Source organism: Algoriphagus antarcticus, assembly GCF_002150685.1.
Classification (GTDB): domain Bacteria; phylum Bacteroidota; class Bacteroidia; order Cytophagales; family Cyclobacteriaceae; genus Algoriphagus; species Algoriphagus antarcticus.
This window is the reverse complement of sequence record NZ_MSSW01000001.1, coordinates 1-230,686: the sequence shown is the minus strand read 5'-3', so window position 1 is coordinate 230,686 and position 230,686 is coordinate 1. Positions and strand designations below refer to the sequence as shown.

192 protein-coding genes, 2 tRNA genes and 4 pseudogenes (1 of these 198 cut by a window edge) are annotated in these 230,686 nt (G+C 40.5%); 95 read left to right on the top strand and 103 right to left on the bottom strand.

Annotated elements, in window-relative coordinates; all coding sequences use genetic code 11:
* The 4 genes from BVH04_RS00965 to pdhA form a co-directional block, all read right to left on the bottom strand.
* On the bottom strand, positions 1-1,009 hold the 5' portion of the coding sequence (locus tag BVH04_RS00965) for an aspartate kinase (RefSeq protein ID WP_086539462.1). 311 nt of this gene lie to the left of the window's left edge; the window shows 1,009 of its 1,320 coding nt (coding positions 1-1,009); the start codon lies at positions 1,007-1,009; its stop codon lies off the left edge, out of view.
* A 35-nt stretch (positions 1,010-1,044) separates the two neighbouring features.
* The gene (gene ribH, locus BVH04_RS00960; RefSeq protein ID WP_086539461.1) at positions 1,045-1,521 is read right to left on the bottom strand and encodes a 6,7-dimethyl-8-ribityllumazine synthase; all 477 of its coding nucleotides are present in this window, start codon (positions 1,519-1,521) and stop codon (positions 1,045-1,047) included.
* Between the two features lie 84 nt (positions 1,522-1,605).
* Positions 1,606-2,319 (bottom strand): tetratricopeptide repeat protein, encoded by a 714-nt coding sequence (locus BVH04_RS00955; RefSeq protein ID WP_086539460.1) that lies wholly within the window; start codon positions 2,317-2,319, stop codon positions 1,606-1,608.
* A gap of 114 nt (positions 2,320-2,433) precedes the next feature.
* On the bottom strand, positions 2,434-3,453 hold the full coding sequence (pdhA, locus tag BVH04_RS00950) for a pyruvate dehydrogenase (acetyl-transferring) E1 component subunit alpha (RefSeq protein ID WP_086539459.1): 1,020 nt from the start codon (positions 3,451-3,453) through the stop codon (positions 2,434-2,436).
* A 92-nt stretch (positions 3,454-3,545) separates the two neighbouring features.
* Here pdhA and recF point away from each other — a divergent pair, with 92 nt between their 5' ends.
* The 4 genes from recF to BVH04_RS00930 all read left to right on the top strand — a co-directional run bounded on the left by recF (position 3,546) and on the right by BVH04_RS00930 (position 6,626).
* Positions 3,546-4,658 carry a DNA replication/repair protein RecF gene (gene recF / locus BVH04_RS00945; RefSeq protein ID WP_086539458.1) on the top strand — a complete coding sequence of 371 codons (1,113 nt, stop codon included), beginning with the start codon at positions 3,546-3,548 and terminating at the stop codon, positions 4,656-4,658.
* Between the two features lie 148 nt (positions 4,659-4,806).
* Positions 4,807-5,034: a hypothetical protein gene (locus BVH04_RS00940; protein WP_086539457.1), complete on the top strand. Its 228-nt coding sequence runs from the start codon at positions 4,807-4,809 to the stop codon at positions 5,032-5,034.
* A 109-nt stretch (positions 5,035-5,143) separates the two neighbouring features.
* Positions 5,144-6,301: a DUF4221 family protein gene (locus BVH04_RS00935; RefSeq protein ID WP_169714332.1), complete on the top strand. Its 1,158-nt coding sequence runs from the start codon at positions 5,144-5,146 to the stop codon at positions 6,299-6,301.
* Positions 6,258-6,626, top strand: a complete 369-nt coding sequence (locus BVH04_RS00930; RefSeq protein WP_140160496.1) for a hypothetical protein — start codon at positions 6,258-6,260, stop codon at positions 6,624-6,626. Before BVH04_RS00935 ends, BVH04_RS00930 begins: the two co-directional genes overlap by 44 nt.
* Positions 6,627-6,739: 113 nt before the next feature.
* Here BVH04_RS00930 and BVH04_RS00925 read toward each other — a convergent pair whose 3' ends face one another.
* From BVH04_RS00925 to BVH04_RS00915, 3 genes are all read right to left on the bottom strand, one after another.
* On the bottom strand, positions 6,740-7,099 hold the full coding sequence (locus BVH04_RS00925; RefSeq protein ID WP_086539454.1) for a helix-turn-helix domain-containing protein: 360 nt from the start codon (positions 7,097-7,099) through the stop codon (positions 6,740-6,742).
* Positions 7,077-7,394: a type II toxin-antitoxin system HigB family toxin gene (locus BVH04_RS00920; protein WP_086539453.1), complete on the bottom strand. Its 318-nt coding sequence runs from the start codon at positions 7,392-7,394 to the stop codon at positions 7,077-7,079. The genes BVH04_RS00925 and BVH04_RS00920 overlap by 23 nt, the downstream gene beginning before the upstream one ends.
* Positions 7,395-7,515: 121 nt before the next feature.
* Positions 7,516-8,421 (bottom strand): nucleotidyltransferase family protein, encoded by a 906-nt coding sequence (locus BVH04_RS00915; protein WP_086539452.1) that lies wholly within the window; start codon positions 8,419-8,421, stop codon positions 7,516-7,518.
* Positions 8,422-8,700: 279 nt separating this feature from the next.
* On the opposite strand from BVH04_RS00915, the gene BVH04_RS00910 reads away from it, so the two are divergent.
* The 5 genes from BVH04_RS00910 (at position 8,701) to BVH04_RS00885 (ending at position 14,547) form a co-directional block, all read left to right on the top strand.
* Entirely contained in the window at positions 8,701-9,039 is a 339-nt protein-coding gene (locus BVH04_RS00910; protein WP_086539507.1) for a P-II family nitrogen regulator, read from the top strand.
* 35 nt (positions 9,040-9,074) lie between these two features.
* Positions 9,075-10,304 carry an ammonium transporter gene (locus BVH04_RS00905; protein ID WP_086539451.1) on the top strand — a complete coding sequence of 410 codons (1,230 nt, stop codon included), beginning with the start codon at positions 9,075-9,077 and terminating at the stop codon, positions 10,302-10,304.
* A gap of 372 nt (positions 10,305-10,676) precedes the next feature.
* Positions 10,677-12,125: a BatD family protein gene (locus BVH04_RS00895; protein ID WP_086539449.1), complete on the top strand. Its 1,449-nt coding sequence runs from the start codon at positions 10,677-10,679 to the stop codon at positions 12,123-12,125.
* On the top strand, positions 12,125-13,210 hold the full coding sequence (aroC, locus tag BVH04_RS00890; protein ID WP_086539448.1) for a chorismate synthase: 1,086 nt from the start codon (positions 12,125-12,127) through the stop codon (positions 13,208-13,210). The genes BVH04_RS00895 and aroC overlap by 1 nt, the downstream gene beginning before the upstream one ends.
* An 11-nt stretch (positions 13,211-13,221) precedes the next feature.
* Positions 13,222-14,547: a dicarboxylate/amino acid:cation symporter gene (locus BVH04_RS00885; RefSeq protein WP_086539447.1), complete on the top strand. Its 1,326-nt coding sequence runs from the start codon at positions 13,222-13,224 to the stop codon at positions 14,545-14,547.
* A gap of 483 nt (positions 14,548-15,030) precedes the next feature.
* On the opposite strand, the gene fumC is transcribed toward BVH04_RS00885, so the two are convergent.
* From fumC to mazG, 4 genes are all read right to left on the bottom strand, one after another.
* Entirely contained in the window at positions 15,031-16,431 is a 1,401-nt protein-coding gene (fumC, locus tag BVH04_RS00875) for a class II fumarate hydratase (RefSeq protein ID WP_086539445.1), read from the bottom strand.
* A gap of 74 nt (positions 16,432-16,505) precedes the next feature.
* Entirely contained in the window at positions 16,506-16,982 is a 477-nt protein-coding gene (locus BVH04_RS00870) for a hypothetical protein (protein WP_086539444.1), read from the bottom strand.
* Between the two features lie 15 nt (positions 16,983-16,997).
* Entirely contained in the window at positions 16,998-17,378 is a 381-nt protein-coding gene (locus tag BVH04_RS00865) for a RidA family protein (RefSeq protein ID WP_086539443.1), read from the bottom strand.
* A 135-nt stretch (positions 17,379-17,513) separates the two neighbouring features.
* Positions 17,514-18,314, bottom strand: a complete 801-nt coding sequence (mazG, locus tag BVH04_RS00860; RefSeq protein WP_086539442.1) for a nucleoside triphosphate pyrophosphohydrolase — start codon at positions 18,312-18,314, stop codon at positions 17,514-17,516.
* Positions 18,315-18,386: 72 nt separating this feature from the next.
* Here mazG and BVH04_RS00855 point away from each other — a divergent pair, with 72 nt between their 5' ends.
* From BVH04_RS00855 to BVH04_RS00840, 4 genes are all read left to right on the top strand, one after another.
* Complete coding sequence (locus BVH04_RS00855; protein ID WP_086539441.1) at positions 18,387-18,617, top strand: hypothetical protein; 231 nt, start codon at positions 18,387-18,389, stop codon at positions 18,615-18,617.
* A 58-nt stretch (positions 18,618-18,675) separates the two neighbouring features.
* Positions 18,676-20,070: a phosphoglucosamine mutase gene (gene glmM, locus BVH04_RS00850; RefSeq protein WP_086539440.1), complete on the top strand. Its 1,395-nt coding sequence runs from the start codon at positions 18,676-18,678 to the stop codon at positions 20,068-20,070.
* A gap of 40 nt (positions 20,071-20,110) precedes the next feature.
* Positions 20,111-21,256 (top strand): cysteine desulfurase family protein, encoded by a 1,146-nt coding sequence (locus BVH04_RS00845; RefSeq protein ID WP_086539439.1) that lies wholly within the window; start codon positions 20,111-20,113, stop codon positions 21,254-21,256.
* An 87-nt stretch (positions 21,257-21,343) separates the two neighbouring features.
* On the top strand, positions 21,344-21,523 hold the full coding sequence (locus BVH04_RS00840; protein ID WP_086539438.1) for a hypothetical protein: 180 nt from the start codon (positions 21,344-21,346) through the stop codon (positions 21,521-21,523).
* Positions 21,524-21,701: 178 nt separating this feature from the next.
* Here the strand turns inward: BVH04_RS00840 and BVH04_RS00835 are convergent, their stop codons facing one another.
* The 3 genes from BVH04_RS00835 to BVH04_RS00830 form a co-directional block, all read right to left on the bottom strand.
* Entirely contained in the window at positions 21,702-22,919 is a 1,218-nt protein-coding gene (locus BVH04_RS00835) for a 6-bladed beta-propeller (RefSeq protein ID WP_086539437.1), read from the bottom strand.
* A gap of 10 nt (positions 22,920-22,929) precedes the next feature.
* A complete protein-coding gene (locus BVH04_RS24995; protein WP_140160495.1) occupies positions 22,930-23,139 on the bottom strand; it encodes a hypothetical protein in 210 nt (69 codons plus the stop codon).
* Between the two features lie 140 nt (positions 23,140-23,279).
* Complete coding sequence (locus BVH04_RS00830) at positions 23,280-24,026, bottom strand: hypothetical protein (RefSeq protein ID WP_086539506.1); 747 nt, start codon at positions 24,024-24,026, stop codon at positions 23,280-23,282.
* 398 nt (positions 24,027-24,424) lie between these two features.
* On the opposite strand from BVH04_RS00830, the gene BVH04_RS00825 reads away from it, so the two are divergent.
* Positions 24,425-26,542, top strand: coding sequence for an outer membrane protein assembly factor BamB family protein (locus BVH04_RS00825; protein WP_086539436.1), 2,118 nt, complete (start codon positions 24,425-24,427; stop codon positions 26,540-26,542).
* 9 nt (positions 26,543-26,551) lie between these two features.
* On the opposite strand, the gene BVH04_RS00820 is transcribed toward BVH04_RS00825, so the two are convergent.
* From BVH04_RS00820 to BVH04_RS00775, 10 genes are all read right to left on the bottom strand, one after another.
* A complete protein-coding gene (locus tag BVH04_RS00820) occupies positions 26,552-26,962 on the bottom strand; it encodes a DoxX family protein (protein WP_086539435.1) in 411 nt (136 codons plus the stop codon).
* A 152-nt stretch (positions 26,963-27,114) separates the two neighbouring features.
* On the bottom strand, positions 27,115-27,834 hold the full coding sequence (locus BVH04_RS00815) for a sugar transferase (protein WP_086539434.1): 720 nt from the start codon (positions 27,832-27,834) through the stop codon (positions 27,115-27,117).
* Positions 27,835-28,001: 167 nt separating this feature from the next.
* Positions 28,002-28,919, bottom strand: a complete 918-nt coding sequence (locus BVH04_RS00810) for a glycosyltransferase family 2 protein (RefSeq protein ID WP_086539433.1) — start codon at positions 28,917-28,919, stop codon at positions 28,002-28,004.
* A 3-nt stretch (positions 28,920-28,922) separates the two neighbouring features.
* Positions 28,923-30,629: a right-handed parallel beta-helix repeat-containing protein gene (locus BVH04_RS00805; RefSeq protein WP_086539432.1), complete on the bottom strand. Its 1,707-nt coding sequence runs from the start codon at positions 30,627-30,629 to the stop codon at positions 28,923-28,925.
* A 7-nt stretch (positions 30,630-30,636) separates the two neighbouring features.
* Complete coding sequence (locus BVH04_RS00800; RefSeq protein ID WP_086539431.1) at positions 30,637-31,629, bottom strand: glycosyltransferase family 4 protein; 993 nt, start codon at positions 31,627-31,629, stop codon at positions 30,637-30,639.
* Positions 31,626-32,843 (bottom strand): O-antigen ligase family protein, encoded by a 1,218-nt coding sequence (locus BVH04_RS00795; protein WP_086539430.1) that lies wholly within the window; start codon positions 32,841-32,843, stop codon positions 31,626-31,628. The genes BVH04_RS00800 and BVH04_RS00795 overlap by 4 nt, the downstream gene beginning before the upstream one ends.
* Positions 32,840-34,051, bottom strand: coding sequence for a glycosyltransferase family 4 protein (locus tag BVH04_RS00790; RefSeq protein ID WP_086539429.1), 1,212 nt, complete (start codon positions 34,049-34,051; stop codon positions 32,840-32,842). The genes BVH04_RS00795 and BVH04_RS00790 overlap by 4 nt, the downstream gene beginning before the upstream one ends.
* Before the next feature lie 29 nt (positions 34,052-34,080).
* Positions 34,081-35,151, bottom strand: a complete 1,071-nt coding sequence (locus BVH04_RS00785) for a glycosyltransferase family 4 protein (protein WP_086539428.1) — start codon at positions 35,149-35,151, stop codon at positions 34,081-34,083.
* Between the two features lie 5 nt (positions 35,152-35,156).
* Complete coding sequence (locus BVH04_RS00780; protein ID WP_086539427.1) at positions 35,157-36,101, bottom strand: glycosyltransferase family 2 protein; 945 nt, start codon at positions 36,099-36,101, stop codon at positions 35,157-35,159.
* Positions 36,088-37,635, bottom strand: a complete 1,548-nt coding sequence (locus BVH04_RS00775) for a lipopolysaccharide biosynthesis protein (protein WP_086539426.1) — start codon at positions 37,633-37,635, stop codon at positions 36,088-36,090. The genes BVH04_RS00780 and BVH04_RS00775 overlap by 14 nt, the downstream gene beginning before the upstream one ends.
* A gap of 239 nt (positions 37,636-37,874) precedes the next feature.
* Here BVH04_RS00775 and BVH04_RS00770 point away from each other — a divergent pair, with 239 nt between their 5' ends.
* From BVH04_RS00770 to argJ, 6 genes are all read left to right on the top strand, one after another.
* A complete protein-coding gene (locus BVH04_RS00770) occupies positions 37,875-39,068 on the top strand; it encodes a polysaccharide pyruvyl transferase family protein (RefSeq protein WP_086539425.1) in 1,194 nt (397 codons plus the stop codon).
* A 151-nt stretch (positions 39,069-39,219) separates the two neighbouring features.
* Entirely contained in the window at positions 39,220-40,365 is a 1,146-nt protein-coding gene (locus tag BVH04_RS00765; RefSeq protein WP_086539424.1) for an ATP-binding protein, read from the top strand.
* 274 nt (positions 40,366-40,639) lie between these two features.
* Entirely contained in the window at positions 40,640-41,452 is an 813-nt protein-coding gene (gene argB / locus BVH04_RS00760; RefSeq protein ID WP_086539423.1) for an acetylglutamate kinase, read from the top strand.
* A 5-nt stretch (positions 41,453-41,457) separates the two neighbouring features.
* The gene (locus BVH04_RS00755) at positions 41,458-42,651 is read left to right on the top strand and encodes an aspartate aminotransferase family protein (protein ID WP_086539422.1); all 1,194 of its coding nucleotides are present in this window, start codon (positions 41,458-41,460) and stop codon (positions 42,649-42,651) included.
* A 1-nt stretch (position 42,652) separates the two neighbouring features.
* Positions 42,653-43,696, top strand: coding sequence for an N-acetyl-gamma-glutamyl-phosphate reductase (gene argC, locus BVH04_RS00750; protein ID WP_086539421.1), 1,044 nt, complete (start codon positions 42,653-42,655; stop codon positions 43,694-43,696).
* 11 nt (positions 43,697-43,707) lie between these two features.
* Positions 43,708-44,919 (top strand): bifunctional glutamate N-acetyltransferase/amino-acid acetyltransferase ArgJ, encoded by a 1,212-nt coding sequence (gene argJ / locus BVH04_RS00745; protein ID WP_086539420.1) that lies wholly within the window; start codon positions 43,708-43,710, stop codon positions 44,917-44,919.
* Positions 44,920-45,092: 173 nt separating this feature from the next.
* On the opposite strand, the gene BVH04_RS00740 is transcribed toward argJ, so the two are convergent.
* The 6 genes from BVH04_RS00740 to BVH04_RS00715 all read right to left on the bottom strand — a co-directional run bounded on the left by BVH04_RS00740 (position 45,093) and on the right by BVH04_RS00715 (position 51,767).
* Positions 45,093-45,701: a Uma2 family endonuclease gene (locus BVH04_RS00740; protein ID WP_086539419.1), complete on the bottom strand. Its 609-nt coding sequence runs from the start codon at positions 45,699-45,701 to the stop codon at positions 45,093-45,095.
* 300 nt (positions 45,702-46,001) lie between these two features.
* A complete protein-coding gene (locus tag BVH04_RS00735) occupies positions 46,002-46,610 on the bottom strand; it encodes a Uma2 family endonuclease (protein ID WP_086539418.1) in 609 nt (202 codons plus the stop codon).
* 186 nt (positions 46,611-46,796) lie between these two features.
* Positions 46,797-48,044: an NAD(P)/FAD-dependent oxidoreductase gene (locus tag BVH04_RS00730; protein ID WP_086539417.1), complete on the bottom strand. Its 1,248-nt coding sequence runs from the start codon at positions 48,042-48,044 to the stop codon at positions 46,797-46,799.
* 88 nt (positions 48,045-48,132) lie between these two features.
* The gene (locus tag BVH04_RS00725) at positions 48,133-49,137 is read right to left on the bottom strand and encodes a 4-hydroxyproline epimerase (protein ID WP_086539416.1); all 1,005 of its coding nucleotides are present in this window, start codon (positions 49,135-49,137) and stop codon (positions 48,133-48,135) included.
* A gap of 161 nt (positions 49,138-49,298) precedes the next feature.
* Positions 49,299-50,753 carry an aldehyde dehydrogenase (NADP(+)) gene (locus BVH04_RS00720; protein WP_086539415.1) on the bottom strand — a complete coding sequence of 485 codons (1,455 nt, stop codon included), beginning with the start codon at positions 50,751-50,753 and terminating at the stop codon, positions 49,299-49,301.
* Between the two features lie 123 nt (positions 50,754-50,876).
* A complete protein-coding gene (locus BVH04_RS00715; RefSeq protein WP_086539414.1) occupies positions 50,877-51,767 on the bottom strand; it encodes a dihydrodipicolinate synthase family protein in 891 nt (296 codons plus the stop codon).
* A gap of 131 nt (positions 51,768-51,898) precedes the next feature.
* Between BVH04_RS00715 and BVH04_RS00710 the strand changes: the two genes are divergently transcribed.
* The 3 genes from BVH04_RS00710 (at position 51,899) to BVH04_RS24990 (ending at position 53,724) form a co-directional block, all read left to right on the top strand.
* Positions 51,899-52,765, top strand: a complete 867-nt coding sequence (locus tag BVH04_RS00710) for an AraC family transcriptional regulator (protein ID WP_086539413.1) — start codon at positions 51,899-51,901, stop codon at positions 52,763-52,765.
* A 202-nt stretch (positions 52,766-52,967) separates the two neighbouring features.
* Positions 52,968-53,501 (top strand): hypothetical protein, encoded by a 534-nt coding sequence (locus tag BVH04_RS00705; protein WP_086539412.1) that lies wholly within the window; start codon positions 52,968-52,970, stop codon positions 53,499-53,501.
* Between the two features lie 13 nt (positions 53,502-53,514).
* The gene (locus BVH04_RS24990; RefSeq protein ID WP_140160494.1) at positions 53,515-53,724 is read left to right on the top strand and encodes a hypothetical protein; all 210 of its coding nucleotides are present in this window, start codon (positions 53,515-53,517) and stop codon (positions 53,722-53,724) included.
* A gap of 292 nt (positions 53,725-54,016) precedes the next feature.
* On the opposite strand, the gene BVH04_RS00700 is transcribed toward BVH04_RS24990, so the two are convergent.
* The 4 genes from BVH04_RS00700 to BVH04_RS00685 form a co-directional block, all read right to left on the bottom strand.
* A complete protein-coding gene (locus BVH04_RS00700; protein ID WP_086539411.1) occupies positions 54,017-54,346 on the bottom strand; it encodes a nucleotidyl transferase AbiEii/AbiGii toxin family protein in 330 nt (109 codons plus the stop codon).
* An 8-nt stretch (positions 54,347-54,354) separates the two neighbouring features.
* Positions 54,355-54,621, bottom strand: a complete 267-nt coding sequence (locus tag BVH04_RS00695; protein ID WP_394335221.1) for a DUF6922 domain-containing protein — start codon at positions 54,619-54,621, stop codon at positions 54,355-54,357.
* 94 nt (positions 54,622-54,715) lie between these two features.
* Complete coding sequence (locus BVH04_RS00690) at positions 54,716-58,360, bottom strand: ABC transporter permease/M1 family aminopeptidase (RefSeq protein WP_086539409.1); 3,645 nt, start codon at positions 58,358-58,360, stop codon at positions 54,716-54,718.
* A 10-nt stretch (positions 58,361-58,370) separates the two neighbouring features.
* Positions 58,371-59,258 (bottom strand): ABC transporter ATP-binding protein, encoded by an 888-nt coding sequence (locus BVH04_RS00685; RefSeq protein WP_086539408.1) that lies wholly within the window; start codon positions 59,256-59,258, stop codon positions 58,371-58,373.
* Positions 59,259-59,575: 317 nt separating this feature from the next.
* On the opposite strand from BVH04_RS00685, the gene BVH04_RS00680 reads away from it, so the two are divergent.
* The 3 genes and pseudogenes from BVH04_RS00680 to BVH04_RS26530 form a co-directional block, all read left to right on the top strand.
* The gene (locus BVH04_RS00680) at positions 59,576-61,258 is read left to right on the top strand and encodes a DUF885 family protein (protein ID WP_086539407.1); all 1,683 of its coding nucleotides are present in this window, start codon (positions 59,576-59,578) and stop codon (positions 61,256-61,258) included.
* A 62-nt stretch (positions 61,259-61,320) separates the two neighbouring features.
* Positions 61,321-61,494 carry a hypothetical protein gene (locus tag BVH04_RS25335; protein ID WP_169714331.1) on the top strand — a complete coding sequence of 58 codons (174 nt, stop codon included), beginning with the start codon at positions 61,321-61,323 and terminating at the stop codon, positions 61,492-61,494.
* Between the two features lie 50 nt (positions 61,495-61,544).
* A pseudogene (locus BVH04_RS26530) lies at positions 61,545-61,706 on the top strand (type II toxin-antitoxin system RelE/ParE family toxin); the annotation flags it as partial.
* 125 nt (positions 61,707-61,831) lie between these two features.
* Here the strand turns inward: BVH04_RS26530 and BVH04_RS00670 are convergent.
* The 6 genes from BVH04_RS00670 to gltX all read right to left on the bottom strand — a co-directional run bounded on the left by BVH04_RS00670 (position 61,832) and on the right by gltX (position 66,162).
* The gene (locus BVH04_RS00670) at positions 61,832-62,572 is read right to left on the bottom strand and encodes a Spy/CpxP family protein refolding chaperone (RefSeq protein WP_086539406.1); all 741 of its coding nucleotides are present in this window, start codon (positions 62,570-62,572) and stop codon (positions 61,832-61,834) included.
* Between the two features lie 11 nt (positions 62,573-62,583).
* The gene (locus BVH04_RS00665) at positions 62,584-62,895 is read right to left on the bottom strand and encodes a hypothetical protein (RefSeq protein ID WP_086539405.1); all 312 of its coding nucleotides are present in this window, start codon (positions 62,893-62,895) and stop codon (positions 62,584-62,586) included.
* Entirely contained in the window at positions 62,885-63,379 is a 495-nt protein-coding gene (locus BVH04_RS00660) for an RNA polymerase sigma factor (RefSeq protein ID WP_086539404.1), read from the bottom strand. Before BVH04_RS00660 ends, BVH04_RS00665 begins: the two co-directional genes overlap by 11 nt.
* A gap of 95 nt (positions 63,380-63,474) precedes the next feature.
* On the bottom strand, positions 63,475-64,149 hold the full coding sequence (locus BVH04_RS00655) for an outer membrane beta-barrel protein (RefSeq protein WP_086539403.1): 675 nt from the start codon (positions 64,147-64,149) through the stop codon (positions 63,475-63,477).
* Positions 64,150-64,407: 258 nt separating this feature from the next.
* Positions 64,408-64,611: a hypothetical protein gene (locus BVH04_RS00650; RefSeq protein ID WP_086539504.1), complete on the bottom strand. Its 204-nt coding sequence runs from the start codon at positions 64,609-64,611 to the stop codon at positions 64,408-64,410.
* A gap of 12 nt (positions 64,612-64,623) precedes the next feature.
* A complete protein-coding gene (gene gltX, locus BVH04_RS00645) occupies positions 64,624-66,162 on the bottom strand; it encodes a glutamate--tRNA ligase (RefSeq protein ID WP_086539402.1) in 1,539 nt (512 codons plus the stop codon).
* A gap of 395 nt (positions 66,163-66,557) precedes the next feature.
* Here gltX and mfd point away from each other — a divergent pair, with 395 nt between their 5' ends.
* From mfd to BVH04_RS00630, 3 genes are all read left to right on the top strand, one after another.
* Complete coding sequence (gene mfd, locus BVH04_RS00640; RefSeq protein WP_086539401.1) at positions 66,558-69,911, top strand: transcription-repair coupling factor; 3,354 nt, start codon at positions 66,558-66,560, stop codon at positions 69,909-69,911.
* A 177-nt stretch (positions 69,912-70,088) separates the two neighbouring features.
* Positions 70,089-71,315 carry a gliding motility lipoprotein GldJ gene (gldJ, locus tag BVH04_RS00635; protein WP_086539400.1) on the top strand — a complete coding sequence of 409 codons (1,227 nt, stop codon included), beginning with the start codon at positions 70,089-70,091 and terminating at the stop codon, positions 71,313-71,315.
* Positions 71,316-71,535: 220 nt separating this feature from the next.
* Positions 71,536-71,979 (top strand): DoxX family protein, encoded by a 444-nt coding sequence (locus BVH04_RS00630; RefSeq protein WP_086539399.1) that lies wholly within the window; start codon positions 71,536-71,538, stop codon positions 71,977-71,979.
* A 218-nt stretch (positions 71,980-72,197) separates the two neighbouring features.
* On the opposite strand, the gene BVH04_RS00625 is transcribed toward BVH04_RS00630, so the two are convergent.
* Entirely contained in the window at positions 72,198-72,800 is a 603-nt protein-coding gene (locus BVH04_RS00625) for a DUF1684 domain-containing protein (RefSeq protein ID WP_086539398.1), read from the bottom strand.
* Between the two features lie 204 nt (positions 72,801-73,004).
* Here BVH04_RS00625 and BVH04_RS00620 point away from each other — a divergent pair, with 204 nt between their 5' ends.
* On the top strand, positions 73,005-73,994 hold the full coding sequence (locus BVH04_RS00620) for an N-acetylmuramoyl-L-alanine amidase (protein WP_086539397.1): 990 nt from the start codon (positions 73,005-73,007) through the stop codon (positions 73,992-73,994).
* Positions 73,995-74,206: 212 nt separating this feature from the next.
* Positions 74,207-74,773: pseudogene (locus BVH04_RS00615) on the top strand (type 1 glutamine amidotransferase domain-containing protein).
* 35 nt (positions 74,774-74,808) lie between these two features.
* Here the strand turns inward: BVH04_RS00615 and BVH04_RS00610 are convergent.
* Together BVH04_RS00610 and BVH04_RS00605 are read right to left on the bottom strand one after the other, a co-directional pair.
* Positions 74,809-76,002: an ATP-binding protein gene (locus BVH04_RS00610; protein ID WP_086539396.1), complete on the bottom strand. Its 1,194-nt coding sequence runs from the start codon at positions 76,000-76,002 to the stop codon at positions 74,809-74,811.
* 85 nt (positions 76,003-76,087) lie between these two features.
* On the bottom strand, positions 76,088-76,870 hold the full coding sequence (locus BVH04_RS00605) for an undecaprenyl-diphosphate phosphatase (protein ID WP_086539395.1): 783 nt from the start codon (positions 76,868-76,870) through the stop codon (positions 76,088-76,090).
* A gap of 177 nt (positions 76,871-77,047) precedes the next feature.
* Here BVH04_RS00605 and BVH04_RS00600 point away from each other — a divergent pair, with 177 nt between their 5' ends.
* Positions 77,048-78,925, top strand: coding sequence for a DUF4139 domain-containing protein (locus tag BVH04_RS00600; RefSeq protein WP_086539394.1), 1,878 nt, complete (start codon positions 77,048-77,050; stop codon positions 78,923-78,925).
* A gap of 85 nt (positions 78,926-79,010) precedes the next feature.
* Here the strand turns inward: BVH04_RS00600 and BVH04_RS00595 are convergent, their stop codons facing one another.
* The 4 genes from BVH04_RS00595 to BVH04_RS00580 all read right to left on the bottom strand — a co-directional run bounded on the left by BVH04_RS00595 (position 79,011) and on the right by BVH04_RS00580 (position 86,672).
* A complete protein-coding gene (locus BVH04_RS00595; RefSeq protein WP_086539393.1) occupies positions 79,011-80,234 on the bottom strand; it encodes an alkaline phosphatase family protein in 1,224 nt (407 codons plus the stop codon).
* Between the two features lie 90 nt (positions 80,235-80,324).
* A complete protein-coding gene (locus BVH04_RS00590) occupies positions 80,325-82,115 on the bottom strand; it encodes a RagB/SusD family nutrient uptake outer membrane protein (protein ID WP_086539503.1) in 1,791 nt (596 codons plus the stop codon).
* Positions 82,116-82,134: 19 nt separating this feature from the next.
* Entirely contained in the window at positions 82,135-85,368 is a 3,234-nt protein-coding gene (locus BVH04_RS00585) for a SusC/RagA family TonB-linked outer membrane protein (RefSeq protein ID WP_086539392.1), read from the bottom strand.
* A gap of 407 nt (positions 85,369-85,775) precedes the next feature.
* The gene (locus BVH04_RS00580) at positions 85,776-86,672 is read right to left on the bottom strand and encodes a metallophosphoesterase family protein (protein ID WP_086539502.1); all 897 of its coding nucleotides are present in this window, start codon (positions 86,670-86,672) and stop codon (positions 85,776-85,778) included.
* Positions 86,673-86,893: 221 nt separating this feature from the next.
* On the opposite strand from BVH04_RS00580, the gene BVH04_RS00575 reads away from it, so the two are divergent.
* Entirely contained in the window at positions 86,894-87,496 is a 603-nt protein-coding gene (locus BVH04_RS00575) for a TetR family transcriptional regulator (RefSeq protein ID WP_086539391.1), read from the top strand.
* Here the strand turns inward: BVH04_RS00575 and BVH04_RS00570 are convergent.
* The 4 genes from BVH04_RS00570 to BVH04_RS00555 form a co-directional block, all read right to left on the bottom strand.
* Positions 87,457-87,708, bottom strand: coding sequence for a CBU_0592 family membrane protein (locus BVH04_RS00570; RefSeq protein ID WP_086539390.1), 252 nt, complete (start codon positions 87,706-87,708; stop codon positions 87,457-87,459). The genes BVH04_RS00575 and BVH04_RS00570 overlap by 40 nt on opposite strands.
* A 257-nt stretch (positions 87,709-87,965) precedes the next feature.
* Complete coding sequence (locus BVH04_RS00565; RefSeq protein ID WP_086539389.1) at positions 87,966-88,526, bottom strand: hypothetical protein; 561 nt, start codon at positions 88,524-88,526, stop codon at positions 87,966-87,968.
* 47 nt (positions 88,527-88,573) lie between these two features.
* Entirely contained in the window at positions 88,574-88,861 is a 288-nt protein-coding gene (locus BVH04_RS00560; RefSeq protein WP_205635770.1) for a winged helix-turn-helix domain-containing protein, read from the bottom strand.
* A complete protein-coding gene (locus BVH04_RS00555) occupies positions 88,848-89,423 on the bottom strand; it encodes a hypothetical protein (RefSeq protein ID WP_086539387.1) in 576 nt (191 codons plus the stop codon). The genes BVH04_RS00560 and BVH04_RS00555 overlap by 14 nt, the downstream gene beginning before the upstream one ends.
* A 200-nt stretch (positions 89,424-89,623) precedes the next feature.
* Between BVH04_RS00555 and BVH04_RS00550 the strand changes: the two genes are divergently transcribed.
* The 4 genes from BVH04_RS00550 to BVH04_RS00535 all read left to right on the top strand — a co-directional run bounded on the left by BVH04_RS00550 (position 89,624) and on the right by BVH04_RS00535 (position 91,786).
* Positions 89,624-90,076, top strand: coding sequence for a DUF1569 domain-containing protein (locus BVH04_RS00550; protein ID WP_086539501.1), 453 nt, complete (start codon positions 89,624-89,626; stop codon positions 90,074-90,076).
* On the top strand, positions 90,073-90,441 hold the full coding sequence (locus BVH04_RS00545; protein ID WP_086539386.1) for a VOC family protein: 369 nt from the start codon (positions 90,073-90,075) through the stop codon (positions 90,439-90,441). The genes BVH04_RS00550 and BVH04_RS00545 overlap by 4 nt, the downstream gene beginning before the upstream one ends.
* A 109-nt stretch (positions 90,442-90,550) precedes the next feature.
* Positions 90,551-91,159 (top strand): energy transducer TonB, encoded by a 609-nt coding sequence (locus tag BVH04_RS00540; RefSeq protein ID WP_086539385.1) that lies wholly within the window; start codon positions 90,551-90,553, stop codon positions 91,157-91,159.
* A gap of 162 nt (positions 91,160-91,321) precedes the next feature.
* Entirely contained in the window at positions 91,322-91,786 is a 465-nt protein-coding gene (locus BVH04_RS00535; protein WP_086539384.1) for a copper resistance protein NlpE, read from the top strand.
* 2 nt (positions 91,787-91,788) lie between these two features.
* On the opposite strand, the gene BVH04_RS00530 is transcribed toward BVH04_RS00535, so the two are convergent.
* The gene (locus BVH04_RS00530; RefSeq protein WP_086539383.1) at positions 91,789-92,721 is read right to left on the bottom strand and encodes a hydrogen peroxide-inducible genes activator; all 933 of its coding nucleotides are present in this window, start codon (positions 92,719-92,721) and stop codon (positions 91,789-91,791) included.
* A gap of 177 nt (positions 92,722-92,898) precedes the next feature.
* On the opposite strand from BVH04_RS00530, the gene BVH04_RS00525 reads away from it, so the two are divergent.
* The 4 genes from BVH04_RS00525 to BVH04_RS00510 all read left to right on the top strand — a co-directional run bounded on the left by BVH04_RS00525 (position 92,899) and on the right by BVH04_RS00510 (position 96,372).
* Positions 92,899-94,203, top strand: a complete 1,305-nt coding sequence (locus BVH04_RS00525) for a Gfo/Idh/MocA family protein (RefSeq protein ID WP_086539382.1) — start codon at positions 92,899-92,901, stop codon at positions 94,201-94,203.
* A 33-nt stretch (positions 94,204-94,236) separates the two neighbouring features.
* Entirely contained in the window at positions 94,237-95,454 is a 1,218-nt protein-coding gene (locus BVH04_RS00520) for a redoxin domain-containing protein (RefSeq protein ID WP_086539381.1), read from the top strand.
* 62 nt (positions 95,455-95,516) lie between these two features.
* The gene (locus tag BVH04_RS26525; RefSeq protein ID WP_086539380.1) at positions 95,517-95,738 is read left to right on the top strand and encodes a MarR family transcriptional regulator; all 222 of its coding nucleotides are present in this window, start codon (positions 95,517-95,519) and stop codon (positions 95,736-95,738) included.
* Between the two features lie 211 nt (positions 95,739-95,949).
* The gene (locus BVH04_RS00510) at positions 95,950-96,372 is read left to right on the top strand and encodes an organic hydroperoxide resistance protein (RefSeq protein ID WP_086539379.1); all 423 of its coding nucleotides are present in this window, start codon (positions 95,950-95,952) and stop codon (positions 96,370-96,372) included.
* Between the two features lie 50 nt (positions 96,373-96,422).
* Here the strand turns inward: BVH04_RS00510 and BVH04_RS00505 are convergent, their stop codons facing one another.
* Positions 96,423-97,061: an energy transducer TonB gene (locus BVH04_RS00505; protein ID WP_086539378.1), complete on the bottom strand. Its 639-nt coding sequence runs from the start codon at positions 97,059-97,061 to the stop codon at positions 96,423-96,425.
* A 645-nt stretch (positions 97,062-97,706) separates the two neighbouring features.
* Between BVH04_RS00505 and BVH04_RS00500 the strand changes: the two genes are divergently transcribed.
* Together BVH04_RS00500 and BVH04_RS00495 are read left to right on the top strand one after the other, a co-directional pair.
* On the top strand, positions 97,707-99,095 hold the full coding sequence (locus BVH04_RS00500; protein WP_086539377.1) for a dipeptidase: 1,389 nt from the start codon (positions 97,707-97,709) through the stop codon (positions 99,093-99,095).
* Positions 99,096-99,287: 192 nt separating this feature from the next.
* The gene (locus BVH04_RS00495) at positions 99,288-101,426 is read left to right on the top strand and encodes a protein-disulfide reductase DsbD family protein (protein WP_086539500.1); all 2,139 of its coding nucleotides are present in this window, start codon (positions 99,288-99,290) and stop codon (positions 101,424-101,426) included.
* Positions 101,427-101,452: 26 nt separating this feature from the next.
* Here the strand turns inward: BVH04_RS00495 and BVH04_RS00490 are convergent, their stop codons facing one another.
* From BVH04_RS00490 to BVH04_RS00430, 13 genes and pseudogenes are all read right to left on the bottom strand, one after another.
* The gene (locus BVH04_RS00490) at positions 101,453-101,758 is read right to left on the bottom strand and encodes a helix-turn-helix domain-containing protein (RefSeq protein WP_086539376.1); all 306 of its coding nucleotides are present in this window, start codon (positions 101,756-101,758) and stop codon (positions 101,453-101,455) included.
* Positions 101,739-102,088, bottom strand: a pseudogene (locus tag BVH04_RS00485) (type II toxin-antitoxin system RelE/ParE family toxin). Before BVH04_RS00485 ends, BVH04_RS00490 begins: the two are co-directional and overlap by 20 nt.
* Before the next feature lie 351 nt (positions 102,089-102,439).
* A complete protein-coding gene (locus tag BVH04_RS00480; RefSeq protein WP_086539375.1) occupies positions 102,440-103,018 on the bottom strand; it encodes a hypothetical protein in 579 nt (192 codons plus the stop codon).
* A 311-nt stretch (positions 103,019-103,329) separates the two neighbouring features.
* The gene (locus tag BVH04_RS00475) at positions 103,330-104,607 is read right to left on the bottom strand and encodes an alginate export family protein (RefSeq protein WP_086539374.1); all 1,278 of its coding nucleotides are present in this window, start codon (positions 104,605-104,607) and stop codon (positions 103,330-103,332) included.
* A gap of 110 nt (positions 104,608-104,717) precedes the next feature.
* On the bottom strand, positions 104,718-106,157 hold the full coding sequence (locus BVH04_RS00470; protein WP_086539373.1) for a rubredoxin: 1,440 nt from the start codon (positions 106,155-106,157) through the stop codon (positions 104,718-104,720).
* Between the two features lie 215 nt (positions 106,158-106,372).
* Positions 106,373-109,894, bottom strand: coding sequence for a molybdopterin-dependent oxidoreductase (locus BVH04_RS00465; RefSeq protein ID WP_086539499.1), 3,522 nt, complete (start codon positions 109,892-109,894; stop codon positions 106,373-106,375).
* A gap of 411 nt (positions 109,895-110,305) precedes the next feature.
* Positions 110,306-111,730, bottom strand: coding sequence for an MFS transporter (locus BVH04_RS00460; protein WP_086539372.1), 1,425 nt, complete (start codon positions 111,728-111,730; stop codon positions 110,306-110,308).
* 145 nt (positions 111,731-111,875) lie between these two features.
* Complete coding sequence (locus BVH04_RS00455) at positions 111,876-112,538, bottom strand: response regulator (RefSeq protein WP_086539371.1); 663 nt, start codon at positions 112,536-112,538, stop codon at positions 111,876-111,878.
* Between the two features lie 58 nt (positions 112,539-112,596).
* Positions 112,597-114,408: a sensor histidine kinase gene (locus BVH04_RS00450; RefSeq protein ID WP_086539370.1), complete on the bottom strand. Its 1,812-nt coding sequence runs from the start codon at positions 114,406-114,408 to the stop codon at positions 112,597-112,599.
* A 4-nt stretch (positions 114,409-114,412) separates the two neighbouring features.
* The gene (locus BVH04_RS00445; RefSeq protein ID WP_086539369.1) at positions 114,413-114,991 is read right to left on the bottom strand and encodes a DUF4202 domain-containing protein; all 579 of its coding nucleotides are present in this window, start codon (positions 114,989-114,991) and stop codon (positions 114,413-114,415) included.
* A 13-nt stretch (positions 114,992-115,004) separates the two neighbouring features.
* Positions 115,005-115,382, bottom strand: a complete 378-nt coding sequence (gene nirD, locus BVH04_RS00440) for a nitrite reductase small subunit NirD (RefSeq protein WP_086539368.1) — start codon at positions 115,380-115,382, stop codon at positions 115,005-115,007.
* A gap of 18 nt (positions 115,383-115,400) precedes the next feature.
* The gene (nirB, locus tag BVH04_RS00435) at positions 115,401-117,911 is read right to left on the bottom strand and encodes a nitrite reductase large subunit NirB (RefSeq protein ID WP_086539367.1); all 2,511 of its coding nucleotides are present in this window, start codon (positions 117,909-117,911) and stop codon (positions 115,401-115,403) included.
* Positions 117,912-118,480: 569 nt separating this feature from the next.
* Positions 118,481-118,903 (bottom strand): nucleoside-diphosphate kinase, encoded by a 423-nt coding sequence (locus tag BVH04_RS00430; protein ID WP_086539366.1) that lies wholly within the window; start codon positions 118,901-118,903, stop codon positions 118,481-118,483.
* Positions 118,904-119,087: 184 nt separating this feature from the next.
* Between BVH04_RS00430 and BVH04_RS00425 the strand changes: the two genes are divergently transcribed.
* The 4 genes from BVH04_RS00425 (at position 119,088) to BVH04_RS00410 (ending at position 122,351) form a co-directional block, all read left to right on the top strand.
* Positions 119,088-120,122 (top strand): DHH family phosphoesterase, encoded by a 1,035-nt coding sequence (locus BVH04_RS00425; RefSeq protein WP_086539498.1) that lies wholly within the window; start codon positions 119,088-119,090, stop codon positions 120,120-120,122.
* A 138-nt stretch (positions 120,123-120,260) separates the two neighbouring features.
* A complete protein-coding gene (locus BVH04_RS00420) occupies positions 120,261-121,184 on the top strand; it encodes an FKBP-type peptidyl-prolyl cis-trans isomerase (protein ID WP_086539365.1) in 924 nt (307 codons plus the stop codon).
* A gap of 47 nt (positions 121,185-121,231) precedes the next feature.
* A complete protein-coding gene (locus tag BVH04_RS00415; RefSeq protein ID WP_086539364.1) occupies positions 121,232-121,792 on the top strand; it encodes an FKBP-type peptidyl-prolyl cis-trans isomerase in 561 nt (186 codons plus the stop codon).
* Between the two features lies 1 nt (position 121,793).
* Positions 121,794-122,351, top strand: a complete 558-nt coding sequence (locus BVH04_RS00410) for an FKBP-type peptidyl-prolyl cis-trans isomerase (RefSeq protein ID WP_086539363.1) — start codon at positions 121,794-121,796, stop codon at positions 122,349-122,351.
* Between the two features lie 244 nt (positions 122,352-122,595).
* Here BVH04_RS00410 and BVH04_RS00405 read toward each other — a convergent pair whose 3' ends face one another.
* The 5 genes and pseudogenes from BVH04_RS00405 to BVH04_RS00385 all read right to left on the bottom strand — a co-directional run.
* Positions 122,596-122,898, bottom strand: a complete 303-nt coding sequence (locus tag BVH04_RS00405) for a hypothetical protein (RefSeq protein ID WP_086539362.1) — start codon at positions 122,896-122,898, stop codon at positions 122,596-122,598.
* Between the two features lie 165 nt (positions 122,899-123,063).
* Entirely contained in the window at positions 123,064-123,429 is a 366-nt protein-coding gene (gene rplS / locus BVH04_RS00400; RefSeq protein ID WP_086539361.1) for a 50S ribosomal protein L19, read from the bottom strand.
* Between the two features lie 50 nt (positions 123,430-123,479).
* On the bottom strand, positions 123,480-124,196 hold the full coding sequence (gene trmD / locus BVH04_RS00395) for a tRNA (guanosine(37)-N1)-methyltransferase TrmD (RefSeq protein ID WP_086539360.1): 717 nt from the start codon (positions 124,194-124,196) through the stop codon (positions 123,480-123,482).
* Positions 124,197-124,199: 3 nt separating this feature from the next.
* A complete protein-coding gene (gene rimM, locus BVH04_RS00390) occupies positions 124,200-124,730 on the bottom strand; it encodes a ribosome maturation factor RimM (RefSeq protein WP_086539359.1) in 531 nt (176 codons plus the stop codon).
* A gap of 272 nt (positions 124,731-125,002) precedes the next feature.
* Positions 125,003-125,599 (bottom strand): annotated as a pseudogene (locus BVH04_RS00385) (30S ribosomal protein S16); the annotation flags it as partial.
* Between the two features lie 328 nt (positions 125,600-125,927).
* Between BVH04_RS00385 and BVH04_RS00380 the strand changes: the two are divergent.
* Both BVH04_RS00380 and BVH04_RS00375 read left to right on the top strand, forming a co-directional pair.
* A tRNA-Arg gene (locus BVH04_RS00380) sits at positions 125,928-125,999 on the top strand.
* Positions 126,000-126,138: 139 nt separating this feature from the next.
* A complete protein-coding gene (locus tag BVH04_RS00375; RefSeq protein WP_086539357.1) occupies positions 126,139-127,167 on the top strand; it encodes a LacI family DNA-binding transcriptional regulator in 1,029 nt (342 codons plus the stop codon).
* A gap of 7 nt (positions 127,168-127,174) precedes the next feature.
* Here BVH04_RS00375 and BVH04_RS00370 read toward each other — a convergent pair whose 3' ends face one another.
* From BVH04_RS00370 to BVH04_RS00360, 3 genes are all read right to left on the bottom strand, one after another.
* Entirely contained in the window at positions 127,175-129,118 is a 1,944-nt protein-coding gene (locus tag BVH04_RS00370; protein ID WP_086539356.1) for an amylosucrase, read from the bottom strand.
* Between the two features lie 56 nt (positions 129,119-129,174).
* The gene (locus BVH04_RS00365) at positions 129,175-130,656 is read right to left on the bottom strand and encodes an MFS transporter (protein ID WP_086539355.1); all 1,482 of its coding nucleotides are present in this window, start codon (positions 130,654-130,656) and stop codon (positions 129,175-129,177) included.
* 328 nt (positions 130,657-130,984) lie between these two features.
* Entirely contained in the window at positions 130,985-132,166 is a 1,182-nt protein-coding gene (locus BVH04_RS00360) for a sialidase family protein (RefSeq protein ID WP_086539354.1), read from the bottom strand.
* Positions 132,167-132,544: 378 nt separating this feature from the next.
* Here BVH04_RS00360 and BVH04_RS25955 point away from each other — a divergent pair, with 378 nt between their 5' ends.
* Positions 132,545-132,931, top strand: a complete 387-nt coding sequence (locus BVH04_RS25955) for a Fic/DOC family N-terminal domain-containing protein (RefSeq protein ID WP_240510783.1) — start codon at positions 132,545-132,547, stop codon at positions 132,929-132,931.
* Positions 132,932-132,943: 12 nt separating this feature from the next.
* Positions 132,944-133,669, top strand: a complete 726-nt coding sequence (locus BVH04_RS25950) for a Fic family protein (protein ID WP_317045473.1) — start codon at positions 132,944-132,946, stop codon at positions 133,667-133,669.
* Positions 133,670-133,696: 27 nt separating this feature from the next.
* Here BVH04_RS25950 and BVH04_RS00350 read toward each other — a convergent pair whose 3' ends face one another.
* The 10 genes from BVH04_RS00350 to BVH04_RS00305 form a co-directional block, all read right to left on the bottom strand.
* Entirely contained in the window at positions 133,697-134,575 is an 879-nt protein-coding gene (locus BVH04_RS00350; protein ID WP_086539353.1) for an SMP-30/gluconolactonase/LRE family protein, read from the bottom strand.
* Between the two features lie 112 nt (positions 134,576-134,687).
* Positions 134,688-135,572 (bottom strand): sugar phosphate isomerase/epimerase family protein, encoded by an 885-nt coding sequence (locus tag BVH04_RS00345; protein WP_086539352.1) that lies wholly within the window; start codon positions 135,570-135,572, stop codon positions 134,688-134,690.
* Between the two features lie 163 nt (positions 135,573-135,735).
* Positions 135,736-136,533 carry an SDR family NAD(P)-dependent oxidoreductase gene (locus BVH04_RS00340; RefSeq protein ID WP_086539351.1) on the bottom strand — a complete coding sequence of 266 codons (798 nt, stop codon included), beginning with the start codon at positions 136,531-136,533 and terminating at the stop codon, positions 135,736-135,738.
* Between the two features lies 1 nt (position 136,534).
* Positions 136,535-137,572 carry a zinc-binding dehydrogenase gene (locus tag BVH04_RS00335; RefSeq protein ID WP_086539350.1) on the bottom strand — a complete coding sequence of 346 codons (1,038 nt, stop codon included), beginning with the start codon at positions 137,570-137,572 and terminating at the stop codon, positions 136,535-136,537.
* 12 nt (positions 137,573-137,584) lie between these two features.
* On the bottom strand, positions 137,585-138,283 hold the full coding sequence (locus BVH04_RS00330; RefSeq protein WP_086539349.1) for an orotidine 5'-phosphate decarboxylase / HUMPS family protein: 699 nt from the start codon (positions 138,281-138,283) through the stop codon (positions 137,585-137,587).
* A gap of 588 nt (positions 138,284-138,871) precedes the next feature.
* Entirely contained in the window at positions 138,872-139,942 is a 1,071-nt protein-coding gene (locus tag BVH04_RS00325; protein WP_086539348.1) for a dipeptidase, read from the bottom strand.
* A 4-nt stretch (positions 139,943-139,946) separates the two neighbouring features.
* A complete protein-coding gene (locus BVH04_RS00320) occupies positions 139,947-140,657 on the bottom strand; it encodes an SAM-dependent methyltransferase (RefSeq protein ID WP_086539347.1) in 711 nt (236 codons plus the stop codon).
* A 105-nt stretch (positions 140,658-140,762) separates the two neighbouring features.
* Positions 140,763-141,914 carry a lycopene cyclase family protein gene (locus tag BVH04_RS00315; protein ID WP_086539346.1) on the bottom strand — a complete coding sequence of 384 codons (1,152 nt, stop codon included), beginning with the start codon at positions 141,912-141,914 and terminating at the stop codon, positions 140,763-140,765.
* A 36-nt stretch (positions 141,915-141,950) separates the two neighbouring features.
* Positions 141,951-142,709 (bottom strand): alpha/beta fold hydrolase, encoded by a 759-nt coding sequence (locus tag BVH04_RS00310; RefSeq protein ID WP_086539345.1) that lies wholly within the window; start codon positions 142,707-142,709, stop codon positions 141,951-141,953.
* Between the two features lie 98 nt (positions 142,710-142,807).
* Positions 142,808-143,524, bottom strand: a complete 717-nt coding sequence (locus BVH04_RS00305; RefSeq protein WP_086539344.1) for a pyridoxine 5'-phosphate synthase — start codon at positions 143,522-143,524, stop codon at positions 142,808-142,810.
* Between the two features lie 61 nt (positions 143,525-143,585).
* Here BVH04_RS00305 and BVH04_RS00300 point away from each other — a divergent pair, with 61 nt between their 5' ends.
* From BVH04_RS00300 to BVH04_RS26520, 9 genes are all read left to right on the top strand, one after another.
* Positions 143,586-144,038: a GatB/YqeY domain-containing protein gene (locus tag BVH04_RS00300; RefSeq protein ID WP_086539343.1), complete on the top strand. Its 453-nt coding sequence runs from the start codon at positions 143,586-143,588 to the stop codon at positions 144,036-144,038.
* Position 144,039: 1 nt separating this feature from the next.
* Positions 144,040-144,585, top strand: coding sequence for a CvpA family protein (locus BVH04_RS00295; protein ID WP_086539342.1), 546 nt, complete (start codon positions 144,040-144,042; stop codon positions 144,583-144,585).
* On the top strand, positions 144,569-145,156 hold the full coding sequence (locus BVH04_RS00290) for an anthranilate synthase component II (protein WP_086539341.1): 588 nt from the start codon (positions 144,569-144,571) through the stop codon (positions 145,154-145,156). Before BVH04_RS00295 ends, BVH04_RS00290 begins: the two co-directional genes overlap by 17 nt.
* A gap of 182 nt (positions 145,157-145,338) precedes the next feature.
* Complete coding sequence (locus BVH04_RS00285; RefSeq protein WP_086539340.1) at positions 145,339-146,073, top strand: RluA family pseudouridine synthase; 735 nt, start codon at positions 145,339-145,341, stop codon at positions 146,071-146,073.
* Positions 146,074-146,422: 349 nt separating this feature from the next.
* Complete coding sequence (locus tag BVH04_RS00280; RefSeq protein WP_086539339.1) at positions 146,423-146,920, top strand: phosphoglycerate mutase family protein; 498 nt, start codon at positions 146,423-146,425, stop codon at positions 146,918-146,920.
* A gap of 85 nt (positions 146,921-147,005) precedes the next feature.
* Positions 147,006-148,580, top strand: coding sequence for a glycerol-3-phosphate dehydrogenase/oxidase (locus tag BVH04_RS00275; RefSeq protein WP_086539338.1), 1,575 nt, complete (start codon positions 147,006-147,008; stop codon positions 148,578-148,580).
* Entirely contained in the window at positions 148,577-150,079 is a 1,503-nt protein-coding gene (gene glpK / locus BVH04_RS00270) for a glycerol kinase GlpK (protein ID WP_086539337.1), read from the top strand. The genes BVH04_RS00275 and glpK overlap by 4 nt, the downstream gene beginning before the upstream one ends.
* Positions 150,076-150,810, top strand: a complete 735-nt coding sequence (locus tag BVH04_RS00265; RefSeq protein WP_086539336.1) for an MIP/aquaporin family protein — start codon at positions 150,076-150,078, stop codon at positions 150,808-150,810. The genes glpK and BVH04_RS00265 overlap by 4 nt, the downstream gene beginning before the upstream one ends.
* A 318-nt stretch (positions 150,811-151,128) precedes the next feature.
* Positions 151,129-151,440, top strand: coding sequence for a type II toxin-antitoxin system RelE/ParE family toxin (locus tag BVH04_RS26520; protein ID WP_116116423.1), 312 nt, complete (start codon positions 151,129-151,131; stop codon positions 151,438-151,440).
* 132 nt (positions 151,441-151,572) lie between these two features.
* Here the strand turns inward: BVH04_RS26520 and BVH04_RS00255 are convergent, their stop codons facing one another.
* The gene (locus tag BVH04_RS00255) at positions 151,573-152,715 is read right to left on the bottom strand and encodes an acyl-CoA dehydrogenase family protein (protein ID WP_086539497.1); all 1,143 of its coding nucleotides are present in this window, start codon (positions 152,713-152,715) and stop codon (positions 151,573-151,575) included.
* A gap of 353 nt (positions 152,716-153,068) precedes the next feature.
* Between BVH04_RS00255 and BVH04_RS25330 the strand changes: the two genes are divergently transcribed.
* A complete protein-coding gene (locus BVH04_RS25330; protein WP_169714330.1) occupies positions 153,069-153,233 on the top strand; it encodes a hypothetical protein in 165 nt (54 codons plus the stop codon).
* A gap of 3 nt (positions 153,234-153,236) precedes the next feature.
* On the opposite strand, the gene BVH04_RS00250 is transcribed toward BVH04_RS25330, so the two are convergent.
* Entirely contained in the window at positions 153,237-154,055 is an 819-nt protein-coding gene (locus tag BVH04_RS00250; RefSeq protein ID WP_086539334.1) for an inositol oxygenase family protein, read from the bottom strand.
* Positions 154,056-154,059: 4 nt separating this feature from the next.
* Positions 154,060-155,664 carry a solute:sodium symporter family transporter gene (locus BVH04_RS00245; protein ID WP_086539333.1) on the bottom strand — a complete coding sequence of 535 codons (1,605 nt, stop codon included), beginning with the start codon at positions 155,662-155,664 and terminating at the stop codon, positions 154,060-154,062.
* A 192-nt stretch (positions 155,665-155,856) separates the two neighbouring features.
* On the opposite strand from BVH04_RS00245, the gene BVH04_RS00240 reads away from it, so the two are divergent.
* Together BVH04_RS00240 and BVH04_RS00235 are read left to right on the top strand one after the other, a co-directional pair.
* Positions 155,857-157,257, top strand: coding sequence for an alpha/beta hydrolase family protein (locus tag BVH04_RS00240; protein ID WP_086539332.1), 1,401 nt, complete (start codon positions 155,857-155,859; stop codon positions 157,255-157,257).
* A gap of 199 nt (positions 157,258-157,456) precedes the next feature.
* The gene (locus BVH04_RS00235) at positions 157,457-159,571 is read left to right on the top strand and encodes an ATP-binding protein (RefSeq protein ID WP_086539331.1); all 2,115 of its coding nucleotides are present in this window, start codon (positions 157,457-157,459) and stop codon (positions 159,569-159,571) included.
* Here the strand turns inward: BVH04_RS00235 and BVH04_RS00230 are convergent.
* A complete protein-coding gene (locus BVH04_RS00230; RefSeq protein WP_086539330.1) occupies positions 159,564-162,521 on the bottom strand; it encodes a DNA polymerase III subunit alpha in 2,958 nt (985 codons plus the stop codon). The two genes, BVH04_RS00235 and BVH04_RS00230, sit on opposite strands and share 8 nt — an antisense overlap.
* Position 162,522: 1 nt before the next feature.
* On the bottom strand, positions 162,523-163,671 hold the full coding sequence (dinB, locus tag BVH04_RS00225; protein WP_086539329.1) for a DNA polymerase IV: 1,149 nt from the start codon (positions 163,669-163,671) through the stop codon (positions 162,523-162,525).
* A 69-nt stretch (positions 163,672-163,740) separates the two neighbouring features.
* Between dinB and BVH04_RS00220 the strand changes: the two genes are divergently transcribed.
* A complete protein-coding gene (locus BVH04_RS00220) occupies positions 163,741-164,550 on the top strand; it encodes an XRE family transcriptional regulator (RefSeq protein WP_086539328.1) in 810 nt (269 codons plus the stop codon).
* Positions 164,551-164,963: 413 nt separating this feature from the next.
* Here the strand turns inward: BVH04_RS00220 and BVH04_RS00215 are convergent, their stop codons facing one another.
* From BVH04_RS00215 to BVH04_RS24985, 3 genes are all read right to left on the bottom strand, one after another.
* A complete protein-coding gene (locus BVH04_RS00215; protein ID WP_086539327.1) occupies positions 164,964-165,833 on the bottom strand; it encodes a CPBP family intramembrane glutamic endopeptidase in 870 nt (289 codons plus the stop codon).
* A 12-nt stretch (positions 165,834-165,845) separates the two neighbouring features.
* Entirely contained in the window at positions 165,846-166,508 is a 663-nt protein-coding gene (locus tag BVH04_RS00210; RefSeq protein WP_086539326.1) for a hypothetical protein, read from the bottom strand.
* 429 nt (positions 166,509-166,937) lie between these two features.
* Positions 166,938-167,189, bottom strand: a complete 252-nt coding sequence (locus BVH04_RS24985; RefSeq protein WP_140160493.1) for a hypothetical protein — start codon at positions 167,187-167,189, stop codon at positions 166,938-166,940.
* Positions 167,190-167,763: 574 nt separating this feature from the next.
* Here BVH04_RS24985 and BVH04_RS00205 point away from each other — a divergent pair.
* The 3 genes from BVH04_RS00205 to BVH04_RS00195 all read left to right on the top strand — a co-directional run bounded on the left by BVH04_RS00205 (position 167,764) and on the right by BVH04_RS00195 (position 170,315).
* Positions 167,764-168,930, top strand: coding sequence for a CynX/NimT family MFS transporter (locus BVH04_RS00205; RefSeq protein WP_086539325.1), 1,167 nt, complete (start codon positions 167,764-167,766; stop codon positions 168,928-168,930).
* 69 nt (positions 168,931-168,999) lie between these two features.
* Positions 169,000-169,602, top strand: coding sequence for a DUF2179 domain-containing protein (locus BVH04_RS00200; RefSeq protein WP_086539324.1), 603 nt, complete (start codon positions 169,000-169,002; stop codon positions 169,600-169,602).
* Positions 169,602-170,315: a tRNA1(Val) (adenine(37)-N6)-methyltransferase gene (locus tag BVH04_RS00195; protein ID WP_086539323.1), complete on the top strand. Its 714-nt coding sequence runs from the start codon at positions 169,602-169,604 to the stop codon at positions 170,313-170,315. Before BVH04_RS00200 ends, BVH04_RS00195 begins: the two co-directional genes overlap by 1 nt.
* Positions 170,316-170,466: 151 nt before the next feature.
* Here BVH04_RS00195 and BVH04_RS00190 read toward each other — a convergent pair whose 3' ends face one another.
* A complete protein-coding gene (locus tag BVH04_RS00190) occupies positions 170,467-171,798 on the bottom strand; it encodes a saccharopine dehydrogenase family protein (RefSeq protein ID WP_086539322.1) in 1,332 nt (443 codons plus the stop codon).
* Between the two features lie 120 nt (positions 171,799-171,918).
* Between BVH04_RS00190 and BVH04_RS00185 the strand changes: the two genes are divergently transcribed.
* From BVH04_RS00185 to BVH04_RS00170, 4 genes are all read left to right on the top strand, one after another.
* Entirely contained in the window at positions 171,919-172,401 is a 483-nt protein-coding gene (locus tag BVH04_RS00185) for a cytidine deaminase (protein ID WP_086539321.1), read from the top strand.
* Between the two features lie 4 nt (positions 172,402-172,405).
* The gene (locus BVH04_RS00180; protein WP_086539320.1) at positions 172,406-173,053 is read left to right on the top strand and encodes an alpha/beta hydrolase; all 648 of its coding nucleotides are present in this window, start codon (positions 172,406-172,408) and stop codon (positions 173,051-173,053) included.
* 95 nt (positions 173,054-173,148) lie between these two features.
* Positions 173,149-173,586, top strand: a complete 438-nt coding sequence (locus tag BVH04_RS00175) for a UPF0158 family protein (protein WP_086539319.1) — start codon at positions 173,149-173,151, stop codon at positions 173,584-173,586.
* A gap of 308 nt (positions 173,587-173,894) precedes the next feature.
* Entirely contained in the window at positions 173,895-174,401 is a 507-nt protein-coding gene (locus BVH04_RS00170; RefSeq protein WP_086539318.1) for a GNAT family N-acetyltransferase, read from the top strand.
* Positions 174,402-174,459: 58 nt separating this feature from the next.
* Here BVH04_RS00170 and eda read toward each other — a convergent pair whose 3' ends face one another.
* Together eda and BVH04_RS00160 are read right to left on the bottom strand one after the other, a co-directional pair.
* The gene (eda, locus tag BVH04_RS00165) at positions 174,460-175,119 is read right to left on the bottom strand and encodes a bifunctional 4-hydroxy-2-oxoglutarate aldolase/2-dehydro-3-deoxy-phosphogluconate aldolase (RefSeq protein WP_086539317.1); all 660 of its coding nucleotides are present in this window, start codon (positions 175,117-175,119) and stop codon (positions 174,460-174,462) included.
* Between the two features lie 99 nt (positions 175,120-175,218).
* Positions 175,219-176,214, bottom strand: coding sequence for a sugar kinase (locus tag BVH04_RS00160; protein ID WP_086539316.1), 996 nt, complete (start codon positions 176,212-176,214; stop codon positions 175,219-175,221).
* 283 nt (positions 176,215-176,497) lie between these two features.
* On the opposite strand from BVH04_RS00160, the gene carB reads away from it, so the two are divergent.
* Together carB and BVH04_RS00150 are read left to right on the top strand one after the other, a co-directional pair.
* Positions 176,498-179,317 carry a carbamoyl-phosphate synthase large subunit gene (carB, locus tag BVH04_RS00155; RefSeq protein ID WP_086539315.1) on the top strand — a complete coding sequence of 940 codons (2,820 nt, stop codon included), beginning with the start codon at positions 176,498-176,500 and terminating at the stop codon, positions 179,315-179,317.
* A 25-nt stretch (positions 179,318-179,342) separates the two neighbouring features.
* Complete coding sequence (locus BVH04_RS00150) at positions 179,343-179,600, top strand: DUF4834 domain-containing protein (protein ID WP_086539314.1); 258 nt, start codon at positions 179,343-179,345, stop codon at positions 179,598-179,600.
* 193 nt (positions 179,601-179,793) lie between these two features.
* Here the strand turns inward: BVH04_RS00150 and BVH04_RS00145 are convergent, their stop codons facing one another.
* Positions 179,794-180,984 (bottom strand): class I SAM-dependent methyltransferase, encoded by a 1,191-nt coding sequence (locus BVH04_RS00145; RefSeq protein ID WP_086539313.1) that lies wholly within the window; start codon positions 180,982-180,984, stop codon positions 179,794-179,796.
* On the bottom strand, positions 180,984-181,973 hold the full coding sequence (locus BVH04_RS00140) for an aspartate-semialdehyde dehydrogenase (RefSeq protein WP_086539312.1): 990 nt from the start codon (positions 181,971-181,973) through the stop codon (positions 180,984-180,986). Before BVH04_RS00140 ends, BVH04_RS00145 begins: the two co-directional genes overlap by 1 nt.
* Before the next feature lie 369 nt (positions 181,974-182,342).
* Here BVH04_RS00140 and BVH04_RS00135 point away from each other — a divergent pair, with 369 nt between their 5' ends.
* The 4 genes from BVH04_RS00135 (at position 182,343) to scpB (ending at position 186,561) form a co-directional block, all read left to right on the top strand.
* Positions 182,343-184,856: a lamin tail domain-containing protein gene (locus BVH04_RS00135; RefSeq protein ID WP_169714329.1), complete on the top strand. Its 2,514-nt coding sequence runs from the start codon at positions 182,343-182,345 to the stop codon at positions 184,854-184,856.
* A 69-nt stretch (positions 184,857-184,925) separates the two neighbouring features.
* Positions 184,926-185,096, top strand: a complete 171-nt coding sequence (locus BVH04_RS25325; RefSeq protein WP_169714328.1) for a hypothetical protein — start codon at positions 184,926-184,928, stop codon at positions 185,094-185,096.
* Between the two features lie 517 nt (positions 185,097-185,613).
* Entirely contained in the window at positions 185,614-185,997 is a 384-nt protein-coding gene (locus BVH04_RS00130; RefSeq protein ID WP_086539310.1) for a TraR/DksA family transcriptional regulator, read from the top strand.
* 3 nt (positions 185,998-186,000) lie between these two features.
* Positions 186,001-186,561: an SMC-Scp complex subunit ScpB gene (scpB, locus tag BVH04_RS00125; protein ID WP_086539309.1), complete on the top strand. Its 561-nt coding sequence runs from the start codon at positions 186,001-186,003 to the stop codon at positions 186,559-186,561.
* On the opposite strand, the gene BVH04_RS00120 is transcribed toward scpB, so the two are convergent.
* From BVH04_RS00120 to era, 4 genes are all read right to left on the bottom strand, one after another.
* The gene (locus BVH04_RS00120; protein ID WP_086539308.1) at positions 186,562-187,185 is read right to left on the bottom strand and encodes a SprT-like domain-containing protein; all 624 of its coding nucleotides are present in this window, start codon (positions 187,183-187,185) and stop codon (positions 186,562-186,564) included.
* Positions 187,186-187,249: 64 nt separating this feature from the next.
* Positions 187,250-187,447: a hypothetical protein gene (locus BVH04_RS00115; protein ID WP_086539307.1), complete on the bottom strand. Its 198-nt coding sequence runs from the start codon at positions 187,445-187,447 to the stop codon at positions 187,250-187,252.
* Between the two features lie 76 nt (positions 187,448-187,523).
* Complete coding sequence (der, locus tag BVH04_RS00110) at positions 187,524-188,837, bottom strand: ribosome biogenesis GTPase Der (protein ID WP_086539306.1); 1,314 nt, start codon at positions 188,835-188,837, stop codon at positions 187,524-187,526.
* A gap of 2 nt (positions 188,838-188,839) precedes the next feature.
* Complete coding sequence (gene era, locus BVH04_RS00105) at positions 188,840-189,733, bottom strand: GTPase Era (protein WP_086539305.1); 894 nt, start codon at positions 189,731-189,733, stop codon at positions 188,840-188,842.
* Positions 189,734-190,120: 387 nt separating this feature from the next.
* Here era and BVH04_RS00100 point away from each other — a divergent pair.
* The 3 genes from BVH04_RS00100 (at position 190,121) to BVH04_RS00090 (ending at position 191,900) form a co-directional block, all read left to right on the top strand.
* Positions 190,121-190,193, top strand: a tRNA-Met gene (locus BVH04_RS00100).
* Positions 190,194-190,344: 151 nt separating this feature from the next.
* Entirely contained in the window at positions 190,345-191,529 is a 1,185-nt protein-coding gene (locus BVH04_RS00095; RefSeq protein ID WP_086539304.1) for a site-specific integrase, read from the top strand.
* Between the two features lie 113 nt (positions 191,530-191,642).
* Positions 191,643-191,900, top strand: a complete 258-nt coding sequence (locus tag BVH04_RS00090; protein ID WP_086539303.1) for a hypothetical protein — start codon at positions 191,643-191,645, stop codon at positions 191,898-191,900.
* A gap of 59 nt (positions 191,901-191,959) precedes the next feature.
* Here BVH04_RS00090 and BVH04_RS00085 read toward each other — a convergent pair whose 3' ends face one another.
* Positions 191,960-194,401, bottom strand: a complete 2,442-nt coding sequence (locus tag BVH04_RS00085; protein ID WP_086539302.1) for a hypothetical protein — start codon at positions 194,399-194,401, stop codon at positions 191,960-191,962.
* Positions 194,402-195,039: 638 nt separating this feature from the next.
* Between BVH04_RS00085 and istA the strand changes: the two genes are divergently transcribed.
* Positions 195,040-195,882, top strand: a complete 843-nt coding sequence (gene istA / locus BVH04_RS00080; protein WP_169714327.1) for an IS21 family transposase — start codon at positions 195,040-195,042, stop codon at positions 195,880-195,882.
* A gap of 278 nt (positions 195,883-196,160) precedes the next feature.
* On the opposite strand, the gene BVH04_RS00075 is transcribed toward istA, so the two are convergent.
* Positions 196,161-196,745 (bottom strand): hypothetical protein, encoded by a 585-nt coding sequence (locus tag BVH04_RS00075; RefSeq protein ID WP_086539300.1) that lies wholly within the window; start codon positions 196,743-196,745, stop codon positions 196,161-196,163.
* 1,662 nt (positions 196,746-198,407) lie between these two features.
* On the opposite strand from BVH04_RS00075, the gene BVH04_RS00070 reads away from it, so the two are divergent.
* From BVH04_RS00070 to BVH04_RS00005, 14 genes are all read left to right on the top strand, one after another.
* On the top strand, positions 198,408-198,929 hold the full coding sequence (locus BVH04_RS00070) for a helix-turn-helix domain-containing protein (protein ID WP_086539299.1): 522 nt from the start codon (positions 198,408-198,410) through the stop codon (positions 198,927-198,929).
* 188 nt (positions 198,930-199,117) lie between these two features.
* The gene (locus BVH04_RS00065) at positions 199,118-199,651 is read left to right on the top strand and encodes a hypothetical protein (protein ID WP_116116429.1); all 534 of its coding nucleotides are present in this window, start codon (positions 199,118-199,120) and stop codon (positions 199,649-199,651) included.
* 135 nt (positions 199,652-199,786) lie between these two features.
* Positions 199,787-205,021 (top strand): DEAD/DEAH box helicase, encoded by a 5,235-nt coding sequence (locus BVH04_RS00060; RefSeq protein ID WP_086539297.1) that lies wholly within the window; start codon positions 199,787-199,789, stop codon positions 205,019-205,021.
* On the top strand, positions 205,018-207,846 hold the full coding sequence (locus tag BVH04_RS00055; protein WP_086539296.1) for a helicase-related protein: 2,829 nt from the start codon (positions 205,018-205,020) through the stop codon (positions 207,844-207,846). The genes BVH04_RS00060 and BVH04_RS00055 overlap by 4 nt, the downstream gene beginning before the upstream one ends.
* A gap of 1 nt (position 207,847) precedes the next feature.
* Positions 207,848-209,380 (top strand): RNA-binding domain-containing protein, encoded by a 1,533-nt coding sequence (locus tag BVH04_RS00050; protein ID WP_169714326.1) that lies wholly within the window; start codon positions 207,848-207,850, stop codon positions 209,378-209,380.
* Positions 209,381-209,519: 139 nt separating this feature from the next.
* Positions 209,520-210,434 (top strand): bacteriophage abortive infection AbiH family protein, encoded by a 915-nt coding sequence (locus tag BVH04_RS00045; protein WP_086539294.1) that lies wholly within the window; start codon positions 209,520-209,522, stop codon positions 210,432-210,434.
* Between the two features lie 41 nt (positions 210,435-210,475).
* Positions 210,476-214,654 (top strand): Eco57I restriction-modification methylase domain-containing protein, encoded by a 4,179-nt coding sequence (locus tag BVH04_RS00040; RefSeq protein ID WP_086539293.1) that lies wholly within the window; start codon positions 210,476-210,478, stop codon positions 214,652-214,654.
* Positions 214,655-214,687: 33 nt separating this feature from the next.
* Positions 214,688-215,956, top strand: a complete 1,269-nt coding sequence (locus BVH04_RS00035) for a hypothetical protein (RefSeq protein WP_086539292.1) — start codon at positions 214,688-214,690, stop codon at positions 215,954-215,956.
* A gap of 149 nt (positions 215,957-216,105) precedes the next feature.
* Complete coding sequence (locus BVH04_RS00030) at positions 216,106-216,531, top strand: RusA family crossover junction endodeoxyribonuclease (RefSeq protein ID WP_205635768.1); 426 nt, start codon at positions 216,106-216,108, stop codon at positions 216,529-216,531.
* Entirely contained in the window at positions 216,528-217,163 is a 636-nt protein-coding gene (locus BVH04_RS00025) for a hypothetical protein (protein ID WP_086539290.1), read from the top strand. The genes BVH04_RS00030 and BVH04_RS00025 overlap by 4 nt, the downstream gene beginning before the upstream one ends.
* A 187-nt stretch (positions 217,164-217,350) precedes the next feature.
* The gene (locus BVH04_RS00020) at positions 217,351-218,868 is read left to right on the top strand and encodes a hypothetical protein (RefSeq protein ID WP_140160491.1); all 1,518 of its coding nucleotides are present in this window, start codon (positions 217,351-217,353) and stop codon (positions 218,866-218,868) included.
* Positions 218,869-218,870: 2 nt separating this feature from the next.
* Positions 218,871-220,805, top strand: a complete 1,935-nt coding sequence (locus BVH04_RS00015; RefSeq protein WP_140160490.1) for an AAA family ATPase — start codon at positions 218,871-218,873, stop codon at positions 220,803-220,805.
* 71 nt (positions 220,806-220,876) lie between these two features.
* A complete protein-coding gene (locus BVH04_RS00010) occupies positions 220,877-222,139 on the top strand; it encodes a 5-methylcytosine restriction system specificity protein McrC (protein ID WP_169714325.1) in 1,263 nt (420 codons plus the stop codon).
* Positions 222,140-222,208: 69 nt separating this feature from the next.
* A complete protein-coding gene (locus tag BVH04_RS00005; protein WP_086539287.1) occupies positions 222,209-230,350 on the top strand; it encodes a UvrD-helicase domain-containing protein in 8,142 nt (2,713 codons plus the stop codon).
* The last annotated feature ends 336 nt before the right edge of the window (positions 230,351-230,686 follow it).

Here is a 230,686-nt window from a genome sequence, read left to right as displayed (position 1 = left end):
CAATAGGAGTTTTATATTTCTCGAAGATCTCAAACACTTTTCTCAAGAATCCATAAGCCAACAGCATGCGGCTGGATTTGATTTTGATAGCAGTGATTCCGTCTTTTGCAGCAATCGCTTTTACGCCAACAGTGGCGACATCAGCCTTGATCAAAGTCCCCTGCGCCTCTGGCTTCATGGTGTTGAGTAGCTTCACAGGTACATTGAATTGCTGAGCTGGCCATATGGATGCTGGGTGAAGAATCTTAGCTCCGAAATAAGCAAGCTCGGCAGCTTCGTCAAATGACATTTCGGCGATTGGACGGGTTTTGTCTACGATTCTAGGATCATTATTGTGCATCCCGTCGATATCAGTCCAAATCTCGCAGGAAGTAGCTTGGATAGCAGCCGCTACTAACGAGGCAGTATAATCACTTCCGCCACGCTTCAAATTGTCAACTTCATTCAGGTGGTTTTTGCAAATAAATCCCTGAGTGATGAAAATACTGTCGTCGGGATGCTGAGCAAGAATTGCCTTCAATCTGTCTGATATTTTCTGCAATTCAGGTTCCGCATTTTCATCAATACTCATGAAATCAAACGCTGATAAAAATACTGCGGGAATCTCAAGTTCTTCCAAAAGCGTATGAAATAGCTTGGTAGATAGCAATTCTCCTTGTGCTAAAATGTCACGATTGATAGCTTCGTTGAAGGATATTTTCAACAGAATATTCAAAAACTCAAAATGCTCCTTTATGATTTCCTGTGCTTTTTCTTTAGCTACATCAGACTTCAGTAGCTGAGGGTAAAATTGGTTATAATGTGCATGAAGCTCATCTATCCTTGATTTTGCAAGGAATTTATCTGCAGCTGCTAAAGCCTCACCGATGCTAACCAAGGAGTTGGTAGTTCCAGAAAGGGCAGAAAGGACTACAATTTTTGATTCATCACCACGGGTGATCAAGTCTTTTACCTGGTGCATGCGTTCTGGACGGCCCACAGAAGTGCCTCCAAATTTCATGATTTTCATAGGAGATGTACTTAAAAGGTTAATAGGTTTTTGTCTTAGAATCCAAGCATTTTCACAGCCGTGATAGCTGCTTCGTCGCCTTTGTTGCCATGCTTTCCACCAGCGCGATCCATGGCTTGTTGCTGAGTATTGGGAGTCAATACTCCAAAAATCACTGGTTTATTATATTTCAATCCCACATTGGTAATGCCATGAGCAACGGCATCACAGATGAAATCAAAATGCTTGGTCTCACCTTGGATCACGCAGCCCAGGCAGATCACCGCATCGATACTTTCTTCCTGGGCTAGCCATTGTGCCGCAAGTGTGAGTTCAAATGAGCCTGGAACATTCTTTCGAATGATATTTTCTTTTTTTGCTCCATTTTCTAAAAGTGTCTGGTAAGCACCAGAATAGAGTGCTTCGGTCACATCTTCATTCCATTCGGAGACGATAATGCCAAAAGTTTTATTGCTGATATCCTGGACGTTTTTGGAGGAATGTGCGCTAAGGCTTTTTAATGACGTTGCCATTGATAGGTTCTTTTTAAAGTATTTTAAACAAAAAAAGAGTAAGACCACAGGGCCTTACTCTTCTAGTATGCTATTGAAAAAGCATTACTTAGAGGCAAGACCTTCTAAGCGAGCTTTGTGTTTTCGCGCAGCAGCAAATTCGAATGACTCGAAATATTTGTCTTCGATCTCTCCATACGCAGCGATTGCTTCAGTGTTCTTACCTGCAGCTTCGTATGCAATAGCAAGTTTGGTCAAATACTTAGGAGTGAAAAACTTGTTTTCATCGTATTCAGCAGCTTTTTTATAGCTAGAGATAGCTTCTTCAGTATTTCCAAGCTCCATATTAGCATCACCTATTAGAGAATAAGCTTTTGCTTGTACCAAGAAATCATCAGCTGAGAATTGCTCTAATTCTGAAATTGCCTCTTCGTATTTTCTCTCAGAAAGATAGATAGAGCCTACGTAGAAATGTGCAAGATTTGCAGCATCTGTTCTTGGATACTCTTCCAAGATGCTGAGGAGTCCAGCGTTAATGCCGTCACCATTCAACGCTAGTTGTACGCTATCTTGCTCGTAGAAATACACTGCCTGGAACATTTCCTTCTGTGCTTTCTCATTTTGGTTTTGGGTGTTGATTTGGAAAAACAAGATTCCTCCGATCAAAACCACTGCTGCGATTAATACCCCAGCTAGTACCTTACTATTCTGCTTTAAAAAAGCCTCACCTCTACCAAGTCGTGTTGCTATCTCGGAAGGATCTTCCAAAATATCATTGTGATGATCAGGGTGTACTCTTTTAGTTTGTTTCGTTGCCATGCTACTCAATTTTCAGCCGCAAATATACGGTTTTTATACTTTCTACAAAGCCCAATAAAAAAGCCATGAAAGCTTTCTGTATTCATGGCTTTTGAGGCGTTATGTTTTTTTGATTTATTCCATTACAAATGGATAGTCTTCTTGGATGTAAACATCCTTGAAAGCATCCTGCCCTTCTGGCCAAGGAGATTCTTCAGCGAATTTCACTGCGTCTGTTACCTTTTGCTTTACGTCTTTGATGATTTCCTCGATCTCCTCTTCGCTTAGAATATTATTTTCCTTGATGGTAGCTAGTACCTGCTCCATTGGATCACGCTGCTTGTATTCCTCTACCTCTTCTTTGGTTCTGTATTTCTGAGGATCGGACATGGAGTGTCCTTTGTATCGGTAGGTTCTCATTTCGAGCAAAGTTGGGCCATCGCCTTTTCTTGCTCTTTCTGCTGCCTCTGCTACTGCTTCGTGTACAGCTTCTACATTCATTCCGTCCACAGCAAATGATGGCATGTCATAAGATTCGCCCAATGTAGAAAGATCTTCCACATTAGATGATCTCTTCACTGCCGTGCCCATGGCGTAGCCGTTATTCTCGATCACGAAAATCACCGGAGTTTTATAAAGCATTGCCAAGTTTAGCGCTTCGTGAAAAGCCCCCTGACGTACAGCGCCATCACCCATGTAGCAAATTGCCAGGTTTTTGGTGCCTTTATATTTTTCCGCGAAACCCATTCCAAGTCCCATAGGAATCTGTGCTCCTACGATTCCATGACCTCCCATGAAGTTTTTCTCCTTATCGAAAATGTGCATAGAACCACCTTTTCCTTTAGTAGTTCCCGTTGCTTTACCGAAAAGCTCAGCCATGATCGCTCCTGGATCAGTGCCCAACCCAAGTGGGTGAGCATGACAGCGGTAAGCCGTAATCCACTTGTCATCTTTGGTCAAAGCTGAAATAGCTCCAGAAGCACAAGCTTCCTGACCAATGTATAAATGACAAAATCCTCTGATTTTTTGCTGGCCATAAAGTTGCCCCGCTTTCTCCTCAAACCTCCTCATTAAGAGCATGCTCTCGTACCAAAAGGTGTAAGTTTCCTTTGAATATTTTACTTTAGACTTAGTTGCTGCAGTTTTCTTTGCCATATCGTAATGATGAAAATATGCTAATTTTAGATTTCAAATATAATCATCCCGCCCTAAATAACAGGCTACCGGCGAAATAATTACCCAATCTCATGCACTTGAAGTCTCTCGAACTCTTACAATTCAAAAATCATGAGAAGACCCGACTCCAATTTTCCATTGAGATCAATTGCTTCGTGGGACTGAATGGGAGTGGAAAAACCAATGTGTTGGATGGTATTCATTATTTGTCTTTGACCAAAAGCGCCGTGCAGTCTAGCGACACTCTGAACGTGCAACACGAGAAAGATTTTTTCGCAATAAAAGGGCAATTTGAACTGGCAGAGGCGAAACAGTTAGAAGTCAGATGCACAGTTGAGCTGGGGAAAAAGAAGCAGATTTACCAAAATGGGAAAGCATTAGCCAAAACCTCCGAGCATGTTGGGCTTATTCCGTTAGTCTTAATTGCTCCAGATGATACAGAACTGATCAAAGGGGGAAGTGACGGACGCAGGAAGTTTTTTGATGGTCTGATTTCTCAGCTTGATCATGCTTACCTTGATCAATTGATTCGGTACCATCATTTTTTGAAGCAACGGAATGCTTTGCTGAAGAAGTTTGCAGAGACCGGTAGGCGTGATCTGACACTCTTGGATAAGTACGATTTAGAATTGATTCAATTGAGTGTCGTGCTTGCAGGTAGGCGAAATGAGCTTTTGGCAGAAATGGCTCCATTATTACAAAGTCACTATTCGGAGATTTCCCAAGGGCAAGAACTAGTCAGTGTGATTTACGAAACGGAAGCTTTACGTGAAGACTTTGGAGCTTATTTTAAAAGCCTTCGGAAAAAAGATCTGATTACCAAAAACAGTAATGCCGGAATTCACAAAGACGATTTCAGTTTTATGATAGGTGAGCATCCGATACGGAAAATTGGTAGTCAGGGTCAGCAGAAGTCTTATATCATAGCCCTTAAACTTGCTCAGTTTCAGATTTTCGAGAAAGAAAAAGGAGAAAAACCAATTCTGTTGTTGGATGATATATTCGATAAGCTGGATGATTTGCGGATTGCCCAACTGATAAAACTGATCTCTCAGCATACGTTTGGTCAGATCTTTCTGACGGATGCCAGGCCTGAAAGATCGAAGAAGATACTTTCAGAATTGAATGCGGATGTGGTTTTCTTTTCGATGGAGAATGGTGGCGTCGAAATAATAGAAAGGTAGAGCTCGTAAGTGATACTTTGATATAGATGGATTAATAATAGATTAAAAGAAAAAATATTATTTTCAAGTTTTTTAAGCGTTTGTTTTTTTATTAATATATATATATATACATATATTGGAATATTAATAATATATAAAACACTTATATATGAAAAGGAAATTAATTCTTGGGATCGTTGCTTTTGCAATAGGCTTTTTAAGCCTTGTCCCGTTTGTAAGTCAGGCTAGAACTGAAGAAACACCTAAGTGCACAGTTTGTGCAATAAGCTTAAATGATGCTGCAATGCATATAGATGAAGGTGGATGCTATTGTGTTGGATTTGGAAATCAGTGTAGATTTGAAGCAGATGATTGTCCTCCAATCGATCCCACCTAACATTTAGTGTAGATCAAGTAAATTGGGCTGTTCAATCAATTTGACCAGCCTAATTTTAAATTAAGTGATGATAAATAGTTTTAGATCTTCAATTTTCTTTGGAATATATATGTATAACTATTCGAAATTCTTTATAATTATTTCTCTAATTTTTGGTTGCTCAAATAAGAAGGATGAAAGCATATTTGCTGCGATACCAGTAACTTCGATTGAATTCCCCTTAGATAATGAAACTGCAAATTTCGGAGGAAATAGAGTCCAATTAGCCAATTTAAATTCAAAAGATATTTTGTTATTATCAAATCCGATTTTTAATAGAATATATCAATACGATTATAATAACCAAGAACTTATTGGATCTACTGATTATCCTGTAGAGGGCCCAAAAGGAGTAGGGAACGTTTCTAATTTTTATTTTCACAATCGAGATACCATTTTAATATCAGGAAAAAATGTAAACTGGTTTTTTATAACTGACCTGGGAAACTCTTATATGGAAAGGTTTAATTTTGATTTTTCAAGGGAAGACAGAGGTAAAGTGCCTGTTGCCACCGAGCAATCAGGGATTATTTTTCATGATCAATCAGTTTTTTTAACCAACCCCATAGCGTACGTACCTGGTATGTATGCAGCGCCAGAGGAGTATAAGAAAATAGAAAATTCGAATTTCGCAGTTGAGTATAACATCTATTCTCCTGCTTTTGTAAGCAATGATTTACTTTTCCCAATAGAATACACAAAATCGGTATATTCTGATTATTTCAACTTTATGAGCCAAGAGAAAGTGGGTGATAATATAATATATTCATTTGGTCTTTCAGATTCAATTATAGTATTCAACACTAAAGATCAAGAAATTATAAAACATATAGCTTCCTCTTACTTAGCTGATGATTTGCCGAAAGTGTCTCTTGCCAATAGTGTAGAAGAAATTGGCCCGGAGCATGAACAATACCGATTAACTACCTTCTTGAATTCTATGAATTATGGTAAAATATTTTACGATTCATACAAAGAGCTATACTATAGAGTGGTAGAAAAACCCAAACCAGAAATCGTTGTAGATGTCCCTCAGCGAACCAAGCCATTTGGAATAATAGTATTGAATAAAAACTTTGAAAAAATTATGGAAGTTGATTTTGAGTATGGGAAGTACGTACTATCAAACATGTTTGTAAGTTCTAAGGGGTTGAATGTTTTAAATTATGAAAAAATACTAACTGATGAATCGCATATTGTATTTGATGTTTTTGATTTTAGTAAATAGTAGTTGTTCTAATGAATGCGAAGAAATTGAAGATCATGAAGGATTTATTCTTATTTATGATGAGTTAAGTTGTCATAGTTGTTTGTCTAATGCGAAGTTTTTTACTGACAGCTTAGTAAATGAGGCAAGTCAGAAATATATCATTTATCTTATAAATCCAATTTCAAAAAAGAAGATTGAACTGGAGTTTAGAGAATTTAGTCCGATTCAAATAATTGAAGATAGTGAGCAACCTTTGAAATGTTTGGATGAATTCCCTAGAGTTTCGCTAGTAGTTAAGAATGGTTCAGAATTCAACTTAATCAAAGACTTTACCTCTAATTGAGCCATAAAAAAAGGAGACGAAGCCCCTTTCTTTATTTCCATAGATCAGCTTGATGATCTCCAGTATCATGCAATTTTTGAGTGTATCAATCACCACTTGATAAGCAATACTCTTCAATACTCCTGAATCAAAACAGAAGCCGGGATTTTTAATTTCTCGTTTAATTTTCTGATCATGGAAAGACTCAATTTTCTTTTCCCAGATAAAATCTCTGATTTTCTAGATCTAGCCCCTAGGATTTTAGTAAGTTCTGACTCAGAAATCCCCGATTGTTCCAAGCGAAATTTGATAGCCTCTATTGGGTGTGGTTTTGGAATAGAAAAATTTTCATTTTCATATTCTTTGATCAATAAAGAAAGCACCTCCAATTCATCGGAAGCCTCTGATCCAAGCTCCAACTCTTGTTGTATCAAGTCGTACGCACGATCAAGCGCCATTTCGTATGCTTCGTTAGTTTTTATTGGTTTTAACATAGCTGATTATTTTAGCATCGATTTTATCGTATTCCTTATGTGTTCCAAACCACACGATAAAGACGATTTTTAGCCGGTATTCAATGTCAACGATTAATCGAAAACTATTACCGTGAATATTGAAGATCACTCGTTTATTTGAGAATATAGAAACATTTCTGAATTGAGATTTCAGGATATTTGGACTCTGCCAATCTGCTGAACTCACTTCTTCATACCATGAAAGCAAGGACTGTCTAGCTTTTGGGTACGATTCGCTCCAGTTTTTAAGCGTTTTCACAGCAATGACTCTCATAACACCAAAGATAGAATAATGGTTACCAAATTGGTATCATGTGTACTAAATTTTTTTATAGTCTAAAAAAAAGCCCTTATAAATACCAAGACATAAAAAAAGGAGCCGAAGCTCCTTTATCTTATTTCCATAGATCTGCTGGATATTCTCCAGCCTCATGCAGTTTTTTCAGTGAAGTTATCACCACGGGTTTGTCCTCGGTGTAGGTGACACCAAACCAAACTTTTCCACCTTCCAAGATATCAAATGCCGCTTCATTGGCTTGAATAAGATTATTAGCGACAGTTGGGATGAAGAATTCAGACTTAAGATTGTCGAGGTTTGCCGGAAGAAAAGTATTCCACATTTTCTCTATATCAGCAAATACATCCGGATGAAAGCCCCAGAAGTTCATGCTTACTGGTGTGTTTTCTGCTATTTCCAAAACTTCACCTTCGGCTTTACTTAGGATTTTCCCATCCTCACGGGCGATAGAAGTTCTTTCAATCATTCCGATCAGATGACCCTTTTCATTGGTTTCGCATACGCCGCGGCTTACGGTGCCATTTTCAGAAAGTACATTCTTGATCGCATAGCCTACCATCGCATGAAGGTCAGGCTTCACCTCAGTAGTTAGAAATTTTCCGATCGCATCAAATGCTTCTTTTCCATAGAAATCATCTGCATTGATCACTGCGAAGGGCTCTTTGATCACATCCTTTGCACAAAGCACAGCATGTGCAGTACCGAATGGCTTCTTTCGATCTGCCTGCTTCAATTCTGCAGGCACAAAGCTGTCCAGCGATTGGATAACAAAATCAACTTCGATTTTGCCTTCAAATTTTGGGAGGAAGATTTCTTTGGCTAAGTCGAGAATTTCTTCCCGCACGATAAAAACGACTTTGCCAAATCCAGCCCTGATGGCATCAAAAATAGAGTATTCAAGAATGGTCTCCCCGTTTGGGCCAAATCCATCGATTTGCTTATTGCCGCCATATCGGCTTCCCATTCCTGCTGCAAGTATAAGTAAGGTTGGTTTCTGGTTCATATATAGGTTCTTAAAACGTTGGCAAAATTAAGTTTTTATGTCAAGGAGGCAAGAGATTCTCCTTGATTTATAAAATGTGATTGGGTTTTAAATAAGTCATAATTTGAGTTTTAGTAGAAAGTTTTTATCCCACTAGGGTACTTTCTAAACCTACTATTCATTTTTAGGCAATAAAATGTGAGTATGTACGGTAAAAAATTATCCTCAATATGAATTTAATTTAATTTTCTGTTTAGTTTTATGCCATTATCTCAAAAAACCATTAGACCCATTGAAAAAATGAAAAAAATTGAAGCGATTATTAGGACTTCCCGCTTTGACCAGATCCACAGCTGTGTGGCAGGGCTTGGAGTGAAATTCCTCACTTTTTATGAAGTAAAGGGAATGGGCCTGGAGCATGCCAGGCTTGAAATGTACCGTGGTGTGCCCTATGAGCCTGCATACATTCCTAGAACTAAGATTGAAATAATTACAGTCGAAGAATTAGTTGAGCCAGTGATCAACTGCATTCTGGCCGAAGGGAAAACAGGTCAGGTTGGTGACGGAAAAATCTTCGTTTACGACGTGCTGGACGCTTATCGCATTAGAAACAGCGATAAAGGAGAGCAAGCACTTTAATCTTATTCATTTACTCACCGAACCTATTTTATCAAATGCAAGACTTATTTACTGTCAATAATTTATGGATGATGATCGCCACTACCATGGTCTTCATCATGCACCTGGGCTTTGCCAGCTTGGAAGCTGGGCTTACACGCTCCAAAAACACTATTAATATCTTGTTTAAAAACACGATTATCCCTGCAATTGGCCTTTTGACTTATGCCTTTGTTGGATTCAATTTAATGTACCCTGGAGCAGAATATGCAGGTTCATTCTTTGGATTCGCAGGGTTTGGACTTACACTCCCGGAAGGTTGGGATACAAGTAATTACAATGCAGGTTATACCTACTTTACAGATTTTATATTTCAGGCAATGTTTGCGGCTACAGCAGCGACTATTGTGTCCGGAGCCGTGGCTGAGCGAGTGAAGCTCGGGCCGTTTATCTTTTTCTCGTTTCTATATGTTGGTATTTGTTACCCTATTGTAGGAATGTGGAAATGGGGTGGTGGATTCCTAAACACACTGGAAACGCCATTTTATGACTTCGCAGGATCTACTATTGTTCACTCTGTAGGTGGATGGGGGGCTTTGATAGGTGCTGCACTTTTAGGGCCTAGAATCGGAAAATATACGTCGAGAGGAATGACTGCGATTCCGGGGCATAGTATTCCGTTAGCTACTCTTGGGGTCTTCTTATTGTGGTTTGGATGGTTTGGATTCAACGGTGGATCAGTACTGAGTGCCGATCCGGGATTGGTCTCCAAAGTTTTTGTGACTACTTCGATGGCTGCCGCTGCTGGTGCTTTCGGAGCATTGATTGTTTCCTATTTGATGTTTAAAACATACGATATTACCATGGTATTGAACGGAATTCTGGCTGGCCTAGTAGGAATCACTGCTGGAGCTGATCAGATGGGAGTTAATTCTTCGATCATCATTGGTTTGATAGGTGGTGGCTTGATCGTATTTGCAGTCGTTTTCTTCGATAAAATCAAAGTGGATGATCCAGTAGGGGCGATTTCAGTTCACCTTGTTGGTGGTATTTGGGGTACTTTGGCGGTTGGCATCTTCGGTGATTTGGCTGGTGTAAGCCAGTTGGTCTCTCAGCTGATTGGGATTGCTTCAGTTGGAGCATTTTGCGTTGTTTTTGCCGGAGTGATATTCTTTGTCATGAAAAAGACTGTCGGAATCCGAGTAGATGAAGCAGAAGAAACGGAAGGTTTAGATATCAATGAGCATAGTATGCGTGCCTATCCTGATTTTGCGACAAAAGATTAATTATAGGTAAACAGCTACCATGAATTAAAAAAGCCCCGTTCCAATTTTGGTCGGGGCTTTTGTTTTAAAATGCTTGTGCTGGCTCGAAATATCTATTGAGAATGACCTTGTGAATTTTACCAAACATCAGGTAACACCAGTCTTTGAATTCCTGAATTTCTGTGGGTGAAATTAGCCTTAGTCCTTTTCTCAGCTCACGTTCAAACAAATAATTTGAAAAGCTGACCTTTTGTAAGATAGTCTTCACATATTCTATCATAGTCTAAAGAGTTTAGGGTTTTAACTGATTTTAAGTTTTAATACGGAGGCATTTCTCTATATGTTGCGTTATTTTAGAAATCAAAGAGTAGAAAATTCCCTATTTTCGCAACCATGATTAAAACGCTTGCCCGATTCATTTTCGTATGTGGCCTCTTCCTATTTTCAGGATTGGCCATAGCTCAGGATGTTCAAATTGAGCTTGGTCCTGCTGAGATCGGTTTGAATGAAACTTTCACCATTAAGGTAACGCTCAGCAACGAAAAAATCAAATCCTATGATCAATTTCCAGAGATCCCAAGTTTTCAGAAACAAGGAATCTCTCAATCGTCCTCGATGAATCTTATCAATGGTCAGATGAGCAGTTCCAATAGCATCATACAATATTATAAGCCGAGCAGAAAAGGAGAGTTTACTTTGCCATCTTTTGAGCTTACGATTAACGGACAAGCCTATTCTTCGAGCGGAAAAAAGATCACTGTGGGAGACGCGGCTAGTACCACTAGTGGAAGTGGTTCAGCTTCTGATCCTTTTGCAGATTTCTTTGGGCGATCAGCTGTGGAAGATCCAGAATATGTAGAGATGGAAGATGATGCTTTTTTCTCCGTATCTGTGGATAAAGAAGAGATTTATCAGGGTGAAGGATTCAATTTGAGTTTGGCTTTTTACATGTCTGAATCGAATCAGGCTCCCTTTAATTTTCATGAGCCAGGCAGGCAGTTAGATGATATTTTGAAGAAAATAAAGCCTACAAATGCATGGGAAGAAAACTTCAACATTAGCAATATTGATCCCGAGCAAGTTACCATTAATGGCAAAAGATGGACAAAATTCAAGGTGTATGAGGCTACATTTTTCCCTTTTTCCGAAGGTGAAATAGTCATCCCAAGAATCCCGTGGGAGATGATCAAATATAAAATTGCCAAAAACCCAACGTTCTTTGGAGCTAATAGACAGGAGGATTTCAAGACCTTTTATTCCAATCCAAAAACGATAAAGGTCAAGCCGCTTCCTCCACATCCTTTGAAAAATGAGGTGAGTGTGGGGCAGTTTCAGATTAGAGAAAACATCACAACTATTGAAGTAGAAACAGGTCAGGGTTTTGACTACAACTTCGGCATAAGCGGCGTAGGTAATATAAATGCGGTCTCAGCCCCCAAAAGACTTCCTGTTGCCAATTTGAACACCTATGATCCCAACGTCCGACAGCAGATCAATCGTGGCTACGGCAGGGTGTCGGGAATCAAGGAGTTCAATTATTATATCACTATCAATGAGGCAGGTGTGGTAGATCTTGGGAAGAATTTTGAATGGGTTTATTTTGACCCGGAGCGTGCTGTATATGATACCTTGAGACCACAGGCGAAAATTACTGTGGCCGGTGAAAGTAAGGTGAATCAGGCGATTTCCAGTCAGCGTTTAGGCGGGTTATACGATCGTATTTCTACTGAAGACAATCGGTTTTTAAACGAGAAATATAAATACTATTTTACGGTCGCAATCAACGTTTTGCTACTCATCGCAGTGGCAATGCTGGCCGTATTGATAATTAGAAAGAGATAATGGGCAATTCATTTGGAAAGCTATTCAAGATCACCACCTATGGTGAATCACATGGATTGGCTCTAGGGGTAATCATCGAAGGATGCCCAGCAGGACTGAAAATAGATGAGGCTAAACTTATTGCAGAGATGCAGCGAAGGAAGCCAGGGCAGTCCAAAATTACCACACAGCGCAAGGAAGAAGATGAATTTGAGATCAAATCAGGGGTTTTCGAAGGAGTAACCACCGGCACCCCGATCGGGATTGTGATCAATAATTCTGATCAAAAAAGTAAAGATTACTCTCATATCTCAGACAAATTTCGCCCATCACATGCTGATTTCACCTATTTCGAAAAATACGGACTAAGAGATTATCGCGGAGGAGGCAGAAGTTCTGCAAGAGAAACAGCCGCTCGGGTAGTGGCTGGAGCTATCGCAAAACAGCTTTTAGAAACAAAAGGAATCAGCATTCAAGCCTATGTGTCTCAGGTAGGTGATTTGAAGTTGGGTAAAAGTTATACTGAATTAGATCTTGCTATGGCTGAAGAGAACATTGTGAGATGTCCTGATCCAGCAATTGCTGAGGAAATGATAGAATTGATAGATTCGGTTAGAAAAGATCGGGATACAATTGGTGGGGTAGTCAGCTGTGTGATCAAAAATACTCCTGTAGGAATAGGAGAACCTGTATTTGATAGATTACATGCCGAGCTTGGTAAAGCCATGCTAAGCATCAATGCAGTGAAAGGTTTTGAGTACGGAAGTGGTTTCGAAGGTGTGAAAATGCGTGGTTCTGCCCATAATGATACATTTGTTCAAGTAGGTGAGAAAGTTCGAACGCTTACCAACCATTCCGGAGGAATTCAAGGCGGAATATCCAACGGAGAAGATATTTATTTCAATGTCGCCTTCAAACCAGTCGCTACCATAATGACAGATCAGGATTCAGTGAATGAAGCTGGCGAAACTGTCGTGGTTTCAGGAAAAGGTCGTCACGATCCATGCGTGGTGCCTAGAGCTGTCCCGATCGTGGAAGCCATGGCGGCCTTGGTCATAGCTGATTATATTTTGTTGTCAAAAAGCAATAAACTGCAGGACTTCTAACCCAGATATATATGTTTAAAAAGATACCCTTACATACCCAAATTATCATCGGACTTGTTCTGGGGTTGATTTTTGGCTTAGTAGTCATTAAGACTTCCATTCCCAATTCCTTCACCTTAGATTATATCAAACCATTCGGTACGATTTTTATAAATGCTCTTAAAATGATTGCCGTGCCTTTGGTACTGGCATCTTTGATTGTTGGGGTTTCAAATTTGGGAGATGTTTCCAAATTGAGCAGGATTGGTGGAAAAACTATTGGTACCTATTTGGTTACAACTGTTTTGGCAGTGACGATAGGCTTGGTGCTTGTGAATGTATTCCAGCCAGGCAAAAGTTTACCTCCCGAAACGCGTGAGAGTTTGATGAGCCTGTACGAAGGTGATGCTGGCTCCCGAGTTGGACAGGCAGCAGAATTACAAAAGCAAAGCCCGCTACAACCATTGGTGGATATTGTTCCTGACAATGTATTTAGAGCCACTACGGATAATGCAGCTATGCTGCAAGTGGTTTTCTTCGCTATTCTTATAGGTATTGCCCTTTTGCAAGTGCAAAAAAGTAAGGCTGCGCCAGTGATCGCGTTTTTCGACGGGCTGAATGAGGTCATTATTCAGATCGTTAATTACATCATGATGATAGCACCTATCGGGGTTTTTGCTCTGATGGCATCCTTGATTGTTGAGATTGCAGGAGATAATCCAGATTCTGCTGTTCAGCTTTTGATGGCTTTGTTGAAATACAGTTTGGTGGTTTTGGGCGGGCTCTTTACCATGATATTGGTCGTTTACCCATTGATCTTGATGGCTTTCACAAAAGTCAAATACAAGGATTTTTTCAAAGCAATACGACCAGCTCAATTGCTAGCATTCTCAACTAGTTCGAGTTCTGCTACGCTTCCAGTGACGATGAAGCAAGTGGAGGAAGAATTAGGTGTTTCTGAAGAAATTTCGAGTTTTGTATTGCCTTTAGGCGCTACTGTTAATATGGATGGGACAAGTCTTTACCAAGGCGTAGCAGCGGTGTTTATCGCTCAGGCTTTAGGTATGGAGTTGAGCTTGACACAGCAACTGATGATTGTCTTGACAGCAACACTAGCTTCCATTGGATCAGCTGGTGTTCCAGGTGCCGGGTTGATTATGCTGATTATCGTCTTGGAATCGATTGGTGTCCCTGCTGCGGGTATCGCGTTGATTATCGCTCCAGATAGGATATTGGACATGTTCCGAACCGTAGTAAATGTCACGGGTGACGCCACAGTTTGTACCATCGTAGCAAGTACTGAGGGCGAATTGCCAGATGGATTGATACGAAAGTCAAATCCGCTGACTCCGAATTAATAAAAAATAGAAGTATAAATAAAATGGCTCCTTTATCTATCGGAGCCATTTTTTGGTTTGAAGCGATTCGCTAATCATATATAAGATGAGAATGGGCTACAAGGAAATGCTCGAATTAAAAGCAGGCAAATTGAAAGCAAAAGATGCTCGGGATTGAATTGATGAACTTTGACCTATCTAGTCAAATCTGTGCCTTAATTTGAGAAAGAGCTTGAAAATTTTCTTAAGAAATATCATTCTCTCAGATCTGAATTAAGCTGATAGAAAGACTTGAAATACTCCTTACTGAAGGAACTCCCCTATTTGAGAACTGCTATAAAATCAGATTGTCAATTGCTTCAAAAGGAAAAGGTAAGTCAGGAGGAGCAAGAGTCATAACTAATTTTGCTATTTCTGATGATACAGTTTACCTATTTGATTATAATAAAAATGGCAGCCTCTTAATCAGAAGCAGCCATTTTTGGTTTTATACCAGAGTGAACATTACTTCAAGCTACCGGTCATTTCTTCAGGTTTTACCCAGTCGGTAAATTGCTCAGAAGTAAGCAAGTTAAGCGCGATCGCAGCTTCTCTCAGGTTAGTTCCTTCCTTATGTGCTTTCTTGGCAATAGCCGCAGCATTTTCATAGCCTATATGTGGATTCAATGCTGTTACCAGCATTAAGGAATTCTCCAAATGTCTCTGAATCATCGGCGTATTTGGTTCGATTCCTATTGCACAATTATCATTGAATGATACGCATGCATCTCCGATCAAACGGGCAGATTGTAGGAAATTAGCTGCGATCATTGGTTTGAAGACGTTCAATTCGAAATGTCCATTTGAACCACCGATAGAGATAGCAACGTCATTTCCCATTACTTGAGCAGCTACCATAGTTATGGCTTCTACTTGCGTTGGGTTGACCTTGCCTGGCATGATGGATGAACCTGGCTCGTTTTCAGGAATCAAAATCTCACCAATTCCAGATCTTGGCCCAGAAGAAAGCATCCTCACGTCATTGGCAATTTTCATTAAGGAAACTGCCAATTGCTTTAGCGCTCCATGCGTTTCTATCATAGCATCATGAGCTGCAAGTGCTTCAAATTTGTTTTCAGCAGTCACAAATGGCTGACCAGATAGCTCAGCAATCTTCTTAGCCACTAGCTCAGAATATCCCTTTGGAGTATTCAGGCCAGTTCCTACGGCAGTTCCTCCCAAAGCTAATTCGGAGAGATGCGATAAGGTGTTTCTCAAGGCTTTTAAACCATGATTAAGCTGAGCTACATATCCACTAAACTCTTGTCCAAGCGTAAGCGGAGTCGCGTCCATAAAGTGTGTACGTCCGATTTTCACCACGTCCTCGAATGCTTCCACTTTTTGGGTCAAGGTATCTCTGAGTTTTTCTACGCCTGGGATTGTGGTCTCCATCACCATTTTATAGGCAGCGATGTGCATAGCCGTAGGATAGGTGTCATTAGATGACTGAGACTTATTTACATCGTCATTTGGGTGGATTTTCTTTTTGGAATCTTCCAAAGAACCTCCCAAAAGCACATGTGCTCGATAGGCGATTACCTCATTTGAGTTCATGTTCGATTGAGTGCCCGATCCAGTTTGCCATACCACCAGCGGGAACTGATCATCGAGCCTTCCTTCCAAAATCTCATCACATACTTTTCCAATGATATCTGCTTTGTCCTGATCCAAAACGCCTAGCTCAGCATTAGTTTGCGCTGCGGCTTTCTTCAAAATAGCGAATGCATGGGTGATTTCGATTGGCATGCGGTTTTTCTCGCCGCCGATCTTGAAGTTATTAATGGATCTTTGGGTCTGTGCCCCCCAGTATTTGTCAGCAGGCACCTCAACAGGTCCCATGGTGTCTTTTTCTATGCGGATGCTCATAATTGTATGATTTATTGAATCTTTTCGTAGGCTAAATTAAAACCAAATGCCATTGTTCCCTAGAAATAGAAGGCTTAATCCTTCAATTGAAAATTGATCAACTGGTGAAAAACTTTGCGCGAAGACTTCACTTGCCTGTTGAAGAAATACATGGCCACTACATAATTGACCAAGGCTAGAATTAAACATATGGCAGCATACCAATAATTAGGGATTAGGAATGTATAAAGTGCTGTAAATGCAAGCAAAACGATTGACCAAAAAGCTAAAAAAAACAGTGCTCCTGGGAACAAACTGTAATTGATGAATATAATGCTTCCCCGCGCAGTGGCTTCGACTTTGCCCATAATCAATGGGAGGAATGTATCGGCTCTATTCAGGACTTTAGAAATTCTAAAGTCAGATTTACCAACTATGCCATTGAAAATAATATGTCCTTTGGCTTGGGTTCTTTGGTCTAAATAGTTGACCTCCCGCGTCACACGATTCAAATGTCCTAACACTTCTTCTTTGGAAAGAGCGCTGACTAAGGTTTCACTATCGTGGGGCAATAGGTTCAAAATTCGTTATTTAAAAGCAATACAGGAGATTTCTACATTTACATTTTTGGGAAGCTTACTTACTTCTACTGTTTCCCGAGCTGGTGGGTTTGATTTGAAGTACTGTCCATAGGCCTCATTGATTGTGCTAAACTCGTCCATGCTTTTGATGAAAATGCTGCATTTGACAATATCGTTAAAGGTAAAATCTACAGCTCTAAGAACGGCTTCTAGATTTTTCATTACCGCATGAGTTTCCTCCGTGATATTCTCATTGATCAATTCGCCGGTCTCAGCATCCAAGGCTATTTGACCAGAGACATATAGCGTATTTCCTGCTAAAACTGCCTGAGAATAAGGCCCAATCGGTGCTGGAGCCTCTTTAGTGAATATTATTTGATTCGCCATTTTTTAGATTTTTAGAGAGATAATTAAAGAACCCTAAGAGTTCTATTTAAGTTTTTGTTAACTGCCAACTGCCAACTGCCAACTGCCAACTGCCAACTGCCAACTGCCAACTGCCAACTGCCAACTGCCAACTGCTCACTTCCTCTTCGCTTCATTCCAATACACATCCATTTCTGCCAAAGTCATCTCGCTTAGCGTTTTTCCAGACTCCTTAGCGGCAGTTTCCAGGTATTGAAATCGCTTGATGAATTTTTTATTGGTTCGCTCCAACGCTTCCTCTGGATTGATATCAATAAATCGTGCGTAATTGATCAAAGAAAACAACAAATCGCCAAATTCACCACTTGCTTTTTCCTGATCGATTTCTTTTTCATCCGCCACATTGAATTCGGCCTTGAACTCCTGCATTTCCTCCTCGACTTTCTCCCATACTTGACTTTTTTCTTCCCAATCAAAACCTACTCCACGGGCTTTTTCTTGGATTCGCATTGCTTTGATTAATGCAGGAAGTGATTTTGGAACTCCGCCAAGGACAGATTTATTTCCTTTCTCAGTAAGTTTTATTTTTTCCCAATTCTGCTTCACTGCTTCTTCGTCCTCAGCCTTGACGTCTCCGTAGATGTGTGGATGACGGCGGATTAGTTTTTCACAAAGTGCATCAATCATCGTTTTCATGTCGAAGTTGCCTTCTTCAGATCCGATTCTTGCGTAAAACACGATGTGAAGGAGAATATCTCCCAATTCTTTTTTGATCTCATCGGGATCTCCTTCGAGTATAGCGTCCGAAAGCTCAAAAGTTTCCTCTATGGTCAAATGTCTGAGACTTGCTGTCGTTTGATTTTTGTCCCAAGGGCATTGCTCCCTGAGTTCATCCATGATAGTAAGTAATCTGTCAAAAGCTGCCAATTTCTCGGCTCGGGTACTCAAATTTATCATGGGTGAGGAAACTATGCTGGAATTAGGAACGTTTTCGAAACAAAGCCTTAAATTTGCGCAAATTTATTCGTTATGACAACCGTATTTCTAACCCTTGGTTTCGTTGCTATATTCTTCATTTTGATGTCGGTAAGGCTATTATTCCTTAAAAACGGCGAATTCAAGGGTACATGTGCCTCCCAAAATCCTTACCTGAATAAAGATGGCGGAACCTGTGGTTATTGTGGGAAAACTGTAGATGCTGACAGCAGCTGTGGCAATCCTGACAATGAAGTGGACAAAGTTCTAGCTAAATTCAAGTAAAAGTAATCCTGTCATTTGGCAGGATTTATCAGTTTTTAACCTAATCAAATTACCGTACGTGTCACTAATTAAATCAATCTCTGGCATCAGAGGAACTATCGGTGGAAAAGCCGGCGATGGCCTTACACCCATTGATATTGTCAAATTTGCTTCTGCTTATGGAGCTTGGGTACTGGAGAAAACTAACAATCCTAAAGTAATCATTGGTAGAGATGCCCGTCTTTCTGGCGAAATGGTTTCTGGATTGGTTTCCGCTACACTTCAAGGCCTGGGAATCAATGTAATCGATCTCGGCTTAAGCACTACTCCTACAGTGGAATTTGCTGTTCCTTTGGAAAAGGCCGGAGGAGGAATCATTCTCACTGCTAGTCACAACCCTGTGCAGTGGAATGCACTGAAGCTTTTAAATGACCAAGGAGAATTCATTTCGGATGCTGAGGGAAAGGCTATTTTAGAGAAAGCTGAAAAGGAGGATTTTTCTTTCGCAGAAGTGAAAAAGCTTGGTAGCTATTCTCAAATCAATGATTATATCGAGCGCCATATTCAGCATGTGTTGGATTTGGAGCTGGTTGATGTAGAAGCTATCAAAGCCAGAAACTTCAAAGTAGTCGTGGACGCTGTTAATTCCACTGGTGGAATAGCAGTCCCTATGCTATTGAGAGCACTTGGAGTGACAGAAATCGAAGAGATGTACTGTACACCGGACGGCAACTTTCCACATAATCCAGAGCCACTTCCTGAGAATTTGAGAGATATATGCCAGAAGCTGCAGCGTGGAAGCTACGATCTAGGCATTGTGGTCGATCCTGATGTGGATAGATTGGCCTTTATCAATGAAGACGGATCAGCCTTCGGCGAAGAATATACCTTGGTGGCTGTAGCAGATTATGTGCTTTCAAAGACTCCTGGCAATACAGTTTCTAACCTCAGTTCTACGCGTGCACTTCGTGATGTGACAGAAAAAAGGGGTGGCGTTTACAATGCCTCGGCGGTAGGAGAAGTGAATGTAGTCAATCAGATGAAAGCTGTGGATGCAGTGATTGGTGGTGAAGGAAACGGTGGTATCATCTACCCAACTTCGCATTACGGACGTGATGCCTTGGTGGGAATCGGATTGTTTTTGACTCACTTGGCTAATTTTGGTAAAACTATTTCTCGACTTAGAGCAACTTATCCCAACTATCATATCTCAAAAAATAAAATCGAACTCACTCCTGAGATTGACGTCGATAATATTTTGAGTGAGATCAAAAACAAGTATAAAAGCCATCCAATCAACGATATAGACGGTGTCAAAATCGAATTTGAAAAGGAATGGGTACATTTGAGAAAGTCAAATACGGAACCAATTATTCGTATTTACTCTGAATCTGAATCAGAAGCTACAGCTGAGCATTTAGCCAAAAAGCTAATTGCCGATATCAAAGAAGTGGTGAATGCTTCCATGATTTGATCTGGGCTTCATATAGAATCTACAACCCAAAACGAGTGCAATGAAAGTTTATTTAGACAACGCGGCCACCACTGCTATGGATGATCGAGTGATCGATGCCATGCTCCCGTTTATGAGAAATCATTATGGCAATCCTTCTTCTGTCCATAGTTTTGGTAGGGAAGTAAGGACAGCTATAGAGAGATCTAGGAAAAAGGTCGCTGAATTGCTAAATGCTACACCAGCAGAGATTTTTTTCACATCAGGTGGAACTGAGGCTGATAATACAGCGATTGTATGCGGAATAGAAAGCCATGGAATTACCCATGCGATCACTTCTCCGCTAGAGCATCACGCAGTTTTGCATACCTTAGAAATGTGCGAGAAAAAGGGCCACATCAAGCTTAGCATCCTCGGTGTGAATGATACAGGTGAGTTGGATATGAATCAGCTAGAAGAGTTGCTTAAAGCAAATCCAAAAAGCTTGGTGTCCCTGATGCATGCGAACAATGAGATTGGGAACTTGAATGATTTGAATCGCATTGGCACGCTTGCAAAAGAATACGGTGCATTTTTTCATTCGGATACTGTCCAAACAGTGGGGCATTATGTGCATGACTTAAAGTTATTGCCTTTGGACGCGATGGTAGCTGGCGGACATAAATTCCATGGGCCAAAGGGTTCTGGATTTCTTTATGTGAAAAAGGATAAGAAAATCCATCCATTGATTCATGGTGGCGCTCAGGAGAGAAATATGCGTGGGGGAACTGAAAATGTGATCGGGATTATTGGAATTGTAAAAGCTTTGGAAATCGCCTACGAAGAAATGGCTGAGCATCAACTTCACATAGAATCTATCAAAAAGCATTTTATTCAAAGGCTAACTCAGGAGATTCCAGGTGTAGAGTTCAATGGACTTTCGGCTGATATGGCTAAGAGTCTTTACACTGTTTTGAGTGTGAGCTTACCTCCATCGGAGGCAAACAGCGGAATGTTGCTTTTCAACCTTGATTTGGAAGGGGTTTCGGCATCCGGAGGATCTGCTTGCAGTTCTGGAGCCACAGTGGGTTCACATGTGCTGCGAGCGATCAATCACACACCCGAAAGAGACGCAGTTAGATTTTCCTTCAGCCGATTTAATACGATAGAAGAAGTCGATTATACCGTTGGGAAATTGAAAGAATTATATGCTGTAGAAGAAGCATAAGAAATAGAAAGGAGCTCAAAAGGCTCCTTTTTTATTTTCGGGGAAGTTAGAATGTGTAATTGTTTATCTTTTTGTTTAAATTTCATCATGGGAGCATTTTATCAAAAACATCGATTTGTCACTGATCCTCAAGGAAATAAAATTGCTGTCATTGTGCCGATTGATGAGTATGAAAAAATTCTGGAAAAATTGGATGAACTAGAAGATATCAGACTTTATGACGAGTCCAAACTAGCTGATAGCGAATATCTATTTCGGATTATTTGAAAAAGAGAGATTTGAAATGAGTAAGTATGAGGTTCTTTTATCTCAAAGGCTGAAAAGCAATTGGATGAACTTCCAAACATTATAGCCAAGCCTATCCTAAAAACTACAAATTACCTGCTGATGAGCCTACACCTTCAAACGGTAATGGCTTCTTAAAAGGTCTAACCAAAAATAACGATTATTTATTATTACCTAAGTCATTTCTTAAAGTCATAGAAACTAAAACTGTCTGATCGTCTTGAAGCTTAGTTTTAGTTTTCTCAAAAAAATCATGTAAGCTACCATCTCTTACGGATAGATCTTTGTCTGAAAATTTTTCTAAATAGTCATAATAGAAATCTATTGAATTCATTTTGATGACAATTTTATTGTCATCAAATGTCCAAGGTATATTTCTTATCTTCATTCCGTCTATATCGTTTTCAAACGTTATATTTTGAGAAATTAATTTTAAATCCTTATTTAAGATTATATAATGAATTCCTTTTCCGTACTGATAGAAAGATAGAAAATAGTAATTGCCAAGCTTGAAAAAAGATGAAATATCTTGAACCATTCTTTTTTCATTAAGATCATTCATGTAAGAATCTGAGTTAATAGATCCATGTTCTGATATGAATATCTCGTCTACAGCAGTTTCCCCTAAGTCAAAATTGACGATTTTATTGAGAGATAGGTCAGTGTTAAAAAAATATACGCTGGAACTTAAAGGTAAAGTGTGAAAGATCATTCCGTCGTTACTTTCAGTAAATCCATTTTTCATTCCGAAATGGAATTCCAGAAATTCAGGATTAAAAGGGGAATATGCCGCTAATACATTTTCTTTTTCTTTTAAAATAAAATTATAAGGCGTTTTGTCTATGTTATTGTTCATGAAAAAAAGAATTCTGTCTTTGTATTTGAAAAATCCGGAGGCATTATTTGCTATTTTTTCTTCTGATATAAAGTCTCCGTGGATATTAAAAGATAGTATTTTCCTTAGGCTTCTGTCTAAAATGAATATGGTATCGGTTTTTATTTGAAAAAAATCAAGCTGAAAATATTCACCTGGCCCCTTCCCTTTTGCCTCAATTACTTTGCTAATGTTTCCGTCTTTCCTAAATATATGCACATTACTTGTGAAATTATCTTCTACGTAAATATTATTTCCTGAGTAAATTATCTTATAAGGTTGTACAAGTGGAATTGAATCATCATCATCTAGAAGTGTATATTGAATTGAATCAAATACATCTGATAATAACCCTTCGCGAGATTCTCTCAATGATATGTTTATTTTTTTAGAAGCATTATTGTCTGCATTTTTTTTATGGCATCCAAATAATGTAAAAATGCTAATCCAAATTAAGTATCTCATCATGGGATATATAAAATGGCATTCATGAATGAATGCCATTTTTGTTTTGTTAATTAATTGAACTTACTTCGTCACAATGTTTTTGACCACCAAAATCACAACCGGAAGAACCATCGAATCTACATCGATAGACTTCCCCTCCCCCATCGCACTGGATTCTTTCAATTTGCCATACTTCTTCTCCTGCAAATGTTTCTGCATGTGGCATAAGGAAAAATGTCGCTGCAAAAATGGATGTCACTGCAAATACTTTTTTCATAATAAATTATTTAGTGGTTATAAATATGATAATAACAATGTTTAGTTTAAAAGTCAAAAGAGCAAGAATTCACCTAATAAACAGTTAGGTTTCGTGACACAAAACGTATTTTATGCTATAAAATACAAATTATTTAGAGTCTATAGGTTTTTTAAATATCCGTCACTATAATTCGTCCAAATCTCATAAATAGGATCTCCCTTGGAGCTAAGTCCACTGTGATGCCATTCCCCGTCGATCACTTCATAGTTGAAATCTAAGCTAGCTCCTACCCGGCTATCATCACGGGAGAAGAAGGTGATATTCTCAATATATTTCCCATCTTTAGCAGTGTAAGTTCCTCCTCCAGTTCCAGAGAATTCTTTTGTTTCTGAGTTAAAAGCAATCCACTGGAATCTTCCGCCACTTAGGATTTTCACAGTCCTCCTTGCTCCGGGTGTTGATCGAGAAATTTCATCATCTCTTTTTCTGCCAGTGATCACCCAGTTTCCGGTGAGAGCATCTTTCTCATCCGAAACCTTCTCCCAGATTTCCACGAGCATTTTGCCATTGATTTCGGCGGAGATCACCATCTTTTCATTTACCCAGTCTAAGGTGTAGTTGTTGGAAGTACCCACCTGTGAAGGATCTAGCGTCAAAAAATCCATCGTCTCTATGTACTCCCCGTCGTTATATGAAAAAGGGCCACCGCCTGCACTGACAAAATGATTATCAGAGATTCGTTTAGCACCAAAGGCGAAATAATTATCCTGGTAGATTTTGATGTATTCCATGTCCTTCAATTCTTGTCCATTTTGATGCGTTAGTTTCCACGCTCCATCCAGACTTTGGGCGTCTACACAGCCGAAGAAAAATAGTGCTACGAAAAAAAGTATAGTTGCTTTCATGGTTTTTGAGGTTTTATTCACCTATTAATTTGATCAAGATTAGGCAGAAAACCAATGGTTTATTTGTGCTGCGGCTTGTTTCCCTTTTGAAAAGAGCAAATCATCTTGTGAAAACATTCACAATAGGTACGTCAGAAAGCCAAGTTTTGGAAATGATTCCTGAGTGTGCTGTTCATAAAATTCATACGGTTCGAGAATGGCACCATTCGTTCCTATGGAACGAGCAAACACAAATACATTTTTTGCTACTACCAGTCTTTCCTATAGAAAGTTACCCCTGAAAAAATTGGATTTGACTATTCTTTCATGCCCATTTTGAAACCCTTGATGTCACGTGCTTAATCTAATCCAGAAATATTTCCCGATATTTTGATTTCAAACCCAACTCGACCTATTTCATGAAAGCTTTTCTCATCGTTGCCTATGGCTTAGTTTTTCTCTTTTCTGCCTGCCAATCAAAAACCCCTGAAATCGACTACACCGATTGGTCTCACTATGGCGGACCTGAGGACGCTTCGCGTTATTCATCATTGTCACAAATCACCAAAGAGAATGTCTCACAACTCGAAGTGGCCTGGACATACAATACTGGCGATGCCACTGAGCGCTCACAAATCCAGTGTCAGCCCATTGTAGTGAATGGGTTGCTTTACGGTTCCACACCTTCTTTGAATATCTTTGCTTTAAATGCAGCGACTGGGGAGGAAGTTTGGAGATTTGATCCTTTTGAAGTGTTAGGCGGAGAGAATTCTTGGGCTGGGACAAATCGCGGAGTGAGCTATTGGGAAGATGGTGACGATAAGCGAATTCTTTTTGGAGCTGGAAATTGGCTGATGGCCCTTGATGCCAAGACTGGCGATCCAATTCCCAGTTTTGGAGATCAGGGAAAAGTTGACCTTAGGAAAGGCTTGGATACTGAGCGGGAGGATTTTCTGATTGTGGCGAATGCTCCAGGAGTGGTCTATGGAGATTTGCTGATTATTGGGATGCGACTTTCCGAAGGATTGGATGCTGCACCTGGACATATTCGTGCTTATAATATCCGAACGGGAAAGAGAGAATGGATTTTTCACACCATACCACAGGAAGGAGAAGCAGGCTATGAAACTTGGGATGCGGACAATATCAAGCAGATCGGTGGCGCAAATAACTGGGCCGGGATGACCGTAGATCAAGCACGCGGAATTGTCTTTGTGCCTACAGGTTCTGCCACTTATGATTTCTGGGGCGGTTATCGCAAAGGGGATAATTTGTACGCTAATTCTTTGATAGCACTAGATGCCCAAACTGGAGAGCGAATTTGGCACTTTCAGGCTGTTCATCATGATATATGGGATCGGGATTTGCCCGCAAATCCCAATCTAATCCGAATCCAAAAAGATGGGAAATGGATTGATGCAGTTGCACAGATTTCCAAACAAGGGATGATTTACGTCTTTGATCGGAAAACTGGCGAGCCTGTCTGGCCTATCATCGAAACATCCGTCACTCAATCACTCATGCCTGGTGAACATAGCTCACCGACGCAACCTATCCCGACTTTTCCTGAGCCATTTATGAATATGGTGTTTGATGAGAATAGTATTCTAAATCTTCGTTCGGATTGGGAAGCTGATATCAGAAGTCAATTGGAAGGAGCAATTTATGGTGACACTTGGGCTCCTCCTCATCCTGAAAAACCGATTGTTCTTTTCCCTGGAATGGATGGTGGCGGAGAATGGGGCGGAGCTTCTTTTGATCCGACTACTCAGACTTTCTACGTCAATGCCAATCAAATTCCCTGGATAATCGGGATGACTCCAAATGCCGATTTTGAGAATGTGGGCAAATCAGTTTACACGAATTATTGCGGTAATTGTCATGGTTTGGATCGTAAAGGCAATCCACCAACAATACCTAGTCTGCTAGGTGTGGAGGAGAAATATACTTATGATTCACTTGATCTTTTGCTTCGCAAAGGAAGAGGAGCAATGCCTGCATTCAATCATATTTCTATAGAAAACCGAAAAGTATTATTGGAGTATTTGCTAGACAAAGCTCCGGCGGAAGGCGATAAGCAAGAGATGGTGGGTGCTCCATCGCAGCTATTTCCTCGCTACTATATGGATGGCTATAAAAAGCTAGTGACTAAAGAAGGTCTTTATGGCTCTAATCCCCCTTGGGGACTTTTGACAGCTATTGATATGAATACAGGTAAGAAAAAATGGCAAGTTCCTCTGGGTGAAATCGATTCACTAAGTGCTCAGGGTTTTGCTCCGACGGGTACGGAAAACTACGGAGGGCCAGTCGTAACAGCTGGTGGAGTTCTCTTTATTGCGGCGACCAAGGATGAAAAGATCCGAGCTTTCGATAAGGACACAGGAGAAATTCTCTGGGAAGCCAAACTACCAGCCTCAGGTCATGCGACTCCAGCAGTCTATGAAATGGGCGGCAGGCAGTTTCTTGTAATTGCCTGTGGAGGTGGGAAAGGAACCAAAAGCGGCGATGCTTACGTAGCTTTTGCACCTCCAAACTAGGGATTGGATTTACCTTTTGTAGTACATGGATTTTTGATTGCTAAATCCATCAATAGAGAACTTACCTGCTCCAAAAATCAGAATACTCAAAAACACGAGGAAATAAAGTAGAGGCAACTCCTTTCTGCCAAAAGGATCTGCAGCATGAACGACTAAAGCAGCTGTGAGCATGGTGATCACTAATGGAATGGTGGCCAGGCGGGTTTTGAAGCCAATCATAATTAATATAGCGCACACGAACTCAGCGAATACTGCAAGTGATAAGGAGATAACGGAGCCAAGCCCCATGAAATCCATAAATTTGATAGGCTCATCAACGAAAAATCGCATTAGTTTTGGAAAGCCATGCGTGAGAATCATAGCTCCGGCTCCCACTCTTAGAATTAAAAGTCCAATATCTTCCAACAATGCTTTTTTCATGATTTTTTCAGAGTTGATTAGTTCTAAAGTAAAATATCCAGATTCAAAGTAGAGGTGTTTTTACATGACCTGCGAAATAGTGTGGTGGCAAAAAAAACGTCAGGCAAAATGCCTGACGCTTTTATCTCAATGATAGCTGTAGAATGAAAGGTTTATTTTCCTTTCTTATTAATCATAGTCATTACAGTTTGTCCAATAATATTCAAATCAGTGAGTAAATTCACGCTACTTAGATATTTCAAATCTAAAAGCACTCGCTGACACATTTCCTCCACAGTCTCGGCGTAGCCAAAATCTACCTGTCCGATGGAAGTAATTCCAGGACGAAGTGTAAGCAATTGTGCATATTTTGGTTGCCTAGCCACAATCTGCTTAATAAAGTGAGCTCGCTCTGGTCTAGGACCTACTACAGACATATCTCCTACAAGAACATTGAAGAATTGAGGAATCTCATCCAAGTGAGTTTTTCTCATGAAATTACCCCATTTGGTAACTCTAGGATCATTGTCTGTAGTCAACTGTGGACCATTCACTTCAGAATCTACGATCATACTTCTATACTTAAGAATATAGAAAGGCTGTCCGTTTCTACCGATTCTTTCCTGCTTGTAAAATACAGGTCCTTTAGACGTCAGCTTTGTGATCAACATTAATGTAAGGAATACTGGCAAGCCAGCTAGGATTGCTAGAGAAGAAAACAGGATGTCGAATGATCTTTTTACAAATCTTGTAGTTACCTCTATACCCTCATTCACTGATTGTGAAACAGAGCTTCTAGATATGTTGGTTAAAGACAAAAGATCAGGGATTATACGACCCGATTGGTAGCCTTTAAAAACAATCTCTTGTTGGTGTGATGAATTACGTATCATTGGTTTAGTCTTTTTAATCAAATAGTGTGGTACTTAGTAGTATTCAATAGGGGTGCCAAGCAAAAACATGCCTATTTGAGAAAATAGGAGCCTTTTAGTGAAATTATTAACATTAATTATGTGGAAGCTATACACACATCGAGTGTGTTTCTACCTAATAGAAAATATCAGGTGCGGCTCCAGTAAGCCTTTGTCATAGAAAATGACTTTCGTAGTCTAACTGGGAGTGAGAAATAGTGAAGCCCCAGTTTGTAGCCTACCAATTTAGCCCCTGTTGCGAACAGGCATTTTGGGATTAATAAGGGGTTGTGCTTAAAAGTATAATTGAGTTCTGATTTGAGGTATTTGAGGCCCTCACTTTCTGCTCTGCCAAATTTCTCGAAGATCCATTGGTTGTTGACGTGGAATACTCCGATATCAAAATACCTTTTGAATTCTTCAATGGCAGAATAATCATGTGAGTGGTGTATTTTGGAGTGCGAAAGGTACGCCATTTTCCATCCATCCAACAACATCTTGCCAGCAATTAATACGTCTTCGCCTAAAATAGAGCCAGATGGGAAGCCATGGACAGCTAAAAATGCTGTTTTTCTGTAAGCTGCGAAAGAATTGGAGCAGGAAATTGTCCTAATTCCGTAGCGATCAGCATCTTCCATACTCTTGACTTTGGACACAGCGGGATAGTTGAAAAGTCTCGCGTGGGTCTCCAAAACCTTTGCGTTTTTATGGGGAAGCTGTCTGCCATAAACCATTCCTAGTTTAGGGTTTTCTTCCAAAGCCTGCACCATTACTGCTATAGCATCAGGCTCGGCAAGGATCGCATCTTGAGTCAGAAATACAAATACATCTGCATCTGGAAATGTCTCTGTTGCCATTTGTCTTGTGCCACCATGATCAAAATCTTTTTTATCAATCTGGATCAAATCGCAAGTTTCTTCATTGATCAAATCCAGTGTACCATCAGTGGAGCCAGAATCTATAATGACCAATCTAGAAATGGGATAGTTTTGCTTAGCCAAGCCATCTAGTACTTCTTTCCAGATTTTGCCTGCATTCAGCGTTGGGATAAAAAGATTGACTAGCATAGCTTAAAAATATATTTGGGAGATTTCTACACCACCATAATTTACTGTTCCAGAAATCAGTATTTCGTTTCCCACTTTCGCTTTACCTTTTCCTACGAGGAGCACAGTTTCGGTATTTTCAATTCCCCTGTATTCATTTCCTTCTAAAGTAAGCTGATTTGGATAATGGCTTCTAAAAGCTTGATTTTCCTTCCCTCCAGCGATGGATGTAATAGTATTATTCTTGACCACCAGCTCTTTAGAGTTGTCATCAAAAATAGCTGTATTATAAGATTTGATCTGATTTCCGATAATATGGATGTTTTTTGCGGTGTTTCTAAGGACTATGGCTGATGAATTTTGACTGAGAATTTCATTATTTTCGATAAGTGCATCGTCAGCTTTTACGATCAGAATTGCCGGGTTTGTCGAGGTGTTAATGATTTTATTTCCCAACAAATGCATATGTCCTTTTAAGTTGAAGTTGAAAGATGCGTTTGAAAAACTATTGTTTTCAATTTTGAATTCATCCACCTGTATTCCATTAGGCAGCGAAAGCGAACCCAACTCATTATCTCGAAGATGAATTTTCTTTGCTTTAGTATTTGCGATCAGATTGATGCTACTAAAACGATTTTGATCAAGTAGCAATTCCTCTAGGTCAAGCGTAACTTCCACCTGATTGTCCGCCCAGTTTTGTTTTGCCAAAATCAAGCCACAGCTTTCTACATAGATAGCCGGCCGATTGTTTCTGTACGCTTCATTTTTATAGATAATGACATTCGAAACGTTGATAAGTGTCACTATGCCTGAGCCGTCAGGAGTGGATTCCTCATTCACAAATCCATTTCCGCAGGTGATATTCTCAGTGATCAGACATGCGATATCTTTTGCTTTTTCTTTGGATCGGTTGTTTATGTCAATCGCGTCGGAAGCATTTTCCTCCAGAATATTAAGAGAGAAATTGTAGTCGCTTTCCTTTCCGGATTCGCCAAAAGCCACCTGAATCGCGGACATTCCATTATGACGGATTACATTATTGATGACTTCTACTTTTCTGCTTCCATAGATGAAAACACCATTTTCTCCATTCTTATAAATTTCAGAATCATGGATAGACACAGTATTACTGGATAGAATTCGGATTCCTGTTCCCGGCTGGTAGCTGTCGGTTTCTGTTCTAGGCTTACCAAAATGATGGATTTTGGTATTTGCTATTTCAATTCCGCTTGACTCAAAAGTCATTATACCAGGGTAAGCCCGAAACTTTGTGGAATCCCCAGTTAACTCAGTATTATAAATTCGGATTTGATGGCTTTTCAACAAATAAATCCCTTCGTTTTTGGATTCTCCTTTCAGAGAAATATTGACGTTTTTCACGCCTTGTCCAAGAATCAACGGGTTTGGAGAATTCTGTTTCTCAATTGAGTATTCTCCAGCCTTAGCGGAAAAATGATGTTTGATAGTGCCTTCAGAAAGGATATTCACATCCGATTTAAGTAGAATGGTGCGAATTTGATATTGTCCTGCAGGGAAAAACACCGTATCACCTTCAGCAGCTTGGTCGATCACTTGCTGAATAGCTTCTGTTTGGTCGCTTTCGGAATCAGCCAAAACGCCAAAGTCAAGGACATTCAGACGCTTGCCTTCATTCAAAGAATCAGTTTGACAAATGCCTGATATAGGCAATGCAAAAAGTAAAATAAAGAATAAGTGGAAATAACTTTTCATGATTGTTTTAAGACAGTATGGTCTCCCATGTTTCTGCAGCCGTTTTCTCCCAGCTAAATTCCCGTGCTCGCTCAAGTCCTTTTACGATGGATTCCACATAGAAATTTTCATCATTTACTAGCTTTTCTATACCCGCTTGAATAGCTGAGATTTCCGTGGGATCCACACAAAGTGCGGCGCCACCGGCGATTTCGGGTAGTGAACTGGTGTTTGAAGTCAAAACTGGTGTCCCTGATGCCATAGATTCTATGATTGGTAAACCGAATCCTTCCATCAGAGAGGCAAATAACGTAGCCTGGGCTCCTTTGTATAGTTTGGGTAAATCTGCTTCTTCTATAAAACCCAAAAACCGAACTCTTTTGTGGATACCCAAACCGCCGATAAGCGCTTCAAGTTCTGCGTCAGTATTTCCAGAAAGGTAAAACATGAAATCATTGGGGATTCTTGCTTTTGCAAAAGCAGAAAGCATGGCTGGTAAATTCTTGTTCTTTCTGCGATTTCCTACATAAAGAAAATAAGGTCGCACACTGTCATATTCTTCCTCATTTTCTAAGAAATGTACGTCCACTCCATTATAAATCACTTTGATAAGCTCATCTGGTATTCCTAGAATTTCGACTAGTTGGCTTTTGGAGAAATGAGACACCGTGATGATTTTCTTTGCTTTTAGCGCCAGCCTTGCAATCACCTGCTCATAATAGATCTTATGCAGTTTCGAATAATAGAACAAGTGCATTAAATCGTGAACGGTGAAAATGAACGGAGTATTCGAAAAGGCAGGTGGCATAAAGGACGGACTGTAGAAAACATCCGCATTTGACTTCTTTATTTCCTCACCCAGCATCAAAGGCGTAAGCAAACTCCCCAAGCCCATTTTACTTTGCACGTATTCACAGGTAGCTTCAAATGGCGCATACTTTATTACTTCTTGGTAAAGCCTTCCTATTCCCGTATTTCCTGACCAGCGATTATCTATCAATATTTTTTTTTGGGTTTTCATACACTGAGTTTTACCTTTTTGAAGGTGATTTCGCCCAATGATCCGATGAGATAGATCAGGCATAAATACATGATCAAGTCATTGTCATATCCTGAATAAAGTATCATCATAATGGCGATGATCGGGAGGAAAAGTGCCAACCAAAGTTTAGCATTTGAAGTTTTGTGCCAGCAGTCTCTGATAAACCAAACGAAAAATATCAAGAACGATAAAAATCCTACAATTCCCATTTCCAAATAAGTAGATAAAAAAGTATTATGAATGTGAGGTTCTCCGCGATAGAATTCTGCATGGTTGGCCAGAAAATTAGGAGCGCTGAGGAAGCCATTTCCCCAGGGAGAAATAGCATCGAAATGCTCAAAGAATGCAGTCCAGTAAACCAATCGAATCCCCATTCCATCATTGGACGAAGTCAAAGAATCTACTCGGATTACTTTTTGGAGGACAAATGGAAGTGCTATTGCGATCAAAACTAGCAAGGCGATCTTCCATTTTTTGTCTAATGAAAACCAAAGAAGCAAAAAGACTCCAATCAGTAAGGCGATAATGGGAGTGCGTGAGAGACTCAAAAATGCTATCAGAAACACAAAGGTAATTCGCCAGATTGAGAGCTTATTTTTCAAAACGACTGGAATGCAGATGAAGGAAAAGCCCATCAATGCGATGCGGGCACCAAACATGTTTTTGTCATCCAAACCCCAGTAATAGAGCGAGTCGCGGTAGAGCGAACTTGCTTGGCCAGAGGAATCACTTCCTGTGATCAGCTTGAAATCGTAAGCTTGATGATAAATAAGCAACTGGATGAGCGATAGTATTAAAACCGTGAGCAAGACAGCGTCCAGCTTAGTGGTCAGCGATTCGTTGTCCCGTGAACCAAGCCAATTCACTGCAAAAAACAGAAATAAGAAATTGATGAGGAGCTTAATGATATTCGTCAAGGTTAATGGTTCTCCCGGGAAATTGATTAGGTAACTCAGGACGGCATATGTGCTGAAAACAGCCAGCGCTATTGACCATTTCGGAAAAGTAAGTTGGGGAGTTTCTCTGTAGAAAAAGTATGATGTGATGATGAAAAATACCGGATAAACCTTCACTGGAAGAAACATAGATATCAGGGATATCAAAAACAGAGACTCTGCTAATGAAATAGCCTTCCATTCGTTCCCTTCAAATGCAGCAGCTTGGTTTGTAAGTACGATTTCTGGAGTACTCATTCTGATGTTTCAAATTTGGGCTTATCCAAAGCCTGTTTCAAAACTGACTCATATTCTCCGATCATCCGATCAGCATCCAAAATCGAAGCTACGGATGCTCTTGCCGCTTGGCTGAATTGGTTATACTGTTCTGGGTTTTCATAGAGTAGGCGCATAGCAGCACTTAAAGAATCCGGCTGGCTATCGTAGCAATACAAGCCGTTGATTCCATCCTTTACCGTTTCCTGAAGTCCGCCTCTTTTATTGGCGATCACAGGAACGTGGTTTGCCAAAGCCTCGATTGCCACCATTCCCAGCGGTTCCTCCCAGAGAGAAGGAACTACGAGCACGTCGATTTCTGCAAGAAATTCTGTAGAGTTAATATATCCGACAAATTCAATGTTTGAGTCTTTCGCCAATTCCTTCAATTGATTTTCGTACACTTTATCCCCTTTTCCTGCGATGCTTAAGCTCGCATCGAAATCCAGTTTTTGGAATTGCCGGATCAGCCAATCCAAACCTTTGACTTTCGAAAGAGTGCCCAAATAACCAAATCGAATGGATTGTTTCTCTTTTCGCGCCTCTTTGGCAGGAGGATCTGAAATTGTTCTTGTATTGTATATGATGTTTTTGGAGGCAATTTGGAAGTAGCCGAAAGAGATAAAGCGTTGTAAGATACTGTTGCTGATTCCTACTACTGCGCTTACTTTTTTGGACTTTTCTGCATGATTGCTTCGCAAAAGTTTGCAGCTGAAACATTGCGTTTCGCAGGTTTGCTCGTTTTTAAACATGTTGCTGTTTGGGCAAAGCAAATACAGATCATGCAAAACCTGGACAATGGGAATTCCTGCCTGATGAATTGGATTCCAGACTGACGCTGACCAACCGGCGAGATTGTGACAAGAAACCACGTCGGGCTTTTCAGTAGTTAGGATGTCATTGACCACCTTGGCCATCGACTCGTTTGACTGATCTTGGTAGTGCCAGGAAAGTCTGGAAAGTTTGTTTTTCTTGGCTTTCGAATATGGCCAATATGAGTTTTGCAATCCTGCTCGATAAACAGTAACTCCATCAACCATCTCTTTTTTCAGCCCATTCTCAGGCATCAAACTCAGCACCGCGACTTCATGACCCAGAGATTTCATTCCTTCTACGATTAGTTTCAGGGAAATCTCCGCGCCACCTTCGATCAGTGGGCTATAAAGAGAGTTGATGTATAGTATTTTCATGTATCAGGTTTAGCTGAAAAAGAGATGTTTTAATCGAGAAAGCTTTGGTACAACTCGATCAATTTATCAGTCACGACTTGTTTATTGTTTTTCTCTAGTACTAAATCCCTCATTCTATGGCCTTTCTCAGTTAATGAATTTGAATCCTCTAGGTGGAGGTTTATAGCTGATTGAATCTGTTTTTCTAACGCAGCTAGATGTTCAGATTCGTTTTCATAGCTATAGTCAAATACGTCTTCCCCTCCATCTAGGTCATCAATAGTGCCAATTCTTGGGCAGATTACAGTTCTTCCGTAAGAAAATCCCAGAATTACAGTTCCTGAATTTAGACTGCTTTCCTGCGAATAAGGAAGAATGAGCACGTCTGATTGATGGATGTAGGTTGGCAATTCCGAGTCAGGAATAAATTTCAACTCAAGTGTAATGTTATTTGCGCCTTGAGCTAATTTTTCTAACTCGGTTCGATAAGCTTCAGAATTTGGATTGCCAGCAATCGTCAAGTGGATCTCTTCAGAAAATCGGCCAGCGATCTGAATCAGCAATTCAATGTTTTTATAGGGTTTGATCGCTCCAATAAATAAAAGCTTCAGTTTAGACGGTCTTTTCTCCGAACGTTCAGGAATCATCTGTCCATAAACATCAATAAAATCAGGATGCGGAATGTGGACAATTTTGCTTTTAAGATTGGGAAATTGGCTTCGCAAGATATTCTTTGAAATCGCTGAGTGGATCACAATGGCATCCGCTTGGGCAACGAGTTTTTTGGTAAGAGCTCGACTCAGTTTTCCTGATTTTTTCTCGTGAGAAAGTCTGTTGTGCATCGTCCACACCAATTTTTTATTACCAAGCTTGATAGCTGCTAACACAATCAGTTTTCTGAAATAGCTCGTCCACATGCTTTTGACGCTGCTGTCATCCAGATTCTCAAACCAATTCAAATGAAGCAAGCGAATGGATTTGTAATGGCTCGTCGAAGAAAGAAAATCATCTAATCTGTTTACTTCAAAACCGTGTTTTTCCAGACCATTTACCAGGATGGCGATGTATTTATTTTCCTTGTTTTCGCAGGGATTGAAGATGATTTTGATTGGTGAACCCATCAGCGTTAAGAGCGTTTTGAATTCATACTTTTTGCTAGCGCTACTCCGATGTCCGTGATGGATAAACCGAATTTTTCTCGGGTATTCATCCAGGTTTTTGCTTTGTCCAAAGGGCTACTTCGCATGGAAAGCATCATCGTGTATAGTTTCTTTTGTTGCATATACTCTTCTTTTTCTTTAACCAAGTGGTTGTAAATGATCTGATCAGAAGGATGAGGAGGATTGTTTTTCAGAAAATCTGCCAGCCAATCCGAATAACTCACGTCAGCCATCATTTTGTGGAGGTCATTTCCCGTGGAGGTGATCGAAAGTCTATTACTTCGGTATTCGAAAACAGGTTTGTTGCTATGAGCAATACCCTTTTTCGCAGAAGCGATAAAGGCCGTGATATCATCCGAACCCCATGCCAGCGGAAGTTTGTAGAAACCGCCTTGACTTTTTAGAGTGGAACTGTTGTACACATAATCCGAGATGTAATTTGAGCGCAATTGGCGCAAGCGATGCCAGATCGAATCATAGACATGTTCGAATGCAGGAAGAGCGGGGGTGAGCAGTACATCATTTCCGTCGTCATCGATGATTTTGCTGCGGCAATGATAGACACTTAGGTTTGGGTAGTTTTGAAACAGATTTTCAAATTCGGCCAGATAATCTGGTGCTAATCGGTCATCATCACCCATTATGACGATATATTCCCCAGTTGACAGTTCCAGACATTTATTCCAATTGTCCACCAAATCATAAGCTCCGACATTCTGTTCGTTCTTGAAATATCGGATTCTGGGATCAGAATTTTTCAAGACTATCTCCTCAACTGGCTCTGGCGAGCAATCATTCAATATGATTAATTCAAAGAGCGCAACCGTCTGAGACAAGATGCTATCAATGCATTCTTGCAAGTATTTGCTCTTGTAAGCAGGAATGCAAATCGAAAATTTATTCTTGCTCATTGGATGTTTTTCTTTTCAAAAGTTTGGTGCGCAGAAAGTCTATATCGGCAGATTTGATGATAAACAGAAAGTGGAATGCGGCAAATACCGTAGTGAAAATCGCTGAGCGAATACTAATGCCGAGCAATCCTTCTGGTATTTCTATCCATTTTCCTACACCATAACCTACGGCAAATGCAATCATCGCGCCTAGGACAGATGGTGAAAAAGCTCCAAGAAATATCTTCTTGCTATCAAGCTTGAGAACTTTAGGAATATAATAAATATAGAAGAAACCGATCTGAATCAGCATGTAAGCAAGATAGCCGATCACCGCTGCGCCGACATTCAGCGTAGGTGCTAGAATAACTGTGATGGGCAGCGAAAGAATACAGGCGGTCGCCGAAGAATAAATCAGGAAGCGGGTTTTGCCTGAAGAAAGCACCAAACTTGCAACTGGGGTATTGTGCATACTGAGCAAAACTGTGAGCAACCAGATATTCAGCCAGACAGCCAAATGGAGGTAATCTTTCCCCATGTAGAGGAGGAGTATAGATTCCGAATTCAGCACCAACAGAAAAACGATAAAACTTAAAAAAATAGAAATGTAGCGAGTGGCCACAAAAACCATTTTCTCCATTTTGGGGTGATTTCCCTCCTGATAGACTTTGGAAGCTGAAGGCAAAAGTACTTGAAGAAAGATTGTCCCAAATGAAATAATAAGCATGGCAATCGTTTGAATCACACGGTAATCTGTCAACACATCGATGCCTGAAGCGAATTTTGCCAGCAAAATAGGCCGCAATTCATTTGCTGTGAGCTGAAAAAGACCCATCAGAAATATCGCAGAACTGTACCCTATTATTTCTCTGAAAATTTTCCCATCCCATTTTGGTGTAAGCAATAGCCCTAAAGGAATAGGGAAAACTCGAAGTCGTAAAATATTCAGGGGAATCGGAATAAGCGTGGAAATCGTGTAGAAAAGAAAGTAAAGCGGCAAAGACCATTTGAAGTGAATGGCTGCGATCGCTACGACAAAATTCAAAACGCTACTGACTACCGTTACACGATTCACATATCCGAGTTCATCTTTGGCACTGAGTAGCTGGATGATGACATTCGACAACCAGTTCAGAACTGTGCTAGCTGATAAGATAAACATCATGAGCCTATAAGTCGGGATCTGATCCGAATTTAGGTTAAACAAAAAATGGCCATAATTAGCCATGAGTATGAAAATAAGCGAATTGACTAAGCCTATCGTGCCGTAGAAAATGATGCTGGATCTAGAAGCTCTTCCTATGTTTTGCCAGTCAGCTTTTGCTTCCCACATAGAGAAAAACCGTACAGAACCTACGTTCATTCCGAGATCCATTAGCCTTAAGTAGGCATTGAGGGAAAAGGCCAAGGCGATCAATCCATAGTCAGCTTTGCCATAATAACCTACCAAAAGCGGAATGGTGACAAACTTTGCTGCCGCGTCCAGAAGTTTGGCTAAAATCCCCCAGACTGAACCTGAAAAAATACGATGAACGGCTACTGGTTTTGTGCTCAAAATAGTCTTTGGATGATTTTGTACTGAATTTACCTCCTACTCACCAAAAATAGTTCCTGAGCTTAATTTACTCTGATTTAAAATCAAGTATCTTTTTTGCAAGAGCTAGGGAAATGCAATTGCAGGTCCCCAAAATTGGTTTCACATACTAGGTTAAATGATGGGTTTGGGCCAGCTCCTTTCTCGACAGCAATCTGGATTAAATGGGAGAGAAAAAGAGATCTGATAAATAAAAACATATGATTAAAGTCTTAATTATTGGTGCCTTTGACCGATACAATTACGGGGATTTACTTTTTCCATTGGTGATCGAAAGGCAACTGAGTACTTACGGGGAGAATTTCCAATTTGAATATTTTGGCCTTATCAACAGTGACCTTTCCAATGTAGGAGGGCTTCCTACCAAAGGACTTCAGAAGTTTTATAAAGCGTGTAGCGATCCATCTGACCCTGTGCACGTGATTATCGCGGGAGGGGAAGCGCTGGGAGTGACTTGGAATTCACTTTATGCGGCATTGAATCCACTTTTTCAACGAATCAATAAAAGACATGTAAGAGTAAATAAGTTACTTGACTTAAATGCCTGGACCAAGAAAATTCTGAAAGGCAAAACAACCCTTCCTTTTGTGTTTGATAAAAGTGATTTTCCTGGGGTGAAATCTGTGATTTTGAACTCACTGGGAGGTTCTGGACTTGGGAAGTCTGTTTTTGAGAAATACGATTTCCTTAAAGTGAAGCTTCAGAGTGCAGATTATTTTGCCGTTCGGGATCAGTTGACTGTTGATAATTTATTGGAAAATGGGGTGAAAGCGGATCTTTTTCCTGACTCTGCTATTTTGATGTCAGAGTTTTATCCGCTGGATTTTCTTCGTACTAGGGTTACCAAAGAAGTTGCTGATTATGTAGCTGAAAATGCAGGAAATTATGTGTTGGCACAAATAAACAAGAAAACCACGCGCGGTCATGAGCAAGTCATTGCTAGTGGTTTGGATGAGATTTATCAAAAGGGAAAGACTGAGATTTGCCTTTGTCCAATAGGCAAAGCCCTTGATCATGATGATCATGAGGCATTGCAGGAACTTGGGCAGCTGATGTCTAGCCCTCATGCGTACTTCGATGCTGATAATATCTGGGATATTATGTATTTACTCGCTAATGCAAAATGCTACGTGGGTACAAGCTTACACGGTGCTATCACAGCTATGAGTTATGCCGTTCCGTATGTAGGGTTGAAAGTGGAGAAGCTAGGAGCTTACTTGGCAACGTGGGGAGTTGGTGAGAACAGACGGTCAGTTGAGTTTGACGAAATTTTTCAGCAGTTTGAAATTGCGACCTCTATTTCAAAACAGGACTATGAAACTTCGAGAGATCGCCAGATGGAAGAGATAAAGAAGGGTTTTGGAAAAATGGTGAAGGTGCTTAAAGCAAAATAAGGATTTTTTTTCCTGCTTCTCCTGAAGTAGGAGCTTAATTCAAACTAAAACTTATCCTTAATTTTTGTGATTCAAATCACAAAAAATAGCTATTATTTGTGATTCAAATCACAAATATCATATTAAATTTGTGATTTAGCTTTTCGAACCTATGGCACTGACTTCAATACATAGAAATATTCTGCAATCAATACAAAATCGTTTATTCAGAAATAAGGTAATCTTGATTTTGGGGCCGAGGCAGGTAGGTAAAAGTACTCTTTGCGAGAAACTCCTAGCAAATTCAGGTCTTACATGGCTTTATTTAAATGGTGATGAGGCTGATGTCAGGTCAGAACTGACAGATACTACAGCTACCCGCTTGAAAAGTATTTTGGGTGATCACAAGATTCTTTTTATAGACGAAGCTCAGAGAATTCCTGGGATAGGACTAACCCTGAAAATTGCGGTAGATCAGCTAAAAGATGTGCAGGTAATCGCTACAGGTTCTTCTGCATTTGATTTGACAAGTCTTTCAAATGAGCCTTTGACTGGGAGAAAGTTCGAATTCTTTCTATTCCCTCTAAGCTTTGGAGAAATGATAAGGCATCATGGTTTGTTGACTGAAAAACGCCTGATCGAGCATCGAATGATTTTTGGCTATTATCCAGAAATTGTGACTCACGCTGGTGAAGAAAAGGAACTCTTGAAACTTCTTGCAGGGAGCTATCTCTATAAAGATCTCCTGATGCTGGAGCAAATCAAAAAGCCGATTTTGCTTGAAAAATTGCTTAAAGCACTAGCGCTGCAGCTGGGCAGTGAAGTCAATTATCATGAACTAGGGCAGATAGTAGGTGCGGATAAAATTACCGTTGAGAAATATATTGACTTGCTCGAGAAAGCCTATGTTATAGTTAGAATTCCAGCTTACAATAAAAATGTAAGAACAGAACTCAAGAAAGGGAAGAAAATTTATTTCTATGACTGCGGTATTAGGAATGCGATTTTGGGCAATTTCAACCCTGTCATTAAAAGGACGGATGTTGGGGCGTTATGGGAAAACTATTTCCTGATGGAGCGGATGAAATACCAAGCATACAAAGGTGCTGATGCTAAACATTATTTCTGGAGAACAACAGCGCAGCAGGAAATTGATTTTATAGAGGAATCGGATGGGTCAATGACAGCTATAGAATGTAAATGGAGTGAAAAATCCAAAGTCAGATTTCCATCAACTTTTACTGTTGCATATCCAGAATCTACTCTTGAGGTCATTACCCCACAGAATATAGAGGGGATGTTAGGGATCGATTTATAAATTTTTATGTCTAAAAACTGACACCCTGTCACCCTTAATTATAGCAGGTTTGACTTTTAAGAGTTTCAAGTTTCACTATTCCAATAACCTTGCTCTTATCCGCGAACTATTATCTTTCGGTACGAAGGTTGTTTTAACTATGTCAGGTTAAATCATTTAACCCTGCATTCAACTTTAAACGGCGGTAATTCAATTCTGATTTGTTTCCGTTTCTGAAAGTTCAAAAGGAACTACTGCGGACGGAAAAAATCAATTTGGTATAAAAAAAAGCAAAATGTCTAAGCAAAGAATTCTCATCAAATATGGTGGGAATGCGATGATCAATCCCCAGTTGCAGCAGGAAATTGCCGTACAGATTTTTAAACTTCAGGAAGCGGGATTTGAAGTCATCATGGTGCACGGCGGTGGGCCATTTATCAACAAAGCACTAGAAAAAGCGGCCATCAAATCAGAATTTGTGGATGGTCTCAGGGTAACGGAAGCTATAGCTTTTGCAGAAATTCAAAAAGCTCTGATCGGAGAGGTCAACGCAGACCTTGTCTCCAAACTCAATCAAAATAGATTAAAAGCCATCGGTCTTTCTGGTAAAGATGCCGGAATGGTGCAGGCCAAAAAATACCAGCACAGATCAGCTGATGGAAGCATTGTGGATTTAGGATTGGTGGGAGAAATAACCAAAATCGACGATAGCCTGATCAATTTACTTTGCGAAGCTGGCTATGTGCCAGTGGTGGCATGTGTAGCTGATGGGACTGACGGAACCTCTTACAATATCAATGCGGATACTTTTGCGGGCAAACTCGCTTCGGCTGTCAAGGCTGATCAACTCATTGTCCTGACTGATGTGGATGGACTTTTTCTAAACTACCCAGATCCAGCATCCATCATTCGTAAGCTGAATGAAGATGCTGTAAAGGCCCATTTGGGTACAACTATCCAAGGTGGAATGATTCCAAAAATTCAATCCTGCGTGCAAGCTTTGAAAGAGGGAGTTAAAAAAGCAATTATTTTAAATGGTACCAAGCCAGAGCAAATCGCTAATTATGTGATTGAAAATAAGGAAATTGGAACTACACTAACACTTTAAAGACTATGACAAATCTAGATTTATATACGAAAGACAAAGAGAATTACTTACCCACGTTCAATCGCTTCCCTTTAGCTTTTATCAAAGGAAAAGGGAGTAGGCTTTGGGATGCTGATGGCAAGGAATACATTGATTTACTGGCGGGAATAGCCGTGAACAACGTAGGTCATTGCCATCCAAAAGTCGTAAAAGCGATTCAGGAGCAGGCAGCTCAGTTGATGCATATATCTAATTTCTTTGTGAGTCCCCAGCAGGTTGCGCTGAGTGAATTACTAGTGAAAATCTCAGGTTTAGATCGGGTTTTTCTGACGAATAGTGGTTCTGAATCTGTCGAGGGAGCGATCAAAATTGCTCGAAGATATGGGCATAAGCATGGCAAAGGTGGAAAAGTTATCTCCATGCATAATTCATTTCACGGAAGAACTTTAGCTACCATCGCTGCAGGTCAAGAGAAATATCAGAAAGGATTTGGGCCCATCCCAACTGGGTTTGCTCAAGTGCCTTTTAATGATCTTGCGGCCGTAGAAGCAGCAATTGATGATGTAACTGCTGCCGTGATCGTAGAGCCAATCCAGGGTGAAGGAGGAGTTGTCCCTGCTGAGAAAGCTTATTTGGAAGGCTTGAGAAAGCTTTGTGACGAGAAAGGTGTTCTTTTGATATTTGATGAAATCCAGTGTGGAATAGGCAGAACTGGGAAATGGTTTGCAAAAGATCATTTCGGAGTGCAGCCAGATATAATGACTTTAGCCAAAGGCCTAGGTGGAGGAGTGCCAGTTGGAGCTGTACTTTGTAATGAGAAAGTAGCAAGTGCAATTGAGTTTGGAGATCACGGGACGACATTCGGTGGGAATCCACTGGTTGCAGCTTCAGCGATTGCAACTATTGAAGTGATCTTTGAGGAGCAACTGTGCAAAAGAGCCACGGAAACCAGCGACTGGCTGAGAGGCAAATTGAATGAGTTGATTGCAAAGCATGATGAACTCGAATCTGTCAGAGGTTTGGGGTTGATGCTTGGGGTGAAAATGAAATCTGAAGCAAAGCCTTATGTGATGCGTTTGTTAGAGGAAGGAATTGTAGCAAATGCAACTGCTGGAAATATTTTGAGGTTAGTTCCTGCACTGAATATAAGCAGAGATGAACTGAATATTTTCCTAGAAAAGCTGGATGAAATCTTAACTGAAACCACGGTTAGCGCCTAATATGAGCAATCAAAAATTAAAAGTAGCCATAGTCGGAGCATCTGGATTTACAGGTTCTGAGTTGGCGAGATTACTTCTCAATCACGAAGGAGTGTCCATAGAAATGATCACTTCGGAGTCTCACGTGGGCAAGCCTTTTTCGGACTTGCATCCGCAGTTTTTTACTAAGCTGGATATTCCATTGGTGGGTGCAGACGAAGTGAGTAAGCAAAAGCTGGATGTTATTTTCCTGGCTTTGCCACATGGCGTTTCCATGGATTTTGTGGCCAAATGGAAAGATTCTGGAGCGAAGATTATTGACCTTTCTGGTGATTTTAGACTTTCTACCAAAGAGGTCTATGAGGAATGGTATAACAAAAAGCACAGCTATCCTGAAGGATTTGACATCGCCGTTTATGGCTTGCCAGAGCTTTTCGCAGATAAAATAAAGTCAGCAGATCTCGTTGCAAATCCTGGTTGCTTTCCGACTGCTTCGATTCTGAGCATGGCTCCGCTTTTTGCGAAGCAATTAGTAGAGGAGAAATCTTTGATCATAGATGCTAAATCAGGTCTTACAGGAGCCGGAATCAAGGCGAGCGTGACCACGCATTTTTCCAATGTAAATGAGAACTTCAAAGCCTACGGAATCGCTGGTCATAGACACACCATTGAGATCGAGGAACAATTAGGTGCTTTGGCTGGAAATCAGACAGCCATTCAATTTACCCCGCATTTGCTGCCAGTGGATCGAGGTATTTTGGTGACGGCTTACGCCAAAATCAACGGCGAAATGAACCAGGAGAAATTGACTGAAATCTATCGGGATTTTTATAAAGACAAGCCTTTTGTCAGATTGAGAAATGAAGCTCCAGGCATCAAAGATGTGCGGGGAAGTCACTTTTGCGATATATTCCCTGTTTGGGATGCGAGAACAGAGCGTGTGATAGTTATCTCAGTTATTGATAACTTGCTTAAAGGCGCCGCTAGTCAGGCTGTTCACAATATGAATTTAATGTTTGGTTTGGCAGAGTCAGAAGGTTTGAATCAAGTGCCATTAAAACCGTAATTAAGGAAAAAATGATCAAAAATATTACCAACGTACGCGGCATAAAATGCTGGGGTGCGCACACTGGAGTGAAGTCTATGAAAAGGGATCTGGCCATTATATACTCAGAAGTTCCCGCCGCAGCTGCAGTGACTTTGACCCAAAATAAAGTGCGTGCCGAGCCTATCAAAATCACAGAAAAGAACCTCGCAAATAATAGAGCACAGGTGATCATCTGCAATGCAGGAAATGCCAATGCATGTACTGGCGATCAAGGAAGAGAGGGAGCAGAGGCAATGGTTCGGGCTACAGCAGAGGCGTTGGGGATTTCTGAAGAAGATGTGATCGTGGCTTCTACTGGTATTATTGGAGTAGAATTTCCTACAGAAGATGTAGTGGAAGGACTAAAAGTCAATATTCCCAAGCTTAGTGGAGAGTTAAAAGCCGGGTCATTTGTGGCGAATGCGATTTTAACTACTGATACTTTTGCAAAGGAAGGATTTATTGATTTTGAGTACGACGGTGTAAAGATTAATATGGGCGGAGTGGCTAAAGGATCTGGGATGATCCATCCGAATATGGCGACCATGTTGGCTTTTGTGGTAACGGATTTCAATATCGATGAAAAGTTACTGAAAGAAGCAGTTTCTTACTGTGTCGACCGCTCCTTCAACATGATCACTGTCGACGGCGATACTTCTACCAACGATATGGTAGCGGTCATGGCAAACGGATTAGCTGGGAATAGAAAAGTGAGCAGCAAAGATGATCCCGGCTATGAGGTATTCTTGGAGAAGTTGTTGGGAATCCTGACTCACTTGGCGAAACTCATCGTGTCAGATGGAGAAGGGGCTTCTAAGTTTATAGAATACAGAGTAACCAAAGCAAGAACTGAAGCTATAGCAAGGATATTTATTCGGGCGATTTCAGATTCTACTTTGGTGAAAACAGCGATGTTTGGTCGTGATCCCAACTGGGGAAGAATTATCGCGGCAGCTGGTAATGCAGGTGTTTCCTTCAATTACAAAAAAGTAAACCTCTTTATAGGTGACCAAAATCATTTGGTGCAGGTTTTGGACAAAGGCAATCCGGTGAATTTTGAGAAGTCTTATATGAAGAAGCTGCTTCGGGAGTCCCATATCCGTGTTCAGCTGGAACTGAATACAGGAGAAGAAGAAGGAATAGGCTGGGGATCTGATCTGACCACCGATTATGTGATGTTCAATTCCGTCTATTCAACTTGATGAATTGATTCATTGTAAAAATCTAGTTATCCTGCTTCTCCAGAAGCAGGATTTTTTTTACCTCAGAAAAGACCGAGAATTTCGCAGAGTGTGCAGGAAAATAAATTCAGATCTCAAAAAGCAAGATATAAGTCACTCTTTCACTTTTGAATTTCAATTCAGTAAAACTTAAGTCAGTCAATTTTCTCAAAGAAATCTTCCAGATTTACTTCGAATCCTGCGATACATTCAGATTTGACAATATCTCCGCGAGTAAAAAGTCGGGACGAAATGTATTTTCCATTGATGAGCTTATTGATCATCAACGTCTCTGTATATGGAGCAATAATCCAATATTCCTGAATTCCAGATTCCTCATAAACCTCGTATTTGTTTTGGAGCTCTTTTTTGTTGTTTCCCTTCGAAAGCACTTCGATTATTAAATCTGGTGCTCCAACACATCCAGCTTCATCCAATTTGGAACGGTCACAAACTACACATACATCAGGCTGGACAACGGTGAAAATATCTTCATTCTTATTGGACTTTACGGGCAGTCTTACGTCAAATGGAGCAATAAATACTTTGCAAGTTTTCTTTTCAAGAAATTTTAAAAGAAGCGAGCCTAGTTGAAGTACTATTTCTTGATGCTTTTTTCTCGGTGCTCCAGCAGCAGACCGAAACACTTTTCCCTTGATGAGTTCGACCATCTCATCGATCTCCCAAGTCAAATAGTCCGCATAGGAATATCTCCCGTACTCTGTAAACGGCTCTTGCACAAGATCTTTTTCATCAGATTCCATAAAAGCACTTTAAGGAAATGGTGTAAGAGTTTTGAGAAAAAAAATTTCATGCATACTGATTTCCCAAGTATGTCCGAAAATTTTAATTAGTGATGTAAAGCAGTTTGGAGACTGAATTGAGTTGAATAGAAGTCTGGAAACTTGAACCAAGTAAAAGTCCTTCGAGATTCTTAAAACCTCGTATGGACTTAAATGTATCGATCCACTTCAAAATCTTCCATTCACTGTGTGATGTCTTTCTTCAGAAATAAGGTCGTTTAATTAAGATCAATCGTATGGTGACGCACGATAACAGCAACTTCAATCTAAATCCTCAAAAAACTTTTCCAGATCTACTTCGAATCCACTGATACATTCTGATTTTATGTAATCTCCACGTGTAAAAAGTTTAGAAGGAATGTATTTCCCATGAGTAAGTGTGTAGATTAAGAAAGTCTCCTCATCTGGGTGAATCACCCAATATTCTTTCACTCCTGATTCCTCGTAAACTTCGTATTTATTCTTTAGGTCTTTTTTGATTCCCCATTTGGAAAGTACTTCTACAATCAGATCAGGGGCACCAATACAACCAGCATCATCCAATTTTGATCGATCACAAACAACACAGACATCAGGCTGGACTACAGTGAAAATATCTTCATTCTTTTTGGACTTTACGGGCAGTCTTACGTCAAATGGAGCAATAAAAGCTTCGCATGGTTTATTTTCAAGACACTTTAAAAGTGCTGCTCCTAAACGTAATACGATCTGTTGATGCTTTCTTCCAGGCGCTGCAGCAGCAGACCGAAACACTTTTCCCTTGATGAGTTCGACCATCTCATCGATCTCCCAAGTCAAATAGTCCGCATAGGAATACACGCCGTACTCTGTAAACGGCTCTTGCACAAGATCTTTCTCTTCAGAATCCATAAGAGCAATTTAAGGAAATGTAGGAAGAGTTTTGAGAAAAAACTTTCATGCTTACTGATTTCCCAAATATGTCCGAAAATTTCAATTAGTGATGCAATTCAGTCTGGAAATTGAATTGAGTTGGGTCTAGGTCTGGAGACTTGAATCAAGTAAAAGACCTTCGATGGTCTTGAAACTCCAATTGACTTACATGTATCGATCCACTTCAAAACCTTTCAATTCCAAGGTAGTGTCTTTCTGCTGGTGTAGCTCGCTGATGATTTTCCCGGAAGCTGGAGCTAAGCTAATGCCCATCATGGAATGGCCGCTGTTCACCATCACATTAATGTAGCCAGGAGCAAAACCTATGTATGGGAGTCCGTCTGGAGAGCAAGGTCTTAAGCCTTTCCAGATTTTATTTTCTTCAGGGAATTTTGCTTCGAATTCTGGGTAGTAGCGATTGATGGATTCGAAGATTCCTTTTACCCTGTTAAGATTTACATTTAGATTGGTGCCGGCGATTTCCATGGTTCCACCAAATCGAATATGATCTCCATAAGGACTTACCGCTACCTTCATTTCTGTCAAGATAGAGGATTGCATGATTTCAGGCTTATTTTCCTGAAGAAAAGAATAACCTTTTCCACCCATCATTGGCAGCTTAAACCCCAGCAAATCTGCCAACTCTCCAGACCAAGAACCTCCAGCGAGTATTACTTTCTCGACATCAATCTTTCCTTTGTCAGTGATCACAGCTTTCACTGCATTACCGCTTTTTTCAAATCCCGTCACTTGCGTATGTGGATGGAATTTCACTCCTTTTTCCGATAAATATTCTTTCAGAAATCCATACAATTTCCCCGGATCCAAGTGCGCATCTCCAGGAAATCTAACGGCTCCACGAGCTTTCACTTCCAGATTTGGTTCGAAAGTCCTTATATCTTCTCGTGTCAGAATATCTGCTTGCAATCCATTCGCATTTGCAAGATGAGCACATTCGATTTCCTCTTTCTCGACTGCCTGAGTCTGATAGATCATCATCAACCCTTTTTCCTGTATACCAATAGCTGAATCCGGATGCTCGTCCCGAAATTCCTGATAGAGCGCTTTGCTCAGCAAACTGAGGTTTTTCAACACGGGAACACTACGCTCCACATGGGCAGGATTGGCAGCTTTATAAAATTGATAGCACCACTTCAGAAGTTTGGCATCCAGTCGTGGGTGGATGTAGAAAGGACTTTTGGAAGAAAACATCCAAGAAATCCCCTTACTGATCATTCCAGGTGCAGCCAGCGGGATAATGTGGCTTGGTACGATCATGCCTGCATTGCCCGTGGAGCAATTCACTTGCATGTCGCCCTGATCGATTACCTCAACTTCAATCCCTTCTTTTTGTAGAAAATACGCGGAAAACAGGCCGATTATTCCGCCTCCTATGATGATGGTTGTTTTCATTTATCTAGTACTAAGTATCATGTACAAAGTACCAAGTATGTCAAATGCTAACGATGCTTTGTACTTGGAACCTTGTATTTTGTACAATTTATATAACTTGGAATCCATGTACATACGGGTCGTCATCGTCCAGGATGATGGTGTTATATCCGTAAACTTGTGCCCAACCTTCAATGCTTGGAATGATAGCTGGCTTTCCGCCTATTTCTGTTACTTCTTCGATTCTACCGATGAATTTTGATCCGATAAAGCTCTCGTGAATAAAGTCTTCGCCGAGCTTCAAAAGTCCTTTTGCATACCACTGCGCAAGTCTAGCTGAGGTTCCAGTGCCGCAAGGCGAGCGGTCAATTGCTTTATCACCGTAGAACACGGCATTTCTTGCAGTACTCGTCGCGTCTAGCGTTTTGCCTGTCCAAAGTACATGAGAAAGTCCTCTGATCGCCGGCTGCTCTGGGTGAACAAACTCGTATTTCTCATTCATCTTTTGGCGAAGCGAACGAGCCATAGAGATCAGTTGCTCAGCTTTGAAATGCTCTAAGCCTGGGAAGTTTTCCTGCGGATCTATGATACAGTAGAAGTTGCCGCCATAAGAAACATCCACGGTGAGTTTGCCGAGTTCATCGGATACTATTTCCATACCTTCAGCTGCCAGAAAGCTTTTTACATTCGTCAGCTTGACTGATTTTACTTTTCGACCTTCTTGCTTGTATTCTACGAGAACCAAACCAGCTGGTGTTTCTAGTCTAAGCTTTCCTGGAATTCTAGGGTAAATCAAACCTTCCTCAATCGCGATCGTCACAGTTCCGATAGTTCCGTGACCACACATCGGCAGGCAGCCGCTAGTCTCTATAAAGAGTACCGCCACGTCATTTTCTGGATTGTGGGGAGGGAAAAGCATGGAGCCGGACATCATGTCGTGACCTCTTGGCTCGAACATCAGTCCAGTCCTGATCCAATCGTAGTTTTCAAGAAAATACTGGCGTTTTTCCAATATGTTTTCACCTTTCAAAAAGGGAACTCCGCCTGAAACCAATCGCACGGGATTGCCACAAGTATGGGCGTCGATGCAGGAGAAAGTGTGTCTTGTTGACATGAATTAATACAAGATTGTAATTTGGAGAGATTGTAAAATTGGGGGTTAAAAACTCAAACTTAAATGTGGTATAGTGTTTTAAATCCTTCACGTTTACTTATTAAATCTAAGATTGAAGTCCCTCAAGATCTCGTAAGTCCCAAATCCAACCTCGTAAATACTTAGATTTTCTCCACTGTAAACTTGCCATTGATCTGTCTTGTGATTCCCAGTGGATTTGCGTTTTTCAATGCATCAGGAAGCAAATCGGCTGGCATATCTTGGAGTGCAATAGGTCTGGCAAAACGCTTAATCGCGTGAGCTCCAACGGAGGTGCTATTTGAACTAGTCGTGGAAGGGAAAGGTCCGCCATGCTGCATCGCATAGCCTACTTCTACTCCGGTAGGAACTCCACCGAATAGCAATCGTCCACATTTCTCTTCCAATAAATTGATCAACTCAGTGTTGGCTTTCAGTTCAGAAGTGTCTGCCCAAAGGGTAATTGTAAGCTGCCCGTGAAGCTTTTTGGCAACTCCTTTTAACTCTGCTTCATTTTCGTAGACCACCATCAAGGCAAATGAACCAAATACTTCCTGCTGGAAAAGATTATCTGCGATCCAGTCAGCGGCTTTGATTTCAGCTAAAGCCGGGCTTACATTGATCAGGTGCTTTGCGTCGGGTACTTTTACCCAATTCAGCTCAGGTCTTGTCTTTAGATTGTCCAGCGCTGAGTAGTAAGAATCAGCAATTCCCTCGTGAAGCATAGGCGATCCTGCTGCTTCTTGCAAAGATTCAGATACGGCATTTTTAAATCGACCTGCCAATTCTTTTGGCACGAAAATCAACCCAGGATTAGTACAAAATTGTCCAGCTCCTAGCGTGAGTGAACCTACAAAGCTTTGCGCCATTGGAATTAATTCATTGCCTAAACGCTGAGGAAAGGTGAAAATCGGATTTACAGAGCCCATTTCAGCATAGACTGGGATTGGTTCGTCACGATCACTTGCAATGTTAAAGAGAGATTTTCCTGCTCCAAATGAACCAGTAAAGGCAACTGCTTTTGCTAAAGGATGCTTCACGAGATCCTGTCCCATTTTCACTCCGCCTTCCACGTGGGTGAAGACTCCTTCCTGCAAACCAGATTTTTTGACTGCCTGAGAAATGCATTCACCTACAAATTTTGAAGTGTCTGGATGCGCTGGGTGTCCTTTGTAGATCACCGGACATCCGGCTGCTAAAGCTGAGATGGTGTCTCCGCCTGCTGTAGAAAATGCCAACGGGAAATTACTTGCGCCAAAAACCACCACGGGCCCGATTGGAATAAGCATTCTACGAATGTCTGCTTTTGGCATTGGAGATCTTTTGGGATCGGCGGGATCGATAGTCGCTTCCACCCAACTTCCTTCTCTAAGTTGATTTGCGAAAAGCTTAATCTGGCCAGTTGTACGCCCTAATTCCCCATTAATTCTACCTTCTGGAAGATTCGATTCTTTTACTGCCATTAGCACAATTGCACCTCTGTTTCCTTCTAGGATTTCTGCGATTTTCTCCAAAAAATCAGCTTTCTTACTCCCTGAGAGATTTTTATAAGATAGAAATGCTTCTTGAGCGGCTGAAAATATTGTATCGAGATTCATAAGCTTGTAAAATTTGAATGTTAAAAGATTAGTAAGAATTCTGACCAAAATGAGTAGAATAAAACTGAAGAATTAACATGCTTTGCTTCTTGGTTCTTCAGTCCCACTTCTAAACACTATAATCTACAATTTAGGTCTATTAGCCAAACCATCGGTAATGATTTTCTCTACTCTTGCTCTTTCTTCTCCGATCAATGTAAGTCTTGGAGCTCTCACGTGCTCACTTCCAATACCGCAATGTTGCTCTGCCAGCTTGATATATTGAACCAACTTAGGGTGAATGTCAAGTTCTAAAAGAGGCAGGAACCAACGATAGATTTCTCTGGCTTCTTCGTTTTTGCCTTCGTTGATTAACTTGAAAATAGTTACGGTTTCCTTCGGAAAGGCACAAACCAAACCAGCAACCCAGCCATCTGCTCCCATTACCAATTCTTCCATCGCTAGTGTATCTACTCCGCAAAGCAATTTGAAACGATAGCCGAATCTATTTCTCATGCGGGTCACATTGGAGATGTCACGAGTGGATTCTTTGATAGCTTGAATGTTTTCACATTCTTCCAATTCGGCAAACATTTCGATCGTCACCAAGGTTTTATAGTCAATTGGATTATTATAGATCATGATCGGAAGATCAGTGCTATTCGCTACCGCTTTGAAGTAGGCTACAACTTCTCTTGCATCAGCCGCATATCGCATGGGAGGAAGGATCATCAGTCCAGCAGCGCCAAGTTCTTTGGCTTTTGCTGCCCAAAATAGCGCGTCTTGAGTAGCTCCTTCAGCGATATTCAAGATTACTGGGACTTTGCCGTCAATATAGTTAACAGTTTCACGGGTAAGAGTGATTTTCTCTTCCTGAGAAAGTACGGAGCTTTCGCCAAGCGTACCACCAAGGATAATCCCGTGAACACCGGATGCCATTTGGAAGTCAATGTTTTTGAAAAATAGAGCCATATCTAAACTTCCGTCAGCATGGAATTTAGTCGTCACAGCGGGGAATACACCTTTCCAGTTCATAGTGTTTTTTCTCTCAAAATTAGTTGATGGATTTGGCGAAGGAAAGTTTTCATTTAATAAATAATGACTCAATATTGACTAATAATTCTTTAAAATTGAAAATATTATATAATCTAAGCCTATTTTAACTTATGAGTAAAGTGATTTCCTTTCAGATTCCCAAGTCTGAAAATACGTTTATTCAGTATCAGGAAGATAGGGGAAAGCATTTCTACAACAACCTTCATCTGCACCCTCAAGCCCAATTAACCCTCATTGTAGAAGGTAGGGGTCAACTTCTAGTTGGCGATTATGTTGGGAGGTTTGAGCAAGGAGATATGTATTTATTGGCTGAGAGCATCCCGCATGTTTTTCGCAGTGATGCTGATTATTTCCAGGAGGAAAGCGACCTCAAGATTGGAGGAAACACCATTTTTTTTGATTTTAAGGCAGTGAGTAAAGCTTTTGCGGAGGTAGAAGATTTTTTTGAACTCACTCATCTGAATGAAAAAATTACAGGATCTTTTAAAATCATCGGAGATACTAAGGATGAAATAGCGAAGGTGGTTTATCGATTTGGAGATTATTCAGGCCTTACAAGGCTTAGCCATTGCATTCATATTTTATCGCTTTTGGACTTTAATTCTGATGATTTGGTTGCACTAAATCAGATTCCAGTAATGCGATCGATGACTGAAAGGGATGGTCGGCGAATGGATCAGGTGATGAGATTTATATTGGACAATAGCACTAGACAGATCAGCTTAGAGGAAGTGGCCGAGCAGGCATATATGAGCAAAGAGGCATTTTGCAGATTTTTTAAGCTCAGGACGAGAAGGACTTTTACTCAATATGTCCAGCAGTTGAGAATTACAGAAGCCAAGAAGCTACTTCTGGAGACTGATAAGAGTATCTCGGAGATTTCGTATAAAGTGGGTTTTCAAACCTTATCGCATTTCAATAAAACTTTCAAAAGTCTTACAGAAATGACACCCAAAGACTGGCGTAAACTGGAATAATGAAAAGCGCAGGAATGGCTTGCATGAGAACAAAATTCCCCAATATCGGGAGGGGATACTTTTTTGTTTTCTGCTTTTCTCTCTTTATTTATAGATGTGAAGATCTGTTAAAAGCCTTTATACTAGAGATTAATAGATTTTCAATTTAGTTGCAACCGCTCGTGGCATCTGCTTTGGCTATAAAGTCGAAAACAAACTAACTATGAAAAAAATAATCTTATCAGTGACTTTAATGATGGCCGTTTTTGCCGCTTTCGCACAGACAACACGCGAGATTGAAGATATCAACGATGACAATTCTTGGCTGAAACTAGGTCTTAACCTGGGAGTTCCTGTAGGAGATATAGGTGACTATTCTTCATTCGCTTTTGGGTTCGAAGTAGCTGGTCAATTTATGAGAACAGATAATTTTGGGCTTGGTGCGGTCTCAGGTTATACCAAATATTTTAAGAATTCGGACGTCGCAGGTACTCAAGACTTCGGTGCAATTCCACTAGGATTGATGCTGAGATATTATCCTGAGCCATCAGGGTTCTTCGTGGGTACTGATGTCGGATACACCTTTTTGACAGGGGATATATTGAGTGATGGAGGTTTTTATATCAGACCTCAAGTAGGTTATCACAATTACGACTGGAATATATTTGCTTTCTATAATCAGGTATTTACTTCAGACCCTGCAGCTGATATTCAGACTATCGGTGTGGCTGCGACTTATAATATTAGATTCAAATAAAAACTAACAACCCATGAAAAATCAATTGAAAAAGTACTCGCTGAGTTTATTTTCATTTCTATTGACTATGTTCTTTTCAGCCGCGGCATTTGCGCAAGATGGCGGATTGGATATCGATGTTAATATCGGGAAAGAGGAATGGTATCAACAGCCATGGGCATGGATAGTAGGTGGAGCAATATTTGTTTTAATACTGGTTGCTCTGTTGCGAAAGAGAAAATAGGCAGTTTCGTAAATTAAAAAAGGTCACCTGCAATTGTGCAGGTGACCTTTTTTTGAAAGAAATTCCGAAACCTCGCTTTGAATGATTTTTTGAATTTTAGCCCAGGTTTGCCCTTTCAAACTTACTGGATTTTCATCCTCGTCAGCATCAGAAAAGTAGGTCATTACCTGAGGTACTGAGATCAAAAGGTTCTGAGTGCTGTATTTTTTCTTGTGGGCGTTGATAAAATCTCTGACAGCGTAATGTTTCAGAAGCTCGGCGATGTCCCAAAAATCCTTTTTTTTCGCACGGCCTAAAACTGCCTGAGTTTCATGGCCATAATGTCCTGATTAGAGAAAAACCGGATGTCGTCAATAGTCTCTTTGGCTCCAATCAAAGGATGAGGATGACGAACGATATCAACTTTCACATCTTCCAGGTAACAAAAAATTCCGAAGTCCTTTGGAACCTCCTCCATGATGAAAGAAGAACCAAACTCTCTATTTAGTGCCTTTTCGATATCTAAGTTTAAGAAGTCAGAGTTGGAAAAAAGATCCAAATCCACAGAAATTCTATGGCCAAACTTTAAGGAATGTGCTGTTCCACCTACCAATCCGAAACTTTCCAGCTCCGGGATTTTCATTAGGGATTTCAGTAAGGAAAAAGTCCTGGGTTTGACTGTCTGAGTTTGTAGCATCTGAAATCTTCTAAAGGTCTGTCGATCACGGCGGCAGCGAGATACATTCTTATTTCAGGTAGAAATTTCGCATTCAGCAATACTTCTGATACTTTTTCATCTCCATAGTACCTCCTACAATTACGGATATCCGGTACATCGCCCCGCTCAAAAACACGTTCGATGACGAATTTGGCTTTCTTGTCGTAGTCAAGATTTTCGAAGTCCACGTCCCAAAAGATTCTTTTATGAAATATGGTTTGGGTTTGTCGCTCATGTTATTTCAAAGTTCAACAATACAAGATTCAAAACAAAAGCTCCGAGGAGCTTTTGGGTTTATTCGACTTCCACACTAGTCGAATTATCGTCAGGAATTCGATCTATCAATTTATTGTAAGGATCAATTCCAGCTTTAGCAGGTTCTCCTTTCACCCTGATAGTAAGGGTGGTCTCACCAGGCTTGAGTTTGTATTTCTGGACAAAAAGAGGATTAACTCGGTCTTTTCCATTCTCGTCCTTGTCATCTGCTGCGAAGATACCTACGTCGATATAATCACCCTCATATGACGCATCAGATTCTTTTCCTGCAGAGTCAGCATAGAGTTTTTGAGACCTCAATTTGATAGTTACATCATATTCTCCATCGGAAATTTTTGTTGCCGTCACTTCTTCGGCTTTATTATCATAGAGTGTGATTTTGTTCCAAGTATCATCTAGATAATACTTTAGGCTGTCTGGCGTGTGTGCATTCAGATGTCTATATAGATCAGCGCTTCCAGGGAATGGAGGTGTAAGCTTCAAGCCAAATTCAGCATTGAAATTATATAAAGCGCTATCTATCGCTTCTTCTCCGATCAAATCCCTCAAACCGTATAAAATCAAACTCCCCTTTTGATACCATTGGTAGGATCGATTTGTGTTGATAAAGACATTTTCCTTTTTGCTCTCGCTGGATCTTCCACGCAGATAACCGTCTAGTTCATCTTTCAGGAAGCGCCTCATATTCTCTTTACCATATTTTCTTTCAGTAAGTACCAATGCAGAATATTCGGCCAACGCCTCTGAGATCAAATTTGATCCACGAGTATAATTTGGAGTAATCTGATGTCCCCACCATTGATGTGCAAGTTCGTGAGCAGTCACATAATACACATAGTCAAAGCTATTAGGATCGGAGAAATCTGCTACCCAACCAAAGTCCTCGCTAAAAGGCACTGTATTTGGAAATGACTGTGCAAAACCAGCATACCTCGGAAATTCCAAAATCCTCATTTGACGGAATTGGAACGGGCCATAGGTTTCCGAGAAATAAGTTAATCCATCTTTGTAGGACTTTACAAACCGATCCAGATTGTACTCGTGACCTTTTTGATAATAGATCTCTATATCAATTTCTTGTCCACTAGGCAAATTTGTTTTATCCCTGAGAACCTCGAATTCAGCAGATAGCACTGAGAAAAATGATTGAATTGGCGTGTCTTGAATGTAATGGAAATAACGACGTCCTTCTTCTTCCCACTCTTTTTGCAAGTACCCCGGCGCAATAGCGATCTGGCTTGGGATGGTACTTACTGTGGCTTCAAACTGAATCAAATCGGCTTCATCGGAGAAAAGCAGGGTGTTTGTTCCATAAGGATCATCATGAGGTGGAAGATCTTCCGGTTTCTCAGTCAACTCATATTCTCTTCGTTTTTCGTCGCTGTCCAACTCATTTTCAGAAGAATAACCAATATCAGGCATGCCTCCTGCGATGAAAGAACCATTATAAACCAACTCTCTTCCAAAGCCTGAATTTGGGAACTCATCATTGATTACTTTGCTTTTGATGACTAGCTCAAGCGTGTCACCAGGCATCATAGTTTTAGGAAGTGCAGTGATCTTGTACCATTCCTTTTGTTCTTTTTTGCCAAAGATTTGAAATTTACTTGGCTCATAAACCAACGGGAATCTATAAGGCAACTCAGCATCATTGTATAAAACCTCAAATGAGGTCAGGCTTCCACTATTGAAATGCACAGAATCTATCGGCAGGTCAGTTTTATTCACTAGCTCCACCTTTGCTTCGAAATAGGCATCTCGCTCCAAGGGATAAAGGTCAGCCTTTAAGTTCACCTTAGTGATTTTAGGCTGCGGTATAAACTCATAATGCTTCAGTTGCTTTTCATAAGCTACTTGTCTCAATTCGCCTTCATCGCTGGTTCTATAGCTATTTACATATACCGTGGAATTATAAATGTATGCTCCGGATAAAATAGCTATTAGAAGAAATGCATAAGAAACCAGCGCTGTTTTTTTACCAAGTTTATTCTTTGCAGTATTTATTCTACTTTTCAAGGAATTGTCCATTCCTCTGCTGAAGAAAATGCTGAAGAATAAGATCAGGAAGATTCCGAATGCTGTCCAGTATAGATTGAACCAGAAAAGAGGTTCCCCGAAATGTCCCAAGCCATTCATGTCGCTCCAGCGATAGCCTGGCTTATAGGAGAAAAAGAAGAGGTTGAAATCGTATCCTGCAAAATCCCGCAGGATGATAATCGAAACCCAAACGCCAATCGCTGCCGCATGTCCGGCGAATTTATTGTTTACTAATAGATGCACTGCAAATACCAGCATGACCATTTGCAGGTAATCTGGGAGGGAGATGAGGTAGCTATCCACCAAGTAAACCCCGAGGTCATAATTGAAATAGCCCTTCAGCGTCTGTATGATGATGCCAACAATAATCGGAAGTGTTGTCAATAGCAGGCAGACAAATGCCATCCCGGAAAACTTGGAAGCGATGACCGCACCGTCTTTTACCGGGAAAGTGTCATTAATAACCGAATATCCAGAAGCCTTGTCTCTATGGAGTGTTTCTCCTGTGAAAAAGACAATGATGATGAAGACGAAGAGATTGTAATCAAAGGTCTTGTATTCCATCAGGAAGGAAGTGGATGGGAAATTCGGTACACTATAAAGCGTGTTTCCTATCCAAAAATCCAAGATCAAAAAGACCATTCCACCCAGTAAAATTGACCTGAAATAGACATCTTTCGTTATATTCTGAATTTCAATTTTTGTGAGTGTTAGGAAGCTTTTCCACTGATAGTTTCCTGCAAAACTGGCTTTGGAAATCACCTGGGATAGATTTGGAACAAAAGCCTTCTCTACCTCCTTTTTAGTTTTTTTCTGGACAGTTTTGAAGAAATAGCTAAAGCTAAATCGGAAGTAAGCAGCTATGAAAAAAACCAAGCCGATTCCTGACCAGAGCAATCTGTTAAGCAGGAGATTTCCTGTCAAGGGAAGAATAAAATTGTTCTGCTCAAAAGGTGTCAAATACCTCGTTTGATAATTGAAAGTATTCAGCCCAAATGGATCCAAGAGCTGGACTAGGTCTTTGTTTTCGATATCACTTGCAAGGAAATTTGCCAGCAAATAAGCGATGAAAACTACGATTCCGCCGGAGTAAATCGATTTGATATTACGGGTGAAAACAATCAACGCAAAGAATAAAGTTGCTGCAAACCATAAGTTTGGTAGCGTCAGCGTCAGCCAAGGCTGAAGGTAGTTCATCAGTTCATTTGGCCCATACCGCAAAGCATCAGTGCCAAAGAGGGGGCCTAGTAAACTTCCAAGAAATATCCCAATTAAGCTCCCCAAGGAGATAAATAGAAGTGTGACAAATGACCCCCAAAACCTACCCATGAAATAGGCGAATTTGGAAATAGGATAACTGAAGAGAAAGGTACCCGTTTTGTGCTCCAGATCCCGATAAAGCGGAACTCCCATCACAGCAGAGGCTATCAAGATTCCAAAAAGAGAAATCAAAAGCTGGAGATTGGCTATAACGATAGGGGCATTATGATAAACTTTTTCGGAAGCAGGAGTATTTCCGAACCCGATCAGCAGCGTGGCTACGACCAGCAATAGTCCAAAGTAGATATAAGTAGCCGGTCGACTAAACCGGTATCTCAGCTCAAAAATGAAGATGTCTAAAAACATATCTGAAAGCTTAGATGGTAATAGGATCTACTTTTTTGGAAATATTACTGAAATAGACATCTTCCAGATCCGCTGGAACTGCCTCAAAACCATTCGCAGGATCAGTATCACTTTCTATTCTTAGGCTAAGACGACCTTCAATCAGTTTGGTGGAGATCACTTGATATTCATTTCTGTAGCTGTCGAGTTCATCTTTATTGATGGCTTTTTTGAAGATTTTCCCCTGTACTTTGGCTATTCCTTCTTTAGGCTGGCCTTGCATGAGCACTTCTCCCTGGCAGATGATTGCCATGTTGGAGCAAAGTGTATTTACATCCTCTACGATATGAGTGGATAGAATTACGATGGTGTTTTCTCCGATTTCTGAAAGTAGATTGTAAAATCTGTTTCTTTCCGAAGGGTCAAGTCCGGCAGTGGGTTCATCCACGATTATTAGTGAAGGGCTGCCTACCAAAGCCTGAGCGATTCCAAATCGCTGGCGCATTCCTCCTGAAAAAGTACCCAATCCTTTTTTGCGGTCTTTGAAGAGATTCACTTTTTGCAGCAGGCTTTCTACCAAGTCCTTTCGCTCTGATTTCTTGCCTATTCCTTTCATCTGAGCAATGTGATCGAGCATTACTTCGGCATTGATTCGAGGATATAATCCAAAGTCCTGAGGCAAATAGCCAAGCCTTTCTCTCACAGCTTGTTTATCTTCCAATACATTGATCTCATCGAGCATAATACTTCCGCTGTCCGCGTCCTGCAGTGTAGCGATAGTCCGCATGAGGGTGGATTTGCCTGCTCCGTTTGGCCCAAGCAAGCCGAACATTCCCTGAGGTACGTTCAGCGATACATCATTTAAAGCCCTTACGCCGTTTGGGTAGGTCTTTGACAGATTGTTAATCTTTAATTCCATAATGAAAGGGGTTGTTGTGGTATTGCTCATTCTCAGGCCAAAAAATTGCCGTCAGAAGAAAGAACAACGGGTAAAAATTAAATAGTAAATCTTTAGTCTAATCCTCTTAAAAATTGCTGTCTGGTTCAATTCTAGAAAAGTATTGATGTCGGATCGCAGTCAAGATAAGTAATTGACCACAAATTATTTGCGCGTTTTCCTTAAAAATAAATTTTACCGCTGATCAAAGAATTGCATTGATGCGCTACTATCAGGTTACGATTTTGAGGATTTAGGAGCAAAAGATTTAATTTAAGGTTTCACTTTTCCTGAGCCTTATGAAAAAAATCTATTTACTCCTGATTTTCTGTTTTATCGCCACTTTGGGCTTTTCGACAGAATTAGCTCAAACTATTCAGGCCTATCAGGCCGATTATGGAGCTTTGAGGAGACTGTATTCCAACTCCCTTTCAGATGAATATTTTTCCAGAATTCAGAAGTTCAATCAGGAGTATCTTACTAATCTGGGTAAGGTAAATTACAATTCCCTCTCTGAGGACGGGAAAATAGATTATGTTTTATTCAGGAATTACCTGGAAAAAGAACTTGCTGAACTGGCCATCGAAAAGAAATCATTTGATGGAGTGTCGGGAGTTTTGGCTTTTTCTAAGCCGTTGGAGGAGTTTTATCAGGGAAGGCGCAGAGCCAAAAAGCCAGAACCTCAAATACTCGCAGCTACTTGGAATGATGTAGCAAAACAAATAGATGCTCAATTGAAGAATTTGTCTGCTACGCCCAAATACAACAGTTGGCAGAAAGCCGATCTAGCAGCAAGTGCGGTAGAAGCGATGAGTCAAGCGACTGGAGAAGCATATGGCTATTATTACGACTTTGACCCAATGTTCACTTGGTGGATGCCAGAGCCTTGGAAAAAGCTTGACGAGAGTATGAAAGTCTATGCCAAAGCGCTTCGTGAGTACTATACCAATTCTGTGAAAGACGATGGAAGTGGCATTATTGGAAGACCGATAGGAAGAGATGCATTGGAAAAGCAATTGGCTTTTGAGATGATCGCTTACAGTCCAGAGGAATTGATCGCAGAAGCAGAAAAGCAGTTTGCTTGGTGTGAGAAAGAAATGCTCAAAGCATCGAATGAACTGGGTTTTGGTGACGATTGGAAGGCTGCACTGGAAATGGTGAAGGAAGCCTATTTTCCAGCGGGTGAATGGCCAGCTGAAGTAATCCGCTTGGCAGAAGAAGCGACTGACTATGTGGAATCAAACGACCTGATCACGGTTCCGCCTTTGGCAAAAGAAACTTGGAGAACGATCATGATCTCTGCCGAGCGTCAGCGGATAAGCCCATTCTTTCTTGGTGGCGAGTCCATACAGATTGCTTACCCAACATCCGAAATGAGCCATGAAGATAAGATGATGAGTATGCGTGGGAACAACCCGCATTTTTCCAGAGCGACAGTGCAGCACGAACTGATTCCAGGTCATCATCTGCAGCAGTTTATGAATCAGCGGAATATGACTCATCGGCGAATGTTTGGAACTCCGTTTTGGACAGAAGGATGGGCGTTATATTGGGAGTTTATCCTGTGGGACAAAGACTTCCCGAGAGATGCCAAGGATAAAGTTGGAATGCTTTTCTGGAGGATGCACCGCTGTGCACGGATTATTTTCTCACTGAATTATCATCTTGAAAATATGACTCCACAGGAATGTGTCGAACTATTGGTGGATAAAGTAGGCCATGAGCGCGCCAATGCAGAAGCAGAAGTTCGGAGATCATTTGAGGGTAGTTATGGCCCATTATACCAGATTGCCTACATGATCGGTGCGTTAGAGTTTTATGCCTTGAGAGATGAAGTGGTCAATTCTGGTAAGATGACTGAGAAAGAATACCATGACCTGGTCATGAGCCAAAATGCAATGCCGGTAGAAATCTTACGGGCCAAAGTCACTGGTAATCCATTGAAAAAGGATCACAAAGCGAGCTGGAGGTTTTTGGATTGAGGAACTTTCAAGCTTGCTCAAAGTTTAATATCTAGAGTAAATAAGCTTAAAAATAGGGTTTTATGAAAAAGGACAAAGCAATTCAAGTACTAAATGAGATGCCTTGTGAGTTTGATATTGAGGAATTAATTGAGCGACTTATTTTTATTGAGAAAGTTGAGGAAGGTCTAGATCAGATTAAAGAAGGGAAGGTTAATTCTCATGAATCTTTTAAGGACATTTCTCAAAAATGGTAAAGCTGGTTTGGACGTAACTTGCTCTGGAGGATTGAAAACAAGTCTATGAGTATATAGCAAGGGACTCTGAAAAGTATGCTAGAACGCAAATTTCAAAAATCATTAAAAAGTCAGAGCAACTCCAAAATCAACCTTTGTTGGGTAGAATAGTTCCAGAATTAGCGGATGAGTCCATACGCGAGTTGTTTGGAGGTAATTATAGAATTGTTTAGAGTGCTGGGTAAGGAGTGTTTTTTATGACAAGAATTCACCATTCAGCAAGATTGCTTACCAAGATATAAAAGCAAAAAAGGAGTCCGAAAACCAGACTCCTTTTTTCATATACAAAACCATTAAATTACTTTTTAGGATCCTTTAGCTTAATGATGATTACACCATTTTTACCTTTCTCTCCAAATTTTTCCACAGCGGGTTTATCTTTCAGTACATTGATGCTCTCGATGTCATCAGGATTAATTTTACTGAAGTCAGTGAACTCTTTCATTCCATCCTTTGTGTCTAAGATATAGAGAGGTGCATTTTCTTGATTAGAACCTAAGGACTGCACCAATATTTTTGGGCTTGAAGATGTTGCTGCTAATCCACTAAGTGGTTTGCCGACTCTGAAGTTCTGAGGATGCCCTAAATCATTGGCTGAGCTAAAGGAACTGGTACCATATCCAGTAATATTTACTCCATTGACTGTTTGCACCCTTTTACCTTGCAAAATCTCCTGCTGCTCAAAGCTCAGTTCATTTTTGATAGAAACCATCGTGCTGAGTTGTTGCTTCTTCAGCGAGTTTTCCAAGGCTAGCACCTTATCCATTTGCTTTTGTACAGCTAACTCATCGATTTTGTACTCATCCAAAATATCCTTAAGCTTTAAAGTAGCATCGTCCAGATCCCATTTCATGGTACTGAATTTCCCTGCGTTTTCGCTATGGATCTTTTTGATCTTAGTGGCTTGAGCGTCCGTCAGCTCTAGCTCTTTACGCATCTCCATAACCCGGTCAGCAGAGTAGAGATTTTTCTGAAAGAGATCCTGTGCATTTGCGAAGCCAGCAACTAGCAATAGGTACAGTAAGATTACTTTATTCATTTTCAATGTGTTTAATATTCCGACAATAATGAAGAAGTAGGAGATTCCCAGGTATCTAGAAATGTAGTCTCTTCAATGGTGAAATGTTGATTTTGGTTCTCGTCTGCCTGTAGCGTAATGATCACCACTTCTGGGGGTTCACTTTCTACCGGAGCCGGTTCTTGGATGAATAGAAAGGCAAGGCTCATGGATGCAGCTAATCCTGCCGGAATCCAAAAGCTGAATTTCCGTGTTTGAACTTCTGGAAAAGCAGGGATTTCTAAGTGCTCGTCCTGCTTTTTCATCTGGTCAAAAAAGCGTTCCAATTGTTCGTTATTTTCCATATCCTTCCTGGATTTGAACTTTAGTTATTAATTCTTTGAGTTTCTTTTTCCCGCGATCGTAATGAGTTCTCGCAGTTCCTAGGCCGATTTGGAGGATTTCGGCGCTTTGGGCGATGGTCATCTGATGATAAAAAACCATCAAAATCACTTCCCGCTGCATCTCTGGTAAGTGCTTGATTATTTCCTCATAATCTGTCGAGTCTATTTCCTCTTGGATCTCTACCGGATCATAGGAATCGGAAAGAGAGACGACTTTACCAGCCTTTCTAAGCTCATCTATCGCAGTATATCTGATGATGGAAAATAGCCAGGTTTTTGCCTTGGATGCATCCTTTAGCTTTGCCTGTCCTTCCAAAATCTTCAAATACGCCTGCTGAAGCACATCCTTTGCCATCTCATCCTCAAAAGAGCAACATTGCCGAGCCCAGAGGTACGCATCCCTGTGGTGTGCTTTTAAGATATGATCAAGCTGGCTGCGATTCATTTACATAGGTTAGTCGGGGAATGAATCCAATATATGACAGAGTTGATTAAAAAATTTTAAGATTTTATAATTGGAAAATTGAACCAGGGAATTTTTCAATCTTCCAATTTTTCAATTTTGGCATCTTTGATTCTAAAGAGGTACGCTAAAGTAAACTCTAAATTAGTGGAGCTCATGTCGAAAATACGATCTTGGCTCTCTGGATTGGTGAAATCATAGGCAAAGCGGACTTCACCGGTCAAGGTGCTTTTACCAAAAAGTTTAGATATTCCAGCTCCAGCAGTGAGTCCGTACATGATTTTTTTTAGTGTGTCACTTGGACCTCCATAGGTAGGAATTTCTAAAGGAGTCGCATCAGCGTACTCTCTAGTGAGGTCTTTGGCTTGAAGCATAAACCCTAGATGTGGGCCCATTTTGATCTGAAATCTACCTGACCTTCCTAGGAAAAAGCTGGATAAAATCGGGACTTTTAGGTAGTCAAACTGAGTTTCATTAGTTCTGATGGGATCGGATTCTAATTCGATCTGTGAAAAACCAATTCTGAGGAACTGTAAGTTGACTTCAATTCCTGCATTTTTGGCATTGAAGTGCTCAAAAACCAAGGCAAAAGTAGGTGCTCCGATTCCATCTACTGAAGTTGCTCTACTACTTGGAGAAGGACGGTAAGAATAGGTAGAAGTAGTATAGCCACCACGGATTCCGACACTGGTCTGCGCCAATGCTGCAAAAGATGCTAAAATGAAAATGCTCGTGAGCAAAACTCTATTCATGTCCAAAATTAATAAATTATCGATTTTGTCAGGTATTATTTATTGATTTCTAGAAGTTCTGAGAAACCTTACTAGGCAGGACTATGGTTTGGAGATGCCAAGTTTGCTGATGAGGCATGCTTGGATAGAGTTCTAGATCACAAATCTCGCATAGCAAATACCACCGTGCAAACCTCCGTTAACATACTGGTATAAAGAATGTCAGAAAAAAAGCTCCACCTGGGAGCTCTTCAATTAGTCATTCAGAAATAACTGACGTTAGGATTTCTTTTTCTTTTCATCAGGTTTCAAATCGTCTCTATCCTTTAGTTTTTTGTCTTCTACATTCTTATTGAGAAACTCGTTGATTTTATCAATCGAAAAGGAAGAGGAGATTTCGCCAAAGGAATTTATGTTCATTTTGAAGCCGTTCAAATCTTCATGAACCTTCGGGTCTTCGTTTTTCTTTTTCTTCTTAGTCATACTCATGTGTTTTTAGCCGATTACTTCTAAAGTTGCTAACGCAAATCTGATACGCTTGGCCACTTCTTCAGTCCCTAAAATAGCAAAAATCTCCATCAAATCAGGACCAATGCCAACTCCAGTTATTGCAAGTCGTACTGCTTGCATCACTTTTCCCAGTTTGATTTCTTTTGCTTCAGAGGTTTCGCCCAGCATAGCTTTTGCCTTTTCTGCATCGTATGCGCCAGTATATCCCTCCAGTGACTCAGCATAAGCCGTAAGAACTGTGACCGCATCTGCATTCCATCTTTTGCCTGCAATATCCTGATCAAATTCTGTTGGGGTTATTACCACGAATTTACTTCCTTGCCATAGTTCAGCGGGAAAAGTAACGCGCTCCTTATTCAATGCGACAATTGCTTCTGCAGTGTCTTGTAGGATAGTAATTCCTTCTGCTGAAGCCTCAGCGATCACATAGTGAGCAAGGTCTTTATTAGATTTTGCTTTCAAATATTGCTCGTTGTACCACTTTGCTTTCGCAATATCAAACTTGGTTCCAGACTTCCCGATTCTCTCCACAGAGAATGCTTCAACCAATTCCTCCAAAGTGAAGATTTCTCGCTCATCTCCAGGATTCCAACCTAGGAACGCCAAGAAATTCAAAAATGCATCTGAGAAATAACCTTGCTCACGAAAGCCAGCAGCAGTTTCACCATTCTCTTTATTTTCCCAGTTTATAGGGAAAACAGGGAATCCTAGCTTATCACCGTCACGTTTGGAAAGTTTACCGTTTCCGTCAGGCTTAAGCAAAAGTGGCAAATGTGCAAACTCAGGCATGGTATCCTCCCAGCCAAAGAATTTGTAAAGCAACACGTGCAGCGGTGCAGAAGGAAGCCATTCCTCACCACGGATCACGTGAGTAATATTCATCAAATGATCATCGACGATATTTGCCAAATGATACGTTGGCATGCCATCAGATTTCATCAACACTTTATCATCCAGCGTGGAGGAGTGAACCATTACCCAACCGCGGATCATGTCATTCAGGCGTACATCTTCTTTGAGTGGTATTTTTACGCGGATCACATATGGATCTCCGGATTCTAGTCTTGCCTTCACTTCTTCTTTGGAAAGTGTCAGCGAGTTATTCATCTGAGTTCGGCTGATACTGTTGTATTGTGGTTGGACTACCCGCGCGGCAGTCAATCGCTCACGCATCGCTTCTAGTTCTTCAGAAGTGTCAAAAGCATAGTAAGCATGTCCAGCTTCCACCAGATCAAGGGCATATTGCATATAGCTTGACTTGCGCTCAGACTGTCGATATGGCCCACAGTCACCAGGATTCCAAGGACTTTCGTCAGGAGAAATACCTAGCCAAGCCAGAGATTCTTTAATGTAATCTTCAGTTCCGGGTACAAAACGAGCCTGATCCGTGTCTTCGATTCTCAAAAGGAATTTCCCGCCCATTTTTCGGGCGAAAAGGTAATTGTAAAGTGCAGTACGTACACCGCCTATATGTAAAGGCCCCGTGGGTGATGGGGCGAATCTTACGCGAACTTCTCTACTCATGGATTTCTAAGTCAATACCCTATTTAATAAAGTTGAGGGCTTATTTTGATTTTATGGTCGGGTGGCAAAGATAAGGAATTGTAGTGGAAGGGAACGGATTCCACTAGCATACACAGGTAAAAAGTTAGAAGGGTAGAAATAGATTCATTAATAATCCTCTAATCCCTGTTTTTCAACACATCTCCTACTTTTATACTAATTCTTTTTCCCGGCTAGCCTTGCAGAAAACTGATTTGACACACAAGAGAAAGTCATTCCTATAGGACCTGCCTCTGATTCTGAACTCTTATCACCTCCAGATGTTTATTACCTGGTAAAAGCAGCTTGAAATCAAAATTTGGAATTCATAAAGCGCTAACTTTACCGTACCAACCTACTATTAAAACCATAAGCTTTTGGATCGTCAGGATTTTCTTTCCATTTACCAATCAGACCCTATTTTTCAAACTATCGCGCATGAGATTTCAAGTGGCGAAAAGCTTACACATCAGATAAAAGGCTTATCCGGAAGCCTGGATATGGTTTTGTTTTCTGCTCTTTTTCAGACAAAAGGAGGATTTCACCTTATAATAGCTCAAGACAAAGAGGAGGCCGCTTATCTCAATTCTGATCTTCAGAATCTGCTGAATAGCGAAGCGCACATGATCTTCCCTTCCAGTTTTAAGCGTGCATATCAATACGAGGAAATAGACAATGCCAATGTTCTGATGCGCTCTGAGATTCTCAATCTTGTGCTGGAAGAGAAAGGCAAATCACGGATTATCATCACCTACCCAGAGGCTATCTACGAGCGGGTGATCAACAAACGCTCCCTCCTCGAAAACACATTTTCGGCTAGAGTAGGCGAACAAGTGGATATGGAGTTTGTGTCTGAAATTCTGGCTAGTTACGATTTTGAGCGGACGGATTTTGTGTATGAACCGGGGCAATTTGCCATCCGAGGAGGTATTTTGGATGTGTTTTCATTTTCTAATGAGAATCCATATCGACTGGAGCTTTTTGGAAAAGAGATAGAAAGCATACGGACTTTTGATCCAGAGACGCAACTTTCAATAGCCAGCGTAGATCAAATAGCATTGATTCCAAACGTGCAGACCAAGCTTCTTCAAGAAGTACGGCAGTCATTCTTAGGGTTTTTGCCTGAGCAGACGATTGTGTGGATCAAGGATTACCAGCTGACTTTGGATGTAATGGACGAATGCTTTCACAAAGCTTCCTTAGCCTTTGATCAGATCATCAACAAAACAAACAATACTAAAATAGTACTCGGCCCTGGGGATCTATTTGATAAAGGATCTGACTTTTCTAAGCTTTCAGCCAATTTCTCACGGGTAGAATTTGGTAAGCAGTTTTATCTGCATAATGCTAAAAAATTCTCTTGGGAATCTCAGCCACAGGCTTCGTTCAATAAGAATTTTGACCTACTAGTTGCCCAGCTTTCGGAGAATGAAAAGAAAGGATTTGTCAATATTCTTACAGCCGAAAATGCCAAGCAACTAGATCGATTGCTAGGGATTTTCAGAGAATTGGATCCGACCTTACAAGTGCAAAGCATGCTTCTTGGGCTGCGGGAAGGATTTGATGATAAGCAGTCAAAAATCGCATTTTTCACAGATCATCAGCTTTTTGAGCGTTTTCATCGCTATAAGACCCGCAACAAAGCCAGTAAATCCAAAGCCCTTACTATTAAAGAACTGAAAGCTTTGCATCCTGGTGATTACATAGTTCACGTGGATTATGGAGTAGGGCGCTTTGCAGGTTTGGAAAAAGTGGATGTGGCCGGCAAAATGCAAGAAGCCGTAAGACTGGTGTTTAGAGATGATGATTTGCTTTATGTGAACATTCACTCATTGCATAAAATCTCCAAATTTTCTGGACAAGAAGGTGCCGTCCCTTCCATGTCCAAGCTTGGTTCTCCTGAGTGGGACAACAAGAAATCCAGAGCCAAAAAGCAAGTCAAGGATATTGCGAAGGATTTGATCGCGCTTTATGCGAAGAGAAGATCAGCTTCGGGATTTGCTTTCAATCCAGATTCTGTGCTACAGATCGAGCTGGAATCTTCCTTCATCTATGAGGATACCCCCGACCAGGCTATTGCCACCCAAGATGTCAAAACCGATATGGAGAAGTCCTATCCTATGGATCGATTGGTTTGTGGAGATGTGGGATTTGGTAAAACAGAAGTTGCGATCCGAGCAGCATTCAAAGCGGTAAATGATCGTAAGCAGGTTGCTATTTTAGTGCCTACCACGATTCTAGCTATGCAGCATTTTCAGACTTTCAGTGAGCGTCTGGAGAATTTCCCGGTGAAGGTTGAATACATCAATCGCTTTCGTAGTGCAAAAGAAATCAAGGAAATCATAGCTCAGGTGAAAACCGGAGAGATCGATATCCTCGTAGGTACGCACAAGATTGTCAATAAGGATATTGTCTTCAAGGATTTGGGCCTTTTGGTGATTGATGAAGAGCAGAAGTTTGGGGTGAAAGTAAAAGATCAACTGAAAAATCTTCGTGTAAACGTGGATGTGTTGACCTTGACCGCTACGCCGATTCCAAGGACCTTGCACTTTTCCCTAATGGGAGCAAGAGATTTGTCCGTGATCGCTACGCCGCCACCAAACAGGCAACCGGTCACTACTGAAGTTCAGACATTTCAAGAGGAAGTGATTCGCGATGCGATTTCTTATGAATTAAGAAGAGGTGGACAGGTTTTCTTCGTGCACAATCGCGTGGGAGAAATAGATTCTATTGCCAATCTGATCATGAAGCTGGTGCCTGATGCAAGAGTAGTCGGTGCTCACGGCCAAATGGAAGGGAAAAAGCTGGAAAAAGTAATGGTGGATTTTATCCATCATGAATACGATGTGTTGGTTTCTACCAATATTATTGAATCCGGGCTCGATATTCCAAATGCCAATACGATTATCATCAATCGTGCACATATGTTTGGGATGAGTGATTTGCATCAGATGCGTGGCAGAGTAGGACGAAGTAATAAGAAGGCATTTTGCTACTTGCTCACTCAGCCGATGTCCGGCTTGACAGCGGAAGCTAGAAAAAGAATGCAAACGCTGGAGGAATTCTCAGATTTGGGAGATGGCTTCAAGGTGGCGATGAAAGATTTGGATATTCGGGGAGCGGGGAATTTGTTAGGGGCTGAGCAAAGTGGTTTTATCACTGATTTGGGATTTGAGATGTATCACAAAATTCTTGATGAAGCAGTTCAGGAATTGAAGGAAAATGAGTTTGCAGCGTTATTTGAAACGGAGTTGTCCGAGAAGGTCAAGGTGCTGGTTCAGGACTGTACGATTGAGACTGATCTGGAATTGCTAATTCCAGAAGAGTACGTAGGAAATATCAGCGAAAGACTTGGGCTGTATTCCAAACTAGATGCAATCAAAAATGAAGAAGAGTTGGCTAAATTCTCTACCATGCTGCTGGATAGGTTCGGTCCATTCCCACCTTCGGTTACAGATTTGATGGAAACGGTGCGCTTGAGATGGAAAGCTGAAAAGCTTGGTATTGAAAAGCTTGTGTTGAAAGGTGGAATGATGAAGTGTCATTTATTACCATCTACTCGCGACGATTATTATTCTTCAGATATTTTCCAGAAAATTATGCGATTTGCGCAGATGAATAGTAAACTTTGCAAAATAAAGGAGTACAAGAATCGTTTGATTCTTACATTATCGAATGTTTCAACCATTTTCAAAGCTCAGATTAAGCTCAAAGAGATGAATGATGCATGATTTTGAAATAATTTAATGGCATAAAAATTGCAGATTTGCCTATCGATTTTGCTGATTTTCTGTGTTTTTGGCTGTTTTTTGCCAAAAGGAATAAAAGGACGTCATCTCAAATCATTGGAAGTGCTTGACAATGCAATTATATTAGCACACTGAAAAAGACCTAAAACAATTAGATATATGCGTCTGAGTAACAAATCATGGGGAATGTGGGTAGTAGCTTTAGCGATAGTTGGAAGCTCTATTTTAACCTCTTGTAATAAAACTCCTGGCTATGGCAGAAGAACTGCCAACAAACCTGGCAAAAAAAGTGCTACGACCGGAGCAGAATTCAGTTTTGATGAAAACGATTCTACTCAATTTTTTGTAGCCAAAAATGCCGAGCAAATTCCAGGACCAAACTTGAAATTTATTCAAGGAGGTAGAGCCGTGCTAGGTTCTCAAGAAGAGGATGTGATGGCATTCCGAGATAATCAAGAAAGAACAGTGACACTTTCTAACTTCTATTTGGACGAAACGGAAGTTACTAATAATGACTATCGAGAGTACCTATTCAACATGGGTAAAAAAGTAAGTGCAGATTCACTTCTCAAACTTGAGCCTAAAGACAATGTGTGGGCTGGTGGAGAGATGAGTTTTAATGACATGTATCAGTCATATTACTTTAGGTTTCCAGGGTTCAACTTTTATCCTGTAGCGGGTGTTTCCTGGGTTCAAGCCAATGCTTATTCAAAGTGGAGAACTGATTATGTGCTCGAAATCATAAGAGAAGATAGAGGTATAGATTCCTCCTTCAACAAAAATCAACTTATAGAAAGAGGGGTAGCACTTGCAGACTATAGATTACCTACAGAAGCTGAATGGGAGTACGCTGCCAAAGCCATGATTGGTACACAATACCTTGACGAAAATCAGGAAAATGGCCGAATCTATCCATGGGATGGTAGAGGTCTTCGTAGCCCTTACAATGTGAAAAGAAAAGGTCAGCAAGGGGATTTCCTTGCCAACTTCAAAAGAGGAAGAGGAGATTACGCAGGAATCGCAGGTGGACAATCAAATGACGGAGAGATCATTCCGACCAATGTATATGACATGGCACCAAATGATTTTGGATTGTATCACATGGCTGGGAACATGAACGAATGGGTTCAGGATATTTATCGTCCATTATCTTACCAAGACTTTGATGACCTCAATCCAGTGAGAAATACTGGTGTAGGTGACGAAGAAGATACGTATTTCACTTCGATGTTAACTGACGAATTCAGAGTTTACAAGGGGGGGTCTTGGAGAGACGTAGCCTATTGGCTTGCTCCTGGTACCAGAAGATTTATGCATCAGGATTCTGCTACCAATCACATTGGTTTCAGATGTGCAATGATCTCTATCGGAGAAAAAGGGAATTAAAAAATAAGCAACTTTTATAAAGCCCCATCAATTGATTTTGATGGGGCTTTTTTATACCCATATGGGACTAGTTTGGTTAAAACAATTTCCTGAAAAATCCACGCAGCAATACCTGGATTCAAATTCTGTAAGTATGCAGCGATAATTTTTTAACGATCTATATATCAGTGTAGTACTGTTGAATTTTTGTAACTTACTAGTGTACTAAAACCCAAATGACATGGAAACCATTGCGAAAATTGAATCTTGGGCGGATAGGCATCATCCCCAGTGGATAGACTTTCTCCGCGTTGTATTAGGACTATTTATTCTTTACAAAGGCGTACTCTTTATTTCCAATACCAGCGACTTAATGAACCTGATGAAAAATAAGGATCTTCAGTTCTTCAACCTTGGCTTAGCACATTATGTGGCTTTTGCTCACTTGGTAGGAGGATTTTTAATTGCAGTAGGATTAGTGACCAGATTTGCTATCCTCTTCCAAATTCCGATTCTTTTGGTCGCCGTATTCTTCGTCAATATCGAATCAGGATTTCTTTCTGTTTCAAATAATTTGGAGTTCGAACTATCCCTACTCGTTCTGATCTTGTTAATCGTATTTCTGATTTTCGGCTCTGGTAAATTCTCTTTGGATAATTACATGAAAGAACATCCTAGGTGGTAGTAGCATGAAGGCAATGTGGGCATAAGTGAACCTTATGCCCATTTTATTAAGTTATCGCACTTCATCTGACGGCATGTTTAAGTAATTTTCTAATTGGCGTATTTGCTGTATATAGTTCAAAGAATTTGGAAGTAACTTTATCAAAACAATTCTTGTATTTTTTCTGAAGTAATTCCTTCTTGGTCAATCTCCCTATGTTCGTTACAGTTGGATGGCGACTATTTATTTTTCATCACACCCGCTTTAATCTCCGCCTTTAGATTATTTTCCTTCGGCGGAATAGGACATGCATAGCCAGTCGAATAGGCACAATAAGGATTATAAGCCTTATTGAAATCCAATTCTATTGTGTTACCTGCTGGAATTTTCAAATCTATATATCTTCCACCACCGTAGGTTTCGGTTCCATTGGTCTGATCTGTAAAAGGCAGGAAAAGATGGTCTTTATATTTCTCTTGAGTTCTTAGCTGATGACTTTGGTAGATGTTCAGCTGGTATTCTTTTCCATCCAAAGAAAACGTCGCAACTCCATACACATCATAATCCTTGATGGAGTTGGCGGTGGTTTTCATTTGAAAAAGGCGTTGGAGAGGTAGCTTTTCAAATTTGGCCAAGACATGATATTTCTCATCAATAGAGAAGAAATGGTGCTCTTCGAATGCCTTCCGTTCCTTAGCAGAAAGCGGAGATTCATCAGGATTCTTATATTCCTCATTCAATTCATGTTGGAATTCCAGAATAGTGGCCATATACTCATTTTGAGCGTGTAGGTTTTGAGATAATCCTACCATTGAAAAAGCAATTAAAAGAAATTCTTTCATAGTGAGTTAAATAGGAAAAGCTATTTTTAGTAAGATATTCTACAAAGTATTGATTAGTTACTCAGGATAAAAGAAGATCAAAAACAATTTTTGAAATCCTACTAATCACTTTAAGTTTAAATTATAATCCGTTCATTTTCAATGATTAGCAAATCACCTTATATTGATACCAACTTGAATTTTTAACTTTTAAAATTGATTCTTATGGAAAGCAAAAATGGTTTTTTAAAAATGAACATAGCTGAATTTGTTTCTTGGATCCAGTCTCAGCGTGTTGCGCGCACCATTCTCACAGTGCAGCAACATCACACTTGGAGTCCTAATTTCACACATTTCAATGGTAGCAATCATTTCGAGCGACAATTGGCCATGAAAAATCACCATGTCAGAAACAATGGTTGGAGCGATATAGGTCAGCATTTCACCAGCTTTCCAGACGGTACTATTGTAACGGGGAGATCTCTGGAATCTACCCCTTCCTGTATTTTTGGTGCAAATAGAGATTCTATATGCATAGAGCATCTGGGCAATTTCGATAAAGATGGTGATAATATGACTAACGAGCATCGGCTAGCCATTATCCAAATGACAGCTGCACTTTGTGATAAATTCAGATTACCGGTGAATACCTTCAGTATCATTTATCATCACTGGTTTGAGCTAAGTACAGGGAAAAGAAACAATGGTATGGGAGGAAATAAATCTTGTCCAGGCACTAATTTCTTTGGTGGAAATAAAGTGGAGGATTGCATGACTAATTTCCTTCCGCTAGTAGAGCAGCAACTTCAGAGCACACCCATTCCACACTTACCAGTTGGAATTGAAAAGTATGTCGCAGTGACTGCCAATTCTCTTAGTATTCGCAGCTCACCTAGTGCATCAGCTTCCAAAGCCTCGGATAGAGACGCTGCCCAATTGGGTGCGATATTGAGAATCTATGAGGAGTCTAATGGTTGGCTTAAAATCTCAAATAGTCAGTCGCACTGGGTGTATGGGAAATATACCGCAGATGTGCAAAGAGCCACTGTAAATGCCAATGTGCTTCGCGTGAGAAGCGGGCCAGGCTCTGAATTTCCTGTGGTGGATAACATGATGAAATCAGAGGAGATTTTTATTTCGAAAATAAAAGGAGACTGGGCAAAAATCAGTTTGGAAGAAAAATGGCTAAGCAAAAGCTACTTGGACTTCAAATAGCTTTCGGCATTAAAATATTTGATTCTTCCCGATTATGAGGGTAGAATTCTCAGCTTGTGGAATTAATACAGAAAATAAAAATCTTGAATCCTACTTAATTTCCAATTAGGAAGGATTCATTTTTTGGAACAGAGTTGGTCAATTTATGCATGCCACTGAACTAGAGCTACTTTCGTCTAAAGGAAGTAATTACCAACTTAACCACTAGTATTATGAGTTTATTGAAAGATGTAAGAGTAGCTATACTTGCTACGAATGGATTTGAGGAATCAGAACTTGTAGAACCTAAGCGTGCCCTAGAAAAAGAGGGAGCAGAAGTATTTATTATATCCCCAGAGAATGATCATATCAAAGGCGGGAAGAATGGGAACTAGAGTGATCCGATCAAAGTAGATGCTCGAGTGGATCAAGTGAGCGCAACTGACTTTGATTCTTTACTTCTTCCTGGCGGTGTGATAAATCCGGATTTATTGAGAAGGGATCTTGCTTCTATAGATTTTGTCAAGAGCTTTTTCAAAGATCATAAGCCTGTAGCAGCCATCTGCCATGGGCCGCAAATACTCATAGAAGCTGGAGTCACCAATGGTCGTACCTTGACTTCCTTTCCATCAATAAGGAAAGATCTGGAAAATTCAGGAGCACATTGGGTAGACGAAGAAGTCGTCGTGGATAGCGGCTTAGTAACATCCCGAAGTCCAAAAGACCTGCCGGCATTTAACAAAAAAATGGTGGAGGAATTCCGAGAAGGAAAGCATTCAGGACAGACTGCTTACTCATAAATAAGCCCGATTAATCAACTTAATTGGGCTTTTTGTCAATATAAGAAGCCAAACAGCCAAAGCGGGATAGTACAACCTACGCCATACTCTATATCATCTTTGACCAAATAGGAGTCTTCAACATCCCTGATCTGAGAAGAGGTTTTGCTTTTGCCTCCAATTTCAAAAGTCCATTTTTTATTAATTAAAAAATCGCCTTTTGCAGCAAGATTAACTTGAGCAACGCTTCGAAGCTGATTTGCAAAGAAAGTCTCTCGAATCGTACCAACATTTGCATTCTCCTCCCCGAGAGCTTGGAGTAAATTTGAGTTGCAGAGGTAAAGTTTCTCAGGTTTAGTAAGTGCTCCAATGCCTGTATTTGGCTTATGAAGACTTTGAAGAATTCGGGCTCTATCCAGTAGATCCAATGCTCTAAGCAAACTTGGTCTCGAAATACCTGTTTTTTGACTTAGTTCACTGACATTCGGAGTAAAAGGAACCGAAGTAGCTACAATGCGGATTAATTTTTTGAGCTTAAATTGCATTTCATAATCCATATTTTCCACCGCATTCAAATCTACTTCAATTGTAATCTGAACTGTCTTTTGAAGTTTATCTAAATAATGATCTTTGCCTTCCTTAAAAAAAGGATAAGCTCCCCATTTCACATATTGCTGATAAATTGGTATCGGTTGGATTTTTTCTAATACCTGCGTGCTTAGTGAGACGTGATTTTCTATTATTTCTCTTAGAGAAAAGCTTGGGAATTGAATCCCTAATTCTAATTCTATAAACTCTCTTAGCGAAAGTTCTGGTAAAAGATAACTCACGGCGCGCCGACTAAGGTCTGATTCTCCCTTGTAAATTTCTAATACGGAAGACGATGTGAATACTACTTTGAGCTGGGGGAAGTCATCGTAAATTAGTTTTAACTCCCGAGACCAATTCGGATACTTATGAATTTCGTCCAGTAACAATACTTTTCCCCCCGTAAGCTGAAAATCCTCGGCCAATTCCAAGATAGAATGATCTGAAAAATAAAGATCATCCAGGGAAACAAACAAGATTGACCCATTTTCAGGAAGGTGCTTTTTGCCATGCTGAAGCAATAGGCTCGTTTTGCCAGCCCCCCGAGCCCCGCTGATCGCGATAAGGCGTTCATTCCAGTCTATTTTTTCTAGAAGGAACCTCTGGAAGTCTAAAGATATACCCTGTATTTTCTTTTGAGAATTGAGGTGCAGTTTTTCCATTGTAAAATAGATTTTACACAAAAGTATTGATTTTGTTAAATCTATTTTACAGTAAGTGCTATTTATTGTAAAATCTATTTTACAATTAGCCTAGGTCAGTTCCCCACATAAAGATTAAGAATAGAATCCCTATTACGATTCTATAGTAACCAAAAGCTGTAAAGCCATTTTTCGAAACGAATTTTAAGAACACTTTTACCGCAAACCAAGCAGTGATGAAAGCCACCATAGAGCCAATTCCGAGGAGAGATAATTGGTGATTGGTAAAAACTAAATCAGTTTTCAACAAGTCGTAGCCAGAAGCCGCCATCATGGTAGGGACGGCTAATAGAAAGGAAAATTCTGTCGCCTGCTTTTTGTCCAAACCATTGAATACCCCCCCAATGATCGTGGCAGCAGCTCTAGAAGTTCCAGGTACCATGGATAAGCACTGAAACAAACCGATGAAAAAGGCATTTTTGTACGAAATGTCTTCCACTTCAGCCACTTTGGTTTCAGTATTCACCACTTTTTTGTCAACGAATATCAAAATTACACCACCAATGATCAGCGAAACTGAAACGACTATGGGATTAAATAAATATTCCTTGATATAATCATAGGCTAGCAAACCTATTATAGCAGTAGGGACAAATGCTGCAAATAACTTGAGGTAAATATTGATGCCCTGAAGAAAGCGCTTGATATACATGAGTGCAATGGCTAGTATAGCCCCGAGCTGTATGAAGATTTCGAAGGTCTTCACAAATTCGTCGTCGTGAATATTCATCGCTGCAGATGCCAAAATCATATGTCCAGTGGAGGAAACAGGCAAAAATTCAGTCAGGCCTTCTATGATGGCAATAATAATACTTTGAGTAACTGTCATGCAGAAAAAGGGAAAGTCAGTTGATATTTAAGCTGGCAAAGTTAATAAACCAGTTTACACTCTTCCGCATAAAATCTAGATTCAGATAGATTCCATTCTAAAATTCAGATTCTTTAAGATCATGTAATTTCATTACCCGTTAAATTTTTACTTCTTTAATAGTTCAACCTTCACTACATGAAAAAATTCTCTCTCTTACTCACTTTATTTTTGGTGTCATTTTTCAGTTTCTCTCAAGAAATAAAAGAATCCACATTCAAGTCTGAAATTCAAGAAGTAACAGTCTTCCTATCTGGAGCACAAATTTTCGAAACTTCCAGTGGAAAGATCCCAGCTGGGGAGTCATTTATTTTGATCAAGGGACTTTCTCCCTATTTGGATGAAAAAAGTATTCAAGTGAAAGGGATGGGAGATTTTACCATTCAGGCAGTAAATAAGCGGTTAGATTACCTCTCTGAGCAAAAGACTGGAGAGAAAGTGCAAGCGCTTCAGGATTCTATTTTGGCTATTCAGAGAAACCAAGGTAAAGAATTTGCCCGACTGGAAGTCCTGAAGGAAAAGACCAGTTTACTGAATGCTAATAAAAATATTGGCGGAACACAGAATGGATCGAGCTTGACGGAGCTGAAGCAGGCGATGGATTTTTACGATGCGGAACTGATGAAAATCAAGACAGAGGAATTGAAAATCCAAGCGAATATCCAGCAAGAAGATGATGAAATGAACAAGCTGAGCAATCAAATTACAGCGATGCAAGCGTCTTTTAATGAATCAACGTCGGAAATTAGGATAAGGGTAAAATCGGATCGTGGGGGTACTGCCGATTTTGAAATTAACTACCTCGTGGCCAATGCAGGTTGGTATCCAAAATACGACGTGCGTGTGAAAAACGTAAGTTCTCCGCTTTCTCTGACGTACAAGGCAGAAGTTTATCAAAATACCGGAGTGGACTGGAAGGACGTCAAACTTCGATTTTCCAATGGCAATCCCAATCAAGGTGGCCAAATTCCTGATCTAGAAAAGTGGGAATTGAATTTTGCGCGATTGACCACTTTCAATCCAAGGGCTCAAACTTTCGGATCTGTAGCTGGACGAATTACCAGTGCTTCCGACGGAAGCCCTCTTCCAGGAGCAAACATCTTGGTAAGTGGCACCACTATTGGAACCGTGTCCGATATGGAAGGGAATTACTCGCTGACTTTGCCTTCAGGAGCTAGCCAATTGAGTGCTTCCTTCATTGGCTATCAGCCCAGACAAATTGCTATTAATTCATCCAGAGTGAATATTTCTCTACAGGAAGACACCCAAGCATTGGAAGAAATTGTAGTTATGGGATATGGAGCTGAGCAAAAGAAATCAATGGCAGGAGCCACTGTCCGACTTAGGGGTATAAGTACCTTGGATGGTGCCCCTGCTCCTTTACTTCAAACTTCCGTAGTAGAAAATCAAACTACCGTAGAAATCGAAGTTGCTGAGCCATATTCAATCAAATCAAATGGGGAGAAAACCTTAGTGGACCTGAAAAATTTTCAGGTGGAAGCTTCCTACAGGTACTCTGTTGTTCCAAAGCTGGATAATGATGCTTTCTTGATTGCCGAAATTTCCGATTGGAGTCAATACAGCTTGCTGGAAGGAGAAAGCAATTTGTACTTTGAAGATGGATTTGTGGGCAGATCCATTTTAAACGGATCTTCTTTGCAAGATACCTTGGAGGTTTCCATGGGTAGGGATAGAAGCATAGTGATTCAGCGGGAGAAAAATGATGAGTTTTCCAAAAAGCGTGCAATTGGATCAAATATCACTGAAAGCCGTGAGTATAAAATCACGGTGAAAAATAATAAGTCCCAAGCAGTGACTATCAATGTAGAAGATCAGATTCCTATTTCTGTGAATTCTGATATTACAGTAGAAGCTTTGACACTTTCTGGAGGAAAATTAGATCCACAAACTGGAAAAGTTACTTGGACAATCACGCTACAGCCTGGTGCTCAGCAAGAGCTCAAACTCCAATATGAAGTCAAATATCCCAAGAAGGAAAAAGTGATTTTGGATTAGACTTGCTCTAACTTTGAAAAAAGGGTTAAACCAGCTTGGGAAGCTGGTTTAACCCTTTTTAGATAAGCATAAACAGAAAATATGACTATTTCAAAATCCAATAATTTAGATAGCCTGAAGGAGTTTCTAGTACTACTTTGAATACCTCGGATTGTGTGCCTTTAAGTGAAAATGTCTTTTTTTCATCTGCTAAATTTACTTCACCGACTAGCCAGTAGTTGTCCAAGCCTCCGGTTTGGAAATCGTTGGTTGTAGACACCCAAACTCTTCCTGTTTGATCTTGGGAAAGCACTTTCCAAGTCATAGAGATCTCTCCATTTTTCAACTCAGCGGAAAGATTGCTAGCATGAACAGGTCCGATGAATGGTGTTCCGTCCAATTCCATTGCAATCTTTTTTGGAATGTTTAACCCTAAGTGATATGCCATAGAAGGAAGTATATCTACCATTTCAGGTACCTGCTCGAAGTGTGTGTTTGTCTCTTCAGCATTTGTTACGATCCAAATCTTTCTCTCCCGGTCTGATTGCCCGCCATGTCCAAATCCATCATCTTCACGCCCATGATCGGTCGTGATTATGATCAACCAATCTTCTTTATAATTCTTTACCCGGTATTGAATTGCATCCCAAACTCTTCCTATTTGCACGTCTGCTTTTTGCACTCCATCTATCATTTCAGGGCTGTTACCATAGCTATGTCCCATGTCATCGGAATATTCCAGATACATCCAAGATAGATCCGGGCCTACTTTTGAGATATAACGGGCTGCTTCTTTGGACACAGCTTCATCTACGTTATGAATATAAATCCTATCCTCTCCGTGCGGAAAATTCAAGCTATCCAGTTCCATTCCGTCAAAATAGTAGTCAAAAGTAAAGTCTCCCGTCTCTGGTAAATTTGCCCCGACCAGTTTGGTTCTATTGTCCAGCCAAGTGGAGAAAATTGCTGTTTTCTTGGTTGGATCTGCTTCTTTCAATATTCGGAAAATCGTCCAATAATTATAGTTTGGGGATTCAATATCATTGTCCCAGACATTGTGCTTGTTTGCCCAAACTCCCGTGAGAAGTGAGTTGTAGCCTACAGCTGAGATTGTTGGAGTTTCAGAATAGCCGCCCACTTCGCCTCCCATACTTGCTACTGCAAAGCCACCTTCAGTAATTATTTTGTCAATGTTTGGCGTAGCTACCGTGTCCAATACATCTGCGGGGATTCCATCTAGAATCACGAAAAGCACTTTTTTCGCATTATTTTGAGCATATCCGTGAGATACAAGCAAAGCCATGGCAGCAGCCATCAGTATTCTTTTCATTCTTCTTTTAATTTTTGATCCTTAGTTCTTCTTATATGGAAGTGGCCTGACCCAAGGAGTCAAGCCACTTTGCCAGTTCACAATTCAGTGTTAATTCCAGCCGAAAATCTGCTCCAAGTTAGGATTAAGAGTCACTTGCTGAATAGGCACTGGACGATAATAGTATTTTGGTTCCTCAAAAGTCCTAGTTTTTGATTCTGTTACCATCATTCCACCGTTTTCCCCATTTTCTAAGAACACATCTACATTCTCATCGATAGTTCCTGCTTTGTAATAGATCAAGGTGACTCCAAGGCTGTTTTTTACTTTTTCATCTCCTACCGGAATGGTGGTGTTCTTGCTTACCAAGATCACATCTTCTACACCATCACCCGTCAAATCATATTTACCCAGACCAGAGAAATACATTCCCTGCGGAATACGCGCCATTAACTTTCCGGCATGCCACCTCATCAAGTCGTCATACCTATAGCCTTCCATTGCAAGCTCCACCCTTCTCTCTCTTCGAATTTCTAGTAAAACACCAAAGTTTGATCCGGAAAGATTTGGATATTTATTTCTCAGAAATGGATCAGGATCTGAATTTGCATCAGTCAAACTAAGATCCGGAATTCCGGCTCTTTTTCTCAAGAGGTTGATGGATATATCCAGATCTCCCTGAGTCACCTCATTCAACTCTACTTTGGATTCGGCAAATGTCAAAAGAACCTCCGCATAGCGATATGCGGGAAAATCCTTACTTCCTGCGACCACATTATCAATGGTATTCTGATACCCTTTCAGTTGATGATAGCCAGTAAAGTTTTTGTTCAGAGCCTGTATATAGGCCGTGGTATTTGGCTGGCGCACCCATCCAGGGTATGCGATCGTCTGCATCAAACGAGGATCTCTGTTTTGAAATTCTTCAACAAATTCCAGCGTTTCAAAGGCAGTAATTTCGGAAAACCTAGAGCCATCACTCATCAAATAGCTCATTACCAAATCTCGGGAAGGAGATTGCTCATAGTCACCAAAGACCGTATAGTTGATGTCTCCATTTCGATCCTTGTTCACATCGTAAGGATTTGCGAGTATCACTTCAGGATTCCCCATGAGATTATCACTTCCAAACAGGGCGGCATAATCTGCACTTGGATTTCCAGTCGAATAAATTCTGTATAATCCTGAATTCATGATCTCCTTTGAGATATCTCTGGCTTTTTGCAGAAGTTCAGTAGAAGATGCCTCCAATCCGAGTTCTGGATGATATTTGCGATAAGTTCCTTCATAAAGAGCAACTCTGGAATAAAAAGCTTTTACTGCCCATACATTAGGAGTTCCAGTTGGCACAGCGTCTCTTACATTTGCTGTGGCGTACTCCAAGTCTTCAATCATTTTTGCCACCACCATTTCACGGGAATCGCGACCTTTATATAGCTCTTCATCACTTGGGCCAAGGGTTGTTTCATACCATGGTACATCTGAATATCTCTTCACCATTCCGAAGTAAAACACCGCTCTATAATATCTGGCCAAACCAACGTAGTGGGATATAGCTTCTTCTGAGGCGACCGCTTTCTCAAAATTGTCTAGGAAATAATTGATGTTTCTCAACGTTCCCCAGTTCCAGCCACCAGTTAGTGTTTGAGAGCTTGGTGACCCAGTCATGATATTTTTGATTTCTATAGCCCCTGTTGTTGCCATATTATCGCTGCTTTGATCAGCTTGGTAGCTGCCCGTTCCAGGCATGGTCAGCAGTCCGTTTACATAGAGCTCAAGATCTTCTTCAGACTTAAAAAACTCTTCAGGTGCCACAGCAGTCTGCGGATACCTATCTAGAAAATCATCGTTGCAGGAAGTTATAGCCAACACTGCACTTAGTAGGACGATATATTTTTTCATGATCTTATTCATTTCTTAATTACAAATCGATATTAACTCCGAAAGAGAATTTTCTCTGGAATGGGTAAGCCCATCCATAGCCATCATTGATAGCCTCAGGATCTATAAAGTCCTTGATTGGAGAAAATTCAAAAATATTCTCACCTGACACATAAAATCTGATCCTGCTGACATTCAATTTTTCAAGCACTGCAGTAGGGAAACTATAACCCAATGTGATATTCTTTACTCTCAAATACGCTGCATTTTGAAGGTATTTGGTTTGAGAAATATCTAAGCCTGAGCCATAGTTGTTGTCTGCAAGCCATGCTTGAAGCACCGGGAATTCTGAATCTAAATTTTGCTCTGCTAAGCCAGCATCGATGTAAGACTGAGAATGCTGCGCCATCAACGCTTCACTGTCTGGTTGTCCTCGGTAGAAATCCAGGTTCCAAGGATAGATATTTGCATAAGGCTGCTGATATGGCCCCCAATAGAGATAATGTCTTGGGTAATAATCTCTTTTGCCTACTCCTTGTAGGAAAATGGAAAGGTCAAAGCCACTGAAATCCATATTTACATTGAACCCATAGCGATATCTAGCAGATATGTTTCCGATCAAAGTCAAGTCTTTTGGATCAACTGCAGTTTGCCCTTGTTCTATTTTACCATCTCCGTTCAGATCCTTATATTTTGGCCAGCCTGGCACTACAGCAATAGCTCCCCACGGGACAATAGCTGATTGGTCTAGCTGTTCGATTTCAGTTTCATTTTCCATAATCCCATTATTTACCAAACCCCAGATTTCTCCAATTTCTTGGCCGACTCTGTAATTTGAGAAGAGTTGATTTTCGTTTTGGAAGCTGGTGATATATGATCTGGAATCAGATAGGATTGCTTTTATAGTAAACTTTACAGGATTGGAAGCATTTCCAAATTGGTCTCTGTATCCCAAAGAAAGTTCAAAACCCTTGGTTCTGAGATCAGCCGCATTTTGCTTTGGAGGACTTGTGCCCAGTACTGCTGGTAGCTCCACAGGGTCCGTAAGCATCCCTTTGGTATCTCTGATGAAATAATCAAACGTACCAGATACTCGATCACCTAACATACCAAAATCAAGTCCAATGTTGTTGGTAATTACCTTTTCCCAAGTATAATTAGTGGGATCTACAGCCAATGATGGCGATGAAGTGATCACCGTCTGTCTGTTTCCACCGATTAAGTAGTTAGAAAGCCCGGTAGGCAAAGACTGGATGTATCCAAAATTAGATACGTTTTGATTGCCAAGGCTACCATATGAAGCTCTCAGCTTAAAGGTAGAGACGACATTCGTCAAGCCGGAGAAAAATCCCTCGTCCATTACCAGCCAAGAACCAGATATAGATGGGAAGAAGCCCCAGCGGTTATCACTCGGGAATCTTGAAGAGCCATCGTATCTCCCGTTCACTTCAAGAATATATCGATTTTTGAATGAGTAATTTATTCTTCCAAATCCACTGCGCAAAGCATACGTACTATAAGAAGGAGTGACAAACGCATCTCCTGTAGTCAATCCGATGTAAGGAAGAGAAGAGGAAATCAATACTCTTCTTTCTGCCTGAATGGTAGAATACTCGTAGTTCTCTTGGTTGTATCCAGCTAAGAGGTCAAATCTATGTTCGCCCAAAGTCTTAGAATATTTTCCAAAAAGATCAAAAATGGTATTGGTCAAAGTACCATTTCTTTCTATCACAGAACCTGCGCCACCTTCAGTCCTAATGTCTTCAGGGCCAAAACCAATGTTGTATTTTCTCTGATCCCAGTGATATTTCCATTGCTCTCTTTTGAAGCTGCCCCGACCGGTGAAATTCAAATCACCATCCAGAAAGGACGCTGTTGCCTGAATGATATCCTGAAAGCCTATCAAATCTTCTTGATTTCTGCCACCATCTACTAATTGTGCTGCCGCTCTACCTGCACTGGTATTTGCCCAGCTTCCATCAGGGTTTTTGGCCACATCCGTTGGTTGTAAGAAATAGATATCAGTAATATCATTGGTAGGATCAGCCCGCTCAGTCTGGTAGATGTTCAAGTTGTTATCTACCGAAAGCCATTCCAATGGCTTCAAATCTATTTTTGCTCTCAACGAATAGCGATCCCAATAATCCGGTGCCAGTTTATTAAGGCCATTTTCTTTGGTATAATCTCCCGACACATAATATCCAATTGGCATTTTTCCACCGCTGTTACCACTTATAGAAAGGCTTTGGTTTGTAGAAAAACTGGATGAATTGAAAAAGTAGTCGTTCCAGTTATTACTTCCCATGTAATCCCATAGATTAGGATTGGTAGGGTCAAGTCTGGTGTCCTCGATTGATGGGTCATTTGAACGTTCTTTCGCCCATTGATAATGCTCATCTGAATAGTTCACATAATCCCAAGGCGTATTGTTGGTAGACGTCTCCAAAACTCTGGAGTAGATGTATGGATCAGTTACCGCTTCTGGAAGTACGGAAGGCTTGCCCCATGCAAAATAGCTATTGTATGAAATCTTCTGTTTTCCTTCAGTACCATTTTTTGTAGTAATCAAAATCACTCCAAAAGCGGCCCTAGCTCCATAGATGGCCGCAGATGCTGCATCTCTTAGCACCGAGTATGAATCAATATCTGATGGACTCAGTCTCAATAAATCACTTTCATTTCCTGGGATTCCATCGATCACGATCAATGGCCCACCACCATTAATTGAAGTAAAACCACGAATATTGATAGTAGGAACAGTGCCTGGTTTACCACCTTGGTAGGTAATGTTTAGTCCCGGACTCATACCCTGAAGACCTTGAACCACATTGGCAATAGGTCGGTTGGCGATATCTTCACCAGCCAATTGGTCCACAGCACCCGTTACGTTTACTTTCTTCTGAGTTCCATAACCGACTACTACTACCTGTTCTAGAAGGGTGTCTGATTCTTTCATCTCCACATCAATGACGCTCAATCCGGTAATTGGCTTTTCGATTGACTCGAAACCGATAAAGGAGAATACCAAAACGGCATCTTCTGATTGAATTACGATGGAATAGGATCCATCAAGGTCAGTAATTGATCCTGTTTGAGTTCCCTTGATCAAAACAGAAACTCCAGGCATGCCTAGACCAGACCTGTCGGTCACTTTTCCAGTCACCTGCCCTTGGGCTAATGAATAGAAATTGATCAAAAACATCATCAAGATCATTGTGCTGATCCCTTTGATTTTCCTCTTCCAAAAGGAAGGATGTTGTACATAATCTTCCATATACGATTGATTTAACTAAGGTCTATTTCACCAAAATTTTCCTTAAACTGAATTTGAATGAATAAAATTTTATTGAACGTTCATTCAATATTAAATATTGATATCGTATAATCAAAGGAATTATATTTCAAATAGTCTTAATTTAATGATTGAATAACAATGAAATGCAAAGCTTCACAATTTCGAAAAGATAGAATAACAAGGTTGGTGTTTATGAAAATTGAACTCCATGTGAGCCTTGAAATTCTTTAAATATTGAAAAAATATATTTTCATAGTAAGAATTATAGAACAAGTTTTCATTAAGCTTATTTGATGATTTATTCACTTCGCAGGAGAGCTATTGGTGGATAAATAAAAAAGCATCAGAAACAGTGGCTTAAAAAAGAGATAAAGGGAATACTACTATTAGGTCATTGGGAAATATTCATTTTCTACAGCGCCGTCGGCATAGAGCTTAAGGATTGCAAAGCCTGGAGGAGTTTCTAAATAATATTGTTTGCCTGCGGAATGCTCATCTCCATCTCCCCACCAAAAACCACTCAAAGCGCCGTTGCAGAAATAATGAACGCCGTTATACCAAGTCCGGTCCAAAAGGTGTTGGTGGCCGCTGAGACAGACACGTACTTTCTCTTTATGTTTATAGAAAAGACTTTTCAACTCTCTATGATCACTATGCTGTCCACCCACCAAGTCGTTGGTTATAGACGTAATCGGGAAATGTGACATGATTAGTGTCGGAGTATTTGAAGCTAAACTTGCTAGGTCATTTTCTAACCATTTCATCTGATCTTCACCAAGGCTAATTCCTTCATGATTTCCATCTAAAATTATAAAATGCCAGCCTTTTTGATCAAAACTGTAGTAAGAGTAAGGTATCTGCAACCGCTTTACCACATAGGGTTTGCCGTACATTTCGTCTTCTTTGGAAGGCGCGTCCCACCAGGGGTCGTGGTTTCCGATACAGCTGTAAACGTTGGCATTCTGAAGCTCCGATCGAAATTGATCCCAGACTTCCCACTGTTCCAATGTTCGCTGGCGTGTTACTTCATCATAGGAAGCATCATGAATACTATCCCCACCATTTAGATAGAAATCAGGCTTATGTCTTTGTGTGATTTTGAGCCAGTTAATAGCTCTTGCTGGGATCCCTTTTTCAGGTCGAATATGCACATCTGTGATGTGTGCTATTGTGAGAACAGGGGATTTGGAATGGCTGTTATCAGCGGCTGAATATGCAACTAAAGGCGTGCTAGCCCCCACAACCAAACCTGCACTATTGGACAAAAATTTTCTTCTTTTCATTTTTATGTTTTTAGTGCTTTCTTTTATCATAGAAATCTTGAAGGAGCTTGGAGTTTATTCATTCCCTAAATTCTCTACCCAACTTTATAAGGATAATTTTTGCAAATAGTTTTAAAATCATAAATTGAACGTTCATTCAATATTATATATTGGTTTTGATGTTTCCAACGAATTTTACATCCTCATCAATTCATTTAATGTTCTTTTAATACTTTGATAATATGACTAACAGAATCTCAAATGAAAGAAAAAAGAAAATTATCGAGGGATTTTATGAACTCTCAGTACAGAACGGACTGGAAAACACATCGATAGCTAAGATCGGCAAGCATCTTGGGATGCCTCCAAGTCTGGTGATGCATTACTTTCCAACCCGAGAAATTTTGATCTCTAATTTGATTTTACACATTTTAGATCAGTACTTACGGATCTATGAGCCTGTAATTAAAGAGCTGGAAACCAAAAACTATGCGGATCCACAAACATTTGTGGACAGCCTTTTTTCAAGAGATTGGAATCTACTTTTTGATGATGGTGTATTTTACAGCTGCTATAGTCTGATTTTCAGAAATGATCGGATCAAAAGAGAATATCGATTGCTCCATGATAAACTCCGCGAATCATTAAAGGATATTCTAGACCGTGATGAAAAACTAGAAGGAAAAGATACTGAGTTACTTGCCGAGCAAATTTTTGTGGTAGTAGAGGGAGCTTATTATTACCTGTCAATGATAGACGATGAGGAAATCTATGATCGGAAGATAGAAGCCTATAAAAGTCAGGTTTATGACTTACTTCGAAAATACGAAGTCCAGCACTTGTAAAGTGCCATAATCGCGATTCCAGCCCAAACGCCATTGACTGCTACATTTGCTGGATCTGAAAAATGGAGCGCATTGATGACTAGGCAAATAGCTCCCAGTAAGTTGAATACGTGATACCTTGGCTGCTCCTGTTTCCAAATGCCTCTGGCGAGGAGGAAATATGAGAAAATGAAGAGAAATGCGCCTAACCAGCCAATTATTTGGAATATCATACAGCAAAGATATTTTTTATAATCTTCCTCGACTCAGAATAACTGAAAACAAACTAGTTAGAAGTTGTAGATGGTCACAACAAGTATTTGTATTATATGTGTATCCGCCTGAATGCACGTACCAGAATAGAGTCCGGTTTCAGGAAATGAAAATCTCCCATAGTCGCCCTTGAGAAACGTAGATCCCTAAATTTAAATTTCGTACATCGATTCCAAGAGATTACTTGTAGATATACGGATACACATATAAGGAATTTTCAATCGATGAGGATGTAACTATCTTTTTTCCATAAAAGGCGATTTCCCCCCTTTTTCCTATCCAGCGTCATTTCAAAGAACTGATACCAATTTCCACCTTTATTAATTTCTCCGATTTCAAACCATTGCCCTTGCTCATTGATGCGAATGATGTAGCGAATAAAATCTGTTGGATACCAGTAATAAACTCCCTCTATTAATTCGGATTTGAAAGTGCCTTTTTGACCTGATGGTAGAAAAGACTGAAAATCATATTGATCACTTTCTCCTTGAGAGGTAAGGATTGCCAACGCATCGTGGATTACTTTTCCACCTGATTTGCCCTCTCCTTCTATTAAAATGGCAGTGGAGTCTAATTTAAACTTGACTTTTTCAGTTTGATCAAATGACCGCTTCACTTGATCCTGACCCATCATCCATCCAGTTCCTTTCCATTCACCGACCATAAAGGCTAATTTTTTTACCTCTGCTTGAGCGGTGCTATCAGTTTCACTACTTTGACCATTCGTCATGCTTAGCGTTGAAGCTAGCGTAATAATGAGGAAGATTAATTTTTTCATAATTTCTATAAATAGGTTTATACTATAAACTAATGTTTCAAATTTTTTTATTTGATGTAATTCTTAAGATTTTCCACATAGCTCTCAAATGCCTGGAGGCCCGTTTGGGTTATTTCACAGGTAGTTAGCGGGCGTTTTCCCCTGAAGGATTTGGTAATCTTGATGTACCCCGCCTTATCTAGCTTATCCAACTGCACGCTCAAATTTCCTGCTGTAGATTCGGTTTTCTCTTTCAGAAAAGTGAATTCAGCTGACTCCACACTGATCAGTAAAGACATGACTGCCAAGCGCAACTGTGAATGTAAAAGGGGATCTAAGGGCTTAAATTCGCTCACGGTAGGTGTTTTTCAAATAATAACCTGGCACAAGATATCCCAAAACCATGGCAATGCCTGCAACTAAATATTGATCGGACACTGGGAGAAGAAAGGCTATGATTGCAGCAATTGCCAAAACCAAAGCACCAAACTTTACTATAGAAACTCTAATCAAACTCCCTGTGGCATACATCCCAACAGCTGCCAATATCAAAATCACCGGATTATGATTAAATCCCAGGACAGGCATGAATCCAAGGATTATTAGGATTCCGATAAATACCCCTAACCAAATTTGACTAAGTACCTGATCGAGATGAGTTTTGAACTTTGCTTTACTTCTCTTTTTATAGCTCCAGTAAAAACTGAAGAAGGAAGCAGGCAATACTAAGATCCAGATGTAATAAGGGTGCTCATAATTGGCTTTCTCAAGTGCGTAAAACCCAAAATTACAAACCGAAATCACCCATCCCCAAAGTAGCAAATAGAAACTCCCATCGCCTGCAGCTTCTTTTTTTGCTTTAGCTATCATATCAGTGATGATCGCTAGAGACTCATTACTTGTTAGTGCTTTTTCCATAATTGTACGTTTTTAATTTTCATATCGGGATAAATGTAAATAGGTTTATAATATAAACCAAATTATTTAATGAACTTGAATTAAAAGTCTTAATCAATCATATGAATGCATTTGGGGCTCATAATAAATTAGTAACCTTCCAAAATTCATTTTTGCGTTCATTTCCTTATCTTCCCTATTCATCCTTTTTATGCTATTCCATGAAAAATATTTTTGACCAAAAAGTCACTCAAGAATTAATCGATCGGGTTAATTCCCTTACTGAGAAAACAACTCCCAATTGGGGGAAAATGTCAGTGGATCAGATGCTGGCACATTGTGCAGTCGCCTATGAAATGGCTTACACAGACAAACATGCAAAACCTAACGGTTTGATGCGGTTTCTTTTAAAAACCTTCGTCAAAAATGGTGTAGTAAATGAAAAGCTTTACCCAAAAAACTCAAGGACTGCACCAGCCTTTATCATAGCGGATAATCGAGATTTTGAACAGGAAAAAAAACAATTAATTGCATACCTGAAAAAGACCCAAGAATACGGACCTTCTTATTTTGATGGAAAAGAGTCACTTTCATTTGGAACGATGACTACTCAGGAATGGAATAATCTATTTTATAAGCATATTGATCACCATCTTACTCAATTCGGTGTATGATACATCCAGCTAAATCCATCAGAACTTTTATAGGTGCTAAAGATTATGCGGAAAGCATCCGCTTCTATGAAGTCTTAGGCTTTGAAGTACATCCAGTAGCAGAAAAAATGTCTGTAGTCAGAGTTTCTGAAAACATTGCCTTCTATTTACAAGATTATTATTTGAAATCTTGGTGCGAAAATTCAATGATCTTTTTGGAAATCGAAGAGAATCTAGAATCCTATTGGGAAGCTATCAAAGTCTTGGGCTTGCCCGATAAATTTCCTGGAACGAAATTGAGTTCCATTCGGCATAATGACTGGGGAAATGAATTCTTCCTTCATGATCCCGCTGGAAATCTCTGGCATTTTGGAGTTTTTAAGTGATTTTAATTGTAAGAAACTAAGCGAAAACTAAATTTTTGAAACTTCCGCCTTGCTTAGTTCGTTCATAATCAGTAGATTAAATTCTTTAACCCTTTAACCCAAAAGCTCTATGAAAAAGTTATCGTCGTTACTCGTACTTATTTTTGTTTTCAGCATCAGCGGTGCTTTTGCTCAGACCTCTGGCGCTAGGCAGGAGATGAATATGTTACTTTCCAAAAACTTAAAATACCCTGCTGAATTGCGACAATCAGACACTCAAGGTATGGTAGTTATTTCGATAAAAATTGATCAAAAAGGATACATGGCTGATTATGAGTTTCTTTCCGGAGATTCGGGCTTTGAAGATGAAATAGATAGAACTTTGAGCATACTGAAGGAAAATTGGAATCCTTCATTTTTAGAAGACAAAACATACAATCAGGAATATCTCATGAGCTTTGATTTCAAATTATCCAAGGGCAAACAATTCCCTCCAAATCCTTTTACATCTACAGGTGTGAATTCGAACCCAATTACTCCGTTAGAAACTGTAGATAAAGCATTGGAAGAAAGCCCATTTTCTCCACAACTATACAGTTATAGAGCAGAGATTCTGGAAGCAAAAGGAAAGCAATTACTTGCTGAAATGGATTTGGTTAAAGCCAAATTTCTAAAAGATAAAATGTTGACTGAAATAGTTATAGTGGGTTATGCTGCGATGGGACCTAAATCACTTTGAGTGAATAAGACTACAAGATTAACATAGAGAGAACTTCGGTTCTCTTTTTTTATATCTATTGAATTATGGTTTCTGATTTTTTTAAAAGAGCTAAAAAATAAATGAAGTATCGCAATCGGTCTGATTCTTGATGATTTTTGGGAAATCAGAAATTAATCACACATGAACAAAAACCTGATCGCATTCGGTCTTTTTGCTTCTCTAGCACTTGCTACTTCCTGCTCCAATTCACAAGAACAAGAAAAAGGTGAGACTCAAAAAGAAATCACTATAGAGGAAAAAAGACTCTATAAAGCAGATAATTCAGCTACCTCCCTGGATTGGAACGGAACCTACAAAGGCACTGTACCTTGCGCGAATTGTGAAGGAATTGAAATCAGGCTGACGCTCAACATTAACCGCACCTATATATTAGTCACCAATTATTTGGGTAGAAACGATGCTTTGGAGCAAGAAAATACTGGATCGTTTACTTGGGATGAAGCCGGCTCTATTATCACATTAGGAAAAGTACCTCAAGGCCCGACACACTATAAAGTAGGTGAAAATCGCATTTGGCAACTCGATATGAGTGGAAATATGATCACAGGAGATCTGGCAGATCATTACATTCTTACCAAGCAATAATCTTATTTAAATCGCACCACTTTTCCATGAGCCTTGGAGGTCATTTCCTGAGGGATGGAATCTGTGATTTCCTTGAATAAGAGTTCCACGAGTTTTTGTTTTAGGAAACTACGGTTTAAAATGATGCTTACTTCCCGTGTAGGAGCAACGCCACCGAATGGTCTTAACCTGCGTTTTTCTTCATCTGACAGCTCCAATGTTGCCAGTTCAGGCAAAAGAGTTACGCCTTTGTATCGATTTACCATATTTTTCAGACCTTCCAGGGAGCCACTTTCGTAATGAAAATTCTTCGGACCGCTTAAACTTTGATCGCATAGATTGATTACTTGATCTCGGAAACAATGACCTTGCTGAAGTACCCAGAAGTCCTCCTTGGGCACTTTCTCAGGATGGAAAACATCTTCTTTGAGCAAAGGATGGTCTTTCGATAGATAGGCATAAAACTTCTCATAAAACATTGGCTTCTCCAGGATACCTGGTTCGAGCAAAGGGGTCACGACTATGCCCAAATCCAACTCATCATTTTTCAGCTTTTTCACTACTTCTTCAGTCACCATTTCCTGTACTTGCAGCTTTACGTGAGGATAATTCTCCAGGAATTTTCGGATAAAAAGATGAAGTAAATAAGGAGCCAGCGTAGGAATGATTCCCAATTTGATCACTCCAGAAATATCTCCTTTGAGATGTGCTATCAATTCAAAAATCCCCTTGCTTTCTGAAACCACCTTTTTGGCCTGCTCGATTATTTGCACACCCATTTCAGTAGGAATCACAGGCATTTTACTTCGATCAAAAAGAATCACACCCAAGTCTCGCTCCAACTTGCTGAGCTGAGCACTAAGTGTGGGCTGGGTAACAAAACAGCTTTCTGCTGCATGACCGAAATGTCTGTGTTTATCGACGGCAATAAGATATTCGAGTTGTTGGATTGTCATAAAATAGGATTCTCTGATCTAAAAGTATAAATTTTAAAAAAGAGTTTCCCTCGCCAATCTTCGAGTGAATATACCTTCAGTCAAATAGATTTGAGTATATTTTTCCAAGCATCAAAAAATCAGTACTTTATTTCACCAAAATAATATAACCCTTTAATTACCTCAATACCTTATCTCATGAGCAAATCATATTTTTCCCGAAGGAAGTTTCTAAGCGCTTCCATTCTTACCACAGTTGGCCTTGGCGCTATTCCTAGCTTAAGCTTTGGCAAAAATGCCATTGTAGCAGATACCTCCAAAATTCGCCTTGGTTTCATCGGAGTTGGACGGCAGGCGATGGGCTTGCTTAGCACCATGATGAAAAACCCAATCGTAGATGTAGTAGCTGGAGCAGATGTCTATGAAATCAAATTGGATAGATTTAAAGAGCGAGTAGCCAAGCACTATACCGATGAAAAAAGAGAGGCGCCAGCTCTAAAAGTTTATGCTGACTATAAGCAGTTATTGGCTAATCCTGAAGTGGATGCAGTAGTGATAGCTACTCCGGATCACTGGCATGCAATGATGGCTATCGATGCTTGCCATGCTGGGAAGGACATTTATCTGGAAAAACCCCTGACGTTCACCATCCATGAGGGGCAAGAATTAGTCAGAGCAGTTCGCTCGAATGGCACAGTGCTGGCCGTAGGAAGTATGCAGCGTTCTGGTGCAAACTTCCAGCATGCTGCACGTATGGTTCAAAAAGGAATGCTGGGAGAGATTAAACAAGTGTTAGTAAATGTAGGAACTCCTCCTCATCCCAAGCCTTATGATTTACCATCTCAGGAAGTTCCGGCTGGATTGGACTGGGAGACTTGGGTGGGATCCCTGCCGGAGATCCATTACAACGAGGAGTTGGATCCGCCGATTAGCCTGAATCCTGAGCAAGATGAGAAAGTTTGGGGCGCATGGAGATGGTACAAAGAAACTGGCGGCGGGCTGATGACTGACTGGGGAGCGCACATGATTGATATCGCCCAATGGGGACTTGGGATGGATAGAAATGGTCCAGTGGAAGTAATTCCAGGAACTGACTCTACGCCATTGACTTATAAATATGCCAATGGTATAGAAATGATTATTACTCCTTTTGATGAAGGAAGGCAAGGGGTGAAATTCATCGGGGAAAAAGGCTGGATAAAAGTCTCCAGAGGCCAATATGACACGGACGTGCAAGCTTGCGAGCGAAAATTCTCAAATGAAGAACTTGCATTTGGAGCGCATCATGTGGATTTTATTGATTCTGTTGTAAAACGAAAAGATCCGATTGTCCCTGTTGAAATCGGCCATAGTACTTGCTCAATTTGCACAATTGGAAACATCGCTCATGAAGTGGGAAGGCCATTGAAATGGGATCCTATAGCTCAAGTATTTGAGAATGACTGGGAAGCCAATTCTAAGCTTCATTATGCATACCAAAATGGCTATACATTGAAAACCTAGATTACCTGACACTACCCGTAACCCAGAAAACCTATGAACTCTAAATTGAAATTTGTCTTTTTATTCGAGGCTCTCTTGGGTGCAGCTTTCTTGCTTACTCAGTGTACAAGTACTCCCAAGGAAAATGCGGAAACCACTGAAGAAGCATCCCCAGATGCAGTATTTGTTGCAAATCCAATTGTAGTGGAGGCAAAAGCAGTAGGGAAATTAGAAATTGGGGATCCTGCTCCTCCCTTCAATCTGCCTGGCATTGATGATGAATTTCACGAGCTGGAGGACTACTCGGATGCGGACGTACTTGTCATCAACTTCACCTGCAATCACTGTCCCACCGCACAAGCGTATGAGGATAGATTCATTGACGTCGTGGATGACTACAAAGGAAAAAAAGTAGCATTTGTAGCTATCTCCAGTAATAGTCCTATCGGTATTCTTCCAGAGGAGCTCGGCTATACTGATCTTAGTGACACGTTTGAAGAAATGAAAGTTCGGGCTAGGGACAAGTCCTACAATTTCCCTTACCTCTATGACGGAGATACGCATGAATTCTCATTGGCTTATGGTCCCACTGCCACGCCACATGTTTTTGTTTTTGACAAAGAAAGAAAACTAAGCTACTCTGGAAGAATAGATGCCTCCGAAAAACCTGGAACTGCCAATGCGGAAGATTTGCGAAAAGCGATTGAAATGACTTTGGAAGGCAAAAGTCTTCCAGTAGCAGAAGCACAAACCCCAGCTTTCGGATGCTCGATGAAGTGGGCTTGGAAGAATGAATACACTATCAAAACAAATAGAGCCTGGAAAGAAAAAGAGGTGACAATCGAAAAACTATCACTAGATGGTTTGGCCGATCTTTTAAAGAACGACACAGACGAATTGCTCTTGGTTAATTTCTGGGCCACTTGGTGTGGGCCATGCATTATTGAGTATCCAGAATTTGTCACAATGCAACGCATGTACGGGGAGCGAGATTTTCAGTTTGTCTCTGTAAGCATGGATAGCCCAGAGCAATCAGACAAAGCGCTTAAATACCTTAAGGGCAAAGCCTCCGCAGTTCCCAATTATATTATGGACATTGATGACAAGTACAAAGTGATAGACGTAGTCGGAAAGGAATGGGATGGAAGCCTACCTATTACACTACTGATAGAACCAGGAGGAAAAATAGCTTACCGTGTACCTGGTACCATTGATGCGTATGAGTTGAAAAGAGAAATCGTTGATCACCCAATGATTGGTAGATATTTTTAAAATGAGACGCTAGCATTTTTAGATCATACAGCTAATTGTATAGAGTCTTTATTCACCCCCTTATGTTGCCAATTCATCAGCTTTCACTCTCACTTTATTCCAGCTCCAGATTGCTTTTTCAGCTCATTCCTACCTTTTTAGATAAGCTTAATTTGACTTACCCACAATTCCTTGCTCTCTCAGTTCTGTGGGAAGAAGATGGGCTAAAAGTGACTGAAATAGGGAAGAGACTTATTTTAGACTCAGGTACATTGATTCCCTTATTGAAAAATTGGAGGCAATGAATGATGTGAAAGACAAATAGGAGAAGCTGACGAAAGAACTGTCCACGTGGAATTAACATATCCTGGTAAATCACTTCAATCAAAAGTCTTAGAAGCATTGAAGCCTTTGAACGAGAAATGATTCACGCCACAGGATTAAACTTGCCTGAAATAAACTATTCACTTCTAAACATGTTAGAAAGTATCGAAAAACTTAAAAACTCTAACTAAAATGGAAAAGCTGAATATTGATTATACCGCGGTGGCGATAAATACTGGGGGAAGAAAAGGCCATGTGAAAACTGATGATGGACTGTTAGATTTTGAAGTAGCCATGCCAAAAGAAATAGGAGGAGAAGGAGGGAAAACTAACCCTGAACAATTTTTTGCGGCAGGCTATGCTGCTTGTTTCGGAGGCGCCCTCGGTGCTGTGGCTGGCAAGACGAGCTTACGGGATTCCGAGATCACCGCTAAAGTTCATCTGGGTAATTATGGTCCAGGCAGCTTCGGACTAGCAGTGGATATTTTTGTGAAAATACCTCATGCTGCTTCATTAGAAGAAGCTCAAAAACTCGTAGATGCAGCGCACGAAGTTTGTCCTTACTCTAAGGCTACCCGTGGAAATATAGAGGTAAATGTGAAGTCAGTTTCTTAAAAAAATGAGATTACAGACTGGCGAATAAAGTCGGTCTGTAATATTTTAAATTATCGAACACTTTGCGACTGAGCAATTTCCACTATTGCCAATACTTCCATGTTCATTTTTTCAGCCATCAGTTCATCCGCTTTTGCGCCGTCTTCATCGCCTAATTCTTTTTTGAATTTTGCTCTCATGGTAAAGTAAACAGGCTCGAAAGGGTAGTTCTTAATTGCGTCATCGTAAGTTCTCACTGCTTTCTCTAGCTTCCCCTTGTCTTCAAATTTTTTGGCCATCGCGTGATAATCCAAAGGCAATGCGTTATAAAAAATCTTGTAACTGAAGACAAGTAAATACTCCCGGTCAACTGGCTTGCCGTGAACTTTACTTGGATTCCAAGCACCTGTCAATTTTTCTATGGTTTCCCTAGCTTGCTTAGCGAGATCATCCGAAACCCTCTCTTTTGCTTCTATCGAGGTCAATTTGCCTGACTCATCGATCTTGAGCATAAATATTACATCACCTTGTGTACCATTAGCAGCAGCATTTTCAGGATAAATTAAATCCTGTCCCAAGATGCTTATCAAATTGCCTTTAGAATAAGTTGCTTTTACAAAATCAGATTCCGTCTCTGGATTAAATGGTGTTTGCGCAAAAGAAATGAAAGTGACAAAAAATGAAAAGAACAAAAAGATACTTCTAAGCATAGCTGATATTTGGTTTTGTGATTATACGGAATCTTGCCAGTAGAAAATTTATAGGATCAAAAATTCAAAGACACCTTGAATTCTGGTTTACTTCAGTCATCGGTCCTCCAACCCCCATTGACCCAAGAGAATTCGCTTACTGGCAGAAAAGCGTACATACAGATTTGGTTTTAATTATACTGCAAAATAACCTGCTATGGATAAGATTAAAATAATATTCAGTTAAATGCTCATAAAATCCCTTTTCTAAAATTGCGTCTTTCATATCTTTTTAACCGCTAACATTTGAAAGAAGAGGCAAAGGACGCAGCTGGTTAATTTTAGAACTTGAGCGTTGAATTTCCTCATAACATATCGCACGCATATTAGGATCTGATATGGCTGGTCGCATCGGGAGAACTGGTCGGTAGCTTAATTGAATCCACGATCGCTTTCACATTCCGTAGTCACTTGATCTCTTGAACATAGAATTTGCAAATTGAACATTGACGCTTTTTTAAACTTATGCTAAAATAGGAACCGCATAGGTCTAGTAGGTTCTTTGAGACTTCTCTCTCTTCGTGGCAAAGAATAAAGCCTCTCCAAAATAGGCATTTCAGGCTGAAAAGGATAATTTTGAACCCTTACCAAATAATCCCCAGATATATGGCTGTTAATGATTTTATCCGTGACAATAAAGATCGCTTTCTCAATGAATTGCTGGATTTGCTACGCATTCCCTCAGTAAGTGCAGACCCGAAATTTAAAGATGATGTCTTTGCGGCAGCCAATTTTGTGAAAGAAAGTTTGGAAAAAGCTGGAGCTGACGTGGTAGAAATCTGCCAAACTAAAGGCTATCCGATTGTTTATGGAGAGAAGATAATTGATCCTGCCTTGCAAACAGTTTTGGTGTATGGACATTACGATGTGCAACCTGCCGACCCTTATGAGCTTTGGGATTCTCCTCCTTTTGAGCCAGTGATCAAAAAGACAAAAATTCATCCCGAGGGAGCAATTTTCGCTCGTGGATCTGCTGATGACAAAGGCCAATTTTACATGTATGTGAAGGCTTTTGAAGCAATGATGGCGTCAGGAGATATGCCTTGCAATGTCAAGTTCATGATCGAAGGAGAAGAGGAAGTCGGTTCTGACAATTTGGAAAAATTCGTCATAGAAAATAAAGAGAAGCTAAAAGCAGACGTCATCCTGATTTCTGATACGCACATGATTTCTATGAACGATCCTTCCATCACGGTTGGCCTTCGCGGCATGGCTTACATGGAAGTGGAAGTGACGGGGTCGAATCGCGATCTTCACTCAGGTACTTACGGTGGAGCTGTTGCCAACCCGATCAATGTGCTTTGTGACATGATAGCATCCATGAAAGATGAGAATGATCACATCACTATTCCAGGATTTTACGACAAAGTGCAGGAGCTTTCAGCTGCGCAAAGAGAGCGATTGAACGAAGCTCCGTTTGATCTCAATGAATACCAGGATAAACTGGATATCGAAGAAGTTCATGGGGAAAAAGGCTATACTACCATCGAACGTGTAGGGATTCGTCCTACGTTAGATGTGAATGGCATTTGGGGTGGATATATAGGCGAAGGAGCGAAAACCGTTTTGCCTTCCAAAGCACATGCGAAAATCTCCATGAGACTTGTTCCAGATCAGGATTGGCATGAAATCTCTGTATTGTTTGAAAATTACTTCAAGTCTATCGCCCCACAATCAGTGAAAGTGAAAGTTCGTTCACATCACGGAGGCGCACCAGCTGTAGTTTCTGATTCTTCTGTTGGTTATAAAGCCGCAGAAGCTGCAATGGAGGAGACTTTTGGCAAAAGACCAATTCCAACACGCGAAGGTGGATCTATTCCTATCGTTGCGTTGTTCCAAAAAGAATTAGGTTCAGATCCGATTTTATTCGGTTTTGGATTGGATACGGATGCGTTGCATTCACCGAATGAGCATTACGGCGTTAAGAATTACTTCATAGGAATAGAAACCATTGCTGCTTTCTTCCGTCAGTTTAGAAAGCTCACCGAAAAATAATGCTTGATTTAAAACCATATCGAATAACTCAACAATTCTCTTACCTCATTCTCCTTGCTGATCAGGACGGAAGACCGAAGACGGATGACCGTTGCACGTAACTTGTGTATAGTTTAACAATCCCATGATGCTTTTGCCTTTTAAAATTGCGAAAAAGCTAGTAAACCAAAATTGCCAATCAATCAACCCTTCATGAATATATCACTCGGAAAATCAGTAAGCCTAGTCTTGCTGGCACTGCTTTTCTTCAGTTTCTATGCTCAGGCACAGATCATAGCTCCGCCTAAATGGAAGATTTCCATAGAAAAAGAAAACATCACGGTAGGAGAAGAAGCGAAACTTATCTTCGAAGCCGAAATTCCTGGTGGATGGTATATTTATGCGACAGATTTTGATCCGGATCTAGGGCCAATTGTGGCAACCTTACTTCTAGATAAACCAGCCGATTTCGAATTAAAAGGGGATTTCACTGCTATTGATTCCAAAAAAAAGTACGAGGATATCTGGGAAGGAGACGTTAAATACTTTATCAAAAAGGGAAGGTTTGAACAGACATTTATACCAAAAGCCACCAGTGGCAAAATAACTGGATCCATAGAATATCAGATGTGCTCTGACTTGACAGGTCAATGCATCAATTATGAGGAGGACTTTGAGCTAACTTTTTCAGCGAATGAAAATACCTCAACTGTTGTTTCTGAAAATAGCGCAGCAAGCGCAAACACTGAAGGAGATCCTTTATCGGTAGTAGGAACGACGACGACGCAATCCGTTACAGATGAAGAGATTGCCGCGCCTCGTGACTCGGCTCGGAATGATGACAATCCGTTTAATGAAGTTTCATCTGCCAAAACAACTTCTTCTATAGAGATTCTCCCAATTCATGAGAATGAATCCCTTTGGGGTTTTATGATTTTGGCATTCCTGGCTGGACTAGCAGCTTTACTCACCCCATGTGTTTTTCCGATGATTCCCATGACTGTGAGTTTCTTCACTGGGCGAGCTAAAAGCAAATCTACAGGAGTTAGAAATGCGATCATTTATGGCTTTTCGATCATTGCTATTTACACGATTGCAGGCACGGCTGTCGCAGCTATCCAAGGCCCAGAGTTTGCAAATTGGCTGGCAACGCACTGGCTTCCAAATCTCTTTTTCTTTGGGATATTTATCTTCTTCGCATTAGCTTTTCTTGGAATGTTCGAGATTACGTTGCCATCTGGCTTGGTAAATAAAGTGGACGAGAAGGCTGAAAAAGGTGGCTTGACAGGAATCTTCTTTATGGCTTTTACCTTGGTTTTGGTGTCTTTTTCATGCACTGGACCTATAGTAGGATCTATTTTGATATCCTCAGCTGGTGGAGAATTGATCAAGCCGATCTTGGGAATGTTTGCTTTTTCGCTTGCCTTCGCTATCCCCTTTACCCTGTTTGCTATTTTCCCAGAATGGATGAATCGACTGCCAAAGTCCGGTGGTTGGCTGAACTCTGTGAAAGTAGTTTTGGGATTCCTCGAACTTGCTTTGGCCTTCAAATTCCTTTCCATCGCCGATCTAGTTTACCATTGGGGAATCTTAGATCGTGATATTTTCCTGATCATCTGGATCGTAATTTTCAGTGGGTTGGGACTATATCTCTTGGGGAAAATTCGACTTCCTCATGATTCGCCTATGGATCACATTGGCGTACCGAGATTACTTTTGGCGCTATTCACATTCATGTTTGTGCTCTATATGATTCCAGGATTATTTGGCGCTCCACTCAAATACTTAAGTGGCTATTTGCCTCCTATGTCCACTCAGCAATTCAAAATGACTGGTGGACTAAGCATGACAGAAGCTGGGGAAAATATTCTTGGTGAACCTGTGAAATACGCAGATATTCCATTAGAGATTCCTCATGGAATTCAGGGGTATTTCGACTATGAACAAGCAATGAGAGCTGCCAAAAAAGCGAATAAACCCTTACTGATTGACTTCACTGGACATGGCTGTGTGAATTGCCGAAAGATGGAAGAGAATGTGTGGGTGGATCCACAAGTGCTAAAAAGACTGAAGGAAGATTTCGTGATGGTGGCCCTGTATATCGATGAGCGATTGGAGCTGCCAGAGAGTGAATGGTACACATCAGAATACGACGAGAAAGTCAAAAAAACACTGGGAAAGCAAAATGCAGATTTACAGATCACTCGATTTAAAAATAATGCACAGCCATACTATGTGATCTTAGATCATAACGGAAATCTCCTCGCTCAGCCTAAAGGTTACGATACCGATGTTCAGGCATTTATCGAGTTCTTGGATGGGGCGAAGCGGGAGTTTGAGACGAGAAATTAAAAGGGATAAACTAAGTGCTAGCTTGGCTACACTTCTAGATTAAGGGTTAAATGTCCTCCCAGTCCTTCGCGGATTATTCTCATCAGAGTAGAAAGCCTGATGTCGCTTGCATCGTTTTCAATTCTCGAAATATAATTTTTAGTAGTCCCGGCTCTAAGAGCCAGTTCTTCTTGAGTCAGATTTTTACGCTTTCGAGCTTCTTGTATCAATACCCCAATTTTGAATGACTCAAATGACTGTTCATACTTTTCTCTGGATTCTGTACCATTTACACCATACTTATCATTGATATGGTCGTTCCAAGAAGTCAGTTTAGTTTTTTCGTTCTTCATAATATTTATATTTCAATCGTTCAGCTTTTTCAATTTCACCTTTTGAAGTTTTCTGCGATTTTTTTTGAAATCCGTTTAACAGGATTACTATTTTCCATTGTCGAAAAAGCAAAAGATCCTGTAAATGTCACTTCCTACTTTGACTCTAATTTCGAAAAGTCCTTCAGTCCCTTCTAAATGTTTAAAGAACTTTTCTGGAATTATTGGGAGTGTCCGAACAAGGTCAATTACCCAATCTATTTTAGCCTGAACTTTCTTGGATTGCTTGTTATAAAAGTCCCAGAATTCATTTTCGAATACGTAAATATTCCTGAGATACTTTTCATCCATTATTAAAGTTACCTATTCAGGTAACGTTTTACAAGCGCAAAAGGTTAAAATTTATTTACTATAAAATACATATTCGTATCCCTCGAATCTGAAAATAATGCACAGCCATACTATGTGATCTTAGATCATAACGGAAATCTCCTCGCTCAGCCCAAAGGTTACGACACCGATATTCAGGCTTTCATTTAGTTCTTGGATGGGGCGAAGCGGGAGTTTTAGACGAGAAATTAATTCTTCTTAAAGATATAAGTCAACATTCTAGGATTGACGATCAGTAATGCTTCACTCTCATTTGCTCTCCAATACGCGTTCGTTTGTAAAATTCGATGGCAAATGAAATGAAGAGTAATTCTAATCATCTTTATCTAGACAGTAGTGACTTTTATTGATCTTAAACTGATCAATTCTCTTATCGGAATGATTCAAATAGACGATTGAATCTCCCGATAATTTTATTAGGAGGTCTCCAATTTGAGCAGCATCATATAAACCTATATTATTCAGTGACAACACGTTATCATTTTTGGTCTTTCCTTCGAATTCGATAGTAAGAGTTCCCAAATTATGATTAGGCTTATCCATATATTTTCCTACTATTTCCCCTTGGAACTCTGAGAGAAGGTACTCCTGATATGTTTGGCAAGGATTTGATCGAATGTCATATAAAAAAGTTAATGCGATTCCAATAGAACACACTATTGCTATGATCTGAATTGAAGCAATTCTTTTAAAGAATCGCTTTCTTTTTGGATCAATCTCTTTATTGATAGAATCGAAAAAGTCAAGATTTGTAATAATGAAACCTTTAAAGTCAGTGTAATTATTTTTTTCCTCAGCTATAATTTGCTGTATATACAAAAATGTAAAAATTCCTACTCCAGCAGTAATTAGAAGAAATAGGAATTTAAATACGCCAAAGAGACTTTCCATATACTAGTCTTTGTTGTGATGAAAGGTTATAGATAAGGAGTTTTAAAACTTTCATAATAGTAGCACATTGTGGTCTAACTCCATCTCATAAAAGCTTTCTATTTCTAGTCTAGCTCACCTTCATCTATTGTTTTAAGTACGTGTCCGATCGTAGCTAATACATCCTCATTTTCAACTTCTTCTAATACAGTATTGAGATACTCGGCTTTTATTTCTATGTGTCCTCTGCGAAACCGTCCTTGACCGCCGCGGATAGAAGACTAGGTATAAAAAATTTAGGCTCAAATTTCCACGAGCCTAAATCCTTTATCTCAATCCTCCTTAAACCTATGAGTCAGCAATCTCGGGTTAACAATCAGCTGTACCCAGCCCCAGTTGTTTGTGTTTTCTGCCGTCGTTCCGCCTTTCACTGCACTCATGCTTTCGGTAGCAAACATCTGAGAATACCCAGCGGCTAGGTTCACATATTTTCCAAGTGATTTTCCATAGACTAAATCTAGTTCTGTGCCCAGGTTTTGTCCTAGACCATTAGACATTTCTGCATTTGCCAAGAAAAAATGTGTACTTAATCCAAGCGTGGATTTTTCTCCGGTTGCTACTGAAATCTTCCCATAGACATCGTTCAAGCCTACATTGTTAGCATAATTTCCTACATAGAAATAATCCATTAATCCGTTGAATTTATGATTTGTACCATAAAGCGGGAAGAAAGATTTGTTCTTTTCCTCTCCGACTTGATCCGTTCCGCTCAAAGACTCAAAGCCAGCGATCAGGGTCACTATTCCAGTCTTATATTTTGCTTCCACCATGTACTGGAAAGCACTAAGATCTGTGGAGGCATTTGCCATTCCAGATTGCAAATAGGCCGAACCGGTAATAGTCAAGGCTGAAAGTGGAAAGGTGAAGTATGCGCCGGTAGTTTGACGGTAATATAAGCCGTCAGTTTGTGGTACTGGAGTATTGGTGTATTTCTGAAAGCCATTGTTCATGAACAAAAAGCTGAAGGAGCCTTTGTCCCAAGCCTTCGTCAAATGTGCCATTTGCATGGTTTTGTAAGAAAATCCACCCGTAATCGTATTGTCAGTGCCCAGAAAATTTTGGTTCTCCTGATTGTATGCAAAAGCCAAGTCCAACTTGAAGTTATCCTTGGAATATTGAATCATCGCGGCATCATGAAATCTGCCTTGCATGGTCCAGTCTACTTCTCCCAAAATCCGCTGATCGTCGTAGGAAATGGTCTGGCGTCCCAGTTTTAGAGCCCAGTTCTCAGTGAAAGCAAATCTTACCCAAGCCTGAAAGAGTGAAAATGAATTGTTATTATCTGCTATGGAAAGCGTTTGTTCATCGCCCCAAGTGCTCACGTCCTGCATGCTGAAGTATAGGCTTAGTTTGTCGTCTTTGAAGCCCATATTAAGTCTGGATCTCTGGGTGACGAAAGCGCCTGCTTTGGCATCCTCAGGAAAAAGGCCTCCAAATCCGTGTCTATATTCAAATCGCGGACGGATATCTGCATCTAGCGTAAATTCCTGAGCATCAGCAATTATCATTGTGACGATTGAGATAAAAATGAATAGTAGAGACTTTTTCATAGCTAAGAAAAGTTAACTGTTTTAATGACCAAATTTATAGGTAAAAGACATTGGATCAGGCACTTTAATGATGATATAAATCAGGTTTAATGCTAATTTTTGAGTCTTTATTATAGTGCTACAGCACGTGTTTTTCTGATGAATTTACTTCTTGGAGCTTCGCAAAGTGAACAGCAATAATCATCCGGCAACTCTTCAAAAGGAGTATTTGCCAGGATATCCTGAACCTGATCACCATAGGTTGGATCATACACCGTGAGGCAATCGGGGCATTGGAATACTTCAGTCAACACGGTTTCTTTTAGGACCATCTGTTTTTTGGATGCTTCAGGTTTCTTCCCCATTTGCTCGAAGTACATCTTACTTAACTCTATCAAGAGTCCTGGCAATTCAGCTTTGTCCACCTCCTGCACATACACGATGTATTGTTGTGAATTCGGGTCAAAGTTTTTCGCGTAAAGCAGATTGTACGTATTCCGAATTTTGATGCCTTCCAAACCTGCCGGAGGCTGATTTTTCTCCACTATAATAGAGGTGAAATAGTATGCTTTTCTGGTGTAATCAGTGATTCCAAAAGTCAGCCCATACGTACTGATGTCTCGTTTGTCGAAGTTGTCAACAAGATATTCCTTTAGCTTGAGCGCAGATTTGTTGTTGACAGGAAGGTGCCAATTCAGCTCCAGCATGGAATGACGGACATTGATTCCGTACCGACCCAGTAGTCTTTCCCACTCAATTTTTGTGTTTTCCGGGATTCCCTTGATGATGATGGATTTCCAGGGAGTGATAGAGATTTTACCGATTTTGCTATCTGCACAGAGATCACAAAGTACTTTCAGAAACTCGGTATAGTACTTATTATTTCTCCAATAAAGTCCCAACCAATAGCGATCATCGCCTACGCGATTGATTCCCTCATAGTAGGGGAAAGGGTAAAAAGGTACTTCCAATGGATTGTCCACTGTACGGTTATTAGAGTCAACTGCGTCATTCACCAGCTCAAAAAGGAATTCCACAGTCTCAGGCTCTTCCTGAAGGATGTCCTCGATGGCAGAAGCAACTTTTGCCATGTCCCAACTATAAATAAGAGCTGGATACATCGTAGTATCTTCCCACTGAGGCAAGCGTACGTAGAGATACCAGTAATCTTCGTGTTGAGAGGCAATGAAATTCAGATGCCCGGTGAAAAGGGGAACCAAGCGTTGCTTCGGATCGGTAATGTTGATTTTCAGATTTGGCGAAACTCTAAACTGCTCCAGAATATATAAATACCGATCCCCAGTGAGCCAAGGTGTATTCGGGAAAATATCTGAAGAAACGTAAGAGGAGACGATATTTTCTGCTCCCAGTTCTTCTGGAGATACCAACTGGAACTTGTCCTGAGCGTCGATTTCCAAAGCACCGTCGTCCTTGATGAAAAGAATATCCTGGCGGGATCCCAGGGAGATAGTATCCAAACCGGCACTTTCTGCCAGTTCCAAAATCTGCTTCAATTCAGCTGGCGAAAGCACTCCGCCTTTCACGACTACTCTGGAATAGGTCTGTTTCATGTGTTATAATTGATTTTTATTGGCCACACCTGCCTGCCGGCAGAATCTCGCCTGTAGGATAATCATCCCTGCCATTGACATTTGTGTCATTCTTGATTTCATCTGTTTACTTTTGATTTTTCAATGGTCAGATAGCCTGTCACGAATTTGATTCGGGAGAAACTCGCTTAATAGACAATCATCCCTATGTAGGACCGTTAGAGTAATGCTCGATTTCATGCCAGTACTTTTGATTCGTGAAGTATTTCTCTAACCTCTGTTTTACAACTTCCGCAGCCTAGTCCAGCGCCTGTTTGCTGGCAGAGTGCAGTGAAATCTGAGCATCCATCCGCTATTGCTTCTTTGATATTTCCCTCGCCCACACGACTACAGCTACATACTAATTTGCCAATAACTGGGCGAGTATCCGAAGAGCCCATAAGCAGGGATTTTCGCTTTTCAGAAAGTTCAATTTTGTTTTCGATCAGGGATTTGAACTCAGCAAATTCATTTTTATCCCCCATCAAAACTGCTCCGATAAGCAAATCATCTTTGACGATGCATTTTTTGTAATAGCGGCGGCTCATGTCTGTGAAAATAATTTCCTCGTAGGAATCGTCATTTTCCGGGATCAGGATATCGCCAATACTGCAAAGCTCCAGATCCTTGAATTTCAGAATATTCATCAACACTGATCCGCTGTAAATACTACTCACATCGCCAGCGATATAGTTTGCCAAAATAATGGCTTGCTCCTCAGCTGCTGAGGTGATGCCGAAGAGTTGATTTTGGAATTCCGCGATCTCGCCGATGGCAAAAATGTTAGGATAATTAGTCTGTAAATGCTGATTTACCTTGATTCCACGTCCGCAAAAAATTCCATTATCTCGCGCGATTTTAATGTTTGGCTGTGTGCCAATCGCATAAACTACCGCGTTGGCATAAATAATTTTTCCGCTCTTTAGCGTGATGCAAAGTGATTTGTGTTCTTCATCATCGAAAACAGTACTGACCTCATTATCGAAATAAACATGTATTCCTCGCTCTTGCACATCGAGAGAAAGTAGCTTGCTGGAAACGTCATCCAGTTGCCGTTCCATCAATCGGGAAGCTCGCTGTACGATAGTGACTTTCACTCGATTGTGCTGCAAAGCCGCGGCAAGTTCAAGACCAAGCAAGCCTCCACCTATGATCACCACATGCTGATTTTCAGCAGGTAAGTTGGTAGAATCCAGGTAGTCTTTAAATCGATCCGCATCGATTTTACTTCGCATAGTGAAGCGTCCAGGAAGATCCAATTGTGCATCTTTTGGGATAAAAGCCCGGCTACCAGTGGCCAAAATCAACTTATCGAAAGGATATTCCTGTCCATTGTTATCAATCACAACCTGCTTTTCAGGATCAATTTTTTCTATGGAAAGCCCTGTATGAAGCGATATTTTTAATTTTTTAAGCTCATGTTCTTTGATCTTCTGCAGCTGCTCCCAAGTCAGCTCCTCAGTTACATACTCAGGCAAAAGTACCCGATTGTAAAATGGATGTGGCTCATAGGAAAACACATGGATTTGATCTGATTCGTTGTGCTCACGGTAGTTTTGAATAAAGCGGAAAGCTGCAGCTCCAGCACCCACGACCACGATTTTCTCTGTTTCTTTCTTGTATTTGGAAACTGAAACAGTGGTGTATTTGAAATCCGGTTCCTTGGATTGCGGATCGACTACGGTCTTTGTCAGGTTATTCGCACGATTGAGGTCACTTTGTAATTGCTTGCCCCAGTGCATAGGTAGAAATACCACTCCTTCACGTATGTCTTTGGAGAGTTTGGCTTTCACTCGGACCACGCCATTTTTACTTTTTACTTCCACCACATCCCCATCTTTTACCTTGTCCAGATACGCATCGATCGGGTTGATTTCCAATAGAGGACTAGGGTAGTGGGTGCGTAGACGAGAGACTTTCCCCGTCTTTGTCATGGTATGCCACTGATCTCTCACGCGTCCTGTAGTGAGTATCAGCGGATATTCCTTGCTCGTTTTCTCGGAAGTATTGGTGATCTGAGCGGGAATATTGAACACCGCTTTTTGAGTCGGTGTGTAGAATTTATTATCTGCAAAAAGTCGTGGAGTTCCTGTATGTCTGTACTCTGGAACTGGCCACTGGAAGGTTCCTTCATTCTTCAAACGATCGTAATTCAGGTAGGATATATCGATGTTCGTCCCCTTCGTCATGGCACAATATTCCTCGTAGATTTCTTCGGTATTGTTATAATTGAAGCCTCTGAAGCCCATTCTTCGAGCAAAATCGCACAAAATCTCCACATCGGGCCTAGCCTCGCCAGGAGGATTGATTCCTTTGTTCAGGTAAGAAATGCGACGTTCAGAATTCGTCATCGTTCCTTCCTTCTCCAGCCAACCAGCTGCAGGAAGAACAAGATCTGCGTATTCCAACGTGTCTGCTTTGTGTGAAATGTCCTGAACGATCACGAATTTGGCATTTTTCATTGCCTTTTCGATTTTGTTGGAATTCGGCAAACTCACCATAGGATTGGTGCAAATGATCCAAACCGCCTTCATTTCCCCACTTTCCAAGGCATCAAACATCTCAGTAGCTGAGTAGCCAGGTTCTGGAGAAATCTCATTTACTCCCCAGAAATTAGCTACTTCCTGCCGATGAACTGGATTATTCAGGTCTTTGTGAACCGCTAAAAGATTCGCCATGCCACCAACTTCCCGTCCACCCATTGCATTTGGCTGGCCGGTAAGTGAGAAAGGACCATTTCCAGGTTTTCCGATTCTCCCGGTTACCAGAGAAAGATTCAGCAGGGAAAAGTTCTTATCCGTACCGATTGCGCTTTGGTTCAAACCCATCGCCCACATGCTGATGAATCCTTTAGATTCCCCGATGATTTCGGCTACTTTCTTAATGTCATCCAATGAAATTCCACAAAGACTAGCCGCTTCTTTTAGCGAAGTAGCCATCACTTGCTTGCGGTACTTCTGATAGTTTTCGGTATGCTTTTCTATGAATTCTTTGTCCGCCAGCCCGATATCAATGATCCTTTTGCCAATGGCATTGTATAAAATAATATCGGTACCAGGAATGATTTGCAGGTGAATGTCTGCGAAAGTAGCTGAATCCGTTTTGCGCGGATCGACTACGATTATCTTCACATTCGGATTTTTCTCCTTGTGGTTTTCAAGTCTGCGAAAGAGTATCGGGTGACACCAGGCCGGATTTGCGCCAGCGATCAAAAAAGCATCTGCCAGCTCTATATCTTCGTAGGAGATGGGAACAGAATCTTCTCCAAAGGTTTTTTTGTAAGCCACCACAGCCGAACTCATGCACAAGCGACTGTTCGTATCGATATTATTTGTGCCCAAAAAGCCTTTTGTAAGCTTATTTGCGATGTAATATTCTTCCGTGAGGCATTGTCCTGAGATGTAAAAGCCTACACTATTCGGCCCATATTTCTGGATCAAAGACTTGAAAACTCCCGCAGCTCTGTCCAACGCATCTTCCCAACTGACCCGCTCCCGGGGATGAGATCTACTCCAGCGCATTTCCGGGTAGAGTATTCTATCGGAAGTGTCATTTACTACGTAGTGGAGGTTCATGCCCTTGGAGCAGAGCATTCCTTGGTTCACAGGGTGATCTTGATCGCCTTCGACTTGTACTTTGTTTTGAGCGTCCACCTCAGCGACTATTCCGCAGCCGACGCCGCAGTAGGAACAGGTGGTTTTGACTTTTTTATCTGGGATCACTACTCAGTAATTACGATTGGAAATAGTTTTATATGTATGTACGCTTTTCTGCCAGTAAGCGAATTCTCTTTGGTCAACGGGTTGGAAGACCGATGACCGAAGATCGGAGTAAACCAGAATTCAATGTGCCTATGGATTTTCGATCCTATAAATTTTCTACTGGCAAGATTCCGTATAATCACATAGTTTTAATATGAATATTCGTAATGATGCCAGTGCCTTATTTTCATTGCTATAGTGGCTGGAAGACCGATGAACGAAGAAGTCATGATCTTGCCTGAATTTAGTTTACACTTTAATCTTTTACTGGTATAATTGCTGATAGACATATAGGCTAATAACAAAATAGCTCATCTACAGCACAAATGGTGAATTGCAGAAGAGCTATTTTGGGACTAATGCTCCAAGTTAATTATCTATTCGCACTAATTCAGGCTGTAGCTTGCTTAACTCTACCTCTGCTACTTTCTCATCTTCGGTACTGAATCGTATCGCTAGCGCAACCATTCCAGACATGACTATTAATCCTCCAATCACCAGATAGCCAGCCGATACTGCAGATGCCGCGGCCGCTGATTGAGCTGCCGCGGCTGCTTCGGTTCCCAGTGCCTCGCTTGCGATCAGCGCCGTTTTTTCGGCTACAGCTGATTTGGAACTTAAGAAAAGCGCAGCCAAGAAAGCTCCGAAATTTCCCCCTGCACCAACTATCCCTGAAATAGATCCGATTGCTTTTCTATTAACAAATGGAACAACTGAGAATGTCGCCCCCTCAGCCATTTGTACTGTCAAGCTAAATGCTACAAGTAATCCGAAGCCAAGCATCAAACTCGTAGCGAGTGAGAACAGACTTAGCATCAATCCTTCAGCAATTAAGATCGCAGCCAAAAACCAAACACGGCCTCTTAGTCCTCTTGATTTCCCGAATTTGTCACCAAAGTATCCACCAAGCGTTCGGGCGAAAATATTCATCAGTGCAAAGGAAAGCACGATATTTCCAGCTGTGATTCGTTCAAGTTGGAAAGTATTTTGAAGGTAATCATCCATGGTGCCATAGACCGTCAATTCGATTCCAAAACATGCTGCGTACACTATGAATAGCAACCAGACACGGTAGTCTTTCACCGCTTCCATAAAGCCAACTTTGTCCTTCTTAGTGGAAGGGGCTTTTATTCCTCTAGCTTCTAGTTCTTTAAAGTTGCCTTCTGGAGTGTCTTTTGTAAAGAAATAATACACCAAACCCATGCTAAAGCAGGCAATACCCGCGATGATCATAGAATATCTCCAGGCATCAGCCTCAGCTACCCCTACTCCTATGACTATCGCAGCAATGATCGGCATCCCCAATCTATTTGCTCCGCCACCTAGATTTCCCCAGCCTGCTGAAGTTGCATTGGCCGTTCCGACTACGTTGGAAGCAAACATCAGCGAAGTGTGTACCTGCGTGATGACAAATGATGCTCCGATAAACCCTGTCAACAATCGGCAAATGTAAAACTGCATTGGCGTCTGTACCAATCCGCTAAGAATTACCGGAATGGATCCCAAAATCAAAAGCCAAGTATAGCAAAGTCTAGGTCCATACTTATCACATAGTTTGCCGATAAGTAATCTGGCGAAAACTGTTCCTGCTACTGCAAGAACTGTTGCATTCCACTTTTGTGCAGGAGTAAGTCCAAGATCCTTGACTACATCTGGCATGAACGGAACAATGCCGAACCATGCGAAAAAGCAGATGAAAAATGCAATTGAAGTGATCCAGAACGTGCGAATCGGGATGGTTTTAAAATCTAAAAGATTTAAACGTGTAGCTTTGTGTGTAAGTAGTGGTTCCATAATACTTATTTTTATCTTCGCTAAAAGTAAGTATAAATACGTAATTAAAATACCGAATACGTAATTTTTCAAGTAAAAAATAAAAAATCCACTTAGAATCGATCTAATTGGATTTTTGACTACTTATTAAGACTTAGTGTTTTTCTTAGATCAAGTTTAAGTCTCGGGATTTTGTGGTCAGCTCCACCAGATTCTTGACGTTCATCTTTTTCATCAAATTAAACCGATGTACTTCCGCTGTTCTCTTACTGATTTCCAGTGCATCAGCGATTTCATTATTTCCTTTTCCTTCTAGAATGAGTTCGAGAATCTGTTTTTCTCTGTTGGTCAGATTTGCCAACTCTTCAGAAATCGTATCCGATTTGGAAGATGCTTTAGCCTTTCCGTTGACAAAATTATTGATGATATAAGCGGAGATGTCTCCTGCGAAAAATTTTCCGCCGCTGGAAATCGTATGTAGAGCCTTTATGAACTCACTTTTAGAAGATCCTTTAAGCAAATACCCATCAGCTCCAGCCTGTATCGCCTCCACTACATACTCTTCCGAATCATGCATGGAAAGGACAAGTTTCTTGATATGTGGAAATGATTTGGTCATCTCTTTCACTACTTCCAGTCCATTCATTTTGGGCATACGAATATCCACAATCAGCAAATCTGGATTTTGAAGACCTATTACTTCTAGCGCTTCCACACCATCAGAGGCTTCATCGACTACTTGAAACTCTTTTTCACTTTCGAGTAAGGACTTGATTCCGTCACGTACCAGTTCGTGGTCATCAGCTAAAACTATCTTGATTGGGTTCATGTGCGCTTAAGTAAATACGTAGTAAAGTACAGAATTTACGTATAAAAATCTAGGAAATCTACGTCAAAGGAATGTTGAGCGTGACTTTAGTGCCTTCATTAGGCGAGGAATTGATGAACAATCTTCCATTGATGTATTTCACTCGCTCTCGCATAAAGGTGAGTCCCATTCCGCCTTCCTCGTCTGGCTTAGCTTTCAGTTTTGATTTGTCAAAGCCTTTGCCATTATCGTCTACTATGATGCTCAGTATATTCTGACTATGTGAGACGGTGACGATGATATGCGAGGATTCTGCATATTTGATCGCGTTGTTGATTGCTTCTTGCGTGATCCTGTAGAGGTTGATTTCTACCAAAGAATCCAGTCGCTGGGAGAACTCAGATTTATTGAAAAGAACAATGTCTTTCCCTGTAAGTTTGGAAAGCTCCTGTGTCAGTTCTGTCAGAGCAGGCACAATACCATAATCCTTTAATTCTGGAGGAGTAAGATTAAAAGTAGCTGTTCGCACGCCTTTGATGATATTCGAAGTGAGTTCTTTGAGTTTGATGATTTTTACTTCGGCTTTCTCAGGGTCAGTAGTATCTACACTTTCCAGCAGGTACTTAAGTCCAGTGAGCATCTGTCCGATGCCATCGTGAATATCCTTAGCTATGCGGTTTTGCTCATTCTCTTGGTTCTCGATGATTTGTCTTGAAATCACCTTTTGTTGATGCATTTTCTCCTCAAAACTCTCCTTCGTCAGCTGCTCCACTTGATGCATGAACTCCTTCCGCTTTGTGATGTCCAGGCAAATCAATATCAATTCGGACTTGTCCTCAGACGAATGATATGGAATCATGGACACATCCAGCCATATATGTTCACCTGTCTGAGAAGTGGTCTTAAACTCACCTTCCCAGCCGGCTTTTTTGTTTTCAGTAATAATGCGATCTATCGTGAGCTGCTCATTTTCCAGAGGTGAAAGCAGGTCGGAGATCTTAGCATTGATGTTGAATTTTTGAGCTTTATAAAGTCTGCTGAAGCGCTCTCCAATATGAGTGATGTATCCTTCGGGTGTGATCCTGGCGAAAAGCAGAATCTGATCCATCGCTTTACTGAGTGCCTGTAATTCCCGGACTGACTTTTCTTTTGACTGACTGAGAATATCTGCATTCTTGGCCATTTGGATCGCCTTTTTCTCAGCATCCATCAGTTCCTGAATGCTTGCTTTCATAGCTTTTGCCGAAGGCCAAAAGATGATCAAAAACTCACCGACTAAGACCAATAAGGTGAAAAGCGTAATGAGCAATTCCAATCGCTGCAAGCTTGAGACCTTCTCCTTGGCTTCGTGATCATATTGATTCACTATCTCGTCCATTTTGATCAAAAAGCTATTTGCATTGCTTTCTATAATCCTTAATTGGGAAGCGATGGCCGTGGAATCTTCAGAATTACTGGATTTGAGAAAAAGGAAATTCCTTGCAGCATCAGCCACTTCCTCGAATTCCGGATTGATCTGCTCAAACATTTTCGTGACTTCAGGGCTATTTTCCACATGGAAACCCTGTGATTCATCTCCCAACTGTAATGTCTGGTGTGCCGTTTCCCAACGATTCAGCGTGTTTTGAATAGTATCTGAAAGTGCTTGGGTAGCTTCCGGAGATTGAGTGTGAGAAAGTAAGAGAACTTCCTTGTTCAGCTTTTGACTCAGCATACGCTGCCGACCAGCCACATTTACTAAGCGGCTGTCGTTTTCCTGATCTTTCAGGTATTTTCTGATGAGAATCTGACTTGCGATCAAGGAGATGGCAATTGCCCCCAGAGCAATAATATAAAGGCGGCGGAGACGATTGAAAGTATCTTGATCCAGCGATCGCGGTGTACCGGTCATTTGATTAGGTGATAGCTTCTTTGACTAATTGAAGACTTGACGGTGAAAGAGGAAGTTTTAATGCGGCCCTATGTCCTTTTTCAGACATTTTTGCCCAAGTTTTTTGAAGGATATCAATGATTTTGGCAGACTCATGCTTGGCAGCAAATTCTTCGAAATAATATTCCATGAAAACCAGACAAATGACATCTTCCATGGTTTGTGTATCAGGATCTGTTTTCAGTTGCTTCTTTCTGATCAGAAATTTTGTCTTGTCAATGGTCTCTTCATCGTAGCCTGCCTCTAGGAGAATTTCCGCAGCCATGTCGGCATGCATCTTTTTTAATTCTTCTCTCCACTTGAGGTATCCCACTCTGTCCATTGGATAATCTGATCTTGGGATCTTCCATCTTCCGATATGCTGAGCCCTGACGGCGAGTTGCATAGCTTCGGAAGATTCAGGATCAAACTGATCAAGTTTTTCGGTCATCCTGATGGAATACAACAGTTCTTTTGCAATCTCTTTTCCCGCTACTTCTTCTTTGATGGGATCTTCCGCATTGACCTGATCGATCAATGAGAGTGCTTTCTGGAATTTGTTCATGTGTAAAAGTGTATTAATCTGCGAATCCAATATATACATTTCCCTCCTGAATCCTGACCGGATAGGTCGCAATACTATATTCCTCTCCGTTCAAATTGCTACCGTCTTCCAGCGAAAAGGTCTTCTTGTGAAGCGGACAGGCCACTTTTGGGATACCCTGAGAATCGCCCGTCATGCCACGGGATAGCACCATTTCCATCTTATGTGGGCAAAGGTTCTGACAGGCATACCAGGAATTGGTTCTGGTAAAATAGTAAACTGCAATTTGCTTGGCATTGTATTTCACACAAGCTCCAGCGTTCTCCGGAAAGTCACCTGTCTGACCTACTTTGATCCAATTGATAGCGTTTTGATCTGCTACGGTTTGATAGTTTTTTAATAATTCTTCCATGATCTTATTCGTATTGGATTACCAAGGTCTAGGCATTTTTTGATCTCTCATCGGCACAAAAACCAAGCTGTCGTCAGTCTCATCAGAATTGACAAATGGCTTAAATCTCTTCATCATCTGAGGATCTTCGATGGCTTCTTTCCACTCACATGCGTAGTGGCTTACCAGCTCTTGCATCTCAGCTTCCAGCTCTTCACCTATTCCGAGACTGTCTTCCACCACTACTTTTTTCAGGTAGTCAATTCCACCTTCTAGTTTTTCCAGCCATGGCGCTGTGCGTTGCAAAGGAGCTGCAGTTCTGATGTAATACACCAAGAATCTATCGAGGTACTTGATGCAGGTTTCATCGTCGAGTTTTTCTGCCAAAAGAATCGCATGCTTCGGAGTAGCTCCTCCATTTCCGCATACAAAGAGGTTCCAGCCGCCTTCCACAGCGATGACTCCAAAGTCCTTTCCTCTGGCTTCGGCACATTCGCGGATACAGCCAGATACTCCGCCTTTTAGTTTGTGAGGAGAGCGAAGTCCTTTGTAACGGTCTTCGATTCTGATGGCAAAACTCACGCTATCGTGCAAGCCATACCGACACCAAGTCGATCCCACGCAGCTTTTTACAGTTCTAAGTGATTTGCCGTAGGCGTGACCACTTTCGAAGCCAGCGTCAATCAATTCTTTCCAGATCATTGGCAACTCATGAAGCTGAGCTCCGAAAAGATCTATCCGCTGACCACCGGTGATTTTGGTGTAGAGATCGTATTTCTTAGCGACTTGTCCCAATACCATCAATTTATCGGGTGTAATCTCTCCTCCAGGCACTCTTGGCACCACTGAGTAGGTACCGTTTCTCTGAATATTGGCAAGGAATCTATCGTTCGAATCCTGAATAGGAGCCTGACGGTTGGCAGTTTCCATGTAAATACTGGCGAAAATCGATGCCAACACAGGCTTGCACATCTCACAGCCATGGCCTTTGCCATGACGATCAAGTGCCTCGTCAAAATCCAAAATACTGTGGAGCTTCACCAAATCATACATTTCCTGACGGCTATACTCGAAGTGTTCACAAATCGTTTCCTTCAATTCCTGCCCCATGGACTTTAGCGTAGCAGTTACCAAATCGGTCACCATTGGCTTACATCCACCACAGGAGCTAGAAGCTTTTGTTTGCTTCACTACATCTGAAAAAGTGCAACAGGCGCCACTTGTGATGGAATCGCAGATCGTTCCTTTACTTACTGCCTCACAAGAGCAAATCTGAGCTGTATCAGGCAAATCCAGAACAGAGCCCAAGGCGCTTTTACTTTCGCCTCCCCTAGAACCCAGGATCAAATCTTCTGGATTCTCAGGAAGCTTCATCGCATTGATGTAAAGCTGAAAAAGTGTGTTGTAATCAGAGGAATCACCGACCATGATTCCGCCAAGCAACTTTGAGCCGTCCTTTGCAATGTTGATTCTTTTGTAAACACCACGCTGCTTGTTCTCATAAACAATCGCAGTGATCTCATCATTTTCGATGAAGGGATCACCAAAAGAAGCTACTTCTGTGCCCACCAATTTAAGTTGGGTGGACATATCGATGGATGGGCTCATGAGCTTTTCACCGCCGGTGATTTGCTCCACAGCTACGCCTGCCATCTCATATCCTGGAGCGACTAGTCCGTAGATGCCGTTATTATATAGGGCTACTTCTCCAATAGCGTAAATCGCTGGATCGGAAGTTTCCATTTTATTATTTACATAGACTCCGCCACGTTCGCCAGTTTTCAAGCCACACTTCAATGCCAATTCGTCTCTAGGGCGAATACCTGCGGAAATGATCAGCATGTCGGTTTGGAGAGAGGATTCGTCTGTAAAGTCGATTTTTTCGATACCGGCTGCTCCTATGATTTCTTTGGAGTTTTTGCCCAAATGAATTTTCATCCCAAGCTTCTCTATCTTGCTTTGAAGCATGTCACTCGCAGCTTTGTCCAGTTGACGTGGCATAAGTCGCGGGGCGAATTCTATTACGTCAGTCTGTAGTCCAAGTTCTTTGGCAGCATTTGCTGCTTCCAAACCAAGCAATCCGCCACCTAGAACGGAAGCATTGAATTTACCTTCATGCTTGATTTTTGTTGCGTAATCCTTAATAGCATCGAGATCTTCGATTGTTCTGTAAATAAATACACCCGGCTTGTCCACGCCTTTGATATTCGGTACAAAGCATGAAGAGCCTGTTGCTAAAACTAGGTAGTCATATTCGAAATAATCATGCTTATGCGTGAACACGCGCTTAGTCTCCGGCTCGATCGAGGTGATCATCTCTCCGGTGCGAAGCATTATATTATTCTCTGCGTACCAGTCGCGAGGAGCTAACAGCAGCTTATCTGCATCATCTATAGAGAAGTATTCACTTAAGTGGACACGGTCGTAAGCAGGTCGGGATTCTTCTCCGAAGACTACTATCTCAAACTGACCGCGAAGTGGATGGGCAGCTAGCTTTTCGCAAAACTTATACCCGACCATTCCATTTCCTATGACAATAACTTTTTCCATGTCTACGTATTTTAAAACTCAAATATAAGTATATATACGTAATTAAAAATAAATACACGTAGAATTATCTAGACGATACAAGTATTTTGTTCAGGTTACATTTTGAAATAATAGCCTTCAATTGATATTTGAAGCTACTTACACACCGCAAATGGATGAATTACTTATTTTGAGAAATATAAAAAAAATTTCTCAACTACGTAAAAAACAACTAGATAGAGATAGTTTAGTTGGTCTCTGAAATGGTGGGGAATGATAGTAGTATTTCGCTCTTTCAGAGCTTAAAAACAGGTCAATTTGATAATATACCCATCCCTAGCCTGCTGGGCTAAGGTATTTAAGGCTTTCAGCGCTTATAAAATAATAGTGAACTCGGCGAAAAACTTCGCGTTCCCCGCGGAAAAATAATCCGAGTTGACCTCTGCCACCTTTCATTTAGCAAAAATGAATATGCTGACTTTTTGCTCCCCATTCGAAATTCTCTGTTCTCCCTGTGGATAAAGACTATTGACTTTAATCAAAAAAAGCACCCCAAAATGAGGTGCTTTCACTTTTATTTTCAGTTGGAATTAACCTACTCTTTCGGTCTGAGAAAAGTAGAATGATCCTTCGATAGCTGCGTTTTCGTCTGAGTCAGAACCGTGTACAGCATTTGCTTCGATAGACTTAGCGAAAATCTTACGGATAGTTCCATCTGCTGCATCAGCAGGGTTGGTAGCACCGATCAATTTTCTGAAATCTTCTACTGCATTTTCTTTCTCCAAGATCGCTGCGATGATAGGGCCAGACGACATATAGGCACATAGATCAGCGTAAAAAGGTCTCCCTGAGTGAACTTCGTAGAATTTACCAGCGATTTCCTTGGTCAATTGAGTAGCTTTCATGGCTACGATTTTGAAGCCTGCTTCTTCGATCATTTTCAAAATTGCTCCTGAGTTTCCTTCTGCAAAAGCATCAGGTTTGATCATAGTGAATGTTCTGTTAGTTGCCATGTTATTCGTATTTCTTTGGTTTAGATCGGGCGCAAAAATAGACCTTTTCGCAGCATTCTTCACAAAAACTTTTGTATTTTTCCGCTACTCACTTCATTGTCAGCTTACTAGTAGAATTGGGAATTATCAAAAATTTCCTGACCTTTGCGAACTACAAGAGCCAAAAAGCAGCTAAATGTATAAAATGGAAGCTTTAGCCTCGTTTAAGAGAGAGGTAGCCTCACCCAAAAAAATATTCATCACCACTCACGTCAAACCCGATGCCGATGCATTGGGTTCTTCATTGGGAATGGCTAACTACCTGCTCAAAAAAGGACATGAGGTGACAGTGGTGACACCAACGGATTATCCTTCATTTCTCAATTGGATGAAAGGCAACGATTCTGTACTGGATTTCAGTAATCCTACGCATACAGAATTAGCCACCAGAAAGTTGAATGAAGCGGATGTGATATTTTGTTTGGATTTCTCTGTCTTAAAAAGGGTAAATGAATTAGGCGAAATGATCCGACAGTCGGACGCATATACCGTCAATATTGATCATCACCAAGATCCTGAAGATTTTGCTGATTTCCGGATATGGAGCACGGAAGCAGCTGCTACCTGTGAGTTGGTCTATGAACTGATCGTGCAGCTGGGCGACGAATCACTTCTGGATAAAGACATTGCTGAATGCCTTTATGCTGGTATCATGACAGATACAGGAGGCTTTAGACATCCCAACACGACCAAGAATGTCCATCTGGTGGTAGCGGAACTATTGGATCTGGGTGCTGACAGCTCCCAAATCTCCAATTGGATCTATGATTCCAATTCGGTTAATAGATTAAAATTTATCGGTTTTGCAATCAGTCGCCGTCTGGTAGTACACGAAGACCTCCATATGGCATATTTTGCGATCAGCAAAAAAGATCTTAAAAAATATCAAAGCCGTACTGGCGATACAGAAGGTTTGGTCAATTATGCATTATCTTTGGACGGGATAAAACTGGCAGCCTTATTTTCGGAACGCGAAGACGGTGTCAAAATTTCTTTCAGATCTTCCAGTGACGTAGCTGTCAATAAGTTTGCAGCGGAATATTTCGATGGAGGTGGACATAAAAATGCCTCCGGAGGTAAATCCACTTTGAGTCTTAAGGATACTGTAGAACGATTCGAATCTTTGGTAGAAGAGCATCAGGATGAATTATTCCGTGTTCTTCCTGTTACTGCAGATTGATAAACTTGATATCCCTTCCTATTACTTTGAAAAATCACTTATCCTTTATGAAATCGAGCATGACTCAAAAGTCTCACACTGGGATGATTATAATGTATGCGAGATTCCATATGACCATTGAAAAACAATTATAATCAGATGAAAAATTCAAAAAGCCTTTTGGCAATCCTTGCTCTCGTGGTGGGAGCAAGCACCTTGACTTCCTGTAAAAAAACTAAAGTCACAGAAAAAGATGGTATCGAATATACCTATGTAAAAGAAGGGAATGAAAAAGCTCCAAACGGTGAGTTTTTGCTTTACAATCTTCAGATTACTACTGCATCTGATTCAGTGATTTATTCCACTGCAGATAACCCTTTCCCAGGATATCTACAGGTTAATGATTCTTTGCCGGTCTCTAACGGTATGGATGAGATCTTCCTTGGCTTGCGCAAAGGGGACAGCATCGCATTTGAGTCCAATGCTAAAACTATTTTTGGCGAAAATTTCCCTCCATTCCTGAAGGAAGAGGATGTGGTTAAGGTAAGATTGGGAGCTTTTGAAATCATGAATGAAGAAGCGATTCAGGCTTACTTCGAGAAAGTGATGGCTGCTGAAGATGTGAAAAAAACAGAGAGAGCTGCAGAAAGATTGGTAGAAGAAGACAAAATAATCCAAGAGTACATCACGGAAAAAGGTCTTGATGCCAAAAAAACTGAGAGTGGTCTTTACTATGTGATCGAGGAAGAAGGAACAGGCGAACCAGTTGCTCCTGGTACTACTATGACTGTAGATTATGCAGGATATTTACTTGACGGAACTTTATTTGACACGTCTATCGAGGCATTAGCTAAGGAAAACAACGCGTTTATTGAAGGGAGGCCTTACGCTCCACTTCCAGTGACTGTAGGAATGGGTCAAGTCATTCCGGGATGGGATGAAGGATTGCTACTATTAAAAAAAGGAGCTAAGGGTAAGTTTATTATCCCTTCACCTCTTGGATACGGAGAAAATGGTGCTGGAGCAATGATTCCGGCAAATTCAGTACTTGTGTTTGATGTGGATGTAGCGGATGTACAGTAATATTCGTATAGCAGTTATAGCTAGTTAATAATATTAAACCAACTACAATGAAATTTAGAATATTTGCCATTTTAAGCCTGATCGCAGGGAGTTTCGCTTTCGTGTCCTGTATTGATGACGAGGCAACCGATGATGTCATCTACAATCAAGACCTAGCTGAAATTCAAGGGTACCTTGATACCACTTCTATTGTAAATGTTAAAAAAGTTTACGATTCCAATTACGGAGTTACGGTCATTTGGCAAGAGCTATCTGGAAGTAAGGATACAGTAAGTCTCGGAGACACATTAAAGGTGAATTATGTAGGGAAACTACTTAACAATAAGGTATTCGATACTTCCATTGAAGATGTAGCTAAAAGCGAAGGGATTTATGCCTCCAATAGAAATTATCAGCCACTTGTCTTTATTATAGGTTATGGACAATTGATACCTGGATTTGAAATTGGAGCCTTGAAAATGGAAGTGGGCGATAAAGCTACGGTATTCATCCCGTCTCTTTATGCCTATGGAAAGCAAGGGACTAATGGAATAGTACCCATCCCCTCGAACGCACCGATTTTATTTGAGTTAGAAATAATAAGCGCTACTCCTGGACCAAGACGATAATATGATTTTACAAAAAGCGAGCATTTTCTTTTTTCTGGTTTTGGCAGTTGTATTCAGCAGCTGCGAAGCAAATAATCCATTTGATAGAGGACCTGTCTATGATGTGGAAGGAAATCTGGCAAAGGACAGTCTTTTAATTGTAGATTACCTGGAAACTGCGGAGATTGATAGCTTGTATCGTATCCACGATCCTAGTGGAGTGGTAATCATCGTACAGGAGGAAGGAACTGGCTCACGACCGATTAGCGGGAATGTAATCTATACAAGGTACATAGGTTCGTTGATGAGCGATGGATCTTTATTCGATACGAATATTGAAAATGTGGCGATAGAGAATGATATCTATGATGAAAATAGAGAATATGATCTTTTGAGTTTTTTGTTAGGTTCCGGTACTGTGATTCAGGGATGGGATATAGCGTTTAGGAGATTAAGATCAGGTTCCAAAGCTCAATTACTCATCCCATCAACGTATGGTTATCGAGATGATCCAAATAGAGCTGCAATTCCACCTAATTCCATATTGATATTTGATGTGGAGTTCAGAGGAATGGATTAAAATAGATCAGAGGGCTTCGGCCCTCTTTTTTTTGTCAAAGCGTTAACCGCTGAGTCCACTGAGATTTTTTCACAGGGGACACAGTCTGTGATTTAGGCGTCCGCCCCAATTATTTTGAGGAGATAAATGCTAAATATTTGCTCTCTACGGGTAAACCTAGGTTGCTAAGTTCGCCGAACCTCTGTAACCACAGTTTTTAAAATGGTTTTCATTGAATAGGAATGAGAGTTAGCTAAGCTAAACCTTATTTTGCTTGACTTTCTTGTTGGATTTTTTTGCCCAGCCAGCCTAGCAAGAAAAAAGAGATCAAAAACCCCAAGGCGGGAATGCAGAAAAAGGCCATATGCCAAAAGATGGAATTGGCTTCTGGAAAAAAATTTCCCAAAGATGATTTTACGGCGAGATCCCAATCTGTCATCATTCCCAGATTGGCTAAATAAACTATGTAGCCAAGTATGGCCACCATCACTGCGCAGAAAACCATTCCTATTCTGATGAATGCTTTTGCGATACCGAAACTTGGATCCAAGGAAAAAGTAGAGTTCATAGCCAAAGAATTTTAAATAAAGTTGAGTTTTAATCGTATATCAACCAATTACTTAACGTTAAAAATCTCTAAAAATTTTTTAAAAAGCCCAAAATTATTTTACGCGTTAAAACCAAAAAAGGAACCCATTGCTGAGTTCCTTTTTGATTTCAATCGTGTGAAATCTTACTTTCTCACTCTGATTTTTTCCTTGATACGTGCAGCTTTACCCTGACGTCCTCTTAGGTAGAATAGACGAGCTCTTCTTACTTTACCTTGTCTCAATAGATCGATTTGCTCGATAGCAGGAGAGATGATAGGGAAGATTCTTTCTACGCCGATACCATTAGATATTTTTCTTACAGTGAAAGTCTCACCGTTAGAGTTAGGGTTTCTACGCTGGATCACAGTTCCTTGGAACTGCTGGATACGCTCCTTGGTACCTTCTTTGATACGTACGTGTACGTTGATGGTATCGCCAGCTTTGAATGAAGGGAATTTAGCTCTTGCTTCGCTGTATTCCGCTTCTACTATTTTCATTAGATCGCTCATAGCTTTATGTTTTTATGCTTTCGCTGTTTGCCAACGCGTGGCTTATTTAATTACTTCTTATACGATTCTGTATCGCTTATCCCAGTTTCCTTATTGCTTAGCAAGTCAGGTCTTCTCTCTTGGGTTCGGCGAACCGATGCTTCAAATCTCCATTCGTTTATCTTGGCTTCATGTCCTGATAGCAGTATTTCCGGCACTTTCATCCCATCATAATCAGCGGGGCGAGTGTACACCGGCGGTGCCAGCAGTCCATCCTGGAAAGAGTCTGTCAAAGCTGAGGTCTCATCATTCAATACTCCCGGGATCAGGCGAATCAGCGCATCAGCCACTACAGCCGCTGCCAATTCTCCCCCAGAAAGTACATAATCACCAATACTGATTTCTTTGGTGATGAATCGCTCTCTTACTCTCTCATCCACTCCCTTATAATGACCACAAAGGATCAACAGGTTTTGACTGAGCGAAAGTGCATTTGCCATAGGTTGGTCGAACCTAGCTCCATCAGGTGTCATGTAGATGATCTCATCGTACGTGCGCTCCTTCTGAAGTGCTTCTATGCATCGAGCGATTGGTTCAATGGACATTACCATCCCGGCTCCCCCTCCAAAAGCGTAGTCATCGACTTGCTTTTGCTTGCTAGTTGAATAATCCCGTAGATTGATCACCCGAATACTGGCAAGTCCTTTGTCCTCCGCTCTTTTCAGAATGGAATGTGCAAAAGGCCCTTCCAATAATCCCGGCACTACAGTGATAATATCAATGTGCATGGGTTAATCTTCCAGATAAATTTCAAGTAAACCTTCGGGTAATCGGCAGTAAACTTTTTTAGCTGCCTTGTCCACCTTTTGGATAATTCCGTCCTGAATTGGTATCAGCACTTCTTTTTCCTGGTAGGTTACTCCGAGGAGATTCTGTGTCTCCAGATCATATACGATCTGAATAGGTCCGATCAGTCCCTTAGTCTCGTCATGGACTTCGAAGCCGATCAAGTCATGGAAGAAATACTGATCTTCTTTCAGTTCAGGTAGGGCTGTCAATGGAAGATATACTCCCAATCCAACCAAATCTTCTACCTGATCCAGTGAGTTTAAATCCTCGAATTTTGCCAATGCTTTATTTCCGGGTTGGAGTACAAAGTGCTCCAGGAAAAACGGCACAAGCCGGGATTTTTGCTCTAGGAATATGTGCTCTAACGTCTGATAATCCTCAGGATAATCGACATCCAGCATGATCATTACTTCTCCACGAAGTCCATGAACTTTAGACACGTAGCCTAACTGAAAGCTTTGGTCTTTATTCATGGGGATTTATATTAAGCTTTTGCTTCGTCTTCGCCAGCTTCAGGAGCTTTTTCTTCTGTAGGAGTTTTAGCTTCAGGAGCTTTCTCTTCAGTAGGAGTTTTAGCTTCCGGTGCTTCTTCAGCTACAGGAACCTCAGCTTCAGCTGCAGGAGCCTCAGCTTCAGCAGCAGGAGTTTCCTCTACCGCAGGTGCTTCTTCAGCTTTAGCAGCAGGAGTTTCCTCTACCGCAGGTGCTTCTTCAGCTTCAGCAGCAGGAGTTTCCTCTACCGCAGGTGCTTCTTCAGTAGTAGGAGTCTCTTCAGCAACAGGTGCTTTTTCTTCTACAGGAGCCTCTTCAGCAACTGCTTCTTCTACTACAGGAGCAGGAGCAGGGTTGTTTGCAGCTTCAGCAGCAGCTAGAAGAGCTTTTTGTTCGTCTTCTCTTGCTTTGATTGCGTCAAGTCTAGCTTGGTTCTTAGCCGTTTCAGCATCCATTGCTTTCTTACGTACATCAGCTTTAGCTGCAGAGATACCTTCTGTTTTACCAGCAATCTTCGTGTCTTTCTCGTTCAACCATGCTTCGAATTTAGCATCTGCTACTTCTTGCGTGATTGCACCTTTCAATACACCAATCTGAAGGTGTTTTTTCAGCATAACGCCTCTGTAAGAAAGCATAGCTTTCACGGTGTCTGTTGGCTGAGCTCCGTTCAACAACCATTTAAGAGCGCGCTCATTGTTGATGTTGATAGAAGCAGGATTTGTGTTTGGATTGTAAGATCCGATCTTTTCGATGAAGCGTCCATCACGTGGAGCTCTTGCATCAGCTACAACCACGTCGTAGATAGCCATTTTTCTTCTACCTCTTCGTGCTAATCTGATTTTTACTGACATAAATTTGAATGTATTTAGTGAGTGAATGGAACCCGTCCATCCTAATTTTGGAGTGCAAAGATAGTGTAATTACTTGTAAAGCCATAAGTTGGCTAAAGAATATTTGCCTAAAATAGGGGTTTTAGGTTATCTTGCGATAGATTCGTCAAAAGGGAGCTGAATCAATCATTTATAACCATAACAGACTTCCGGATTTTCAATATTGTCCTAAATCTGCCTTCGTCTATAGGCAGGGTTCAATGGAAATATACGGAAAGTCAAAAGAGGAACAGCATTTCCTAAACGCTAGCTGTAACTTTGACCTTCAAAAGGAAGGTTAGTTCAAAATGGCCCCGTAGTTCAATGGATAGAACAAGCGTTTCCTAAACGCTAGATCTAGGTTCGATTCCTAGCGGGGCTACTATTTTTTTGATGAGCCATAATCATTTTGAAAAATCATTTCCTCCAAAATCTCTTTTTGAGAGCTCCTTTCCAAAATTCATTTTTCTAAATAACACCAAAATTTTCGATACATTATCAAACCCAATTGACCACTTTTCATGCCTGATCGAAAAAGAATAACCTTGAAGGATATTGCCAAGGAACTTGGCATTTCTGTCTCCACGGCTTCCAGAGCCTTAAATTCCTATGCCGGAATCTCTGATGAGACAGTTAAAATGGTCAAGGAATTTGCAGAAAAGCACAATTATGTGCCCAACACGATGGCGGTTAATTTTCGGAAAAATAAGACCATGACAATCGGCATGGTGGTGCCGGAGTTGGTTCATTACTTTTTCTCATCGGTGATCTCAGGAGCGATCAAGGAAGCAAAAAAGCATCACTACAGTATCCTGGTCAGTCAAACCGATGAACTGGTTAAAAACGAAATTATGGCTTGCCGCACCATGCTATCCAGCAGTGTGGATGGACTCTTGATTTCCATCTCCAATGAAACAGGGAATACGGATCATCTCCAAGAATTTCTGGATGAAGGCCGTCCAGTGGTGCAGTTTGATAAAGTAAGTGATCAACTTTCTTCCCCAAAAGTAATAGTAGATGATTTTCAGGGTGCTTATTCTGCTGTCCAGCACCTGATTGAACAGGGCTATCGCAAAATCGCCCATATCAATGGATTACAGCATGTCAAAAATTCTCAAGAACGGCTTCGGGGTTATAGCATAGCACTCGGTGATCATGAGATGGAAGGTTCCAGTGCTTGGGTGGTACATTGTCAGGAAATCTCCGAAGCAGAAGGTTTTGACTTTGCGAAGCAATTGATGACCTCTTCAAATCAACCTGATGCAATATTTTGTATTACCGATCTGGTAGCGATGGGTGCAATGAAGTATTTGAAACAAGCCAAAATCTCTATTCCCAAAGAAGTAGGCGTGATAGGTTTTAGCAATTGGGATATGGCAAATTTTGTCTCACCCGGCCTCAGTTCTGTCAATCAACATGCTTATCAAATGGGTGAAAAGGCGGTGGAATTACTGGTGGAGGCAATTAAAAATAATGAGGTTGGGAAAGATCAAATCTTTGAGACCAAAACCAGCCTAGTCGTTCGAGAATCCACTCAGCGACTAGGCTGATTTCTCGCTAGTCATTGATGACTTCCAGCAGATGGAAACCGTATGGGGAAATGATCAGAAACTCATTGTCCATGCCAACCTGCATCTCACTCCCTGTCCAGTGATCTTTGAGTTTTTCAGGAGTTTTTCCATGCCCCTTGAAAGCATACCAAGTCAAAAAGGCAGTCTCTGCTCCGAAATTGAAAACGCCATAGACTTTCTTATCCCCGAAAGCTCGCAGAAAACCCGCCACATGAATATTGTGAGGCGATAGCCAAGTCAGATTTTTCAAGTCGCTAAGCACCGGAAGGCTTTTTCGAATAGTTAACAATTTTTTCGTTCCGTCGTATATCTTTTGTTCTATTGTACCAAGTTCTTTGGAACGGTTATTCTTGACCCAGTCGATCACAGGTCTATGCATCCAGCGATTGTCATAGCTTTTTCCTGGATCATCCAAATAGCTGTAATCGTTGGTGTAGCCGATTTCGTCGCCGTAGAAAATCATCGGAACCCCACCCAAGAAAAATGAATGCGCCTGCATCATAAGTATCTTCTGAATCGATCGATCTATTTCCTCTTGACTGCAATTTTCCAATCCTTTTTCCAAACCGCAGAGCGAAGCCAAAGAACCTGAAATTCTGGCATCTCCAGTTTTAGGATTTGAAGAAAACAAGGCGCCTTTCGCAGGACTTCCCGGATAGGAACCAGTATAATAATCCTTTAAAAATTGGCGATGGAGAAATGGATCCTTTCCTACTTGGGCGATTTTCGAATCTTCGTAGCCCAAGCCAATATCATCATGGCATCGCGTGTACGTAATCCAAGATGTACCGAATGGTTTCTGCATCAGATCGTGCTGAGCAGCCAGCATCACACGGGTATCGCCGGTGGCAAGCATATCCCATTGCAGCGCCATTTGGGTTGCATTATATGCAAAATCACACTCTTTGGCAGAATAATCTCCCGTCCCAAAATACTTCATGATCTCTTTTGGAGCTACGATCGCTTCACCCAATAGTGCCATGCCAGGGCTAGCTATGGCGACACATTGTTTGATCAGTCGGAGGAGTTCATGCGCCTGCGGCAAATTTTGGGAAGAGGTACCTGTTTGTTTCCAGATAAAAGCCGGAGCATCGATCCGAAGCAGATCCACACCGAGATTGGCATAGAAAAGCACATTTTCTACCATCGCTACAAATACCGCCGGATTCATGAAATTCAAATCCCATTGGTAATTGTGAAATACGGACATTACCCATTTGTCACATTCAGGCACATAGGTGAAATTTCCCGGGGAGCTTTCCGGAAAAATCTCAGGCATTGCAGCATCATATTCATTTGGAATCCAGCGGTTGTCATACATGTAGAAATAATCCTGAAACTCGGGATCGCCGGCTTTGGCCTTTTCGGCCCACTCATGGCGATGGGAAGTATGATTCAAGACAATATCCAGCATCAGATACATCTCCTTTTTTTGCATGGCTTTTCGCAAAGCGATCAGATCTTCCAAACTGCCAAACTTTGGATCTATTTTTCGAAAATTGGATACTGCATAGCCGCCGTCACTTTCTCCCGAGGGGCTCTCAAAAAGCGGCATTAGATGTAGGAAATTGATACCCAGGTCTTCAAAATAGTCCAGCTTAGCGGAGAGGTTTTTTAGATTTCCGCAAAATCGATCCACGTATAGACTCATCCCGGCCAGTTCATTGCTGAGAAACCATTGTGGTTTTTTTGAATTGTCTCTTTGCTGTAGTTCGGGAGCTCGCTTTTGTGCAAAATCAACCAAGGTCTGGATCAATTTTTCAAAAGTTTGATCCGCTTTTGGATGCGTGTGGTAAATGTTTTGATAAAGTGGAATCAAGCGCTCCAGCCCTTCCACTAATCGAAAATTCAGCTGCTTATCCTTCCCGTTTGGTTCAAAACCAGTTTTGGGAAGTTCGGAGGTGATAAAGTGGTGGATTTGTTGATTCAAAATTTGGTTGCGTATAGTGGTGTTCAAAGAATTAATAGTCAACTATTTAATTTGGTTTAATGTCCTCCTCCCGATGCTGGGACGGCAGAGGCCTCACCGTAAGTTTCTTTGATTCGGAGTGTAGCCAATGCTGCCAAAAGCAGTAAAACTCCTGCAAAGGCAATGGCCAATCCGGGATCGTTATTGAGAAAGGTTTTGGAGATATAGCCAAAACTCAACGTTTGGAAGATCATTGGAATCACGATCATCATATTGATCACCCCCATGTAAACGCCATAGCGTTCTTTCGGAATTTCATTGACTACAAGTAAATACGGAACACCCATCATGCTTGCCCAGGCAATCCCAAAACCGGTCATCGGAGCAAACAAGAGATATTTATTTTCTATAAAAGGGAAAACCAAAAGTGCCACTCCAGCCATAATCAGACAGACAAAGTGTACTTTTTTAGGTCCAAACCTTGTGGCCATTCGAGCCAGGTAGAAGGCTGAGAGGAAGGTGACGATATTGTACCAGCCATTGACCAAACCCGTCCAGCCAACGGCTTCTTCATAAAGTGCCTTATTCTCTAAAGGACTGGTGTTATATACTGATTGTGCTATGCTTTTTGCGGCATTCTGCCAATAACAAAACAGTGCGTACCACTGAAAAAGATAAACAAGTGAAAGCTTCCACATGACATTGGGCATCACCGTGATGGCTTCGATAATCTCCAGGTTTTGGGCAAAGAGTACTTTCGTGGTGGGGTTATTTTCCGCCCAGTGGATGGTTTTTCGGATGATTTTCCGATCAAAAATCGAAGGAATCAACAATAGAAAAAGAACTAAATAAGCAACCAATGTGGTCAGTATTGAGAGGAAAAACTGAATTGCAGGATGCGGCATTCCTTTATTTCGTTCTTTCAAAGCCGCCATTTCAGCTGGTGAAGGCGGGTATTCGGGAGTTTTGGAAATACTCCAAAGCACCGAACCGATCGAACAGACCGTACCTAAAAAGAAGGAAGCATACACCCAATAGGGAAGTGAGCCGGAGATTCCGGGGATATATTTTTGAAAGACGAATAAGGAGAGATTGGCTAGCGTAATGCCCAAACCTGTGAAGAAACTCTGTGTCAAAAATCCTTTAGGATATTGCTCTTCAGGCAAAACATCAGCAATCAGCGCTCGGTAAGGCTCCATTGCGGTATTGTTGGCCGCATCCAAGACCCAAAGTAATCCAGCTGCCATCCAAAGCGAACTGGAAAAGGGATATAAGAACAGGCAAATGCTACAGAAAAGAGCTCCGATAAAAAAGTAGGGTTTTCTTCTCCCAAAACGCTCACTCCAGGTGCTATCGCTCAGCGCTCCGATGATCGGCTGAATCAACAAGCCCGTCATCGGCCCTGCAAGATTCAAAATAGGAATCTGATCCGGTGCCGCTCCGAGCATGTCATAGATCGGGTTGACGGCGCTTTGCTGCAAGCCAAAGCTGTATTGAATTCCAAAAAAACCAACATTCATGTTGATGATTTGGGAAAAGGAGAGGGGTGATTTGGCCATTTTGGGAGCTTGGGTTTATCGAAAGTAAAAGCAGAAAAATCAACGTGAATTTATCTTTCAATACTTACACAACTCCAAAGTACAAAGTTTAACTAGCTTTCAAAGGGCTTTAAAACGCTGGAAAAGCCATTTATTTATGGAAATCGTTTGAAATTTGGGGTAGAGGGAAAAGTTTTTTGAGAGGAGAATTCATCTGCTGCCAAAAGTGCTTATAGCTGAACATTATAAAGAGGTGGGGTACTTCGAAATCTCTTCTCATCAAATAAGTTAAAAACCAACTATCGCCGACCCTATCGGTAGAGTTTGTAAGGTGTTTCGGTCTCATGGCTCATTGAATTTTCCGAGGATCCAATACTCTATATTGGATGGTCTTTCCGACTGGGAGATGTTTGGAGTAAGTAATATGAACAAGTCCATTTGGATCTTGAATCATCGCAGGGTAGGAAAACTGGGCTGTTTTATCGGATTCAAATTCGAGGTAAAGAGAGCTGGACCAGCTTTCTCCTTCATTTTCTGAGCTCCAAAGTGCGAGTTGATTTCGGCCGTTATGCAGATCATTGCCTACCATCCACCAGCGTCCATCTTCCAGTCTCAGGATCTCTACACTGGCGGTATTGGGAAATTCTGTTTTTTCTGCCAAAGTCCAGCTTTGCCCTTGGTCTTTGGACACACTCTTTTGGATCTGAGTCGGTGAATCTCCCGAATCTCTCAACATGGCGACAATGTCTCCATTGGATTTTTGGATCAAAGCTGGTTGGATAGGTCCCTTTCCCACCAGTGGAAGGCTAGGTTTCCAGGTCTCGCCCTGGTCTTCGGATATTGCCATTATCGAGAAATTGAAGCCGTCTGAATATAGAGGAAGGATGATTTTTTCGGCACTGATCAATGGCTTGATTCTGGTCATCCAACCAATGCTCCGCTTTTTGGAGTCTCGGGATGCTTCAAGAATCATGCGCTCATAGGGTGGCGCATACTCTGCCCAACCTAAACCCGAATCGGCTAATTCAGCGAATCTTTTCTCGACTTCTTTGACAAATTCTTCCCCCGGTTTTAGTAGGATATTGTCCTGCCAAGTCCATCGAGGAGCAGCCTCTTGGAGGAAATCTGTGCTTCTGCGGACCCGAAGGATGGACTGCTCCCATTGATTAGCCAAAACTGCTATCCAAACCAAAAAAAGCTCATTATTTTGATTGAGGAAAAGAACAGGATTGCAATCGGGAATTCCTGGGGTGTCAGCCATCAAGAAGGGTTTGGTCCAATTTGGTTGGCCTTGGATTTTTCGGGCTCCCATGATCCTGACATCATCGGCTTTTCTTTCGCCAGAACCCTGAAACCAAACGGCAAGCAAATCTCCATTTGGGAGATAAAGAATACTGCTACCATGGGCATGCTGATCTTGAATCGGGAAAATTGATTCATCTACCAAGGTGTTTACCTTGATTTCCTGTGCCCAGAGAAGTTGCGAAGGCAGGATCATTGCGAATAGAAAAGCGAATAAAATCCGAAGCATTTACGTAATGGGTTTGTTGAAAATGATTAGATATTGTATATGTCCCCAAGTACAGCGGGTGCCGTGTTTTTTCGGTTTTGAGATGGAAGACGGAAAACACAAAACGCCCAATGACCATCCCGAAGGTGTGCTGAGAATCCATCAATTACATCTTAGTTGATTCCGCATCCTGGCAAATAAGCCGATAATCATATTAGATATTGGGGTTGGCTCGACATTAGTTACCAGTTTTTGAGGTCATAAATCAAGTTAACCTTAAAATCAGGGGTTTTTAATGTGAGTCACAGGAAAGCCTTTATTTTTAAGGTCATTTTTTTAGCTAGCCTTAAAATGGCAATATTTTAAGGCTAGTACTTGCTTTTTAGTAGATTTGAAGATATGAGCTATCTACTCAACCCAGATCAAACGCTTCCTTGGAATAAGTTGCCTGAATTGCCAATTGAACCAATATTCTACCAAACGGTGGAAATATATGAGCAGCTTGGAAATGCAAAAGCAGCTTTGGGACGCTTGCAGGGAAGAAGTATAGCTATTCCGAATCAAGGGATGCTTATTAATTCCATCAGTTTACAAGAAGCAAAGGCATCGAGTGCTATTGAGAATATTTTCACAACGGATGATGAATTATACAAAGCTTATAGTGAGGAAAACCAGCTAGACTCGATTCGATCGCCAGAGAAGGAAATTCTGAACTATAGAGAAGCATTATGGGAAGGGCATGAATATCTCCAAAATGGGAATGCAATCGACATTGGACATTTTTAAAAAGTTTACCGAATTGTAGGTCAATTCAATGACGGAATCAGGTCACCCATCGCCCAGATCTACATCAAGCAGGGAGGTAGTGGGCTAAATGCTGGAAAAGCACACTATACTCCCCCCCGCGGTCAAGGCGTGGTGGAGGCCAAAATGCAGAACCTGATTGATTTTTTAAATGATGACCTACAATTTCCCCTTGATCCATTGCTGAAAATGGCTATTGGACACTTCCAATTTGAAGCCATTCACCCATTCAGGGATGGAAACGGACGAACCGGCAGGATATTCAATATCCATTACCTGACACAAAAAGGAGTGTTAGATTATCCTATACTTTTTATGAGCCGGTATATTGTGGAAAGTAAGGAGGATTATTATGCAGGTTTGTCTGGTATCACCCAAAGAGGAAATTGGAAAGACTGGTTGCTTTACATGCTGAAGACGGTAGAGGTTACTGCAAATCTTACTTATGATAAAATCAATGATATCATCGCTGCAAAAGATGCTATTCTAGATGCAATTGAGAAGGGTGGAGGATTTAGTCGCCCAGAATTGATACTAAATGCCATTTTTACACAGCCATTTACCCGTGTAAAACACCTGACAGGAAGGGGATTCTATGCTGAAAATACAGCCAGAAAATACCTCGATAGACTATGTGATATGGGAATCTTGGAGAAAAGAATGATCTCTGGTAATGCGTATTACCTTAACCTTGAACTTTACAGAATACTGTCAGAGTAAGCTATCAAGTTTGTGAACTATTCAGTTTCAATACACAAACCGATTCGCTTCTTCCCCTCTTGTCTCGGTCTTCACCAAAAACACATCTCCACTCAACGGATATTCTTTCAGTTGGTCTTTGCTTAGATTTTCCTGAGCTGTGGTAATCAAAAGTGTATCCATATTCGATCCTCCAAAGGCACAGGAAGTGACATGGGGAACAGGCAATTCGATCTTTTCAATCAGTTCTCCGGTGGTCGGATTCCAGCGATAAACTCCCGAACCTCCATAGTGCGCCACCCAAAGCATTCCTTCCTGATCGATGCACATGCCATCTGGAAATCCCAATTCCTCCGAGATTTCAACAGCAACTCGATTAAATTCGATTTCCCCAGTTTCTAACTCGAAGTGATAAGCCTTGATCTGCCTTGTCGGCGTGTCTATAAAGTAAAAAGTCTGATTGTCGGCTGTCCAGGCCATCCCGTTCGAAATCGTCAACTGATCAAGCTGCTTCTCCGGCTTAAGATCTTTGCCAACTCTGTACAGAGATCCCGATCCTTTGGTGAATTTTGTGCTCAGCGTTCCGATCCAAAGTCTTCCTTTTGCATCGCACTTTCCATCGTTGAACCGGTTGAGCGGAAGATCTGATTCCACTTCCGTCAGCCATGCTAACTTTTCTGTGCTTAGATCAAACGAAGCAATTTTTCGATCCAGTGCCAAAATCAATTCACCCCCCTCCCCCCCTAAAACCAAGGTCAGCCGATGGGGAAAGGATTTAATCGTCGTTTTTCCGGAATCCAGTTGATGCTCAAATAACTTTCCGTTTTCGATGTCCACCCAGAAAAAACTCTGGCGCTCTACGCTCCAATAAGGACTTTCACCTAGAAAGCATTGAGCGGGGATGGAGGAGTAGGTATAGGTTTGCAATGTGCTTTGGATTGAGAGGGTTGAATGAAATGGTGTCTAAAACCTTCGAGGTTTTGTAAACCTCAAAGGTTGTTCGCAATGTCGTAAACCGTATATCTGAAATCGTAAATCACTAACGCCAATATTGAGAGATTTTCTTTTTCAAAAATGCCACAGATCGCGCCAACTGATCCATGCCATCGACTCCATCTTCTATGCTGATCCAATTGTCAAATCCTACCCGCTTGAGTTCGGTGAAAATCGCATCGTAGTCATTCATTCCTTTTCCCACTTCACCATGGCTAAGTCGCGCTGCATAGCCTTTGGCACCACCCTCCTCTTTTCTCAAATCATCAATGGTACCATACTTCAAAAACCGGTCACTGGCATGCATCGTGACTACACGCTCAGACACTTCATACAATAAATCCAAAGGGTCTTCACCTGCCAAAAAAGCATTGCTTGGATCGTAGTTCACTCCGAAATTAGGGTGCTTTATGCTATTGACAAGCTTGGTGAAAAGTTCTCTTTTCTGCGCAAATTCTGGATATTCCCAAAAATCATCTTTGTAATGATTCTCCAAAATCAAGGTAATTCCTAGGGATTTGGCATAAGGCAAACAGGCTTGAATGGACTCTGAGGCAAATTTAATCCCTTCATCGACGGAGAGTTCTGGACGATATTGGCCAGAAAGAACCCGACAATATTTCCCGCCAAGTTCGTCCGTCATCTCTATCCATCGGCGCTGCTTTTGAATTTCTTTTTCCCGAAAAGCCTTATCTGGATGCGTGAAATCAGGCGAACAGCACATCATAGGAATGACCATGCCTTTGTCCTCGACCATTCTTCGGTATGTTCGCCAGTTGGACTCTTTTTCCATTTCCAGAAACCCGGCGTACCACTCCAATCCATCAATCTCCAATCCGGATGCAAGTTCTATCCATTCGGAAATTTTCATACTTCCATCCTTGCAAAGGGCTTGCATAAATGCTTTGGGGAAGGCGGCTATTTTTGGCATTTGTATTTTAAAATTGAGTGAGAAATACTTCTTAAATTCTATATAGATCTAAATCTTATAACAAAGCTGAACGCTATAATTTAGACACTTCTGTCTTCCGTCTTCCGTCCGGCAAAGCGTAAGAAATAAGTCCCCTTGCATCATTTAGAATAATTATTGTCCCTTACTTGTTCGCAATTGTACTCGTGTCTTTGGGAGCATTTCTGCCTATCATCGGATATTGCTCCAAATCCATAACCTGACCGCTAATCGGGCCGCTTTCGTCCGAAAGCCAATAAATGGCAGCTGCTGCGATTTCCTCAGGCCAAAGAATTCTCCCCGCAGGAGCATAAAGTGCAGGCAAATCTTCGTACCAAGAGTCCGCCAAACCATGCGCTCTCTTTCGCTCGATTTCCTTCTCAGTGAGCACCCAGCCCGGATTGATCTGATTGACGCGTACGCCATTTTCTCTTATTAAGGTGTCACCCAGATTTCGTGTCATAGTCATTAGAGCTCCTTTGGAAATACTGTAAGCCAATAAATTAGGTTCTCCGCTCCACGCATTTACCGAACCAATATTCAAGACTGCTCCACGACTTTCAGTCAAAAAAGGAAGTGCGGCCTGAATAAGCTGAAATGGAGCAATAGTATTTACTTCAAGAACTCGATTCAGAAATGCTTTGTCGGTTGTTGAAATATTCGAGGGAACTACCAGCGCGGCATTGTTCACAATTGCATCCAGACGCCCCCATTGTTTGATCGCTAAGTCCACTAATCGCTGTGCTGCTCCCTCATTGGAGATGTCTTCTATATGAAGCCTTGCATTTTCTTCACCGATTTCAGAAACAACCTGAGTTCCCAATTCTTCTTCCAAGCCATGTATGATCACTTTTGCACCTTCCGATACTGCTTTTTTAGCAATGGATTTGCCGATCCCCATCGTACTGCCTGTGACGATAATGATTTTGTCTAAAAGCCGCATGTCAAACAGGTTTTAGTACACTTTTCACGACTTCCCCACTGTGCATTTTCTCAAAAGCCTCACGCCACTCGGTAATAGGCCAAACGCCTCCGATGATGGGTTTCACATCTAAAGTTCCACTGGAAAGCAAGCCTATGACTTTTTCCCAAATCGGCCAGTTGTGACTGAAACTTCCCTGAAGTCTTACATTTTTTTGGACCAATGAATCTAGAGAAAAGTTACATGGAGTTGGACCCCAGCCTACTTTGGTGATCTGTCCATTTGGACGTACGAGGTCCATGGCGATTTTTAGCGTATCACTAATTCCTGCTGCATCGATAATTAAGTCAGCTCCCAAGCCATCTGTTTTTCTAGCCCATTCCGAAGCATCGTTGACGATAGGAGTAACTCCATAACTTTTCGCGATCTCCATTCTTCCTCGGTCTTTTTCCAAACCTAGAATTGCCACATCTCCGCCACAAATTTTCGCTACTGCTGCACATAAAATCCCGATTGTTCCTGGGCCAATTACAATGACACGATCGCCAGGTTTGATGTGAGAGTTGACTGCAACGGCGTTGTAGGCAACTGAGCAGGGCTCGGTGAGACAGGCCTCCTCAAAAGAAAGTCCATCAGGCACGCGATGCAAGCATCTGGCAGGAACTCTCACGAATCTCGTCATGGCGCCATTTACTCCGTAGCCGAAGCCTTTTCTGGTGGGATCAAGATTGTACAAGCCAACTTTGCTCATGGGGTTTTGAGGATTGATGACCGCAGCGGTTTCGCTCACCACCCGATCGCCCACTTTCCAACCAGTCACTCGATCTCCAACCACAGCGATTCTTCCTCCAAACTCGTGACCCAAAACGACAGGATAATTTACAGGCCAACTATGATCTGAAGTCCATTGGTGAAGATCACTTCCACAAACACCTACATTTTCTACCTCTAATAGAATGTCCTCTTCTCCGATTTCCGGAATGGAGATTTCTCGGATTTCTACGGAGCCTTTGGCTTCTGAAAAATTAACTACTGCTGCTGATTTACCTGTAATTGACATGAAGGTTTGGATTTAAGGTTTGATGACTGTTTGAGAATGGATGGCTGCGCAAATCTTCCTCAAAGAGGCTTCAAGGTCGCCGTCGGCAGTTTTGAAGGCATCTGCGTCAATAGTCAGTGGTGCTCCGAGTACTACGAGAGGTGCTCCGAATTGCGGACATTGGATAGCTTGTTCCAGGGTAAGTCCGCCCACAGCTTGAACGGGCACTTTCACGGCATTCACCACTTCTCGAAGCTGATCAAGCGGACTTGGCATTCGATGGCCTGCCGCTGCAATTCCTCTTCGCTCATCGTAACCGATATGATGGATCACAAAGTCGCATCCTAAATCCTCTAAAAATCTCGCACCCTCGACCATATCTGGACAACCCAGATTGTCCCCCATGACTTTTACACCATAATCTTTTCCTGCCTGCACCACGCATTTAATGGTTTCGGCATGAGCTCTTGCCATCACTACGACATGCGTTGCGCCGGCTTTTGCCATCATTTCTGCTTCAAGGTAGCCACCATCCATGGTTTTGAGATCGGCTACGATGGGAATTCCCGGGAAGGCTTCTCTGAGTTTTCGAACTCCGTGAAGTCCCTCTGCGAGAATAAGCGGAGTGCCAGCTTCCAGCCAATCTACTCCAGCGCGCATTGCCAAGGCGGCTGTTTCCAGGGCTTCATCGATGTCAGTCAGATCTAAAGAGATTTGTACTATAGGTTTCATTTTGGGTTGGGTTAAAAGTATTAGGAATGAAAAACAGTCCCGATAGCTATCGGCATGTACTAAGGATTTTTAAGATAGGGAAAATTGGAAAACATACTTTCCTGCTTCAGTATGAATGGAGTGTTTTATTCTGGGAAATAATAAAAATATAATGTGATTATACGGAATCTTGCCAGTAGAAAATTTATAGGATCGATAATCCAAAGACACATTGAATTCTGGTTCACTCCGGTCTTCGGTCATCGGTTTTCCAAACCATTGACCAAAGAGAATTCGCTTACTGGCATAACAGCGTACATACAGAAAATATAATTTCAAAAAAATCCGAAATAGCTAACGAGTATCAGTAAATGGAAAAATAGTAATGAAACTTTTCACCGCAAAGTCGCAATGGACGAAAAGTTTTTTTGCCGCAGAAATGCGCTAAAAGGTTGTCTGGAAATCAAGAACCAAATTCCCGATTTGCTAAAAAACCTAATTTAATCTTTGCGATTTTCTCTGTGATCTCGGCGACTTTGCGTTAAGTGAAATCATAAAAAAGCCCTGAACTGAGATAGTCAAGGGCTTGAAAGATGATATCGTAAAAATTTAAGACCAAGCTTTTCTGAGAAATTTCAGCCAGTTGCTATGCATTACTTTGGTGATGTCTTTTTCTGTGAAGCCTCTTTTTCGGAGTAACTCTGGAATAGTATTCAGATCGGCAATGGTGTTAAGATCAGCCGGGCATTGCTCAGTGCCGAATGCACCATCCAAATCCGATCCGATTCCTATGTGATTAGCATTGCCGGCAATCTGGCAAATATGCTCCATGTGATCTATCACGGTGTTTAGCGTCACATTTCTTTCTCGTGGAGTTGATTTTCCTCTTTGCCATCCTGGACTTAGCATCCAGGCGTCCATTGCTCCACCTATTACCGCCCCGCGATCGATCAATGCTTTGATCATCTCATCCGAAAACTGGCGGTTGTGATCTACTAATGCACGGCAATTAGTGTGACTTGCCCAAACTGGGCCACTGTAAATCTCCAGCGCTTCCCAAAAAGCCAAATCGCATAAATGGGTTGCATCCAGAATAATTCCCAATTCATCCATTTTGCGAAGTAGTGCTTTCCCTTGAGCATTAAGAGGAGCAGAAGCATCAGTTCCATGAGCATATCGTCCAGGACCGTAATGTGCGGGACCAAGTGCTCTAAGTCCATTTTCATAGGCTTTTTCTAAATAATCTACAGTCACAATAGAATCTGCACCTTCGAGAGAAAGAATGAAACCCACAGGTTTACTGGAATTGTCCTCTCCATTTTCCCAAAGTGTAAGATGTGCATCCAATTCAGAAAGGTTACTGATTTGAGCCATTTCGCTCTTTTGCACTATAGCCTGATACCAAGCTAGCTGACCTTGGGTTTGCGCCCAAGCTTGCTCTGGAGAATTCCAGCCTGGAAGTGAATTGCCCGGCGCGACAAAACGGGCAATTTGCGTAGCGACGACCAAACCTACATTTCCTTCCCGAAGTGCTTGTAGAGAAACCACCGCATTGCCTCGGTCTGGCTTATCAGTTAGTCCTTTTTCTCTGGCATTAATCTCTGCAACGGAAAGTGTAAGATCACGATTCCATTCCAGCGCATTCATACTCAGATCAAGGTGGGCGTCGATTGTAAACATGGATTTAAAAGCTTTGAAGTACGAATACAGTAGGGATTTTATGCAGATCAAGAGGAATATCTTTCCATTCTTGTGCTGTTTTGGTTAGGATCATTTCGTCTGAACCAGTAATATTTTTTGCGATGCAAAGTTTGGTCTGGGGAGAAAGTACTCGCAGTAAATCCTCCAGCAATTGATTGTTTCGGAAAGGAGTTTCCATGAAAATCTGTGCTCTTTTTTCGCGAAGTGACTCTGCCTCAAGCTTCTTAATAGCAGCAGTTTTTTCTTTTTTGTCAATGGGCAAATAGCCGTGAAAAGCGAATGACTGTCCTGAGAATCCAGATCCCATCAATGCCATAAACATGGAACTTGGCCCCGAAAGAGGCACGACTTGAATGCCTTTTTTATGCGCATGCTCCACTGCCAATGCGCCTGGATCAGCGATGCCGGGACATCCCGCTTCCGAGATAATTCCTATATCCGCGCCATTGATCAGTGGTTGCATGAGTCGGTTGATGAATTCGGGCGAAGTGCCTTTGTCCAGAATTTCCATGTGGACATGATCTAGATTTACACCGAGTTTTAGGCTACTGATGTAGCGACGGGCAGTGCGCATATTTTCTACCAGATACACTTTGGTGTTCGTGATTACTTCTTTCACCTGAGGCGAAATGACGGCGTCTTGCGTATTTTCCGCCAGTATATTCGGAATGAGGAAGAGTTTTCCTTTGGGCATTTTTAAGTAATGAAAATGAAGGTCAAAGTTAAAAGTTAATGGTCAAAAACTTTGACTTATCCGCAGAAACCCTAAACTTCTAATTAGGGGCTCTGTATACAGATATTAATACAGCTGCTTCATCCCCGAACCGATAAATGCAGTCAGCGGCACATTGTGTCTGATCCTGAATTCTTCCCAAGCGGTACTTTCATTTGCCAGAAAGGCGAGGACAGACTCAGGAGGGAGATTTTTGAATAATTGTGCAAAAATCTCCCGACCGCCTATTTTTTTATTTAGTAAGACATCAAGCAAAGTGCGATCATACCAATCATACTTTCGATCCTGAAAAGTCTTCGTGAGAGCAGGAGATTTCCCTTGCTTGAGGCTGGCTAGGAGATTGTCCAAATGCTTTTGGACAAAATAAAACGTGTATCCAGTGCTCGCTTTGGTAAATCCTCCGGCTGTGCCCAGATTGATGATTCGCTTTTCCGCTCCGATACTCCGCTCAAAACGAGCCAAAGACATGGGAATGATCCCAAATTCCTCATGGGTGATTTCGTATTCCATGATCCCCAAATCTTCCCGAATATACTTATTGAGTGCAGCTTCGTATTCCTCCCGCTCCAATACCTTTTCACTGAAAAGAGTGTATTCTACCAGCGCCTCCTGCGGAGTGGTGGGAAGCATATACATAAATGTAGTGCCGTGCTTTTGATCCAAAGTGAAGTCCATCAAGGTGGCTTCTTTTGGGTTGAAGGCCGGCTTCTTCACCTTAATTTTCCAACCTAGAAAATGCTGAAGCAAGGTATTGTCAGTGGTAATGTCAGGATTGAAAAGATTGGTAGAGTTGAACACGTATTCTGCATCAAAAGTACCTGAGTCGGTCTGTACCACTCCGCGTTTTCCCTCAGTATAGATGCTTTGAATGTTGCCAGTATGGAAGGTTAGGTTTTTGCTTTTGGTAGCTCCATTCAGGACATAGCGATAAAAATCATCGCCCAAGATCATCTTGTAGCGATAGGATTTCATCAGAAAAGTTTTTGTAAACTCAGGAGTAAAAAAGCTAAGTGTACTCCAGCTGTGATGAACCACCGGCTCAAAGATGCCTTCTCCTTTTTCCCAAAAACACCAAGTCCGATCATTCTTGGTCTTTTGTTCCCCATCGATCACTAGAATCTTTTTAGTGTCAAATTGATCGTCTTGGACCAATCGATGAAGAAGACTCAGGCCTGCCAAACCCGACCCGGCGATGATATAGTCAAAGGAATTGGTCATAGAATTTGATTTCAGTGTTTTGAAATATTACGAGAATTAGCGAAGAAACCTTCTAATTTCCTCCACGACCGCATCTGGTTGCTCAGCATGTAGCCAGTGGCCAGCATCTGCGATGAATTCCACTTCATGGTTTGGGAAAAACGAAGCAATATCGTCCAAATCGGATTGCTGTATGTAACTGGAATTTGATCCAGCCATGAAAAGAGTGGGCCCAGAGAAACTTTTACCATCAGGCAAAGCCTTGCCGACTTCATTGATATTTTTAGTAATAACAGGGAGATTGATTTTCCACCTAAACCCGTCTGCATCTCTACCTAAACTTTTTAGCAGAAACTGACGAACTCCGATCTCTGGAATGTACTTAGCCAACTCTTCATCGGCTTCTTTTCTGGATTGAATTTCGTTGAGATCCAGTGACTCCAGTCCATCCAAAATACTCTGGTGATGCACGGCATAATAGCGAGGCGCAATATCGGCTACGATAAGTTTTTCTACTCTCTCAGGATATTTCAATGCGAAATTCATCGCAGTTTTCCCACCCATGGAATGTCCCATGAGGAAAGCTTTTTCCAATCCTTCGTCATCCATCAACTCTTTCAGATCTTCCACCATGACCTCGTAATTCCACTCGTCGGACTGAGGAGAATCTCCGTGATTTCGAAGATCAACTAAGTAAAGCGTAAAGCTGTCCTTAAGCTCTTTTGAGATGCTAAACCAATTGTCAGCCGATCCAAAAAGCCCGTGAAGTATGATTAATGGCTTTCCAGCCCCTAGTTTTTTGAAGTTTAATTTCATTTTGAATTACGAGTTACGATTTGGGATTTACGAGACCCTTTAGACCTCTTACCTTCATTTCTGTTCTCTTACTATTTTATTTTCTTCCGTCTCCCGTCTTACAGCTCCAGCTTCCTTCTATACATCTGAATTGTGTTTTCCAAGCCATAATATAGCGCATCACAAACTAATGCATGACCGATGGAAACCTCATCCAAGTAGGGAATGCTTTGCTTCAGAAATGCCAAATTGTGTAAGTCTAGATCGTGTCCAGCATTCAAACCTAGACCAAGTTCTCTTGCAATTTCTGCAACTTCTACATAAGGCTTGACGGCCGCATCCCGGTCTATGTGATAATTGGAAGCATAGGGTTCGGTGTAAAGCTCCACACGATCAGTGCCCGTGAGTTTTGCTGGCTCAAAGTATTTGATCTCTGGATTGATGAAAATCGAAACGCGCACACCAGACTCATGAAGTTCAGCTACAATATCTTTCAACATACCTTGATTTGAAATAGTATCCCAGCCATTATTTGAAGTAATCGCAGTCGGTGGATCAGGAACGAGGGTTGCTTGGGCAGGTTTCACCAAGCGGACCATCTCCATAAACCTGCGGTCTGGATAACCCTCAATGTTGAATTCGGTCGTGACTACTTTCGCCAGATCCATTACATCCTGATAGCGAATGTGACGTTCATCTGGACGTGGATGTACTGTAATCCCCTGTGATCCAAACCGTTCTGCATCCAGTGCGACTTTCACTACATTTGGATTGTCAGCTCCGCGGGCATTGCGAAGGGTGGCGATCTTGTTAATATTTACGCTTAGCTTGGTCATATCCGAGTCTAAAAAGGTATTTTTGTTTGAATTTTAGAAGTGTAACACAAACTTAGGACTAATGAGTTTAAAGCAGAAAGTAGAAAGTGAAATTAAATCAGCAATGATAGCCAGAGACAAAATCCGTTTGGGGGCTTTGAGATCTATCAAATCGCTGATTCTATTGGAAGAAACTAAAAGCGGTGCGAAAGCTGAGATCACCGAAGAAGATGAATTGAAACTTTTGACCAAAGCGGCTAAGCAGCGAAAGGATTCTGCTGATATTTATGAGCAGCAATCTCGACCGGATTTATATGAAGTGGAAATGGCGGAGCTGCAAGTGCTGCAGGAGTTCCTTCCAAAAGCAATGACTGATGAGGAAATCACGGCTGCTATCAAAGAAATTATCGCTCAGACTGGAGCTTCCAGCCCAAAAGACATGGGTAAAGTAATGGGAGTCGCTAGCAAGCAATTAGCTGGCAAGGCTGATGGGAAAGTGATATCTGAGAAAGTGAAAGCTATACTGAGCAGCTAAGTTGAGCATAATAGATATTATCATAGTGGTCATTTTGGGCCTAGGAGCCTTTGAAGGATTTCGAAAAGGATTTCTTCTTGGGGTTCTTGGCCTTTTTGGTTTTGTGATTGCAGTAATTTTAGGAATTTATTTTATGTCGCCAATGAATGACTGGCTGGCCGAAAATATCACAGAATTCAATCTGGGATTCCCGATTTTTGGCTTTATAGTTATTTTTATTCTTACCATGATTATAATCAGAACTGTGGGGTGGATCCTGAAACAGCTTATGGACATGGTACTCTTAGGGCCATTGGATGCTACGGTGGGAGCAATTTTTGGAGTAGTGAAAGCCGCATTCTTCATCAGTCTATTTTTCTGGCTCTCCAGTTTATTCAAATTGGAAATACCTAAAAAATGGACGGCTGACTCTGACATGCTTTATTTCATTGAGCCTATAGCTCCGGGAATTGTAGCTGTGGTAGAGCCAATATTACCCAGTATGGAAGAAAGCCTGCAGAAGTTGGATGAGGTAGTGGAGAAAATCAAAGATGCTACTACTGATTGATAATTTTGATTCTTTCAGTCACATGCTGGCTGATTTGCTGAGACAGACGGGCGAAGAGTTATTGGTGCTTCGCAATGTTGTCTCGCTGGAGGAAATCAAGAAGCTGAAATTTGATGGGTTGGTCTTATCCCCTGGGCCAGGAATACCCTCTCAAGCAGGGAATTTAATGGAGATTTTGGCATACTATCATGATAAAGTTCCTGTGCTGGGAGTTTGTCTGGGACATCAGGCTATCGGTGAATTTTTTGGAGCAAAGCTGAAAAAGAATGTGGTGCCTACTCACGGAAAAGTGCATACAGTAAGAAAGGTAAGTCCACATGCATTGACGGCATCATTACCTAATAATTTTCAGGTAACTCGATATCATTCTTTGCAATTAGAAGATTTGCCAGAGGAACTCGAAGTGATTTTGGAGACGGAATCTGGAGAGGTAATGGGAATCGTACACCGAGATCTCCCGATTCTAGGCATCCAATACCACCCAGAAGCATACTTGACACAGTTTGGTTTGGAGCTGGTGAAGGGATGGGTGGTAGGAAGAAATGTTGATAGCCATCAATATAGAATCTGATAGTTTACGATAGTTGTCTTAACCAAAACCTATCAGGTTTAGCTATTACCTTTATAATTGGTTTATCATCAGAATCGGATACTTCCTCTAGTGACTGATAGAATTATAGTTCACGTCTTTTGCGAAGCTCTTGAAAAATCAATTATTCAACTCCTCCGAAATTCTTACCTTTGCCACTGATTATGAAAAAGAAGCCATTCACAGTTGTCTATGAGGACAACCACCTGTTGATAGTAAATAAAGCTGCAGGCATATTGGTGCAGGGAGATAAGACTGGGGACAAGACCTTGACCGATTACCTCAAAGAGTACATTGCCAAGAAGTACGATAAACCTGGCGCTGTATTTTTACACCCGATTCACAGACTGGATCGCCCGGTAAGTGGATTGGTTGCTTTTGCCCGTACATCCAAAGGACTGGAGCGTATGATGGAGCTTTTCCGCAAGCGAGAGATTCATAAAGTTTATTGGGCTTTGGTGAAAAGAAAGCCAAGAGAAGAAACTGGCAAATTGACACATTATTTGGTAAAGGATGAGCAGAAAAATGTAGTGACTGCTCATGATAAGGAAGTACCAGGTTCACAGAAGGCTGAGTTGAATTATAAGACGCTAGGCTTTATGAACGACCATTGGCTGATTGAAGTGCGTCCAGTTTCGGGTCGTCCGCATCAGATTCGTGTGCAATTGGCATCTATGGGTTGCCCGATCCGTGGGGATATCAAGTACGGTTTCGCAAAACCAAATCCAGACGCAAGCATCAACCTGCATGCTTTCAATTTGATATTTGTACATCCGATCAAAAAGGAAAAGCTATACTTAAGAGCCGCTGTACCAGAGGAGGAATTCTGGGAGCAATTCCTTGAATTCGAAAGCATAAAGACAAAGGACCAGCATTTGGATAATTCGTTTAGCGGGTAAAGAATTTAACCTTTGGGATTTCATTAATCTCGAAGGTTTTTTTATGGGGTTTTTAACCGCTAAGATCACAGAGAGTTACGCAGAGAAGGCGCAGAATTTTTGTGAGTAGTGTGTCAGCTTCAAACTTTCATGTAAAGGAATTTCTGCACATCTGCTTTTCTGCATGTAGGAAATATAAAGTATCATAGGATTTGGTCATTCCGAGCTATCGGAACTAGCGAATTCGCCAGTCCGGTCTGCCCGACGGTGCGGGTCACCCGTCTTCGGTCTATTGATGTAAAAAATATATCTACCGGCTTCCTTGCAGACAATCGTTTAAATCATTTATAGAATTGGTTAACTTTTGAACATGAAATACATCATACTCTTTTTGATTGCATCATTGTTTGCAGCATGCTCAAGCGAGCAAAAACCGAAAACCATCTACATCGTCCGTCATGCCGAAAAGCAACTGACAGGTGATGATCCTGAACTTTCTGTCGCGGGAAATGTCAGAGCACAGAAGCTGGCGCAAATCTTAGCTGATAAAGAGATTACCCATATTTTTAGCACTGTCTATAAGAGAACCCGGTTGACCGCAACTTCCACCGCAAATGAAGCTGGTGTGGAAATCGAAACTTACGATCCCAAAAATCATGATGCACTTGTGGAGCTGCTTCGAGATTTGGAAGGAAATATCTTGATCGTCGGCCATAGCAACACAGTGGGGCAGGTTGCCAATTATTTTGTGGGGGATGGAGAGAAATATGGGGATCTCGAGGATTCAGAATACAATTACATCTATGTGGTTACTTTAGAGAAGGAGGGTACTTCCTCTGTGGTGAGAAAAACGTATAAGGATTATTAATTTCTAACTGGATAATAGATTCTCAGCCGATTCATTTTACTCTTTCCCAATTTTTTCCCTACCTTAAAAATGTATTTTAATCACTATGAATCGTCAAGAAAACCTTAATCAATTACAAGACACAACTAAAATATGGGATATCGCCGTCATTGGCGGTGGATCATCAGGCCTCGGAGTAGCTTTAGATGCGATATCCAGAGGCCTTTCAGTTGTCCTTTTTGAAAAAGCTGATTTTGCCAAAGGCACATCCAGTCGCAGCACCAAACTTCTCCATGGAGGCGTGAGATATCTTGCACAAGGAGACGTGGGGTTAGTATTCGAGGCGCTTAAAGAGAGGGGGAAATTACTGCAAAATGCTCCGCATCTCGCGCATGATCAGCCTTTTATTATCCCCATTTACACCTGGAAAGATCGATTGATGTATAGCGTTGGACTGAAACTTTACGATTGGATGGCTGGTCGATTGAGCCTGGGTAAGTCTGAATTTATCTCAAAAGAAGAAACCCTCAAACGAATGCCGGGTCTGAAATCTCAAGGACTCTACGGTGGCGTCGTCTATCATGACGGACAGTTTGACGATGCTAGACTTGCGCTGAATATCGCTCAGTCAGCAGATGAAGCCGGCACCTGCGTATTGAATTATGTGAGTGTGAATAATTTGGTGAAAAACGAATCCGGTAAAATCACAGGATTGCAGGTTTCGGATAAGCTCTCCAGCAAAAAATATGAAGTGAATGCCAAAATGGTGGTGAATGCCACAGGGGTATTTGCAGATAAAATCCTGCAAATGGATAATCCGGAGGCTGCAAGAATGATTCAGCCGAGTCAGGGAATTCATTTGGTATTGGATCTTGACTTTTTGGGTGGGAATGACGCATTGATGATCCCAAAAACCAGAGATGGAAGAGTGCTTTTTGCAGTTCCGTGGCACGGTAAGCTGGTAGTAGGCACAACTGATACACTTCGTGAAAAACCAAAATTAGAACCAGAAGCACTTCAGAAGGAGATAGATTTTGTATTGGAGACTGCCTCCGGGTATTTGGCTAAAAAGCCCACAAGAGCGGATGTGAGATCCGTTTACGCAGGTCTGAGGCCTCTAGCCAGACCCAAAGAAGGAAGCACTAAAACCAAAGAAATTTCTCGCTCCCATAAGGTGATTTTGTCAGAAAGCGGCCTAGTTACTTTAACTGGAGGCAAGTGGACTACCTTCCGAAAAATGGGAGAAGATACGGTAGAATATTTCTCCAAAGTCACCGGTGAAAAGCTGAAGGAAAGTAAATCACTGGATATGAAAATCCATGGTTCTACTTCCCGTATCCCTGAGGGACATTGGGGGATTTATGGTTTTGATGCCAAACCTATCCAAGATTTAACAAAGGAGAACAAAGCCTGGGAGGCTAAGTTGCATCCGGACTTTCCCAATATAGAAGCCGAAGTAATCTGGGCGGTAAGAGAGGAGATGGCGATGAAAGTAGAAGATACGCTGGCGAGGAGAATCCGGATGCTTTTTCTAGATGCCCAAGCGGCCATTGACACTGCGCCAAAAGTAGCTAAGTTGATGGCTCAGGAAATGGGAAAAGATGAAGTATGGATAGCATCGGAATTGGCTGACTTCAACAAAATAGCTTCGAAATATTTGATTAAAAATAACCCAAAATGAACCAAAATAAGCAGTACATCATGGCTCTAGATCAAGGTACGACCAGTTCTAGAGCTATTCTTTTTGATAAAAAGGGCAAGATAGTTTCCATCGCCCAGAAGGATTTTAAGCAACATTTCCCCAAGGCAGGCTGGGTAGAGCATGATCCTGAAGAAATCTGGACTTCACAGTCTTCTGTGATGATCGAATCGCTAGTCAATAAAAAAATCAAAGCTGATCAGGTTGCGGCTATAGGCATCACGAATCAGCGGGAAACTACGATCGTATGGGACAGAAACACAGGCAAGGCCATCTACAATGCCATTGTCTGGCAAGATCGCCGAACTGCCGGCTACTGCAATGAACTGAAAGAAAAGGGGCATGCAGAAATGGTAGTTTCTAAGACAGGTCTGATCATAGACGCTTACTTTTCTGCCACCAAGATCAAATGGATTCTCGATAATGTAGATGGCGCAAGAAAAAGAGCTGAAGCTGGAGAGCTTGCATTTGGGACGGTGGATTCTTGGTTGATTTGGAACCTTACTTCTGGTAAGACCCACATCACGGATGTCACGAATGCTAGTCGTACCATGCTTTTCAATATTCACTCGCTGGAATGGGATCAGGAATTGTTGGATTTGTTTGAGATTCCTACATCGCTATTACCAGAAGTTAAGTCATGCAGTGAGGTATATTGTGAGACGGCAGGGGACGTTTTGAGAGTAAAAATCCCAATTGCTGGCATCGCGGGAGATCAGCAGGCAGCACTTTTTGGGCAGCTATGTACCAAGCCTGGAATGGCGAAAACTACGTATGGCACGGGTTGCTTTTTAGTCATGAATACGGGCAAAGAGGCAGTGCGATCCGAAAATAAACTGCTCACTACTATAGCCTGGAAGATTGGAGATGAAATCAATTATGCATTGGAAGGCTCCGTCTTTATCGGTGGAGCTGCGATTCAATGGCTGAGAGATGGATTAGAGCTTTTTGACCATGCCCGAGAAAGTGAGCACTTAGCCGAAAGCTTAGAGAATAATGACGGAGTATATTTTGTGCCGGCACTTTCTGGCTTGGGCGCTCCACATTGGGATCAAGATGCCCGTGGTGCTTTTTTTGGAATCACTCGTGGAACAACTAAAGCGCACATGGCCAGAGCAGCTTTGGAAGCTATAGCTTACCAAGTGTACGACGTCCTAAAAGCGATGGAAAAAGACAGCAGCAAGACCACAAAAGAGCTTCGAGTGGATGGTGGAGCAACAGCTAACAGCTTCTTGATGCAGTTTCAGGCAGATCTATTGGATTGCGAAATCAAGCGACCGGAGATTATTGAAACTACTGCAATTGGTGCGGCATTTCTAGCGGGTCTGGCAGTTGGATTTTGGAAGGATCAGGAAGAAATTAACTCGCTATGGAATGCGGACAAAAGCTTTGTCCCACAAATGGAAAAGTCTGAACAGGAGAAATTGATACATTTTTGGCATAAAGCGGTAGAACGCTCTAAAAACTGGGTAGAACTATGAATGCATACCTTGCAGAATTAATTGGAACAGGCCTATTGTTATTGTTGGGCTCTGGAGTTGTCGCCAATATGCTATTACCAAAAACCAAAGGAAATGGTGGAGGTATAATGGAAATCAGTACAGCTTGGGCTTTGGCAGTTTTTGTAGGTGTAGTGGTCGCTGGCCCGTATAGTGGAGCGCATCTGAATCCTGCGGTGACTGTTGGCTTGGCATTGACAGGACAATTCGAATGGGCGTTGGCGCCTGGTTACATCATTGCTCAGGTGCTGGGTGCTATGATCGGTGTAGGCATAGCCTGGTTAGTTTATAAAGATCACTATGATGCTTCAGATGATGCTGGCACAAAAGCAGGTCCATTTGGGACATCACCAGCCATTCGAAATTTACCTTTGAACTTCTTCTCGGAAGTGGTAGGGACATTTGTATTAATCTTAGTGATTTTGTACAACGATGGAGTCGAAATCGGAGATACCAGCAATACACCTATTGGTATGGGTTCTTTAGGAGCGATTCCAGTGGCTTTTTTGGTATGGGTAATTGGGCTGTCATTGGGAGGAACCACAGGCTATGCCATCAACCCAGCCCGGGATTTCGGCCCAAGGCTGATGCATTCTATTCTGCCAATTAAGGACAAAGGAAGCTCGGATTGGAGCTATGCTTGGGTTCCGATTTTAGGTCCATGCGTTGGTGCGGCTTTAGCGGCGGGCCTGTTCTTGGTGGCAGGATCATAAGGAACTTTGAGTCGTGGAATTGGAGTTTTACGTTTGACTGGAAAATCAGTAAATTAGAAAGGGCATTTTAAGAATTATCGACATGAATATCGAGCAGAAGAAAATTGAATTGATTCAATGAATCACGGAGTTGGAGGATGAAGAGCTACTGCAGAGCATTAATGAATTGAAATCAAAGACGCTTTCGAAAGAGGATCAGGGCTTGTTGAAGATTCTTAAGTTATCCAGTGAATCAACAGCTTTGACTCCTCACACTTCAGTAAGAGAATTGCTAAATCGAAAATGAGCCCCGCTCCAGTTATATAGTCGGATGAAGCTATTCAATCGTTGAATGATTGCGTAGAATTTTTGGGAAAAGCTTGGAATGAAACGATCATTAATGATTTTCTTAATTTATTGGATGAAAAAGTTAGTCTGATCAGTTTAAATCCAAGACCAGGAGAAAAAGTATTTCACACAGAATTCAGGAAAGCATTTGTTCACAAAACTGTATCAATTTATTACAAAGAGAACGATCAAGGAATAAGAATTCTTTTGCTTTGGGACAATAGTCAAAACCCAGAAAATCTCTATCAAAAGCTTGCTTCAAGTTCAAAATCGAAACCCTTATATAAAATTCTATTCTGGTAAGTTTGGTGATCGGAATCACTAAAAATACGTCTTTTGGTGATTACGATCACCAAACGTTATGTTGAGTACAAAAAAGCCTGAAATCTTTACAGATCTCAGGCTTTAATTTTTAGATGTTCAACGGGCAGAATTCTACTTTAAAATCTCTCTGGCAATCACCATTTTCTGGATTTCTGAAGTGCCTTCTCCAATAGTGCACAACTTAGAATCACGGTAGAATTTTTCCACTGGATAGTCTTTTGTAAACCCATACCCTCCGAAAATCTGCACCGCTTCATTGGACACGGAAACAGCTACTTCAGAAGAAAAATATTTTGCTTGAGCTCCAGCCAAAGTCACTTTTTCCCCACGGTTTTTCAAATCCGCAGCTTTAAAAATCAACAAACTCGAAGCCTCCACCTGAGTAGCCATATCAGCCAGTTTGAAAGAAATACCCTGGAATGAGCTGATCGGCTTATTGAATTGATGTCGCTCCTTGGAGTATTGAATAGATGCTTCCAAAGCTCCTTCTGCTATGCCTTGTCCCAATGCAGCGATAGAAATTCTGCCGCCATCCAGGATTTTCATGGATTGGATAAAGCCATCACCGACTTTTCCCAGCACTTGACTATCTGGAATAATGCAATCGTCGAAAAGCATCTCGGCAGTTTCCGAAGCACGCATGCCCAGCTTGTCTTCTTTTCTTCCTCCTTTAAAACCTGGAGTGCCGCGCTCTACAATAAAAGCGGTCATTCCATGCGAATCACCGATTTCACCAGTTCTTGCAATTACTACTGCAACATCGCCAGATACGCCATGCGTGATGAAATTTTTTGCTCCGTTGATGATCCAGCTATCTCCTTCTTTCTTGGCTACAGTTCGCATATTTCCAGCATCCGAACCTGTATTTGGCTCTGTTAATCCCCAAGCGCCAAGCCATTCGCAGGTAGCAAGTTTGGGTAGGTATTTTTTCTTTTGCTCCTCAGAGCCAAAAGCCATAATGTGGCCAGAACAAAGGGAGTTGTGAGCCGCCATAGAAAGTCCAACAGAGGGATCAAGCTTAGAAAGCTCCACAATCGCCGTCACGTATTCCATATAACCGAATCCTGATCCTCCGAATTCGGTAGGGATCAAAACTCCCATCAGACCGAGTTCGCCGAGTTTTTTGAAAAGTTCTAGTGGGAAGTGGGATCTATCATCCCAGTCCTTGCGGAAGGGTGTAATTTCTTTGGCTCCAAAATCACGAATCATCTGCGCGATCATTCGTTGATTTTCATTTTGTGTAAAGTTTAACATATGGATATTTGGGTTCATTCCTCTATATAAGCCCTAAGATTCAGAAATAGTTTGGATTCAACAAATCGTAGAAATCCATAGTATATTTTTATTTTAGTTCTTTCTCGATCAAATAAAGAAGTATTCTGGTGTATGATTTTAGTATTCTAGCTTCCTTTATAATCTCTGCCCACTTTTAATTACATTTTTCGAGAGAAAGATTTTTGATTTATTTCCAGCCAAATCAATTGTTTAGGCTCTAAGAGTAAGCGTGCAGAAGAAATTGTAGGAAATTTATAGGTTCAATGTAAAAAGGGGTAAAAGCATTTCAGCCACATATTTATTTCAAAGAAAATAGTGTGATAATTAAAAGTGTGCCTAAACAAACAGAAGTTTTGGTTCAAACAGAAATCATAAGGGTACATGAAGGGCTAAGCAATCAAGTAGGAAGGTTCTGCCAAATCAAGGAAAAAACGCAAGAACAGCTTGACCTGATCAAGCTGCTGGTGGAAGCTATGAAGAAGAAGTCTGAAGAATGAACGTTACCAATTAATTGGTTCTTTACCCAGATACTTTTCGGCAATCGGCAGATAATATGCTTTCATATCATCCAAATCATAGATTTTCGGAGACTTGGTGTATAAGTCATACTGGTTGAAATCTAGAATCCATTCCTTGTATTGTGCATCTACTGGGCCTTCAAACTGTGAATAACTTCCGCCATTGTGCCAAGGATAAAAAGAATGATAGCGCACCATCACCATTCCAGCTTCAGGGATGGTGTTTGTTGGATGGTTTTTCAATACCTGATAAAAATACTCATCGTGTCCCCAGGCTAGCTGCAAGTTGTCCAAACCGCAGCCGCTTTCATAAATCCCCATTTCTGTATTGTAGCGCGGGTCTTTCATGTCTGGGTTCAACTCATTAAACTCAGGATAGACGCAGGTGTCAGGCAATTTTGAACCAACCACAAAAACATCACCGACTAATCCCCATTGCTCCGCTTGACTCGTACCGTCTTCATCGCTTCCAAATAAATACATCACTTTTCCCAGATCGTGAATCAAACCTACCAACTGCATCCAGTCAGGACGATTATCATGTCGCAAAGCCTCCGCAGACTGAATCAAATGCTGCACATTTGGCAAATCAAGATCGGGATCACTCACATCAATCAGTGCATTGAGCTTTTCCATCGCATCCCAAAGGTTCATAGGCTTGTCAAACTTAAGGTACTTAGACTTCATCTGTTGGACATAGTCATAAGTCTGATACATGCGCATTTTCTTGTAATGCTCACGCACAGCAGCCTTTATATCGACGTGATTGTAGTTTCTGAATTCCTTTTCTGTAGTCTCCATAGTATTAAGCGATTGAGCCTAAAATTACATAAATAATTACTGTGATTGCAATCAAAATCCATCCAAGTGTAGTGGCATATTTCCAGGGGATAATATTCAGCTTACCGGAGTCAACCATCACAAAAGGAGTTTTAACTGGGTATTGAGCTGACACCAGATGCATCACGATCAGATTGAGGATAAATTCTATTCCCCAGATGTGGACAAAATGGATGTTGACTTGGATGATCAAATCCATTAAAATGTAGAATCCAAGACCGAAGACCAATCCGGCTTTGGCTCCTGCTGCAGATACTTTTGGGAAAAAGAATCCGGCAATAATCACTGTTGCCATCGGAATAAAGAAGATCCCGTTCAGCTGCTGCAGAAGTTGATAAAGACCGGCTGGAGCATTGGCCACAAATGGAGCCACTAGAATTGCTGCCAAAGCTAGAATCGCAGACGTCCATTTCCCCACCTTTACCAGCTGACCTTCTTTAGCAGTTTTGTTGAAATAGACTTTGAAAATATCCAAGCTGAAAATAGTAGCAGCGCTGTTTAGTGCACTATTGAATGTGCTCAAAATCGCTCCCATAATCACGGCTACAAAAAATCCTGTCATCCAAGTTGGAAGCACACGCTTGACCAGCTCTGGATAGACGCTGTCTTGCGAATCGAACAGCGTATCGCCGAAATAATAGAAACCAATAATCCCCGGAAGCACGATCACCAGCGGGATTAATATTTTCAAAATCCCTGTAAACAACAAACCCTTTTGTGCTTCCTTCAAGCTCACTGCTCCCAAGGCTCGCTGCACGATGGATTGGTGCATGGTCCAGAAATAAAGTTGATTGATGATCAAGCCGGTGAAAAGCACCTCGAAAGGTAAAATGGAATCTCTTGATCCTGGCCCGATGGATGGCTCTTTACTGATTACGTTGAATTTTTCGGGAGCGTTATTAAATACTTTCGTGAGGCCTGTGATGATATTTCCATCTCCGATATCCCAAAGTGCAAAAATAGGAACGAGTAGTCCTGCGATAAGCAGTCCAAAACCATTGATCGTATCTGTGTAAACGACCATTTTCAGCCCTCCAAAAATAGCATACACTGCTCCGATCACGCCAACTACCACTACGGTAAGCCAAATTCCTTCTGATTGAGAAATTCCGAGCGTCTCAGAAATCCCAAAAATTGACTCAATATTGATTGCCCCGGTGTATAGCACAATTGGCAAAAGCGTCACTACAAAAGAGATGATCAGCAGCATGGAAATAAGCGCCTGGGTCATTTTATCAAACCTCTTTTCTAAGAACTCAGGGATGGTAGTAAGCCCCATTCGCAGGTATTTTGGAATAAAATACAATGCACCGATCACCAGCGCGATGGCCGAAGTGACTTCCCAAGCAATGATGATCGCTCCATTTTTATAGGCTGAGCCATTCATTCCTACGAGATGCTCGGTAGAAATATTGGTGAGCAGCATCGATCCAGCGATGACTACGCCGGTCAGACTTCTACCGCCTAAGAAATAACCGTCTTGGGTTTGAAGGTTTTGTTTGCGCAGCATCCACGTAGAGTAGATTGCTACAAAGCCTGTGAAGGCTAAGAAACTGAAAAGTGTAAGCAATTATTTTGAGTTGAATGGGTTTGTCAAAATTGTATTCGGGAAAATAGGAAATTAGAATTTCTGCGGCAACAAAAGATTCTCCTCCCAGCAGTATTCTTCTTTGAGAGATGAAGACGAGGGGAACAAAGACTCCTAAAATTTTCTTATTTTTCACTTTGAATTCCAATAGCTACCAGCAAACTAATTCTTGTTATGAAGACCATTTCTTTAGTATTTCTCAGTTTTCTACTCTCAATTTTCAGCTTTGCTCAAGATGTTACTGGCAAATGGAACGGTGCCCTGAAAGTTCAGGGTATTGAACTTCGATTGGTATTTAATGTGAAGCAAACTGAAAGTGGCTTTAGTGCTACAATGGACAGTCCGGATCAGGGTGCATTTGGGATTCCTGCGACTTCAACAAGCTTCGAAAATGGCACGTTGAAAATCGCGATCACCAATGCGAATATTAAATACGAAGGAACTTTGGGCGATGACAATATAATCATCGGGGTTTTCAATCAAGCTGGCCAATCTTTCCCGATGAATCTGTCGAGAGAGGAAATTGAAAAAGCTGTCTCCAAAAGACCTCAGGAACCTACAAAACCTTTTCCGTATCGTTCGGAAGATGTGATTTTTGAAAATAAACAAGCGGAAATACTGCTTGCCGGTACGCTGACTTTACCTGAGCAAACAGGGGTGTTTCCAGCTGTAGTGCTGATTTCAGGAAGCGGGCCACAGAATCGCGACGAGGAATTGATGGGACATAAACCCTTTCTGGTCTTGTCGGATTACCTGACCAAAAATGGCATTGCAGTATTGCGCTTTGATGATCGCGGTACCGCGGCTTCCACAGGGGATTTCGGCGCAGCCACCTCCGTGGATTTTGCTACGGATGTAGCTTCGGCAGTGCAGTATTTGCAATCAAGACCAGAGATAGACAAAAGCAAAATCGGCCTTATCGGACATAGCGAAGGTGGTCTTATCGCGCCAATGGTAGCTGGGAATTCCGATGATATTGACTTTATCGTATTGCTCGCGGGTACAGGAATCCGAGGAGACAAGCTACTTCTAGCGCAGCAGGCACTTATCGGAGAGGCAGCTGGCATGAGCCCCAATCAATTGGCAGAAAATGAGTTGATCAGCAAAAAGGCATTTGAAATTATCCTAAAAGAGCAGGGAGAGGAAGAGATGAAGGGAGAAATCAGGAATTACATGACTCAGGTATTCCGGAATATCCCTGCGGGAAATATTCCTGGAGGTATGAGTGAGGAAGAGTTTGTTACCGCTCAAGTGGGACAAATGACCAGCCCTTGGATGCAATATTTCGTCAAATATGACCCTGCACCTGCCTTGGAAAAAGTAAGTTGCCCTGTATTAGCGATCAATGGAGAAAAAGATCTGCAAGTACCACCGAAAGAGAACTTGGAAGCTATCAAAGCAGCCCTAGCAAAAGGCGGAAATACAAATGTGACCACGATGGAATTGCCTGGACTGAATCACTTATTTCAGGAAGCTAAAACTGGTGCCCCAAGCGAATATTCCGAGATTGAGCAGACATTCTCACCGAAAGCGATGGAGGTGGTGTTGGAGTGGATTAAGGAGAGGGTGAAGTGATTCTAGTGATAATTGATGAGTAACTCAGTTTTGCCAAAAGTGTAAAAGTCAAAACAAACTATTATAGAGATCCTGAACTACAAAACGTGACATAAAATGGCTGAATTTTATTCATTAAGCTATATTCGACAATTGCTGAAATTAAAAATTTGAGGATATTTGAGATATTAGTGAAGTTCTTTTTTATAAGATATAAACAATGCGAGATTCATTAGTACAGAAGGAACCAGGATTTATTACCGCTAGAGATTTGTCTTTTGCAGGAATTCTACACGACGTAAAGAAATCAGGAACCAGTTTGCAGCCTATATTTGAAGCTTTTACGAATTCGATAGAAGCTATAAAAATTGGAGTTAATGAAGGTGGGAGAGATAAGGGAAAAATCATTATCTCAATCTTTTCTGAAGAGAAAACTGATCAATCTTTTGAATTCAAATCGTTAACGATAAGAGATAATGGGGTTGGGTTTAATGATGCTGAATTCTCTCGATTCAATACTTTTAAAGATAGTTCAAAAGGGTTTAAAAACCTTGGTTCAGGTAGAGTCCAATATGTTCATTTTTTTGATACTACAACGATTACAAGCGTCTTTTGTCAAGACGAGAATTATTATGAACGAGAGTTTGTTCTGTCCAAAAATAAATATTTTTTAAATAAAAACGCTATTGTAAATCTTAAACACTATAAGATTTCAACAGAAGAACATCCATACACAAAAGTAACATTTTCTAATTTGTTAGAGAAAAGTAATGTGTATAACAACCTGAATGCCGTCATCTTAAAAGATGAGCTAATTAAAAGATATTTACATTTTTTTTGTTTCAACTCTAAGCTTCTACCAAAAATAGAATTGAAATTTTATGTAGGGAATATTTTAAAGGATTCTCAGGAAATTTCAGAAACTGATATTCCTAAATTTGATAAAAAAGAAATAGTAAACGTTTTCTATAGTAAACTCAGTTATGATGCTTCTAAAATTGAAATCCTTGAAAAAAAGGAGGAGCTTGAGGTCACTTCATTTAAAGTGTCAAAAAATTTATTGGATAACAATGATCTTAAACTGATTTCAAAAGGAGAAGTAGTAGAGGGTACAAAAATTAATTTATCTGGAATTTCAAAGGCAGATAACATAAATGGGAATAAGTATTTAATTTTAGTTTCTGGGAATTTCATAGATGAAAGGGATACAAATCTTCGAGGTGAATTGGATATACCTAGAAAACAAGGAAGCAATTCTTTTGATGCCTTCCATTCTGAAACCATTTTTATTGAAGATATTGAAAAAAGTGTTAATGATGGATTATTGAAGCTTTATCCGGAAATTGAAGTAATAAAGAAAAAACATGAAAATGATTTGAAAGAGTTGAAAGAGATGTTTTTTATTGATGATGATAATGAAGTAGAGATTTCCTTTAATGATGATGATAAACGTATTCTTGAAAAGTATTATGAAGCTCAAGCCAAAAAGGAAGCTAAAATTGATGCTAATATTAAAAAATCAATTGATAGATTAGATGATTTAGATACTTCTGCACCTAATTATGAAGAGGAATTAGAAATTGAGATCAATAAATTAGTTAAAGTAATTCCTGAACAAAATAAAAGGACACTAAGTCATTATGTAGCACGGCGCAAATTGGTGCTAGAGCTTTTTCAAAAAATACTTGATAAGAAATTAAAGATTCAGGGTGATGATAGCAGGAATAAGGATGAATCTCTAATTCATAATTTACTATTTCATCAAAAGTCCACTAATTCATATGATAGTGACTTGTGGATAATTAACGAGGATTTTATTTATTTTAGAGGTAATTCCGAATTCAAGTTGAAAGATTTAGAAATTCGAGGAGAAAAAGTTTTCAAAAATAGTTTTGATGAGGAGGAAACACGATATCTAAAGTCTCTTGGTGAAAATAGATTAATTAAAAGACCAGATGTTCTGTTGTTTCCTGAAGAAAGTAAATGTATAATTATCGAGTTTAAATCTCCTTATGTTAATGTTTCCTCCCATCTAACTCAAATTAACACATATGCATCTTTAATAAGAAATTATACTAATGATAATTTTGAGATTAAAACATTTTTTGGGTATCTAATTGGAGAAGGGATTGAGCCTAGAGATGTTCAAGCAGGCGTTACTACTTTTGAACATTCATATAATTTTGATTACCTCTACAGTCCATCGCAAAAAGTCACTGGATTTGATTCTAAAGAAAATGGATCAATTTATACGGAGGTCATTAAGTATTCAACATTATTACAAAGAGCAAAACTCAGAAACAGTATTTTCATGGAAAGATTGGGAATTAAATAAATTGGTGATCATATTTAACCACCTCCTTCTTCCCCTTCAGCCCCACTTTCCACATCGCATTTACCTCTACGGCAAAGGCTCCAAATTCTACGACTACTTTGCCGCGGAGCTTATAGAATCCCTTACCTTGAAATGGAAATCGCTTTAGCGAAGGAGGAAAATGAATGGTGTCCAGCCAGTCGCCTTTGGGGTCTAGGAAAGTCCCAAAGGCCATGTGCTCCCGATTGATCGTGCGCACATCTTTGGTCACTACCAGTTGTCCAAGTACCTCTACATTTTTTCCCAGCAAGCCTGGAAGCTGCTCGGCGAAGATGGTTCCTTTGCCATCATGCGCACAGAGGCGAAACATATCCGTGAGCGCAAAGCCCAGCACATTGATCTCGTCAATCGCGTCTTCCAGTGGATAATCAGGGAAATCCGGTAGCGTGAAATCCATTGCCGGTTCTTTGAAAAGCGCAGGAGAATCGGGAATAGCAGTCAGCCGTTTTTGGGCGAAGTTGGCTTTCCACAGCAGTTTCTTTTTTCCCAAACCCGTAAATGAAAATGCTCCCACGCTGATCAGTATGTTCAACTGCTCCGGTCCGGAATGCGTGCGCTCGATGAAGTCTTCCAAACTGAGGTAGGGGCCATTATTTTCTCGTTCTTCGAGAATCAGCGTGCAGAGTTTTGATTCAAGTTGCTGGACATGGATGAGTCCTACGAAAACCTGCTTTCCGCTGATGTTGGTGAGGTATTCACTGCGATTGACGCAAGGCGGATTTACCTGGGCTCCCGTGCGCTTGAGTTCGTGGAAATAGAACTCCGTACTGTAAAACCCACCGAAATTGTTGATCACGGCCACCATAAATTCCATGGGAAAATAGGTCTTCAAGTAAAGACTCTGATAGCTTTCCACGGCAAAGGATGCCGAGTGGGCCTTGGAAAAGGAATAGCCACCGAAGGATTCCATCTGCCTCCAAACTTCCGCTGCGACGGTGTCATCATGCCCAAGTTTCTTGCAGTTTGCAAAGTATTTTTCCCGAATCTCATTGAACTTATTATGCGAGCGATACTTGCCGGACATGGCTCGGCGCAAGATGTCGGCTTCGCCCATATCCAGGCCGGCGAAGTGATGCGCCACCTTGATCACATCCTCTTGATAGACCATCACGCCATAAGTTTCCTCCAGCAGTTCCTTCATTTTGGGGTGGAGGTAGACGACTTTTTTCGGATCGTGAAAGCGCTCGATGTACTGCTTCATCATGCCTGATTGCGCCACGCCGGGACGAATGATAGAGCTGGCAGCAACCAGACGGAGGTAATCGTCACATTTGAGTTTGGTGAGGAGCTGCCGCATGGCTGGACTTTCGATGTAAAAGCAGCCAATCGTATCCGCTTTGCGAATCTGGCTCGCGACTTTGGGATCGCACATAAATTCCTCTACTCGGTGAATGTCGATGTCGATTCCCCGGTTTTTCTTCACCAGTCCAATGGCTTCCTTAATATGCCCCAATCCGCGCTGACTGAGGATGTCGAGTTTGAATAAGCCGATTTTCTCTGCCAAAAACATATCGATTTGAGCGGTGCAAAAGCCTTTCGGAGGCATTTCATTTACAGTGTATTGGTAGATAGGCTTTTCGGAAATCAACATTCCACCAGGATGGATGGAATGATGATTGGGAAAATTCTCCAGCAGTTGTCCGTATTTCAGAATGGTACGCTGGATTTTGTCCTCGTTCATCGGCTGATCTTTGCCACGCACGAGTTGGTCGATTTCTTCTTTTGGCAGGCCAAAAACCTTCCCCAGTTCACGGATTACCGCTCTCCGCTGGAACGTGCTGTACATTCCGAGTAGCGATACGTGGTCTTTGCCGTAGCGCTTGAAAATATAATCGATGACCTCATCCCTATCTTTCCAGGAGAAGTCCATGTCAAAATCCGGTGGGGAAGTTCGGTGTGGATTCAGAAATCGCTCGAAGTATAGATCGAGTTTGATGGGATCCACATCTGTGATTTTCAGGCAATAGGCTACGATGGAATTAGCTCCGCTGCCTCGACCTACGTAGTAAAAACCACGGTTTTGGGCATAGCGGATCACGTCCCAGACGATCAGAAAGTAGGCGTTGAAATTCAGTTGGTCGATGATCTTCAGTTCTTTGATCACACGGGCTTTCGCTTCAGGATTGTTTCCGTAGCGATACTGAAGTCCTTCCATGGCGAGCTTTTCCAGCAAAATCCGGTCGTCTTCCTTGCTCGCGCTGTAATGCTTTTTGTTTTTATCGGTATGAAGTTCTGTCTTCAGCTCGCACTGATCGATCAGCTGAAGTGTGTTGCTGATCATGCCGGGAAAATTCCGAAAGGCACTCATCAGTGCTGCTTCCGGGACAAATAGTTCGTCTGGAGAGGCAAAGTCTTTTTCCCCCAGTTTACTGATCAGCGTGTTTTTGCCGATGGCACGAAGCAAGCGATGCAGGTTGAAGGCGGTTTTGTCCTTAAAAGTCACCGGATGTCGGATGATCCATTTCTTGGGAAAAGCTTCGACTTCCTCCTTTTTGACACGGTTCAGTTGGCTTGCCAATACGCCGATGAATTCATTTTTCTGTAGATTTTGCGCAGCAAAACTCCCAACGGGATAGACCATGAAAACCTCTGAAAAACAAGTTGGACGTTCAGGAAAAGCTAATTCCTGCTGCAGGTGCTCAGATAAAAATCGGTTGATTTCCGATAGTCCAGCATCACTTTTTGCCAATAGTGTATAGCAGAAAATATCCTCATTTCGGATTTCAGCGCCCACCAGCGGTTTGATTTTCTTTTCCCTACAGAAATCAACAAAATCCCACATGTCCGCCGTGCTGTTGATATTGCAGAGGCCAAGGGAAGATAGCCCACGCTCGGCCGCGGCATCCACGATCGCCTCAGTGCTGAAGGTGCCGTAGCGATAGCTGAACCAGGATTTACAATGGATAAACATCTTAAGCGGAGGTTAGGGTGATAGCTCGGGTTAGACTTTTTTCGCCATAGCGATTTTTGATCCAATCGATGGCTTGGTATAAACTCACGCCTTCTTCGGTGTCCTGAAAAAGATCGATTTGCTGGTTTCCCTGCACGAGATGACTGACTTTCACTCCGACAAGGCGCACGAGCATTCTCTTTTCATAGAGCTTCGCAAAGAGTTCCTTGGCTCGCTGAAGGAGCACTTCGTCCGAACTGGTGTAGGAGATCACGCACTGACGGCTGACGGTGTCGAAATTAGCATAGCGAAGCTTCACCGTGATGCAACCACAGAGCTTGTGTTTTTGGCGAAGCTCAAAGCCTACTTTCTCCGTCATTCGCACCAATTGACTATTAAGAAAAGCCATGTCTATCGTGTCTGATTCAAAGGTGTTTTCTGTTCCGATACTCTTTTGCTCGGTGTAGGGAATGACCGGTGATTCGTCGATGCCATTGGCTTTTCGGGAAAGATCGATGCCCGATTTTCCCAATAGATTTTGCATCATTCGGGGAGGGATTTCACTGAGTAGTTTGATGTTTTCCACGCCCATCCGCTCCAGCAGTGTGGAGGTTTTTTCTCCTACTCCCGGCATTCTTCGGATGGGAAGTGGTGCGAGGTAACCTTTTTCTCCACCAAAAGGAATGGTCGTCTGTCCATTGGGTTTAGCATCATGAGTGGCCACTTTGGAGATGAGTTTGTTTACTGCCAAAGCGCATGAAATCGGTAATCCTGATTCTCGGACTATCTTTTCCCGCAGTTCTTTGGTGAATTTTTCACAACCAAAAAAGCGATCCATTCCCGTCATATCGATGTAAAATTCATCTATCGAAGCTTTTTCCATCAGCGGAACTTGCTCCTGAATCACCTCGGTGACTAGACGCGAACTCTTACTGTAGCTGTCGTAATCGCCTTTGATATACATAGCCGAAGGGCAAAGCCTGCGCGCCAGCTTCATCGGCATGGCAGAATGCACGCCGAATTTCCGTGCTTCGTAACTGCACGAAGCCACCACGCCCCGGTCGGTGCTGCCACCGATGATGACGGGTTTACCATTGAGGGCACTGTTTTTCAACCGCTCCACGGACACAAAAAACGTGTCCAAATCCAAATGCACGATATGCCTTTCCATTTCTCAGATTACTTGCTATATTTGATATTATTAGTATCATTTTATTGTCATTAATTGTATCGAATAAAAATGGGAAGTCAAAGCTTTTTCTGGGCGGGCAATCTGAAATTTCTCAGAAAGCGACGCAAATTGAGTCAGGACATGCTAGCTGAAAATCTTGGCATGACCCGTGCCAAGCTAAATGCACATGAAAATGGGCATAGCAAGTCGCCGGCAATCGAGGATTTGCTGCTGTGTGCGGATTATTTCAGGATGAGTGTGGATACGCTGCTTCGGGTAGATCTGTCGAAGATCAGCGAACTGAAAATCCGTGATCTGGAAGCTGGAAATGATGTGTTTCTTAGCGGATCGAAAGTTCGGATTCTCGCCACCACGGTGAGTTCAAGTAATGAGGACAACATCGAGCTGGTGCCGATCAAGGCGAAAGCAGGTTATCTAGGTGGCTTTGGAGATCCAGAGTATTTGAGCACACTTCCTGTTTTCAATCTCCCCAATCTCCCAAAAGACAAAAAGTACCGTATGTTTCAAACCGAAGGAGATAGCATGCTGCCGATTGCGGATGGAGCTTATGTGATTGGCTCGTACTTGTCCGAATGGCGACTTGCAAAAGAAACTCCCTGCGTGGTGGTGACGGCAAGCGAAGGGATCAGTTTTAAGATGTTGAGCTTCCAGGCCGAGGAAAGAAACTTTTTGCTACGCTCGCTGAATCCAGTTTATGCGCCTTATAAAGTCCCAGCGGAAGAGATTCGTGAGATCTGGAAGTTTGAATATTATATGAGTGATGAGTTTCCGCAGGAGCCACTGACGCTGCAGCAAGTGGGGATTGAGATCTCGGAGATTAACAGGAAGTTGGGGTTGTTGCAGGGAGGTAATCTTTGAGGTATCCCCTGAGCGAATAATGGTCACCCTGAGCGAAGTCGAAGGGTCTCCTCGAAGGTTTTGGATTCTGATGATTTGTTTCTCGCAATGTATTTCTCGCAACGACGCGGCGGTTTTAGCCTTTGCCATTTTTTTTGAGCCTCGTATGTTTTGAATGAAAGTCTCCCGCTCCCGACAGCTGTACTGGAGACGCAAAGGGTTTGTACTTGAAGCTATCAAGATTGAAGGATTTTACATTTGATTTTTTCCACCGCAGAGTGGCAAAGTATATCGCAGAGGATCAAATACAGATAATTCAGGACGTTTCAGGTCTTGTTAGAAAGCATAAAAATACCCTTTTTGGCGGAATACCCTAGTGTGGGGGTAGGCTTTGAAAGTTGAGAAGAAAGATTCGCTGAATAGGGAGGAAATCGCTATTTCACCTTCTTTATCAACAATGAATCAATTTCCAAAGCCTTGACGAAATTCGCTTTCAGTTCCGCTTCATTTTCCGATTGGAATGTGATATCATACTTTACAAATGGTTCTGTGACTAACATGGAATCTAATATCTCTGGCCCTGCGTAGCCAATTACATCTTGCAGATTCATATTGGTAATAGTTAATACATTACCATTTGGCTTGTATTGACCAGAGTTTGAGTTGAGGAAAGGTATTCTTTTCCATTCGAGATGGTACTCATCTGAAATCACCTCTCCAGGCTCTTCTGATATCCCAAAATGCAAGTGTCCTAAAAATAACAAGCTAACCACAAGATTCCATCCGCCATGTAGTATAAAAGCCCAAATGATGGATTTATTAATAATAACCCAACTAAAAAGTAACCCTAATGAGAATGATACTCCTAAAAATGGGATCCAAGACCAAGTGATATTAGCATTAAAAGGTAAATGGTGCAAGCTGAAAAATAGAGATGAAACTATGATTAAAATATCTAGTAGAGCATCAAATTTATATACTTTATACAAAGCATAAATAGAATATATAACCAATACTAAGATAAATATGATAGTATCCCAACCTGCTACAAATAAGCTTATTGGGGTAAGAAGAAGAAAAATACCTTGTAATATTTTGCTTTTTGTCAGAAACCCTCGAAAACGAATCTCTTCAATTAGCGGAGCAACCAAAACGGGAAATATGAATGAACTCAAATAAAAACTCTTAAAACTTGATTGCTCTATATCAGTTAGCGGAGGTGTTAGCTGAAAAAAAACAATAAAGAAAAGAACCAGTGAAAGCAATACGCTTCCACTGATTAGTAACCACTTTTTTTTATTCATATATCTAATAGATTATTCAGGCAATTGACATGATACTTCACAAGAAGAGCCAAACCATCCATCTGATAATTTTAATTCCGCTACTCCGCCAGAGTTTGCACAGTTATTTAGTGCCAAGGCACAATTACTATCAAAATTATCCCCCAATTGATCCAATATAGAATCTAATATTTTTTCAAAGACATAAATATAACATAAAACACAAGCTACATCTGTTCTAGAATTAGCTGAACCTAATGAATCGTTTGGTGGAATTACGAAATTAAGATTTTCAAGTTTTAACCCATTACTCAGTTCTACATCAAATGATATAGTACCAGATTTTGATTCATCTACGTTTACAAATTTTAAATACTCACCCGTCAATTCGTTTTCGATTATGAAGCTATCCTCTGTAAGCCTATAATTTTCTCGCTGATAGTCAGGCTTAATATTTAACGATTCAGTATCATACAAAAACTCATATTTTCTAGAGTTTCCAGCAAATTTGGTAATTGTTCCCTTAGAATTTTCATTAAAGATATAGGTCTTTTCACCGATTCTAAGTACGCCTTGGTTATCATTCTCTAAGGCTTGAGTAAGATCATCATTTGGGATAATTTCCGTTTGATCTAATTCACATGCGGAGGCAAAGTATGCTAAGCATACAACTGCCACTAGTTTAATTGTTTTCATTGTTTTTTAAAAGTTTTAGAGTTGTTGATTGTTTTAAAAGTCTTCAGCGCATTGAACTTAAACCTAATATATCCTAGCCTTATTTATAAAACCAAATTCTAGTTTAAAAATCTTCAAAAGATTTAATTAATAAGCTGATATTCAGGTATTTTATTTTTAGTTCAAGGCATAATTCTATTTGTAACACGTTATAATTCAATTAATTAACATTTTGTAAAAAGTTGATTTCAAACTGCATAATTTTACGTTTGAAAAGCCAAAAACATAAAAAACCGAACTTTTCAGGTGTTTTTTGATAACTGAATTCTCCAATGCTCAAGAACCCTTGGAGAGTTGCTACCACTATTTACAGCTAATCCACACTTCTCTTTACAAATGCATTCAAGTCTTTACCCGTTTATACGCCTATCAAGTGCCGGAAGAAGAGGTTCAGGAGATCTGGAAATTTGATATATTATTTCTCACCATGTATTTCTCGCGGCGACGCGGCGGCGCAGCGAAGGTTTTGGATTCTGATGATTTATTTCTCGCAACGGCGCAGCGACGCAACGGTTTTGGGTAGAATATTAAATCTCCTGCTCCCGACAGCTGTACGGGGAGGCGCGGCGGCGCAATTTTTTGAGGATATTCTTTTCCATACTGATCATGCCTTTGGCACTCTTTGGTTACGACTTTCATCATAAACCCAGAATTGCATTCTGGGCTTTTACAGGCCTTGCCGTTGGCAAGGATCTAGGGATTTCAATAATTGATCAGTGTTCCAATGGGCACTGAAACCCAACAAGCTTAATTGACTAAAACCAGTATTCACAGTAATTTATCAGTGACGCAGGCCTTGTGCCAACGGTACAACCAATAATAGCCCCGAATACAGCGAAGCGAAATTCGGGGTAACCGATCCCATTCGAATCTATCGCGAGTGCTAACGGCACGATCGGTATTAGAACATGTAAATAGGTGAAATGCTAACCGCAATTTTATATCAGTCTCAGCCTTCATAGGAAAACCTCATGCAAAATCCAGATCAAATTTCCCTAGCTTTGCCCGCCTAACTAGTCGCTAATTTCACTCTTAGAATTCTTTGACTTTTATATTCTATATCCGCAATTGTGCCAGCATAAAGCGCTTATTTATATGGTAAACACTAGCATTACGGCTGCTTTGGTCACCCGTCTTCGGTCTTTCCACCAAGTAAGCAAGGGAAATAAGGCAGCAGGCGTGATTACGGATAATCACAATTATTTATACCTCAGTCTTGAATAAATCTATTTCCTCCCAATCACTCCTTATCACTGGGATTATTTTGGTTTCGATCAATTTGCGCACTTCGATTGCATCGGTCGGGCCACTGATTCCATTTATCCGTGAGGACTTGGGTTTGTCCAATGGCTTGGCGGGATTTCTCACCACGCTTCCTTTATTGACATTCGCTACGTTCTCGCTTTTTGCTCCTGGCATAGGAAAGCGATTGGGGATGGGAAGAGCCGTGTTTTTGGGAGTTGCCGTTCTTACCACTGGCGTGATTCTTCGTGTGTTGGGAGGGATTGAGTTGATGCTCTTTGGCACAGCGCTGACGGGGATCGGTATAGTGATCGCCAATGTGCTGTTGATTCCTCTGATCAAAGTTAGGCTACCTGAGAAGCTGGGGTTGATGACCGCACTTTTGGCAACGATGATGTCGCTTTTTGCGGCGATTGCTGTAGGGATGAGTGTGCCGATTGCTGTAGATTGGGATTTTGGATGGCGTGGATCTTTGGCGTTCTGGGCTGTATTTATGATTTTGGCGATGATCATATGGATTCCGCAATTACAGCGGCCTAAGGCAAGTATTCAGGAAGTAACGGATCCTGCCAAAAATGTATGGAGATCTAAACTGGCTTGGCAGATCACCATTTTCATGGGATGTCAGTCAGTGATGTATTTCACCATGGTGACTTGGCTGCCGGATATGCTGATTTCCCGTGGATGGACTCCTTCTCAGGCTGGTTTTGTCTCTTCTATGATGCAGGTGGTTTCTCTGTTGGGATCCTATTTTGCTCCAAATTTCCTGATCAAACTCAGGGAGCAAAGCGGAGTTGTATTGGCAGTGGGAGTAGGGTATGTGTTGGGGTATCTGGGATTGTTTATAGAAAATGAGCTCGTGACTTACGCTTCGCTGGGAATTGTGGGACTTTGTATGGGGTCGAGTTTGAGTATCGCTTATACACTGATTGCTTTGCGTACCGCTGAGGATCAGACTACCGCCAAGCTTTCGGCTATGGTGCAGTCTTCGGGGTATTATTTGGCGGCACTTGGGCCATTCCTTTTTGGGGTGTCGCTGGATCTTTTTGACAATTGGAATGTGCTGATTTTCTTCTTATTGTTCTTTGCTTTGGCATTTACCTTTTTCGGTATGTCGGCAGGCAGGGATCGTAAAATCTAATTCCAAATATTATTTCGTCCTTGATGGAATAGGGTGTAATTTTGCGGCTTCAAACTGAATCCCAATTTCATGCAAGAATTCCTTCAATCCTTCGGCGTCTCTGAACAATTGTTCGATTATCTGATTATGCCCTTGCTTATTTTCTGCGCGAGAGTATGCGACGTGTCTATCAACACCCTGAGAATCATGTTTATGATGAATGGGAAAAGGAATATTGCGCCAGTTTTAGGCTTTTTTGAAGCATTGATTTGGTTGATGGCTATAGGACAGATTTTTCAAAATATCGACAATCCTCTTTCCTATGTTGCTTATGCAGGCGGATTTGGTACAGGTACTTATGTGGGAATGTACTTTGAGGAGAAATTGGCTTTGGGTAGAGTACTGGTCAGGGTGATTACGCCACAGCCACTTCCTGAATTGATCGAGTATATGAAGGTGCGAGATTTCCGGTTTACAAATGTCGGTGGAGAAGGACGATTTGGAAAGGTGAATCTGCTTTTCACAGTGATGAAAAGAGACAGTCTGACTGAATTTATCGCCAAAGTCAAAAGCGTTGATGAGAAAGCATTCTATACTATTGAGAGTGTGAAGCGGGTATCTGAAGATGATCTAAACGTGATGGATGATAAGCCAAGGTTCAATATGAGCTTCTTCAGTAAGCCCCGTACTTAATGGCCAATTCCTGGTTCCAGTTTCAGCAGTTTCGGGTCAATCAGGATAAATGTGCGATGAAAATCAGTACAGATGCTGTGATGCTTGGAGCTTTGGCTCATGCAGTTTCGCCAGAAGAAATCTTGGATGTAGGGACTGGCACGGGAGTGATTGCTTTGATGCTTGCCCAGCGCTTTCCTGAAGCAGCTATTCATGCGGTTGAGATAGATTTGCAAGCTGCTTCTCAGGCATTTGAAAATTTTCGGTCAAATACCTTTTCGGATCGCATGCAGCTTTGGGAGGGTAGGTTTCAAGACTTCGAACCCCAGCAGAAGTTTGATCTGATCGTGAGCAATCCGCCTTATTTCCCCGATCATTTGAAATCATCCGATGCGCAGCGCAACATGGCATTGCATACGGACGAGCTTTCCTTTCAGGATTTATTGGAAAAAGTAGTTCAGCTTTTAAAAGAAGATGGGCAGTTCTGGATTATTCTTCCACCAAGACAAATGCTGGATTTTCAAAAAGAAGCTGACAAGTATGGATTATTTCTTGGAACAAAATTTACGCTACAAGACAAGCCTGGAAAACAAATTCTAAGAGAGATCTGCGCTTTTTCCAAAAACCAAAATGAGTTTGAAACCTCAGCCATTTTTATCAAGAATGAAGATGGATCACCGCATGAAAGCTACGGTAGTTTAGTCTCCGGTTTTTTGCTGGGTTTTAAAGCCTAAGCCATTCTTTTTGTATATCCGCAATTGTACCAATAAATACTTAAAGTGTAAACTAAATTCATGCAAGATAAAGGTATCTTCGGTCACCCGTATTCGGTCTCCAAGCCTGTAAACCAAAAAAGAATATGGCTACTGGCATCATTGCGGATACTCAGATTGCTCTTTCTTCTTCTTTAAATCGAATCCCTCTCCTGCTCAACTCATCTAAAATAGGATTGTAAATTTCAGGAAGCACAGGGATGTGGAGGCCTTTTAGGTGGATTTTTCCATCCAGAAATAAATCTACTGCAATGGCCAATGGAAGTCCGACTGTCTTTGCCATTGCAGTGTAGGTGGCATCTTCGCCAAAACATACCAGACTTGATCTGATTTCTTTGATACCTTCTTCAGTTTTGATTTGGAAGAGATGCTGCATCACGATCATGTCCTTATCTTCTGGGTAAAGCTTCCAGTTTTTCTCAAGAATTGACTGTAAAATGACAGCCGGAGATCCCGTTGTCTGGGGCAGCAACTCATCTCCAAAGAATCCCAACCACTGGATTTTCTCCCATGCAGGGAAATCAAAATCAGGGATCAGATTGCCAAGTTTTTCTTCTACAGTAAGGGCTGGATTGTAGGGCAAAAATGAGTTCATTAACTGTCTCATCGTGGTGTTTTCGGGCAAATTCATCTGAAAACTATCATCGCACATGCCCAGCTGTACGAATACATTCCAAGCTTTGCAGAAGCCATCTCTTCTCAGAGTACCACGGAGGATGGTATCTATATTCCTTAATCCATACAGGCTTCTATAGCTGAGCGAATCCCGATTGGGATAGCCATCAAAATCCCCCAATTCAGGGAATTGAATAGTTTCGAGTCGGTTGAAAAGCTGATGGTATGGGATAAACTTCAAATCGCCTTTTTCTATGTAGCGAGATGTGCCCTGGCCAGCCAGCACCACATTTCTCGGATTCCAGGTGAATTTGTATTTCCAGGGATTATCCTCAGATTCGGGCGCGAGAAGTCCACCGCAATAGGATTTGAAAGAGATGATTTCTTCGCCTTTTGACTTTGCAAAGTTGATAATCTTCATGGCTGACATATGATCGATTCCAGGGTCCAAGCCGCATTCATTCAGGAAAAACAAGCCTTTTGCTTCGATTTCTGATTTCATCTCCCGCATTTGTTCGGATTCATAAGAGGCCGAAAAAAAGTGCTTTCCAAATTCCAGACAATCCTTTGCTACTATGGGATGCATAAAAGCTGGTAGCATAGAAATCACTACATCAGCTTCTATGACGAGAGATTGTCGGGCATCCATATTTTCAATGTCTAGCTGCCTTGCTTGGGTATTTGGCTGATTTTTAAGCTTTTGCTGAGCAGAGGCCAGATTGATATCTGCCAAGATTAATTTACGAGTTTTGGTTTGGCAGCTTTCCGCCAGGAAATCGATCAGAAATATGGCAGATTTTCCGCCACCTAAAATCAGAATTGTATACATGATATCTTGAGTTGCTCTGACTAAAATGGAGAATATATTTTAGGGTAAAAAATTAGCGAGAGAATATTAAAAGGAACAATTCCCTACCTTAATCGTTAGGAAAACTCCAATTAGAGAACGATGAGCAAGAAAATAAAAATAGAAGCTGAGTTTGAAGAACTGGCTTGGGAGGAACTGACGATAGAAGAGCAGCAGGTGATGATGCGGGCAAGAAAAGTGTCTGAAAGCGCCTATGCGCCTTATTCAGACTTTCATGTAGGGGCGGCAGTCCGGCTTGAATCCGGCGAAATATTGCAATCTAGTAATCAGGAAAATGTAAGTTTCCCAGTAGGAGTTTGTGCAGAGCGATTGGTGCTTGGGTATGCTGGAGCCAATTTTCCGGATCTTGCAGTGAAGGAAATTGCGATTGTGGCGAGAAGAAAGGGTGAGGAGAACTGGGCGGGAGTTTCGCCTTGTGGGCTTTGCCGGCAGACGATCAACGAAATGGAAATGAGATTTAATAGACCAATTTCTATTTTGATCCAAAATCCTGATGGAAGTGTACTTCGATTTCCTGGGATCCAGACGCTTTTGCCTTTTAAGTTTGACGATCTGAACGCCTAGGGTTTTGAAGAAAAGTATCAGTTATCAGTATCAAGCGCAGTATTCCGTCTCACATGAGCCTACTTTCCAAGAGAAAGAAATATGGCTGGTATTGCACGGTTATGGGCAATTAGCGGAGTTTTTCCTCAGAAAGTTCCAGGGTTTTGATTCTCCTGATCGACTTTTTGTAGCACCTGAAGCAACTAATTACGGATATCTCGATGGTTTTTCGGGGAGAGTAGGTGCGAACTGGATGACCAAGCATGAGCGAGAAACAGCTATTCGAAACAACCACCGCTTTCTTGATCTGTTGATGGGAGAATTGCTTTCTCAGTATCTGGAAAGACCAAAAATCAATGTGTTGGGATTCTCTCAGGGTGCGGCAACTGCTACACGTTGGGGAAGTCGATGGATAGGTGAAGTGAATTTATTGGTACTTTGGGCAGGCGGTTTTGCTCAGGATATGATTTTGGAAGATGCGAGGGAGAAATTCTCGAAGACAAAGTTTACCTTAGTTTTGGGAGATCAGGATGAATTTATCACTCCGGAAAGCATTGAAATACAGCATCAATTGATCAAAAATCTGGGTAAGGCAGTAAAAAAACTGACTTTTTCCGGTGGACACGAAATTGATATTGAAATGCTTTCGAGAATTCTTGATTCAAATGAGTAAATCCAACTATATTGGTGCTTCAATTGCTTAATTAATATTAGAATTTGATCAGAATTCGACTTTCACTATTTTTCTGAAAATTTTGTAAACCATCAATGCTTTCGCTTACTGAAAAGGAGATAGACCTTATCTCAACCCAACTACTCAAAGGAATGATCTGTTTCTATCAGATCGACAAGAAAAGGATTCATCAGATGCCAGATGACGAGGATTATTATAATTATGATCTGACTGATGCTGAAGAAGATGTTCTGGATGAGATCGAGGAAAGCCCGGACAATTACGCCGAGTTTACTCAGATGGAGCCTGCTCAAGAGCATCAGATGATGCAGGATTTTATTGACCGGAGGGTCAAAGAAAAAAATCTAGCTGATGATTTGGTTAGTTCGCTCACCAAACCTAAAGCAAATACAGCGTTCAAGTTTTTGATCGAAGACTCCAAATACAAAAAGGACTGGGTAGAATTCCGGAAGGAAAAATACTACGACTGGATCAAGGAGCAAGTTGATAGCTTCAACTTCACTGAAGGATAATTGAATAGCCGTCCAATTTTGGATGGCTTTTTTTTGGGTTTAACCGCAGTGGACGCGGAGGGTTTCGCAGAGGGCGCAGCTGATTGACTTTCCAGTAGTTGTTCTTGTTTATTCCTTAACTCTTTTTGGAAATATCAATGAACATTTATTTCAGTTAATTTCAGTTTTAAGGTTCAGCTTACAACTTTACATTTTATTTCAAACTTTCTTCAACAAGTTCTATTTTCTCATTTTCCACAGTCCTTCATTACCGATTTTTTTATCACACTACGGAGGGAGGTTTCATCAGTTTTTGCTATTTTAATTGGATGCAAAGCCCTCCTGAATTTTTAATCAGAAATACACTTAAGCCTGGAGACCTGGGTCAGGTGGCTGCTTTGCATGGAAATGTTTATTCAGAAGAGCATGATTTTGGACTTGGCTTTGAAGCGTATGTGATGGAAAGTTTACTTGAATTTTATCGTGCATACAATCCTAAAAAGGATAGAGTTTGGGTGGTGGAAAGTGAAGGCAGAATGGTAGGTTTTGTCTTGCTTATGCACAGGCCTACCAATCGGGCTCAGCTGAGGTATTTTATCCTAGTAAAAGAATTTCGTGGGCGGGGAATTGGAAGCAGACTGATGAACGAATGGTTGGAGTTTTATAGGGATTCTAACTATGAAGCCGCTTATTTATACACTACTTCGGGGTTAGACGCTGCTGTTAGTTTGTACGAAAAAATGGGCTTTCGTAAGATTAGCGAAATGAAATCACAGAATTTCGGCGTGTCATTATTGGAGCAGTACTATGAGTTGATTTCTCCGCTAAAAAAGTAAAGTTTGTAAGTGGTAAGTCGTTTAAGATTGATGACAACTTACCACTTACAAAAATTGACTACTTACAAGTCTTGATAATCTTCAGTGTATTCCCTATTTTATTTTCCAAAAGATCGAATTGCTGATTTTTGATCCAGTCCTTTTTGAAAAGCTGAGAACCCATTCCCACACAGAATACTCCTGCATCAAACCATTCTTTCAAGTTTTCTTCCGTAGGTTCCACGCCGCCAGTTGGCATGATGTGTAGCTCAGGGTAAACAGATTTGGCAGCAGCGACAAATGCCGATCCCACCACGTTTCCTGGGAAAGCTTTTACCAAAGTGGCACCAAGCTTTTTTGCCTGAAAAATTTCAGACATGGTCGCGCATCCCGGAATCCAAAAAACTTCCCTGGAATTGCAATGCACGGCTAGTTCTGGGACCAAAGCCGGAGAAACGATAAAATCTGCTCCTGCTTCGATGAAAGCATTTGCATCTTCAGTGGTGAAGATGGTGCCTATACCCATCACCATATCAGGATATTTTCCGGCGTACGTATATAGCTTTTTGAAAACCTCAAGAGAGTTCGTAGCTCGGTTGGTGAATTCAAAAACTCGAATTCCCGCTTTATAGGAAGCGTCGAGTACGCCTTTTGCCACTTCTATATCTACATGGTTGAACACAGGAATCATTCCTGTCTCACTCATGGCTTTTAGCATCTCACTGTTTGAAAATCTCATATGTTTATAATTGTTTTTCAGTGGTCATATGGAATCTCGCAGTGTTTATAATTATTTCAGTGTGTGACTCTTGAGTCATGCTCGATTTCATAGTTGTTTTTAGCGTAAAAGTTTACCTACATTTTTCCCTTCCACCAGTTGATTCACCTCATCTACCGAGACGAAATTTGCGTCCCCTGGAATAGAGTGCTTCAGTACCGAAGCAGCCATTGCAAAATCCAATGCATTCTGATCTTCAGAACTGAGTAAGCCATAAATCAGGCCAGCCATGTAGGCATCTCCGCCTCCAATTCTGTCCACGATATGAGTCATTTCGTAGGTTTTGGATTCGAGGAGAGATTGTCCATTCCAAAGAAGTCCGCTTAGGTTATTTTCAGATGCACTGATAGATTCTCGATGTGTTGTCGATACGTATTTTAAAGAAGGACACATGGATTTTGCCTTTTCGCAAGCTTGCAGATAGTCTGTCTCAGTGATGCCCAAACAGTTTTCGAAGTCAGTCAGCCCTGCAATAATCAAATGTGAAGGGCCTATCAACTCAGGCATGATTTCTATCGGATCTTTGCCGTATTGCCATAGATTTCTACGGTAATTAATGTCTGCACTTATTTTCACGCCAAGCTTAGAAGCAGCCTTTATTGCAGCGTTGCAAAGATCTGCGGCGGATTGGGAAATGGCTGGAGTAATTCCTGTCCAGTGAAACCAGTCCGCGCCTTCAAATATTTTTTCCCAATCAAAATCTTTCACATTGACCTGAGCAAAAGCAGAATCAAAGCGGTCGTAGATGATTTTTGAGGAGCGCTGCATTGCTCCGTTTTCGACAAAATACACGCCCATTCTTCCTTCGTTATACCGAATAAAAGAGGTGTCCACTCCCGCAAATCTAAGTCTATTCACAGCGGATTTACCGATTTCGTGGTCTGGAAATGAAGTCACATGGGCTACGGATAATCCCCAATTGGCGAGTGAAACAGCCACATTTGCTTCGGCACCGCCGTAATTTACTTCGTAAGATTGTGTGTTGATGAAGCGCTCATGGCCGGGTGTGGAGAGTCGCAGCATGATTTCGCCAAGTGTGATTATTCTTTTATTCATCTATAGGCTGTTTTACTTTTTTTGGATTTATCGAAAAATAGGAATTTCAAATTTAATCCCTTTTGATCTTAATGATTAGACAATAATAAACGCCATTTATTGGTTTACCAATAAATCCAATTCAATTATTTGCCAATAACGAAACAATTCCTAATGAAAATTGCTAAGAGTTCAAAAGGAGTTTTTGATTTCTTTACCGTTTTACCGTGCCCCTTCAGAATATTTTTTTAATTTTGCCCCAATTTGGACTTAAGCAAAACTTTCTCTTCAACCTCCCCCTCTAATGCCTAAAGATAGCAGCATCAAGCACGTTCTCATCATTGGTTCAGGTCCCATCGTCATCGGTCAAGCTTGCGAATTTGATTACGCAGGCTCTCAAGCATCCAGGTCTCTTCGTGAAGAAGGGATCACGGTGACGCTGATCAACTCGAATCCTGCGACCATCATGACTGATCCGGTCACAGCCGACAATGTGTATTTGCTTCCTTTGGAAAAGAAATCCATCGTACAAATCCTCAAAGATCATCCAGACATCGATTCAGTTCTACCTACAATGGGTGGACAAACTGCCTTGAATCTTGCTATTGACTGCGAAAAAGGCGGTGTATGGGCAAAATACGGGGTGAATATGATCGGTGTAGATATCGATGCGATCGATACTGCCGAGAACCGCGAAAAATTCAAAGCGCTGATGGAAAAGATCGGTGTAGGTGTGTGTAAAGGTGCCACAGCTACTTCTTTTCTACAGGGAAAAGAAATCGCTCAAGAAATAGGGTTCCCATTGATTATCAGAGCTTCTTATACCTTAGGTGGCGCTGGTGGAGCATTTGTGGAAACAGCGGATGAATTCGAAAATGCACTTTCTGCAGGTCTACAGGCCTCGCCAGTTCACGAAGTATTGATCGAGCAGAGTATCACGGGCTGGAAAGAATACGAGCTGGAAGTGATGCGCGATAATATCGGCAACATGATCGTGATCTGTACTATAGAGAACTTTGATCCCATGGGTGTGCACACGGGTGATTCCATCACGGTAGCGCCAGCGATGACGCTTCCGGACACTACGTATCAACGCATGAGAAACTATGCAATCACGATGATGAATAGCATCGGGAATTTTGCCGGTGGCTGTAATGTGCAGTTCTCAGTGAGCCCAGATAACACCGAAATCATCGGTATCGAGATCAATCCACGAGTTTCTCGCTCTTCAGCATTGGCGTCTAAAGCGACTGGTTATCCAATTGCTAAAGTGGCGGCTAAGCTAGCTATTGGATATAACCTGGATGAGTTGAAGAACTCAATTACAGGAACAACTTCTGCATTTTTTGAGCCTTCCATAGATTATGTGATTGTGAAAATACCTCGTTGGAACTTTGATAAATTCAAAGGGGCTGATAGAAGACTTGGTCTGTCGATGAAGTCGGTAGGTGAGGTAATGGGGATCGGTAGAAATTTCCAGGAAGCCCTTCAGAAAGCTTGCCAATCGCTTGAAATCAAGAGAAATGGTCTTGGAGCAGATGGTAAAGAATTGCGAAACCAAGATGGAATTTTGTATTCCCTGGCGCATCCTAGCTGGAATAGACTTTTCCATATTTATGACGCATTCAAACTTGGGATCTCTTTCCGTACTATTCAGGATTTGACCAAGATCGATAAGTGGTTCTTGAAGCAAATCGAGGAGTTGATTCACTTGGAAAAAGAAATAGAGAAATTCAAACTTGATACAATTCCTGTGGCGATGATGGATTTGGCAAAGCGTAAAGGCTATGCTGATCGTCAAATCGCGCACTTGCTAGACTGCTTAGAGAGCGAAGTTTTCGATAAGCGCTATAAGGAAATGGGAATCAAGCGAGTGTATAAAATGGTAGATACTTGTGCGGCAGAATTTGAAGCGAAAACGCCCTATTATTACTCTTCTTTTGGGGCTGAAAATGAGTCAGTTAGATCAGATCGTAAAAAAGTTGTGGTTCTTGGCTCCGGTCCAAACCGTGTAGGTCAAGGTATTGAGTTTGATTATTCATGTGTTCATGGGGTGTTGGCAGCCAAAGAATGCGGCTATGAGACCATCATGATCAACTGTAATCCAGAGACTGTTTCTACTGACTTTGATATTGCGGATAAATTATACTTCGAGCCGGTATTCTGGGAGCATATTTACGAGATTATCCTTCACGAGCAGCCTGTGGGTGTGATCGTGCAGCTTGGAGGTCAGACAGCGTTGAAACTTGCCGAAAAGCTGGATAAATATGGTATAAAGATCATTGGGACTAGTTTTGAAGCACTGGATCTTGCTGAGGATAGAGGAAGATTCTCTTCACTTTTGAAAGATCTGGATGTTCCTTATCCTGAATTTGGAACAATTCATAATACTGATGAAGCGCTTGAGCTGTGTAAGACGATTGGCTTTCCTCTTTTGGTACGTCCTAGTTACGTATTAGGTGGTCAAGGCATGAAAATCGTGATCAACGAGAAGGAGCTTGAACAGCATGTGGTGGATGTCTTGAGAGATATTCCGAATAATGAGATTTTGCTGGATCACTTCTTGGAAGGAGCTATCGAAGCCGAGGCTGATGCGATCTGCGATGGAGAGAATGTTTATATCATCGGCATTATGCAGCATATAGAGCCTGCGGGAATTCATTCTGGTGATTCTTACGCAGTGCTTCCTCCATATAACTTGGGAGACTTGGTGATTCGTCAGATCGAAATTTTCACAGAGAAAATAGCCCTTGCGTTGAGAACTGTAGGCTTGATCAATATCCAGTTTGCGATCAAAAATGACAAGGTTTACATCATCGAGGCAAACCCAAGAGCTTCTCGTACGGTGCCTTTTATTTGCAAAGCGTACAGAGAACCTTATGTAAACTATGCCGTAAAGGTGATGTTAGGAGAGAAAAAAGTGACTGATTTTGAATTCAAGCCTTACAAAAAAGGTTATGCTATCAAGGAGCCAGTTTTCTCTTTCCATAAATTCCCGAAAGTAAATAAAGAATTGGGCCCTGAAATGAAATCTACCGGTGAATCGATTTACTTTATCGATGATCTCATGGATGATTATTTCTTGAAAATCTACGCAGAGAGAAATCTGTATCTAAGTAGATAGGCAACTCATAAAACGATAAAGTATTGTGTGGAAATTTCTGATAATAGTTCTCGGTGTTGGTTGGCTGCTAGGCCAACTAATCCGATATTTTCTTAGGAGCAAATTGGCAAAATTTGCTCGGCATGTAAATGAAGTTGCAAAGGAGGAGCAGCGTGCTCATCGGCATGCTTCCACGCCAAAGGATGAGATCATCGTGGATTACATTCCTAAAAAGCAGCAAGAAAAGACTCATAAGGATATTAAAGGCGGAGAATACGTCGATTACGAAGATGTGAAGGAGTAATCCTTCACTTTTTTCTTTTTAACCACAAAGAGCGCGAAGGTTTCGCAAAGTTCACAGTTTCAAGTGCAGTCCTGTTTATTCAGAAGCTGGACTTTCGGTGGAGTGTGATTTCTGCTATTCTGGTTTTTAATCCAACTAGTATCAAATTATAGAAACTCACACCTCTAATTTTTTTAATTAATCTGCCCTTTGGTTATGATTTTGCCAGCCTACACAAGAAAAGCTTAAATCCACTTTGAGTTTTAGTCCCAATCAAAAAGTCTTCTCCACCATCTTTTACTCCTAGTTTTTTCTTCAGTGCTTCTGATCCTGTGGCGTAATTTCGAGTGATCACGTTCACCTTTCCTGAAGGAAAAAGCTTTTTGATTTCAGCTTTCTTGGGCTGTACTTCTTGAATTACTTTGAATACTCTAGCCGGAAGGTCTCTTTGAACTTCAGATGAAGTATACAAATGACTATTTGGGTCCAGTTTTTTTAAGCCAAATCGTACTCCAAACGTCTTAAATGCCCCAGCTTTCAATATCCCTGAATAAGGCTCAATCAAATACTTTTCTGCTTCTCCGACTACAGAATAAATATCCTCTTCTTCGCGAGGCTTAAAAGAAAAGCTGAGTTCTTTGGCTCCTAAATCAATAGCTTCGATTATGAGAGGAGATCCTTCCAGATTTATGTACCAATGCAGAAGTAGCTCCTTTACTTCATTTTTTACTGAGATTACCTGCACTTTCTGGATTTCAGGAAGCTCGCTGAGTGCCTGAGAAATATCGAGCATTGGAGATACTTTTAACAGGATAGCGTCGGCTTTGCTTTTCATCATTCCCCAGACGCTGACTATATCAGGTTCGCAATCCTGAAGCTTGTACATCTTCTGGTTGGCTTTTCCTCTACGGGCAGGATCAACATAGACTAGGTCAAAGTGTTTTTCTGTCTTAGCTAAAAATTCCAATCCATCGCCTTTTACAATGTCGAATTTCTCGGCTGCCAAGAGTTCTAAATTATGCTGTGCAATTTCTGCCAATTCCTCTTGCTGTTCACAGTAGATCGCTTTTTCGAAACCTTTACTGAGGAAATAACTATCCACGCCAAATCCGCCTGTGAGGTCTATCATGAGTTGACCACTTCTGTCTCTAGCCTTCAACTCAGCGGCTTGCTCAGATGAGCTTTGCTCCAAGGATATGGAAGCTGGAAAAATCAATTGATGATTGGAGGTCCAAGAAGGGAGTTTCTTGGCTGCTTTTCGCCTCGCAGAAATCTGCTGCACGGCGGCTTTTAGATCAAAATCCGTTTTCCCCTGATACCTAAAAAGCAAAAGTGCAGGATCTTCCGAGAGATGATCCTGCACAAATTGTTGGAAGTCGCCCCGATGATATTGGGTCAAATCCATTAAATCAAACCGTTTGCGAGCGCGTATTCAGCGATTTGAACAGCATTGGTTGCAGCGCCTTTTCTTAGGTTGTCTGCTACAATCCACATATTTAGCGTATTCGCCTGAGACTCATCTCTTCTCAATCGACCTACGAATACCTCGTCTTTTTTGTGCGCAGTGATTGGCATTGGGTAGATGTTGTTAGCAGGATCATCCTGAACGATCACGCCAGGAGTAGCCGCTAGTAATTCACGCACTTCCGACAAATCAAAATCTTCTTTGAACTCCACGTTAACCGCTTCTGAGTGTCCACCCATAGTTGGGATTCTCACAGTAGTAGCAGTTACCTGGATCGTGTCGTCGCTGAAGATCTTCTTAGTTTCGTTGATCATCTTCATTTCTTCCTTGGTATAGCCATTTTCCTGGAACACATCGATGTGAGGAAGTACGTTCATGTCAATTTTGTGCGGATAGACCATTTCAGCCTTTTCTCCAGCACGCTCTGCCATCATCTGATCTACCGCTGCCTTGCCGGTACCTGTTACTGACTGATAAGTGGACACTACCACTCTTTTTATGCCATAGCGCTCACGCAAAGGCTCCAGAGCCAATACCATTTGAATAGTTGAGCAATTTGGATTCGCGATGATCTTATCATCTTTGGTCAGTTCTTTTGCGTTGATTTCCGGGACGATCAGTTTTTTGGTCGGATCCATCCTCCAAGCTGAAGAATTATCAATTACGATGGTACCTTCTTCAGCGAATTTTGGAGCCCACTCTTTAGAAGTGCTTCCACCTGCGGAAAATATAGCTACTTCAGGCTTTAAAGAAACAGCTTCAGCAAGTCCAATGACGGTGTAAGGTTTACCCTTGTAGTGAATCTGTTTACCAACGGATCGCTCGCTGGCGACTAATAGAAGTTCGTCAAAAGGGAAGTTGTGCTCTGCTAGCACCTCTAGGATTTCTGAGCCTACCAAGCCGGTAGCTCCTACTACTGCTAATTTCATATGATTATAATAGTTTTTCAAAGGCCATGTGGAATCTCACATGATTGACAATTATCTCTCCTTGTGACGCTTGAGTCATGCTCGATTTCATCTGTTTATTTCTTGATTTTCAATAGTCAGATGGAATCTAGCATGGTTGTCCCGATAGCCATCGGGACATTACATTGTGAGATAATTTCGTCATGCTCGATTTCATCAGATTCAAAGTAGTTGTTGAAAATTTTGAAGCACAAAAGTAAGGGCTACTAATTCATTTACAGACCCGTCATTCAAATATTTTAGTCAAAAATGGATAAAAGTCAATAAAAGTGGTGGTTTGAGATCATTTTGATAAGTATATTTAGTCTAGACTTTTTAATTGACATGTGTGTGGTTCGCTTATTTTTTATTTGGCAAATGCTCTTTTTCGCTGTTAGTGACACTCTCCAAGCGGAGCCTACTAATCAGATTCAGGATTTCGAAAGTGGATTTACTATCATTAACTATCCAAATGAGTTTTTGCCTGGCTGGTATGGAAATGAAATTAGGGGAAGTTCATCACGGATTTATCAGGCAAACAGTCTCGGCAGAAATAAAAGCAAGGCCTTAGCCTTTCAACCGATTTCTACTTTTGATGGTGAAGTTATCATTCGGCTTTCTGCACAAGACCTCACTGATCCGAAAGTCCGTTTCTGGGCGAGGTCTGTCAAAAATGGCTCCGGAGATAGGCCTGCTCAGGTTTTTTATAGTTGGAGTAGGAGCTTGGATCGCGATTATTCAGGTAGAGAAATCTTGGGTGGAGCAAATGAATTTGTGAATGAGGATCAGGAATTCAGGCTATTTCAGTTGGCTTTGCCAGATGAGTTTTCTGAGGAAGATGAAATTTTTCTTCGATTGGAAATCAGATATGGTCCAGGTTCTGGTACCTCTGCAAAATGGCTGATGGATGATTTTGCGTTTGGTGAATTTGTGGTGGACAAAACGTCTCCGAAGGTCGCCAGTGTTCGTGGGTATGATGAAAGAGAATTGGAGATTCGATTTGATGAAGCGCTGGATCCGGTTTTTTCTGAGTTTCTTATTAATTATCGTTTGGATGGCCAGGAGCCATCAGAAGTTAGACTGAAAGCTGATTCTTCGGTGTATTTAAGTTTTGGGGAAAAACTTGAGACAGGAAAAAGTTTTGAGTTAGAGGTATCGCAAATCCCAGATTTGGAAGGAAATTTTCTGAAGGATACGCTGATCTCCTTTCAGTTTTTTGATCCCACATTCATTCCTCACAAAACTCTTGTGATCAATGAAATCATGCCTTCTCCAAAAGCTGATCTGGATTTGCCAAATGTGGAATACGTAGAGATTTTTCATGCGGGAGAATATGCAGTTCGGCTCGAAGATGTTACTTACTCCAACTCTAGATTGACAGTTGTTCTTCAAGATGAGTGGATTCAGCCCAGAGAGTTTCTGATTCTTACCCCTGAAAATCAAGCGACGCTTTTGAGAGGATATGGGGAAGTGATTCCTATAAAGACTTGGCCTACACTTTTGAATTCAGGAGATCAACTCAATTTAAAAGATGATCAAGGGAATCTGATTGATATGATTTCCTATTCCACGAGCAGTTGGGGAGGAAGTGAGTTTGCAAATGGAGGATACAGCCTAGAAGTTGCGAACCCATTTTATGCTTGCGAGCAAACGGATCTGCTCAGACCATCAATTGATCCACTTCGAGGAACTCCAGGTCGGCAAAACTCAGTATTTGATTTGTCTGCCGATGAAAATTCACCAGTTCTGAATTCTTTTGAAGTCACTTCTGCTAAAAGCCTTCTGCTGACATTCTCAAAGCCCATTCTGACAGGGTTTGATCAATCTAATTTTGTGTTTGAACCAAGTTTGGAGATTGATTCCGTATTTCATGTAGGTTCTAATCAAATCCAGATTCTCTTTTCGGAGGAACTAACAGCAAATACAATTTATAAACTGAGCGTAAATGGTTTGATGGATTGCTCTGGGAATGAATACCTCGAGACTAAGCCACTACAACTTGTTTTGCCAGCGCAAGCCAAGATTGGAGATGTATTGATTAATGAGCTATTGTTCAATCCCAAAACAGGATCTCCGAAGTTTGTGGAGGTCGTCAATGTGACGGAAAATTACCTCGAGGTCAAAAATTGGAAACTCGCGAATCTCGATGACGACGGAGAAATAGATCAAGTAAAGAAACTCAGTGAAATTCCGATCATTATACCTCCTAAAGGCTTTTTGGCAATCACTACTAATCCAGATATGCTAAAGCTTGATTTCCCTAAATCTGCATTTGGAAATTTTGTCAAGATCACGAACCTTCCAAGCTATCCGATTGCTGGCGGAGCGGTGGTTTTATTGGATTCGGTAGGCGCTGTCGCGGATTCATTTGACTATTCGGAAGATCTGCATCATCCTCTTCTGAGAGATTCGAAGGGCGTTTCCCTGGAGCGACTTTCAATTGAATCCCCCGCTTCTTTATCTGCTAATTGGCATTCTGCCTCAGCTATTGAGGAATATGCGACTCCGGGAAGAAAGAATTCTCAGGTAATTTCTGGTGAATTTGAAGGAGATTTGATTCAAATCGATCCTGGGGTTTTTGACCCGGAAGGAAGCAATGGAAATACATTCACTACTATTCGATATGAGCTTGGTCAACCTGGCTGGGTTGGAAGTTTTAGGATTTTTTCTACAACAGGTCAGTTGGTTCAGGTGCTGACGCAAAATCAGCTGCTCGGAGTATCTGGATTTTTTACTTGGACAGGAACTGATGGTCAAGGAAAGATCTCGAGACCAGGCTATTATATTCTATTAGTAGAATTATATGACTTGTCAGGTCAAGTGAGGACGATTCGGAAAACTATAGTAATTGCTACAAAGCTTTAAATTTTCTTTTGTATTTGAGAGTTTGAAAAGCAGAAAATAGTATCTTATGGAACAAAATATCCCAAAACCATGGAAAAAGACCTAATCACCCAGGCCTTGCAGACAATTCACCTGCAGAATGGCAAAGACCTCAAGGAGGTTTCTCAGTACCTGAATATGAAACATCGAATCGAAGCTGGTCCCATGATCCTTCAGAAACGATTGAAGAAAATGTTACATGAAGAAAAAGCCGTCGCATGACGGTTTTTTTATGAAGGTCAATCAAAAACAATTGAAACGGTGGTTATCAAAAAGTTCGCAGTTGTTCCGCTTTTCCATAAACTGGACTTGACTCATTCCCACATCGCCTCTTGTGAAGAGTAATCAGCAAATATTTTTATCCTATTATCGGTTAACTTATTGTGATTTTTTTAATAGACCTAATTAACCCCAGAACAGGAATTTAAAATACTTAAAGTGAAGGTGTGTTTTTTAGTTTGAAATTATGGTTAGTTATTACCTGATGTAGTGTTTTGATTATCAGCTTTTTGAAAAAGTAAGATAATTTTATCCATTTCATTACCAGCTTTTGTTTATAGAACATATCGTTTTTTCCGTCATAGAACTCTAAGTCGGAAATGCCTGAAACCAGCAATTAGGTATAATTCTGAGCCAAAAGGTGATTCAGGAATTCTTGGAAATCCAACACCTAAGTGTATTTTAGAGAACTAATTCTAAAATCAACCGTCCCAATACTATTATTTAATTTTAGCTGGCTATGAGCAAGGAAGAAAAGACCGCATATTCTCAAGAAGAATTGAAAGAATTCGAAGTGATAATCTTGAAGAAACTTGGCAGTGCTAAGGAAGAGTTGATCTCGTTGAAGGAATCATTGAGCAAAAAGAATGATAGTGGCACCGATTTCACGGCATCTACTTCGAAATTGCTGGAGGACGGCGCAGACACACTTGAGCGAGAAAGCCAAAACCAATTGGCAGCGAGACAGCAGAAGTTTATCTACAACCTAGAGAATGCAATAATTCGGATAAAGAATGGCACGTATGGCGTATGTGTAGATACTGGTAAGCTTATATCAAAAGACCGACTGATGGCAGTGCCTCATACGATGCATTCCATCGAAGCGAAGCTGGCAAAAAAATAAATTTTGGATTTTCTTCACAGGCATATTGAAGCATTGATTTTTTGTGCTCCGACTCCTTTACCCAAGGCGGAGATCATCAAGTGCCTGAGTGAAATGTTTGAAGCGGAGATTCCGATTGGTCATGTTGATCAGGCTATTGATGAGTTGAGCAAAAAGTACCATTCTGAGGAGTTTTCTTTTCAATTGGAGCATTTGGGTGGAGGATATCAGTTCTTGACCAAACCAGCCTACCAAACTTCCATCGGAATTCTTTTGCGCCAGCAGTCTCAAAAAAGATTGTCAACTGCGCAGTTGGAGACCCTGTCGATTATCGCCTACAAGCAACCTGTGACGAAAGGAGATATAGAACAAATCCGAGGTGTAAATAGTGATTACTCTGTCCAGAAGCTATTAGAAAAAGAGTTGGTGGATATCAAAGGGAAATCGGAGGGGCTGGGAAGACCTATTTTGTATGGTACTTCAAGTAAGTTTATGGAGTACTTTGGAATCAATGCACTTTCGGAATTGCCTCAGCCGAAAGATTTTTCTCAGCCAGATAACCAGATCGGAGAGGAGCGGGATTAATCAATCGATAAACTTTACTTTAGCTAATTGGGCTATTAAGTACTTTTTACCAGAATTCACTTCTTGACACAAGACTCGTGTTCTACGAGTTTCTCCTTTTTCAAATTCCCTTCCAGAAAGCAAAAATCTATTTCCGGGTTTTATATCTGAAAGGAAAACAATCTCTTGATTGATGCTTTTATCATCGTATTTGCTCATTTCCTTCATGAGAAAAAGATCCATTGCAGAGCTAGCTTTTGGGTTTTTCATATGCTTGCGCAAAGGAATGAGAAGGTCAATGGGAAAAAAGACAGTCGAAAGAAGTGGAATCATTAATTGCTGAAAAGTGGATTTCCACTCAGCCCCATGCGGCGCGATTTCGATTCCAAACTTTACAGAGGCATGGAGATGCGCTACTTCATGAATGTAAGTTAGGAGGAACTGGTAGGGGTTGAGATCCGCGTTTATCGTGATGGTTTGGATTTGTCGGTCTCTTCGGTATCTGAAGTCCCCAAGTTTCGACTTTCGGGTGGCGGTGGTTTTAAATGAGAAAGACTCTTTTTCCCAAAGAGCCACGGCATAATCGACAGCAGCGGCTGGAAGCTTTTGTGCTAATATTTGCTTCAGTTTTTGCGAGCTACTCATACCGAAAAGTACAAAAAAAAGAGTCCCGCATGTGCGGGACTCAATACATTTAGAAAAGGAAGAATTATTGAGCGTTCTCAACAACTTCGACAGTCTCTTCTACTACTACAGTAGTGTCAGCTTCTTCGATGATGATTTCTTCTTCCATTACTGGCTCTTCAACTACCTCGATAGTCTCAGTCTCTTCTTTTACTTCTTTGTTACCGCATGAAGCTACAGCGAACATGCTAGCGATTGCGAAAATTGCAAATACTTTTTTCATTTTTTGTGGTTTTCTTAATTACGATGCAAATGTATTACACTTTTGATCAATAAAACAAGTGCCGCTTAAATATATTTTATTTGTTCTTATAAATAATTTTTACCGGCACTCCTTCAAAATCAAAGTTTTCGCGCAGCCTGTTTTCCAAGTATCTTGTGTAAGGAGATTTGATGTACTGAGGGAGATTGCAGAAGAATGCAAATACCGGGTTTTTGGTAGGTAGCTGGGTGGTATATTTGATTTTGATATACTTTCCTTTCCATGCAGGCGGCGGATATCTTTCGATTTCTGCGAGCATCACATCGTTCAATTTGGAGGTAGGAATACGACGAGTTTTATTTTCGTATACTTTCACTGCCAGCTCAATTGCTTGGAAAATTCGCTGTTTTTCAATTACTGAAGTAAAGATGATCGGAATCCATTTATTTTCACCTAATTTCTCCAACATATCCTCTTTGATTTTACCCATGGTTTTATGATCCTTTTCGATCAAGTCCCATTTGTTCACCATGATCATTACCCCTTTGTTGTTCTTGATGGCAAGGGAAATCAAATTCATATCCTGAGACTCAAGCCCTCGAGTGGCATCCACCATGACTATGACTACGTCTGATTCTTCCAAAGTTCTCAAAGAGCGCATTACAGAGTAGAATTCTACATCTTCCGTCACCTTGGATTTCTTTCTGATTCCAGCGGTATCGGTAATGATGAAATCCTGACCAAAAAGCTGGTAACGTGTATGAATGGAATCTCTTGTAGTGCCCGCTTCGTCGGTTACAATAGAGCGGTCTTTGCCGATTAGGGCATTTAAGAATGAAGATTTCCCAACGTTTGGCCGTCCAAGAATCGAAATCTTAGGCGTATTAGCATCTGGATCTTCATCTCCTTCTTCTTCGAAATGGGTAATCACCTCATCCAAAAGCTCACCAGTGCCACTCCCACTCGCAGAAGCAATAGGGTAAACCTCAAAGTCACTCACTCCCAAAGCGTAAAATTCATGCGCTGCGAAGCTTTTTTCCTGATTGTCAGCTTTATTGGCGACTACATAGATAGGCTTCTTGCTACTGCGAAGTTCTTTGGCAAATTCACTATCCAGATCTGTAAGACCCGTGTGACAATCCACAATGAAAAGAATCACATCAGCTTCCTCGATGGCAAGCTTCACCTGCTTACGAATCTCCGCCTCGTACATATCTGTCGAGCCAGTCACGTACCCACCAGTATCAATCACTGAGAAGAACTTTCCCGCCCATTGCGCATGTCCGTAATGACGATCACGGGTTACGCCACTCATATTGTCTTCAATCGCCTTTCGTTCTTCTACCAGACGGTTGAAAAGAGTGGATTTGCCCACGTTAGGCCGTCCTACTATCGCTACTATATTTGCCATGATTAGGTTGGGTCGTACCCAAATTTTTTCAGTTTCAGTTTATTTTTTCTCCAGTCCTGCTCCACCTTCACGAAGGTTTCGAGGAAGACTTTCTTGCCGAAGAATTTTTCCAGTTCTTCACGGGCTTGAATTCCTACTTTTTTCAACGCGGCACCTTTGTCGCCAATGATGATTCCTTTTTGGCTATCCCTCTCTACATAGATGATAGCACGGACGCTGATTATGTTTTTCTTCACTTTGAAGTCTTCAATGGAGACTTCAGAGCTATAAGGAATCTCTTTTTTATAATTCTCGAAGATTTTCTCCCGGATGATCTCAGAGGCAAAGAACCGCTCGGATCGATCGGAAAGTTCCGCCTTATCATAAAAAGCAGGATGCTCGGGAAGTCTATCCAGAATTTCCTGCATAATCTTTTCAGTGTTGAACTTTTCTCCGGCAGAAATTGGAATTACCAGCTGAGACTTAATTCTCGAAGTCCAATAGGAAGTTATTTCTTCCAATTGACCAGGTTTGGCCAAGTCAATTTTATTGATGACCAGTAAAACAGGTACGCCAGACGCGTTGATTTTCTCAATCACATGCTCGATATCGGCATCTGTTTCGAAAAGATCTGTTACAAAAAGAATGATATCAGCATCTTCCAAAGAGATGTTCACGAAGCTCATCATATTCTTTTGAAGTTCGTACTGCGGCTTGAGCATTCCGGGTGTATCCGAAAAAACTATCTGGTAATTATCGGAATTTGTAAGTCCGATAATTCTGTGCCTCGTTGTCTGAGCTTTGGAAGTAATGATCGAAAGTCGCTCACCTACAAGGATATTCATCAATGTAGACTTGCCCACATTTGGTTTTCCTATGATGTTGACAAAGCCTGCTTGATGTTTTGGTGAATCCATTGTAGAGATTTTTTTGCAAAGGTACTTGATTTTTAGACACTCCTGACGTCTATGGTGATTTGGCGAAATAAAATTTGGCTCAAAGCTATGCTAGAGCTGTGGGTATCTTTAGAATGATGTAATCAATTGGTATACAAATACCTGTTCTTATTTGGAAGGACATTCTTCATCAGAAGAGTTGACTTAAAAAATTGATCATCAAAATATTTTTCTTTCCACAGGTTTGCATTTCAAAAATAAACGCCTACTTTTGTATCACAATTAGCCACAAGGGCAGATTTAGATAAGAAAAAAGAAGCGTAATGCTTTAAAAATATATCGCGGGATGGAGCATCCACGATAGCTATCGGGAGGTAGCTTGTCGGACTTCTCTTAGCAAAGACATATCGCGGGATGGAGCAGTTGGTAGCTCGTCGGGCTCATAACCCGAAGGTCACAGGTTCGAGTCCTGTTCCCGCTACATTGAAGGGTACCAATAGGTACCCTTTTTTATTGCATTACATTGTAAAACAGGCTTTTAGCAGGTGTTTGGTACTTTTTTGATTAACACCGAATAACATTTAATATTAAGGAATGTTTTACCATTTGTTTTCCTATAGTTATATTGTGATATGGAATTCAAAGGTATTAGCTTCAAATTCGTTCATAACCCGAAGGCGTTAAAGAATAAAAAGAATGAATTTTTTGTTCAGTTAAGGATAACAATCGGCAGGATAAGCAAGTATTACTCCATAGAAGAGGTTCCAAAGGTTCCGATCAGGTATTGGTCAGGAAAAGAGAATAGATGGGTAAAAGAAAGCCATTCTCAGGGAGCTCGTATTAATAGCTTCCTCATATCCAAGCTTGGGAAACTTAATGAGTTTTTAGTGCTGTCTACTACAAGTGGGCGAATCTTGACATTTGATTTGATCAAATCTCAGTTTTTCATGAAGGGGGAAGTTAATACTCTTAATCAGTTTTATACGAAGTATATCAAAGAACGTGATTTTGACTCCACACGTACTCGACAGGCTTATTTGACAACACTCGACACCTTAAATGAATATAATAGTTCTATTCCTATTATTAGTATCTCAGAATCCTTAATTAATCAATTCATTGAGTGGGAGAGGAGGACTAAGGATTTGAAGGATGTCACAATTGACAAACATTTAACCCACCTGAAGACCATAGTGAAGTCTTTGACAAGGGATGGGTTCTTGGTTCGTAATCCTTTAGAGAATATTCAGTTTAAAGTTCGTCCTGAGAAAGCAGATAGGACATCATTATCTAATGAAGAAGTTGCTAAGCTTGAGAAGTTAGTATTCAGTGAAAAAGAAGCTCACCTGGAGCGGACGCGCGATGTCTTTGTTTTTCAATGTTTAACTGGTCTTTATTATAAAGATGTTCAGGAACTTCATGATGAAGATATTCTTCAAATTGAAGATATATGTTTGATTCAAGGGAAAAGAACAAAGAACCTTCAAGGGTATATTGTTCCCATATCTAAAAGAGCGATGTTACTGATGACAAAGCATAAGTTAGAAAGTGATGAATTGGTATTTCATGGGCTGTGTGCTGAGCCAGTATTTAATAGGCAACTCAAGGTAGTTGGAAAAAAGGCTGGTTTGCATAAATCAATAAGCAATAAAGTTGGGCGGCATACTTTCACTGAAATTGCAATCGCGAGCGGGATACCAAGATCCTATGTTTCAAAAATGCTCGGTCACACTAAAGAATCAACAACGCAACACTATTACGATATAAATCCTACGCATTTTATAAATCAATTTATAGATAACTCTATTTTTTCGTAAAAGGCAGTATAATATTTTATTTATGCCCTGATAGTTAGTATATTGTGGTAATAATAATTCGCACTCGTATCACGTAAAGCATGGTTGATTTAAAGTTAATAACAGAAGAGGACATGAGGTTAATTTCCTCCAGGATAGAAACGTTGGAAAAAAAGTTAGCTGAATTGATTCAAGAAAAGTTGTCTGCGTCAGTTGATAAAGATTTTATTTCAGTAAAGGAATTCATTGATTTGATTGGAGTATCTCGCTCTACATTTGAAAACATGAAGAAGGAAGCTGAGCCAGATCGGTTTAGAGTTGATTTTCGTAAAAGGGGAAGAAAGGTCTTTGTCCCTTACACAGAGGTTGATCGATTCTTTAATCAGAATTAGTATAGCATTTTCTAATTATTAAAAAAGCTCGCAGGTTTTGAATCTGCGAGCTTTTGTTTTTAGTTTAGGTTGAGTGTGAATTCAGTAGTCATTTGAAGTGGGAGGTTGGAGAACAGTCTAACCTCACAATCATTCCTTAAAGTTCTTGACCTACCAACGGCCTGGATGAGCTCACATTCTATCATGTGAAATTGAATGTATTGAAGTTCCTTATCCTCATAGGTTTTAAATTTAAACTTGTGGCACTTTCTTTCTACCATACGATCTATTATTTCCCAATCCAAATCGTTCACCTTTATTCCAAGCGCATAAGCTGTCAAAAGGTAAGCAGCTGGGTTTAAATGAGGCGTGCCTACTACATTCAAATTTTTGCCAGATAAGAAATCATAGCCAGAGCAGTTTCCAAAATAGATATCCATTTTTTCTCTATTAAACTCTGAATTAAACTCACTAAAGGAAAGGATTGGGAAATCCCCAATATGGTTCTTGATTGAATCCAGCTTTTCCCTAATTGATGATCGACTACAGGAAAGTCCAGTTTCTTGTATAATCTTTCCATTTTGTTTTACCCTTGGGAAACTTATTGACTGCATAATCATATCATTCCCATAAAGCTTCTCATAAAAGTACTTGTCAACAGTTGCTGAAGAGATAAGAATTTTCTTATTCTCAGGAAGTGAATTCTTGACCAAGTAGTGAATCCGTGCAGGGTTTCGCAGGTCTCTCATGTAGCAATAACTGTGTATGAAACCATTTAGATTACCTTTTATGTCTTGCCCACTTAAGGAATCTTCAATACATTCTAAAGGTAAATTCTGGTTGAAGTCTGGCGTTTGATAGATAATCCCACTTTCACACTTTTCAATTAAACCTTCAATTTTCTTTATTAATCTCTTAACTGATTTTTCTGATTGAGATGCTGCCCAATTGTAGTTAATGAGGTCGTTTATAGTGAAATCAGATATTTTAAGAAGACTTTTTAGCGGATCTTCGTCAAAGATCAACGTTTCCTTTAAAAATTTCTGTGAAAGAATTCTGGAATGTGTTGTGATGATATTATCGGTCGTTACCTTCTCTAATATCGTTCTGGAGTAAAGATATTCTTGGGCCTTTTCAGAATCCTCAGTTCTATATTTATTGTCCTGATTCTTTGAGATTTGTTTCAGGGTTTTTAGTGGTTCAGTGAAGTTACCCCTCTTATACATATCTTTAAGTTTTTTGTTTATGAAATTGCTTGAGAAGCAAGGTAATCCAATGGTGCCAACAGTAGGTTTGTTCATTCGCTCAAGCAATTCATCTTTTAATTTATGAGTAGGTACAGCAATGATTACGTCTTCCAACTGAGAAAGCTTCCTTGTCTTTCCAATACCAGTTGGTACGTTGAGTATGTATAATCCTGAAAGAGAAGCAGGATCCATAAATTGATCTATGAAATTATCCATTGCCGTTTCTACCGTCTCTATAGGAGTTGGCTCTCTATCCCATATTTTTTCTATCGTACCTCGGCGAATTCTCGCTAGTTGAGCGAATGAGTCTAAGTTATGATCTTCTACATAAGGTGAAAAATCACTCAATTTCATAGGGAAGTACTTTACTCGGGCTGCATAAATCACAGTTGAAAAGTTGTTTTCAGTGTATTTAGTTTTTCCTGATCTATTATGTTTTTCCATGGTGTTCTTCATTAGTTTTTGACCGCCGTTAAACCAATGTAGAGAAGTAGCTAATCCGAATATTTCTTTGTGATAGAGCCATTTTCCTTCTAGGAAATCTTTAAAAATTATTACATCTTCTGCAAATTCAGACCAATCAGGATGATCAAATTTTTTATTTTTCTTAAATAGTGCAATGGACTCTTCACTTGGTATTTCCCTGAATCCTCTATCTTTTCCTAAAGCTTGACGACTTTTAACGGACTTGGTAATTTTACGAGACTTATTGGTATCGATTTCCATGAAATATGTGTCTGTTTTGATATAAATTTCCTGAAGTGAATGATACACTTCAGAATGGATAGTAAATGATTTGCCTCCATAGAACATCCTACTAATGTCCTTACACATTTTATCTGCCATTGGGAACATAGCCATCAGATACAGAATTAGCTTTTTAGCTCCTTCTGGCTCTTCCATTGAATGGTCTAAGACATAAACAAATCTAAACTTCCTCAATTCCGGAGAATCACTGAATGAGGTGTAGATTAAATTTGGAACCAGGTCTTTTTCTATACCAATTTTTATAGCCTCTTCTGGGGTGATTCCTGAATCGAAATCAAGAGCAAATACTTGTTGGCTTATCCAGTTTGCAGCCTTTCTTCCGTTGGGCATCAATGCACCTGACCAGGTAAAGGAATGTGGTGGAGTCATCATTTCTCCAAACTCCTGTAGACAGCTTACGATCACTTTACATAGTCTGTATTGAATTTTCGGAATTTGCTTACTAGATGGCTTGCATGGTGTGTCTGTTCTGTCCGCTTGAATTGCGAAGCTCGTTATCTCATTCATATATTATTGTTTTAATATTTGATAGCAATTACTGATGACAAATTCATTAAGTCAATGGTTTGGAAATAGCATGTTGTTCGTTATATGAAGTTTTTCTTTGCTTCGTAACAAAGTGAATTGGTTGTATTTAGTTGTAATACAAAGGATTATGCTTATTTGAGTGTAGGTGTTCATGATTGTGATGTCACCTCACATTTCATGAAAGTAATTTTTTGTCAAAAACTTGTCTTTGCGTGTAACTGCTAATAGGTATTATAGTAATTCTGTTTTAAGACACTTTTCGAAGGAATGTGATTTTTTGACAGCTACCAATGCTGTACAATTGAGATATATATTGTTTTTATTGAAAAACTGTCCTGCATTCACGTACTGTATATTCCGATCCATCTTGACCACCTGTTCCGGTGATGTTGACCACTTTTTTCCGATGACGTTGACCACCCTTTTATGGGGATATTTGACTATCGAGGGACCCAATTCCGGTGATCTTGACCACTGTCAATCCGACCGTATTGACCATCTCTTTAAGAGTGGTCAATATTGCCAGAATGACGTGATTGACCACAAGGATTTTTTCAGTTATCGTTTGCTTTGCGGGAGAACTAACACCGTAAAGTATGGCAGGAAAAACGATAACTATGAGTAATCTTAAACAGATAATTCGCCACCGTGACAATGGCATGGCACTGCAAACCATTTCCAAAACTTTGGGTATTTCCCGTAACAGGGTCAAAAAGTACCTTCAATTGGTTGATTCCAAAGCTTTAACCTATGGAGAACTTCTCATCAAAAGCGATGAGGAGCTTGATGTATTACTTTCTGATCCTGACCAAAAATCTGAACAAAGACCACAGGAGCTTATTTCCTTCTTTTCGTTTATGGAATCAGAACTTAAAAGAACAGGTGTAAACCGTTGGCTCTTATGGGGGGAATATCGTCAAAAACACCCTGACGGATATAGTTACTATCAGTTCTGCGATCACTTCAAACAATGGCGTATCGGTTTGTCTGCAAGTATGCGGATCGAACATGTGCCAGGTGATAAGCTTTATATAGATTTTACCGGAGACAAACTATGCACAGTCGACCCTGTAACAGGCGAAATCACCGATTTGGAAGTATATGTTGCCACACTCGGAGCCAGTCAATACAGCTACGTAGAAGCCATACCCTCGCAAAGAAAAGAGGACTTCATCGCCGCCACAGAAAATGCTTTACATTACTTCGGGGGTGTTCCCAAAGCCCTTGTCCCTGACAACCTTAAAAGTGCATTCACCAAAGCCGATAAGTATGAACCAATAATCAACGCTGACTTCCTGGACTTTGCCAACCATTACAGCTGTGCTGTTTTTCCTGCAAGGAGCAGAAAGCCTCAGGACAAAGCTTTGGTAGAAAAGACCGTAAGCATTGTTTACAGCAGAATCTACGCACCGCTCATAAACAAGGTGGGAGAAGCTTTTATTAAAGTTACACCCTACTGAAGTTGGGCTTTAGAATAGAACTGATGGGTTTGTATGACATGAAGGGTAGATGCACATACCACAGAATGAAAGCAACATTTCAAAACCCGGGAGACCATTCCTTCTAAAGACAATGCTTAATTAGGGACTTTCCCATTTAACTTAACGAAATGATTTAATTGATACATTTTTGATATCCAGATGCTCGCAGGTTTTTAATTTACCAGCTTCTTTGCTTAAGTTCATTTTATGCCTTCCTAAACCTCAAAAACTACATTTTTACTAACGACGAACACTTATTACTCTTCAATTTCATCATCATCAAAATTTATACCTCTTATATCAAATGAAATATTGGTCTTGGACTTATTAGAGTCCTTCTTTTTCGGATTATCTGTATACCAAGGTTCAATAACTTTACCTTCAAGAAGGGATTTAACAGCAGCTACCCTGTCGTGATCACCACTGCCTTTCCAATAATGAACTGGATTTATCCTATAAGCCCCCCTATTCAATTTAATCAATAGTTCAATTTTAGTAAGCTCCGCATAAGCCTTCCTGATTGTACTCGTCGTATAGGGAAATGGTTCATTATTACCTCTCTTAATCCATTTTTTAAACTCATCATAATAGTGCTTTTCAGACCATACCAACCCATCATTTTTAGAAATCTCACATAAGAACATGAACAAAGTAAACTGCACACCTTTCATCATGCTGAGTTTCACCAATCCAGAGGAATACAGCTTCGAGTAACTTTTGTCAATTTTTACTGACTTATAGCTTTCCAATATTATTCCATCTTCATCCGGTTCCTTGTAACCAGAAATATACCTAACTAATAATTTACCCTTTTCCATTAAACTTTCTGACCATTTAGCCATCTCTTATTTAAGCTTGCAATGCTACAAGAGTAAAGTCTCACAAACAAACTTAAGACCTTTATAATCTTTTTAAATTTTCCCTTGCATATTTTACAGATTAATATATTTTGTAGAGAACAATCATAGGATTTGTTCTCTAATGATAACCCCATTATACTACAGTGGCATTGAGAGTGCCGCTATTTCCGACATAATCAACTCTTTAACAGGAATATAACTCAAATACACCCTTTATATACCTGAGGTACGAGGGTATACTCTCCTCTTGAACTCAGCATTACATCACCCTGTGGGCTCATAATCCTTAGTCCAATCCTTTATCATCCCCCCATCCCAACCGACCTGAACACGACATCCCGCCCACCAAACCTGACCACTACTCCCGGCTCCCTTAGGAGCAAGGGACGTAGGGGGAATGGTGCCTTACGACTACTTTCCCTTACGAACACATCCCCTACGATAAGAACCTTAAGGAATACTCCCTTACTATAATAGGCTCTGACCTTTTAAGAAATATTTTTTTAGGTTTCTTTTTCCTAAGGATTCGTCAGACTCACGCAATTAAGAGAATACGAAATAAAAAAAGAACTCTTAAAAGGTCAATGGACTAATTACGTCAGACAACTCCACCAACAAAACCTCCCACCAACAACTATTCTATTCCTGATTATCTCTCCTAACGCGCGCATACACGCAAAAAAAATATGGAAACAAAGTAATTGAAGAGGAAGTATCAATTCACATATCTCCCTGCTTCATTTTGCTTATCCATGCTCACTATTACTTTTTCACATCAAAGGATTCTAATTCCTGAGACACCTGTCTTAATCATGCTGTGTGCTGCTTGGGTTATTAATAAAGGACGATGTTTTAAGACTGGAATTTGTGCTATGGAATTATTTATACGCATACTTTGCATTCATCTGTTCCTGTTGCCTGGTTTCAGGGATAAAGATAGACGAGGTAGAACCGAATGCGAAGCGGGGATTTAAAGGGGTTTACCCCTTTTCCACTAATAGCCTCTGAAAAAATAATAATAGTATAGGAATAAAGAAGTACCAACAGTAGAAAGTTTTGGAAGGATTGTATAGGGTTTAGTAAAGCGCAACATAATTCACCTTCGAACAGCAGGTTTCTCAAAGTAATATAAAGCCAAACCTAAATCTTATTCCTGATTATTCTGTACTTTATTGGAGCATCTCTCTACTCACTAATGCTCGAACCTGAATGGAAATACGGAATAACAACCAAGTGCATTAGCCCCTTTGATCAAGGAGAAATGAGAATCGAATTCATATTCTATTCATTCTATTTCTCCCTACTCCTACAAAAGCAATCAAAAACATTATCAAGCACTAAGCTTCGAAGCCCTTGGTGAATAACTTCCAAAAGTAAAAGTCAAGACAAGAATGAATGACATAGCCTTAATTCATTCCTGATAATATCACCTAACAAAAAAACGGACTGACCATATATTGTTTTTAGATATTTTATATATGTATTATTTAAATGTATAATATTTAATATTTCAAAGCATAAATATTCAATATTTTATATTTTTTTTATTAAAAAACTGTCCTACATTCACGTAACACGTCGTGCATTAAATCAATATATATTCAATTTGCAACTGAATCTATTCCAACCAAAATATAAATTATTATGTCAAGAAAGTTTTATGATCAATCAGTAAAAGATGAAGCTATACGAAGGTTTTTAAATGGTGAAAGTTCCGGTAAGATAGCTAAGGACATGGGGATCAACAGCCCGGATCAAATTAGAAAATGGGTTCAAGCTTGGCGAAAAAAACGTAATCTTTCAGCTAAGGATTATAGGAAACCTGACATTGCAGATGCTGTGGACGAAATCCAAAGGTTACTAAATCGTATTCAAAAGTTTGAGGAAGAAAGAGACCTTGGGCTGAAAATTCTTAGTCTTTTATTAACAGGAGAAATCAAAGGCTGGGAAGAATTATTAATAAGAATTCGGCCAGAGGAGGAAGGCACCAAGAAATCCAAAATTGGTCAGGATTTGCATGATATTCAAAGATTACAGAACATAATTCAGAAAATTGGAGCAGAACGTGATCTTACTCTCAAATACATTGTCCTTATCGTTAAGGAGGAAATCAAAGAATGGGATGAGTTGTTATCAAGGTTAAGGCCACCTGAAGAAGGGATATAGGCTCTAAGCCAATTGCTTTTGATGATGCGCAGGATAGGAAAATATCTTGCGCATTATTTTTTTAGTCTTGGAAATCAATTCTCTCAAAAAAAAATTATGGAAATATTTTTTGACCCCACCCATGATATAGTATACCCCCCTATGCTTTGGTAAGGAAATTCCTTATACATACACATAACCAAAGTATTATGAATACAGAATTAGAAATACTTTTCACAGAAGTAAGCACAATGGCCCCTTGGCTCAAAGGAAATTTTGAAGCAAAGTCTAAACACCAAAAATTAATAAATTTCATGGCTGCAAACCCAATAATATGTCATGTTAAAGATCCTGGATCCGCTATTTATCGGTGTTTAGCAGGTCTGAATACAGGAAATAAATCTCTTCAGATATTATTAGAGGAGATGAAGAAGGTCTTTACTTATAATTGCATGAGAGAAGATGATCCTTGCTATTTTCTAACAGATACTTCGCAAGTAGGGCTTACTATCCCAAAAACGATTACTCAGTTTTATTGGGATAAATCTAACCCTTCCAATATCTTACAATTTCAAGAAGCAATCTCCCTGCAAACTGGGGACTTGGTTGACTTCAGGTCTTTCCCCGATTACTTTCCTGTTGGTAACTTCTATGTCAAAGATAAGGTGACTCAGTTTGACAAGGGCGGTGTAATCTTAGGATATCGAATAGCGTTGTGGGATTACGTGGCTATTGAAATTTAGGATAACAATCAAACGCCCCTTGCTAATGGTAAGGGGCGTAAAAAAATTTGTTACAGGAAAAAGTATTAATTTTTACTTGTCAACCTTTCCACTATTTTTAACTTACTTTTTCTTACACAGACTTTTAATTTAACAATGCAGGCATTTGAAGTTCATAAAAAGATAGTAGAAGATTACAAGGATTATCTGAAAAGTTTCAACATCATTAAGGATCAGAGGATCAATGAAGTAGTTGAGAATGCTTTTAAGGAACATGAGTATATTCCAGAACCTCTCATCCAATTTAATCCTTCCTTTAAGAAAGCTGCTGCATTAGATGATTTAGTAAAAGAAGGCCTTCTTCATCCAAACATGAACCGGGTTTTTAAAGGTTATCACTTATTTACTCATCAAGAAGAAGCCATTCGACTTGGGGGAAGCAAACAATCATTTATCGTGACTTCAGGTACTGGCTCTGGTAAGTCTCTAACCTTTCTCGGTACTATTTTCGACTTCCTGTTTAAGAATCCAGGGAAGCCTGGAATTAAAGCAATTTTGGTCTACCCTATGAATGCGCTTATCAACTCTCAGGAGGAGGAGATACAAAAATTTGCTGACAATTATGGTGAAGATTTTCCTATAACCTTTAAAAAGTACACAGGTCAAGAATCAGAAGAAAAACGAAAGGAAGTTGAAGGTAACTTTCCTGATATCCTCCTAACTAACTACATGATGCTTGAATTACTGCTCACCAGGGGTAAAGAAACATCAATCAGAAAATCAATTTCTGAAAATCTTCAATATGTTATTTTTGATGAGCTTCATACTTATAGAGGCAGGCAAGGTGCTGATGTTTCGATGCTTATCAGAAGACTAAAATCAATTTGCTCAAATAAAATTTTATCTATTGGGACTTCAGCTACAATGGCATCAGGAGAGGATAGTCTCGACGAAAAGCAAGTTGTTGCAGATGTTGCATCTGAGATTTTTGGAGAACCTTTTCTAAAAAACCAAATCATTGGAGAGACTCTGGAGACTGTCACACGAAGTACTGATAAACCTCCATCTGCTATTGAGCTTCAGGAAGTCATGGCAATGGAAGTTGATCTGGAAGGCTCCGAAGAGCAGTTCAGAGTTCATCCTTTAGCCATATGGCTTGAAAATGAAATTGCTTTGACGACCGGACTGGATGGAAAAATAAAAAGAGCCAAACCGCTTGGGTTAAGCAAGATTGTGGAAAGGTTAAACCTCGCCTCAAGGCTTAATGATCTAACCAGATGCAAGATCTTTCTGACGAGATTTTTTGAATGGTCAGAGAAGCTAAATATTAAAAATATATCAAATCGTCAATCATTCCTACCTTTCAAGATTCATCAATTTATTTCTCAGACGGGGAACGTTTACGTCACATTAGGCAATAGAGAATCGCGAAAAATCACTCTTGAAGATGGAAGGTATTTGAAAGAAGGGGGCACTGAGAAATTCATTTTCCCGATATTATTCAGCAGATATACCGGACATGATTTCTTGTGCGTGAAAAAGAATTTTTCCGAAAGTAAGTTTGAGCCACGTGAGCCTGACGACCTGCCTCCAAAAATCACAAAAGATGAGCTTAAGGGGAATAGGGATGAAAAAAGAGCTAAGAAAAAACTGGAGGACAACAACTTTGATGCAGGTTATTTAATTCTCTCTTACTCCGGGGAAGAAATTTGGAATGATGAAATGATTGAGTCTCTTCCTGAAACTTGGTGGAAGGAGAAGAAGGGGCAAATCCAGATTGATAACTTTTATGAGTATCGAATTCCTCGCAAAGTTTATTTCAACGAAGCAGGGAGTTTTTCAGAAGAACCTATCGATGGCTTCAATCTAACTGGGTGGTTTATTGCAGCCCCATTGTATTTAGATCCAACATGCGGAGTGATATATGATCCACGAACGCGGGAAAATACCAAGCTAATGAAAGTAGGTAATGTAGGTAGAAGCACAGCAACTACGATTTCTACATTTAGCATTCTGAAAGCCCAGTTTGAACAAAAGATACCTAAAGCCGATCAAAAGTTGTTGAGTTTTACAGACAATAGGCAAGATGCATCTCTTCAAACTGGTCATTTCAATGATTTTTTGATGATTGGAAGGTTGAGATCATCTATTTATAGAGCACTGAAATTGGCTGAGAATCAAAGCTTGACTATTGATACGATTTCTGATTCAGTGTTCAAAACCCTTGGCTTGAGAGAAGAAGATTATGCCAAGAATCCAAGTGATCCAGAATGGCCTGATGAGGATAATGAAAAAGCATTAAAAGATTATTTAAAAGTTAGAATCCTTTTTGACTTGAGAAGGGGCTGGCGATATAATACGCCAAACCTCGAGCAATGTGCCTTGTTAGATGTTGATTATTATAAGTTAGAAGAATTCACTCAAAAAGAGTCCTTCTTTGTAGGTAATGAATTGTTAGAAACAATAGAGCCACATGAAAGGCAACAGATTCTTCTTCATGTCCTGAATTACTTCAGAACAGCTTTTGCTTTTGATTATTATCTCTTTGATGAAGGAAATAGAGAAGCTCTCCAAGAAAGGTTAAGGCAACGTCTTGATCCAAATAAGGAATGGTCTTTGGATGCAGATGAACGATTAGATAGACCTCCATTTTTAATCTATGAGCGAGCTGGAAAAGTTAAGAAAGGATTATTTTTTGAAAGTATAGGGGCTACTTCAAACTTAGGTAAATACATCAAGCGGCTTTTCGTAAAGTATGACTTGGGTTCTATAAAGGGAAAGGAATTGACAGACTTTATTGATTCACTTTGTAACCTGCTTAAAAAGGGAAATTACCTTTCTGAGAAGCCTATTTCAGGAGAAAAGGGAATTGTAAGAGGATTTCAGCTCAGAGTCGAAAAGGTGATTTGGAAGCTGGGTGATTTGGAGAATGTATTACCAGATGAGGTACGTATCAATACAACAGGCGACAGCATTAGAATTCAGCCTAATCATTATTTCAAGAAATTCTATCAACAGGATTTTACCAGATTTGATAAGTTTTTTAAAGCATCAGAACACACAGGACAAGTAGGCGCTCAAGATCGAATTGCACGCGAAAAAGCTTTCCGAAGTGGTGATATCTCAGCCCTTTATTGCTCCCCAACTATGGAGCTTGGGATTGATATAGCCAACCTAAGCATTGTGCATATGAGAAATGTGCCTCCAAATCCAGCAAATTATGCTCAGCGAAGTGGTCGAGCAGGCAGAAGTGGACAAACTGCTTTGGTGTTTACCTATTGCTCAAATACTTCACCTCATGACCGCCATTATTTTAGGAATTCAATTGATATGGTGGCGGGTTCGGTTAAGGCACCGAGGATAGACTTGATTAATGAGGAATTGATTGCTTCCCATTTGAATGCTTACATATTCATGAATTTAGGGCTAACAAATATTAATAACTCAGTAAAGGATTTTGTGGATATTGATCAGAAGAAAAACCTACCTGTTTTTCAGAAGACTCTTGATTTTATCGAAGATCAAACGCTCCATTATAAGTCTTCATGGACTAATGGATTTAAGAAAGTGATTACTGACAAATATGCTGCATTAGAGAACTCCAGTTGGTTTACAGATGATTGGTTGGAATTGAGCTGCAGTGAGTTCGCAAGTAATCTTGATAAGAGTTTTGACCGATGGAGGACTTTATTCAAAAATGCGGCAAAACTTATAGAACAGTCCAGCAGAGTCATTGAGGACCCTACATTTAGTAAGGATAGTTCCGAGGCGAGAGAAGCAAAGCGGATGCAAGCAATCGGCCAGCGACAAAGGGATTTACTTTTAAATGTCTCAAAAAGGGACGGAACGAATGAATCTGAGTTTTATATCTACAGATATTTGGCTGCAGAAGGGTTTCTGCCAGGTTATAACTTTACAAGACTTCCTGTCCGGGCGTTTATAGGAAAGCGAAGCCAAGATGAAGGAGTATTTATATCGAGGCCTCGATTCATTGCGCTAAGAGAATTTGGTCCAGGAAATTTAATCTATCATAACGGAGGCAAATTCAGAGTTACACGAATGCAACTTTCTGATTCTGATGCTAAAACTGACTTTTTAAAAATTTCTACCAAAACAGGCTATGCTTGGTTAGGTGAAGATGGCAAGACGGTTAATAATGATCCGATTACACAAGAACCTTTAAAGGGGCAATCAAATGCTATGGTATATAAGAATATCATGGAGCTTGTAGAATCTGACACCTGGCCACAAGAGAGGATTTCTTCAGAGGAAGAGGAACGGATGTCTTCAGGCTATGAAATAGAGCAGTTTTTCAACTTCCCAAAGGGAATTGATAGCACAAAAAAGACAGTGCTTAATGCTTCAGGACATGATCTGATGAATTTAATTTATTGCCCAGCGGCAAAGCTGATCCAGGTAAATAAAAGATGGAGATCATCGAAGTCACCTGAAGGCGATGAAGAAATAGGCTTTACCATTGGGAAAGTTTCAGGCAAGTGGCTGAAAAAAGCAGAGTTGAATAATCCTGATCGCGAAAATGATCCTGCTATGACAGTTCACTTGTATACGACTGATACGGCAGACAGTCTGTATATGCAGCCCATAAAAGCTTTGGACTTGGATGAAGATGGGGTAATATCTCTTACTTATGCTTTGAAAAGAGCAATAGAGCAAGTATTCCAAATTGAAGAATCAGAAGTTGGAGTATGGTTCTTAGGTCCTGAGGATTCCAGAAATATTTTAATCTATGAATCAGCGGAAGGAAGTTTAGGGATACTATCTCAAATGGTACAGAATCCAGCTAAGTTGAGAGAAGTATTTAGAGAGGCTTATTCCTTGATGTACTTTGATCCGAAAACGAAGGAAGATTTGGCTCCGAATAAGCCAAAGGCAAGCTACGATGACTTGCTTTCCTATTACAATCAGCGATACCATGAGAAATTGGATCGTTTTAAAATCAAATCAGCTCTGGAGCTTTTGATGATTTGTGAAGTCGATACCACTGGAGCAGGTAATAGTGGGCACAGTGATAGAGATGCCCATTTCCAAGAGTTGATGGAGCGATACGATTCTAATTCCGATATGGAGAGACGCTTGATTGATCACTTGTATAAGAATGATTATTTATTGCCTGATAAAGCTCAAATTAATCTAAGTAAGCCACTTGGAGTATATATAAGTGCCGATTTTGTATTCTTAAATCGGGATCAAAATATAAGAGCAATTATATTTTGTGATGGCTCAGTTCATGATCGAAAAGAAGTTCGAGAGGATGATAGTCACAAGAGAATAATTTTAAGAGAAAAAGGGATCGATGTAATAGAATGGTACTATACAGAGTCTGTCTCGGATTTGATTGATAGAAGAAAAGATATTTTTAGAAAAGTATGATCACAAAAGAAAAACCATCCCCCGGTAAGCTGATTTCTCTTCGTGGAAGGGAATGGGTTGTATTGCCAACTGACGATCAGGATATTTTAAAAGTCAAGCCACTGGGAGGCTCAGATGATGAAGCTACCGGAATATTTTTGCCATTAATGGTTCCAGAGGACCAATGGAAAGAAGCTTCTTTCCCAAGGCCTGAAAGTGAAGATTTGGGAGATTTTGAGACAGCCAAACTTCTGTTTGAAGCTTCTCGCCTATCTTTTCGAAATGCCAGTGGCCCTTTTCGGGCCATGGGTAAACTTTCCTTCCGACCAAGATCCTATCAAATCGTCCCTTTGGTGATGGCTCTCAAGCAAGAAGTAGTTCGGCTTTTGATTGCTGATGATGTAGGGATTGGTAAGACAATCGAAGCGCTGATTATCCTGAGAGAACAAATAGAGCGAGGTGAAGTCAAACGATTTGCTGTGATATGCCAGCCTCATTTGTGTGAGCAGTGGCATAAGGAACTAAAAGACAAATTGGATATAGACGCTGAAATAATTCGAAGTAGCACAGTTTCTTCTTTGGAGCGAAAACTTACAGGCTCAGAAAGTATTTTCAAGGTATTCCCCTATCAAGTCATATCGATTGATTATATCAAAAGCGACCGCAGAAAGCCCATTTTTTTGACGGATTGCCCAGAGTTTGTGATCGTCGATGAAGCGCATACAGCTACCAAACCTGCAGGTGCAAGCTCCCCTTCACAACAACAGCGATATCACTTACTTCATGATCTTGCGAAAGATCAGAAAAGACAGATTCTGTTACTTACTGCCACTCCTCATAGTGGAAAAGATGAAGAATTTCAATCCCTCTTGGGTTTACTAAAACCAGAATTTGAAAAAATCAATCTGTCGGATTTCGATCAAAAAAAGCGGGAAGAACTTTCCAAGTATTTTATCCAACGGAAAAGAGAACAGATTAGGAAGTGGCTATCAGAGGAGACGCCTTTTCCTGAGCGAGACACTAAAGAAATTGGCTATAAACTATCTCCAGACTACATCCACTTCTTTCGAGAAGCTCAGGCTTTTGCAAGAGGACTGACTAAAGGAGCTGAGCAGCATAAGGGATTAAAGGGTAAGTACTGGGCCGCTCTTGCATTACTAAGAGGGATAATGTCTTCACCCGCAGCTGGATTGGAAATGCTAAAAGGAAAGATTCAGCGAAGTGAAGGGGATGCTCCAGAAATAATCTATGAAGAAAATCCCGTTATAGAAAGAATTGAAGAAGATACCGATTCTACCCAAATGGAGCTATTGGATCAAGCAGGGTTGGAAATATCTGAAATCGAGATTTTGAAAAGCCTTGCTGCAGATTTAGAAGAATTGGCAAACCTTAAGCAAGATAAAAAAGCAGCAAATGCTTTGAACATTGTAAAGGATTGGATTAAGGAAGGGTATCATCCGATCATATTCTGTAAATACATAGCAACAGCCAAGTACTTGGAGGAAATATTCAAGGCTAATCTGCCAAAATCCATAGAAGTGCAAGCGATTACTTCCGAGCTTCCAGATGAGCAACGAAGAGAGCGAATTGAGGAGATGGAGAAATCCGACAAACGAGTGTTGATTGCTACAGATTGTTTGAGCGAAGGAATCAATTTACAAAAAGGCTTTAATGCGGTGCTTCACTATGATTTGCCCTGGAATCCCAATCGTTTGGAACAGCGGGAAGGAAGGGTGGATCGTTATGGACAAAATAGTCCTGAGGTAAAAACATGGTTGCTTTGGGGGGAAGATAATCCAATCGATGCTATTGTATTAAAAGTATTGATTAGGAAAGTGAGGGATATACAGAAATCCACAGGCGTATCCATCAGTCTCGGTGAGGATAATCGATCCATCATGGATGCAGTCCTGAACGAAGTGCTTCTGGATCCGCAAAAGGCCTTAGAAAAATCTCAAATCAGTCTTGATTTTGGCTCTGATTATCAAGAATCCATCATTACCAGAGAGCTGGAAGCAGCGAAGCTTAAAGCCCAAAACCTACGAAGCATTTTTGCCCACATGTCAGTCCCTCAAGAAGAGATCGAAGATGATCTGAGAAAAGTAGATGAGGCGATTGGAGATATCCAATCTGTGGAGACTTTGGTGCTCAACGGAATAGTCCATCTGAAAGGAAGCCATCAAAAAGAAGCAAACGGTTATCGAATTCTTCTTCAAAACCTTCCTCCCCACCTTAGGGAAGCTTTGGGGACTAAGTCAGATTACCGAGTAAGCTTCCATTCCCCTACCCCTGAGGGCTATAGGTACATTGGAAGGAATCATAAGTTTACGGAGCAATTGTGTCAATATTTACTTTCCCTGGCTTTCGAGCAAAAAGCTGATTTCGACCAAGTGGCACGTGCTGCAGTGATTCAAACTTCTTCTGTCACTACCCAAACTACCATCATTCAGTTTCGAGTTAGAAATGTGATTAAAGAGGTCCAAAGTAAAGTCGAAAACATCTCAGAAGAGATGTACCTCTGGGGCTTTGAAGGACTCTCAAAGGGAGGAGATATTTTGGACTATGCATCGTGTAAGAAATTACTCTTCGAAGCTGAGAGTGCTCAAAACTTATCCAAAGAAAGACAAATAGACACCTTCAATCATCAGATGTCGCTATTTCAAGGAAGACTGGATGAGTTTGTGGCGATTGCTGAAGAAAGATCAGTTCAGTTGGTGGAAGCGCACGGTAGATTTAAGAAGCTGGTTGGAGGAAAACGCTATGAAGCAGTTCATCCTATTTTACCGCCGGATATTTTGGGAGTATATGTATTCCTGCCGACACCCGTACAATTTGCAATTGATTGATATGGCGCTACCAATTAATATTACTGATTTGATTTTAGGACGAGCAGTGGAGTCCGAACGTGTGGAGTATAAGCGTGGCTGGAATCCTGGGCCAATCTATCGATCTATATGTGCCTTTGCGAATGACTTCAATGACATTGGGGGTGGATATATTATTGTGGGAATAGATGAGGAGAATGGCAGACCAGTACTTCCTCCAATTGGCCTGAAAGAGGATGAAATTGATGGGATTCTGAAAGAAATGGTTGGGATGAATAATCTGATCAATCCAGCTTATCATCCAAAAATCAGTATCGAAGAAATTGAAGGAGCAAAAGTGCTGGTAATATGGGTCTATGCCGGAGATAATAGGCCTTACGAAGTACCGGACGAGATTAAAGCCAAAGACAAGAAGTATACTTACTACATCCGCTATGGATCAAGTAGTTTGAAGGCCAATAAGAGCCAAAGAGAAGAGTTGATCACATTAAGTGGAAAGATTCCCTTTGATGATCGACCAAACTCGCAGGTAAGCTATGAGAAGGTCTCAATGATATTGTTGAGAGAGTATTTGAAAAAAGTAGACAGTAAACTTTTGGAATCTGTATATACACTTAAGGCTGAGCAGATTCTTTCACAGATGCAATTGCTATATGGGCCACCGGAAATGCTTCATCCTCGGAATGTCGCATTGATGATGTTTACCGAGAATCCGGAAATCTACTTTCCCTATTCCCATGTAGAAATTGTTCATTTCCCAAAGGGCGAATCAGATCCGGAGTTTTTTGAGGCGCCTCCAATTAATGGTCCTGTGGATCAAATGATCAAACAAACGCTGGATTATCTGAAGATCAATGTACTGAAGCAAAAGACAACAAAGATCAAGGGGCAAGCAGAGTCAGATCGGGTTTGGAACTATCCCTACGAAGCCTTAGAAGAAGTAATCGCTAATGCATTATACCATCGGGACTATCAGACGCGAGAACCAGTGGAAATCCGTGTCTACCCAGATCGCTTAATGGTGATCAACTATGGAGGACCAGATCGCAGCATCAAGCTTTCAGAGTTTAAAAGCGGTACTGTATTCCCAAGAAGATATCGTAACCGTAGGTTGGGAGACTTCTTGAAGGAATTAGATTTGACAGAAGGTAAAGCAACTGGGATTCCTGCAATCCGGAAAGCCATGGAGACTAATGGATCTCCTTCACCAGAGTATAATACGGATGAAGACCGGAGCTTTTTCCATGTCATACTTCCAGTTCATCCAGCCTTTTTGGAGTCAACTAAAGTTCGGAGGTCGAAAACTAAAGTTCGGAAGAAATCCACTTTCAGTTCGGAAGAAATCATAGAACAGTTTGGGGAAAATGCACTAAAAATTATTCTTCTCATTCAGGAAGATGAAAAAATCACTGCTGCGGAAATGGCTCAGTCAATTGGAATTTCGAGTAGAGGAGTAGAGAAAAGTATCGCTAATATGCGCAGAGAGGCTCTTTTGGATCGTGAAGGAGCTACAAAATCAGGAAAATGGATAATACTTATAACCATAGATGGATAAGGCATACGGAAGTTTGTCAGCGACGAAAAAGTAGGAAAGTGAGTTCGTAAGAAACCGATTTTGAGTTCGTAAGAAAAGAAACCCAGTTCGTAAAAAATCAAAATGAGTTCGGATGAAATTTAACTAAGCGAATAAAAAAATGACTAAAAAGCTATATGTGATTGGAAATGGTTTTGATCTATTTCATGGCCTAAAAACAGGATACTGGAACTTCAAGGAATATCTTGAAGTAAATGATAATGAATTACTTCAAAATATTGAAAAATACCTTCAGTCACACGAGCTATGGTCAAATTTTGAAGCTGTACTCGAATATCTTGAAGCTGATGATGTAGTAGATTACTGTTTAAATTATCTACAAGATTACGTAGCAGAAGATTGGAGTGACTCTGGTCATCATGATTACCAATATGAAGTAAATAAGATAATTGGAAGTTTAACTTCAGATTTGAAGCAAAGGTTTCAAGAATGGATTAGAACCATTTCACCAAAAGGAGATGAAAACGGGGAAAGAGCCATGATAAAAAAGGAGTCACTTTTTTTTAATTTTAATTATACCAACACTTTGGAAAGTCTCTATTTAGTTAAAAGGGAAGATATTTTTTACATCCATGGCAACATCAACGAGGTTGGTTCTGATATTATTTTAGGACACGGGCGAGACCCATCTACTTTAGAGCAATTAGATGGAGAGGGAGATGCGGAGTCTGACATTAGGCTCATTGAAGCAAATAGAACCATCAATAGGTATTTCATAGAGAATTACAAAAACACTATACAGATTATTACTGAAAACGAAAAATACTTTAGGTGTCTTGCTAACATTGAGGAGGTCGTTGTACTGGGACACTCTATGTCAATAGTTGATATGGAGTATTTTAGAGAGATCGTTAAGAATATTGATTTAGACAAAGTGAAATGGATTGTGAGTTTTCACTTCGAATCAGAAATTGAAGCGAAACAAGGGTTCTTAAAAAATATTGGAGTAAAATCGGACAATGTGTCTTTTCTGCGAATGAATGAAATTGACACCGAGCAATTGCCTCTTTTTTAAAGGCAGATAACTGTAAATAATTCCGAAATACTAATGTACAAATGAACTTCCCAAGCATAAACATACAGGGTAATATCGTATCAGGAGAGATTCTGGACAAACTGGTATCCGAGGATATCAAGTACCAAACTTCGGTGGATTTTGGTCTGATTAAGGGAACAAAAGTCCGGGATGAAGTCGGATTGGCTTGGGCTTCTGCCAGAGGATATTGGCAGGCTTTCAAATTTCGTAAGGAACGTATTCCTGAAAATGAAAGCGGCACTTCCGAAACACGAAACTTCTGGATGCTTCCCTTTCTGTCCACCTTGGGTTATGAACTGGATAAGTCCAATGCTGCAAACATCGATGGGAAAACTTATGCCATCAGCCACAGATCCAGTAACCTTGAAGGCTTTCCTGTCCATATCATGGGAATTCATGACAGCTTGGATAAGCGTCGTGAAACCTCAGGCCCTCGACTTTCTCCTCATGGATTGTTGCAGGAATACCTGAATAAGACAGATGATTACCTATATGCCTTAGTCACGAATGGCAAGCAGTTAAGATTATTGAGGGATGCAACTCGATTGGTAAGACTGACCTATCTGGAGTTTGACCTGGAGAAAATGATGGAGGAAGAACTCTTCGCAGACTTCGCGATACTCTATCGAATTCTTCATGCCAGCCGAATGCCAAAGGAGAAGAATGCGGGAGAGGAATCATTTATAGAATACTATCATCAGGAGTCACTGGCTTCAGGAACACGAATTCGTGAAAAGCTATCAGAAGCAGTAGAAAGCTCTATCAAGCGTCTTGGAAATGGCTTTCTCAAACATCCGGAAAATACAGAGCTACGGGAGATGGTACAGAATGGAGAACTCTCCGGAAAGCAATACTATCTTTTCCTGCTTCGACTGATTTACCGCTTTTTATTCTTGTTGGTTACGGAGGATCGTGGCTTGGTATATCCAGAAAAACAAGATGAAGCACTCTCTAAGCTTCGAAAAATCTATTATGACTATTACAGCATGGGTCGGGTAAGAAACCTGGCATTGCGAAGGATATTTATTGAAGGTGCTAAACATGATCTGTGGGAGAATCTCAAAATTACCTTTCAGCTTTTTGAGTCTGGCAAGTATGGTGAAAAGCTTGGGATCAAGCCGCTGGGCTCCGGGATTTTTCATTCTGGAGCTTTGGGAATAATAAGCCATAGCAAACTGAAGAATGAAGACTTGCTCTATGTGATCTACCGACTCTGCTATTTCGAAGATGAGCAACGTAAGCAATTGGTAAAAGTAAACTATGGGGATCTGGATGTGGAAGAATTCGGATCAGTCTATCAAGGGCTGCTGGAATTCGAACCAGTATTTACAGAATTGGATACCTCACCAAACTTTGGCTTTGTGCAGGGAACGGATCGATCTTCTTCAGGATCTCACTATACGCCAGAAGAACTGGTACGTCCGCTGATCAAGCATTCTTTGGAGTATATCATTCAGGATTGTCTGGAAAAACCGGAAGAAAGACTGAAAGTCCCTTCCAATCAGGCTCCCAAAAAAGTACTCCAAGAAAGGGCACTGCTTGCCATCAAAGTAGCGGATATATCCTGCGGTAGTGGACATATTCTACTTTCAGCAGCACGCAGGATAGGCACCGAACTGGCCAAGGCCAGAACTGGTGAAGACCAGCCCACTCCTACTGCCATGAGACAGGCTGTGCGGGATGTAATCCGAGAGTGCATCTACGGAGTAGATAAGAATCCGCTGGCGGTAGAGCTGTGTAAAGTAGCACTATGGCTGGAAGCACATAGTCCCGGAGAACCGCTAAACTTCCTGGATCATAAGATCAAATGCGGCGATGCCATCGTCGGGCTTGCTCATAAGGAGGAGCTGGAAAAAGGAATTGCAGAAGAAGCTTTCAAAGCACTTCCTGGAGATGATAAGGCCATTGCTACCCAATTCCGAAATAGAAATAGAGAAGAGCTAAAGCAAAAGGATCAAATCAGCTTGGAGTACAGCGATAATGTTAACGAATCAGTCAGCAAAGCCATCGAGCAATTTCAACTCTTTAAAAATCTTCCTGAACGTACTCCAGAGGAGATAGAAGCGAAGCAAAAGAAATTCGCAGAACTCAATACAGGGACTAACTATTCCAGACTGAAGAGTCTGGCAGATATGCAAGTAGCTCAGTTCTTTGTTCCCAAGACATCTGAAAACAAAGGCTATATCTGTACAGATGGGACTTACAGGAAATATCTAAGAGAAAAAACAGTTCCTACTGGTATGCCACCTGCTAAGGCGGCGGTATTGGCTCAAGAAAATGGCTTTTTCCACTACTTTCTGGAGTTCCCGGAGGTTTTTGCGACAAGCAAAAATCCTGAGGGTGCCGAAGGATTTCAGGAAGGTGGGTTTGATTGTATTTTAGGTAATCCACCGTTTTTAGGAGGTCAGAAGTTAAGTGGGAACTTTGGAGATAGCTTTCTGGAATTTATCAAATATCAGTATAGTCCGATTGGAGCAGTTGACTTAGTCACCTATTTCTTTCGCCGATCATTTGACATCATTAAATCAGGAGGTTTTCAATCCTTGATTTCTACCAATACTATTGCTCAAGGAAAAGCCAGGGAAGATGGATTGGACGTAATTGCAAAGCAAAATGGCACAATAAATTTTGCGGTAAAAAGTATGAAATGGCCCGGTGTTGCTGCTGTGGAAGTGGCTTTAGTTACTATTACTAAACAAGATTGGAAGGGGGATTTTATTTTGGGGGGTAAGAAAGTGAAAACAATTACTCCATATTTGGATGATTCTGAAAATAAAGGAAATCCATTTAAGCTAAATTCCAATCAAAACAAGAGCTTTCAAGGTAGTATAATACTTGGTAAGGGATTCGTTTTGGAACCAGAGGAAGCAACATCATTAATTGCTAAAGACCCTCGTAACATGCAAGTACTCTTCCCATACCTAAATGGAGAAGACCTAAATAACCGCCCTGATCAAAGTCCAAGCCGATGGGTTATTAATTTTTTTGACTGGACTGAAGAACAGGCTCGTAAGTTTCCAGATTGTTATAGAATAGTAGAACAATTTGTGAAACCAGAGAGAATCTCTATGAAAGGTGATAGGGGAGCTAAATATTGGTGGCAATTTTTAAGGATGCGCAAAGAGCTCTATCAAACAATTGCTCTAATGGACAGGGTTTTAGTTTTAACAAGAGTAACGAAAACGCATGCCCCTCATTTTTATAATCCTAATACAGTTTTTTCTGATGCTACAGTTATTCTCACATTCAAGGACTTTGTGCATTATTCAATTATTCAATCAGCTCTCCATGAATATTGGGCATGGAATTATTCATCTTCCATGAAAGGTGATAGAAGATATGCCGCTTCAGATTGCTTTGAAACTTTCCCTTTTCCAAAAATCACTAATCCCAGTATCTCTCAGAGGCTTGATAACATAGGATCTATATATTTTTTACTCAGGTCAAATATCATGGAAAAGATCCACTTGGGCTTAACTAAACTATATAATCTGTTTCATTTGGAATTTATGACTTCTGTCGATATTGAGGTAAGAAGTAAACAAGACCAACAAACTTGCATTGATGCACTTCAAGGAATCCACCGACTTAGAGAACTCCACAAAGAAATGGACCAAGCTGTTCTGGAAGCATATGGTTGGTCGGATATAGAACTTCTCCATAATTTTTATGAAGTGGATTACCTTCCTGAAAATGACCGTGTCCGGTACACAATACATCCTGATGCCCGAAAAGAAATCCTTAAGCGCTTACTGGAGTTGAATCATCAGTACTTTGAAGAAGAAGCCAAGCAAGGTCTTCAAAAGCAGAAGGATATTGAGGCATTCTACGAGCAAAAAGGGAATCTTGTGCCGGAGGAAGTATCGAAATGGTATGTGAAGGGGAAAGGGCCTAAAGAAACTAAGCCCAAGCCGCCTAAACTAAGTCCACAGCCAAGCTTGTTTGAAGCTACCACACCCCTGTTCTCCCAGCCTTCTACCCAGAAAATAGGTGTAGGTTCCAAGGTCACCATCCGCAGCACCGACGCCAAGGAAATGAAATACATCATCCAAGAATCCGGTGAGAAAGGAACCTTCACCCCAGACGGCTACAAGCTAATACTGTTAAAATCAGCTCTTTCAGAGGCTATGTTGGGAAAAATGGAGGATGATAAGTTTGAGTTTGGGGGAATGGGGTATAGGGTTATGAAGATAAACTAACTATTCTGTAATTGATTTATAAACAGAGTCTATATGCCCAAAGAAATTGATTTCATTTACCCAGAAGGATTATTTAAAGATGAGGAGACGAAAGTTGTTTTGAATCGAATATTCGTTGGATTGATTTCGAGATATTATTTCCTGACAAAGGACGATCTAATTCGCTATAGAAGTATATTATACTTTGGAGAAGATTACTTAATGTTCAATCAGTCAATTAATTGGGATCTTAACCTGATTGAAAGACTTGCGAATGACATTGCATTTGATGCAATACATAAGACTTCCATAACATTTGATATAGCTTTCTTTAGGCGATTTGATACTTTAATTGACTATTCCAGAATAATTTATTCCAAAAAAATAAAATGGAGTGGAGACTTGGTAGACTTCATTGGAGATAAAATAATTTGGAATCGATCTCAATACATGGCTCTTGGATATCTAAAATTACGTGTTTTACGAAAATATGCGGATGTACTTGATTGGAAAAGGATTAGTAGTTTTATTGCTCCGGAATATGTAGATGAGTTTAGCGAAAAAATTGACTGGAATATGTATTCGTTATATGGTAAATTCCCAGATGATAATAGTTTTATTTCCGGATATAAAGGGAAGATAGATTTTGATTGCTTTTCTTCTAATCCCACAAGCCTTCCTTTCATAAATAGATATCCAAATCTTAAAAAATGGAATTGGAAGAATGTAATAGTTAATCGAGGGGTTGAATATAATAAGCATACCTTCTCATTTATTTTATCAAATTTTGTTAATCAATTAAAGAGAGATAATTCCAAATATAGATTTATAGGACTTAAATATTTCTTTCACAGCCTATTCTCGATTGAGAGGGGTTTAGATCTTTCATTTTTTTACTTAAATGATAACATTCATTTGATCCCAAAAGGTTATTTCGGGAATGGCTGTCCCTCGAAATTATTAACCCCAGAAGTATTAAGAGGAAATATAGATAGGATAAATTGGGAAAACCCTAACCTTTTAGACGCAATAGGAATTCACGATGATTTCAATTTTGTAATTGAAAATATAGAAAGATTTGATAAATCAAGGTACGCATTCTATAAGCTTAAACTGACTCAAAAATTCGTTAAGGAATATGAAGATAAAATAAGCTGGTTTTGGCTATCCTCTTGCGAAAATCTTGATTGGGATTTAAACTTTATAAAAGAGAATTTTCATCGATTTCACTTACTTAGTTTATCTCGTAATAAAGGGATTTATGATATGGTCTTTAAAGAAAAAGATAAGATATTTTTGATTCTTGAGAAAAATTTAAAATAGTTTGCTTAATTACTTTAACAAGATGAGTGTTTAAAATAGAAATTGCTCGCTATTTAATAGCGAGTATGATTATTTGGGTATTGAAGGTTTTAAATTAAATATACTATATGGCTAAACACTTTTCATTTACGGCACTAAACCTAAGGCCTTTGTCACAGAACAAAAGACCAAGTGGACCACTAATGAAGTTTGGTAAGGATCTGGCTGCTGCTCACAATATAAAATATCCTACAAATCCGATGCCTTTTGCTATTCGATTGACTGTTCCACTGGAAGCGAAAGTATTTTACATTCACAAGGTTACTGATAGGTACGATGCAGACAATATAAGTAAGCCCTTGTGGGATGCGCTTCAGAAATCCGCTTATGGCAATGACAATGTCATTAAATATCTGGAGACGCTAAAAATGGATTTTGGAAAAACTCCAGATCGTTTTGAATTGGATATTACGATGATGGATGAGCAAGATTTCGTGGTGTTGTTTGATTTTATGTATTCCAAGACGAGCTCAAGTGATAGATTAGTTTATGTTGCCATTTCTGATTTTCAATCTAAGAATGTAAGATTCATATGAGGGATGTCAATGATTTAGTGGGGTTTCGTCTTGAGTCTTTGGAGCTTGCAAAGCTTAAAATAGAGTATGAAAGTAAAGGTTTTAAGTTTATCGAAAATAAAAGGAAAAAAATCGGGGAGAGCTCGTTGGTACTTGATGGTTACGCAATTAATTCGGTTACTGGTGAAGAGATAATTTTTATAGTAAGGTCTGAAAGAAACACATCATCAGAAGAGAAAGTATCATTTTGGGAAAACATCAAATTGTACAAGTCATATTTCCCTAAAGCAAAGGTTCATCTTGTAGTTCCGAAAGAAGTAGAAGTTCCTAATATTAAATTTGACTTTCTTCAAAAGATTTTAAAAGAAGAAATTCAACTAAACCATATGAAAGAATTGGCGAAGAGAATATCTTATGAAAATTTAGAGATAGTTGATGTTTCTAAGGTGTCTATTGATTTTGTACAATTTAAGAATGAGGAATTAGAAATTAAGGGTCAAGCTCATTTAATTATCTCAATTGGTATTGATTACAATTTTATTATTTATGAATTGCCATTTAAATTTTCATTAAAAGGCTTTACTTTCTGGTATTCTCAGAAAAACAACAATAAGCAGTTGTCAATAAAAATTGATTATTATGAATTTTCATAATGCCAGATGTAAATGTACTTTATAATGATTAATTAATATGGGAGCTTCTGATTTTTTAACAATTCTGACAATTGGCGTTGCAGTTTGGACAGTTATCCCAAAAAAGGAGAAGAGGTTTTATTTGCTTTTTTTTACCAAAATCGAGGTTGCCGTAATGATCTTTGGAATGTTTTTTCTCCATTGCCTTTTGGGTTTCGATTGGATTGAAGACAACTGGCTTCCTTCTTTAGATTTTTTTAGAATTCCTGGCGGGCTACCTGCTAACAAGTGGGCTTACTTGATAGCGCTTATCTTAATCGTTTATCCATTTTTGAAAGTGTTTTATGGATACTTTCCAAAATCAAACAAAGATGAACTTATTGAATATTATCAATTTCTTCTTAATGAGAAAGAGTTTGATTTATTAATTGAATGTATTCAGGATTATCATCTTGAATACATTTATTCTTATTTGAAAGGATATTCTAAAATCAGAGAAAAAAGCAATATGGATATAGTTCTAAAAAGAAGTACTGCTTCAGATGAGGAATATTCCAGATTAATCTACAATAAAAAAGTTGGAATAGGCGCATTGGTGTATAATCAAATCCTTAAGAAAGGTAGCCTTATCAGGGATACTTCATCTAAGTATCCTATTGTTTTTTCAAAAGTGATTAGTGGAATGGAGTCTCGAAAAGTTGCGGATAAGGACTTTGTGTATAATTACTTGGAGGTTTTGATAAAGTCGCTGAATCCTGAGCTAATTGAAGAATTAAAAAGGTTAGACGATTCTTTAGATTCTATCAAAGAAAGATTAGAAAACATCGAACTACCTATCATGTCAGCATTATTCACCTACAAAGATTCTGCTATTCAGAATCATCCGTGGATGCCTGTCGGTGAGTATGTTATAAAATCCTTGAAGTATGATAAGTTACAAATTGATTTTTTAAAAAGAGATCATGATGACGATCTTGAGGAAGAAACTTGGAGTTATCCAATTAGAAGTGGGGTAGTGTTTTTTGATTACATGGTCCGAGAAAGTATTTATAACAATTGGGGGTACCATATGTGGATGTTTTATTTCAGATCATTTATTCCATTGCTCTTAGATGTTTCACCAAAAGAAAATTATCCTGAGATTGGAGGGGAGACACCTAAATTTTCCCATTTTTTCATAAAAGATATTTTTCATCGAATGTTTGGGTGGATAGAATTGGACATAGAGTTGGGTGAGCCAAGTGAGGATGCTTCTGGGGTAGATGAATCTTCACAGCATTTTCCTTTATCAGAGCACAAGAATTCCGAGTCTTTGGGGGGAACAGATCCAGGCGGAGTTGATCAAGTCCGGGAGTTTAATATTAATCATACTATCCGTTGTTTGGGTCAATGCTTCTACTCGATCTTTCAAGCTTCCGAAGATCAAATCCCAAGAAAATTAAAGCTTAATCTTCTTGAAAGAATGGTTCAATTTTATTGTGACTATTCTTTAAACGATACTAATCCAGCATGCCTTGAAGCAGTTAGGGTATTAAATCAATTTTTTTTAAATCCAAAAGAGGTGGATTCTGAAACCCTTTTAATAACACCAGAATATTGTTCCCTTTTGGAAGATGTTTGGGATTCTTTTGATAAAGATCCTTTTACGTTCCATGGGCATAACTCAGTCTTAGAAAAGTTCGAGCAAGAAGTATTAATCCCTCTTGGCATAATTGAAAACAAATAGCAATGAAAAACTTTTGGCACATCCAATTACATCCAAATAACCAATCTGAATTTCCTCCGGAAAAAGTCAAAAAAATCCTTGAGGATACTAATTGTATTGGAATGGATGAATGGGCTGATGGTTGGGTTTACTTAAATCAGTTCAGGACTATTCTGAAAATCGGGGACATTGTTCTTGTTCGGAGTAAAGGTCCTTTAGCCTTGGTGGAAGTAATTGGGGAAGCAGAGCAAACTCCTAATCCTGATTTGAAATTCGATTGGTTTGAGAATCGAAGAAAAATAAAGGTGCTTCAGTTTTTTGATAGTCAAGTTCAAGAAAAAATTGGAAGGAAGGTTAATGGGATCTTCCCAACTGTGACTTTTGCCTCTGCCAATACAAGCGAATTTATTCAGAAATGGTATTCACTTTACACAAACACCCATATGCAAACTCAGGCGAAATCACTTTTAGAATACAAAAAGCAAATCATCCTTCAAGGCCCTCCAGGAACTGGGAAGACTCGACTGGCGAAGGAGATCGCTAAAGAGATGACCATAAAACATGAAATTTCAATTCATGACATCCGCAGTACGCTAAGGGTGGGACTCGTAGTTCCCAGTTCATCTAACTATACCAAATACACAATTTTAGAAATAACTGATTCTAAAATTCAGTTACAGCTTGAAAATGAGAAAAGCGATTATCCTATTTCATTCAAGGATATTCAAAAAGCATTTGCAAAAAGACTTTGGATAACTGGTCAAAAAAATGGTTCAGATCCTTACACCGCGGCATTGTCGAAATACATTTTTGAGAATCTGGAATCAGATAAAGTAAAGCTTATCCAATTCCATCCAGCGTACGCATATGAAGATTTTGTACGTGGAATTGTAGTTGAGACTGAAGATGGAGTTCCTACTTATAAATCGGTAAATAAGATTTTTGCTGAATTGGCTGAAAAAGCCCTTCATAATTATCAGGATTCTTTAAAGTCTGCAGAACAGGTCTCACAGGAAAAGTTACTGGAGCGCTATTTGAAAGAGTTCAAAGAAGAATTGGCTCTTCAAATTGAGGATAATGATGGTAAATTATTTCTTAAAGATACAAGCACTTATCTTTTTCAAGTTGAGGCGGATGCTGTTCGCTACACTGGAGATAATTGGAAGCAGAACACGGGACTTCGCTCACTCTTCTCTGATATTGCCACACTTTATAAAAGTGATGCTACCACCAGAAAAGACGTCACTGAAAACACGCAAATATCTTCTTTGGCAAGATCTCATGCGAGTTATACATTGAGAGTTTTGGACTTGTTCAAAGCCTTCATGAAAGGGAAGTCTTTAGAAGTTCAGAATCAGGAGAAATTGGATTTAAAATCATTTGTGTTGATTATTGATGAAATTAATCGCGCAAATCTTCCATCGGTTTTAGGAGAGTTGATTTATGGCTTAGAATACCGTGGTGATGCAGTAGAATCCATATATGCCGTAAATGGAGATCGGAAAATGATCATACCTCCCAATCTCTATGTCATTGGAACTATGAACACAGCAGACCGAAGCGTAGGTCATATCGATTATGCTATTAGACGAAGGTTTGCTTTTGTGGATGTGTTACCTATTATCGATCCAATCAAAAATGAGTTGGCGAAAGTAATGTTTGAGAAAGTTTCTAAACTGTTTGTTGCTAATTATACCGAAGTAATTCAATCGCAAGCATCACCTAAGCGAGCCTCAACATTGCTATCTGACTTTAGGCCGGAAGATGTCTGGATCGGACATAGTTATTTTCTGACTTCCAAGAATGGCGAAGAGGGGAATAATGAGATAAAGATTAAAATGAAATACGAGGTGCTCCCGCTCCTAAAAGAATATGTAAAGGATGGGATTCTAAGAAGTAATGAAGAGAGTTCTGATGATCCAGTACAAATGGTACTTAAGGAGTTGAATGAGCTATGAGACCATTCTTATTACGTGAGCATGTTTACAGTTTATTTGACTTTTGTGAGGGCGTTAATCCCCCTGATATATTGTTTAAAAAACGGAGGAATGACGGCTTATGTGCGACATTCAAATCTTTAGAAGGCAAGATTGGGATTTCGACATCTTACTATGTTGGTGCCGATTGGATTCCTGACCATGTGGGCGATCATTGGGTCTATGTAGAGTCTAAGCTCAATACAAAGTTTGACGAAGATTCAGGAGAAGAGCAAAAACCTCAGGAAGAAAAGGAGCTGGTTCAGATTGATGTATTGAAAATGCTGTTCCAAGCACTCGAAGAACCTGATGTCCGAGATCATACCAAAGAACTTTTTGAAATCAAGTTTGACAGTCCATGGATTCAGCTGCAAAAGAATCAAGACTTGATCTCCCCTCTAATTATGATCCAATTCCTGAATCAGGTAAAGGATATCGTAAGAAAGGGATTAAAGAGAAGCTATTATAAGGTTGAAAGAAACCTATATGCCAAGGTCAAAGGAAAAGTATTGGTAAGTCAGACCATCAAGCAAAATCTGGTCAAGAACAAAAACCTGAACACCTATTGCCAATACGAGCAGTTTGGAGTAGATGGACTGGAAAACCGATTATTAAAAAAGACGCTTACCTTCATTCGACGATATCTCTCCACGTTCAAAGGATTGGAATCGGAGGCTTACTTTCAGGAGACTTTCAATTTTATCCAACCGGCTTTTGAAGGGGTGTCAGAAGAAGTCCAGCTTCATGAAATCAAGTATTTCAAATTCAATCCTTTTTATAAGAACTATGAGAAAGCAATAGAATTAGCCAAGCTAATACTTCACCGGTTTAGCTATAATCTTAATTCAATTCAGGATCAAGAAACCATTCTTACTCCACCCTATTGGATTGATATGAGTAAGCTGTTTGAACTCTATGTGTTGAAGTTGTTGAAAAAAAGCAGTTTTGGGTCAAAGATTAGGTATCATGAAAGAACCTATGGCAATGAAGTGGATTACCTATTCTATGGTGACGAAGAGTCATTGGTGATCGATGCGAAATATAAGCCAGGTTACATCGGTAGACGTCATCAAGGCCTTCATGCTGATATTCGTCAGGTAAGTGGCTATGCAAGGCTGAAAGAGATCCGAAATCGACTTAAATTATCCAATAAAGATTTACTCTTGGGTTGTGTGATCATATTTCCTGACTTAGAATCAGGGACTGATAAAATTGAGCTACTTACTTCAAAAAATAAAGAAGTCGATCAGTATGAAAAGGTTTGGAAGCTGGGGGTGATGTTGCCGACTATTGACACCGTACTTTCCAATTTATAAGGATTTGTGATGTGAGTACTATAGAGTAAAAAGATTAAAGATGAATAATAATTTGATTCAGTACCAATAATGTCGGAGGAAAAAATGATGCGCTTGGGGCAGATTGCGCGAAAATTGAATGTAGGAACAGCTGTAATTGTTGAAAAACTGTTCTCATTTGGATATGAGATAGAAAATAACCCCAATTCCAAAATCAATATGGTTCAGGTAGCCTTGTTGAATAAGGAAATCGAAAGCTCCGCTTTGAAGAGAGAAGAGGCTTCCCATTTGTCAATTGGGAAACGTCATGATGCTATAAGGCCTGTTAACGAGGCATTGAAAGGTTTGTCTGTGTTAGGTAAGATTATGCTGCCGAGAGATAAACCAATCTCCTCATTAACACTATCAAACTCTGAGGCTATTGAAGTTCCAAGTGGTGTTTTAAAAAATCTTTTTCCTAAAGAATGGGAGGAACTCAAAGTAGGGAGAGTAAAGTTCTACGATACGAAGAAGGGGTTTGGCTATGTTTATAGCTTCGTGGACGATAAGGATTGCTTTATTCATGCAAGCACATTGTTAACAGCGAACATCTCAGAAAATGATATAGTAGTTTTCAACACTACTGATTCTAAGAAAAAGAGAGGAGAGCTGGATGCTATAAAAGTCTCGAATTTAATTCCTTGTTATCTCTTTGAAAGGAATGCTAAGGGGTATGCGTCTCCGATTTCTGGCTTTTCAATCACTCAAGAATTCCCATTGCGGAAATGGTTTAAGGAAGGGATATATATTATCAAAGCAAATGAATCATCTGGTCAATGGAGCGTTGATTTAATCAATGATTTCTCCTCTCCAGAAAAAGATAAAATTGGATGGGCGAGAAAGGTATTGACTCACCAGTCACAGAGTGTTACACAAAACCGATCTTCAATAATTTGGCTAAATAGGTTTCTATTAGCCTGTGGGGCTAAGAATACTGATTTTTTCAGGCTGTATAAGTTGATTTTTAATGAGTTGAATTCTCAGGGATTGAATGAAATCCTAAACCAGATCAGTGAGTTTTATGTGTTCCCTTTTTTGGAAGAGTATTTTGATGACGTAAAAAATCAAACCTTCAATAAAGTCACCTTTTGTTTTTGGATTAAAGGTGTAATTGAGAGGTTGCCAAGTGAGGGAAATAGTGATACTATATGGTCAGAGGATATTCTACCATTTATGTCGTATCAGGATCAAATAGAGGTTCTGAATGCCTTACGAATACAGGAAGGGAATTCTTCCCGACTTTCATTTTTAATTAATGAATTCCTTAAAAAGCCAATTTTTCTTACCTCTATGAAAGGGGTCGAAAATTTTAAAAATTTTATAAATCCTTTTCTATCAATTTTTCCTGGCCTTATACTTACAGAGGATAATTTTGAGTCTGCCTACCCTGAGGTTTATGTAGCGCTTTTTAACTCAAAAGTAATCAGCGGTTTCTCAGAAGATAAAATGTATTGGATTCTAAAGGATCTCTCGATAGATGAGGATCGAGTAAGACTTTTAGAAGGTTTCCCATTTGAAAAGTCAATCTCATATTTAGAGGGACATAACTCATTGTTGCCTATACAACAGAAAAGGATAATTGAGAAAATAGAATCAGAGATAAGTGAACTTGATTTTGTCTGCTTTGACCTTGAAGTTGATCATAGCGGGATAAAAGAATTTGCATGGATCTCGAATTCTGGTGCTAAGGATCACAGTGATTACAATAATGAAGAGGTAGGCCTGAAAGACTTAATTCATCTGATTAAGTCCAGTAGTTTAATCATTGGTCAAAACATAAGAGAATTTGATCTCAAGCGTTTAGACGGAATCGATGTCATATTCTTCAAAGACTTCATTTGGGATACCCTTGAAGTGGAAATGTTATTAAATCCAGGACGTAAGAGCTACGGATTAATGACGGCTCATACTGCAGCTTATGATACCAAGCAAACCTACCAGCTTTTTCTAAATCAAATAGCGAGGTTGATTGCTTCAAAGGATCTCTTTCAGTTATTAAGACCATTATTACCCCTATATGCAGCTGAGCTCATTGAAGAGAAATGTCTATTATTTGGGCTTAACTATGTGGATGAAGAATATACAGAGAAACAATCTGACCAGTACTTTAGGCCTCAAGGAAGCCAAATACTTTCAGGCGAGATAGGTCATGCTTTAGAGGAAGTTTTAGTCAATGATTCAAAAGTAATTGTGATTCTGCCAGAATTATTGTGGGACAGCGTCTCATCACATTATAACGTAAATCTGGTTTCAAGGAATAGACGAAAATCGTGGATTCTTTCAAGAGAATTGGTGGAGCAGGATTTCATAAAAGATGATTTCCTTCAAATCGTATTGTTAAGATATATTGGTTGGAATGAAGAAAAAGGTTCTATCCCTTATTTATCCAATCTTCCAACTGCGATTCTAATTAAGATCCCTGACGATATAATTCATGAGCTATGTGAATATTCCTCCTTAGAAGAACTGATTGAAAAACAGCAATCTGTAGCAGTATTTTTTGATGAGCTTTTGCTAATTGATGAAACCCAAGTGGTTTTAGAGGGCTATCAGGCAGTTGTCTTGTGTAAAGAACTTTCCCAACTGACTACAAAAATTCAACTTGGACAAGATCTTGATTTTGCTACTATTTTTGAAAAATTTCCAAAGCAAGAGCCTATTTGGTTAAAGCTTTCTGGAGGTCAAAGCTATGTTTCTCTTGAGAGTAGACATCTCGAATTACTTCACATTGACTTTGTTCCAAAATATGTTAAGAATATCTGGATCGATAAAACCGGGCGATCTCAATTTAAAGTTTTCTGCAATCAAGATATTGACGGTATAATCGGTTCTCTTTCATTTGAAAATATAATTTCAATAGAATTCAAAGAGAGGAAATCAAACAAAACGAATGGGTTTGTAATTAAGCCTGATTCAAGGAAATCTGGATTTTTAGCTGACGCTCATCGAGTAAATGCTGAGTCATTTTATAGAGATAAATATTGGGTTTATCAGTTTAAACTACTTCAGGGAATCCGAAATATTAAAGAAGATCATCCCAAGGTTCTAATAGTTAACGATACTTCAGAGGTTGATTTATTGTCGTCCTATTCAAGAGCAATTGGGTTTTTTGTTCCTGACAATCGGTCATCAACGATTAGACAACTTGAGCTGCTTCATGCTTATTCGTCTCAAAAGAAACTGATGGTGATTCCAATAGCTAAGTTGATCGATTTTATTTCTATTAATTATGTTGGTCCAATAGATTTTATTTGGGATAGCTTCCTCTTACAAGAGAAATCTCAGATGATCAAGTTTGAAGTCTTAGAGAAGGATGAGTCAGAAGTTGAAGGGCACAGCAATGAAGCTCGAACTGGCATGGTGGACACCTTTACTTTATTGAAGTCACATAAAGCCTTAATTGATTTCTATTATTACTCCATTATTGATAATCATGCTAAATCAAATTTCTTTTTAGGAGACTCAAGATTGTCAGACTACTATGATGTCGCAAGAAGTTTTCAAATGCATTCTTCTCTTATTGAAGTTTGGAGTTCTGAAGAGAAATACAAATCAGACCATGAGTTGGTAAGAAAATTTTTCCCTTCCAATACTCCTTCTTCTGAAATTCCATTTGGTATAGATGAGGCAAAGGACCTATTACGATATATTTTTCTTGCAGACGAAAATCCTGAGAAGCCACATGAATGGCGAGATTACCAACATCTGTATTTGGATGAGATTCTTCAAGCGAAGAAAGATCTAATAGTCTCCCTTCCTACTGGCGCTGGTAAATCTGTGTTGTTTCAAGCACCAGCATTATTTAGATCTGGCTTCACCAATAAATTGACAATTGTTATAGTTCCATTAAGGGCGCTTATGCAAGATCAAGTCGATGGACTGTGGGATAAAGGCTTTTTCAGCAATGTAGATTTCATTAGTGGGGATAAGTCCCCAGTCGAAATTAAGGACATTTACCGCAGAATATCAGGAGGAGAGATTACCATGCTATTTATTACTCCTGAGAGATTTAGGGTAAGATCATTTGAAAATGCGCTACTCTCTCGTGTAATCTCTGACAACGGCCTTGAGTTTGCTGTTTTTGATGAAGCGCATTGCATATCACAATGGGGTTTAGATTTTAGGCCTGATTATATGAATGCTGCTAAGAAGGTGACTGAATATTCTTCTAAATTTCAACTCAAAAAACTTTTGTTTTCAGCAACTATTTCAGAGCAGGTTGCTAAGGACATAACCCGAATAATGGGGAATCTTGATGTAGTAGAAGGTGCCCCAAAGAATTATAACCCAGTACGAGATCATATTCGAATGGACTTTAAACACAATGTCGCAGAAGAGGATAGGCTCACTGAAATAGCAAACTATTTGAAGATCGGGAATTTCGATTCCAGGAAAAGCCGTGCAATAATCTTCGTCAAGAGTCGAAAAAAAGTTGAAGAAAGCGCTCTATTATTTCCAGATTATTTGAAAGAAGAATTTGGAGACAATTGTGGATTAAAAGATAAAGTCGGTTTCTTTCATGCAGGAATGGATGCTGAAGATAGAAGAGAGACCTATGATAAATATAAATCTGGAGAACTCGTCATCTTGTTTTCTACCAAAGCATTTGGGATGGGGATGGACATTCCAAATATTCATTATGTCGCTCATTTATCACCTTCAAGTACCTTCGAAGATTTTCTACAAGAAGTTGGTAGAGCAGGTCGAAACGAGAGACTGCGCTATGAGGCAGGATTTTACGATGAAAATAATTCTATAAAAACGCTTTGTCTTACTTCAAACGATGATTTCGCTCAATTAAAGGATCAATTACTTGAAAGTAGAATTTCTTGGCATGAGGTGAAGGAAGCCAAGGGGATAGTTGAGAAGTATATTCAGAAATTTAAGCCTCTAATTCCTGATTTAGAGCACCCAACGGCTATTCCACTTGATTTACTATCTATCGAAAGAGGAAAGACAGATGAGTCTTTGAATATCAATTTTAGGCTCGCATTACATTGGCTTGAGAAATTAGAAAGAATAAAACTTGGGTACTCTACAGTTACTCACTTGGAGCTTTTTAAAGAATCAATAATCGATCTTCAAGATAACCTTGGCCAGTGCCAGGATGAAGATTCTCTTCAAGTATGTAGAGCAATAGTGAAATTACAGCAAATTATGCCTGATCAACATGGGGATGAAGACCCGGAATTGATTCAATTATCTCTTACAGCATTGAGAGATGAGACAAAACTTAGCTTATCAAATCTATATAAGTCACTATACAAAGCTCACTCAATAAACCTGATTAAAATTAACCAACATGTATTAATTGAAACGACAAGGCTGAGAGCAGATGAAATCAAGCATGCACTTGAGACTAAGAATCAAAATGAGAAATTCCCTGCAATAAAGGCTATTTTTTCTTTTGCTCGAAGCATACTTAAGAGTGTTCCTCTTAGTGATTCGAAAACTTTCGAAGGTGATGAACTGGATTATATGTTGAATGAGGCCATTTCAGAGGAAGTAGAGTTTAATATTCTACCATGGACAACAAAAGATAAGACAGACTCTAAAACCAAAGAATTACAAAACTTCAAGAAAGACCTCATTAAGAAAAGAGCGAAGCATGCTTTTACCATAATCCGAATTTTAGGGAAGACCCGACATGAAAGTAAGATGGAGAAGAAAAGTGATGGTTCAAGAAAAGCTATCGTTCACCAATCAGTTTTCAATGGGTATCATAAAATAGAGGAGTGGTCAACGAAACTATTGCAGTTAGAAAATGATGTGACACGCCTTCTTCTTCATATTTCTAATTCAAGCATTAAAAAGAACGAAAAGTCCTTTAACTGGGCAGATTTGATTAACGACGTTAACCTGAAGGAAGATGTCAACTATTTGCAAGACTTACTTTTCATACTTTCAATTTTGGGTTATTGTAAGTCTGGCGGTATTTTTCCATCTGGGATTGAGCTCTATCTGAAGTCTATTGAAGCTGTAGTTGAGACTGATTTGCAGTCTGATGATAAGAAAGTTTTCGAAGAGTTTGAAGAGGCAAGAAAAGTTAGGGAATTAAAACTTATCGCATTAGAAGTGCTCGCCAACTACCAAAAGGGCAAGGATTTACATGATGCAGCTTTGAGGTTTAAACAGGAGACATTTATTAAAAAGTATTTTGCTTGCGATTCACTTGAGAGTTTGTTGGATGCTATCCAGCAAGAACTTGATCCCGAAGATCCTTTGCTGGTCAAATGGAGAGGAGATGCCATACAAATTGAGGAAGACAAGCTGAATGATGAGCAAAGAAACATTTATGACACTGCTATTAACCAACATATCAATGTGATGGCAGGTCCAGGTTCTGGAAAGACTCACACGCTTACTCTTAGAGTCGCCAAACTTGTACATCATGTTGGTATAAATCCCGATGAAATTCTTGTATTGGCCTACAACAGGGCAGTGGTTTCCGAATTGAAAGATCGATTAGGGAAACTATTTAATGAATTGGGTTATGGAAGACTTTCTAAAAGGTTAAAGATTTTCACCTTCCATGGACTTGCCAAAAAGTATTGTCTAAATAAACTGGAGGGGCGTGATTTTAATGAATGGGAACCAATACTGCTTGATACCCTTAGGCATTCTCCTGGAGAAATATTTAATCAGCTGGGTAGCTTGAAGCATATTCTCGTCGATGAGTTTCAGGACATAAATAATACCCGAGTTCAATTACTAAGTGAACTCCAAAAGTCGACTAATTCAAGTCTATTTATTATAGGAGATCCTAATCAAAGTATATATGGATATGACAGAAAGGCTGATGGTGGTAGTTTAAGCCCATGGCCGTATTACGATAATTTTAATCAAATCTTTAGCCCTGCAATTTTTAAGCTTTATAAAAATCATAGATCCTATCCAAATATACTGAGTGTCGCAAGTGATCTACTTACTCTTCCTGCAGATCAGCAAGACTTAATACCAATAGCTACAAGAGTCCCTTCGGAGGATTTTAGGGAAGATTATGTTCAGGTTTTTGATAATCTTACTGATAATGAAACTTGGTGGGGTCACTTGAAGCTTTTGCTGGATGAGCGAAACAATAAAAAACCCTATAAACAAATTGCTATCCTATTTAGGAAGAATGATGAGGTTTATCGCGGTTTTCAAAGATTAAAGTCAATGAGAATTAGTGAAGCAAGAATTCGTTTACAAGGCGCTCTTCCATGTGAGTTTTTCCGGATTCGGGAGTGTTACGAGGTAATGCTTTTCGTTAAATCTAAGCAAGATGAATTGGTTCGTTCAAAATTTGAACTTGAAATTAATAAAGAGGTTCTCAGACTCATAACTGCTTTCCCGAAATGGAATCACTTTTATCTCAGGGTATTCCAATCTTTGATTTTGGAATTTTTGAGTGAGGAAGAAAATATAACCTATTCCGGTCTTCTCGATTTTTTAATAGAAATGTGCCGCAAGGATGATGGCCAACTTTATAAGATTTATGAAAAGTACAAGCCGAGATTTTCTAATGATTCGGATGAGATTGAGATTGTACTTTCCACCATACACAAGGTGAAGGGGTTGGAGTTTGATTGTGTCATAGTTCCTCCATCTTTTTCAAGCCTACCATTAAAAGAGACTTTACTATTGGAGGAAGACGAACTATTAGAAATTTTCGAGGAGGAGAAGAGAGTGACTTATGTAGCTTACACAAGAGCCCGCTATAGATTGTTAGTTTTTAAAGGTATGAGAGAGCATCGACTAATCAAGAATGAAAAATACACTTTACCGAATTCTTTGGAAAAGAGAATGGGGATTGGTGCTGGCAAGGGTTTGGACAAGCTGATTTTAAGTTGGGCGGCTAAGGAAGATAATTATAGAGGGAAGTCAATAAACCTTATCATTAAAAATCATATTAGTAGTGGCGATTCCGTTTTTGTTCAAAAAAGGGTAAGTGGGCAATATACTTTCTATGAGCTTCATCATGAAAAGCTGAATAAAATAGTTGGATCAATTTCCTCCTCAGCAAGTAGGATAAGAGAATTTAACAGGGTTTCTGGATTTGTTGTGAACGAAGTTGTCGTTTGGACATATGAGGATTCCCTAAGGTCAGATGAAAGAAATGGCACATCCTTTTCAACTCAATGGTGTGAGGAAGCAAAGGCAATAGGTTACGTGTATTTGGTTGATTTTGCGGGGTATGGTGAAACAAGTTAAAACCCAGTCTTAACTTCCTTTTTCCAAAGGGAAACTCGTCTTAGAGCTTGTATTGACCAAGCAAAATAAATTTGAGTACACTTGATACACTGATTGAGACCGTTGCAGGGATTAATTTATTATAATCAATTGATTATTAGATATTTATGCTTGTTTTTCTTAGTTTTTTTTGTATTTTAGAGTATGAAAAACGAACAGAAACTGGGTTTTTCGGACTACATGGTTCAGAAGAGAAAAATCAAACAGGAATTCTTCAATCAGATCAATCTATTGATTGACTGGCGTCCAGTTTCCAATATCATCAACAAATATTATCAAAAAGGTGAAAGTGCCGTT

What these genes read in the sequence shown, in the direction of transcription:
- ribH (WP_086539461.1), bottom strand. Translation starts at nt 1,521, where the DNA reads ATGGCAACGTCATTAAAAAGCCTTAGCGCACATTCCTCCAAAAACGTC.
- BVH04_RS00955 (WP_086539460.1), bottom strand. Translation starts at nt 2,319, where the DNA reads ATGGCAACGAAACAAACTAAAAGAGTACACCCTGATCATCACAATGAT.
- pdhA (WP_086539459.1), bottom strand. Translation starts at nt 3,453, where the DNA reads ATGGCAAAGAAAACTGCAGCAACTAAGTCTAAAGTAAAATATTCAAAG.
- recF (WP_086539458.1), top strand. Translation starts at nt 3,546, where the DNA reads ATGCACTTGAAGTCTCTCGAACTCTTACAATTCAAAAATCATGAGAAG.
- BVH04_RS00940 (WP_086539457.1), top strand. Translation starts at nt 4,807, where the DNA reads ATGAAAAGGAAATTAATTCTTGGGATCGTTGCTTTTGCAATAGGCTTT.
- BVH04_RS00935 (WP_169714332.1), top strand. Translation starts at nt 5,144, where the DNA reads ATGTATAACTATTCGAAATTCTTTATAATTATTTCTCTAATTTTTGGT.
- BVH04_RS00930 (WP_140160496.1), top strand. Translation starts at nt 6,258, where the DNA reads ATGAATCGCATATTGTATTTGATGTTTTTGATTTTAGTAAATAGTAGT.
- BVH04_RS00925 (WP_086539454.1), bottom strand. Translation starts at nt 7,099, where the DNA reads ATGTTAAAACCAATAAAAACTAACGAAGCATACGAAATGGCGCTTGAT.
- BVH04_RS00920 (WP_086539453.1), bottom strand. Translation starts at nt 7,394, where the DNA reads ATGAGAGTCATTGCTGTGAAAACGCTTAAAAACTGGAGCGAATCGTAC.
- BVH04_RS00915 (WP_086539452.1), bottom strand. Translation starts at nt 8,421, where the DNA reads ATGAACCAGAAACCAACCTTACTTATACTTGCAGCAGGAATGGGAAGC.
- BVH04_RS00910 (WP_086539507.1), top strand. Translation starts at nt 8,701, where the DNA reads ATGAAAAAAATTGAAGCGATTATTAGGACTTCCCGCTTTGACCAGATC.
- BVH04_RS00905 (WP_086539451.1), top strand. Translation starts at nt 9,075, where the DNA reads ATGCAAGACTTATTTACTGTCAATAATTTATGGATGATGATCGCCACT.
- BVH04_RS00895 (WP_086539449.1), top strand. Translation starts at nt 10,677, where the DNA reads ATGATTAAAACGCTTGCCCGATTCATTTTCGTATGTGGCCTCTTCCTA.
- aroC (WP_086539448.1), top strand. Translation starts at nt 12,125, where the DNA reads ATGGGCAATTCATTTGGAAAGCTATTCAAGATCACCACCTATGGTGAA.
- BVH04_RS00885 (WP_086539447.1), top strand. Translation starts at nt 13,222, where the DNA reads ATGTTTAAAAAGATACCCTTACATACCCAAATTATCATCGGACTTGTT.
- fumC (WP_086539445.1), bottom strand. Translation starts at nt 16,431, where the DNA reads ATGAGCATCCGCATAGAAAAAGACACCATGGGACCTGTTGAGGTGCCT.
- BVH04_RS00865 (WP_086539443.1), bottom strand. Translation starts at nt 17,378, where the DNA reads ATGGCGAATCAAATAATATTCACTAAAGAGGCTCCAGCACCGATTGGG.
- mazG (WP_086539442.1), bottom strand. Translation starts at nt 18,314, where the DNA reads ATGATAAATTTGAGTACCCGAGCCGAGAAATTGGCAGCTTTTGACAGA.
- BVH04_RS00855 (WP_086539441.1), top strand. Translation starts at nt 18,387, where the DNA reads ATGACAACCGTATTTCTAACCCTTGGTTTCGTTGCTATATTCTTCATT.
- BVH04_RS00845 (WP_086539439.1), top strand. Translation starts at nt 20,111, where the DNA reads ATGAAAGTTTATTTAGACAACGCGGCCACCACTGCTATGGATGATCGA.
- BVH04_RS00840 (WP_086539438.1), top strand. Translation starts at nt 21,344, where the DNA reads ATGGGAGCATTTTATCAAAAACATCGATTTGTCACTGATCCTCAAGGA.
- BVH04_RS00835 (WP_086539437.1), bottom strand. Translation starts at nt 22,919, where the DNA reads ATGGCATTCATTCATGAATGCCATTTTATATATCCCATGATGAGATAC.
- BVH04_RS24995 (WP_140160495.1), bottom strand. Translation starts at nt 23,139, where the DNA reads ATGAAAAAAGTATTTGCAGTGACATCCATTTTTGCAGCGACATTTTTC.
- BVH04_RS00830 (WP_086539506.1), bottom strand. Translation starts at nt 24,026, where the DNA reads ATGAAAGCAACTATACTTTTTTTCGTAGCACTATTTTTCTTCGGCTGT.
- BVH04_RS00825 (WP_086539436.1), top strand. Translation starts at nt 24,425, where the DNA reads ATGAAAGCTTTTCTCATCGTTGCCTATGGCTTAGTTTTTCTCTTTTCT.
- BVH04_RS00820 (WP_086539435.1), bottom strand. Translation starts at nt 26,962, where the DNA reads ATGAAAAAAGCATTGTTGGAAGATATTGGACTTTTAATTCTAAGAGTG.
- BVH04_RS00815 (WP_086539434.1), bottom strand. Translation starts at nt 27,834, where the DNA reads ATGATACGTAATTCATCACACCAACAAGAGATTGTTTTTAAAGGCTAC.
- BVH04_RS00810 (WP_086539433.1), bottom strand. Translation starts at nt 28,919, where the DNA reads ATGCTAGTCAATCTTTTTATCCCAACGCTGAATGCAGGCAAAATCTGG.
- BVH04_RS00805 (WP_086539432.1), bottom strand. Translation starts at nt 30,629, where the DNA reads ATGAAAAGTTATTTCCACTTATTCTTTATTTTACTTTTTGCATTGCCT.
- BVH04_RS00800 (WP_086539431.1), bottom strand. Translation starts at nt 31,629, where the DNA reads ATGAAAACCCAAAAAAAAATATTGATAGATAATCGCTGGTCAGGAAAT.
- BVH04_RS00795 (WP_086539430.1), bottom strand. Translation starts at nt 32,843, where the DNA reads ATGAGTACTCCAGAAATCGTACTTACAAACCAAGCTGCTGCATTTGAA.
- BVH04_RS00790 (WP_086539429.1), bottom strand. Translation starts at nt 34,051, where the DNA reads ATGAAAATACTATACATCAACTCTCTTTATAGCCCACTGATCGAAGGT.
- BVH04_RS00785 (WP_086539428.1), bottom strand. Translation starts at nt 35,151, where the DNA reads ATGGGTTCACCAATCAAAATCATCTTCAATCCCTGCGAAAACAAGGAA.
- BVH04_RS00780 (WP_086539427.1), bottom strand. Translation starts at nt 36,101, where the DNA reads ATGAGCAAGAATAAATTTTCGATTTGCATTCCTGCTTACAAGAGCAAA.
- BVH04_RS00770 (WP_086539425.1), top strand. Translation starts at nt 37,875, where the DNA reads ATGATTAAAGTCTTAATTATTGGTGCCTTTGACCGATACAATTACGGG.
- BVH04_RS00765 (WP_086539424.1), top strand. Translation starts at nt 39,220, where the DNA reads ATGGCACTGACTTCAATACATAGAAATATTCTGCAATCAATACAAAAT.
- argB (WP_086539423.1), top strand. Translation starts at nt 40,640, where the DNA reads ATGTCTAAGCAAAGAATTCTCATCAAATATGGTGGGAATGCGATGATC.
- BVH04_RS00755 (WP_086539422.1), top strand. Translation starts at nt 41,458, where the DNA reads ATGACAAATCTAGATTTATATACGAAAGACAAAGAGAATTACTTACCC.
- argC (WP_086539421.1), top strand. Translation starts at nt 42,653, where the DNA reads ATGAGCAATCAAAAATTAAAAGTAGCCATAGTCGGAGCATCTGGATTT.
- argJ (WP_086539420.1), top strand. Translation starts at nt 43,708, where the DNA reads ATGATCAAAAATATTACCAACGTACGCGGCATAAAATGCTGGGGTGCG.
- BVH04_RS00740 (WP_086539419.1), bottom strand. Translation starts at nt 45,701, where the DNA reads ATGGAATCTGATGAAAAAGATCTTGTGCAAGAGCCGTTTACAGAGTAC.
- BVH04_RS00735 (WP_086539418.1), bottom strand. Translation starts at nt 46,610, where the DNA reads ATGGATTCTGAAGAGAAAGATCTTGTGCAAGAGCCGTTTACAGAGTAC.
- BVH04_RS00730 (WP_086539417.1), bottom strand. Translation starts at nt 48,044, where the DNA reads ATGAAAACAACCATCATCATAGGAGGCGGAATAATCGGCCTGTTTTCC.
- BVH04_RS00725 (WP_086539416.1), bottom strand. Translation starts at nt 49,137, where the DNA reads ATGTCAACAAGACACACTTTCTCCTGCATCGACGCCCATACTTGTGGC.
- BVH04_RS00720 (WP_086539415.1), bottom strand. Translation starts at nt 50,753, where the DNA reads ATGAATCTCGATACAATATTTTCAGCCGCTCAAGAAGCATTTCTATCT.
- BVH04_RS00715 (WP_086539414.1), bottom strand. Translation starts at nt 51,767, where the DNA reads ATGAACTGGAAAGGTGTATTCCCCGCTGTGACGACTAAATTCCATGCT.
- BVH04_RS00710 (WP_086539413.1), top strand. Translation starts at nt 51,899, where the DNA reads ATGAGTAAAGTGATTTCCTTTCAGATTCCCAAGTCTGAAAATACGTTT.
- BVH04_RS00705 (WP_086539412.1), top strand. Translation starts at nt 52,968, where the DNA reads ATGAAAAAAATAATCTTATCAGTGACTTTAATGATGGCCGTTTTTGCC.
- BVH04_RS24990 (WP_140160494.1), top strand. Translation starts at nt 53,515, where the DNA reads ATGAAAAATCAATTGAAAAAGTACTCGCTGAGTTTATTTTCATTTCTA.
- BVH04_RS00700 (WP_086539411.1), bottom strand. Translation starts at nt 54,346, where the DNA reads ATGAAAATCCCGGAGCTGGAAAGTTTCGGATTGGTAGGTGGAACAGCA.
- BVH04_RS00690 (WP_086539409.1), bottom strand. Translation starts at nt 58,360, where the DNA reads ATGTTTTTAGACATCTTCATTTTTGAGCTGAGATACCGGTTTAGTCGA.
- BVH04_RS00685 (WP_086539408.1), bottom strand. Translation starts at nt 59,258, where the DNA reads ATGGAATTAAAGATTAACAATCTGTCAAAGACCTACCCAAACGGCGTA.
- BVH04_RS00680 (WP_086539407.1), top strand. Translation starts at nt 59,576, where the DNA reads ATGAAAAAAATCTATTTACTCCTGATTTTCTGTTTTATCGCCACTTTG.
- BVH04_RS25335 (WP_169714331.1), top strand. Translation starts at nt 61,321, where the DNA reads ATGAAAAAGGACAAAGCAATTCAAGTACTAAATGAGATGCCTTGTGAG.
- BVH04_RS00670 (WP_086539406.1), bottom strand. Translation starts at nt 62,572, where the DNA reads ATGAATAAAGTAATCTTACTGTACCTATTGCTAGTTGCTGGCTTCGCA.
- BVH04_RS00665 (WP_086539405.1), bottom strand. Translation starts at nt 62,895, where the DNA reads ATGGAAAATAACGAACAATTGGAACGCTTTTTTGACCAGATGAAAAAG.
- BVH04_RS00660 (WP_086539404.1), bottom strand. Translation starts at nt 63,379, where the DNA reads ATGAATCGCAGCCAGCTTGATCATATCTTAAAAGCACACCACAGGGAT.
- BVH04_RS00655 (WP_086539403.1), bottom strand. Translation starts at nt 64,149, where the DNA reads ATGAATAGAGTTTTGCTCACGAGCATTTTCATTTTAGCATCTTTTGCA.
- BVH04_RS00650 (WP_086539504.1), bottom strand. Translation starts at nt 64,611, where the DNA reads ATGACTAAGAAGAAAAAGAAAAACGAAGACCCGAAGGTTCATGAAGAT.
- gltX (WP_086539402.1), bottom strand. Translation starts at nt 66,162, where the DNA reads ATGAGTAGAGAAGTTCGCGTAAGATTCGCCCCATCACCCACGGGGCCT.
- gldJ (WP_086539400.1), top strand. Translation starts at nt 70,089, where the DNA reads ATGCGTCTGAGTAACAAATCATGGGGAATGTGGGTAGTAGCTTTAGCG.
- BVH04_RS00630 (WP_086539399.1), top strand. Translation starts at nt 71,536, where the DNA reads ATGGAAACCATTGCGAAAATTGAATCTTGGGCGGATAGGCATCATCCC.
- BVH04_RS00625 (WP_086539398.1), bottom strand. Translation starts at nt 72,800, where the DNA reads ATGAAAGAATTTCTTTTAATTGCTTTTTCAATGGTAGGATTATCTCAA.
- BVH04_RS00620 (WP_086539397.1), top strand. Translation starts at nt 73,005, where the DNA reads ATGGAAAGCAAAAATGGTTTTTTAAAAATGAACATAGCTGAATTTGTT.
- BVH04_RS00610 (WP_086539396.1), bottom strand. Translation starts at nt 76,002, where the DNA reads ATGGAAAAACTGCACCTCAATTCTCAAAAGAAAATACAGGGTATATCT.
- BVH04_RS00605 (WP_086539395.1), bottom strand. Translation starts at nt 76,870, where the DNA reads ATGACAGTTACTCAAAGTATTATTATTGCCATCATAGAAGGCCTGACT.
- BVH04_RS00600 (WP_086539394.1), top strand. Translation starts at nt 77,048, where the DNA reads ATGAAAAAATTCTCTCTCTTACTCACTTTATTTTTGGTGTCATTTTTC.
- BVH04_RS00595 (WP_086539393.1), bottom strand. Translation starts at nt 80,234, where the DNA reads ATGAAAAGAATACTGATGGCTGCTGCCATGGCTTTGCTTGTATCTCAC.
- BVH04_RS00590 (WP_086539503.1), bottom strand. Translation starts at nt 82,115, where the DNA reads ATGAAAAAATATATCGTCCTACTAAGTGCAGTGTTGGCTATAACTTCC.
- BVH04_RS00585 (WP_086539392.1), bottom strand. Translation starts at nt 85,368, where the DNA reads ATGGAAGATTATGTACAACATCCTTCCTTTTGGAAGAGGAAAATCAAA.
- BVH04_RS00580 (WP_086539502.1), bottom strand. Translation starts at nt 86,672, where the DNA reads ATGAAAAGAAGAAAATTTTTGTCCAATAGTGCAGGTTTGGTTGTGGGG.
- BVH04_RS00575 (WP_086539391.1), top strand. Translation starts at nt 86,894, where the DNA reads ATGACTAACAGAATCTCAAATGAAAGAAAAAAGAAAATTATCGAGGGA.
- BVH04_RS00570 (WP_086539390.1), bottom strand. Translation starts at nt 87,708, where the DNA reads ATGATATTCCAAATAATTGGCTGGTTAGGCGCATTTCTCTTCATTTTC.
- BVH04_RS00565 (WP_086539389.1), bottom strand. Translation starts at nt 88,526, where the DNA reads ATGAAAAAATTAATCTTCCTCATTATTACGCTAGCTTCAACGCTAAGC.
- BVH04_RS00555 (WP_086539387.1), bottom strand. Translation starts at nt 89,423, where the DNA reads ATGGAAAAAGCACTAACAAGTAATGAGTCTCTAGCGATCATCACTGAT.
- BVH04_RS00550 (WP_086539501.1), top strand. Translation starts at nt 89,624, where the DNA reads ATGAAAAATATTTTTGACCAAAAAGTCACTCAAGAATTAATCGATCGG.
- BVH04_RS00545 (WP_086539386.1), top strand. Translation starts at nt 90,073, where the DNA reads ATGATACATCCAGCTAAATCCATCAGAACTTTTATAGGTGCTAAAGAT.
- BVH04_RS00540 (WP_086539385.1), top strand. Translation starts at nt 90,551, where the DNA reads ATGAAAAAGTTATCGTCGTTACTCGTACTTATTTTTGTTTTCAGCATC.
- BVH04_RS00535 (WP_086539384.1), top strand. Translation starts at nt 91,322, where the DNA reads ATGAACAAAAACCTGATCGCATTCGGTCTTTTTGCTTCTCTAGCACTT.
- BVH04_RS00530 (WP_086539383.1), bottom strand. Translation starts at nt 92,721, where the DNA reads ATGACAATCCAACAACTCGAATATCTTATTGCCGTCGATAAACACAGA.
- BVH04_RS00525 (WP_086539382.1), top strand. Translation starts at nt 92,899, where the DNA reads ATGAGCAAATCATATTTTTCCCGAAGGAAGTTTCTAAGCGCTTCCATT.
- BVH04_RS00520 (WP_086539381.1), top strand. Translation starts at nt 94,237, where the DNA reads ATGAACTCTAAATTGAAATTTGTCTTTTTATTCGAGGCTCTCTTGGGT.
- BVH04_RS26525 (WP_086539380.1), top strand. Translation starts at nt 95,517, where the DNA reads ATGTTGCCAATTCATCAGCTTTCACTCTCACTTTATTCCAGCTCCAGA.
- BVH04_RS00510 (WP_086539379.1), top strand. Translation starts at nt 95,950, where the DNA reads ATGGAAAAGCTGAATATTGATTATACCGCGGTGGCGATAAATACTGGG.
- BVH04_RS00505 (WP_086539378.1), bottom strand. Translation starts at nt 97,061, where the DNA reads ATGCTTAGAAGTATCTTTTTGTTCTTTTCATTTTTTGTCACTTTCATT.
- BVH04_RS00500 (WP_086539377.1), top strand. Translation starts at nt 97,707, where the DNA reads ATGGCTGTTAATGATTTTATCCGTGACAATAAAGATCGCTTTCTCAAT.
- BVH04_RS00495 (WP_086539500.1), top strand. Translation starts at nt 99,288, where the DNA reads ATGAATATATCACTCGGAAAATCAGTAAGCCTAGTCTTGCTGGCACTG.
- BVH04_RS00490 (WP_086539376.1), bottom strand. Translation starts at nt 101,758, where the DNA reads ATGAAGAACGAAAAAACTAAACTGACTTCTTGGAACGACCATATCAAT.
- BVH04_RS00480 (WP_086539375.1), bottom strand. Translation starts at nt 103,018, where the DNA reads ATGGAAAGTCTCTTTGGCGTATTTAAATTCCTATTTCTTCTAATTACT.
- BVH04_RS00475 (WP_086539374.1), bottom strand. Translation starts at nt 104,607, where the DNA reads ATGAAAAAGTCTCTACTATTCATTTTTATCTCAATCGTCACAATGATA.
- BVH04_RS00470 (WP_086539373.1), bottom strand. Translation starts at nt 106,157, where the DNA reads ATGAAACAGACCTATTCCAGAGTAGTCGTGAAAGGCGGAGTGCTTTCG.
- BVH04_RS00460 (WP_086539372.1), bottom strand. Translation starts at nt 111,730, where the DNA reads ATGGAACCACTACTTACACACAAAGCTACACGTTTAAATCTTTTAGAT.
- BVH04_RS00455 (WP_086539371.1), bottom strand. Translation starts at nt 112,538, where the DNA reads ATGAACCCAATCAAGATAGTTTTAGCTGATGACCACGAACTGGTACGT.
- BVH04_RS00450 (WP_086539370.1), bottom strand. Translation starts at nt 114,408, where the DNA reads ATGACCGGTACACCGCGATCGCTGGATCAAGATACTTTCAATCGTCTC.
- BVH04_RS00445 (WP_086539369.1), bottom strand. Translation starts at nt 114,991, where the DNA reads ATGAACAAATTCCAGAAAGCACTCTCATTGATCGATCAGGTCAATGCG.
- nirD (WP_086539368.1), bottom strand. Translation starts at nt 115,382, where the DNA reads ATGGAAGAATTATTAAAAAACTATCAAACCGTAGCAGATCAAAACGCT.
- nirB (WP_086539367.1), bottom strand. Translation starts at nt 117,911, where the DNA reads ATGGAAAAAGTTATTGTCATAGGAAATGGAATGGTCGGGTATAAGTTT.
- BVH04_RS00430 (WP_086539366.1), bottom strand. Translation starts at nt 118,903, where the DNA reads ATGGCAACTAACAGAACATTCACTATGATCAAACCTGATGCTTTTGCA.
- BVH04_RS00425 (WP_086539498.1), top strand. Translation starts at nt 119,088, where the DNA reads ATGGAAGCTTTAGCCTCGTTTAAGAGAGAGGTAGCCTCACCCAAAAAA.
- BVH04_RS00420 (WP_086539365.1), top strand. Translation starts at nt 120,261, where the DNA reads ATGAAAAATTCAAAAAGCCTTTTGGCAATCCTTGCTCTCGTGGTGGGA.
- BVH04_RS00415 (WP_086539364.1), top strand. Translation starts at nt 121,232, where the DNA reads ATGAAATTTAGAATATTTGCCATTTTAAGCCTGATCGCAGGGAGTTTC.
- BVH04_RS00410 (WP_086539363.1), top strand. Translation starts at nt 121,794, where the DNA reads ATGATTTTACAAAAAGCGAGCATTTTCTTTTTTCTGGTTTTGGCAGTT.
- BVH04_RS00405 (WP_086539362.1), bottom strand. Translation starts at nt 122,898, where the DNA reads ATGAACTCTACTTTTTCCTTGGATCCAAGTTTCGGTATCGCAAAAGCA.
- rplS (WP_086539361.1), bottom strand. Translation starts at nt 123,429, where the DNA reads ATGAGCGATCTAATGAAAATAGTAGAAGCGGAATACAGCGAAGCAAGA.
- trmD (WP_086539360.1), bottom strand. Translation starts at nt 124,196, where the DNA reads ATGCACATTGATATTATCACTGTAGTGCCGGGATTATTGGAAGGGCCT.
- rimM (WP_086539359.1), bottom strand. Translation starts at nt 124,730, where the DNA reads ATGAATAAAGACCAAAGCTTTCAGTTAGGCTACGTGTCTAAAGTTCAT.
- BVH04_RS00375 (WP_086539357.1), top strand. Translation starts at nt 126,139, where the DNA reads ATGCCTGATCGAAAAAGAATAACCTTGAAGGATATTGCCAAGGAACTT.
- BVH04_RS00365 (WP_086539355.1), bottom strand. Translation starts at nt 130,656, where the DNA reads ATGGCCAAATCACCCCTCTCCTTTTCCCAAATCATCAACATGAATGTT.
- BVH04_RS00360 (WP_086539354.1), bottom strand. Translation starts at nt 132,166, where the DNA reads ATGCTTCGGATTTTATTCGCTTTTCTATTCGCAATGATCCTGCCTTCG.
- BVH04_RS25955 (WP_240510783.1), top strand. Translation starts at nt 132,545, where the DNA reads ATGAGCTATCTACTCAACCCAGATCAAACGCTTCCTTGGAATAAGTTG.
- BVH04_RS00345 (WP_086539352.1), bottom strand. Translation starts at nt 135,572, where the DNA reads ATGCCAAAAATAGCCGCCTTCCCCAAAGCATTTATGCAAGCCCTTTGC.
- BVH04_RS00340 (WP_086539351.1), bottom strand. Translation starts at nt 136,533, where the DNA reads ATGCGGCTTTTAGACAAAATCATTATCGTCACAGGCAGTACGATGGGG.
- BVH04_RS00335 (WP_086539350.1), bottom strand. Translation starts at nt 137,572, where the DNA reads ATGTCAATTACAGGTAAATCAGCAGCAGTAGTTAATTTTTCAGAAGCC.
- BVH04_RS00330 (WP_086539349.1), bottom strand. Translation starts at nt 138,283, where the DNA reads ATGAAACCTATAGTACAAATCTCTTTAGATCTGACTGACATCGATGAA.
- BVH04_RS00325 (WP_086539348.1), bottom strand. Translation starts at nt 139,942, where the DNA reads ATGTTTACAATCGACGCCCACCTTGATCTGAGTATGAATGCGCTGGAA.
- BVH04_RS00320 (WP_086539347.1), bottom strand. Translation starts at nt 140,657, where the DNA reads ATGCCCAAAGGAAAACTCTTCCTCATTCCGAATATACTGGCGGAAAAT.
- BVH04_RS00315 (WP_086539346.1), bottom strand. Translation starts at nt 141,914, where the DNA reads ATGACCAATTCCTTTGACTATATCATCGCCGGGTCGGGTTTGGCAGGC.
- BVH04_RS00310 (WP_086539345.1), bottom strand. Translation starts at nt 142,709, where the DNA reads ATGAAATTAAACTTCAAAAAACTAGGGGCTGGAAAGCCATTAATCATA.
- BVH04_RS00305 (WP_086539344.1), bottom strand. Translation starts at nt 143,524, where the DNA reads ATGACCAAGCTAAGCGTAAATATTAACAAGATCGCCACCCTTCGCAAT.
- BVH04_RS00300 (WP_086539343.1), top strand. Translation starts at nt 143,586, where the DNA reads ATGAGTTTAAAGCAGAAAGTAGAAAGTGAAATTAAATCAGCAATGATA.
- BVH04_RS00290 (WP_086539341.1), top strand. Translation starts at nt 144,569, where the DNA reads ATGCTACTACTGATTGATAATTTTGATTCTTTCAGTCACATGCTGGCT.
- BVH04_RS00285 (WP_086539340.1), top strand. Translation starts at nt 145,339, where the DNA reads ATGAAAAAGAAGCCATTCACAGTTGTCTATGAGGACAACCACCTGTTG.
- BVH04_RS00280 (WP_086539339.1), top strand. Translation starts at nt 146,423, where the DNA reads ATGAAATACATCATACTCTTTTTGATTGCATCATTGTTTGCAGCATGC.
- BVH04_RS00275 (WP_086539338.1), top strand. Translation starts at nt 147,006, where the DNA reads ATGAATCGTCAAGAAAACCTTAATCAATTACAAGACACAACTAAAATA.
- glpK (WP_086539337.1), top strand. Translation starts at nt 148,577, where the DNA reads ATGAACCAAAATAAGCAGTACATCATGGCTCTAGATCAAGGTACGACC.
- BVH04_RS00265 (WP_086539336.1), top strand. Translation starts at nt 150,076, where the DNA reads ATGAATGCATACCTTGCAGAATTAATTGGAACAGGCCTATTGTTATTG.
- BVH04_RS00255 (WP_086539497.1), bottom strand. Translation starts at nt 152,715, where the DNA reads ATGTTAAACTTTACACAAAATGAAAATCAACGAATGATCGCGCAGATG.
- BVH04_RS00250 (WP_086539334.1), bottom strand. Translation starts at nt 154,055, where the DNA reads ATGGAGACTACAGAAAAGGAATTCAGAAACTACAATCACGTCGATATA.
- BVH04_RS00240 (WP_086539332.1), top strand. Translation starts at nt 155,857, where the DNA reads ATGAAGACCATTTCTTTAGTATTTCTCAGTTTTCTACTCTCAATTTTC.
- BVH04_RS00235 (WP_086539331.1), top strand. Translation starts at nt 157,457, where the DNA reads ATGCGAGATTCATTAGTACAGAAGGAACCAGGATTTATTACCGCTAGA.
- BVH04_RS00230 (WP_086539330.1), bottom strand. Translation starts at nt 162,521, where the DNA reads ATGTTTATCCATTGTAAATCCTGGTTCAGCTATCGCTACGGCACCTTC.
- dinB (WP_086539329.1), bottom strand. Translation starts at nt 163,671, where the DNA reads ATGGAAAGGCATATCGTGCATTTGGATTTGGACACGTTTTTTGTGTCC.
- BVH04_RS00220 (WP_086539328.1), top strand. Translation starts at nt 163,741, where the DNA reads ATGGGAAGTCAAAGCTTTTTCTGGGCGGGCAATCTGAAATTTCTCAGA.
- BVH04_RS00215 (WP_086539327.1), bottom strand. Translation starts at nt 165,833, where the DNA reads ATGAATAAAAAAAAGTGGTTACTAATCAGTGGAAGCGTATTGCTTTCA.
- BVH04_RS00210 (WP_086539326.1), bottom strand. Translation starts at nt 166,508, where the DNA reads ATGAAAACAATTAAACTAGTGGCAGTTGTATGCTTAGCATACTTTGCC.
- BVH04_RS24985 (WP_140160493.1), bottom strand. Translation starts at nt 167,189, where the DNA reads ATGATGAAAGTCGTAACCAAAGAGTGCCAAAGGCATGATCAGTATGGA.
- BVH04_RS00200 (WP_086539324.1), top strand. Translation starts at nt 169,000, where the DNA reads ATGCAAGAATTCCTTCAATCCTTCGGCGTCTCTGAACAATTGTTCGAT.
- BVH04_RS00195 (WP_086539323.1), top strand. Translation starts at nt 169,602, where the DNA reads ATGGCCAATTCCTGGTTCCAGTTTCAGCAGTTTCGGGTCAATCAGGAT.
- BVH04_RS00190 (WP_086539322.1), bottom strand. Translation starts at nt 171,798, where the DNA reads ATGTATACAATTCTGATTTTAGGTGGCGGAAAATCTGCCATATTTCTG.
- BVH04_RS00185 (WP_086539321.1), top strand. Translation starts at nt 171,919, where the DNA reads ATGAGCAAGAAAATAAAAATAGAAGCTGAGTTTGAAGAACTGGCTTGG.
- BVH04_RS00175 (WP_086539319.1), top strand. Translation starts at nt 173,149, where the DNA reads ATGCTTTCGCTTACTGAAAAGGAGATAGACCTTATCTCAACCCAACTA.
- BVH04_RS00170 (WP_086539318.1), top strand. Translation starts at nt 173,895, where the DNA reads ATGCAAAGCCCTCCTGAATTTTTAATCAGAAATACACTTAAGCCTGGA.
- eda (WP_086539317.1), bottom strand. Translation starts at nt 175,119, where the DNA reads ATGAGATTTTCAAACAGTGAGATGCTAAAAGCCATGAGTGAGACAGGA.
- BVH04_RS00160 (WP_086539316.1), bottom strand. Translation starts at nt 176,214, where the DNA reads ATGAATAAAAGAATAATCACACTTGGCGAAATCATGCTGCGACTCTCC.
- carB (WP_086539315.1), top strand. Translation starts at nt 176,498, where the DNA reads ATGCCTAAAGATAGCAGCATCAAGCACGTTCTCATCATTGGTTCAGGT.
- BVH04_RS00145 (WP_086539313.1), bottom strand. Translation starts at nt 180,984, where the DNA reads ATGGATTTGACCCAATATCATCGGGGCGACTTCCAACAATTTGTGCAG.
- BVH04_RS00140 (WP_086539312.1), bottom strand. Translation starts at nt 181,973, where the DNA reads ATGAAATTAGCAGTAGTAGGAGCTACCGGCTTGGTAGGCTCAGAAATC.
- BVH04_RS25325 (WP_169714328.1), top strand. Translation starts at nt 184,926, where the DNA reads ATGGAAAAAGACCTAATCACCCAGGCCTTGCAGACAATTCACCTGCAG.
- BVH04_RS00130 (WP_086539310.1), top strand. Translation starts at nt 185,614, where the DNA reads ATGAGCAAGGAAGAAAAGACCGCATATTCTCAAGAAGAATTGAAAGAA.
- BVH04_RS00120 (WP_086539308.1), bottom strand. Translation starts at nt 187,185, where the DNA reads ATGAGTAGCTCGCAAAAACTGAAGCAAATATTAGCACAAAAGCTTCCA.
- BVH04_RS00115 (WP_086539307.1), bottom strand. Translation starts at nt 187,447, where the DNA reads ATGAAAAAAGTATTTGCAATTTTCGCAATCGCTAGCATGTTCGCTGTA.
- der (WP_086539306.1), bottom strand. Translation starts at nt 188,837, where the DNA reads ATGGCAAATATAGTAGCGATAGTAGGACGGCCTAACGTGGGCAAATCC.
- era (WP_086539305.1), bottom strand. Translation starts at nt 189,733, where the DNA reads ATGGATTCACCAAAACATCAAGCAGGCTTTGTCAACATCATAGGAAAA.
- BVH04_RS00095 (WP_086539304.1), top strand. Translation starts at nt 190,345, where the DNA reads ATGGAATTCAAAGGTATTAGCTTCAAATTCGTTCATAACCCGAAGGCG.
- BVH04_RS00090 (WP_086539303.1), top strand. Translation starts at nt 191,643, where the DNA reads ATGAGGTTAATTTCCTCCAGGATAGAAACGTTGGAAAAAAAGTTAGCT.
- BVH04_RS00085 (WP_086539302.1), bottom strand. Translation starts at nt 194,401, where the DNA reads ATGAATGAGATAACGAGCTTCGCAATTCAAGCGGACAGAACAGACACA.
- istA (WP_169714327.1), top strand. Translation starts at nt 195,040, where the DNA reads ATGAGTAATCTTAAACAGATAATTCGCCACCGTGACAATGGCATGGCA.
- BVH04_RS00075 (WP_086539300.1), bottom strand. Translation starts at nt 196,745, where the DNA reads ATGGCTAAATGGTCAGAAAGTTTAATGGAAAAGGGTAAATTATTAGTT.
- BVH04_RS00070 (WP_086539299.1), top strand. Translation starts at nt 198,408, where the DNA reads ATGTCAAGAAAGTTTTATGATCAATCAGTAAAAGATGAAGCTATACGA.
- BVH04_RS00065 (WP_116116429.1), top strand. Translation starts at nt 199,118, where the DNA reads ATGAATACAGAATTAGAAATACTTTTCACAGAAGTAAGCACAATGGCC.
- BVH04_RS00060 (WP_086539297.1), top strand. Translation starts at nt 199,787, where the DNA reads ATGCAGGCATTTGAAGTTCATAAAAAGATAGTAGAAGATTACAAGGAT.
- BVH04_RS00055 (WP_086539296.1), top strand. Translation starts at nt 205,018, where the DNA reads ATGATCACAAAAGAAAAACCATCCCCCGGTAAGCTGATTTCTCTTCGT.
- BVH04_RS00050 (WP_169714326.1), top strand. Translation starts at nt 207,848, where the DNA reads ATGGCGCTACCAATTAATATTACTGATTTGATTTTAGGACGAGCAGTG.
- BVH04_RS00045 (WP_086539294.1), top strand. Translation starts at nt 209,520, where the DNA reads ATGACTAAAAAGCTATATGTGATTGGAAATGGTTTTGATCTATTTCAT.
- BVH04_RS00040 (WP_086539293.1), top strand. Translation starts at nt 210,476, where the DNA reads ATGAACTTCCCAAGCATAAACATACAGGGTAATATCGTATCAGGAGAG.
- BVH04_RS00035 (WP_086539292.1), top strand. Translation starts at nt 214,688, where the DNA reads ATGCCCAAAGAAATTGATTTCATTTACCCAGAAGGATTATTTAAAGAT.
- BVH04_RS00025 (WP_086539290.1), top strand. Translation starts at nt 216,528, where the DNA reads ATGAGGGATGTCAATGATTTAGTGGGGTTTCGTCTTGAGTCTTTGGAG.
- BVH04_RS00015 (WP_140160490.1), top strand. Translation starts at nt 218,871, where the DNA reads ATGAAAAACTTTTGGCACATCCAATTACATCCAAATAACCAATCTGAA.
- BVH04_RS00005 (WP_086539287.1), top strand. Translation starts at nt 222,209, where the DNA reads ATGTCGGAGGAAAAAATGATGCGCTTGGGGCAGATTGCGCGAAAATTG.